217 protein-coding genes, 4 tRNA genes, 1 other RNA gene and 1 pseudogene (1 of these 223 running past the window's edge) are annotated in these 230,686 nt (G+C 73.0%); 146 read left to right on the forward strand and 77 right to left on the reverse strand.

The window, feature by feature from the left end; genetic code table 11:
* Positions 1–31 precede the first annotated feature (31 nt).
* Positions 32–1,642: an acyl-CoA/acyl-ACP dehydrogenase gene (locus tag MUE36_00060; GenBank protein ID MCU0309323.1), complete on the reverse strand. Its 1,611-nt coding sequence runs from the start codon at positions 1,640–1,642 to the stop codon at positions 32–34.
* A 79-nt stretch (positions 1,643–1,721) separates the two neighbouring features.
* On the opposite strand from MUE36_00060, the gene MUE36_00065 reads away from it, so the two are divergent.
* The 3 genes from MUE36_00065 (at position 1,722) to MUE36_00075 (ending at position 3,995) form a co-directional block, all read left to right on the forward strand.
* Positions 1,722–2,243, forward strand: a complete 522-nt coding sequence (locus MUE36_00065) for a MaoC family dehydratase (GenBank protein MCU0309324.1) — start codon at positions 1,722–1,724, stop codon at positions 2,241–2,243.
* Between the two features lie 67 nt (positions 2,244–2,310).
* Positions 2,311–3,093: a methyltransferase domain-containing protein gene (locus MUE36_00070; GenBank protein MCU0309325.1), complete on the forward strand. Its 783-nt coding sequence runs from the start codon at positions 2,311–2,313 to the stop codon at positions 3,091–3,093.
* A complete protein-coding gene (locus tag MUE36_00075; protein ID MCU0309326.1) occupies positions 3,090–3,995 on the forward strand; it encodes an A/G-specific adenine glycosylase in 906 nt (301 codons plus the stop codon). Before MUE36_00070 ends, MUE36_00075 begins: the two co-directional genes overlap by 4 nt.
* Before the next feature lie 20 nt (positions 3,996–4,015).
* On the opposite strand, the gene MUE36_00080 is transcribed toward MUE36_00075, so the two are convergent.
* Genes MUE36_00080 through MUE36_00090 form a run of 3 tightly spaced genes read right to left on the reverse strand, consistent with a single transcriptional unit; the run spans position 4,016 to position 6,012 of the window.
* Positions 4,016–4,234, reverse strand: coding sequence for a hypothetical protein (locus MUE36_00080; protein ID MCU0309327.1), 219 nt, complete (start codon positions 4,232–4,234; stop codon positions 4,016–4,018).
* A gap of 21 nt (positions 4,235–4,255) precedes the next feature.
* Entirely contained in the window at positions 4,256–4,543 is a 288-nt protein-coding gene (locus MUE36_00085) for a hypothetical protein (GenBank protein MCU0309328.1), read from the reverse strand.
* Positions 4,540–6,012, reverse strand: a complete 1,473-nt coding sequence (locus MUE36_00090) for a conjugal transfer protein TraF (protein MCU0309329.1) — start codon at positions 6,010–6,012, stop codon at positions 4,540–4,542. The genes MUE36_00085 and MUE36_00090 overlap by 4 nt, the downstream gene beginning before the upstream one ends.
* A gap of 113 nt (positions 6,013–6,125) precedes the next feature.
* Here MUE36_00090 and MUE36_00095 point away from each other — a divergent pair, with 113 nt between their 5' ends.
* The 3 genes from MUE36_00095 to MUE36_00105 are packed head-to-tail and all read left to right on the forward strand — an operon-like array spanning position 6,126 to position 8,017.
* Entirely contained in the window at positions 6,126–6,980 is an 855-nt protein-coding gene (locus MUE36_00095; GenBank protein ID MCU0309330.1) for an MBL fold metallo-hydrolase, read from the forward strand.
* 12 nt (positions 6,981–6,992) lie between these two features.
* Complete coding sequence (locus MUE36_00100) at positions 6,993–7,487, forward strand: flavin reductase family protein (GenBank protein MCU0309331.1); 495 nt, start codon at positions 6,993–6,995, stop codon at positions 7,485–7,487.
* An 11-nt stretch (positions 7,488–7,498) separates the two neighbouring features.
* A complete protein-coding gene (locus MUE36_00105) occupies positions 7,499–8,017 on the forward strand; it encodes a gamma carbonic anhydrase family protein (protein ID MCU0309332.1) in 519 nt (172 codons plus the stop codon).
* A 6-nt stretch (positions 8,018–8,023) separates the two neighbouring features.
* On the opposite strand, the gene MUE36_00110 is transcribed toward MUE36_00105, so the two are convergent.
* Positions 8,024–8,518 carry a DUF2752 domain-containing protein gene (locus MUE36_00110; GenBank protein MCU0309333.1) on the reverse strand — a complete coding sequence of 165 codons (495 nt, stop codon included), beginning with the start codon at positions 8,516–8,518 and terminating at the stop codon, positions 8,024–8,026.
* A gap of 66 nt (positions 8,519–8,584) precedes the next feature.
* Here MUE36_00110 and MUE36_00115 point away from each other — a divergent pair, with 66 nt between their 5' ends.
* From MUE36_00115 to MUE36_00155, 9 genes are all read left to right on the forward strand, one after another.
* Positions 8,585–9,466, forward strand: a complete 882-nt coding sequence (locus MUE36_00115) for an LLM class F420-dependent oxidoreductase (protein ID MCU0309334.1) — start codon at positions 8,585–8,587, stop codon at positions 9,464–9,466.
* Positions 9,467–9,551: 85 nt separating this feature from the next.
* Entirely contained in the window at positions 9,552–10,676 is a 1,125-nt protein-coding gene (locus tag MUE36_00120) for a PQQ-dependent sugar dehydrogenase (protein ID MCU0309335.1), read from the forward strand.
* Positions 10,677–10,791: 115 nt separating this feature from the next.
* Positions 10,792–12,195, forward strand: a complete 1,404-nt coding sequence (gene sufB / locus MUE36_00125; GenBank protein ID MCU0309336.1) for a Fe-S cluster assembly protein SufB — start codon at positions 10,792–10,794, stop codon at positions 12,193–12,195.
* 24 nt (positions 12,196–12,219) lie between these two features.
* Positions 12,220–12,573, forward strand: coding sequence for a hypothetical protein (locus MUE36_00130; protein ID MCU0309337.1), 354 nt, complete (start codon positions 12,220–12,222; stop codon positions 12,571–12,573).
* Between the two features lie 73 nt (positions 12,574–12,646).
* Entirely contained in the window at positions 12,647–13,978 is a 1,332-nt protein-coding gene (sufD, locus tag MUE36_00135) for a Fe-S cluster assembly protein SufD (protein ID MCU0309338.1), read from the forward strand.
* The gene (locus MUE36_00140) at positions 13,975–14,289 is read left to right on the forward strand and encodes a non-heme iron oxygenase ferredoxin subunit (GenBank protein MCU0309339.1); all 315 of its coding nucleotides are present in this window, start codon (positions 13,975–13,977) and stop codon (positions 14,287–14,289) included. Before sufD ends, MUE36_00140 begins: the two co-directional genes overlap by 4 nt.
* A gap of 1 nt (position 14,290) precedes the next feature.
* The gene (gene sufC, locus MUE36_00145; protein MCU0309340.1) at positions 14,291–15,142 is read left to right on the forward strand and encodes a Fe-S cluster assembly ATPase SufC; all 852 of its coding nucleotides are present in this window, start codon (positions 14,291–14,293) and stop codon (positions 15,140–15,142) included.
* 10 nt (positions 15,143–15,152) lie between these two features.
* Entirely contained in the window at positions 15,153–15,452 is a 300-nt protein-coding gene (locus MUE36_00150) for a 4a-hydroxytetrahydrobiopterin dehydratase (protein MCU0309341.1), read from the forward strand.
* Between the two features lie 184 nt (positions 15,453–15,636).
* Entirely contained in the window at positions 15,637–16,371 is a 735-nt protein-coding gene (locus MUE36_00155) for a hypothetical protein (protein MCU0309342.1), read from the forward strand.
* A 3-nt stretch (positions 16,372–16,374) separates the two neighbouring features.
* Here the strand turns inward: MUE36_00155 and MUE36_00160 are convergent, their stop codons facing one another.
* The 6 genes from MUE36_00160 to MUE36_00185 form a co-directional block, all read right to left on the reverse strand.
* Positions 16,375–16,872, reverse strand: coding sequence for an SUF system NifU family Fe-S cluster assembly protein (locus MUE36_00160; protein MCU0309343.1), 498 nt, complete (start codon positions 16,870–16,872; stop codon positions 16,375–16,377).
* A 77-nt stretch (positions 16,873–16,949) separates the two neighbouring features.
* Complete coding sequence (locus MUE36_00165) at positions 16,950–18,200, reverse strand: SufS family cysteine desulfurase (GenBank protein ID MCU0309344.1); 1,251 nt, start codon at positions 18,198–18,200, stop codon at positions 16,950–16,952.
* Entirely contained in the window at positions 18,191–18,943 is a 753-nt protein-coding gene (gene sufC / locus MUE36_00170) for a Fe-S cluster assembly ATPase SufC (GenBank protein ID MCU0309345.1), read from the reverse strand. The genes MUE36_00165 and sufC (MUE36_00170) overlap by 10 nt, the downstream gene beginning before the upstream one ends.
* Positions 18,944–19,013: 70 nt before the next feature.
* Complete coding sequence (locus MUE36_00175) at positions 19,014–19,619, reverse strand: MBL fold metallo-hydrolase (GenBank protein ID MCU0309346.1); 606 nt, start codon at positions 19,617–19,619, stop codon at positions 19,014–19,016.
* Positions 19,620–19,767: 148 nt separating this feature from the next.
* The gene (locus MUE36_00180) at positions 19,768–20,181 is read right to left on the reverse strand and encodes a type II toxin-antitoxin system VapC family toxin (protein ID MCU0309347.1); all 414 of its coding nucleotides are present in this window, start codon (positions 20,179–20,181) and stop codon (positions 19,768–19,770) included.
* A complete protein-coding gene (locus MUE36_00185) occupies positions 20,178–20,450 on the reverse strand; it encodes a type II toxin-antitoxin system prevent-host-death family antitoxin (GenBank protein MCU0309348.1) in 273 nt (90 codons plus the stop codon). The genes MUE36_00180 and MUE36_00185 overlap by 4 nt, the downstream gene beginning before the upstream one ends.
* Before the next feature lie 86 nt (positions 20,451–20,536).
* On the opposite strand from MUE36_00185, the gene MUE36_00190 reads away from it, so the two are divergent.
* The 4 genes from MUE36_00190 (at position 20,537) to MUE36_00205 (ending at position 23,517) form a co-directional block, all read left to right on the forward strand.
* Positions 20,537–21,652, forward strand: a complete 1,116-nt coding sequence (locus tag MUE36_00190) for an acyl-CoA/acyl-ACP dehydrogenase (protein ID MCU0309349.1) — start codon at positions 20,537–20,539, stop codon at positions 21,650–21,652.
* Between the two features lie 91 nt (positions 21,653–21,743).
* Positions 21,744–22,190, forward strand: coding sequence for a hypothetical protein (locus MUE36_00195; protein ID MCU0309350.1), 447 nt, complete (start codon positions 21,744–21,746; stop codon positions 22,188–22,190).
* 304 nt (positions 22,191–22,494) lie between these two features.
* Positions 22,495–22,716 (forward strand): hypothetical protein, encoded by a 222-nt coding sequence (locus MUE36_00200; protein MCU0309351.1) that lies wholly within the window; start codon positions 22,495–22,497, stop codon positions 22,714–22,716.
* A gap of 27 nt (positions 22,717–22,743) precedes the next feature.
* Positions 22,744–23,517, forward strand: a complete 774-nt coding sequence (locus tag MUE36_00205; protein ID MCU0309352.1) for an alpha/beta fold hydrolase — start codon at positions 22,744–22,746, stop codon at positions 23,515–23,517.
* A gap of 24 nt (positions 23,518–23,541) precedes the next feature.
* On the opposite strand, the gene MUE36_00210 is transcribed toward MUE36_00205, so the two are convergent.
* Positions 23,542–24,120: a Fe-S cluster assembly protein HesB gene (locus tag MUE36_00210; GenBank protein MCU0309353.1), complete on the reverse strand. Its 579-nt coding sequence runs from the start codon at positions 24,118–24,120 to the stop codon at positions 23,542–23,544.
* A gap of 63 nt (positions 24,121–24,183) precedes the next feature.
* On the reverse strand, positions 24,184–26,898 hold the full coding sequence (gene aceE, locus MUE36_00215; GenBank protein MCU0309354.1) for a pyruvate dehydrogenase (acetyl-transferring), homodimeric type: 2,715 nt from the start codon (positions 26,896–26,898) through the stop codon (positions 24,184–24,186).
* Positions 26,899–27,019: 121 nt separating this feature from the next.
* On the opposite strand from aceE, the gene MUE36_00220 reads away from it, so the two are divergent.
* Genes MUE36_00220 through MUE36_00230 form a run of 3 tightly spaced genes read left to right on the forward strand, consistent with a single transcriptional unit; the run spans position 27,020 to position 30,995 of the window.
* The gene (locus MUE36_00220; GenBank protein ID MCU0309355.1) at positions 27,020–27,559 is read left to right on the forward strand and encodes a ribonuclease HI; all 540 of its coding nucleotides are present in this window, start codon (positions 27,020–27,022) and stop codon (positions 27,557–27,559) included.
* Complete coding sequence (locus MUE36_00225; protein ID MCU0309356.1) at positions 27,556–29,427, forward strand: hydantoinase/oxoprolinase family protein; 1,872 nt, start codon at positions 27,556–27,558, stop codon at positions 29,425–29,427. The genes MUE36_00220 and MUE36_00225 overlap by 4 nt, the downstream gene beginning before the upstream one ends.
* A complete protein-coding gene (locus MUE36_00230; protein ID MCU0309357.1) occupies positions 29,424–30,995 on the forward strand; it encodes a hydantoinase B/oxoprolinase family protein in 1,572 nt (523 codons plus the stop codon). Before MUE36_00225 ends, MUE36_00230 begins: the two co-directional genes overlap by 4 nt.
* 18 nt (positions 30,996–31,013) lie before the next feature.
* Here the strand turns inward: MUE36_00230 and MUE36_00235 are convergent, their stop codons facing one another.
* On the reverse strand, positions 31,014–31,973 hold the full coding sequence (locus tag MUE36_00235) for a DUF808 domain-containing protein (GenBank protein ID MCU0309358.1): 960 nt from the start codon (positions 31,971–31,973) through the stop codon (positions 31,014–31,016).
* 147 nt (positions 31,974–32,120) lie between these two features.
* Between MUE36_00235 and MUE36_00240 the strand changes: the two genes are divergently transcribed.
* Positions 32,121–33,353 (forward strand): amidohydrolase, encoded by a 1,233-nt coding sequence (locus MUE36_00240; protein ID MCU0309359.1) that lies wholly within the window; start codon positions 32,121–32,123, stop codon positions 33,351–33,353.
* 64 nt (positions 33,354–33,417) lie between these two features.
* Here MUE36_00240 and MUE36_00245 read toward each other — a convergent pair whose 3' ends face one another.
* On the reverse strand, positions 33,418–35,421 hold the full coding sequence (locus tag MUE36_00245) for a tetratricopeptide repeat protein (GenBank protein MCU0309360.1): 2,004 nt from the start codon (positions 35,419–35,421) through the stop codon (positions 33,418–33,420).
* Between the two features lie 1,042 nt (positions 35,422–36,463).
* On the opposite strand from MUE36_00245, the pseudogene MUE36_00250 reads away from it, so the two are divergent.
* The 4 genes and pseudogenes from MUE36_00250 (at position 36,464) to MUE36_00265 (ending at position 38,844) form a co-directional block, all read left to right on the forward strand.
* Positions 36,464–37,255, forward strand: a pseudogene (locus MUE36_00250) (hypothetical protein).
* A gap of 99 nt (positions 37,256–37,354) precedes the next feature.
* Positions 37,355–37,501 carry a hypothetical protein gene (locus MUE36_00255; GenBank protein MCU0309361.1) on the forward strand — a complete coding sequence of 49 codons (147 nt, stop codon included), beginning with the start codon at positions 37,355–37,357 and terminating at the stop codon, positions 37,499–37,501.
* Between the two features lie 55 nt (positions 37,502–37,556).
* Positions 37,557–38,336, forward strand: coding sequence for an SDR family NAD(P)-dependent oxidoreductase (locus MUE36_00260; protein MCU0309362.1), 780 nt, complete (start codon positions 37,557–37,559; stop codon positions 38,334–38,336).
* A 223-nt stretch (positions 38,337–38,559) separates the two neighbouring features.
* Positions 38,560–38,844 carry a DUF427 domain-containing protein gene (locus MUE36_00265; GenBank protein MCU0309363.1) on the forward strand — a complete coding sequence of 95 codons (285 nt, stop codon included), beginning with the start codon at positions 38,560–38,562 and terminating at the stop codon, positions 38,842–38,844.
* Positions 38,845–38,871: 27 nt separating this feature from the next.
* On the opposite strand, the gene rsgA is transcribed toward MUE36_00265, so the two are convergent.
* The 3 genes from rsgA to MUE36_00280 form a co-directional block, all read right to left on the reverse strand.
* Entirely contained in the window at positions 38,872–39,900 is a 1,029-nt protein-coding gene (rsgA, locus tag MUE36_00270) for a ribosome small subunit-dependent GTPase A (protein MCU0309364.1), read from the reverse strand.
* Positions 39,901–39,985: 85 nt separating this feature from the next.
* On the reverse strand, positions 39,986–40,453 hold the full coding sequence (locus tag MUE36_00275; GenBank protein MCU0309365.1) for an SRPBCC family protein: 468 nt from the start codon (positions 40,451–40,453) through the stop codon (positions 39,986–39,988).
* Between the two features lies 1 nt (position 40,454).
* Positions 40,455–41,366 carry a TIGR01777 family oxidoreductase gene (locus tag MUE36_00280; GenBank protein ID MCU0309366.1) on the reverse strand — a complete coding sequence of 304 codons (912 nt, stop codon included), beginning with the start codon at positions 41,364–41,366 and terminating at the stop codon, positions 40,455–40,457.
* 269 nt (positions 41,367–41,635) lie between these two features.
* Here MUE36_00280 and MUE36_00285 point away from each other — a divergent pair, with 269 nt between their 5' ends.
* The 11 genes from MUE36_00285 (at position 41,636) to MUE36_00335 (ending at position 55,145) form a co-directional block, all read left to right on the forward strand.
* Positions 41,636–43,195: a circularly permuted type 2 ATP-grasp protein gene (locus MUE36_00285; GenBank protein MCU0309367.1), complete on the forward strand. Its 1,560-nt coding sequence runs from the start codon at positions 41,636–41,638 to the stop codon at positions 43,193–43,195.
* A complete protein-coding gene (locus tag MUE36_00290) occupies positions 43,195–44,169 on the forward strand; it encodes an alpha-E domain-containing protein (GenBank protein MCU0309368.1) in 975 nt (324 codons plus the stop codon). Before MUE36_00285 ends, MUE36_00290 begins: the two co-directional genes overlap by 1 nt.
* A complete protein-coding gene (locus MUE36_00295) occupies positions 44,166–45,089 on the forward strand; it encodes a transglutaminase family protein (protein MCU0309369.1) in 924 nt (307 codons plus the stop codon). The genes MUE36_00290 and MUE36_00295 overlap by 4 nt, the downstream gene beginning before the upstream one ends.
* A gap of 74 nt (positions 45,090–45,163) precedes the next feature.
* Positions 45,164–46,573: a dihydrolipoyl dehydrogenase gene (gene lpdA / locus MUE36_00300; protein ID MCU0309370.1), complete on the forward strand. Its 1,410-nt coding sequence runs from the start codon at positions 45,164–45,166 to the stop codon at positions 46,571–46,573.
* A gap of 43 nt (positions 46,574–46,616) precedes the next feature.
* The gene (gene sucB, locus MUE36_00305) at positions 46,617–47,999 is read left to right on the forward strand and encodes a 2-oxoglutarate dehydrogenase, E2 component, dihydrolipoamide succinyltransferase (GenBank protein ID MCU0309371.1); all 1,383 of its coding nucleotides are present in this window, start codon (positions 46,617–46,619) and stop codon (positions 47,997–47,999) included.
* Between the two features lie 16 nt (positions 48,000–48,015).
* Entirely contained in the window at positions 48,016–49,815 is a 1,800-nt protein-coding gene (gene lipA, locus MUE36_00310; protein MCU0309372.1) for a lipoyl synthase, read from the forward strand.
* A gap of 27 nt (positions 49,816–49,842) precedes the next feature.
* A complete protein-coding gene (locus MUE36_00315; GenBank protein MCU0309373.1) occupies positions 49,843–50,949 on the forward strand; it encodes a Xaa-Pro peptidase family protein in 1,107 nt (368 codons plus the stop codon).
* Between the two features lie 28 nt (positions 50,950–50,977).
* Positions 50,978–51,844 carry a hypothetical protein gene (locus MUE36_00320; protein ID MCU0309374.1) on the forward strand — a complete coding sequence of 289 codons (867 nt, stop codon included), beginning with the start codon at positions 50,978–50,980 and terminating at the stop codon, positions 51,842–51,844.
* A gap of 24 nt (positions 51,845–51,868) precedes the next feature.
* A complete protein-coding gene (locus MUE36_00325; protein ID MCU0309375.1) occupies positions 51,869–52,750 on the forward strand; it encodes a Ku protein in 882 nt (293 codons plus the stop codon).
* A gap of 62 nt (positions 52,751–52,812) precedes the next feature.
* Positions 52,813–53,829: a class I SAM-dependent methyltransferase gene (locus MUE36_00330; protein MCU0309376.1), complete on the forward strand. Its 1,017-nt coding sequence runs from the start codon at positions 52,813–52,815 to the stop codon at positions 53,827–53,829.
* Between the two features lie 65 nt (positions 53,830–53,894).
* Positions 53,895–55,145, forward strand: a complete 1,251-nt coding sequence (locus tag MUE36_00335) for a glycoside hydrolase family 99-like domain-containing protein (GenBank protein ID MCU0309377.1) — start codon at positions 53,895–53,897, stop codon at positions 55,143–55,145.
* 24 nt (positions 55,146–55,169) lie between these two features.
* Here MUE36_00335 and metH read toward each other — a convergent pair whose 3' ends face one another.
* Positions 55,170–58,667, reverse strand: coding sequence for a methionine synthase (gene metH / locus MUE36_00340; protein ID MCU0309378.1), 3,498 nt, complete (start codon positions 58,665–58,667; stop codon positions 55,170–55,172).
* Between the two features lie 152 nt (positions 58,668–58,819).
* Here metH and MUE36_00345 point away from each other — a divergent pair, with 152 nt between their 5' ends.
* On the forward strand, positions 58,820–59,362 hold the full coding sequence (locus MUE36_00345) for a cob(I)yrinic acid a,c-diamide adenosyltransferase (GenBank protein MCU0309379.1): 543 nt from the start codon (positions 58,820–58,822) through the stop codon (positions 59,360–59,362).
* 13 nt (positions 59,363–59,375) lie between these two features.
* Complete coding sequence (locus MUE36_00350) at positions 59,376–60,863, forward strand: leucyl aminopeptidase (protein MCU0309380.1); 1,488 nt, start codon at positions 59,376–59,378, stop codon at positions 60,861–60,863.
* Here MUE36_00350 and MUE36_00355 read toward each other — a convergent pair.
* On the reverse strand, positions 60,829–61,677 hold the full coding sequence (locus tag MUE36_00355) for a hypothetical protein (protein ID MCU0309381.1): 849 nt from the start codon (positions 61,675–61,677) through the stop codon (positions 60,829–60,831). The two genes, MUE36_00350 and MUE36_00355, sit on opposite strands and share 35 nt — an antisense overlap.
* Before the next feature lie 184 nt (positions 61,678–61,861).
* Here MUE36_00355 and MUE36_00360 point away from each other — a divergent pair, with 184 nt between their 5' ends.
* From MUE36_00360 to MUE36_00415, 12 genes are all read left to right on the forward strand, one after another.
* Complete coding sequence (locus MUE36_00360) at positions 61,862–62,776, forward strand: YihY/virulence factor BrkB family protein (protein MCU0309382.1); 915 nt, start codon at positions 61,862–61,864, stop codon at positions 62,774–62,776.
* Positions 62,777–62,837: 61 nt separating this feature from the next.
* Entirely contained in the window at positions 62,838–63,614 is a 777-nt protein-coding gene (locus tag MUE36_00365) for a Sir2 family NAD-dependent protein deacetylase (GenBank protein MCU0309383.1), read from the forward strand.
* Between the two features lie 133 nt (positions 63,615–63,747).
* On the forward strand, positions 63,748–64,929 hold the full coding sequence (gene moeB / locus MUE36_00370; GenBank protein ID MCU0309384.1) for a molybdopterin-synthase adenylyltransferase MoeB: 1,182 nt from the start codon (positions 63,748–63,750) through the stop codon (positions 64,927–64,929).
* A gap of 181 nt (positions 64,930–65,110) precedes the next feature.
* Positions 65,111–67,357, forward strand: coding sequence for a hypothetical protein (locus MUE36_00375; GenBank protein ID MCU0309385.1), 2,247 nt, complete (start codon positions 65,111–65,113; stop codon positions 67,355–67,357).
* Positions 67,358–67,417: 60 nt separating this feature from the next.
* The gene (locus tag MUE36_00380) at positions 67,418–68,524 is read left to right on the forward strand and encodes a glucose-1-phosphate thymidylyltransferase (GenBank protein ID MCU0309386.1); all 1,107 of its coding nucleotides are present in this window, start codon (positions 67,418–67,420) and stop codon (positions 68,522–68,524) included.
* Positions 68,525–68,588: 64 nt separating this feature from the next.
* Entirely contained in the window at positions 68,589–70,688 is a 2,100-nt protein-coding gene (locus tag MUE36_00385) for a glycoside hydrolase family 25 protein (GenBank protein ID MCU0309387.1), read from the forward strand.
* Between the two features lie 78 nt (positions 70,689–70,766).
* Positions 70,767–71,333: a dTDP-4-dehydrorhamnose 3,5-epimerase gene (locus tag MUE36_00390; GenBank protein ID MCU0309388.1), complete on the forward strand. Its 567-nt coding sequence runs from the start codon at positions 70,767–70,769 to the stop codon at positions 71,331–71,333.
* 33 nt (positions 71,334–71,366) lie between these two features.
* Positions 71,367–72,323 carry a dTDP-glucose 4,6-dehydratase gene (rfbB, locus tag MUE36_00395; protein MCU0309389.1) on the forward strand — a complete coding sequence of 319 codons (957 nt, stop codon included), beginning with the start codon at positions 71,367–71,369 and terminating at the stop codon, positions 72,321–72,323.
* Positions 72,324–72,327: 4 nt separating this feature from the next.
* Positions 72,328–73,179, forward strand: a complete 852-nt coding sequence (gene rfbD, locus MUE36_00400; protein MCU0309390.1) for a dTDP-4-dehydrorhamnose reductase — start codon at positions 72,328–72,330, stop codon at positions 73,177–73,179.
* Positions 73,180–73,296: 117 nt separating this feature from the next.
* On the forward strand, positions 73,297–74,571 hold the full coding sequence (locus MUE36_00405; GenBank protein MCU0309391.1) for a glycosyltransferase: 1,275 nt from the start codon (positions 73,297–73,299) through the stop codon (positions 74,569–74,571).
* A gap of 41 nt (positions 74,572–74,612) precedes the next feature.
* The gene (locus MUE36_00410; GenBank protein ID MCU0309392.1) at positions 74,613–76,175 is read left to right on the forward strand and encodes a glycosyltransferase family 4 protein; all 1,563 of its coding nucleotides are present in this window, start codon (positions 74,613–74,615) and stop codon (positions 76,173–76,175) included.
* A 37-nt stretch (positions 76,176–76,212) separates the two neighbouring features.
* On the forward strand, positions 76,213–77,775 hold the full coding sequence (locus MUE36_00415) for a DUF2142 domain-containing protein (GenBank protein MCU0309393.1): 1,563 nt from the start codon (positions 76,213–76,215) through the stop codon (positions 77,773–77,775).
* On the opposite strand, the gene MUE36_00420 is transcribed toward MUE36_00415, so the two are convergent.
* Entirely contained in the window at positions 77,744–78,469 is a 726-nt protein-coding gene (locus MUE36_00420) for a hypothetical protein (protein ID MCU0309394.1), read from the reverse strand. The genes MUE36_00415 and MUE36_00420 overlap by 32 nt on opposite strands.
* Before the next feature lie 80 nt (positions 78,470–78,549).
* On the opposite strand from MUE36_00420, the gene MUE36_00425 reads away from it, so the two are divergent.
* The 9 genes from MUE36_00425 (at position 78,550) to MUE36_00465 (ending at position 91,293) form a co-directional block, all read left to right on the forward strand.
* The gene (locus tag MUE36_00425) at positions 78,550–79,659 is read left to right on the forward strand and encodes a DegT/DnrJ/EryC1/StrS family aminotransferase (GenBank protein ID MCU0309395.1); all 1,110 of its coding nucleotides are present in this window, start codon (positions 78,550–78,552) and stop codon (positions 79,657–79,659) included.
* 2 nt (positions 79,660–79,661) lie between these two features.
* On the forward strand, positions 79,662–80,855 hold the full coding sequence (locus tag MUE36_00430; GenBank protein ID MCU0309396.1) for a glycosyltransferase family 4 protein: 1,194 nt from the start codon (positions 79,662–79,664) through the stop codon (positions 80,853–80,855).
* A gap of 74 nt (positions 80,856–80,929) precedes the next feature.
* Positions 80,930–81,904 (forward strand): Gfo/Idh/MocA family oxidoreductase, encoded by a 975-nt coding sequence (locus MUE36_00435; GenBank protein ID MCU0309397.1) that lies wholly within the window; start codon positions 80,930–80,932, stop codon positions 81,902–81,904.
* A complete protein-coding gene (locus MUE36_00440) occupies positions 81,901–83,229 on the forward strand; it encodes a hypothetical protein (protein ID MCU0309398.1) in 1,329 nt (442 codons plus the stop codon). Before MUE36_00435 ends, MUE36_00440 begins: the two co-directional genes overlap by 4 nt.
* 19 nt (positions 83,230–83,248) lie before the next feature.
* Entirely contained in the window at positions 83,249–84,550 is a 1,302-nt protein-coding gene (locus MUE36_00445) for a glycosyltransferase (protein MCU0309399.1), read from the forward strand.
* Positions 84,551–84,579: 29 nt separating this feature from the next.
* Positions 84,580–85,389: an ABC transporter permease gene (locus tag MUE36_00450; GenBank protein ID MCU0309400.1), complete on the forward strand. Its 810-nt coding sequence runs from the start codon at positions 84,580–84,582 to the stop codon at positions 85,387–85,389.
* The gene (locus MUE36_00455) at positions 85,389–86,663 is read left to right on the forward strand and encodes an ABC transporter ATP-binding protein (protein MCU0309401.1); all 1,275 of its coding nucleotides are present in this window, start codon (positions 85,389–85,391) and stop codon (positions 86,661–86,663) included. The genes MUE36_00450 and MUE36_00455 overlap by 1 nt, the downstream gene beginning before the upstream one ends.
* The gene (locus MUE36_00460) at positions 86,660–89,683 is read left to right on the forward strand and encodes a glycosyltransferase (GenBank protein ID MCU0309402.1); all 3,024 of its coding nucleotides are present in this window, start codon (positions 86,660–86,662) and stop codon (positions 89,681–89,683) included. Before MUE36_00455 ends, MUE36_00460 begins: the two co-directional genes overlap by 4 nt.
* Positions 89,680–91,293 carry a methyltransferase domain-containing protein gene (locus MUE36_00465; protein MCU0309403.1) on the forward strand — a complete coding sequence of 538 codons (1,614 nt, stop codon included), beginning with the start codon at positions 89,680–89,682 and terminating at the stop codon, positions 91,291–91,293. Before MUE36_00460 ends, MUE36_00465 begins: the two co-directional genes overlap by 4 nt.
* A gap of 16 nt (positions 91,294–91,309) precedes the next feature.
* Here the strand turns inward: MUE36_00465 and meaB are convergent, their stop codons facing one another.
* Both meaB and scpA read right to left on the reverse strand, forming a co-directional pair.
* The gene (gene meaB, locus MUE36_00470) at positions 91,310–92,299 is read right to left on the reverse strand and encodes a methylmalonyl Co-A mutase-associated GTPase MeaB (protein ID MCU0309404.1); all 990 of its coding nucleotides are present in this window, start codon (positions 92,297–92,299) and stop codon (positions 91,310–91,312) included.
* A gap of 19 nt (positions 92,300–92,318) precedes the next feature.
* Entirely contained in the window at positions 92,319–94,472 is a 2,154-nt protein-coding gene (scpA, locus tag MUE36_00475; GenBank protein MCU0309405.1) for a methylmalonyl-CoA mutase, read from the reverse strand.
* 25 nt (positions 94,473–94,497) lie between these two features.
* Between scpA and MUE36_00480 the strand changes: the two genes are divergently transcribed.
* The 4 genes from MUE36_00480 to MUE36_00495 are packed head-to-tail and all read left to right on the forward strand — an operon-like array spanning position 94,498 to position 97,967.
* Positions 94,498–95,235 carry a phosphate ABC transporter ATP-binding protein gene (locus tag MUE36_00480; GenBank protein ID MCU0309406.1) on the forward strand — a complete coding sequence of 246 codons (738 nt, stop codon included), beginning with the start codon at positions 94,498–94,500 and terminating at the stop codon, positions 95,233–95,235.
* Positions 95,232–96,014, forward strand: a complete 783-nt coding sequence (gene fetB / locus MUE36_00485; GenBank protein MCU0309407.1) for an iron export ABC transporter permease subunit FetB — start codon at positions 95,232–95,234, stop codon at positions 96,012–96,014. The genes MUE36_00480 and fetB overlap by 4 nt, the downstream gene beginning before the upstream one ends.
* Before the next feature lie 47 nt (positions 96,015–96,061).
* The gene (locus tag MUE36_00490; protein MCU0309408.1) at positions 96,062–97,420 is read left to right on the forward strand and encodes an FAD-dependent oxidoreductase; all 1,359 of its coding nucleotides are present in this window, start codon (positions 96,062–96,064) and stop codon (positions 97,418–97,420) included.
* A 13-nt stretch (positions 97,421–97,433) separates the two neighbouring features.
* A complete protein-coding gene (locus tag MUE36_00495; GenBank protein MCU0309409.1) occupies positions 97,434–97,967 on the forward strand; it encodes an RDD family protein in 534 nt (177 codons plus the stop codon).
* Positions 97,968–98,012: 45 nt separating this feature from the next.
* Here the strand turns inward: MUE36_00495 and MUE36_00500 are convergent, their stop codons facing one another.
* Positions 98,013–99,788, reverse strand: a complete 1,776-nt coding sequence (locus MUE36_00500) for an acetyl-CoA carboxylase biotin carboxylase subunit (protein MCU0309410.1) — start codon at positions 99,786–99,788, stop codon at positions 98,013–98,015.
* Positions 99,789–99,805: 17 nt separating this feature from the next.
* On the opposite strand from MUE36_00500, the gene MUE36_00505 reads away from it, so the two are divergent.
* Entirely contained in the window at positions 99,806–100,618 is an 813-nt protein-coding gene (locus MUE36_00505) for a biotin--[acetyl-CoA-carboxylase] ligase (GenBank protein MCU0309411.1), read from the forward strand.
* Between the two features lie 24 nt (positions 100,619–100,642).
* On the opposite strand, the gene MUE36_00510 is transcribed toward MUE36_00505, so the two are convergent.
* Entirely contained in the window at positions 100,643–101,479 is an 837-nt protein-coding gene (locus MUE36_00510; protein ID MCU0309412.1) for an aminotransferase class IV, read from the reverse strand.
* Positions 101,476–102,531 carry an anthranilate synthase component I family protein gene (locus tag MUE36_00515; GenBank protein MCU0309413.1) on the reverse strand — a complete coding sequence of 352 codons (1,056 nt, stop codon included), beginning with the start codon at positions 102,529–102,531 and terminating at the stop codon, positions 101,476–101,478. Before MUE36_00515 ends, MUE36_00510 begins: the two co-directional genes overlap by 4 nt.
* An 89-nt stretch (positions 102,532–102,620) precedes the next feature.
* Between MUE36_00515 and MUE36_00520 the strand changes: the two genes are divergently transcribed.
* Genes MUE36_00520 through MUE36_00530 form a run of 3 tightly spaced genes read left to right on the forward strand, consistent with a single transcriptional unit; the run spans position 102,621 to position 105,969 of the window.
* Positions 102,621–103,730 carry an LCP family protein gene (locus tag MUE36_00520; protein MCU0309414.1) on the forward strand — a complete coding sequence of 370 codons (1,110 nt, stop codon included), beginning with the start codon at positions 102,621–102,623 and terminating at the stop codon, positions 103,728–103,730.
* A gap of 15 nt (positions 103,731–103,745) precedes the next feature.
* Positions 103,746–105,026 carry a UDP-glucose/GDP-mannose dehydrogenase family protein gene (locus MUE36_00525; GenBank protein ID MCU0309415.1) on the forward strand — a complete coding sequence of 427 codons (1,281 nt, stop codon included), beginning with the start codon at positions 103,746–103,748 and terminating at the stop codon, positions 105,024–105,026.
* A 4-nt stretch (positions 105,027–105,030) separates the two neighbouring features.
* Positions 105,031–105,969, forward strand: coding sequence for an SDR family oxidoreductase (locus MUE36_00530; GenBank protein MCU0309416.1), 939 nt, complete (start codon positions 105,031–105,033; stop codon positions 105,967–105,969).
* Between the two features lie 6 nt (positions 105,970–105,975).
* Here the strand turns inward: MUE36_00530 and MUE36_00535 are convergent, their stop codons facing one another.
* Positions 105,976–106,965 (reverse strand): GDP-L-fucose synthase, encoded by a 990-nt coding sequence (locus MUE36_00535; protein MCU0309417.1) that lies wholly within the window; start codon positions 106,963–106,965, stop codon positions 105,976–105,978.
* Positions 106,966–107,036: 71 nt separating this feature from the next.
* On the opposite strand from MUE36_00535, the gene MUE36_00540 reads away from it, so the two are divergent.
* The 5 genes from MUE36_00540 to MUE36_00560 are packed head-to-tail and all read left to right on the forward strand — an operon-like array spanning position 107,037 to position 112,304.
* The gene (locus MUE36_00540; GenBank protein MCU0309418.1) at positions 107,037–108,140 is read left to right on the forward strand and encodes a glycosyltransferase family 4 protein; all 1,104 of its coding nucleotides are present in this window, start codon (positions 107,037–107,039) and stop codon (positions 108,138–108,140) included.
* Positions 108,137–109,288: a glycosyltransferase family 4 protein gene (locus MUE36_00545; protein ID MCU0309419.1), complete on the forward strand. Its 1,152-nt coding sequence runs from the start codon at positions 108,137–108,139 to the stop codon at positions 109,286–109,288. The genes MUE36_00540 and MUE36_00545 overlap by 4 nt, the downstream gene beginning before the upstream one ends.
* Positions 109,285–110,571 carry a glycosyltransferase family 4 protein gene (locus tag MUE36_00550; protein MCU0309420.1) on the forward strand — a complete coding sequence of 429 codons (1,287 nt, stop codon included), beginning with the start codon at positions 109,285–109,287 and terminating at the stop codon, positions 110,569–110,571. The genes MUE36_00545 and MUE36_00550 overlap by 4 nt, the downstream gene beginning before the upstream one ends.
* Positions 110,572–110,583: 12 nt before the next feature.
* Positions 110,584–111,306 (forward strand): hypothetical protein, encoded by a 723-nt coding sequence (locus tag MUE36_00555; protein ID MCU0309421.1) that lies wholly within the window; start codon positions 110,584–110,586, stop codon positions 111,304–111,306.
* Positions 111,303–112,304: an NDP-sugar synthase gene (locus MUE36_00560; protein MCU0309422.1), complete on the forward strand. Its 1,002-nt coding sequence runs from the start codon at positions 111,303–111,305 to the stop codon at positions 112,302–112,304. The genes MUE36_00555 and MUE36_00560 overlap by 4 nt, the downstream gene beginning before the upstream one ends.
* A gap of 29 nt (positions 112,305–112,333) precedes the next feature.
* Here the strand turns inward: MUE36_00560 and cofE are convergent, their stop codons facing one another.
* The 6 genes from cofE to MUE36_00590 form a co-directional block, all read right to left on the reverse strand.
* On the reverse strand, positions 112,334–113,050 hold the full coding sequence (cofE, locus tag MUE36_00565) for a coenzyme F420-0:L-glutamate ligase (protein ID MCU0309423.1): 717 nt from the start codon (positions 113,048–113,050) through the stop codon (positions 112,334–112,336).
* Positions 113,047–113,982: a 2-phospho-L-lactate transferase gene (gene cofD / locus MUE36_00570; protein ID MCU0309424.1), complete on the reverse strand. Its 936-nt coding sequence runs from the start codon at positions 113,980–113,982 to the stop codon at positions 113,047–113,049. Before cofD ends, cofE begins: the two co-directional genes overlap by 4 nt.
* 62 nt (positions 113,983–114,044) lie before the next feature.
* Positions 114,045–115,025: a GDP-mannose 4,6-dehydratase gene (gene gmd / locus MUE36_00575; GenBank protein MCU0309425.1), complete on the reverse strand. Its 981-nt coding sequence runs from the start codon at positions 115,023–115,025 to the stop codon at positions 114,045–114,047.
* A gap of 97 nt (positions 115,026–115,122) precedes the next feature.
* Positions 115,123–116,040 carry a GDP-mannose 4,6-dehydratase gene (locus MUE36_00580; GenBank protein MCU0309426.1) on the reverse strand — a complete coding sequence of 306 codons (918 nt, stop codon included), beginning with the start codon at positions 116,038–116,040 and terminating at the stop codon, positions 115,123–115,125.
* Between the two features lie 71 nt (positions 116,041–116,111).
* Positions 116,112–117,236, reverse strand: a complete 1,125-nt coding sequence (locus tag MUE36_00585) for a glycosyltransferase family 4 protein (protein ID MCU0309427.1) — start codon at positions 117,234–117,236, stop codon at positions 116,112–116,114.
* A gap of 4 nt (positions 117,237–117,240) precedes the next feature.
* The gene (locus MUE36_00590) at positions 117,241–117,435 is read right to left on the reverse strand and encodes a hypothetical protein (protein ID MCU0309428.1); all 195 of its coding nucleotides are present in this window, start codon (positions 117,433–117,435) and stop codon (positions 117,241–117,243) included.
* Positions 117,436–117,496: 61 nt separating this feature from the next.
* Between MUE36_00590 and MUE36_00595 the strand changes: the two genes are divergently transcribed.
* Genes MUE36_00595 through MUE36_00605 form a run of 3 tightly spaced genes read left to right on the forward strand, consistent with a single transcriptional unit; the run spans position 117,497 to position 123,037 of the window.
* Positions 117,497–120,970, forward strand: a complete 3,474-nt coding sequence (locus MUE36_00595; GenBank protein MCU0309429.1) for a glycosyltransferase family 2 protein — start codon at positions 117,497–117,499, stop codon at positions 120,968–120,970.
* Positions 120,967–122,580 carry a DUF5719 family protein gene (locus tag MUE36_00600; GenBank protein ID MCU0309430.1) on the forward strand — a complete coding sequence of 538 codons (1,614 nt, stop codon included), beginning with the start codon at positions 120,967–120,969 and terminating at the stop codon, positions 122,578–122,580. Before MUE36_00595 ends, MUE36_00600 begins: the two co-directional genes overlap by 4 nt.
* 1 nt (position 122,581) lies before the next feature.
* On the forward strand, positions 122,582–123,037 hold the full coding sequence (locus tag MUE36_00605; protein MCU0309431.1) for a hypothetical protein: 456 nt from the start codon (positions 122,582–122,584) through the stop codon (positions 123,035–123,037).
* A gap of 18 nt (positions 123,038–123,055) precedes the next feature.
* Here the strand turns inward: MUE36_00605 and ftsH are convergent, their stop codons facing one another.
* Together ftsH and MUE36_00615 are read right to left on the reverse strand one after the other, a co-directional pair.
* Positions 123,056–125,017, reverse strand: coding sequence for an ATP-dependent zinc metalloprotease FtsH (gene ftsH, locus MUE36_00610; GenBank protein MCU0309432.1), 1,962 nt, complete (start codon positions 125,015–125,017; stop codon positions 123,056–123,058).
* A 52-nt stretch (positions 125,018–125,069) separates the two neighbouring features.
* On the reverse strand, positions 125,070–125,282 hold the full coding sequence (locus MUE36_00615; GenBank protein MCU0309433.1) for a DUF3499 family protein: 213 nt from the start codon (positions 125,280–125,282) through the stop codon (positions 125,070–125,072).
* Between the two features lie 56 nt (positions 125,283–125,338).
* Here MUE36_00615 and MUE36_00620 point away from each other — a divergent pair, with 56 nt between their 5' ends.
* From MUE36_00620 to MUE36_00685, 14 genes are all read left to right on the forward strand, one after another.
* The gene (locus tag MUE36_00620) at positions 125,339–126,472 is read left to right on the forward strand and encodes a CPBP family intramembrane metalloprotease (protein ID MCU0309434.1); all 1,134 of its coding nucleotides are present in this window, start codon (positions 125,339–125,341) and stop codon (positions 126,470–126,472) included.
* A 70-nt stretch (positions 126,473–126,542) separates the two neighbouring features.
* Positions 126,543–129,101, forward strand: a complete 2,559-nt coding sequence (locus tag MUE36_00625; protein ID MCU0309435.1) for a hypothetical protein — start codon at positions 126,543–126,545, stop codon at positions 129,099–129,101.
* Entirely contained in the window at positions 129,098–130,018 is a 921-nt protein-coding gene (locus MUE36_00630; protein ID MCU0309436.1) for a glycosyltransferase, read from the forward strand. Before MUE36_00625 ends, MUE36_00630 begins: the two co-directional genes overlap by 4 nt.
* Positions 130,019–130,028: 10 nt before the next feature.
* Positions 130,029–131,432, forward strand: coding sequence for a phosphomannomutase/phosphoglucomutase (locus tag MUE36_00635; GenBank protein ID MCU0309437.1), 1,404 nt, complete (start codon positions 130,029–130,031; stop codon positions 131,430–131,432).
* Positions 131,433–131,461: 29 nt separating this feature from the next.
* Positions 131,462–131,698, forward strand: coding sequence for a Trm112 family protein (locus MUE36_00640; GenBank protein ID MCU0309438.1), 237 nt, complete (start codon positions 131,462–131,464; stop codon positions 131,696–131,698).
* Positions 131,699–131,700: 2 nt separating this feature from the next.
* Positions 131,701–132,741 (forward strand): hypothetical protein, encoded by a 1,041-nt coding sequence (locus MUE36_00645; protein ID MCU0309439.1) that lies wholly within the window; start codon positions 131,701–131,703, stop codon positions 132,739–132,741.
* A 161-nt stretch (positions 132,742–132,902) separates the two neighbouring features.
* The gene (ahcY, locus tag MUE36_00650) at positions 132,903–134,366 is read left to right on the forward strand and encodes an adenosylhomocysteinase (GenBank protein ID MCU0309440.1); all 1,464 of its coding nucleotides are present in this window, start codon (positions 132,903–132,905) and stop codon (positions 134,364–134,366) included.
* 31 nt (positions 134,367–134,397) lie between these two features.
* Positions 134,398–135,228 (forward strand): SDR family NAD(P)-dependent oxidoreductase, encoded by an 831-nt coding sequence (locus tag MUE36_00655; protein MCU0309441.1) that lies wholly within the window; start codon positions 134,398–134,400, stop codon positions 135,226–135,228.
* A gap of 94 nt (positions 135,229–135,322) precedes the next feature.
* Entirely contained in the window at positions 135,323–135,925 is a 603-nt protein-coding gene (locus tag MUE36_00660; protein MCU0309442.1) for a hypothetical protein, read from the forward strand.
* Positions 135,922–136,350 carry a hypothetical protein gene (locus tag MUE36_00665; GenBank protein ID MCU0309443.1) on the forward strand — a complete coding sequence of 143 codons (429 nt, stop codon included), beginning with the start codon at positions 135,922–135,924 and terminating at the stop codon, positions 136,348–136,350. The genes MUE36_00660 and MUE36_00665 overlap by 4 nt, the downstream gene beginning before the upstream one ends.
* Positions 136,351–136,447: 97 nt before the next feature.
* A complete protein-coding gene (gene secA / locus MUE36_00670; protein MCU0309444.1) occupies positions 136,448–139,177 on the forward strand; it encodes a preprotein translocase subunit SecA in 2,730 nt (909 codons plus the stop codon).
* Between the two features lie 16 nt (positions 139,178–139,193).
* Positions 139,194–140,309 (forward strand): peptide chain release factor 2, encoded by a 1,116-nt coding sequence (gene prfB / locus MUE36_00675; GenBank protein MCU0309445.1) that lies wholly within the window; start codon positions 139,194–139,196, stop codon positions 140,307–140,309.
* 118 nt (positions 140,310–140,427) lie between these two features.
* Complete coding sequence (gene ftsE / locus MUE36_00680) at positions 140,428–141,105, forward strand: cell division ATP-binding protein FtsE (GenBank protein MCU0309446.1); 678 nt, start codon at positions 140,428–140,430, stop codon at positions 141,103–141,105.
* Between the two features lie 17 nt (positions 141,106–141,122).
* Positions 141,123–142,013 (forward strand): ABC transporter permease, encoded by an 891-nt coding sequence (locus tag MUE36_00685; GenBank protein ID MCU0309447.1) that lies wholly within the window; start codon positions 141,123–141,125, stop codon positions 142,011–142,013.
* A gap of 37 nt (positions 142,014–142,050) precedes the next feature.
* On the opposite strand, the gene MUE36_00690 is transcribed toward MUE36_00685, so the two are convergent.
* Entirely contained in the window at positions 142,051–142,572 is a 522-nt protein-coding gene (locus MUE36_00690) for a carbonic anhydrase (GenBank protein ID MCU0309448.1), read from the reverse strand.
* A 136-nt stretch (positions 142,573–142,708) separates the two neighbouring features.
* Between MUE36_00690 and MUE36_00695 the strand changes: the two genes are divergently transcribed.
* The 4 genes from MUE36_00695 (at position 142,709) to MUE36_00710 (ending at position 145,971) form a co-directional block, all read left to right on the forward strand.
* Entirely contained in the window at positions 142,709–143,953 is a 1,245-nt protein-coding gene (locus MUE36_00695) for an AI-2E family transporter (protein MCU0309449.1), read from the forward strand.
* Between the two features lie 44 nt (positions 143,954–143,997).
* Positions 143,998–144,864: a Bax inhibitor-1/YccA family protein gene (locus tag MUE36_00700; GenBank protein MCU0309450.1), complete on the forward strand. Its 867-nt coding sequence runs from the start codon at positions 143,998–144,000 to the stop codon at positions 144,862–144,864.
* Between the two features lie 94 nt (positions 144,865–144,958).
* On the forward strand, positions 144,959–145,315 hold the full coding sequence (trxA, locus tag MUE36_00705; protein ID MCU0309451.1) for a thioredoxin: 357 nt from the start codon (positions 144,959–144,961) through the stop codon (positions 145,313–145,315).
* 68 nt (positions 145,316–145,383) lie between these two features.
* Positions 145,384–145,971, forward strand: a complete 588-nt coding sequence (locus MUE36_00710) for a YqgE/AlgH family protein (protein MCU0309452.1) — start codon at positions 145,384–145,386, stop codon at positions 145,969–145,971.
* Positions 145,972–145,974: 3 nt separating this feature from the next.
* Here the strand turns inward: MUE36_00710 and MUE36_00715 are convergent, their stop codons facing one another.
* On the reverse strand, positions 145,975–146,250 hold the full coding sequence (locus MUE36_00715; protein ID MCU0309453.1) for a hypothetical protein: 276 nt from the start codon (positions 146,248–146,250) through the stop codon (positions 145,975–145,977).
* A gap of 92 nt (positions 146,251–146,342) precedes the next feature.
* Between MUE36_00715 and MUE36_00720 the strand changes: the two genes are divergently transcribed.
* Entirely contained in the window at positions 146,343–147,116 is a 774-nt protein-coding gene (locus MUE36_00720; GenBank protein ID MCU0309454.1) for a L,D-transpeptidase family protein, read from the forward strand.
* 9 nt (positions 147,117–147,125) lie between these two features.
* On the opposite strand, the gene MUE36_00725 is transcribed toward MUE36_00720, so the two are convergent.
* Entirely contained in the window at positions 147,126–147,875 is a 750-nt protein-coding gene (locus MUE36_00725) for an SDR family oxidoreductase (protein ID MCU0309455.1), read from the reverse strand.
* An 82-nt stretch (positions 147,876–147,957) separates the two neighbouring features.
* On the opposite strand from MUE36_00725, the gene MUE36_00730 reads away from it, so the two are divergent.
* Positions 147,958–148,818, forward strand: coding sequence for a hypothetical protein (locus tag MUE36_00730; protein MCU0309456.1), 861 nt, complete (start codon positions 147,958–147,960; stop codon positions 148,816–148,818).
* Here MUE36_00730 and MUE36_00735 read toward each other — a convergent pair.
* Both MUE36_00735 and MUE36_00740 read right to left on the reverse strand, forming a co-directional pair.
* Positions 148,782–149,165, reverse strand: coding sequence for a nuclear transport factor 2 family protein (locus MUE36_00735; GenBank protein MCU0309457.1), 384 nt, complete (start codon positions 149,163–149,165; stop codon positions 148,782–148,784). The two genes, MUE36_00730 and MUE36_00735, sit on opposite strands and share 37 nt — an antisense overlap.
* A complete protein-coding gene (locus tag MUE36_00740; protein ID MCU0309458.1) occupies positions 149,162–150,316 on the reverse strand; it encodes an NDMA-dependent alcohol dehydrogenase in 1,155 nt (384 codons plus the stop codon). The genes MUE36_00735 and MUE36_00740 overlap by 4 nt, the downstream gene beginning before the upstream one ends.
* 176 nt (positions 150,317–150,492) lie before the next feature.
* Between MUE36_00740 and MUE36_00745 the strand changes: the two genes are divergently transcribed.
* A complete protein-coding gene (locus MUE36_00745; GenBank protein ID MCU0309459.1) occupies positions 150,493–151,617 on the forward strand; it encodes a nitronate monooxygenase family protein in 1,125 nt (374 codons plus the stop codon).
* Positions 151,618–151,659: 42 nt separating this feature from the next.
* Positions 151,660–152,901, forward strand: a complete 1,242-nt coding sequence (locus MUE36_00750) for a cytochrome P450 (GenBank protein MCU0309460.1) — start codon at positions 151,660–151,662, stop codon at positions 152,899–152,901.
* 63 nt (positions 152,902–152,964) lie between these two features.
* Here MUE36_00750 and MUE36_00755 read toward each other — a convergent pair whose 3' ends face one another.
* Positions 152,965–153,528 carry a YceI family protein gene (locus tag MUE36_00755; protein MCU0309461.1) on the reverse strand — a complete coding sequence of 188 codons (564 nt, stop codon included), beginning with the start codon at positions 153,526–153,528 and terminating at the stop codon, positions 152,965–152,967.
* A gap of 109 nt (positions 153,529–153,637) precedes the next feature.
* Here MUE36_00755 and MUE36_00760 point away from each other — a divergent pair, with 109 nt between their 5' ends.
* Complete coding sequence (locus tag MUE36_00760) at positions 153,638–154,114, forward strand: MarR family transcriptional regulator (protein ID MCU0309462.1); 477 nt, start codon at positions 153,638–153,640, stop codon at positions 154,112–154,114.
* Positions 154,115–154,140: 26 nt separating this feature from the next.
* Here MUE36_00760 and MUE36_00765 read toward each other — a convergent pair whose 3' ends face one another.
* The 3 genes from MUE36_00765 to MUE36_00775 all read right to left on the reverse strand — a co-directional run bounded on the left by MUE36_00765 (position 154,141) and on the right by MUE36_00775 (position 157,387).
* Positions 154,141–155,349: a sulfatase-like hydrolase/transferase gene (locus MUE36_00765; protein ID MCU0309463.1), complete on the reverse strand. Its 1,209-nt coding sequence runs from the start codon at positions 155,347–155,349 to the stop codon at positions 154,141–154,143.
* Positions 155,349–156,443 carry a sulfatase-like hydrolase/transferase gene (locus MUE36_00770; GenBank protein ID MCU0309464.1) on the reverse strand — a complete coding sequence of 365 codons (1,095 nt, stop codon included), beginning with the start codon at positions 156,441–156,443 and terminating at the stop codon, positions 155,349–155,351. The genes MUE36_00765 and MUE36_00770 overlap by 1 nt, the downstream gene beginning before the upstream one ends.
* A gap of 110 nt (positions 156,444–156,553) precedes the next feature.
* On the reverse strand, positions 156,554–157,387 hold the full coding sequence (locus MUE36_00775; protein ID MCU0309465.1) for an endonuclease/exonuclease/phosphatase family protein: 834 nt from the start codon (positions 157,385–157,387) through the stop codon (positions 156,554–156,556).
* A 150-nt stretch (positions 157,388–157,537) separates the two neighbouring features.
* On the opposite strand from MUE36_00775, the gene MUE36_00780 reads away from it, so the two are divergent.
* Complete coding sequence (locus MUE36_00780) at positions 157,538–159,148, forward strand: acyl--CoA ligase (protein MCU0309466.1); 1,611 nt, start codon at positions 157,538–157,540, stop codon at positions 159,146–159,148.
* A gap of 27 nt (positions 159,149–159,175) precedes the next feature.
* Here the strand turns inward: MUE36_00780 and MUE36_00785 are convergent, their stop codons facing one another.
* The 6 genes from MUE36_00785 to MUE36_00810 form a co-directional block, all read right to left on the reverse strand.
* Positions 159,176–160,006, reverse strand: a complete 831-nt coding sequence (locus MUE36_00785) for an MBL fold metallo-hydrolase (protein MCU0309467.1) — start codon at positions 160,004–160,006, stop codon at positions 159,176–159,178.
* Between the two features lie 40 nt (positions 160,007–160,046).
* On the reverse strand, positions 160,047–160,901 hold the full coding sequence (locus MUE36_00790) for an N-acyl homoserine lactonase family protein (GenBank protein MCU0309468.1): 855 nt from the start codon (positions 160,899–160,901) through the stop codon (positions 160,047–160,049).
* A gap of 71 nt (positions 160,902–160,972) precedes the next feature.
* Positions 160,973–161,584 (reverse strand): flavin reductase family protein, encoded by a 612-nt coding sequence (locus tag MUE36_00795; GenBank protein ID MCU0309469.1) that lies wholly within the window; start codon positions 161,582–161,584, stop codon positions 160,973–160,975.
* A 42-nt stretch (positions 161,585–161,626) separates the two neighbouring features.
* Positions 161,627–161,854 carry a hypothetical protein gene (locus MUE36_00800; GenBank protein MCU0309470.1) on the reverse strand — a complete coding sequence of 76 codons (228 nt, stop codon included), beginning with the start codon at positions 161,852–161,854 and terminating at the stop codon, positions 161,627–161,629.
* Between the two features lie 73 nt (positions 161,855–161,927).
* Entirely contained in the window at positions 161,928–162,854 is a 927-nt protein-coding gene (locus MUE36_00805; protein ID MCU0309471.1) for a DUF368 domain-containing protein, read from the reverse strand.
* A 38-nt stretch (positions 162,855–162,892) separates the two neighbouring features.
* Positions 162,893–163,861: an NADPH:quinone oxidoreductase family protein gene (locus MUE36_00810; GenBank protein ID MCU0309472.1), complete on the reverse strand. Its 969-nt coding sequence runs from the start codon at positions 163,859–163,861 to the stop codon at positions 162,893–162,895.
* A gap of 81 nt (positions 163,862–163,942) precedes the next feature.
* Between MUE36_00810 and MUE36_00815 the strand changes: the two genes are divergently transcribed.
* The gene (locus MUE36_00815; GenBank protein ID MCU0309473.1) at positions 163,943–164,800 is read left to right on the forward strand and encodes an SDR family oxidoreductase; all 858 of its coding nucleotides are present in this window, start codon (positions 163,943–163,945) and stop codon (positions 164,798–164,800) included.
* Between the two features lie 119 nt (positions 164,801–164,919).
* On the opposite strand, the gene MUE36_00820 is transcribed toward MUE36_00815, so the two are convergent.
* A complete protein-coding gene (locus MUE36_00820) occupies positions 164,920–165,534 on the reverse strand; it encodes a hypothetical protein (protein MCU0309474.1) in 615 nt (204 codons plus the stop codon).
* Positions 165,535–165,630: 96 nt separating this feature from the next.
* Here MUE36_00820 and MUE36_00825 point away from each other — a divergent pair, with 96 nt between their 5' ends.
* Positions 165,631–166,056, forward strand: a complete 426-nt coding sequence (locus MUE36_00825; protein MCU0309475.1) for a nitroreductase family deazaflavin-dependent oxidoreductase — start codon at positions 165,631–165,633, stop codon at positions 166,054–166,056.
* Between the two features lie 56 nt (positions 166,057–166,112).
* Positions 166,113–167,798 carry an acyl--CoA ligase gene (locus MUE36_00830; GenBank protein ID MCU0309476.1) on the forward strand — a complete coding sequence of 562 codons (1,686 nt, stop codon included), beginning with the start codon at positions 166,113–166,115 and terminating at the stop codon, positions 167,796–167,798.
* A gap of 1 nt (position 167,799) precedes the next feature.
* On the opposite strand, the gene MUE36_00835 is transcribed toward MUE36_00830, so the two are convergent.
* Genes MUE36_00835 through MUE36_00845 form a run of 3 tightly spaced genes read right to left on the reverse strand, consistent with a single transcriptional unit; the run spans position 167,800 to position 170,740 of the window.
* Positions 167,800–168,066 (reverse strand): hypothetical protein, encoded by a 267-nt coding sequence (locus tag MUE36_00835; GenBank protein ID MCU0309477.1) that lies wholly within the window; start codon positions 168,064–168,066, stop codon positions 167,800–167,802.
* 17 nt (positions 168,067–168,083) lie between these two features.
* Positions 168,084–170,342: a VWA domain-containing protein gene (locus MUE36_00840; protein MCU0309478.1), complete on the reverse strand. Its 2,259-nt coding sequence runs from the start codon at positions 170,340–170,342 to the stop codon at positions 168,084–168,086.
* 41 nt (positions 170,343–170,383) lie between these two features.
* Positions 170,384–170,740 (reverse strand): hypothetical protein, encoded by a 357-nt coding sequence (locus MUE36_00845; protein ID MCU0309479.1) that lies wholly within the window; start codon positions 170,738–170,740, stop codon positions 170,384–170,386.
* 92 nt (positions 170,741–170,832) lie between these two features.
* Here MUE36_00845 and MUE36_00850 point away from each other — a divergent pair, with 92 nt between their 5' ends.
* A complete protein-coding gene (locus tag MUE36_00850; protein MCU0309480.1) occupies positions 170,833–171,270 on the forward strand; it encodes a hypothetical protein in 438 nt (145 codons plus the stop codon).
* A 35-nt stretch (positions 171,271–171,305) separates the two neighbouring features.
* The gene (locus MUE36_00855; GenBank protein ID MCU0309481.1) at positions 171,306–173,510 is read left to right on the forward strand and encodes a TIGR00730 family Rossman fold protein; all 2,205 of its coding nucleotides are present in this window, start codon (positions 171,306–171,308) and stop codon (positions 173,508–173,510) included.
* On the opposite strand, the gene MUE36_00860 is transcribed toward MUE36_00855, so the two are convergent.
* The 3 genes from MUE36_00860 to MUE36_00870 are packed head-to-tail and all read right to left on the reverse strand — an operon-like array spanning position 173,497 to position 176,125.
* Positions 173,497–174,441 carry a hypothetical protein gene (locus MUE36_00860; protein ID MCU0309482.1) on the reverse strand — a complete coding sequence of 315 codons (945 nt, stop codon included), beginning with the start codon at positions 174,439–174,441 and terminating at the stop codon, positions 173,497–173,499. The genes MUE36_00855 and MUE36_00860 overlap by 14 nt on opposite strands.
* Positions 174,438–175,778 (reverse strand): phosphotransferase family protein, encoded by a 1,341-nt coding sequence (locus MUE36_00865; GenBank protein MCU0309483.1) that lies wholly within the window; start codon positions 175,776–175,778, stop codon positions 174,438–174,440. Before MUE36_00865 ends, MUE36_00860 begins: the two co-directional genes overlap by 4 nt.
* Entirely contained in the window at positions 175,778–176,125 is a 348-nt protein-coding gene (locus MUE36_00870; GenBank protein MCU0309484.1) for a hypothetical protein, read from the reverse strand. The genes MUE36_00865 and MUE36_00870 overlap by 1 nt, the downstream gene beginning before the upstream one ends.
* A 92-nt stretch (positions 176,126–176,217) precedes the next feature.
* On the opposite strand from MUE36_00870, the gene MUE36_00875 reads away from it, so the two are divergent.
* On the forward strand, positions 176,218–176,646 hold the full coding sequence (locus MUE36_00875; protein ID MCU0309485.1) for a nuclear transport factor 2 family protein: 429 nt from the start codon (positions 176,218–176,220) through the stop codon (positions 176,644–176,646).
* Between the two features lie 21 nt (positions 176,647–176,667).
* Here the strand turns inward: MUE36_00875 and MUE36_00880 are convergent, their stop codons facing one another.
* The 3 genes from MUE36_00880 to MUE36_00890 are packed head-to-tail and all read right to left on the reverse strand — an operon-like array spanning position 176,668 to position 178,854.
* The gene (locus MUE36_00880; GenBank protein MCU0309486.1) at positions 176,668–177,966 is read right to left on the reverse strand and encodes a hypothetical protein; all 1,299 of its coding nucleotides are present in this window, start codon (positions 177,964–177,966) and stop codon (positions 176,668–176,670) included.
* Positions 177,967–177,976: 10 nt separating this feature from the next.
* The gene (locus tag MUE36_00885; GenBank protein MCU0309487.1) at positions 177,977–178,543 is read right to left on the reverse strand and encodes a hypothetical protein; all 567 of its coding nucleotides are present in this window, start codon (positions 178,541–178,543) and stop codon (positions 177,977–177,979) included.
* Positions 178,540–178,854 (reverse strand): helix-turn-helix domain-containing protein, encoded by a 315-nt coding sequence (locus MUE36_00890; protein ID MCU0309488.1) that lies wholly within the window; start codon positions 178,852–178,854, stop codon positions 178,540–178,542. Before MUE36_00890 ends, MUE36_00885 begins: the two co-directional genes overlap by 4 nt.
* Before the next feature lie 141 nt (positions 178,855–178,995).
* Between MUE36_00890 and MUE36_00895 the strand changes: the two genes are divergently transcribed.
* Entirely contained in the window at positions 178,996–179,451 is a 456-nt protein-coding gene (locus MUE36_00895) for a rhodanese-like domain-containing protein (GenBank protein ID MCU0309489.1), read from the forward strand.
* Positions 179,452–179,637: 186 nt separating this feature from the next.
* Here MUE36_00895 and ssrA read toward each other — a convergent pair.
* Positions 179,638–180,025, reverse strand: a transfer-messenger RNA (tmRNA) gene (ssrA, locus tag MUE36_00900).
* 138 nt (positions 180,026–180,163) lie between these two features.
* On the opposite strand from ssrA, the gene MUE36_00905 reads away from it, so the two are divergent.
* From MUE36_00905 to MUE36_00915, 3 genes are all read left to right on the forward strand, one after another.
* On the forward strand, positions 180,164–181,000 hold the full coding sequence (locus MUE36_00905; protein MCU0309490.1) for an MOSC domain-containing protein: 837 nt from the start codon (positions 180,164–180,166) through the stop codon (positions 180,998–181,000).
* 75 nt (positions 181,001–181,075) lie between these two features.
* Positions 181,076–181,540, forward strand: a complete 465-nt coding sequence (locus MUE36_00910; protein MCU0309491.1) for a hypothetical protein — start codon at positions 181,076–181,078, stop codon at positions 181,538–181,540.
* Between the two features lie 9 nt (positions 181,541–181,549).
* Positions 181,550–182,287, forward strand: coding sequence for a hypothetical protein (locus MUE36_00915; GenBank protein MCU0309492.1), 738 nt, complete (start codon positions 181,550–181,552; stop codon positions 182,285–182,287).
* Positions 182,288–182,329: 42 nt separating this feature from the next.
* Here MUE36_00915 and smpB read toward each other — a convergent pair whose 3' ends face one another.
* A complete protein-coding gene (gene smpB / locus MUE36_00920) occupies positions 182,330–182,821 on the reverse strand; it encodes an SsrA-binding protein SmpB (protein MCU0309493.1) in 492 nt (163 codons plus the stop codon).
* 61 nt (positions 182,822–182,882) lie between these two features.
* On the opposite strand from smpB, the gene MUE36_00925 reads away from it, so the two are divergent.
* The 7 genes from MUE36_00925 (at position 182,883) to MUE36_00955 (ending at position 187,670) form a co-directional block, all read left to right on the forward strand.
* A complete protein-coding gene (locus MUE36_00925; GenBank protein MCU0309494.1) occupies positions 182,883–183,311 on the forward strand; it encodes a M67 family metallopeptidase in 429 nt (142 codons plus the stop codon).
* Between the two features lie 56 nt (positions 183,312–183,367).
* Positions 183,368–184,318 (forward strand): PLP-dependent cysteine synthase family protein, encoded by a 951-nt coding sequence (locus MUE36_00930; GenBank protein MCU0309495.1) that lies wholly within the window; start codon positions 183,368–183,370, stop codon positions 184,316–184,318.
* Between the two features lie 86 nt (positions 184,319–184,404).
* A complete protein-coding gene (murI, locus tag MUE36_00935) occupies positions 184,405–185,223 on the forward strand; it encodes a glutamate racemase (GenBank protein ID MCU0309496.1) in 819 nt (272 codons plus the stop codon).
* The gene (locus MUE36_00940; GenBank protein ID MCU0309497.1) at positions 185,214–185,951 is read left to right on the forward strand and encodes an MBL fold metallo-hydrolase; all 738 of its coding nucleotides are present in this window, start codon (positions 185,214–185,216) and stop codon (positions 185,949–185,951) included. The genes murI and MUE36_00940 overlap by 10 nt, the downstream gene beginning before the upstream one ends.
* A 16-nt stretch (positions 185,952–185,967) precedes the next feature.
* Positions 185,968–186,705 carry a ribonuclease PH gene (rph, locus tag MUE36_00945; protein ID MCU0309498.1) on the forward strand — a complete coding sequence of 246 codons (738 nt, stop codon included), beginning with the start codon at positions 185,968–185,970 and terminating at the stop codon, positions 186,703–186,705.
* Between the two features lie 10 nt (positions 186,706–186,715).
* A complete protein-coding gene (gene rdgB / locus MUE36_00950) occupies positions 186,716–187,324 on the forward strand; it encodes an RdgB/HAM1 family non-canonical purine NTP pyrophosphatase (GenBank protein ID MCU0309499.1) in 609 nt (202 codons plus the stop codon).
* A 76-nt stretch (positions 187,325–187,400) separates the two neighbouring features.
* Positions 187,401–187,670 carry a metal-sensitive transcriptional regulator gene (locus tag MUE36_00955; GenBank protein MCU0309500.1) on the forward strand — a complete coding sequence of 90 codons (270 nt, stop codon included), beginning with the start codon at positions 187,401–187,403 and terminating at the stop codon, positions 187,668–187,670.
* A 34-nt stretch (positions 187,671–187,704) separates the two neighbouring features.
* On the opposite strand, the gene atzF is transcribed toward MUE36_00955, so the two are convergent.
* The 4 genes from atzF to MUE36_00975 are packed head-to-tail and all read right to left on the reverse strand — an operon-like array spanning position 187,705 to position 194,522.
* Positions 187,705–189,492 (reverse strand): allophanate hydrolase, encoded by a 1,788-nt coding sequence (atzF, locus tag MUE36_00960; protein ID MCU0309501.1) that lies wholly within the window; start codon positions 189,490–189,492, stop codon positions 187,705–187,707.
* Entirely contained in the window at positions 189,489–193,112 is a 3,624-nt protein-coding gene (uca, locus tag MUE36_00965; GenBank protein MCU0309502.1) for an urea carboxylase, read from the reverse strand. Before uca ends, atzF begins: the two co-directional genes overlap by 4 nt.
* Positions 193,112–193,762, reverse strand: a complete 651-nt coding sequence (locus MUE36_00970; GenBank protein MCU0309503.1) for a DUF1989 domain-containing protein — start codon at positions 193,760–193,762, stop codon at positions 193,112–193,114. Before MUE36_00970 ends, uca begins: the two co-directional genes overlap by 1 nt.
* A gap of 19 nt (positions 193,763–193,781) precedes the next feature.
* Entirely contained in the window at positions 193,782–194,522 is a 741-nt protein-coding gene (locus MUE36_00975) for a DUF1989 domain-containing protein (GenBank protein ID MCU0309504.1), read from the reverse strand.
* 158 nt (positions 194,523–194,680) lie between these two features.
* Here MUE36_00975 and MUE36_00980 point away from each other — a divergent pair, with 158 nt between their 5' ends.
* From MUE36_00980 to MUE36_01035, 12 genes are all read left to right on the forward strand, one after another.
* Positions 194,681–195,421, forward strand: a complete 741-nt coding sequence (locus MUE36_00980; protein MCU0309505.1) for a TetR/AcrR family transcriptional regulator — start codon at positions 194,681–194,683, stop codon at positions 195,419–195,421.
* Positions 195,422–195,523: 102 nt separating this feature from the next.
* A complete protein-coding gene (locus MUE36_00985) occupies positions 195,524–196,582 on the forward strand; it encodes an aromatic ring-hydroxylating dioxygenase subunit alpha (protein ID MCU0309506.1) in 1,059 nt (352 codons plus the stop codon).
* Positions 196,582–197,397, forward strand: a complete 816-nt coding sequence (locus MUE36_00990) for a hypothetical protein (GenBank protein MCU0309507.1) — start codon at positions 196,582–196,584, stop codon at positions 197,395–197,397. The genes MUE36_00985 and MUE36_00990 overlap by 1 nt, the downstream gene beginning before the upstream one ends.
* Entirely contained in the window at positions 197,394–198,221 is an 828-nt protein-coding gene (locus MUE36_00995) for a creatininase family protein (protein MCU0309508.1), read from the forward strand. The genes MUE36_00990 and MUE36_00995 overlap by 4 nt, the downstream gene beginning before the upstream one ends.
* Positions 198,221–199,600, forward strand: coding sequence for a hypothetical protein (locus MUE36_01000; protein MCU0309509.1), 1,380 nt, complete (start codon positions 198,221–198,223; stop codon positions 199,598–199,600). The genes MUE36_00995 and MUE36_01000 overlap by 1 nt, the downstream gene beginning before the upstream one ends.
* Before the next feature lie 2 nt (positions 199,601–199,602).
* Positions 199,603–200,313 (forward strand): gamma-glutamyl-gamma-aminobutyrate hydrolase family protein, encoded by a 711-nt coding sequence (locus MUE36_01005; protein ID MCU0309510.1) that lies wholly within the window; start codon positions 199,603–199,605, stop codon positions 200,311–200,313.
* Positions 200,310–201,083, forward strand: a complete 774-nt coding sequence (locus MUE36_01010; protein MCU0309511.1) for an SDR family NAD(P)-dependent oxidoreductase — start codon at positions 200,310–200,312, stop codon at positions 201,081–201,083. The genes MUE36_01005 and MUE36_01010 overlap by 4 nt, the downstream gene beginning before the upstream one ends.
* A 76-nt stretch (positions 201,084–201,159) precedes the next feature.
* The gene (locus MUE36_01015; protein MCU0309512.1) at positions 201,160–202,749 is read left to right on the forward strand and encodes an ABC transporter substrate-binding protein; all 1,590 of its coding nucleotides are present in this window, start codon (positions 201,160–201,162) and stop codon (positions 202,747–202,749) included.
* A complete protein-coding gene (locus MUE36_01020; GenBank protein ID MCU0309513.1) occupies positions 202,746–204,761 on the forward strand; it encodes an ABC transporter ATP-binding protein in 2,016 nt (671 codons plus the stop codon). The genes MUE36_01015 and MUE36_01020 overlap by 4 nt, the downstream gene beginning before the upstream one ends.
* Entirely contained in the window at positions 204,761–205,645 is an 885-nt protein-coding gene (locus MUE36_01025; GenBank protein MCU0309514.1) for an ABC transporter permease, read from the forward strand. Before MUE36_01020 ends, MUE36_01025 begins: the two co-directional genes overlap by 1 nt.
* 23 nt (positions 205,646–205,668) lie before the next feature.
* Positions 205,669–206,664, forward strand: coding sequence for an ABC transporter permease (locus MUE36_01030; protein MCU0309515.1), 996 nt, complete (start codon positions 205,669–205,671; stop codon positions 206,662–206,664).
* 480 nt (positions 206,665–207,144) lie between these two features.
* Positions 207,145–207,651, forward strand: coding sequence for a CPBP family intramembrane metalloprotease (locus MUE36_01035; protein MCU0309516.1), 507 nt, complete (start codon positions 207,145–207,147; stop codon positions 207,649–207,651).
* 24 nt (positions 207,652–207,675) lie between these two features.
* Here the strand turns inward: MUE36_01035 and MUE36_01040 are convergent, their stop codons facing one another.
* Positions 207,676–208,605: a ubiquinone biosynthesis protein COQ4 gene (locus MUE36_01040; GenBank protein MCU0309517.1), complete on the reverse strand. Its 930-nt coding sequence runs from the start codon at positions 208,603–208,605 to the stop codon at positions 207,676–207,678.
* A gap of 251 nt (positions 208,606–208,856) precedes the next feature.
* Positions 208,857–208,938: transfer RNA gene (locus MUE36_01045), tRNA-Leu, on the reverse strand.
* A gap of 173 nt (positions 208,939–209,111) precedes the next feature.
* On the opposite strand from MUE36_01045, the gene MUE36_01050 reads away from it, so the two are divergent.
* The gene (locus MUE36_01050; protein MCU0309518.1) at positions 209,112–209,672 is read left to right on the forward strand and encodes an ATP-dependent Clp protease proteolytic subunit; all 561 of its coding nucleotides are present in this window, start codon (positions 209,112–209,114) and stop codon (positions 209,670–209,672) included.
* 42 nt (positions 209,673–209,714) lie between these two features.
* Here the strand turns inward: MUE36_01050 and MUE36_01055 are convergent, their stop codons facing one another.
* Complete coding sequence (locus tag MUE36_01055) at positions 209,715–210,167, reverse strand: hypothetical protein (protein ID MCU0309519.1); 453 nt, start codon at positions 210,165–210,167, stop codon at positions 209,715–209,717.
* A 47-nt stretch (positions 210,168–210,214) separates the two neighbouring features.
* Positions 210,215–210,934, reverse strand: a complete 720-nt coding sequence (rpe, locus tag MUE36_01060) for a ribulose-phosphate 3-epimerase (GenBank protein MCU0309520.1) — start codon at positions 210,932–210,934, stop codon at positions 210,215–210,217.
* A 33-nt stretch (positions 210,935–210,967) separates the two neighbouring features.
* Here rpe and MUE36_01065 point away from each other — a divergent pair, with 33 nt between their 5' ends.
* From MUE36_01065 to MUE36_01090, 6 genes are all read left to right on the forward strand, one after another.
* Positions 210,968–212,236 (forward strand): hypothetical protein, encoded by a 1,269-nt coding sequence (locus MUE36_01065; protein ID MCU0309521.1) that lies wholly within the window; start codon positions 210,968–210,970, stop codon positions 212,234–212,236.
* A gap of 99 nt (positions 212,237–212,335) precedes the next feature.
* On the forward strand, positions 212,336–212,914 hold the full coding sequence (locus tag MUE36_01070; GenBank protein ID MCU0309522.1) for a sigma-70 family RNA polymerase sigma factor: 579 nt from the start codon (positions 212,336–212,338) through the stop codon (positions 212,912–212,914).
* Positions 212,911–213,747 (forward strand): anti-sigma factor, encoded by an 837-nt coding sequence (locus tag MUE36_01075; GenBank protein ID MCU0309523.1) that lies wholly within the window; start codon positions 212,911–212,913, stop codon positions 213,745–213,747. Before MUE36_01070 ends, MUE36_01075 begins: the two co-directional genes overlap by 4 nt.
* A 58-nt stretch (positions 213,748–213,805) precedes the next feature.
* Positions 213,806–214,603, forward strand: coding sequence for a DUF4395 domain-containing protein (locus MUE36_01080; GenBank protein ID MCU0309524.1), 798 nt, complete (start codon positions 213,806–213,808; stop codon positions 214,601–214,603).
* A gap of 10 nt (positions 214,604–214,613) precedes the next feature.
* A complete protein-coding gene (locus MUE36_01085) occupies positions 214,614–215,582 on the forward strand; it encodes a zinc-binding dehydrogenase (GenBank protein ID MCU0309525.1) in 969 nt (322 codons plus the stop codon).
* Between the two features lie 140 nt (positions 215,583–215,722).
* Positions 215,723–216,157: an HU family DNA-binding protein gene (locus MUE36_01090; protein ID MCU0309526.1), complete on the forward strand. Its 435-nt coding sequence runs from the start codon at positions 215,723–215,725 to the stop codon at positions 216,155–216,157.
* A gap of 141 nt (positions 216,158–216,298) precedes the next feature.
* Here MUE36_01090 and MUE36_01095 read toward each other — a convergent pair whose 3' ends face one another.
* Positions 216,299–218,044: an EAL domain-containing protein gene (locus MUE36_01095; protein MCU0309527.1), complete on the reverse strand. Its 1,746-nt coding sequence runs from the start codon at positions 218,042–218,044 to the stop codon at positions 216,299–216,301.
* Positions 218,045–218,262: 218 nt separating this feature from the next.
* On the opposite strand from MUE36_01095, the gene MUE36_01100 reads away from it, so the two are divergent.
* The 3 genes from MUE36_01100 (at position 218,263) to MUE36_01110 (ending at position 220,417) form a co-directional block, all read left to right on the forward strand.
* On the forward strand, positions 218,263–219,258 hold the full coding sequence (locus MUE36_01100; GenBank protein MCU0309528.1) for a hypothetical protein: 996 nt from the start codon (positions 218,263–218,265) through the stop codon (positions 219,256–219,258).
* Between the two features lie 165 nt (positions 219,259–219,423).
* The gene (locus tag MUE36_01105) at positions 219,424–219,708 is read left to right on the forward strand and encodes an EthD family reductase (GenBank protein MCU0309529.1); all 285 of its coding nucleotides are present in this window, start codon (positions 219,424–219,426) and stop codon (positions 219,706–219,708) included.
* A gap of 4 nt (positions 219,709–219,712) precedes the next feature.
* Positions 219,713–220,417: a hypothetical protein gene (locus MUE36_01110; protein ID MCU0309530.1), complete on the forward strand. Its 705-nt coding sequence runs from the start codon at positions 219,713–219,715 to the stop codon at positions 220,415–220,417.
* 13 nt (positions 220,418–220,430) lie between these two features.
* On the opposite strand, the gene MUE36_01115 is transcribed toward MUE36_01110, so the two are convergent.
* Positions 220,431–221,579, reverse strand: coding sequence for a hypothetical protein (locus MUE36_01115; GenBank protein MCU0309531.1), 1,149 nt, complete (start codon positions 221,577–221,579; stop codon positions 220,431–220,433).
* Between the two features lie 126 nt (positions 221,580–221,705).
* On the opposite strand from MUE36_01115, the gene MUE36_01120 reads away from it, so the two are divergent.
* Together MUE36_01120 and MUE36_01125 are read left to right on the forward strand one after the other, a co-directional pair.
* On the forward strand, positions 221,706–221,951 hold the full coding sequence (locus MUE36_01120) for a type II toxin-antitoxin system PrlF family antitoxin (protein ID MCU0309532.1): 246 nt from the start codon (positions 221,706–221,708) through the stop codon (positions 221,949–221,951).
* Positions 221,942–222,355, forward strand: a complete 414-nt coding sequence (locus MUE36_01125; GenBank protein MCU0309533.1) for a PIN domain-containing protein — start codon at positions 221,942–221,944, stop codon at positions 222,353–222,355. The genes MUE36_01120 and MUE36_01125 overlap by 10 nt, the downstream gene beginning before the upstream one ends.
* Before the next feature lie 90 nt (positions 222,356–222,445).
* On the opposite strand, the gene MUE36_01130 is transcribed toward MUE36_01125, so the two are convergent.
* The 3 genes from MUE36_01130 to MUE36_01140 form a co-directional block, all read right to left on the reverse strand.
* Positions 222,446–222,520: transfer RNA gene (locus MUE36_01130), tRNA-Lys, on the reverse strand.
* A 76-nt stretch (positions 222,521–222,596) separates the two neighbouring features.
* A tRNA-His gene (locus MUE36_01135) sits at positions 222,597–222,674 on the reverse strand.
* 62 nt (positions 222,675–222,736) lie between these two features.
* Positions 222,737–222,810 (reverse strand) — tRNA-Arg (locus tag MUE36_01140).
* A gap of 129 nt (positions 222,811–222,939) precedes the next feature.
* Here MUE36_01140 and MUE36_01145 point away from each other — a divergent pair.
* Positions 222,940–223,353: a DUF5684 domain-containing protein gene (locus MUE36_01145; protein MCU0309534.1), complete on the forward strand. Its 414-nt coding sequence runs from the start codon at positions 222,940–222,942 to the stop codon at positions 223,351–223,353.
* Between the two features lie 45 nt (positions 223,354–223,398).
* Positions 223,399–224,808, forward strand: coding sequence for an MFS transporter (locus MUE36_01150; GenBank protein ID MCU0309535.1), 1,410 nt, complete (start codon positions 223,399–223,401; stop codon positions 224,806–224,808).
* Between the two features lie 28 nt (positions 224,809–224,836).
* Here the strand turns inward: MUE36_01150 and nifJ are convergent, their stop codons facing one another.
* On the reverse strand, positions 224,837–228,538 hold the full coding sequence (gene nifJ / locus MUE36_01155; GenBank protein MCU0309536.1) for a pyruvate:ferredoxin (flavodoxin) oxidoreductase: 3,702 nt from the start codon (positions 228,536–228,538) through the stop codon (positions 224,837–224,839).
* 76 nt (positions 228,539–228,614) lie between these two features.
* On the opposite strand from nifJ, the gene MUE36_01160 reads away from it, so the two are divergent.
* Positions 228,615–229,667, forward strand: a complete 1,053-nt coding sequence (locus MUE36_01160; GenBank protein ID MCU0309537.1) for an LLM class F420-dependent oxidoreductase — start codon at positions 228,615–228,617, stop codon at positions 229,665–229,667.
* Positions 229,664–230,500, forward strand: coding sequence for an enoyl-CoA hydratase-related protein (locus MUE36_01165; GenBank protein MCU0309538.1), 837 nt, complete (start codon positions 229,664–229,666; stop codon positions 230,498–230,500). Before MUE36_01160 ends, MUE36_01165 begins: the two co-directional genes overlap by 4 nt.
* 2 nt (positions 230,501–230,502) lie before the next feature.
* On the opposite strand, the gene MUE36_01170 is transcribed toward MUE36_01165, so the two are convergent.
* Positions 230,503–230,686: the final stretch of a TauD/TfdA family dioxygenase gene (locus MUE36_01170; GenBank protein ID MCU0309539.1), read on the reverse strand. It continues 782 nt past the right edge of the window; only the last 184 of its 966 coding nucleotides appear in the window; the start codon falls outside the window, past its right edge; it ends in the stop codon at positions 230,503–230,505.

Consider the following 230,686-nt stretch of genomic DNA (forward strand, 5'->3'; position numbering starts at 1 on the left):
CTGAACACTCAACAGTTCGGGAAAAGGGGGGCTACTTGGCGTTGTCGAGCATGCGGCGGGCGATGACCTTCAGGCACAGGGTCTCGTCGGCCCCCTCGAAGATCGACAGCACCCGGGCGTCGACGAAGTACCGGCTCACCGCGTACTCCTCGGCGTAGCCGAAGCCGCCGTGGATCTGCATCGCCTCGCGCGTCACCCACTCGGCGGCCTTGCAGACGTAGGCCTTCACCATCGACGCCTCGAGCTGGCCCTGGCCCCGGGCCATCAGCCTCGCCACCTCGTAGCCGAACTGCCGGCCGGCCTGGATGAGCACGACCATCCGGCCGAGCTTGGCCCGGGTGAGCTGGTAGTCGGCGATGGGGTGTCCGAACACCACTCGGTCCAGGGCGTACTGGTGGGCGTCCTCGTAGGCGGCCTGCATCACCCCGACGGCCCGGGCGGCGGTCTGGAGGCGGCCGTTCTCGAAGCCGGCCATCTGGTAGTAGAAGCCCTTCCCCAGCCCGTCGTCCCCGCCGACCTGGTTGGCGGCCGAGACGAACCAGTCCTCGAGGGCGATCTCGTAGGAGTGCATGCCCCGGTAGCCGATCGTGTCGATCGCCCGCCCCTCCATCGTCCCTCCGCCGGCCGCACCGCCGTCGGCGCCGGCCTCCTGCACGAACGAGAACCCGTGTCCCTCCCCGCGGGGCTTGGGCACCACGAACATCGACAGGCCCCGGTGGGTCTTCGACTTGTCGGGGTCGGTGCGGGCCAGGAACATCAGGGCGTCGGCGCGGGCACCGAACGTGCACCAGGTCTTCACCCCGTTGAGCAGCCAACCCCCCTCGGTGGGGGTGGCGCTGCACGTCACGCCGGCGACGTCGGAGCCGTAGTCGGGTTCGGTGACGGCGACGGCGGCCATGACCTCGGCCGACGCCAGCTTCGGCAGCCAGTGCGCCTTCTGCTCCTCGGTCCCGCCGGCCAGCAGGGCGCGGGTGAGGATCTCGGGACGGGTGATGAGCGAGCCCCCCGCCCCGAGCGAGGCCCGCGACAGCTCCTCGGTGGCGACGACCATCCCGATGTACTCGCTCTCCCCGCCCTCGCTGAACCCGTCGTACTCGACGGGCACGCTGAGACCGAACCCGCCCATCTCGGCCAGGCCCTGGATCAGGTCCTCGGGGATGTCGGCGTTGTGGCGGTGGATGTGCTCGGCGACCGGGGCGATCTTCTCGGTGGCGAAGCGACGGAACGTGTCCTGCACCATCTCGAAGTCGCCGTCGAGGTGACGGGGACCGGGAGCGTCGGCCAACGCCGCCAGGAACTCCGGCGCCCGGTAGGCGGCCACGAAGGCACGGGTCGCGTCGAGCACGCCGGGCTCGACACCCCACTCGGCCTCGCGCCCGAACAGCTTGGGGGCCAGCTCGGCCACGGCGTCGGCGACGTAGGCGCAGGCGATACGGGCCTCGAGCTCACCGTTGGTGCCGTAGGCGAGCATGGCCCGGCCGGTCTCGACGGTGGCGGCGGCATGGGCCAGGTCGTACGTCAGCACCTGGTGGGCGTCGGGATCGCCGAGCTCGGCGAGTCGTGTGGTGCAGGCGGCGACGATGCCGTGGGCGGTGTCGATGACGGCAGCGGCGGCGGTGAGATCCGGTTCGGTCACGGTCATGAGCTGAGGTTACCTACCGGTAGCTTCTGTCACGAGATCGAGCCCGGGCCCGCCGCGGGCCCGCGACGAGGAGAGACCCATGACCGTGATCGACCGTCCCTTCGGCCGCCACTTCGAGGACTTCGAGGTGGGCGACGTCTACCGCCACTGGCCCGGCAAGACCATCACCGAGGCCGACGACCACCTCTTCTGCATGATCACGATGAACCACCACCCGACGCACACCAACAACTGGTACGCGGAGAACGAGTCGCCGATGGGTCGTCCCCTGGTCGTCGGCAACCTCGTCTACTCCCTCGTCCTGGGCATGAGCGTGCCCGACGTCAGCGGGGCGGCCATCGCCAACCTCGAGGTGGAGAGCCTCAAGCACGCCAAGCCGACCTTCCACGGCGACACCATCTACGCCGTCACCCGCGTGCTCGACAAGAAGGAGACCTCCGACGGGCGACGGGGCATCGTGACCGTCGAGACGAAGGGGATCAACCAGCGCCGCGAGGAGGTCTGCGAGTTCCGTCGCCGGGTCATGGTGTGGCGGCGCGAGTTCGCCCCCGAGCGGGGCCTGCCCTACGGCGACGACGTCTTCGCCGCCGACGAGGGGTAGCGCCGGGCCGCCGCGGTCCGCGGTCTCCCGGGCCGCGCACCGACTCCGTCGTGGCACACTCCCGGCCATGTCCGACGAGCGGATCCCGCGCGCCGCGGCCGAGGGCTTCGACCGGGGCGCCGACGTCTACGAGGCGTCGCGCCCGTCGTACCCGGCTGACGCCGTCGCCCGGATCGAGTCCGTCGCCGGCCTCGGCCCGGGACGCACCGTCGTCGACCTCGCGGCGGGAACCGGCAAGCTCACCCGGCTCCTCCTCGGCTCGGGTGCGGAGGTCGTCGCCGTGGAGCCGTTGGCGGAGATGCGCAGGGTGCTGGTCGAGGCCTGCGGCGGACGGGTCGAGGTGCTCGACGGCGTCGCCGAGGACATCCCGCTCGACGACGCCTCGGCCGACGCCGTCATCGTGGCCCAGGCGTTCCACTGGTTCGAGCCCCGGGCGGCGCTCGCCGAGATGGCGCGGGTCCTGCGGCCCGGGGGGACGCTCGTCCTGGTGTGGAACACCCGTGACCGCTCCCACGACTGGGTGGAGCGCTTCGGCGACCTGCTGGCCGAGACGGTCGACGATCGACCCTACGACAGCTACTACGAGGTCGACTACGCCGGGGTGGTCGCCGCGTCGGGCGCGTTCGGGGACGTGGACCTGTGGGAGACCACCTGGTCCCAAACCTTCGACGCCGAGCTGCTGGTCGCCCGGGCCGCCTCGGTCAGCGTGGTCGCGGCGTTGGACGACGACGATCGGGCGCGGGTGCTCGACCGGGTCCGCCGCCTCGCCGCCACTCACCCGGACCTGGCCGGCCGGTCGACCTTCCCCTTCCCGTACACGACCCGGGTCTACACCTGTCGGCGACGGTGAGCCCGACGCCCCGCACCGGGGTCGCCTCCGGGCCTGCACTCCTCGAGTGGTGGGCCGAGGCCCGGAGGGACCTCCCGTGGCGACGCACCCGCGATCCCTGGGCGGTCCTGGTGAGCGAGGTGATGCTCCAACAGACCCAGGTCGAGCGGGTGGTGCCTCGGTGGCACCGCTTCCTCGAACGCTTCCCCGACGAGTCCCGGTGCGCGAGCGCCGGAGTGGGCGCCGTGGTCGAGGAGTGGGCGGGCCTCGGCTACAACCGCCGGGCCGTCAGCCTGCACCGGTGTGCACAGGCCGTGGTCGACGACCACGGGGGTCGCTTCCCCGGCGACCTCGAGGCGCTCCTCGACCTCCCCGGTGTCGGTCCGTACACCGCACGGGCGGTGCTCGCGTTCGCGTTCGAGCGTGACGTGGCGGTCGTCGACACGAACGTCGGGCGGATCCTGGCGCGCCACGGCGGCGAGCCGCTCGGCCCGAGACGTGCCCAGGCCGCGGCCGACGCCCTGGTACCCGAAGGGGAGGGGTGGGCCTGGAACCAGGCCCTGCTCGATCTCGGCGCGACGGTGTGCCGCAAGCAGCGCCCCGACTGCGATCGGTGCCCGCTGGCGGCCTCGTGCGCCTGGCACGGGGCCGGTCGTCCCGACCCCGATCCCGCCGTCGGCTCGCACGGCGTCAGCCGATCCCAGAGCCGCTTCGAGGGCTCGTTCCGCCAGGGTCGGGCCCGGCTCCTCGACGCGCTGCGGGCCGGTGGCGTGCTCGCCCCCGGGGAGTGGCGCTCGGCGTGCGGCTGGGAACGGGAGGGCTCGGCCTGGGACGCCGACGACGCCCGCCGGGCGGCCGAGGCCCTCGTCGCCGAGGGCCTGGCCGTCGTGACCTCGACCGGGCACCTCGCCCTCGCCCGCTGACCGGCCCCCTGCCGGGGCGGTCAGCCGGTCGTCAGGGCGGCGACGATCTCGTCGACGGCGTCGTCGGCGAGGGCCCGGATCTCGTCGTCGGTGCGGTCCTGGATGGGGTGCGGGACGAACACGCGGGCCGGGTCGGCGCCGAGCGCCGTGGACTGGGCGGTCGCCGCGTCGACGAACTCCGTCGACGCCACGAAGACGCCGACCACCCCTCGTGACTCCAGATCCACGATGTCGTGCACACTGCACGACGTGCAGCTCCCTCAGTCGGCGAGCGCCTCGATGACCACCTCGCACTGCACGGCGATCTCCTGGCGCAGGTCGACCGGGGCGGGCTTGGTGAACGTGGGCTTGGCGAACCGGGTGATCACCGCTCCCCGTCGGGTGAGCTGCTCCTCGAGGCGGTCGAGGAAGACGTCGCCGCGCGCCTTGGTGATGTCGAGCAGCGCGACGCGGCGGCCGTCGATCGACGGGATGCGGGGCATGCGCTCACGCCGGGCGGGCGCGAACTCACCGGTCGGGTCGAGCACGGTCAGGCTCTCTCGGTTCACGGACGCACCTCCACGGTGACGGGGTCGCTGCCGACGGCTCCGGAGGCCCAGGACCCGATGATGGCACTGAACATGCCCGCCCCGCCGCCGGCGTAGGTGATGGTGAGGCCGCCGTCGCGGAACTTGGGGAGCTTGAGGCCGGCCCACTTCGGGTCGAGGCCCATCTCGAGCCCGTCCACCCCCTCGAGGAGGGGGTCGGTGTCGAGCATGAGGACCTCCTTCAGCTCGTCGAGGAGGCGCTGCTTGTCCCAGCCCGCCTCGGCGAACACCCGGCCGTGCTCGGGGCTGACCACCAACATGGCGTCGAAGGCGACCACCACCCGCGGGTGGGTGACCCCGGCCAGGCAGGCGGCGAAGGAGCGGGCCAGCGACTCGGGGGTCCGGGACGTCTGGTCGGCCATGCCCCGCACCCCCTCGGCGGCGAAGAGCGTGACCGCTGAACGCCCCTCGGGCACGCCCCGGTCGGTGGCCAGCGACGTCCACGGCGAGCCGTCCTCGTCCTCGGCGAAGCAGAACGTGTACTTCCCGGGGTTCCCGAGCGTCGCCCGGTCGATCCCCCCGGGGCGGCCGCCCCCGACGTTGCGGATCACCAACTGGAGGGCACGGCCGATGGTGGCGTTGGCCCGGTTCCCCTGGCCGAGGGCGTTCACGCCGCTGTTCATGCCGATGGCCCGGGTGACGGGTCCGTTGACGACCACGAGCGGACCGGCGAACCACGTCGTGGCCAGGAGCCCGTGGATGTTGAACTCGTCGGTGCACGCCGCTTCGACGGCGGCGAGGACGACCGGCAGGTACTCGGGCTTGCAGCCCGCCATCACCGCGTTGACGGCCACCTTCTCGACGGTGCACTCGACGAGGTCGGGGGGCACGACGGCCACGACCTCGGACGGGTCGCGGCTCGTGCCGTCGAGCATGCGCAGCACCCGTTCGGGGGTCGGTGGCACCACCGGGAGGCCGTCGGTGAACCCACGGTCGAACAGCGACTCCATCTCGTCGTCGAGCGGTGAGATCTCGATGCGACGCGACCGCAACCGGGCGCCTTCGTGGCGCACCCGGAGCCGGTCGCGGATCGACGGCTCCTCGGTGAGCGAGCCGCAGCCGGGTCGCTGCTCCGGGAGCCCGGGTGCGAGGTCGGCCACGCCCGTGAGGTGCTCCCACTCCCGTCGTGACCAGCCTTCGGTACGACCCTCGTCGGCCCCGCCCACGCGGCGAACCAGGGTCGGCACGGTGGCCACGCCCAGCACCCAGGAGGTGTCGAGGTCGCGGTCGATGACGACGCCCGGGAGGTGGGCGAAGGGCTCTGCGTCGTCCTGCACCACGACGGTCAGCCCCCCGGCGGCGCCCAGCTGCTCGAGCGCCGGCACGACCAGGAGGCACGTCGGGCAGTCGCGTTTCACGACGGCGATCAGCCCGTCGTCGGGCAGTTCGGTCCCGACGGTCTCGATCCGGTGCACCCCGCCCCCCGACATGGTCGGTGACGCTACCCTCTGCGGTCGGTGACGGTCCGTGTCACTTGGTGTTCACACGGCCGTCACCGTGGATTAGTGTCGGGGCGTTGCAGGAGTCGGAGTGGGGGCCGGACTTGGACGTCACCTTCTACGGAGTGCGAGGTTCGACCCCGTGTTCCTGCGACGCGAACCGTCGCTACGGCGGCAACACGTCGAGCGTCGTCCTCCGCTCGGACGACGCCGACCCGATCCTGCTCGACCTCGGCACCGGCCTGCGCTTCTTCGGCATCGACCAGACGTGTGACGAGCCGCTGCGGGCCCATGCCCTCGTCAGCCACCTGCACTGGGACCACGTCCAGGGCCTGCCGTTCTGCGAGCCGCTCCTGTGCCCCGGCAGCGAGCTCGTCGTCCACGGCCCCGCCGACGGGGGGCGCGGCTTCGGCGAGGCGTTCGACGCGCTGATGGTGCCCCCGTTCTTCCCGGTGCAGGCCCGGGAGATGTCCGCGGCCATCCACTTCGTCACCGTCACCGCCGAGCGCTTCGAGGTGGCCGGTGCGAAGGTCACCGCGGCGCGGGTGCCCCACACCGGCGACACGCTCGGCTACCGGGTCGAGCGCGACGGGGTCGTGGTGGTCTACGTGAGCGACCACCAACAGCCCGGCGACAACCCCTGGTTCGTCGAGCCGGCGGTGCTCGAGCTGTGCGACGGCGCCGACCTGTTGATCCACGACGCCCAGTACACGACCGAGGAGTTCGCGTCGCGGGCCGACTGGGGCCACTGCACCGTCGACTACGCGGTGCACGTCGCCGCCGAGGCGGGGGCGCGGGCGCTGGCGCTGTTCCACCACGACCCCTCCCACGACGACGAACGCATCGACACGCTGTCCCTCGACGCGGCCGAGCTCGGATCCGAGCGGGGGGTCGACGTCGTCTTCGCTGCCGCCGACGGCCTCTCCTTCGCGGTCGAGCCGTCCCGCGTGCGGGCCTAAGCTCCACCGTTCGTGAGCGACCAGAGCCGACCAGCGTTCGATTCCGCCAAGTACCGCCAGGTGCTCGGTCACTTCCCGACCGGGGTGACCGTCATCACCTCCATGCACGAGGGGGCACCGGTGGGGATGGCGATCGGCTCGTTCGCCTCGCTGTCCCTCGAGCCCCCTCAGGTGCTCTTCTGCGCTGGCAGCCACTCGAGCACCTGGCCGAAGGTCCGGGCCAACGGCTCGTTCTGCGTGAACATCCTCGCCGAGGACCAGGAGGACGTCTGCCGGGTCTTCGCCTCCAAGGCCCCCGACAAGTTCGCGGAGATCGGGTGGAAGCGCTCCGGCAACGGTTCCCCGGTCATCGACGGCGTGCTGGCCTACATCGACTGCGGGATCGAGAACGTCGTCGACTCGGGTGACCACGCCATCGTCATCGGCGCGGTGCAGGACCTCGACGTGCGCCACGAGGGCGGGCCGTTGCTGTTCTTCCGTGGCGGCTACGGCCGCTACACGATGTAGCCGGGGCGCCGGTGCCGGTCTACGCCCTCGGAGACCTCGAGCCCCGCATCGACCCGACCGCGTTCGTCCATCCCGACGCGGTGGTGATCGGCGACGTCGAGATCGGCCCCGAGTCGAGCATCTGGCCGGGCACCGTCCTGCGGGGTGACAACGGCTCGATCCGCATCGGGGCCCGGTCGTCGATCCAGGACGGGAGCGTGGTGCACTGCATCCCGATCCTGCCCACCACGGTGGGCGACAACTGCGTGATCGGCCACATCGTCCACCTCGAGGGCTGCACGGTCGAGGACGCCGCGTTGGTGGGCAACGGCTCGGTGGTGCTGCACCGGGCGATCATCCGGACGGGATCGCTGGTCGGCTCGAACGCCGTCGTCCCCGACGGCATGGAGGTCCCGACCGGGATGATGGCCCTCGGTGTGCCGGCCCGGCTCCGGGAGGGGTCCGGCAAGCTCGACTTCATCCTGCACTCGGCCGACGACTACGTGAAGAAGGGCCAGCGCTACCGACGCGAGCTGCGCCGCCTCGACTGACGTCGCTCAGGAGAGACCCGACTGGAGCCACGCGAACGGCCCCCAGTCGATGTTGCGGACGACCCAGAACCCCGAGATCGTCGCCACCAGCGCCCAGGTCATCCAGGCGCGCCACTGGAAGGCCGGCCCGGCTCGCGTGGCTCGGCCGCTCGAGCGCAGCGCGCTCCGCAGGGCCCACCACAGCAGCACCGGCACGGCGAGCACGAACAGCAGGTTCTGGTCGAGAGCGCCGACGGGGTCGGCGTTGAACAGCGCGTGCAACGCCCGGGTGATGCCGCAGCCCGGGCAGTCGAGCCCGGTGATCGTCCGGAACGGACAGGCCGGGAACAGCGTCGAGGTGTTGGGGTCGTTGATCGCCACGTACGCGCATCCGGCCAGGCCGACCACCGCCAGGCCCCCGACCTTCCACCAGACGGGGCGGGTCGGCGCGACGACGGACGGGCCGGCACCGGCCAGCAGGGCCCGGTCGTCGTCGACCGCGGGTGGGGGAGGCGGAGCCACCCCGCCAGTGTAGGACGGGGCGGTCCTCGCCGGTTCGAGCCGTGCCGGGCCGCGTAGGGTCACGAGATGGAACTCGGACGGGTCGGCATCTGGCAGTACCAACTCGATCTCGTGCCTTCGGCCAGGAGCCAGGAGCTCGCTGCGGAGGTCGAGGCGCTCGGCTACGGCGCGATCTGGATCCCGGAGGCGGTGGGGCGGGAGGCCTTCACCAGCGCCACGCTCCTGCTCTCGGGAACCGAGCGGATCGTCGTGGCCACCGGGATCGCCTCCATCTGGGCTCGTGACGCCCTGTGCGCCAACTCGGCGCTCCAGACCGTGACCGAGGCCTTCCCCGAGCGCTTCCTCCTCGGCCTCGGCGTCAGCCACCAGGTGATGGTCGAGGGCATGCGGGGTCACGACTACACGAAGCCGTACTCGACGATGAAGACCTACCTCGACCAGATGGACGCCGGCCTGTTCGCCGCCGTCGCCCCGTCGACCCCGGCGCGGCGGGTGCTGGCCGCCCTGGGCCCGAAGATGCTGCGCCTCGCCGCCGAGCGGACCGACGGCGCCCACCCCTACTTCGTGCCGGTGGAGCACACCGCGTTCGCCCGCGAGACCATGGGTGAGGGCCCCCTGCTCTGCGTCGAGCAGGCGGTGGTCCTGGAGGCCGACCCCGACGTCGCCCGCCGGATCGCCCGCGCCCACATGTCGACGTACCTGACCCTGCCCAACTACACGAACAACCTGAAGCGGTGCGGCTTCACCGACGCCGACATCGCCGACGGGGGCACCGATCGCCTGGTCGACGCCATCGTGGCCTGGGGGGACGAGGAGGCCGTCGCCGCCCGGGTGGCCGCCCACCACGACGCCGGGGCCGACCACGTGTGCATCCAGGTGCTGCCCGCCGAGTCCACCGCCGCCCCGGTGGACGAGTGGCGCCGACTCGCCCCTGCGCTCCTCGGCTGACCGGAAGGACTGAAGTGGCCGGTCCGCGGTGCCGATCACCTCTCCGAGGGAGCCGGCACGCGCACCGGCCCGGGGAGGAGACGACGTGCGACGACTTCTGCTGACGATCGGGATCGTGGCGGCGCTGGGGGTGGTGGCCTCGGCCTGCCAGGCGCCGACCCGACTGGAGGTCGACGCGGTCGTCCCGGGCCTCGACCGACCGTGGGACGTCGCCTTCGTGCCGAACGGCCCGATGATGGTGACCGAGCGCAGCGGGCCGGTGAACGTCGTCCGCTTCGACGGCAGCCACTACGAGGTCGCCCGCCCGGCTGACGTCGTCGCCCAGTCCGAGGGCGGGATGATGGGGCTGGCGGTCGATCCCGCGTTCGCGACCAACCGCCGCGTCTACACCTGCTTCATGTCGAACGCCGGCGGTGCGCTCGACGTGCGCGTCGTGCGGTGGCGCCTCAACGAGGCGCTCACCGCGCTCACCTCGCGGGCCGACATCGTCACCGGCATCCCGGTCAACACGAGCGGCCAGGCCGGGCGCCACTCGGGCTGTCGCACCCGCTTCGGCCCCGACGGCTTCCTGTGGGTCACCACCGGTGATGCGGCCATGGCCACCGTCCCCCAGGACCGCACCTCCCTCGGAGGCAAGGTCCTGCGGGTGGACACGAACGGCAACGGCGCCCCGGGGAACCCGGGTGGGACCCTCGATCCGCGCATCTACTCCTTCGGGCACCGCAACCCGCAGGGGATCTCGTTCCGGCCGAGCGACCGTCTGCCGGTGGTGGTCGAGCACGGCACCGGGTGCGACGACGAGGTGAACGGACTCCGGGCGGGGGGCAACTACGGCTGGGACCCGCGCCGCCTCGACGGTGGTCCGGGCTACGACGAGAGCCGCCCGATGACCGACACCGTCCGCCACCCCGGGGCGATCCCCGCGCTGTGGCGGTCGGGCTGTCCGACCATCGCGCCGTCGGGCGCGACGTTCCTCGACGGTCCCCAGTGGCAGCTGTGGGGGAACGGTCTGGCGATGGCCGTGCTGAAGGGGCAACAGCTGCGGGTCATGAAGCTCGACAACCCCGATGCCTCGGCCAGCCAGGAGTGGACGCGGCTCACCGACCAGGGACGGCTGCGGGTGGCGGTGCAGGGCCCGGACGGGAACCTGTACGTGGCCACCGACGCCTCCCCGGGGCGGATCCTGCGGGTCGTCCCGCGGTACGACTGAGAATTCCCGGCGAGGCCCGGGAAAATCCGTCCGGGCGGGATGGTCGGGGCCGAGGGGTTTGTTACTATCGCCGTAGGAGAAATCCCCCCACCGTCGCCTCCGGCAAGGAGTTCCCATGGCCACCACCGACCTCGACCTCGATCTCGGCCGCTACAAGCTCGGGTGGAGCGACGCCGAGGACTACGTCTTCAAGCCCAAGCGGGGCCTGAACGAGGACATCATCCGCGAGATGTCGTGGATGAAGGGCGAGCCGGACTGGATGCGCGACATCCGCCTGAAGAGCTACCAGCACTTCGAGCGGCGCCCGATGCCGAACTGGGGCGGCGACATGTCGGAGATCTTCTTCGACGAGATCTTCTACTACATCAAGCCCACCGACCATCAGGTCGACGCCTGGGACGAGCTCCCCGACTCGGTGAAGCAGACCTACGAAAAGCTCGGCATCCCCGAGGCGGAGCGCAAGTACCTGGCCGGCGTGACGGCGCAGTACGAGTCCGAGGTCGTGTACCACAAGAACCGTGAGGACCTCGAGGCCCAGGGCGTCATCTTCACCGACATGGACACGGCCCTGCGCGAGCACCCCGAGATCGTGCGGGCCTACTTCGGGACCGTCATCCCGAAGAACGACAACAAGTTCGCGGCGCTGAACACCGCCGTCTGGTCCGGCGGCTCGTTCATCTACGTCCCGCCCGGGGTCAGCGTCGAGATGCCGCTGCAGGCCTACTTCCGGATCAACGCCGAGAACATGGGCCAGTTCGAGCGCACGCTGATCATCGCCGACGAGGGCAGCCAGGTGCACTACATCGAGGGCTGCTCGGCGCCGGTGTACACCACCGACTCGCTGCACTCCGCGGTCGTCGAGATCGTCGTGAAGCCCAGCGCCCGGGTGACCTACACGACCATCCAGAACTGGTCCAACAACGTGTTCAACCTGGTCACCAAGCGGGCCCGGGTCGAGACCGAGGGCCACATGGAGTGGATCGACGGCAACATCGGCAGTCGACTGACCATGAAGTACCCGGCGGTCTACATGGTCGGTCCGAAGGCGTCCGGCGAGGTGCTGTCCGTGGCCTACGCCGGACCGGGCCAGCACCAGGACGCCGGGGCCAAGATGGTCCACGCCGCCCCCGAGACGACGTCCAAGATCGTCTCGAAGTCCATCTCGAAGGACGGCGGCCGCACCTCCTACCGAGGCCTGGTCCGGGTCGAGGACGACGCCTACGGCTGCAAGAGCCATGTCCAGTGCGACGCCCTCATCCTCGACGACGAGTCGGTCTCCGACACGTTCCCGTACATGGAGGTCGGTTCCCGCGACGCCGTCGTCGGCCACGAGGCCACGGTGTCCAAGGTGGCCGACGAGCAGCTCTTCTACCTGATGAGCCGAGGGCTCTCCGAGGAGCAGGCCATGGGCATGGTGGTCAACGGCTTCATCGAGCCGGTGACCCGCACCCTCCCGATGGAGTACGCCGTCGAGTGGAGTCGCCTGATCGAGCTCCAGATGGAGGGCTCGGTCGGCTGAGCCGGCCGAGCTCCACTCGCTCCGATGCCGATGCGCGAGGAGTGCAAGCAGTTCGAGAGCCGCACCTACGCCACCGGTGAGACGGTGCGCAAGTGCAACCTCGATCTCGCCCCCGAGGCGCCGTGGCGCTGCCCCGAGAACTGTCCCGAGTACGCGCCCCGACTGGTCGACGTCGACTGGAAGCACGGCACGCTGGTCACTCCGGCGACGCCCGACGAGCCGCAGGGGGAGGGGATCGCCGAGCTGCTCGACGCCGCCGAGGACATCGTCAACGCCGCCGGACCCGACATCCTGGCCGAGGTCGAGGCGGAGCGGCGTCGTGCCGAGGGGGGCGGGCTGATGGCCCGCATGCGCCGTCGCTTCGGCCGCGGGAGCTGACCGGTCGCGTTCGCCGGCCTCCCGGCGCACGCCCCCGGCTGCGGGTGTCCGGAATTTCTCCTACGGCGATAGTGTGAATTCGTCCGAGTCCGCCGGCGCCGATCGCGCCGCCCCACCCGAGGTGGTCGCCCTGAACAGCCCGACGCCCGCCACCGTCCCCGCCCTCGGTGGCCCCGCCTGGCTCGAGGACCGCCGTCGGCAGGCCGCCGAGGCGGCCGCCGACCGAGGCCTGCCGAGCACCGACGAGGAGGTCTGGCGCTACAGCCGCATCGCCGACCTGGACCTCGACGAATGGCCGCTGGCCACCGAGCGCCCCCCGGGCGCGCTCCCGGCCGGCGTGGCGGAGATCCTCGCCGCCCTGCCCGACCGGGCCGCCACCGTCGTGGTGCGCAACGGGTTCGTGGTCCACGCCGAGACCGATCCGACCTGGGCGGCCGAGGGGCTCTACGCCGGGCCGCTGGTCGACGGGCCCGACCCCGAGGGCGCGCTGGGCGCCACCTCCGACGTGCCGACCGACCTCTTCCACGGGCTCAACGACGCCTACGCCGCCGAGCCCGTCCTCGTCGCCGCGCCGCGCGGCCTGACCGTCGACGCCCCTGTGATCGTCGTCGACTGGGTCGACGCGGCGCAGGCTGCCGTCTACCCCCGCCTGGTGGTCCGCCTCGGCGAGGACGCCGACCTGCGCGTCCTCGCCTGGCAGGGCTCGGCCGACGTGGCCGCCTTCGTGGCGCCGGTCGTCGAGCTCGACGTCGCCCGTGCCGCCCGTCTGGGCTACACCGAGGTGCAGGACCGCGGCGGGCGGCTGTGGCAGATCACCTCCCAGGTGAGCCGGGTCGAGGCCGACGCCACCCTCACCGCCTCCCACGCCGGGCTGGGCGGGGAGTACGCCCGGGTGCGCACCGACTGCCGCCTCGTCGGACGGGGGGCGACCGGCAACCTCCACGCCGTGTACTTCGGCGAGGGCGACCAGACCCTCGACTTCCGCACCTTCCAGGACCACGGTGCCCCCGACACGACCTCCAACCTGTTGTTCAAGGGGGTCGTCGGCGACCGGTCCCGCTCGGTCTACACGGGCCTCATCAAGGTCGAGAAGGACGCCCGGGGGACCAACGCCTTCCAGACCAACCGCAACATCAAGCTCTCCGCCGAGGCCTGGGCCGAGTCGGTGCCCAACCTCGAGATCGAGAACAACGACGTGCACTGCAGCCACGCCTCGACCGTCGGGCCCATCGACGAGGAGCAGCGCTTCTACCTCGAGAGCCGGGGCGTGCCCACCGAGATCGCCGAGCGCCTCATCGTGGCCGGCTTCTTCGACGAGGTCACCGACCAGCTCCCGGTCCCGGCGGCCCGCCCCCTCGTCGAGCGGCTCATCGAGGCTCGTCTCGACCGGCGGGAGCAGCCATGAGCCTGGAACGCATCTGCGCCGTCACCGACGTCCCCGACGGCGAGGCCCGCCGCTTCGACCTCGGCCGGGTCCGCCTGGCCGTGGTGCGCATCGGCGGCGACTTCTACGCCATCGGCGACCGCTGCACCCACCAGGACATCTCCCTCTCGGAGGGGGAGGTCCACGTCGACAGCCTCGAGCTGGAGTGCTGGAAGCACGGGAGCTGCTTCTCGCTCGTCGACGGCGAGCCGTCGTCGCTCCCGGCCACCAAGGCCACGCCCACCTACACCGTCGCCGTCGACGGCGACGACCTCTTCGTGGAGATCGACTGACATGGCCGAACTGCGCATCCAGGGCCTGACCGCCGAGGTCGAGGGCCGCCCCATCCTGAACGGCATCGACCTCGTCGTCGCCTCCGGCGAGGTCCACGCCGTGATGGGCCCCAACGGCTCGGGCAAGTCCACCCTGTCGCACGTGCTCATGGGCAAGCCCGGGTACGAGGTCACGGGCGGCTCGGTCACCCTTGACGGCGTCGAGCTGCTCGACCTGCCCACCTGGCGGCGGGCTCAGGCCGGCCTCTTCCTGGCGATGCAGTACCCGGTCGAGGTGCCCGGCGTGAGCCTCGAGGACGTGCTCGCCGAGGCGTTCGCGGCCCACGGGCGCGACGTCACCGTCGTCCCCACCGAGATCGCTGCGGAAGCCGAGCGCATCGGCTTCGCCGAGCGGCTCCACACCCGGGCGCTCAACGTCGACCTCTCCGGCGGCGAGAAGAAGCGCAACGAGACCCTCCAGCTCGCCGTCCTGCGCCCTCGCTTCGCGGTGCTCGACGAGCTCGACTCCGGTCTCGATGTGGACGCGCTGCGGGCCTGCGCCCGCCGGGTGGAGGCGGCGACGCACGACACGGACCTCGGTGTCCTCGCCATCACCCACTACAAGCGCCTGCTCGACGAGCTGAAGCCCGACGTCGTGCACGTGCTGTCGAAGGGCCGCATCGTGGCGACGGGCGGTCCGGAGCTGGCCGACGAGCTCGAGCTGAGCGGCTACGCCTCCTACGCCGAGGAGGAGAAGGTCGCCGTCACGGCCACCCCCCGCACGCTCGACCCGTCGATGCACCCCGGCGCCGGCGGACCGGGTGGGATGTTCGGCGACCCGATGTCCGATCCGTTCGCCGACCCGCTCGCCTGAGGACGCACCCGTGCCCGACGAGCTGCTCACCCCCGCGGATCTCCAGCAGGCGCTCGCCGACCTGCCGTCGTGGACGGTGGAGGGCGGTCGCCTGCACCGCGAGCTCCGGTTCGCCGACTTCTCCGAGGCCTTCGGGTTCATGGCTCGCGTGGCCCTCGCCGCCGAGAAGCTCGACCACCACCCCGACTGGTCGAACAGCTGGAACCGCGTCGTGATCGACATCGCCAGCCACGATGCAGGCGGTCTCACCGCCCGCTGTGTCGAGCTGGCTCGTCGGGTCGACCGCGCCGCCCCGGGGTACGCCGGCTGAGCCGCGGCCGCTGAAACGGCCCCGGTGGATGCTCGTGAGGTCGATCGCGTCGTCCCCTAACCTCCCGGTGTGGCAACCGTGGAGCCGTTCGGAGTGACGCGTCCGACGCCGGTGGGACCGTGGACACGTTCGCACCGTCGTCGCCCGGCTGCCGACGTCGGGTCGGTGGGGGAGGCCTGATCCCGTGGGGCGGAGGCTGACCCTCGCAGCCGCTGGGCTCGGGACCGGCCTGGCCGCGACCTACGCCCTGTTGCAGCATCTCGGTCGGACCTCGGGGTCCACCAGGGAGGAGAGGTCCGCGCCGCTGCCCGGTGACGACATCGTCGGCCGTCCCCACCTGGTGACCGACCACGCGGTCACCATCGACGCCGCGCCGTCGGAGGTGTGGCCCTGGCTGGTGCAGATGGGGTGGCACCGGGCGGGCTGGTACACCGCTCGATGGGTCGACCTCCTGCTCTTCCCGGCCAACGAGGCCTCGGCCGACCGGATCCACGCCGAATGGCAGGACCTCGCGGTCGGCGACCGCGTCCTCGACGGCGACCCGTCGACCGAGTGCTGGTTCGTCGTGGAGGAGCTCGAGCCCTCCCGCCACCTGGTCCTGCACTCGACCTCGCACCTCCCGCCCGATGTGCGCGACGCCCTCGGCGCAGCCATCGACTGGTCGTGGGTCTTCGTGCTGCATGACCTCGGCGACGGCCGTACCCGCTTCCACTTCCGCACCCGGGCGAGGTTGGCTCCGTGGTGGCTCGCGGTCGCGTACGTCGTTGGGCTCGTGCCGGCCGACCACCTGATGGCGACGCAGATGCTGCGAGGCGTGGCGAGGAGGGCCGAGGGGCGCCACGTGGCGCAGACCTCGACCATCGCCAGCCGGACGCTGCTCGCTCTCCGGGACCCGGACGACGCGCCCGCTCCGACCTGACGACTAGGACCCGGTGGCCTCGTCGAGGCCCTGGGCGAGGGTGTTCCAGGCCAGGGTGGCGCACTTGATCCGGACCGGGAACTTCACGACCCCACGCAGCGCCTCGAGGTCGCCGAGCTTCACGTCGGCGATCTCGGTGTCGTCGGCGCCCTCGGCGTCCTCCGTGGCGTCGTCGCCCCCTTCGAGCGAGCTCTCGTGGATCGACATCATCGCCTTGAACGCTCTCGAGAGGTCCTCGATCTCCGCCACGGTCCGGCCCTTGACGGCCTGGGACATCATCGACGCCGACGACTGGCTGATCGAGCAGCCCTGGCCGGCGATGCGGATGTCGTCGACCCTCCCGTCGTCGCCCACCTCGAGGTAGATCACGATCTCGTCGCCGCACAGCGGGTTGAACCCCTCGACCCGGTGGGCGGGAGGGACCTCGAGCTCGCCCCGGTTCCGGGGGTTGCGATAGTGGTCGAGGATGATCTCGCGGTACAGGTCTTCGAGGCCGGGCATCGGCGGGGAACTCCAGGCAGAGGGACGGTGGATCAGGGTAGGCGTCGGCACCGCCGCTCGCGGCGGACCGAGGACGGTCAGATGGTGAAGAAGGACCCCGTGGCGTCGAGGGCGTCGCACAGCGCGTCGATGTCGGCGGTGTCGTTGTAGACGTACACCGACGCCCTGGCCGTGGCGCCCACCCCGAGCAGGCGCATGAGCGGCTTGGCGCAGTGGTGGCCGGCCCTGACGCACACGGCGTGCTGGTCGAGCACCTGGCTCACGTCGTGGGGGTGCAGGTCGCGGTACGCGAAGCTGAACACCCCGCCTCGCTCGGAGGGGTCGGACGGGCCGTGCACCACGAGGTCGTCGCCGAAGCGGGTGGCGAACGCGTCGAGGGCGTAGTGGGTGAGGGCCAGCTCGTGAGCCCGCACCGCCTCCATCCCCAGCGCCTCGAGGTAGTCGACCGCCGCGCCGAGGCCGATGATCTCGGCGATCGGCGGGGTGCCCGCTTCGAACTTCCAGGGCAGGTCGTTCGTCGTGAACCCGTCGAGGCGGACGTCGCGGATCATCTCGCCACCGCCGAGGAAGGGCGGCATCTCGTCGAGGAGGGCTTCGCGGCCCCACAGCACGCCCACGCCGGTGGGTCCGAGCATCTTGTGGCCCGAGAACGCGACGACGTCGGCGCCCATGGCGGCGACGTCGGTGGGCAGGTGGGGCACCGACTGGCAGGCGTCGACGACGCTGAGGGCCCCTGCCCGGCGGGCGGCGTCGGTGAGCAGCGCGACGGGGTTGATCGTGCCGAGCACGTTCGACATCGCCGTCACGGCGAGGACCTTGGCGTCCGTGAGCAGCGCGTCGAGGTCGGTGAGGTCGAGACGACCCTGCTCGTCGAGCGGGATCCAGCGCAGCTCGACGCCCTTCTCGGCGGCGAGCATCTGCCAGGGCACGATGTTGGCGTGGTGCTCCATGTGGGTGAGCACCACGACGTCGCCCTCGGTGAGGTTGGCGCGACCCCAGGCCTGGGCGACGAGGTTCAGCGACTCGGTGGCGTTCTTGGTGAACACGACCTCGCTGGGGGAGGCCGCGCCGATGAAGCGGGCCACCTTGGCCCGGGCGCCCTCCATGGCGTTGGTGGCCTCTTCGGCGATGCGGTAGACGCCGCGGTGCACGTTGGCGTTGATCGTCCGGTAGTAGGTGTCCATCGTCTCGATGACGACGGTGGGCTTCTGCGACGAGGCGGCCGAGTCGAGGTAGACGATCGGGATCCCGTCGACGTCGCGGGCCAACAGCGGGAAGTCGGCCTTGACCGCCGCGGTGTCGAGCGGGTCGGTGACGGTCAGCGCCATGCGTCGTACCCCTCGACCTCGAGCTTCTCGGCCAGCTCCATGCCACCCGAGGCGACGATACGACCGTCGATGAGCACGTGCACGACGTCGGGCTGCAACTCGGTGAGCAGCCGTTGGTAGTGGGTGATGGCGAGGATCCCCAGGCCGGGTCGTGCGGCCTGGACCTCGCGGACCCCCTTGGCCACGACCCGCAGCGCGTCGATGTCGAGGCCCGAGTCCGTCTCGTCGAGGATCGCCACCTCTGGCTCGAGGATGGCCATCTGGAGGATCTCGTTGCGCTTCTTCTCACCCCCGGAGAAGCCCTCGTTGAGGTACCGGTCGGCGAACGACGGGTCCATGTCGAGGCGTTCCATCCACTCCATGATCGCCAGGCGCAGCTCGAGCATCGACAGGTCGATGCCCTTGCGGGCGCTGAGGGCCTGGCGCAGGAAGTTGAGCACCGAGACGCCGGCGATCTCCTGTGGGTACTGGAAGGCGAGGAACATGCCGGACTTGGCCCGCACGTCGGTGGGCCAGTCGGTGACGTCGTCGCCGTTGAACAGGATGTGCCCGGCCGTGACCTGGTACTCGGGGCTGCCGAGGAGCGTGGAGGCGAGGGTGGACTTTCCCGAGCCGTTCGGGCCCATCAGGGCGTGGACCTCGCCGGCGCCGATGGTGAGGTCGAGGCCCCGGAGGATCTCGCTCGGCTGGTCGGAGGCGGTGCTGACGTGCAGGTCGTCGATGGCGAAGAGTAGGGCGGCCATGGCGCCAGTCTAGGCAGCCGGGTGGATTCGCACTATCCGCGTAGGAGAAATGTCCGGCGGGGTCGGTCGGTCACCAGCCCCGGTCGACCCACTCCTGGAGGTGCGGGCGCTCGGTCCCGATCGTGGTGCGGTCGCCGTGGCCGGGGAGGACGATCAGGTCGGCGGGGAGCGTGAAGAGCCGCCGGTCGATCGATTCGATGATGGTGTCGAAGTCGCTGTGCTCGAAGCTGGTGTTGCCCGGTCCGCCGGGGAACAGGGTGTCGCCGGTGAAGAGGAGCGGGGTGCCCTCGACCCTGAAGCAGATCGAGCCCGGTGTGTGGCCGGGGGTGAGGATCGTGCGCAGCTTCAGGCGACCCACGTCGAACACGGTGTCGTCCTCGAGCAGGTAGTCGTAGCTCGGGAGCATGCCGGCGTCGGCGGCGGTGACCCCCACCTCGTAGCCGGCGTCGCGGATCTCGGGGATGGCCTGGATGTGGTCCCAGTGGCCGTGGGTCTCGACCACGGTGCGCACCTCGAGGGTCCGACACAGCTCGAGGAGCCGGTCGTGCTCGTTGGCGGCGTCGATGAGGAGCGCGTCGCCGGTCTCGGTGCAGCGCAGCACGTAGACGTTGTTGTCGACGGGGCCCACGACCACGTTGTGGAGCTCCCACCCGGTGTCGCTCGACAGCAGTGTCATGCCACGAGTCTCCCACCTCCGCGGTGCGCCGCCACCCCCGGCCGCACGCCCGCCCCCTCACCCCGAACTGTCGAGTCCTCAGCTCGCTCAGGCGATCCCTGGACGCAACAGTTCGCAGAGGTGGGCGCGAGCCGGGGTTGGCGGGGGCTCACTCGGTGGGGGTGGGGACCGGCTCGAGGTCGAGGGCGACGGCGGTGAGGACCTGGCGGGGGTCGAGCGTGAGGTAGCGGACGGGTCGGGGCAGTCGGGCGGCGGCGGCGAGGTGGACGGCGTCGACGACCCGCAGCCCGAAGTCGGCACCGATCTCGGCGGCCCGGGTCAGGCAGCGCTCGTCCACGGGCACCACGTGGAAGGCGTCCCAGTCGGCGTGGAAGGACCGCAGCAGCTCGTCGGCCTGGGCGGGTCCGCCGGCCAGGCGGTGCAGCAGGACCGTCACCTCGCAGCGCAACAGGTCGGACGCCACCCAGACGGGATCGGCCTCCATCGCCGCCAGCACCTCCTCGGTCCGAGGCTCGTCGAGGTAGCGCAGCACCAGCGCGCTGGTGTCGACGGCGAGGGTCATCCCCGCACCTTGCGCAGCTCGCGTTCGGGTCGGGCGTCGACGGGGATCCGGGCCCGGGCCACGGGCCGGTCGTCGGGTCGGACCCGCGGCGGGATCACGGCGCCGACGGCGACGAGCTGGTCGAGGCCGGGGGAGGGGTCGGGCGTGTCGACGGGGCCCAGCCGGGCGACGGGCCGGCCGGAGACGGTGACGACGACCGACTCACCGGCGCCGGCGCGTCGTACCACGGCGGCCAGGTCGGCCCGCAGCTCCCGGATGCCGATCTCCATGTCCCCGAATCTAGCTCCTGGTTGTGTACGCATGTGTACACAACTTGGGTTGCAGGGGCCTGCGAGCGCCGCGTACGGTCCCGGCCATGAACTTCGCATTCTCAGAAGAGCAGGAAGAGCTGCGCTCCATCGTCCGTCAGTTCCTCGAGGCCAAGTCCTCCGAGGCGGCGGTGCGGGAGCAGATGGAGACCGAGCGGGGCTACGACCCCGAGGTCTGGAGCCAGATGGCCGAGCAGCTCGGCCTCCAGAGCCTGATCGTCCCCGAGGAGTTCGGCGGGCAGGGCTTCGGGTTCGTCGAGCTCACGGTGGTGCTCGAGGAGATGGGCCGGGCCCTGCTGTGCGCCCCGTTCTTCTCCACCGTCGTGCTCGCCACGAACACCCTCGTCAACGCCGGGGACGACGACGCCAAGGCGGCGCTGCTGCCCGGCATCGCCTCGGGCGAGACCATCGCCACGCTGGCCTTCACCGAGGCCAACGGCCGGTGGGACGAGTCCGGCATCGAGGCCACCGCCACCCAGGACGGCGGCACCTGGAAGATCACCGGCACCAAGATGTACGTCCTCGACGGCCACGTCGCCGACGTCGTCCTCGTCGCCGCTCGCACCCCTGCCGGGGTGAGCCTGTTCCACGTCCCCGGCGACGCCGCCGGTCTCACCCGCACGGCGCTGTCCACCATGGACCAGACCCGCAAGCAGGCCAAGCTCGAGTTCGACGGCGTCGAGGCCACCCTCATCGGCACCGACGGCGCCGGGTGGGACACGCTGTCCACCGTGCTCGACCTCGCCGCCGTCGGCCTCGCCGCCGAGCAGGTCGGGGGCGCCCAGATGTGCCTCGACATGGCCGTCGAGTACGCCAAGGTGCGCGTGCAGTTCGGCCGGCCGATCGGCTCGTTCCAGGCCATCAAGCACAAGTGCGCCGACATGCTCCTCGAGGTCGAGTCGGCCAAGTCCGCCGCCTACTACGCCGGGTGGTGTGCGTCGGAGATGAACGACGAGCTCCCGTCGGTGGCCTCGCTGGCCAAGGCCTACTGCTCGGACGCCTACTTCCACGCCGCCGCCGAGAACATCCAGATCCACGGCGGCATCGGCTTCACCTGGGAGCATCCCGCCCACCTGTACTTCAAGCGGGCCAAGTCCTCCGAGCTGCTCTTCGGCGATCCCACGTACCACCGGGAGCTGCTGGCCCAGCGCATCGGGATCTGAGCACCGGGCGTCGCCGGCGCCGTCGCCACCGGATCGGGGGCCGCACCGCACCGGTGCGGCCCGCCGCCGTTTTCTCCCTAGTCTGCGCACCGTGGTGATCCTCTTCGTCGTGCTCACGGTGCTGGCCGTCGCGGTGATCGGTCTCGTCGCCCTCGGCCGGCTCACCTACCAGCTCGAGGACGCCGCGCCGACCTCGGTGTACGACGTGGCCGAGGCGGTCGAGTTCGTGGCCGACCGGCTCCCCGACGAGGTCACCGCCGAGCTCAGCTACGACGACGTGCGCTCGATGCTCCTCTGGCACGTCGACTACCTCGAGGACCGGGGGGTGGCCCGCGAGTCCGGCGACGACGTGACCAGCGGGCCGCTCGTGGCCGCCGAGGACGAGGCCCTGGCCTACGTGCTCGGCAAGGCGACGGAGGCCGGCCTCGAGGTCGACGACACCTGGGTCGTGGCGGTGCTCGACGCCTCCAGCGCCTACCTCGAGGCCATCGGCGCCATCGGCGGCCAGGTCCCGGAACCGCCCGATCCCACGACCTGAACTGTTCACACAACTGCCGTGCACCGACCGCTCCTCGCTGGCACACTGAGCGGACCGAGGAAAGGAGGTGGTCCACACGATGAACGACGGTAGATGTGGGACTTCGGAGGTGGCTGGCCGCTAGCGCGGCGAGCTGGGCCGGCTGGTGAAAACCACCAGCCACCGCTGGTCACGGCGGCCGGGAGCTCGTCCCGCCCGGTGCACAACGTCCGACCGGTCAGAATCAGCTGCAACGGGGGAGGGCCACGTGCCCTCCCCCGTTCGCGTGCGCCCTACGATGCGGGTCGCGAGAGGAGCAGCCGACATGGAACGTCCCGGCAAGTTCGCCGAACACCGTTGGGTGGGTGACAAGCGCACCCAGGTCGTCTACGACGTCGACAACCTCACCGAGACCGAGATCATCGACGAGCTGATGGAGGCGGAGACCTTCATCGGGTTCGGGCCCGACACCCTCCCCGAGGCTCGCAACCGTGGCTACAAGCCCTACAAGGGCGACGGCAGCGGCACCGGCGCGTCCGACGAGTGACGACCGACCGACGGGAGTAGGGCCCACGTGGAGGAGCTGTTCACGTCCGGTGGCCTGGCGATCAGCGGCCACCTGGCCCGCCCCCGGATCGCCCCCGGCACCTCGGTGCCCGGCCTGATCATCGCCCACGGCTTCCCCCACGCCAACCAGGGCGGTCGCCTGTCGGCCCGGTCGTTCCCGGAGCTCGCCGAGCGGATCGCCACCGAGATGGGCTGGATGGTGGTGGTGTTCACCTTCCGCGGGTGCGGGGACTCCGAGGGCGACTTCTCGCTGCAGGGATGGCTCGACGACCTCCTCGCCGGGGCCCGCTTCCTGCGGGAGGTCGACGGGGTGCGCGGCGTGTGGGCGGCCGGCTTCGGGACCGGCGGGGCGCTGGCGTTGTGCGCCGCCGCCCGGGACCCCGAGATCCGGGGGGTGGCGGCCATGGGCGCCCCTGCCGACTTCGACGACTGGGCCAGCCACCCGCGTCGGTTGCTCCAGCACGCCCGCGACACCGGGCTGATCCGATCGGCGTCGTTCCCTCCGGCCTTCGACGTGTGGGCGCGTGAGGTGCGCTCCGTGCGGGCCATCGCGGCGATGCCCGACGTCGCGCCCCGGTCGGTGCTGCTCCTGCACGGCTCCGACGACGACCTCGTGCCGGTGTTCGACGCCCGTGTGCTCGCCGACGCGCACGGCGAGGCCGACCTGCGCATCATCGACGGTGGCGGCCACCAGCTGCGCCACGACCCGCGGGCGGTGGCGGTGTTGCTCGGGTGGCTCAACCGGCAGCGGGCGATCACCGTCGAGGAACGCACCGCCTGAGGCGCGCCGCTGACGGCGCGAGCGTCAGTCGGCCTTGCCGCGCCCCCCGGCCTTCTGGGCCTTCTTGAACGCCCGCACCTCGGCGAGGGCCTCGGGCGAGGAGATGTCGGCCACCGAACGCGGCACGTCGTCGCTGAACGGCGCGGCAGCCTCCTCCCACCCGGAGGGTGCACGGCCGAACCGCTTGGCCAGGATGGCCAGGAAGATCCGGGCCTTCTCGTCGCCGTAGCCGGGGAGCTCCCGCAGGCGCCGGTAGATCTCGTCGCCCGAACGGACGCCCTTCCACACCCGGGCGGCGTCGCCGTCGTAGTGGTCGACGAGGAACCGGCACAGCTCGTGGGTGCGGCGGGCCATGGCCGCCGGGTAGCGGTGCAGCGCCGGCTTCTCGACGAAGACCGCCACCAGGTCCTCGGGGTCCATCGTCGCGATGGCCGACGCGTCGAGGGCACCCAGGCGGTCACGCAACGTGAGGGGGCCCTTGAACGCCCATTCCATGGGAACCTGCTGGTCGAGCAGCATCCCGATCAGCAGGGCGAGGGGATCGGTGACGAGGAGCCGGTCGGCCTCGGGGATGCCGGTGACGGGGATCGACGCGGTGGCCATGGCGGTCACGCTATTCGACGGGTGCGGGCCCGCCACCTCCCGCGACGGTCGACCCGGCGCGGGTCAGCGGGTGCGGGGGTCGGGGCTGTCGGCGTCGAGCTCGTGGCGTTTGATGGCGTCGGCCACCGCCGTGGCGTCGACCTCTCCCTCGGCGGCCAGCGCCGAGAGCACCGCCACCTCGACGTGGGCGGCGTCGGTCTCGAAGAAGCGCCGCAACGCCTCGCGCGTGTCGGACCGACCGAAGCCGTCGGTGCCGAGCGGGACGAAGCGCTTCGGGACGAACCGGGCGATCTGGTCGGGCACCGACTTCATGAAGTCGGTCACCGCCACGATCGGCCCCGGTGCGGCGCCGAGACGCTCGGCCACGACGCTGGTCCGGTTCTCGTCGAGGGGGTGCAGGCGGTTCCAGCGCTCGACCTCGAGGGCGTCCTCGCGCAACGTCTTGTACGAGGTGGCCGACCACAGCTCGATCCCGATGCCCTGCTCGGCCAGCGCCTGCTGCGCGTCTCGGGCGGCGGCCTGCGCGGTGCCCGAGAACACGACCGTGGCCTTCGCCTCGAGACCCTCCGGCGCCCCGCTCCAGCGGTACAGCCCGCCCACGATGTCGTCGTCGGTGACGCCGTCGGGGCGGGCCGGCATCTCGTAGTTCTCGTTGTAGGCGGTGAGGTAGTAGAAGCCGCCGTCACCGTGGGTCGAGGTGCCCCCGGGGCCGCCGTACATCCGGTGGAGGCCGTGCTTGATGATCGCCGCCATCTCGTAGGCGAAGGCCGGGTCGTAGGCGTGGCAGGTCGGCACGGTGGAGGCCAGGACGAGGCTGTGGCCGTCCTGGTGCTGCAGGCCCTCGCCGAGCAGCGTGGTGCGCCCGGCGGTGGCGGCGATGAGGAAGCCCTTGGCCTGGGCGTCGGCCGCCGCCCAGATGAGGTCGCCCACCCGCTGGAAGCCGAACATCGAGTAGAAGATGAAGAACGGCACCATCGGGACGCCGCGGGTGGCGTAGCTGGTGCCGGCGGCGGTGAAGCTGGCCATCGAGCCGGCCTCGGTGATGCCCTCCTCGAGGATCTGGCCATCCTTGCCCTCGACGTAGGAGAGCAGCAGCGAGGCGTCGACGGGCTCGTAGAGCTGGCCCGCGGAGGCGTAGATCTTCAGCTCCCGGAACAGGGCGTCCATGCCGAACGTGCGGGCCTCGTCGGGGATGATCGGGACGACGCGACGCCCGAAGTCGTCGTCGCGGCAGAGGCTGCGCAGCATGCGGGTGAACGCCATGGTGGTCGACACCGCCTGACCCCCGGACCCGGCGTCGAACTCGGAGAAGGCGGCGTCGGCGGGCATCGCGAGCGGGCGTCGCACCGCCGTCGACCGGGTCGGCACGGGGCCGTCGAGGGCCTTGCGGCGGCTCACGAGGTACTGGTGCTCCGGGGAGTCCTCGGCCGGCCGGTGGTAGGGCGGGGTGTCCTCGTCGTCGAGGGCGTCGTCGGGGATGTCGTCGTGGAGGTGGAGCCGTTCGCGCAGGACGCGCAGCTGGGCCATCGACAGCTTCTTGATCTGGTGGGTGGCGTTGCGCCCCTCCACCTCGGAGCCGAGCGCCCACCCCTTCACCGTCTTGGCGAGGATCACGGTGGGAGCGCCACGGCTCGACGCGGCTGCCTGGTAGGCGGCGTACACCTTCTTGTAGTCGTGGCCGCCGCGGGGCAGGGCCCGCAGGTCGTCGTCGCTCAGGTGCTCGACGAGCTTGCGCAACCGCGGGTCGGGGCCGAAGAAGTGCTCGCGGATGTAGGACCCCTCTTCGACGGCATAGCGCTGCCACTCACCGTCGAGGGTGGCGTTCATCTTGGCCAGCAGGATCCCGTCGACGTCGCGGGCCAACAGGTCGTCCCACCCGGCGCCCCAGATGACCTTGATCACGTTCCAGCCGGCGCCGCGGAAGACCGACTCGAGCTCCTGGATGATCTTGCCGTTCCCGCGGACGGGTCCGTCGAGGCGCTGCAGGTTGCAGTTGACGACCCACACGAGGTTGTCGAGCTGCTCGCGGCCCGCCAGCGAGATGGACCCGAGCGTCTCGGGCTCGTCGGTCTCGCCGTCGCCGAGGAAGCACCACACCCGGCTCCCGGTGGTGTCGTCGATGCTGCGGTTGTGGAGGTACTTGTTGAAGCGGGCGTGGTAGATCGAGTTGATCGGGCCGAGGCCCATCGAGACCGTCGGGAACTCCCAGAAGTCGGGCATCAGCCACGGGTGCGGGTAGCTCGACAGCCCTTCGCCGCCGATCTCGCGGCGGAAGTTGTCGAGGTGCGTCTCGTCGAGACGGCGCTCGAGGTAGGCCCGGGCGTACACGCCCGGAGCGGCGTGGCCCTGGAAGTACACGTGGTCGCCGGCCAGCCCGTCCTCCTTGCCCCGGAAGAAGTGGTTGAAGCCGACCTCGTAGAGCATCGCCGAAGAGGCGAACGTCGACAGGTGGCCGCCGATGCCCTCGGCCTCCTTGTTGGCGTTGATGACCATGACCGCGGCGTTCCAGCGCAGGAAGCGTCGGAGCCGCTTCTCGAGGTACTCGTCGCCGGGGAACCACGGCTGCTCGGTGACCGGGATCGTGTTGACGTACGGGGTGGACACCTCGGCGGGCGTGCCGACCTGGCGCTCGCGTGCCCGTTCGGTGAGTCGGCTCACCAGGTAGCGGGCCCGCATCTTCCCCCGGGCGCTGATGACCGCGTCGAGCGAGTCGAGCCACTCCCCGGTCTCGGCCGGATCGGCGTCGGGGAGCTGGCTGACGTGCTGGTCGAGGTTCACGGGGACCGCTCTTTCGCAGCTGGGGGCGGGGGGCTCGGAACTCATGATGCCCCGCCCGTCCCGGTTACCGGCGGGTAAGCGTGCGAACAGTCGGTGAACCGGGCTGTGCGACGCTGGTGCGATGTCGATCGAGGCCTACACCGACGGGGCGTGCAGCGGGAACCCCGGCCCGGGGGGGTGGGCCTGGGCGGTCGGCGAGGGCACGTTCGCCAGCGGGTTCGAGGCCCGGACCACCAACCAGCGCATGGAGATCGTGGCCGCCTTCGAGGCGGTGCGGGCGCTGCCCGGGCCGCTCGAGATCGTGAGCGACTCGACCTACGTGGTGAAGTGCTTCCAGGACCGCTGGTGGGAGGGGTGGCGGCGCCGGGGGTGGCGCAACTCCCAACGCAAGGCCGTCGCCAACCGCGACCTCTGGGAGCCCTTCGTCGACCTCGTCCTCGACCGGGGCGACGTCACCTTCCGGTGGGTGAAGGGCCACAGCGGGGACCCGATGAACGACTTCGTCGACGCCCTGGCCGTCGAGGCGGCCACCAGCCAGTCGGCCCGCTCGGCCGGCGCGCTCCGGACGGCGCCCCGGCCGGGGCGAGCCGCTCGCGCCGACGCGGTCGATCCCGACGCGGTCGATCCCGACGTGGTCGAGCAGGGCTCGCTGTTCCCGTGAGGCCCGAGGAGCGCGTCGGCACCGACACGGGCGGCACGTTCACCGACGTCGTGACCGCCGACGGGCGCATCACCAAGGTCCCCAGCACCCGCCACGACCCGGGCGAGGCGGTGCGGGCCGCGGTCGCGCACCTGCTCGGCCCGGCGGTGCCCGACGTCCTGGCCCACGGCACCACCGTGGCCACCAACGCCCTGCTGGAGCGCACGGGCGCCACCGTCGCGCTGGTCACCACCGCCGGGTTCGCCGACGTCGTCGAGATCGCCCGCCAGGACCGCCCGTCGCTCTACGACCAGACCGTGGTGCGCCCCGAGCCGCTGGTGCCGCGGCACCTGCGTCTCGAGGTGCAGGAGCGACTGGCCGCCGACGGCACCGTGCTCGTGCCTCTGGGCGAGGTGCCGGCGGTGCCCGACGGTGTGGACGCGGTGGCGGTGTGCTTCCTGCACAGCGACCTGCAGCCCGCCCACGAGATGCTGGCCGGCATGGAGCTCGAGGGCCGTGGGCTCGACGTCACCTGCTCGTGCGACGTGAGCCCCGAGTTCCGCGAGTACGAGCGCACGGTCACCACCGTGGTCAACGCCTACCTGCGCCCCGTCTGTCGGACCTACCTGCGGGGGCTCGAGGGCGCGGCCGGCTCGGTGCAGGTGATGACCTCGGCCGGCGGTCTGGTGCCTCCCGTCGAGGCCGCCGAGCGGCCCGCCGCACTCTTGTTGTCCGGTCCCGCCGGGGGCGTGCTCGCCGGCGCGGCCGCCGCAGTGGCCAACGGCTTCGCCGACGCCGTCACCTTCGACATGGGAGGTACGTCGACCGACGTCTGCCTCGTGCTCGGCGGCGAACCGGCCCCCGCCGCCGGACGGGAGGTGGCCGGCCTCCCCGTGCGGCTGCCGTCGCTCGACATCCACACCATCGGCGCCGGCGGGGGGTCCGTCGCCCGCGTCGACGACGGGGGCGCCCTGGTGGTGGGGCCCGAGAGCGCCGGCGCCGAGCCCGGCCCGGCGTGCTACGGCCGGGGCGGCACCCGCCCGACGGTCACCGACGCCGACCTCGCCCTCGGGCGCATCCCGCCCGACCTGGCCTTCCCGGGGCTCGGGACGCTCGACCTCGTCGCCGCGACGGCCGCCCAAGCCGCCGCCGGTGTGACCCCGGAGGGGGTCGTCGCCGTCGTCGACGCGGCGATGGAGGAGGCCATCCGGGTGGTCTCGGTGGAGCGCGGCGTCGATCCCCGGGGGCTGGCGCTCGTGGCCTTCGGCGGTGCCGGGCCGCTGCACGCCTGCGCACTGGCCGACGCCCTCGACATGGCGGCCGTCATCGTGCCGGCCCGCGCCGGGGTGCTCTCGGCGGTGGGCATCCTGGGGGCGCCCCTCCAGGTGGACCTGGTCCGCTCGGTGCCGGACCCGCTCGACCACGCCGCCGCCCGCGCCGCCGCCGACGAGCTCGTTGCCGAGGCGCAGCGGCGGCTCCTGGCCCAGGCCCCGGCGCTGCCCGCACCGGAGCACCACGAGATCGCCGGGGGCCTGGTCGAGGTCACCGCCGTCGAGCACCGGGTGCACACCGACACGGCGTTCGACTGCCGCTACGCCGGGCAGAGCCACGAGCTGGCGGTGCGCCATCCGGGCCGGTTCCACCGTGAACACCGCCTGCGCAACGGCTACGAGCGATCCGACCACCCCGTCGAGATCGTGGCGGTGCGCGCCCGGGCCTGGCTGCCGTCGCCGGTCGACGTCGGCGCCCTCGGAACCGTGGAGCGCGAGCCTGCGGTGGGGCCCGTCGTGATCGCCGAGGAGGACTGCACCATCTGGGTGCCGGAGGGCTGGACCGCCGAACCGGGGGCCGGTGGCGCACTCGTGCTGCGTCGCCGGGGGACGCCGTGACCGCCCTCGATCCGGCCTCGCTCCAGGTGCTCATCGCCCGGCTCACGGGCATCGCCACGGAGATGGGGGCGGTGCTGGCCCGCAGCGGGTTCAGCCCGAACATCAAGGAGCGCCACGACCACTCGTGCGCGGTGTTCACCGCCGAGGGCGAGATGCTGGTGCAGGCCGAGCACATCCCCGTGCACCTCGGGTCGATGCCGGCGTCGGTGGCCGCCGCCATCGAGCGCTTCGGGCCGGGCACCCCGGGTTGGGACACCGTGGCCGGGGACGACCAGATCGTGCTCAACGACCCCTTCGCCGGCGGGACGCACCTCAACGACATCACCCTGGTGGCCCCGTGCGTGGCGGACGGGCGACTCGTCGGGTGGGTCGCCAACCGCGCCCACCACGCCGACGTGGGTGGTGCCGCGCCCGGCTCGATGCCCGCCGACGCCACGGAGATCTTCGCCGAGGGCCTGCGCCTGCCGCCGGTGCGCCTCACCCCCGAGGTGCGGGCGGTGATCCTGGCCAACTCCCGCACGCCCCACGAACGCCGTGGCGACCTCGACGCGCAGCTGGGCGCCAACCGGCGGGGCGTCGAACGCCTCGCCGAGCTGGCCGACGCGCCGTTCGCCGAGGTGGTCGCGTACGGGGAGCGACGCATGCGGGCCGCTCTGGCCGCGTTGCCCGACGGTACGTGGGGCTTCGCCGACGTCGTCGACAGCTTCGGACCCGCCCCGCACCAGCAGGTGGTGACCCACGTGCGGGTCGAGCTCACCGTCGACGGCGACGGCATCACCTTCGACCTGACCGCCAGCGACGACCAGCGGGCCGGCAACGTCAACGCCGTGGAGGCGGTGACGGTGAGCGCCGCGGTGTACGCCCTGCGGGCCGCGCTCGACCCGACCCTGCCGATCAACGGGGGCGCCCTGCGACCGGTGCGGGTGCGCACCCGGCCGGGGTCGATCGTGGCCGCGCTCGAACCCGCGGCGGTGGGGGCGGGCAACGTGGAGGTGAGCCAGCGCGTCGCCGACGTCTGCCTCGGGGCCCTGGCCCTCGCGCTGCCCGACCGGGTGGGGGCGGCCTCGCAGGGGACGATGAACAACGTGCTCGTCGGCGGCCCGGCCGTCGACGGCCGGCCGGCCTGGGTGTACTACGAGACGGTGGCCGGCGGGCAGGGCGGCCGGGTCGACGGCCCCGGCATGAGCGGCGTGCACACGGCGATGACCAACACCCGCAACACGCCTGTCGAGGCGTTCGAGCGGGCGTTCCCGATGCGGGTCCTGCGCCAACGCCTGCGGCGGGGGAGCGGCGGGGTCGGGTCGGCCCGGGGCGGGGAGGGCATCGAGCGCGACTTCGAGGTGCTCGTCGACGCCACGGCCTCGCTCATCACCGAGCGGCGCACGTCCCGGCCGTGGGGCCTGGCCGGCGGCGGCCCGGCGGCCGTGGGGGAGAACTGGCTGCTGCCCGGCGGCGACGAGTCGCGAGCCGAGCGCCTGCCCGACAAGTGCACGATCCACCTGCGGGCCGGCGACGTCCTGCGCATGCTGACGCCCGGTGGTGGTGGGTGGGGGAGTCCGACCACCTGACGCCGGCGACGGTCGGTGTCAGTGTGCGGCCGACTGTGCCCCGGGGGCGGGGCGTCGCCTGCGGACCGCCCCCACGGCGACCACGAGCAGGCCGCCCACGACGAGCCCCACCGCCGCGGAGGCGGCCGTGTTCACGAGCCAGGCCAGGACGCCGCCGACGCCGGCGACGTCGCGAACCGCGTCCTCCAGGTGGTGCACGACGTCGTAGGGCCCGCCCCAGCCGAGCTCCTGGGCACCGACCAACAGGATGTGGCCGCCCACCCAGAGCATCGCCGCGGTCCCCACCGCCGACAGGACCGCCAAGAGCTTCGGCATGGCCGCCACCAGCGCGTGTCCGAGGCGCCGCTGGGTGGGCGACTCGCGTGCCACCAGGCGCAGGCCGATGTCGTCCATCTTCACGATCAGCGCCACGGCGCCGTAGACGAGCACGGTGATCAGCACCCCGACGATGACCAGCACCGCCGCCCGGCGCAGGAACGGCTCCTCGAGCACCTCCTTCAGCGCGATGACCATGATCTCGGTGGAGAGGATGAAATCGGTGCGCACCGCACTCGCCACGACGGCCTTCTCGGCCTCGGGGCCGCGCAGCACGGCGGGGACGTCGTGATCGTGGCGGTGGGCCGGCGAGAGCCGGTGGTGCAGCTTCTCGGCGCCCTCGAAGGCCAGGTAGGCGCCGCCGAACATCAAGATGACCTCGACGAGCAGCGGCGCCACCGCGCTGAGCAGCAGCGCGGCGGGCAGGATGATCGCCAGCTTGTTGCGCAGCGAGCCGGTGGCGATCTTGCGGATGATGGGCAGCTCGCGGGATGCCGCCAGGCCCTGCACGTAGGCGGGGGTGACGGCGGCGTCGTCGACGACCACGCCGGCCGCCTTGGCCGAGGCCCGCCCGGCGGCGGCCCCCACGTCGTCGACCGAGGACATCGCCAGCTTGGCCAACGCCGCCACGTCGTCGAGCAACGCCGCGAGTCCCGATGCCACGACTGGCTCCTCCCCGCTCGATCGACGCGCCGCCGGACCCTAGCGGCCGTCGGGAGGTGTGACCCACGGCGCACCGCCCGGATGTGCCTTCCGAGGCCGCCGGTCGTACTGTGTCAGAAGACCAGCACGACCTCGAGGGGGGACCCCATGCTCGGACCCGACGACCGCTACATCGTCATCTCCGCCGACACCCACGCCGGTGGCAGTCACGCCCAGTACCGCGAGTTCCTCGACGAGAAGTACGTCGCCGACTTCGACGCCTGGCGCGAGAAGTACAAGAACCCGTTCAAGGATCTGAAGGACACCGACCAGCGGGTGCGCAACTGGGACAGCGAGCGCCGCGACTCCGATCAGAACGGCGACGGTGTCGTGGGCGAGGTCATCTTCCCGAACACGGTGCCCCCGTTCTTCCCGAACTTCGTGCTGTTCGCCCAGCCGCCCACGCCTGACGAGTACGAGCACCGTCATGCCGGCGTCCAGGCCCACAACCGTTGGTTGGCCGACTACGTTTCGGAGAAGCCGGCCCAGCGGGCCGGCATCGGCCAGGTCTTCCTGAACGACGTCGACGACGCCATCGCCGACGCCAAGTGGTGCAAGGAGAACGGCCTGCGCGGCGGCATCCTCATCGGTTCGGTGCCCCCGACGTGCGACTGGATCAAGCCGCTCTACGACCCCGCGTACGACCCGTTGTGGGCGTTCTGCGAGGAGAACGAGATCGTCGTCAACTCCCACAGCGGCACCGGCGGGCCCGTGTACCAGAAGGCCCCGGCCATGCCGTTGGTGCACTTCCTGGAGATCCCCTTCTACTCCCAGCGCCCGCTGGCCTACCTGATCCTCGGCGGCGTCTTCGAGCGCTTCCCGAACCTGAAGTTCACCGTCACCGAGGCCGGTTGCGCCTGGATCCCGCCGTTCCTCACCCAGCTCGACGACCTGATGGCCGGCATCCGGTCGAACAAGGTCGGCGAGATGCGCATCGGCGGCGAGCTCGTGCCGCCCCGCTCGGCGTCGGAGTACTTCCAGCAGAGCTGCTACGTCGGCATCAGCCAGCCCCGTCCGCTCGACGTCGCCGCCGGCCTCAGCGACGCCGTGGGTATCGACCACATCATGTGGGGCAGCGACTACCCCCACGACGAGGGCACCTACCCGTACACGACCGAGCACTTCCGCCAGGTGTTCAACGGGCTTCCCCCCGAGCAGGTCCAGCAGATCCTCGCCGGCAACGCCGCAAAGCTCTACGGGTTCGACCTCGAGGCGCTCCGGCCCCTGGCCGACCAGTTCGGCCCCACCGTCGCCGAGGTCCGGCAACCGCTGACCGAGCTGCCCGCCGACGCCAACCAGGCGCTGGTGAACTCGGCCCGCCAGCTCGCCGCCGCCAGCTGACCCACCGGCCGCATCGACGTCGAACGGAGGGCCGGCCCGTGCCGGCCCTCCTTCGCGTCAGCGTTCAGGTGAGCAGCGCCCGCAGCGACGCCCGGGGGAGCCGGGCCAGGTGGGCCGAGCGGTCCTTCACGCCGTAGGACAGGACGACGTCGTCGCCGACGGCGGCGAGGCCGGCGCAGAACTCGATCGCCGCGCCGGAGAACGAGAAGGGCGCCGAGACACCGGAGATGGTGAAGTCCCGCTCCAGGCGGACCAGGCGATGGGCGTAGGTGCGCGGCGGGTCGACGACCTCGTGCACGACGAAGAGCCAGCCGTCGCCGTCGGGCAGGCCCTGGGAGCCTCCTCGGAACGACGCCGCCCCGGGGGGTCCGGGTGACGACGTGACCGTGGACGTCGTCGCGGTCGTGAGGTCGTGGTGCAGCACCACGAGCGGGTCGCACGAGTAGACGAGGTGGAGCTCGCCGTCGACCGCGAACGGCATCCAGTTCTTCTCGTGACGACGGGCCCGTCCGGCGTCGAGCACCGCCATCCCCTCGATGCCAACGGACCGTCCGGGGCCGGTGGACGCGAGGGTCAGCAGCGCCATCTCGCACCACTCCCCGTCGTTGCGGTCCCGGACCGTGGCGGTGGCCACCCAGTGGCCGTCAACGGCGACCAGGCGCACGTCCTCACATCCCCAGACCCGCGACGCGAACCGAGGGGGCCCCTCGGGGACCTCCGTCCACATCGTGTCGGAGGTCGTCCGGAGGTCCTCGTCGAGGGTGAGGAACCGGTTCCGGGTGCGGATCAGCCCGCCGTCCTCGGGGCGGGTCGTGTACACCCCGCGGTCGTCGCGTCGGTAGTTCACGGTGCGGACCACCATGGCCGTGCCGTCCGGGCCGATGCTGGGGTTCAGCGCCGACCAGCCCGCCTCGAGATCGAGTGTGACGTCGGTGACCGTGAGGTCGGGGCAGCGGTCGCCGAGGAGGGTGAGCTGGTCGGGGCTCCAGGCGGGGCGGGGTCGGTCCAGCTCGTCGAGGGCCTGGTTGCACCACGCGAGGTTGTGGCGGACCCACGGCTCGATCTCGGGGGGCACGCCACCGGCCAACAGCTCGGTGTTGAGCTGCCGCGCGCCGAACACGTCACCGGTCCAGTAGAGCGCGATGGCGTGCTCGAACGTGAGCGCCCAGTCGTACGCCTCGCGGTGCACGAAGAGGAGATCGTCGGGCGGCGGGAGCTCACGGCCTCGCCGGGCGTAGAGCTCGGCCAGGTGGTGCTCGCCCCTGTTCCGGTGGCTCCGCGCCAGCTCGAGGAGGGGCTCGGCCCGGGTCGGGCGCATCTGCCACGCGGTGAGCAGCGCCTCGTGGGACCCGCTCGGGTCCTCGGCGGCCAGCAGGAGCCCCAGCTGGAACTGGGCGTAGAACGTCTCCTCGTCCCACCCGCCCACGGCCACCCGCCGCCGGTAGGTCTCGATCGCCCGCCCCGTCTCCCCGAGGTCGCGGTAGGTCTGGGCCAGGTAGAAGAGCGATCGGGGGTCGTCCGGCGTCTCGGCGAGGGCCGCCTCCAACAGTCGGCGGTCGCGCTCGAACTTGTCGCCCCGCGACCCGCCGTCGGCGTGGTGCTCGATCACCCAGGCGTCGAGCGGGGAGATGGAGAAGGGTCGGGGCGAGGCCAGGTACTCGTGGGTGGCGCCGACGTAGTGCCACTCCCGATCGCCTCGCACCAGGCGGGGGACGGCGTAGCGGAGGTCGCCGACGTGGCGGAGGTGGTAGGCGTCGGCGGTGAGCGCGGGGAGCTCGTCGAGCACCGTGACGACCATGTCGGCGTCGACGAGCAGCAGGTAGTCGGCGCTGCCCCGGGCGTGGCCCATGAGGGAGGTGCGGTTGTGGCCGAAGTCCACCCACGGCTCCTCGACCAGGGTGCCGCGCATCCCGTCGAGCGACGCCCTGACGCGCTCGAGGGTGTCGTCCGCGGAGCCGGTGTCGACGATCGTCCAGGTGTCCACGAGGGGCCGGACCGACGCGAGGCACCGTTCGATCACGGCGGCCTCGTCACGCACGATCATCGCCACGCCGATGGTCGGCGCCATCCGTTCGTCCTCACCGTCGCCGTCTCGTTGCCGACCTAAGGTATCCGGCGAGGGGTCGCGGACGGCCTCCGTGGGAGCCGACGTGGACGCACCTGACGAGCTGGGCACCGGACCCGACGGCGCCGACGGCACGGGCGAGGGGCGCGTAGGCGGTCCCCTCAGCCGACGGGCCATGCTCGCCGGGATCGTGGGCACGGGGGTGCTGGTGGTGACCCAGCGGGCCCTCGCCGGCTCGCCGTTCGGCCCCGCCGCCGTCGCGCCGCCGTCGCGGGTGGCGGCGCTCGGCGGGGAGTTCTCCGCCTCGTTCGACTTCGTCTCCGGCACCACCACCGTCACCGGCACGACGGGCCTCCCGGTCGGGACCCCGGTCACCGTCACCGTCGACGCGTACCTCAACGGCGCTCCCATGCCCCCCGGTGGGTCCGCCGCCACCCGCACGGTCACCGTCGTCACGGCCGCCGACGGGTCGTTCCTGGCCGAGCCGTCGTTCGGGGGCTCGACCGACGGCGCCGCCAACCAGTTCGCCCTGACGATCTCGACCGGGTCCGACGCCGACGGCGCCTGCCTCGTCGGCTCGCTCCTCACCCCCGACCCGCCGGTCGGGCCCCCTGGTCCGGCCGGACCGGTCGGACCCGAGGGCGCGGCGGGCCCCGACGGGCCGACCGGCCCCACGGGTCCCGGCGGGACGTCATCACCCGGTCCGACAGGCCCCACCGGAGCGACCGGTCCGGTGGGCCCGGTGGGCGAGATCGGGGAGGAGGGTCCCGTCGGTCCCACCGGTCCCACGGGCATCGTCGGCCCCCGCGGCCCGGTGGGTCCCACCGGTGCGGTCGGACCCACCGGGGTGGTCGGTCCCACCGGTCCCACGGGCCCGGTCCCGGTCTTCTTCTCTCCGGTGGGTGCCGCCGACAGGCGGGCGTCGGTCGCCGCCGCGCCCTCGGCGACGATCGCCGCCGCGGCGATCGTGCCCGGCGCCGCTCCCGGTCCGACCGGAGTCGTCGGTCCGACCGGTCCGACCGGCGCTTCGGGCTCGTCGACTGCAGGTCCGACCGGTGCTCCGGGGCCTTCGGGCACGCCCGGCCCGACGGGTCCGACCGGCTCGCTCGGTCCAACGGGGTCCGCCGGACCCGTCGGGCCGACCGGCGAGCCCGGTGATGTGGGCGTCGTCGGTCCGACCGGTCCGGTGGGGGCGACCGGTGCGACCGGAGGGACGGGCCCTACGGGTCCGACGGGGCCCGTCGGACCCACCGGCCCCTTCTTCGGTCTCGGTCCGACTGGTCCGACCGGTGCGGTGGGGGCGACCGGTGCGATCGGTGCCCTCGGGGCCTCGACGGTGTCGTCCGGTGGGCGAGGCGCGGCGCTGCCGTCGGGCCCGTCGCGCACGGGCTCACGGATGCTCCCGTCCACGGTCTCGGCGGTCGGTGACCTGGTCCTTCCGCCCGGTCCGACCGGGCCCACCGGTCCGACCGGCCCGACCGGCCCTGCCGGGGTGACCGGCCCCAGTGGGCCGACCGGTCCTGCCGGCGCCGACGTCATCGGTCCGACCGGTCCGGCCGGTGCGACTGGTCCGACCGGTCCGTTCGGCCAGACCGGTCCTGCGGGTCCGACCGGCGTGACCGGTCCGACGGGCCCCGCCGGTCCCGTCGGTCCTGCGGGTCCGACCGGTCCCGACGGTCCGACGGGACCCGTCGGTCTGATCGGTCCGACCGGCCCGGAGGGCGATGGTGCGACGGGCCCGATTGGTGCGACGGGCCCGACTGGTCCGATTGGTGCGACGGGCCCGATTGGTGCGACGGGCCCGACTGGTCCGATTGGTGCGACGGGCCCGACTGGTTCGATCGGCCCGACCGGCCCGACGGGTTCGATCGGCCCGACCGGCCCGACCGGCCAGCCGCTCGCGTCCGACACCCGGGCCGTCGACGGCCAACCGGTCGTGTTCCACGACCCGTTCGTCGGGGCGCTCGTTCCCGGCGACGACTGCCCGGCCCCACCGGCGCCCGATCCCGACGCCCAGGGCGCCGGGGCCGAGGCCACCGAGGCCGCCGAGGCGACGCAGGCCACCCCGAGGTTCACCGGCTGAACACCGGTCCCGCTCGTCTGGCCCCCCTGCAACGGGCTGCCTAGGCTCGCCGGCCATGGACATCAACGGCATCTCAGCAATCGTCACGGGCGGCGCGTCCGGCATCGGCGAGGCCTCGGCCCGTCAGCTGGCGGAGCGGGGCGCCAAGGTCGTCATCGCCGACCTCAACGACGACAAGGGCAACGCTGTCGCCACCGAGCTGGGCGGCGCGTTCTGCCATGTCGACGTGACCGACGTCGACGAGGTCGTGGCCGCCGTCGAGACCGCCAAGGAGATGGGCCCGCTGCGCGCCGTCGTCAACTCCGCGGGCATCGGCGCCGCCAGCCGCACCATCGGCAAGGACGGCAGCTACGACTCGGCGTTCAACCTCGACTACTGGCGCAAGGTGATCGACATCAACCTGACCGGCACCTTCAACGTGATCCGCCTGGCGGCGACGGCGATGGGGCAGACCGACCCGCTCGACGAGTCCGGCGAGCGCGGCGCCATCGTGAACATGGCGTCCGTCGCCGCCTTCGACGGCCAGATCGGCCAGGCCGCCTACTCCGCCTCCAAGGGGGGGATCGTCGGCATGACCCTCCCCATCGCCCGCGACCTCGCCGTCGTCGGCGTGCGGGTCAACACCGTGGCCCCGGGGCTCATCGACACGCCCATCTACGGGGAGGGCGAGGGCTCGGAGGCGTTCAAGGCCAACCTGTCCAAGGACGTGCTGTTCCCCAAGCGCCTCGGCTACGCCGACGAGCTGGCCAGCATGGTCCTCGAGCTCGTGACGAACTCCTACATGAACGCCCAGACCATCAGGGTCGACGGCGGCGCCCGCCTCGGCCCGAAGTGACGTTTCGGCCGGCGGGTGGGTGATCGGCCGAACCGCTCGCCTCTCCCACAGATCGCCCCGATCCGCGAGCGCTCCCTGAACTGTTGAGTCCCCAGCTCGGATCGCCGAGCCGGGAACGCAACAGTTCGGGACGGGGCCGTCCGGAACAGAAGGGGCCCGGTGGCGGGTTGACGAGAGGGACGGGGACGCCCCCCGCCCGGATCGAACCCAGGGAGACGACGACATGGCCAAGGCCACGTGGAACGGTGCAGTGCTCGCCGAGAGCGACACGACGGTGGTGGTCGAGGGCAACCACTACTTCCCCCCGGCGAGCCTGAACGACGAGTACTTCGTCGACAGCGCCACCACCAGCGTCTGCCCGTGGAAGGGCACCGCCGCCTACCGCAGCGTCGTCGTCGACGGCGAGACCAACGCCGACGCCGCCTGGTACTACCCCGCCCCGAAGGACGCCGCAGCCGAGATCAAGGACCACGTGGCGTTCTGGCGCGGCGTGACCGTCGAGGCCTGAGAGCGGTCCGTCGGGACACGGGCGGCGTCAGCGACGCTTGTCCCGCGACACCTCCCTGGCCATCTTCGAGAAGCGCCGGCCGGCCCGGCGGGCCGCCGCAGGATCGGCCCGCTCCCGGGCCGCCTCGGTCTCGGCGAGCAGCGCCCGCCAACGCGCCACCCGGGCCGCGTCGAGCTCACCGGCGTCGAGCGCCGCCCGGATCGCGCAGCCGGGCTCGGTGTCGTGCCCGCAGTCACTGAAGCGGCACGTCTCGGCCACCTCGGTCACCTCGGCGAAGGTCTCCTCCACCGCGTCGGCCTCTCCGACCAGCCCCACCTCCCGGATGCCGGGGGTGTCGATCAGCACACCGCCGTCGGAGAGCAGGTGCAGCTCCCTGGTGGTGGTGGTGTGGCGCCCTTTGGCGTCACCGGTCCGGACGTCGCCGGTGAGGGCCACCTCGGTGCCCAGCAGTGCGTTCACGATGCTCGACTTCCCGGCGCCGGACTCGCCGAGGAGGGCGACCGTCCGACCCGTGATCAATTCGTACAGCTCCTCGACGCCGACCCCCTCCCTCACCGAGGTCACGACCACCGCCACCCCGGGGTTCCCGGCCCGCACCTCGGCGGCGGCCGCATCGGGATCGGCCGTGTCGGGGCCCGCGGCCTTGGTGAGCACCACCACCGGCTCGGCGCCCGCGTCGTGGGCGATCGCCGTGCCCCGCTGGATGCGACCGTCCTTCACCGGCCGATCGAGCCCGCACACCAGCAACAGCCGGTCGACGTTGGCGGCGAGCGGTTGCTCCCCGCCCCCGTGGACGGCCCGGCGGCGCAGGAGGGAGCGGCGGGGGAGGACCGTCACGATCTCGCCGTCGACCACCGCCACCCAGTCGCCCACCGTCGGCTCGGGGTCGAGGCGGCGGGTGAACATGACGGTCCGGGCCTCGCCGTCGAGGGCCAGCACGAGACCGGCCCCGTGGTGCTCGAGCACCCGGGCCGGCTCGGCGCGCGGATCCACGGCCCCGAGAGCGACGTCCCACTCGTCGTCCCATCCGAGCGGGACCAGCGATGCCCTCGTCATCGGGGTGCGGCGTCGGTGATGTCCACGCCGTCGCGACGGTAGCGGACCCGGCCCACCGGCTGGTCGGCCCGTCGCCCGGCGCCGGTCAGGACGGCTCGGCGCTCCCGGTGGTCACCAGGCGGTCGAGGCGCTCGAGGGTCCGCTCCATGCCGGCGGGGTGCTTCGAGGGGTACCCCATCAGCTCGATGCCGAGCGGGAAGCGGGCCGTGGACCAGTCGAACGTCTCGGTCACGCGGGTGCCCCCGTCGGTGGGCTCGAGCCGGTACCGCCAGCGGTGCCGTCCGAGGTGCTGCCAGGCGATCAGCCGGTCGGGTTCGAACTCCACGACCTCGTTCTTGATCACGTAGGGCATCCCCATGCGCATCCCCATCGAGAACTTCGAACCCATCGTCAGCGTCTCGTCCTCGCCCCGGGCGCGTTGCACGGTTCCCGACCCGTCGATGACGGCGTGCTGGGACGGGTCGACGAGGACCGCGAAGATGGCGGCCGGCTCGGCGGCGATGACGCGCGACACCGAGACCTGGCGGGGGCCCTGGACGGGATGATCGGCCATCTCAGGCCGCCTCGGGGAGATCGAGCATCGATCGCAGCGCGCTCTCGAGATCCGGATGGGCGAACTCGAAGCCGTGCTCGAGCAGCACGCCGGGCGTCACCCGGGCGCTCGTGAACAGCAGTGCCTCGGCCAGCTCGGAGCCGAGCAGGAGCTTCGGGCCGAAGGCCGGCACGGGGAGCGCGGTGGGCCGGCGCAACACGGCGCCGAGGGTCTTCGTGAGCTCCGCGTTGGTGACGGGCTCGGGGGCCACGGCGTTCACCGGCCCGGCCACCTCGTTGTCGAGCAGCCAGCGGATCACCCCGACCTCGTCGTCGAGCGAGATCCAGCTCCACCACTGGGTGCCCTTGCCCATGCGGCCACCCAGCCCGAACCGGAACAGCGGGAGGAGCTTGGCCAGCGCCCCGCCGGCGGGGCTCAGCACGATCCCGGTGCGCAGGAACGGGACGCGGATGCCGGCCTCCGCCGCAGGGGCGGCGGCGGCCTCCCACTGCACCACCACGTCGGCGAGGAAGTCGTCAGCCGGCGTCTCGCTCTCGTCGGTCGGGGTGTCGCCGGTGTCCCCGTAGATCCCGATGGCGGAGCCGCTCACCAGGACCGATGGCGGGGCGTCGAGCCCGGCGAGGGTGCGGGCCAGCAGCGAGGTGCCCTTCGTGCGGCTCTCGAGCACCTGGCGCTTGTAGCTGTCGGTCCAGCGCTTGTCGCCGATGCCCGCACCGGCGAGGTGGACCACTGCGTCCATGGCCTCGAGACCCTGGGCGTCGATCGTGCCCTCCATCGGGTCCCATCGCACGGCGCGCTCGCCGGCCAGGGGCGGGCGGCGGACGACGGACGTGACCTCGTGGCCGTCGGCGGACAGGGAGCGGACCAGGGCGGAGCCGATCAGGCCGGTCGAACCGGTGACTGCGATCTTCATGCCGGGTGCAACCACCACCCTCCCGCTGGTATGCCCGCGGCGGGGGGCCGGTAACCTCGGATCCCGTGAGCACCCGCAAGCTGATCCTGCTGTCCTTGGCCTGCGGGCTCGCCATCCTGGCCGCGTTCGCCGTGCAGCTCGTGATCGCCCGCTGAGGCCTCTCGCCGGGCGGGCACGGGCGTTTCACCTCCGTTGTCCTTGTGTGAACGAGGTGTGAAGGTGCGACGGGCTGCTTGGCATCGCGTCGGGCCGACCTCTACGGTCGGGGAGTGCCAGGTGATCTGTTCCGGGAGTACCGGACCGAGGGATTCTTCGACGAGGTCTTCTCCGAGGACGGCAAGGTGCGGGGCCACTACGAGGCCCTGGTCGATCGGCTCTCGCAGTTCGACGCCGACGACCTGGCGCGTCGTGAGCGGCGCCGGGACGCCGCGTTCCGCAGTCAGGGCATCACCTTCACCGTGTACGGCGAGGGTGAGGGCATCGAGCGGACCTTCCCGATGGATCTCCTGCCCAGGGTGGTCCCGGCCGACGAGTGGGACCACATCGAGGCCGGCCTCGTCCAGCGGGTGACCGCCCTCAACCGCTTCCTCGACGACCTGTACGTGGGAGAACGGGCGGCGGTCCACGACGGCATCGTCCCGTGGTGGCTGGTGTCGAGCTCCGACGGCTTCGCCCGGGAGGCGTTCGGCGTCCCGATGCCGCTGGGGGCCCGCTGCCTCGTGGCCGGCAGCGACCTCGTGCGCGACGCCGAGGGCACCTACCGGGTGCTCGAGGACAACCTCCGCAACCCGAGCGGCATCTCCTACGTGGTCGAGAACCGCGTGGCCATGACCCGCCTGCTGCCCCACGTCTTCGCCGACACCCCGGTGCGACCCGTCGACCACTACGGCCGGTCGTTCCTCGGTGCGTTGAGCCGGGTGGCGCCTCCGGCGGCGGGGGAGAACCCCACGATCGTCGTGCTCACGCCCGGTGTCTACAACTCGGCGTACTTCGAGCACGTGTTCCTCGCCGCCCACATGGGCGTCGAGCTCGTCGAGGGCCGCGACCTCGTCGTCGACGACCACGTCGTCTACATGCGCACCACCCGGGGCCTGAAGCGGGTCGACGTCATCTACCGGCGCATCGACGACGACTTCCTCGACCCGGTGGTCTTCCGCCCCGACTCCACCCTCGGGGTGCCGGGCCTGCTGGCCGCGGTGCGGGCCGGCAACGTCACCGTCACCAACGCCATCGGCAACGGCGTGGCCGACGACAAGGCCGTCTACGCCTACGTGCCCGAGATGGTCCGGTACTACCTGGGGGAGGAGCCGCTGCTCCCCAACGTCGAGACCTACCTGCTCTGGGACGAGGACCAGCGCCACGCCGTGCTCGACCGGCTCGACGAGCTCGTCGTGAAGCCGGTCGCCGAGGCGGGCGGCTACGGGATCACGATCGGGCCGGCCGCATCCGACGAGGAGCTGGCGATCTGCCGGCGCAAGATCCTCGCCGATCCCCGCAACTGGATCGCCCAGGAGGTCGTCTCGCTGTCGCGCCACCCGACGCTCGACGGCGACCACCTCGAGGGACGTCATGTCGACCTGCGGCCGTTCGTGCTGACCAGCGACGCCGTCGAGGTGATCCCGGGGGGCCTCACCCGTGTCGCCATGCGCAAGGGCTCACTGGTGGTCAACTCCTCCCAGGGTGGCGGGTCGAAGGACACGTGGGTCCTCGCCCGCACCGCTGCCGACCTCGAGGACGAGGAGGCCGCGCTGCGGGCCAAGAAGGCCGACGACCTGGTGGCCACCGGCCGTCACCGGGCCGTGTCGGTCGACGAGGGGGCCACCGTCTGATGCTGGCCCGGGACGCCGAGAGCCTCTTCTGGATCGGGCGGTACATGGAGCGGGCCGAGGACACCGCCCGCCTCCTCGACGTCACCTACCACGGCCTGCTCGAGACCACCGCTGCCGAGGAGCGAGCCGCCTGGGGTGGGGTGCTGGCCGCCGTCGGGCTGCACGAGGCGTTCGCCGCGACGGGTCGGCCCATGAACGCCGGCGCGGTGTCGGAGTTCCTGGTCCTCGACCGGGAGAACCAGGGGTCGATCGTCGCCGCCGTCGAGCAGGCTCGTGAGAACGCCCGGACCGTGCGGGGATGGCTGTCCACCGAGCTGTGGGGTGCCATCAACTCGTTCTGCCTCGGTCTCCGCAGCCGCAACCTCGCCGCCGACCTCGAGCACCAGCCCCACGAGCTGTACGGCATGGTGCGCAGCGAGTGCCAGGCGGTGGCCGGTGTGGCCCACGAGACCCTGGCGCGCGACGAGGGCTGGCGCTTCCTCGAGCTCGGCTGGCACCTCGAACGCGCCGAGTGGGCGTGTCGGCTGTTGCGGGTCCGCCAGGGCCAGCTCACCTCGGCCGGGTTCCACGAGTGGGTCGGCACGCTGCGGTCGGCGTCGGCGCTCGAGGCGTACCGCCGCAACCACCGTGGGTCGATGGATCCTGCCGACGTCGTCGCCTTCCTGTTGCTGTCGCGCACCTTTCCCCGTTCGGTCCTGCACTCGCTGCGCACCGCCGAGGACAGCCTCAAGCTGCTCGAAGCGGGGAGCCCCGAACTGGTCCGCCCGCTCCGGTTGCTCGGCCGGCTGCGCGCCGACCTCGAGTTCGCCGACATGAGCGAGCTGATGGCGGGGGGCCTGGCCGAGGAGCTGGCCCGAGTGCAGGACGGGATCCGCCAGGTCGGCACGGCGGTGACGGTGCAGTACTTCACGAACAGCCACGAGCTGGACCTGCACTCGCTGAAGGTGTTGCCCGGTGACCGGTGGGCGTCGTGAGGCTCGACATCCGCTACCGCACGTCGTTCACCTACGACGACCTGGTCAGGGAGTCGCAGAACGAGCTGCGGGCCTGCCCGACCAGTGACGCCTACCAGAACCTGGTGAGCTACCGGGTCACGACGTCGCCGTCGTCGAAGGTGTCGTCGTTCATCGACTACTGGGGCACCCGGGTCGACGCGTTCGGCCACCGGTCGCCGCACATCGCCCTCGAGGTCACCGCGACCGCCACGGTCGAGACGTACCCCCGCCCGATGCTGAGCGCGGCGAGCCCCCGCTGGGCGCTCGAGGACCTGGCCTTCCGCGACGCCCACGCCGAGTACCTCGAACCGTCCCCGCACGCCGACTGGGGTCAGGGCGTCACCGAGGCGGCGCGGCTCCAGTCCGAGCTCGTCGGCCCCGACACCGTGAGCGCCGTGCTCGCCATGCACCGGACGGTCGGCACCGTGTTGGAGTACACCCCGGGAGCCACGAAGGTGGGCGTGTCGGTCGAGGACGTCCTGCGCGACGGCCACGGTGTGTGCCAGGACTTCGCCCACCTCGCCGTGGCGCTGTGCCGCAGCCAGGGGATCCCGGCCCGCTACGTGTCGGGCTACCTGTTCACCCGCGACGAGACCAAGAACATCGACCCCGCCGACGACCCGGCGATGGGCGACGACGACGACACCGTCGTCGTGCAGACCCATGCCTGGTTCGAGGCTGCCGTGCCGGGCTTCGGTTGGATCGCTCTCGATCCCACCAACCAGCAACCGGTCGGGCAGCGCCACGTGAAGATCGGCCACGGCCGTGACTACGACGACGTGCAGCCGCTGCGCGGGGTGTTCTCGGGGCACGCCCAGGCGCTCGTCGAACCCCACGTGGAGATCCGCCGCCTCGCCGTCTCCGAGAACCAGTACCAGCTCTCCGCCCTCCAGCAGTAGGGCCGTCGCCCCCTCCGGAACGACGGTCGGCGCCGCCCCGCCCCCTGGGTAGGCTCCGACACGTTCCCGAGGAGGTGGTCCCCACGGCCGAGAAGTTCGACGTCGTCATCATCGGTGGAGGTCCCGGTGGCTACGCGGCTGCGCTGTACGGCGCGTCAGCGGGTCTGTCGGTGGCGCTCGTCGAGAAGCACAAGGTCGGCGGCACATGCCTCCACGTCGGCTGCGTGCCCGCCAAGGAGCTGCTCGAGACGGCCTCCGTGCACCGCACCATCGTCGACGCCGCGACGTTCGGCATCGCCGCAGGCGAGCCGACGCTCGACTTCTCCGTCACCCAGGCCCGCAAGCAGCAGGTGATCGACCAGCTCTTCGGCGGCCTCAGCGGCCTGCTCAAGGCCCGCAAGGTCACGGTGTTCGACGGCACCGGCACGCTGCACGCCGACCACCTCGTCAAGGTCACCGGCGGCGAGTCGGGCGACGTCGAGCTCCACGGCACCCACGTCGTGCTGGCCTCGGGTTCGGTGCCGCGCACCATCCCCGGCTTCGACGTCGACGCCCCGACGGTGGTCACCTCCGACGAGCTGCTCTCGGTCGAGCGGCTCCCGGCCTCCGCGGTGGTCATCGGCGGCGGGGCGATCGGCTGTGAGTTCGCGTCGATGATGAGCGACCTCGGCACCGACGTCACCATCCTCGAGGCACTCCCCAAGATCCTCCCGGGCTGCGACGACGACATCACGCGGGTCGTGCTCAAGTCCTTCAAGAAGCGCGGCATCGACGTGCGCACCGGTGTGGCGGTCACCGGGCACGACCCCCACGACGGCGGCACGACCGTCCGCTTCGGCGACGACGAGTCCATCGACGTCGAGATGGTCGTGGTGTCCGTCGGGCGCCGACCGCTGTCGGAGAACCTCGGCCTCGAGGGCACCGCCGTCAAGATCACCGAGCGTGGGCACGTCGACGTCGACGAGGGCTATCGCACCGCCGAGCCGGGTGTCTACGCGGTCGGCGACCTGATCGCCACACCGGCGCTGGCCCACGTGGGCTTCGCCGAGGGCATCTGCGTGATCCAGGACATGCTCGGCGAGGACCCCGTCCCGGTCGACGACGCGCGGGTGCCATGGTGCATCTACTGCCACCCCGAGGTCAGCTTCGTCGGGTACTCCGAGGCGGCTGCCAAGGAGGCGGGCTACGACGTGGTCGTCAGCAAGCACCGCTACACCGGCAACGCCCGAGCGCTCATCCTCGACGAGCCCGAGGGCATGGTGAAGATCATCGCCGAGCGCCGCCCCGACGGCACCGGTGGCCGCCTGCTCGGGGTCCACATGGTGGGCCCGTGGGTGACCGAGCAGCTGGGCCAGGCCTATCTGGCCGTCAACTGGGAGGCCACCGCCGACGAGGTCGCCCACTTCATCCAGCCCCACCCCTCGCTGAGCGAGCTCTTCGGTGAGAGCGTTCTCGCCCTCACCGGGCGCTCGCTGCACGGCTGACTCCCCCCGCCCGCCGCCACCCTGATCCGCAGAGGAACGTCACATGGCCGAGATCCAGCTGCCCCAACTCGGTGAGTCGGTCACCGAGGGCACCATCACGAAGTGGTTCAAGCAGGTGGGCGACGCCATCGCCGAGGACGAGGTGCTGTTCGAGGTCTCGACCGACAAGGTCGACTCGGAGGTGCCCTCGCCGGTGTCCGGGGTGCTCACCGAGATCCGGGTGCCGGAGGGCGACACGGTCGACGTGGGCACCGTCCTCGCGGTGGTCGGCGACGAGAGCGCAGGGGCGGCCGCTGCGCCCGCGCCGGCCGCCGAGCCGGAACCCACGCCCGAGCCGGAGGCCGCCCCCGCCGCCGAGCCGCCCGTCCCTGCGCCGGCCGCCGCCCCGCCTGCGCCGGTAGTGGCGCCCCCGCCCACCCCCGCGCCCGCCCCGCCGGCACCGGCGGCGCCGACCGCGGCGAGCGGTGCGACCACCGGTCGGCTGCTCTCGCCGATCGTGCGCCAACTGGTGAACGACTACGGCCTCGACCCCGGTCGCATCGTCGGGTCGGGAGCCGGCGGTCGCATCACGCGCGCCGACGTCGACCGGGCCATCCGTGACGGCTCCGCCGCCGCTCCGCCGGCTCAGGCCCCGGCTGCCCCGGCCGCGTCCTCGCCGGGTGCGCCGGCGTCGGGCGGCACCCGTCGCCCCGCTCCCGTGCCGCGCTCGGGCACGGGCGACACCGTCGAGCCGCTCAACAACATCCGGCGTCGCACCGGCGAGCACATGGTCATGTCGAAGGCCACGTCCCCGCACGCCTACTCGGTCGTCGAGGTCGACTACGAGAACGTCGAGCGGGTCCGGCGCCGGCACCGGGAGGCGTTCAAGGCCGATGAGGGCTTCAGCCTCACCTACCTGCCGTTCATCGCCAGGGCGGTCATCGATGCGCTCCGGCTCTACCCGCACATGAACGCCTCGGTGGGTGAGGGCGAGCTGGTGGTCCACAACTTCGTCAACCTGTCGGTGGCCGTCGACCTCGACTTCGAGGGCCTCCTCGCCCCGGTGGTCCACAACGCCGACGACATGCGGTTGCGGGCCATCGCCCGGCGCATCAACGAGCTGGCCGACCGCGCCCGCACGAAGAAGCTGTCCGCCGACGACATCGTCGGAGGCACCTTCACGCTCTCGAACTCCGGGTCGTTCGGCAGCCACCTGGTGCTGCCGGTCATCAACCAGCCCCAGGTCGCCATCCTCAGCACCGACGGGGTGAGCCGCAAGCCCGTCGTGGTCACCGACGCCGACGGTGGCGAGTCGATCGCCATCCACTCCGTCGGCCTCCTCGGGATGGGCTGGGACCACCGCGCCTTCGACGGGGCCTACGCGGCGGCATTCCTGCGTGAGGTGAAGGAGACGCTGCAGTCCCGTGACTGGGAGAGCGAGCTGTGACGGTGCGCCGACGGCCATGACGGCACCGGGTGGCCCGCCGGGAGCGCACGACCCGATCGGGCGCGCCCCGCTGCGGGTCCGCTGGTTGGGCTCGGTGCCCTACGGCGAGGCTCACGCCCTCCAGCACGCCCTGTTCGCCGGTCGCGACGACTGGCTGTTGCTGCTCGAGCACCCGCACGTCTACACGCTCGGCGCCCGGGGGCGTCCGGAGAACGTCCTCGTCGACCCGGCCGACGTCGGGGCCGAACTGGTCCGCAGCGACCGGGGCGGCGACGTCACCTATCACGGACCCGGGCAGTTGGTCGGCTATCCGATCTTCACCGTTCCCGGCAAGCGCGGTGGAGGCATGGCCGACACCGTCGCCTACGTGTGCTCGGTCGAGCAGCTCGTGATCGACACCCTCGCCGACCTCGGCCTCCCCGGAGCGGGCCGTCTCCGCGAGTACCCCGGCGTGTGGGTGGATCCCGGGGGGCCCACCCCCCGCAAGATCGCGGCCATCGGCGTGCGCCTCGACCGGGGGCGCTCGATGCACGGCTTCGCCCTCAATGTCGCCCCCGACATGTCGATGTTCGGCCACATCGTGCCGTGCGGGATCCCCGACAAGGGCGTCACATCCCTCGCCGAGGAGGGCGTCGACGTGACGATGGGTGACGTCGTCGACGCGCTCGTCGCCCGGGCGGTCGAGCGGTGGGCACCTGACGGGCGCCGTTGGGAGCGGGTCGGCGTCGTCGGCGCCCGGGCCGACGACCGCGACCTCTCGGCGTTCAGCCGAGGGCGTGGCGCCGGCGCCCCGGTCCGCACCGCTGCGGACCATCGTGGCGAGGGCGCGCCTGGTCCCGCGGGCGAGGTGGCCGACCAGGGGGCCGACCGGGTGGCTGTGGAGGTGGCCGTGGACGGTCCGTCGCGGCGGCTCCGGGGCCGCCTCGCCGACGCCGGGGTGGTGGGCGGCCTCGCCGTCGCCGAGCGCAAGCCCGAGTGGCTCCGGGCGCCGCTGCGCCTCGATCCTGCCGTGATCGCCACCGAGCGCACGGTCCGCGACCTCGGACTGGTGACCGTGTGCGAGGAGGCCGGGTGCCCCAACCGCTCCGAGTGCTGGGCCGACGGGACGGCCACCTTCATGATCAACGGGGAGCGCTGCACGCGGGCGTGCGGGTTCTGCCTGGTCGACACCCGCAAGCCCGCCCCGCTCGACCCGACCGAGCCCGAACGGGTCGCCGAGGCCGTCGAGCGGATGGCCCTGGGCTTCGCCGTCGTCACCACCGTCGCCCGCGACGACCTCCCCGACGAGGGCGCCGGGGCCATGGCCGCCACCGTCCATGCCATACGGCGCCGCACCCCGCACGTGCAGGTCGAGGTCCTCATCTCGGACTGCCGGGGCCGCCCGGAGGCCCTCGACCTGATCTTCGCCAGCCGGCCCGACATCGTGAACCACAACGTGGAGACCGTCCCGAGGCTGCAACGGGCGGTCCGGCCCTCGGCCGGCTACGCCCGTTCGCTGGCGGTGCTCGCCCGGGCCCGGGCCGCCGGCCTGGCCACCAAGTCGGGGCTGGTGGTCGGCATGGGGGAGACCGACGACGAGGTGGAGGGCACGCTCGCCGATCTGGCCGGGGTCGGGGTGGGGATCGTGACCATCGGGCAGTACCTGCGTCCGACCTCGCACCACCTCCCCGTCGACCGTTGGGTCCCGCCGGACCGGTTCGACCGGTACCGCGCCGTGGGCGAGGCCCTCGGGCTGGCCCACGTCGAGTCGAGCCCGCTCACGCGGTCGAGCTACCACGCCCGCCAGGCCGCCGACGCCGCCTCGGCGGGGGTCTGACACCAGGCCCACCGGTAGCCTCCGGACGTGCACGCTGACCGCCTGGCCCGGGTTCGGGCCGCCATGGACGCCGCCGGCGTCGACGTCTGCCTCCTCTCGGTCGGCCCCGATCTGCCGTGGCTCACCGGGTACGAGGCGATGCCGCTCGAACGCCTCACGATGCTCGTCGTCCCCCGTGAGGGCGACGCCACGCTGGTGGTGCCGAACCTCGAGGTGCCGAGGGTCGTCGAGCGCCCCGAGGTCTTCGGGGTGCGGGGTTGGGGGGAGACGGAGGACCCCGTCGCCATCGTCGCCGACCTCGTCGGGCCGGCCGGGGTGGCGGCGATCGGCAACCACACCTGGGCCCAGTTCCTCGTCGGGCTCCAGACGGTCCGACCCGACCTCCGGTTCACGACCTCCTCGGAGGTCGTCGGCCCGCTCCGGGCGGTCAAGGACGCGGCCGAGGTCGAGGCGTTGCGCCGCGCCGCGGCGGCCGTGGACCGCATCGCCGGTGAGCTCCAGAGCGGTGCCGTCGCACTCGTCGGTCGCACCGAGGCCGAGGTGTCCGCGGAGCTCGGCCGGCGCATCCTCGCCGAGGGTCACGGCCGGGTGAACTTCGCCATCGTTGCCGCCGGGCCCAACGCGGCCAGCCCCCACCACGAGCCCGGCGACCGCGTCATCGGCCCCGGCGAGGTCGTGCTGTGCGACTTCGGCGGGACGATGTTCGTCGAGGGCGGCGCCGGCTACTGCTCCGACATCACCCGGTGCGTCGTCACGGGCCCGATCCCCGACGACGTGGCCGAGGTCTACGGGGTGCTCCAGGAGGCCCAGGCCGCCGCCGTCGAGGCCGGCGTGCCCGGGACGCCCTGCGAGGTCGTCGACGCCGCCGCCCGGCGCATCATCGCCGACGCCGGCTACGGCGACCGCTTCGTCCACCGCACCGGGCACGGCATCGGGGTGGAGGCCCACGAGGACCCTTACATCGTCGACGGCAACACGACACCGCTCGTCCCGGGTCACGCCTATTCCGTCGAGCCCGGCATCTACCTGCCGGGTCGGTTCGGGCTGCGCCTCGAGGACATCGTCGTCACCACCCCGGACGGTCCGGAGGCGCTGAACCGCGCCGACCACCGGCTCGTGGCCGTCGACGCGTGAGCTTCCCCGCGAAGGGCGCCCGGCCCCGGTGATCAGCTTCGACGCGGCCTCGGTGCTGCTGCAGTGGGCGACGGGCGGCCTGTTCTTCCTGTGGATCACGACCCGCCGTCGAGAGGTCTCCCTCGGCTACGGATGGCTCATGCGCGGCACGTACGGGTTGATGGCCGCCGGCGCGGCGTACATCGGGATCGCGGTGATCGAGCCGAACCTCGTCCGTGACGCGTCCGCGGTCGGGGTGGCGCTGGCGACCGGGTTCGCGCTGACCGTGTCCGTCGTCCGCCGCAAGGCCGGTGTGGCCGGCCAGGTCGAGCTGGCCGAGGCGCGCACCGCCCGGGTGGCGGCCATGACCGGCATCGAGCGCGAGGCCGCCGGCAAGGACGCGTCCGTGCCCGAGTTCGACCCCCGCCTCGACCTCGTCGCCCCGATCATCGGGGTGGTCGGCGTGGTGGCCGCCGCGGTGGCCGCCGCCGACGCCGCCGACGGCCGGGTGTGGTTGGCCGTGGCCCGCTTCGTCGTCGGGGCGGCCTTCCTCGGGGCCGTCACCGACGCCATGCTGCTCGGCCACTGGTACCTCGTGCAGCCGGGGATGCCCCGCGGCCCGCTGCTCGAGCTGGTGCGCTGGACCGGGTGGCTCTGGGTGCCGGAGGTGGTGCTGCTCCTCGTCCCCGTGGGCATGGTCTCGGCCCTCAACGGCACCATCGACGACGGGTACAACGGCCTGCTGGCGTGGTTCTGGGCCATGTCCGTGGTCACCACCATCGGGCTCGTGGTCGTCACCCGGCTCGCGCTCAAGGAGCGGTCCTACAGCGCCGTCATGGCCGCCACCGGCCTGCTCTACCTGGCGATCCTCACCGCGTTCGGCATCGATCTCGTGGCGAGGGCGCTACTTTCCTGAGTCTCGGGCGGGAAGGAGCTCCCCATGCCTCGTGCCATCTGGAGTGGATCGATCAGCTTCGGCCTGGTCAACATCCCGGTGAAGCTCTACAGCGCGGTCAGCCGCAAGACGGTGCACTTCAACCAGGTCGACCGGCGCAGCGGCAGCCGGGTCAAGCAGAAGCGGGTCGACGCCGAGACCGGTGACGAGGTCCCGTGGGAGGAGATCGTCAAGGGCTACGAGCTGCCCGGCGGCGGCTACGTGACCGTGACGGACGACGAACTCGCCGCACTCGACCCGAAGGCGGTGCGCACCATCGAGATCGAGGAGTTCGTCGACCAGTCGGCGATCGACCCCGTGCTCTACGACGCCGCCTACCTCCTCGTCCCCGACAAGGTCACCAAGCCCTACGCACTGCTGGCCCGGGCGATGGAGGCCGAGGGCAAGGTCGGCATCGCGCACCTGGTCATGCGCACCAAGCAGTACCTCGCCGCCATCCGGCCCCAGGACGGTCGCCTGGTCCTGTCCACGATGGTCTACGCCGACGAGCTCAACGACCCTGCCTCGATCCCCGAGCTGGCCGAGGTGGGCGACGTCGAGGTCTCCGACCGGGAGCTGGCCATGGCCACCCAGCTGGTCGAGTCCCTGTCGACCGACTTCGAACCCGATCGATTCCAGGACACCTATCGGGAGGCGGTGCTCGAGCTCATCGAGCGCAAGGCGGCCGGGGAGGACGTGATCGCCCCCGTCGCCGACGCCGAGCCCGACCGGGTCGTCGACCTGATGGCCGCCCTCGAGGCCTCGGTCGCCGCCGCCAAGCAGACCCGGGCCCGCCACCCGACCGCCCACCCCGACCCCGCCGACGACGCGGACGCCTCCCGGAGCGGCGCCGCCGAAGCCCCGGCGGAGAAGCGCCAGTCCGCCTGAGCCGCGTTCGGGGCACGGCGCAGCCACCGGGCGCCGAAACGCCCGCTGCTAGATTTCGCCCCATGGCGACCGTCGAGGGCACCCCTGTCGAAGCGGGCTCCAGTCGCTACCACGTCGAGGTCGACCCCTCCGCGGCGAACAACGCCCACGCCATGAGCCTGCGCTTCGTCGGCTTCGACCGCGACGTGCTCGAGGTCGGCGCCGGCGCCGGGCACGTCACCGCCGTCCTCGCCGAGCGCGGCAACCGGGTCACCGCCGTCGACGTCGACGCCGATGCGCTCCAGGGTGCGGCCCGTCACGCCGTGGCCGCCCATGCCGGCGACCTCGACGTCACGCCGCTCGACGAGCTCGTCGGGGCGAACACCTTCGACGCCGTGCTCCTCGGTGACGTCATCGAGCACGTCCGCGACCCGGTGAGGGTGCTGCGGTCCGCTCGTCGGGTCCTTCGCCCCGGTGGCTCCATCGTGGTGTCCGTGCCGAACGTCGCCCACGTCGACCTGCGCCTGCACCTCTTCATCGGCCGTTGGCAGTACCAGCCCATCGGCCTGCTCGACGCCACCCACCTGCGCTTCTTCACCCGCACCACCCTCGAGGAGGCGCTGGCGGCGGCGGGCCTGCGGATCTCGGCCCTCGAGCGCGTCTTCCGTCCCGTCTTCGGCTCCGGGCTGAACGTCGGACCCGGTGACGTCGCCCCGGAGATCGTCGAGGAGCTGCTCCTCGACCCCGAGGCCGAGACCTTCCAGTTCGTGGTCCACGCCAAGCGGGAGGAGGACGCGCTCGACGCCGCGGAGAGCGAGGCGCGTCTGCTCGAGGCCGACGAGCTGCTCCTTCGCGCCCGCCGCCGGGCAGAGGCCCTGGAGGAGCAGCTCGGGATCGTGCGCGAGCGCGAGCTCGAGCTGGCGGTGGAGCTCGACGCCGTCAACGCCGACCGCGATCGGCTCCGGGCCGAGGCGGCGGAGGCCCGCGAACGCAGCGCCGGGCTCGATGCCGAGCTCGGAGCGTTGCGGCGACTCCTGCCCGTTCGCCTGACCCATGCGCTGCACCGGAGGTACCGGCGGTTCCGGGTCACACCACGGTGACGACGCCCGCCGGCGGACCCGACCAGGATCGAGCGGAGTCGGGAGATCCCCGCTCGCCTCACCGGTTGCTGGCGTTCTACCTCCCGCAGTTCCACGTCTTCCCCGAGAACGACGCCTGGTGGGGCTCCGGCTTCAGCGAGTGGCGCAACGTGGTGAAGGCCCGCCCGCTCTTCCCCGGTCACGAGCAGCCCCGCCTGCCCGGCGAGCTCGGCTTCTACGACCTGCGGGTGCCCGAGACCCGGGAGCTGCAGGCCTCGCTCGCCCGAGCTCACGGCATCGACGGCTTCTGCTACTACCACTACTGGTTCCACGGTCGCCGCATGCTCGAACGTCCCCTGGCCGACGTGCGCCGCAGCGGCTCCCCGGACTTCCCGTTCTGCCTCTTGTGGGCCAACGAGAACTGGACGCGCACCTGGGACGCCGGCCAGCGCGAGATGCTGATCCCGCAGACCTACAGCGCCGAGGACGACGAGGCCCACGGGCGCTACCTGGTGGAGCAGTTCGCCGACGACCGCTACGTCCGCGTCGGGGGTCGTCCCCTCTTCGGGGTGTACAGGGTGCAGACCCTCCCCGACCCGAAGCGCACCTTCGACCTCTGGCGGCGCCTGGCCGTCGAGGCCGGTGTCGGCGAGCCCTACGTCGTGAAGTTCGAGTCGTGGGGCGACTTCAGCGACCCCGCCGCTTTCGGGTGCGACGCCTCGGCCGAGTTCCCTCCCCACGGGGTCTTCGAGCACGTCGAGCGGGTCCACCCCGTCGGGTCCGACCCTCGCAACGAGATCGCCGACTACCGCGACGCCGCCCGGTTCTTCGCGGACCGCCCCGACCCCGACTGGACCCGCTATCCGACCGTCGTCCCGAGCTGGGACAACACCCCCCGCCGGCCCCAGGGCCCCGCCAAGCTCCTCCTGGGGCGCGATCCGGCGTGGTTCCGGGCGTGGTTGGAGGCGGCGATCAAGCGGGCCCGGCGCACCCCCGAACGGCTGGTGTTCGTCAACGCGTGGAACGAGTGGGCCGAGGGCGCGTACCTCGAGCCCGACGAGGTCCATGACCGCGCCTTCCTCGAGGCGATCCGTGCGGCCCGGGAGGCCACGGGCCTCCCGCCCACGTCGATCGCGCCCGCCCGCCACGACGAGCCGGGCGAGCCGCTCGGCATCGGCGAGGCCTACGCCGCGCTCTACGCCCGCGACGTCGAGCTCCAGCACGCCCACGTCGAGCTGCAGGGGCTCATCCAACGCCGGATCGAGGCCGCCACCCTCGAGGACCGCCGGCGGATCGCCGACCTCGAGGCCGAGCTGCTCCGCTGGCGCCGGGCCTGACCCGGACCCCGACGGGAGGGGCGCTCAGCGGGCCACGAAGTACTTGGCGCGGGGGTGGTGGCAGATCAGCGCCGAGGTGGTCTGCTCGGGCTGGTACTGGAACCCGGTCTCCTCGCTGACCTCCACCCCGAGGCGTCCGACGTCGAGGAGCTCGGCGACGGTGAGGTTGTCCTCGAGGTCGGGGCACGCGGGGTAGCCCCACGAGTAGCGGCCGCCCCTGTACTGCTGGCGGAAGAGCCCGGCCAGTGACGGACCGTCCTCGTCGGCGTACCCCCACTGCTCGCGGATGCGCCGGTGCCAGAGCTCGGCGAGGGCCTCGGCCATCTCCACTCCGAGGCCGTGGACGAGCAGGTAGTCCTGGTACCGGTCGGCGGCGAACAGCTCGGCGGTCACGTCGCTCACCCGCTGGCCCATCGTCACGATGTGGAAGGCCGCATAGTCGGCCTCGCCCGAGTCGACCGGTCGGAAGAAGTCGGCGATGCAGAGGTGCGGGCTCTGGCGCTGCCGGGGGTAGTGGAAGCGGGCCCGTTCGGTGCGGCGGTCCTCGCCGGTCCAGATCACGAGGTCGTCGCCGTCGCCGTTGGCCGGGAAGAACCCGTAGACGAGCTGGGGGACCAACATGTCCGACGCCTTGGCCTCGGCGAGCTGCTCGCGCAGGATCGGGCGGATCCGGGCCTTGAACTCCTCGTCGGTCTCGGCCGTGCCGTCGGCCCGGCTCTCCGGGCGGAACTGCCACTGGTTGCGGAACAGGGCGGTCTCGTTGATGTACCCCGCGATGTCGTCGAGGGGGATGCCCTTCACCACCTCGGTGCCGAGGAACGGCGGCACGGGCACCGGGTTGTCGGTCTCCACCTCGGGGGAGCGGGCCGGGACGGGCTCGGAAGGTCCGTCGTCGTTGCGGTTCGAACCGGTGCGGGCCGGCACCCGGCTCTCGCTGGGCACCCGCCCCCAGTCGGGGTCGTCCGGCCCGCCGCGCTTGATCTCGCCGAGGCGGTCCATCACCCGCAGGCCCTCGAAGGCGTCCTTGCCGTAGAAGAGCCGACCCTCGTAGACGTCGCGCAGGTCGCGCTCGACGTAGCTGCGGGTGAGCGCCGCCCCGCCGAGCAGCACGGGGATGTGCGAGAGCTCGCGCTCGTTCAGGACCTCGAGGTTGTCGCGCATGATCAGGGTCGACTTCACGAGCAGGCCGCTCATGCCGATGGCGTCGGCCCCGACCTCGACCGCCTTCTCGATCATCTCGGTGATGGAGATCTTGATGCCCAGGTTGGTGACCTCGTAGCCGTTGTTGGTGAGGATGATGTCCACCAGGTTCTTGCCGATGTCGTGGACGTCGCCTTTGACCGTGGCCAGCACGATGCGACCCTTCCCGCCGGTGTCGTCCTTCTCCATGTGCGGCTCGAGGTGGGCGACGGCCTTCTTCATGGTCTCGGCGGACTGGAGCACGAAGGGCAGCTGCATCTCCCCGCTGGCGAAGAGGTCGCCCACCACCTTCATGCCGGCCAGGAGCACGTCGTTGATGATGGCGAGGGGCGCGAGGCCCGACGCCATCGCCCGATCGAGATCGTCCTCGAGGCCCTCGCGCTCGCCGTCGATGATGCGTTGGCTGAGGAGCTGCTCCACCGTCCAGTCGCTGCGGTCCTCCTGCTCGACGGTCGTCGCCTCGACGTCGGAGAAGATCTCGAGGAGCGCGGTGAGCGGGTCGTAGTCGTCGCGGCGGCGGTCGTGGACGAGGTCGAGGCACACCTCGCGCTGCTCGGCGGGGATCTTGTTGAGCGGCATGATGCGGGCGGCGTGGACGATGGCGGAGTCGAGCCCGGCCTGGACGCACTCGTGCAGGAAGACCGAGTTGAGCACGTGCCGGGCGGCCGGCTTCAGGCCGAACGAGACGTTCGAGACCCCCAGCGTCGTGTGGACCCCCGGGAGCTCGGCCTTGATGCGGCGGATGGCCTCGATCGTGGCGACGGCGTCACCCCGGAGGTCGTCGTCGCCGGTCGAGAGCGGGAAGGTGAGGGCGTCGAAGATCAGGTCGCTCGGCTCGAGGCCGTAGCGGTCGACGGCGAGGTCGTGGATCCGGTGGGCGATGCGCAGCTTCCACTCGACGTCGCGGGCTTGGCCCTCCTCGTCGATGAGCAGGCAGATGATCGCCGCGCCGTACTCCTTGGCCAGTCGCATCACCCTGTCGAGGCGACTGCCCTCGGCCTCGCCGTCCTCGAGGTTGGCGGAGTTGAGGATGGCGCGGCCCCCCAGCCAGGACAGCCCGGCCTCCATCACCTGGGGCTCCGTCGAGTCGAGCACCAGCGGGACGCTGGCCTGGGTGGCCAGCAGCTTGGCCAGCTCGTCCATGTCGGTGGTGCCGTCGCGACCGACGTAGTCGACGCAGAGGTCGAGGACGTGGGCGCCCTCACGCACCTGGTCCTTGGCCATCTGCACGCACGTCTCGAGGTCGCCCTCGAGCATGGCCTCGCGGAACTTCTTCGACCCGTTGGCGTTCGTGCGCTCGCCGATGATCATGAACGACGTGTCCTGCTCGAACGGGACCAGGGAGTAGATCGACGTGGCGCCGGCCTCGTGCACCGGCGCGCGGGCCGCCGGGGTGAGGTCGCGGCAGCGGTCCACCACCGCGGCGAGGTGCTCGGGGGTGGTGCCGCAGCACCCGCCGATCACGCTCACGCCGAGCTCGGTCACGAACCGGGCGTGGTGCTCGGCGAGCTGGTCGGGCGTGAGGTCGTAGTGCATCGCCCCGTCGACGACGCTCGGCAACCCGGCGTTGGGGATGCACGAGATCGGCATGCGGGCGTGGGCGGCGAGGTGGCGCAGGTGCTCGCCCATCTCCACCGGACCGGTGGCGCAGTTGATGCCGATCACATCGGGTCGCAGTGGGTCGATCGCCGCCAGGGCGGCCGCGATCTCGGTGCCCGGCAGCATGCGCCCGGTGAGCTCCATGGTGACCTGCACCTGCAGTGGGACGTCGCGCCCGAGGGTGCGCATCGCCCGTCGGGCCCCGTTCATCGCCGCCTTGACGGTGAGCAGGTCGAACATCGTCTCGATGATGATCAGGTCGACGCCGCCGGTGAGCAGCCCGTGGCTCTGCTCCTCGTAGTGGTCGCGCAGCTCGGCGTAGCGGATCTGGCCGAGCGACGGGAACTTGGTGCCGGGGCCGATCGAGCCCGCCACCCAACGAGGCCGGTCGGGGGTGGCGAACGACGACGCCACCTCCTTGGCCACCCTCGCGGCGGCCACGTTGAGCTCGTGGCTCCGGTGGGCGATGCCGTACTCGGCCAGTGGGATCGCGAACGCCCCGAAGGTGTCGGTCTCGACGATCTCGCAGCCGACTTCGAGGTAGGCGGCGTGCAGTTCGGCGAGCACGTCGGGCCGGGTGACGGCGAGCAGCTCGTTGCACCCCTCGAGCTCGGCACCGCCGAAGTCGTCGGCGGTGAGCTCCCGGGCCTGGATGCCGGTGCCCATCGCCCCGTCGTAGACGACGACCCGCTCGCGGGCGGCGTCGAGGAACGAACTGCTCATCGTGGGGTGCTCCTGGCGCGTCGAAGAAGGATCTCCATCATCGCCGGAGCCGGGGCGATCACGCCCTCCCCATCAGGACAGCTCGAGGCGGTGGCGACGATACCAGCGCCCCGGCGCCGGTCGGCACCCACGCCGTCGGTACGATCGGGCCGGTGAAGATCTACACGCGCACCGGTGACGACGGCACGACCGGCCTCCTCTACGGGGGGCGGGTGCCGAAGGACTCCGCCCAGCCCACCGCCTACGGGTCGGTCGACGAGGCCCAGGCCGCCATCGGCGTGGCCCGCGCCGCCACCGACGACGTCGAGCTGGGCGACCTGCTCCTCGGCCTGGAGCGCGACCTGTGGGTGCTGATGGCCGAGCTGGCCACCGACCCGGCCAACCGCGACAAGCTCACCGACGACAAGAGCCGCGTCACCGATGCCATGGTCGAGCGGCTCGAGCGGCTCATCGACGACGTGAGCGAGCGCTTCGAGCCCCCGACGGAGTTCGTCGTGCCGGGCGAGACGATGGTCGCCGCGCTGCTCGACGTGGCCCGTACCGTCGCCCGCCGCGCCGAGCGTGACGCCCTCTCCGCGGCGGCGGAGGGTGCTGCCGTCGTCCCCTACCTGAACCGTCTGTCCGACCTGCTCTGGACGCTGGCCCGTTGGCAGGAGGGCGAGTCGCGCCCCACCCGCTCGGTCGCGTCCGGCTGACCCAGGAGCGCCCATGCCGCCGCTGATCGAGTACGCCCGAGAGTTGCCCGACGGGCTGGAGATGGTGGCGGTGCCGGTCACCGCCGAGACGGGCCTCGACCTCGCCGAGGCCGGTCTGCCGGCCGCGGCGCTGGCCGCGCAGGGCTTCACCGGCGCCGCCGGCCAGGTGGCGATCCTCCCCGTCGAGGGCGGGCCGACCCTGATGGTCGTGGGCGTGGGGCCGGTCGACGAGGTCGACCCCGACGGCCTGCGCCGGGCGGCCGGGCTGGCCGTGCGGGCCGGGCGGCGGGTGGCGTCGGTCGGGCTGCGCCTGCTCGACGTCGTCCCCGCCGACGCTTCGCCGGCCCGGCGAGCCGACGCCGCCCGGGCCGTTGCCGAGGGGGCTCGCCTGGGCGCCTACGCCTACCGGGAGATGCGCTCCGATCCCGACGAGGAGCCGCTCACCTCCGTGGTCGTCGCCGGTCGGGGTGGCGCCCGCGTGGCCGCGGCCGTCGAGCAGGGCGTCGCCGTCGCCGAGGCGCAGTGCCTCGCCCGTGACCTGGTGAACACCCCCGGCGGGCACCTCACGCCGGCGGCGCTCGCCGAGGTCGCCGTCGAGATCGCCGAGCGCGAGGACCTCAAGGTCACGGTGCTCGGTCCCGCCGAGATCGCCGAGGCCGGCCTCGGGGGCCTGCTGGGGGTGAACCGCGGCTCGGAGCAGGAGCCCCGGTTCGTGGAGCTCTGCTACGAGCCCGAGACGCCCCGGGGCACCCTGGCCTTCGTCGGCAAGGGCATCACGTTCGACTCCGGCGGTCTCTCCCTCAAGACGGGGGAGGGGATGATGACGATGAAGATGGACATGGGCGGCGCCGCCGCCGTGCTCGGTGCCTTCTCCGCGCTGCGGGTCGTCTCGCCCCGCTGCCGCGTGGTCGGCTACCTGCCCGTCACCGACAACATGACCGGTGGCGACGCCACCCGCCCGGGCGACGTGCTCGCCATGCGCAACGGCACCACCGTCGAGGTGCTCAACACCGACGCCGAGGGTCGGCTGATCCTCGCCGACGCCCTGTGCCTGGCCAGCGAGGCGCAGCCCGACGCCATCGTCGACCTGGCCACCCTCACCGGCGCGGTGGAGATCGCCCTCGGGACCCGGATCGCCGGCCTCCTCGCCAACGACGACGGATGGCAGCGACAGGTCGGCGATGCCGCGTCCGCCGCCGGTGAGCGGGTGTGGGCTCTGCCCATGCCGGCCGACTACCGCCCCCGACTCGACTCCGACGTCGCCGACCTGCGCAACATCCCGAAGGGCAAGGGCGCGGGGACCATCACCGCCGCGCTCTTCCTGGCGGAGTTCGTGGCCGACGACATCCCGTGGGCCCACCTCGACATCGCCGGGACGGCGTGGTGGGGCGACGCCGACGACGGGCAGTGGACGACCGGGGCCACGGGGTTCGGCGTGCGTACGTTGCTCGAGCTGGCCCGGACGTTCAGGCCTCCTCGGCGGGCCCGCGCCCCGCGCTGAGTACGCCCGGCCCACCGGCGGCCGACGGTCGGGAGTCCCCGATCGCCGGCGCCGGGGGCCGCGACGACCGTGGCCCGGGGGTGGGGTCCACGGTCGGCACCGGGCGGGGCAGGGGGGACCCCGGCCCAGGTGCGGCGAGGCGGGCGGACGGTGGCGCCGTGGCCAGCGCGGCGACCGGGGCCGACGCGGTCGGCGGCGTCGGTCGCCCGTCCTCGAGCGCGGCGTGGGCGGTGACCGCCCAGCGCACCGCCTCGAAGGCGATGGCGGGATGGAAGCGCCACCGGTGCAGCTGGCGCTCGCAGGCCTCCGGGGCCTCACCGAGCTCGAGCAGCGAGAGCGCCAGGCGCCGGGCCCGCTCTTGCAGCTGGGTGCCGGTGGGGTGGCCCTGGGGTCGGGTCACCCAGGCGTCGTGCTCGGCGCGCAGGTCGTCGGGGAGGCGCTCGGTCTGAGCCCGGTTGAGCGGGGCCAGTCGGCGCCGGACCTCGAGGTTGGTGTGGCCGTACAGACGTGCCGCCCCGAACCGGCAGCAGCGTTCGACGGTCTTCATGATCGGGGCGTTGCGGCCGCCGCGCATCCCCACGCCGAGGCACCGGGCGACGTCGGCGAGGTCGAGCTCGAAGCCCTCGGGCTCGACGTCGAGACGGTCGGCCACGCGGCGCAGGAACCAGATCGTCGAGGGACCCAGCACCGGCAGCCAGAACCGCTCGGTGTAGGCGCCCCTGGGGTCGACGCCGAGCTCGTCGACGACGGGGTCGGCCCAGGCCTCGACGTGCAGGCGGGGGAGGGGTGCGGGGATCTCGGTGCTGAACGACATGGTGCCTCCTGGGGTGTCCGCCGGCTCGCAGCGCGTCTCGCCTCGATGGTTCTCGGGACATTTCCGGCAACGTGAATGTCTCAGATGGCATGTGAAGTGTCAAGAGTCACGGACAGGGGTGGAGAGGGGACGAGGGCGCGTCGGGGCCGTCCCGGAGCTGCCGCCGGTGGGGTAGACGCGAGGGGTGCCCGACTCCGTACCCGACTCCGTGCCTGACCCCGTGCCCGACGCCGTGCGCCACACGCCCGTCCCGGTGGCCTCGGTCGGTGGGTGGCGCGCGGTGCTCACCCGGATCGGCCGACGCATCAGCGCCGACAACGCGGTGCTCCTCGCCGCCGGCGTGGCGTTCTTCGGGATCTTCGCCGTCTTCCCCACCGTGGTCGCGGTGGTCAGTGTCTACGGGCTGGTGTCCGATCCCGCCGACGTGACCGAGCAGGTGGCCGATCTCACCGAGGCCCTCCCGGAGCCGACCCGCGACTTCCTCCTCGACCAGGCGAACGCCGTGGTCGCCACGGGGAGCACCGAGTTGGGCGTGGCGCTGGTGCTCGCCATCGCCGTCGCCCTCTGGTCGGCCTCGAGCGGGGTGCGCCACCTCATGGAGTCCATTCGCGCCGCCTACGGCGAGCCGCGCCAGAGCTTCGTGCGCCTGCGGGCCCAGGCCCTGCTCCTCGCCGTCGCCGGCGTCGTGTTCCTCGCCGTCCTGGTGGCGGCGCTCACGGTCGTGCCCACGATCCTCCGTCGGGTCGCCCCCGACGCCACCTGGTTGTCGTCCTACGTGCGGTGGCCGGTGATCGCCGCGTTGATGGTCGCCGCCCTCGGGGTGCTGTACCGCATCGCGCCGAGCCGCGACACCCCTCGACGGCGCTGGTGGTCACTCGGTGGCGTCGTCGGCACCGCGCTCTGGCTGGTGTCCTCGGTCGGCCTGGCCGTCTACTCGGCCCTCCTCGCCGACATCGAGGCCTCGTACGGCTCGTTCGGCGCGGTGCTGGTCACCATGGTGTGGCTGTGGTTGTCGGCCCTGAGCGTCCTGGTCGGGGCGTACCTCAACGACGAGACCGAACAGCCCGCCACGGGCGCCGGCGCGTCGCGATCCGGGTGAGAATGGCGGCCATGGATCCCCTCGAGGCCATTCCGGGACCGGTCGCCGCCGGGCTGGGCAGGTGAGCGGTTCCCCGTCGGCGGACGATGCCGCGCTGGCCGCGGCGCGCGCGCTCCTGGCGGGGGCGACGCGGATCGCAGTCCTCACCGGCGCCGGCATCAGCACCGAGTCGGGCATTCCCGACTTCCGTGGGCCCGACGGCGTGTGGACCCGCGACCCGGCCGCCGAGAAGCGCTCGACCATCGACCACTACGTGGCCGATCCCGGGGTCCGACGGGCGGCGTGGCGGATCCGCCTCGAGTCCGAGATGTTCGACGCCCGCCCCAACCCCGGCCACCTGGCGGTCACCGACCTCGACCGCCAGGGGCGGCTCCACACCCTCGTCACCCAGAACATCGACGGCCTCCACGCCGAAGCGGGGGTCGATCCCGATCGGATCGTCGAGGTGCACGGGACCGTGCACGAGTTCGTCTGCCTCGGATGCGACGACCGGGGGCCGATGGTCGACGCCCTGGAGCGGGTGCGGGCGGGGGAGGAGGATCCGGCGTGCATCCGGTGCGGGGGCATCCTGAAGTCGGCCACCGTCATGTTCGGTCAGGCCCTCCTACCCGAGGACCTCGCCCGGGCCGAGCGGGCCGTGCTCGAGGCCGACGCCATGGTCGCCGCGGGCACCAGCCTCGCGGTGTACCCGGTGGCGGCGATGGTCCCCCTCGCTCTGGAGGTGAGCTGCCCCGTCGTCATCGTCAACGCCGAGGCCACGCCGTTCGACGACGAGGTCGACGCGGTCGTCCGCGGGTCGACCAGCGCCGTGCTGCCCGCCCTCTTCGCCGCCCCCTGACCGGTCGGCGTCCCGTCCGCGGGCCTCCCACTGCGGCGAAGGTCGCAGAATGCCGACCAAGTAGGTAGGCTTTCGCCACTCCGGTCCACCCGCCGCCCGTCCCCCGACGGCCGGCCCACCTCGAAGGGGCGCCGTGCCCACCTTCCGTGACCTCCTCAACCAGACGAAGGCCCAGATCCGCGAGGTGTCGCCCGACGAGGCCGACACCCGCCGCGACACCGAGCCCGAGACGGTCTTCCTCGACGTCCGCGAGCCCGACGAGTTCGACCAGGGGGCGATCCCCGGAGCGGTGTTCATCCCCCGCGGCCACCTCGAGGCCCAGGTCGAGGGCCGCATCCCCGACCGCGACACCCCCGTCGTGGTGTTCTGCGCCGGCGGGGTGCGCTCCGCGTTCGCCGCGAAGACCCTCGGCGAGCTGGGCTACACCGACGTCGTCTCGATGACCGGCGGCTTCAACCAGTGGAAGGACCAGGGGCGCCCCTGGGCCACGCCGCGCACGCTCACGCCCGAGCAGCGCAACCGCTACCAGCGCCACCTGCTGCTCCCCGAGGTCGGCGAGGAGGGTCAGCTGGAGCTGCTCGACGCCAAGGTGCTGCTCCTCGGCGCCGGCGGGCTCGGCTCGCCGGCCGCCCTCTACCTCGCCGCGGCGGGCGTCGGCACCATCGGCATCGTCGACATGGACGTCGTCGACGAGTCGAACCTCCAGCGCCAGATCGTCCACAACCTCGACCGCGTCGGGATGCGCAAGGTCGACTCGGCCCGCGAGACGATCGAGAAGCTCAACCCCGACGTCACCGTCGTCACCCACGACACCCGCCTCGACGCCACCAACGTCGTCGAGCTGCTCGAGCGGTACGACCTCGTGGTCGACGGGGCCGACAACTTCCCGAGCCGTTACCTGCTCAACGACGCGTCGCTGAAGACCGGCACCCCGGTCGTGCACGGCTCGATCTTCCGCTTCGAGGGTCAGGTCACCGTCTTCACGCCCCACGACGGCCCCTGCTACCGCTGCTTCCTCCCCGAGCCGCCCCCGCCCGAGCTCGCCCCGTCCTGCGCCGAGGCCGGCGTCCTCGGTGTCCTTCCGGGCATCATCGGGTCGATCCAGGCGCTCGAGGCCATCAAGCTCCTGTTGGGTCTGGGCGACTCGCTGTCGGGGCGGCTGCTCGCCTACGACAGCCTCGAGCAGTCCTTCATGACCTACAAGATCCGTCGTGACCCGAACTGCCCGGCGTGCTCGATCGACCCCGCCGACGTCGTGATCGCCGAGTACGACCAGTTCTGCACGCCGCACCCGGTCCCCGCCCCCGTGGGCTGAGCACGGGGGCGGTCCACCGTCCGGGCGGGGGTCCGTCCTCGGGGAGGGAAGGGTGCCGCCGCCCGAGCGCCGACCGTTGCTAGCGTCGAGCCGGGCGGAGCCTCTCCGGGTGCCGTCGCGCCCTCGTCCCCGAGGTCTCCTGATGCCGCCAGTCCCGCCGCTCCGCCGACGCCCTTCGCGGGTGGCCGCGGCGATCGCCGTCGCTCTCGGGCTGGCCGTCGTCCTCGGGGCCTGCATCCCCCTCGTCGACCCGCCCACCTCGGGGCGCACGTTCGGCCGCGGACCGGTCGACGCGGTCACCGAGGCCGCCTCGGCGCACCCCAAGTGCGCCGGGCTCACGTCGGCCGAACTCGCGGCGATGATGATGGTGCCCACCTACCCCGAGACCGGCGGCCCCGTCCCCTCGCCGATGACCCTCGGACGCTCCGACACCCTCGCCGTCTGGTCGCTCAACCGGAACCTGTTCGCGTTCTCCCAGACCACCGGCCCCTACGTCGCCGCCTACTTCACCGCCGGGGTCGGCATGTGGCAGTTCGACTCCGCCGGTGGGTGGAACCTGACCGCCGCCGGGGCGATCGACTCGGTCAGCTCGGCCCGCCAGGCCGCCAACACCATCGCCTTCCGCTACTGCAACCCGCCCTCCGGGGTGGCCCGCGACGACGTGTCGCTGCGGCGCTACTCCTGGGGCCCGTGGTACGGGTGCAGCACGTCGTCGGGATGGAACTGCGAGCAGCTCTACCAGCAGCTCTACGAGAACGAGGCCCTCGACACCGCCGTCGACGACCGGGTCGGGCGCTACGGCGGCATGGAGCAGCGGACCTGCGACGTCGCCGGGCTCGGGAGCGGGCTCACGTGCTGGTACGTCGACCCCGCGCGGGCACAGGGCTCGACGGGCTGGCGCAGCGGCACCTACAACCCGACCAACCCGAACAGCTTCACCCCCCTGCCCAGGCCGTTCTACGTCGTGGAGGTGAACGGGCGGGAGTACCGCTACTGGCTGCCCGCCGACACCGGCTTCGACATCGGCATCACGGGGCACAAGCCGGTCACGGCCAACGCCCGGACGTCGCTCGTCTGGGAGGCCTCGGCCCCGCTGTGCGACCGGACCGCCGGGCGCGGCCAGTGCGGGGCGGCCCCCCGCGTCGCCGGCACGCCCTGGGGGCCCCGCTCCGCGGATCCGATCGGGGCCCTCGACGGCGTCACCGCCCGCCCCGACGGCTCGGCCCGCGTGACCGGGTGGGCCATCGACCCCGACACCTCCGACCCCATCGACGTGCACCTCTACGTCGACGGCGTCGGCGCGGCGTCGGTGCGGGCCGCCACCGATCGTCCCGACGTCGCCGCCGCCGTCCCCGGCTACGGCGCCAACCACGGCTACGACACCGTCATCGGCGTGGGCGTCGGCACCCACGAGGTGTGCGCCTACGCCATCAACGTCGGCCCGTTCGGCACCACCAACCCGCTGATCGGCTGTCGGAGCGTCACGGTCAGCGGCGAACCCGTCGGGAACCTCGAGGCGGTGACCGCCACGGCGGGCGGCGTCCGGCTCAGCGGGTGGGCGATCGACGCCGACACCACCGGTCCGCTCGACGTCCACGTGTACGTCGACGGGGCGTGGGGTCGCTCGATCGTCGCCGACCGCGTCCGGGCCGACGTCGGCGCGGCCTACCCGCGGGTCGGTCCGAACCACGGCTTCGACGCCGTCGTCGCCACCACGAGCGGGGCCCGACGGGCCTGCGCCTACGCCATCAACGCCGGACCCAACGGCGCCACCAACCCCCTTCTCGGCTGCGTGACCGTCACCGTCGACGCCAACCCGTTCGGCAACTTCGAGTCGGCGGTCGCCACCGCCGGCGGGGTGCTGGTGTCGGGTTGGGGCATCGACCCCGACACCAACGACGCCTCCGTCCAGGTCACCGTCGACGGCGGCGCCCCGGTCACGCTGGCGACCTCCGCGCTCCGTGACGACGTGGCCCTGGCCTACCCCGGTCGGGGCTCGGGCCACGGCTTCTCGGCCACCGTCCCCGCCGCGCCGGGCGCCCGTCAGGTCTGCGCCCGACTCGTCAACCAGGGCCCGGGGGCGTCGGTGTCGATGGGCTGTCGCACCGTCACCGTGACCAGTGGCAACCCCTTCGGCAACTTCGAGGCCGCCCGCCGCACCGCGCAGGGGGTGCAGATCATCGGGTGGGCCCTCGACCCGGACACCGTGGCCCCCGTGACGTTGCACGTCTACGTCGGGGGCGCCTTCGCCGGCTCGGTGCCCGCCGACCGCCCCCGCCCCGACGTCCAGGCCTTCTATCCCGGCTACGGGCCCGCCCGGGGCTTCGACGCCCTCGTCACGTCCGCGCCGGGTGCGCCGATCTGCCTCTTCGCCATCAACGTCGGCCCCGGCACCGAGAACACCCTCCTCGGGTGCGCCGCCCCCTGACGCCCCCGGTCGGGGAGGTCGGGGGCTCGGAGCGGCGGTCGTGCTGCTAGACACGTCCGGGTGAAGGGTCTCATCCTCTCCGGCGGCGCGGGCACGCGGCTGCGTCCGATCACCCACACGAGCGCCAAGCAGCTCGTCCCGGTGGCCAACAAGCCCATCCTCTTCTACGGCATCGAGGACATGGTCGAGGCGGGCATCACGGAGATCGGCATCATCACCGGCGAGACCGGTCCGGAGATCCGCGCCGCGGTCGGGGACGGCTCGCGGTGGGGCGCACGGGTCACCTACATCCCGCAGGACGAACCGCTCGGCCTCGCGCACTGCGTCCTCATCGCCCGGGAGTTCCTCGGCGACGACGACTTCGTGATGTACCTCGGCGACAACCTGCTCCGCCAGGGGATCGCCGAGTTCGTCGAGACCTTCGAAGCCGACCGGCGGCGCTTCGACCCGGCCTCGCCCGACGGCCCCGAGGCCGCCCCCTCGGCTCAGATCCTGCTGGCCCGGGTCCCCGACCCCCAGCGCTTCGGGGTCGCCGAGATCGGACGTGACGGCGAGGTCGTCCGTCTCGTCGAGAAGCCCGACGACCCGCCGTCGGACCTCGCTCTCGTCGGCGTCTACCTGTTCGACCCGAGCATCCACGACGCGGTCGCCGCCATCGAGCCGTCCCCGAGAGGGGAGCTCGAGATCACCGACGCCATCCAGTGGCTCATCGACGCCGGGCACCGGGTCCGCCACGAGGTCCTCGACGGGTGGTGGAAGGACACCGGCAAGCTCCAGCCCCTCCTCGAGGGGAACCGCCTCGTCCTCGAGACCATCGAGCCGGCCGTCCTCGGCAGCGTGGACGCCACCTCGCTGATCGACGGGCGCGTGGTCATCGAGGCCGGCGCGGAGATCGTCAACTCCACGGTCCGGGGTCCGGCCATCATCGGGGAGCGGACCCGGGTCGTGAACAGCTACATCGGGCCGTTCACCTCGGTGTACTTCGACTGTGAGATCGTGAACTCCGAGATCGAGCACTCGGTGGTGCTCGAGCAGTCCAAGGTGCTCGACATCCCCCGCGTGGCCGACTCGCTGATCGGCAAGCAGGTCGTCGTGCACCGTTCCACCACCCGGCCGCACGCCACCCGGCTGATGCTCGGCGACCACTCGGTGGTCGACCTGGCCTGAACGCCCCGCCGAGCAGCCTCGGGGCGGGCCTGCAAGACTTCAGGCCTCGCCGTCGCGTGCCGATGTGACGGTGATCCCGGCGTTCCCTCCGGTCGCCCCTTCGGTCACCCCCGCCATGGCCCTCCCCGCACCGCATCCCCGTCGGTCGTCGCCGCGCCGGACCGCGCCGCGGCGCGCCGTGACGGCCGTGCTGGCCGTGGTGGCCGCCGTCCTCTCCGTCACCGGGGTGGCCGCGCCGGCGGGGGCGCTGCTCACGGGCATCGACGTCGCCAGCCACCAGCACCCGGGTGGCGCGGCGATCAACTGGTCGCAGGTGCGCGCCGCCGGGCACTCCTTCGCCTTCGTGAAGGCGACCGAGGGCACCACCTACCGCAACCCCTACTACGGCACGGACTTCGCCGGCGCCGCCGCCGTCGGGCTCTTCCGGGGCGCGTACCACTACGCCCGCCCCGCCTACCCGCTGTCGACGGCGGTCGACCAGGCCCGCTACTTCGTGGCCACCACCGGCAGCCTCGGCGGGCCCCTCGACCTGCCGGGGGTGCTCGACCTCGAGGAGACCGGTGGCCTCGCCCGGGCCGACCTCGCCCAGTGGGCCCGGCTGTGGCTGGCCGAGGTGGAACGCCTCACCGGCCGGCCGCCGATCGTCTACACCGGCTACTACTTCTGGCGTGACGCGGTGGGCAACCCGACCGACATCGGTGCCCGGTACCGCCTGTGGCTGCCCAGCTACCCGACCGACCCCAACTCGACCACGTTCCGCCCCCTCGTCCCGGCCGGATGGGCCACCTGGACCTTCTGGCAGTACACGTCGTCCGGTCGGGTGCCGGGCATCGTCGGCGACGTCGACCTGAACCGGTACTGCTGCGACCCCGCCGGCCTGGCCGGCCTGGCCGGCAACGGCGCCGGGGCGGGCAACCCGTTCGGGAACCTCGAGGCGGCGACCCGCCTGCCCGCGGGCGTCGCGGTGAGCGGCTGGGCCATCGACCCGGACACGACCGGCCCCGTGGACGTCCACGTCTGGGCCGACGGCCGTTACGCCGGGCGTCTGGTCGCCGACGTCGACCGACCCGACGTCGGCAACGCCTACCCGGGCTTCGGGCCCCGCCACGGCTTCAACGGCAGCGTCCCCGTGCCGCCCGGGACGAGCCAGGTGTGCGTCTACGCCATCAACGTCGGCTCCGGTTCGGTGAACCCGGGGCTCGGATGCGCCCGCGTCGCCGGCAACCCGATCGGCAACCTCGAGGGGGCGGCGGTCACCGCCGACGGCAACGTCGTCGCCAGCGGATGGGCGCTCGACGCCGACACGCCCGACCCGATCGACGTCCACGTCTACGTGTCCGGCCGGTGGGGCCAGTCCGTGCGGACCCTCTCGGTGCGCGACGACGTGCGCGCCGCCTATCCGGGCGCCGGGGCGACGCAGGGCTGGTCGGCATCGTTCCCGGGGCTCCCCGCGGGAGCCCACTCGGTGTGCGCCTACGCCATCAACGTGGGGCCAGGCACCACGAACCCCCTGCTCGGCTGTCGGAACGTCGTGGTGCCGGTCGTCAACCCGATCGGGGCCGTGGACGGCGCGACCGTCGGCCTCGGTGCGGCCCGGATCCGGGGCTGGGCGCTCGACTTCGGCACCCCCGGGCCGATCGGCGTGCACATCTACGCCAACGGCGCGTTCCGGCGTTCCGTCGTGGCGGATCGGGTGCGCGACGACATCGGGCGGTTCTTCGGCGTCGACTCGCGCAAGGGCTTCGACGAGACGCTCGACCTCCCGAGCGGCAGGACCACCCTGTGCGCCTACGGGATCAACGTGGGTGCGGGCGACACCAACACGCTGCTCGGTTGCCGGGTGGTCGACGTCGGGGCGAACCCGGTCGGCAACCTCGAGGCGGTCACCAGGGCGGGTGACGCGGTCACCGTGAGCGGCTGGGTGATCGACCCGGACACGTCCGGCCCGATCGACGTGCACGTCTACGTCGACGCCGGATGGGGCGGGCTGACGGCGGCCGGCCTGACGAGACCGGACGTGGGTGCGGTGTACCCGAGGTACGGGCCCGACCACGGCTTCTCGCTCCGGATCCCCGTGGCGCCCGGGCCGCGGCGGGTGTGCGTCTACGCCATCAACGCTGGCCCGGGCAGCGACAACCCCCTCCTCGGCTGTCGCACGGTCTGAGCGCACGACCGGTCGCCCGGCTCGTTTCGGACCGCGGATAGCCTCGCCGGGCCGACCGATCGAGAGGGCCGACTCCCAGTGGCGACCGTCCAAGCGTCCGAGACCATCCACGGCGTGTACGTCGTCGACCCCGTCGTCCACGGCGACGAGCGGGGCTTCTTCGTCGAGACCTACCGACGGGAGTGGTTCCCCCAGGGCCGCGAGATGATCCAGGGCAACCGGGGCGACCGTCAGGCGGGGGCGGTGGTGGGGTTGCACTACCACCTCCACCAGGCCGACTACTGGTACGTGCCCTACGGGACGGCCCGGGTCGTGCTGCACGACCTGCGCACCGGGTCGCCCACCGACGGCGCCACCCTGTGCCTCGACCTCGGCGTGCAGCCCGACGGCACCAACCCCCACCGGGGCGTCTTCATCCCCCCCGGCGTCGCCCACGGGTTCGCGGCCCTGACCGACATGACCATCACGTACCTCGTCGACGGCTACTACAACGCCACCGACGAGCTGGGGGTGGCGTGGGACGACCCGGCCGTCGACGCCGACTGGGGGGTCAGCGACCCGATCCTCTCCGCCCGCGACCAGGCCAACCCGCGTCGTGCCGACATCGCGCCGCAGTGGCAGCCCCATCTCGGGCTCCGTCCCTGATCCGCCCGCGACGACGAGAAGGTCTCCCGTTCAATGAAGCTCCTCGTGACCGGCGGTGCCGGGTTCATCGGATCCAACTACGTCCGCCACGTGCTGGCCACCACCGACGACGAGGTCACCGTCTACGACGCCCTCACCTACGCCGGCAACCTCTCGAGCCTCGCCGACGTGGCCGACGACCCCCGTTACCGGTTCGTGCAGGGCGACATCTGCGACCGCGACGCCGTCGCGGCGGCGATGGCCGGGCACGACGCCGTCGTCCACTTCGCCGCCGAGAGCCACGTCGACCGCTCCATCGTCGACCCGGACACCTTCGTTCGCACCAACTGCCTCGGCACGAACGTGATGTGCGACGTCGCCCGCCACATCGGGGTCGAGCGCTTCCTGCACATCTCCACCGACGAGGTCTACGGGTCCGTCGAGGAGGGCTCGTCGCTCGAGTCCGATCCGCTCGAGCCCCGCTCGCCCTACTCGGCCTCCAAGGCGGGCTCGGACCTGATCGCCCTCTCCTACCTCGAGACCTACGACCTGCCGGTGCTCGTCACCCGCTCGTCGAACAACTTCGGGCCCTACCAGTTCCCCGAGAAGGTCATCCCCCTGTTCGTCACCAACCTCCTCGACGGCGCCAAGGTGCCGCTGTACGGCGACGGGCTCAACATCCGCGACTGGATCCACGTCACCGACAACTGCACCGGCGTCGACCTCGTGCTGCGCCGCGGCGCCGTCGGCGAGATCTACAACATCGGCGGGGGGAACGAGACCACCAACCGCGACCTCACCGAGAAGGTGCTGTCGCTGTGCGGCGCCGGCGAGGAGATGATCGAGTACGTCGCCGACCGCCTCGGGCACGACCGGCGCTACTCGGTCGACTGCACGAAGGCGCGGGCGCTCGGGTGGTCGCCCGCCGGCAGTCTCGACGACGCGCTGGCGGCCACGGTCGACTGGTACCGGTCGAACCGCGCCTGGTGGGAACCGTTGAAGCGGGCCTGATCCGGTGCGAGTACTGATCACGGGCGCCAACGGACAGGTCGGCACCGAGCTCGTCGCGGCCTTCGGCGCACCCGGCCACCACGAGGTGGTGGGCGCCGACCGAACCGCCCTCGACGTGACCGACCGCGACGCGGTGCTGGGCGCGATCACCTCCCTGCGGCCCGACGTCGTCGTCCACCCCGCGGCGTGGACCGCCGTCGACGCCTGCGAGGGAGATCCCGACCGCGCCTACCTGGTGAACGCCCTGGGCGCCCGCCACGTCGCCGAGGCGGCCCGGCTGGTCGGCGCCCGGGTCTGCTACGTCTCCACCGACTACGTGTTCGACGGCACGAAGCCCGAGCCGTACCACGAGTGGGACGAGCCCTCCCCGGCGTCGGTGTACGGCGCGTCCAAGCTGGCCGGCGAGCGCGAGCTCGACTCCGGCTCCACGGTGGTGCGGACCTCGTGGGTGTGCGGCCACCACGGCGCCAACATGGTCAAGACGATCCTGCGCCTCGCCGCCGAGCACGACACGCTGAGCTTCGTCGACGACCAGCGTGGCCACCCGACCTTCGCCGACGACCTCGCCGCGGCGATCGTCCGCCTCGTCGTCGACCGTCGCCCGGGCACCTTCCACGTGACCAACCAGGGGGCGGTCAGCTGGTACGAGTTCGCTCGCGAGGTGCTCCTCGCCGCCGGCGCGGATCCGGACCGGGTGAGACCGGTGGCCACCGCCGACCTGCAACCCCCGCGCCCCGCCCCGCGACCGGCCAACTCGGTGCTCGACAACGCGGCCCTGCGGCTCTCGGGTCTGCCCGCCCTCGACGACTTCCGCGTGCCGCTCGCTCGTCTCGTCACCCGGCTCCTCGAGGGCTGAGCGCTGGCCGGCGAGCACGACGGTGCCGGAGCCGGGTCGACCCCCTCGGCGCCCGTCGAGCCCTCGGTCCGCGTCGTCGTCCTCAACTGGAACGGCGCTGAGCTCACCCTGCGGTGTCTGGAGCACCTCCGCCGCCTCGACTGGCCCGCGGAGCGCCTGCACGTCGTCGTCGTCGACAACGCGTCGACCGACGACAGCGTGGCGGCGATCGAGGCCCGCTTCCCCGAGGTCGAGATCCGCCGAAACGACCACAACGGCGGCTTCCCGGCCAACAACCTCGCCCTCGTCGACCTCGACGGCGTCGACTACGTCGGCCTGATCAACAACGACGCGTTCGTGGAGCCGGGATGGTTGCGCCCGTTGGTCGCCACCCTGGAGGCCGCCCCCGAGCTGGGGGCCGCGGCGTCGAAGCTCGTGCTGGCCCCCGGGTTCGTCGACCTCGGCATCCGCACCGAGGGGTTCGTGCCCGGGGGTGCCGACCCCCGTGAGCTCGGCGTCATGGTCCGCGACGTGCGCGTCGACGGCGCATCGGTGTTCGACGACGCGCACTTCGCCAGCGGCGGATGGGGCCTCGAGCACGATCGTGACGGGCCGTTCCAGTGGACCTCGTGCGACGCGGTGCTGCGCGTGCCGGTCCCCGAGGGGGCGACGTCGCCGATCCCCGTGGAGCTCGTCCTCCAGGCGCCGCGCCGGACCGAGGTGCGGCTCGACGGCGGCGCCGGCACCTACCTCGTCGAGCTCGACCGCCGCCCGGCGACGGCCGCCGTCACCGTCGCCGGCGAGCCCTACGACGTGGTGAACAACGTGGGTTCGGTGGTGTTCACCGACGGCGCCGGCGCCGATCGCGGGTGGCTCGACCGGGACGACGGCCAGTACGACGAGCCCGCGGAGGTGTTCGCCTGGTGCGGCGGGAGCGTGCTGTTCCGGCCCGACTACCTCCGCGACGTCGGGCTGTTCGACGAGCACTTCTTCCTCTACTACGAGGACACCGACCTGTCGTGGCGAGGCCGGCTCCGGGGGTGGGGGTACCGGACGGCTCCCGCCTCGGTCGCCCGGCACCTGCACGCGGCCACCTCGGGGGAGGGCTCCCCGGTCTTCGCGCACCATGTCGAGCGGAACCGCCTGCTGATGCTGGTGAAGAACGCCCCGGCCCGCATGGCGGCCCGCGAGGTCGTGCGCTTCGTGCTCGTCACCGGCTCCTACGCCCGTCGCGACGTCCTCCGGCCCCTCCTGCGCGGCCGGCGACCCCGGGGGACGGTCGTGCGTCGCCGGATGGGCTCCTTCGTCGACTTCCTCAGACTGTTGCCGGCGATGCTCGCGGCGCGCCGTCGGGCCCGGTCCCGGTCGCGCCTGTCCGACGACGAGGTCGCCACGTGGTTGGTGCGCCGGTGAGCACCCCGGGGGCTGCGAACCCTCGGACGGAGCGGTCCACGGTGGCCGTCTTCGACGCCTTCTGGGGCACCGCCGGGGGCGGCGAGGCCTACGCCGCCGGGGTCGCCGAGGCGCTCAGCCGCCACCACGACGTGACCCTGCTCGCCAACGAGCCGGTCGACACCGCCTGGTTGGGGGAGCGTCTCGCCGCCGACCTGTCCGGGGTGACGGTCACCGTCGTCGATCCCACCGTGCCCCTTGTTGCGTCGAGCGCGGGCTACGACCTGTTGGTGAACCTCTCCTACCGCGACCACGGGGAGAACGGTGCGACGAGGGGCATCTACGTCGTGCACTTCCCCGACCGACCCGGGGCCGATCGGGTCGGCTGGCAGCGGGCGGTGAACGCCCTCGGTCGCCCCTTGCGACGGCGGCCGTCCGCCGTCGAGCCCGTCCGGGGGTTCCACCGGCCCGACGTCGTCCGGTGGCAGGAGGTCCGCTGGACCGACGGCCACGGGGTCCTGAAGGTGCGTCCGCCGGTGGGGCCCGGCGACGTGCTCGAGCTCTGGTTCGGGCGCTTCGTGCCGGGCGGGGCCGAACGACGGATCCGGGTCACCGTCGACGGGGCGACCGCCGCCGAGGCGATCCTGGCCCCTCCCCGTTCCCGGCTCGAGGTCGTGGAGCCGCTGCGGGTGGTCGTGGACGTTCCCCCCGGACCCGACGAGGTGCTCGTCGGGATCGAGAGCGAGAGCGCGGTGGCCCACGACGTGATCGGCAACGGCGATCGACGCCGTCTCGGGGTCCCGTTGGTCGCCGCCACCACCCGGCGGGGTCCGGCCCGCTTCCTCGGGGCCCGGGCGTCGTTGCTCACCGCCGAGCCGCCGACGACCGGGTGGCTCGACTCCTACGACCTGGTCGTGGCCAATTCCCCGTTCACCCGACGGTGGATCGACCGGTGGTGGCGGCGTCCGAGCGTGGTCCTCGAACCGCCGGTCCGGCTGCGCTCGCCCGGTCCGAAGGACGACGTCATCTTGTCGGTCGGTCGGTTCTTCGCCCCGGGGCGAGGCCATGCCAAGAAGCAGCTCGAGATGGTCCAGGCCTTCGCGACGCTGTGCCGCGCCGGTGTCGCCGACGGCTGGTCGCTCCACCTCGTGGGCGGCTGCGACACCGCCGACCGCGACTACCTCGCCTCGGTGCGCGCCGCCGCACGGGACCTGCCGGTGGAGCTCCACGTCGACGCCACCGGTGACGAGCTCGACGGGCTCTACCGGCGAGCGGCCGTGTACTGGCACGCCACCGGCCTGGGGGAGGACGTGGACGCCGACCCCGTCCGCGCCGAGCACTTCGGCATCACGACGGTCGAGGCGATGTCGGCGGGCGCGGTGCCGGTGGTGATGGCCGCCGGCGGCCAGCCCGACATCGTCCGTGACGGCGTCGACGGCTTCGTCTTCCACGACCTCGACGGCCTCGTGGCCCGCACCGCCGAGCTCCTCGGCGATCCGGTCCGACGCGGCGAGCTCTCCGCGGCGGCCGTGGCGCGGGCCCGGCCCTACGGGTTCGACCGGTTCTCCGCGCGGCTCTCGACCGTGGTGGCGGGGCTCATCGGCGACGGGCCGGGCGCCGCGTAAGGTGGCGAGCGCTGTCGGCGCCGGGGAAGGGCCACGTGTGAGGCGAGGGATCGGATCGACCGTGGCGTCGTGGCGGGCCGCACCCGAGCACCGCGACCTGCGCATCTGGCTGGCCACCTTCCTCGTCATCCTGGTGGTGGGCACGTGCTGGGCCGCGGCGAGCCCCCGCTACGGCGGACCGGACGAGCCGGCCCACACGGTGCGGGCCTACAGCGTCGCCCACGGGGAGATCCTCGGGCGCGACCGCGACGCCGAGGGTGAGCCGGGGACGCTCGTCGACACACCCTCGATCTACGTGAGGACCAACCCCGCCTGCTTCGCCTTCCAACCCGCCGTCACCGGCGACTGCCTGGTGGTGGTCGGCGACTCGGAGGTGATCGAGGCGCCGACCTCGGCGGGCCGGCACCCCCCGCTCTACTACGGCCTCGTCGGGCTGCCCAGCCTGTTCGACACGTCGGGCCGGAGCTTCTTCGCCATGCGGGTCGTGAACGCCGCGCTGTGCGCGGCGCTCGTCGCCTCCGCGATGGTCACCGCCCGTCGTCGTGGCTGGTCGTCGTGGATGCCGGCCGGGATCGTCGTGGCGTGCACGCCCATGGCCTTCTACCTCTTCGGTCTCGTGAATCCGAACGCCGTCGAGGTGGCCGCCGCCGTCGGGGCGTGGGTGGCGGGTCTCGTCCTCATCGGTGAGCCCGAGGTGGACCGCAGGGTGCTGTTGCGCTTCGTCGTCGCCGTCGTGCTCCTCGCGCTCACGCGCCAGCTCGGCCCTCTGTGGGTGGCGGTGCTCGGGGGGTCCCTCGCCGTGCTGGCCGGGTGGTCCGGCCTGAGGCGCCTCGCCGCCGATCACGCCGTCCGGGTGGCCGCCGCCGTGGCCGCCGTGGCCGGGCTGGTGGCCATGGCGTGGATCGTGGTCGTGAAGCCGCTCGACAGCACGAACAGCGGTGTGGCCCCGTTGACGATCCCGCAGTCCGACATCCAACGGGCCCTCGTCGGCGAGGTCGGCCTGCTGTTCCGGGAGTGGGTCGGCGTCTTCGGCTGGGGCGACACGCGCCTCCCCGAGGTCGTCTACTTCATCTGGGCCATCGTGCTCGCCGGCCTCGTGCTGGCCGTGCTGGCCACGTCGCTGCGCCGCGTGGGCATCGTCGTGGTCCTGCTCACGGCGGGGACCTTCGTGCTCCCCGCCGCCATCCAGTACCCAGGCGTGCGCGACGCCGACCTGTTCTGGCAGGGCCGCTACACCCTCCCGCTCGTCGTCGGCGTCCCGTTGGTGGCGGCCTGGGGCCTGGCCCAGTGGCGCCGCCAGGTGGTGGCGCCCCGCTCCCTCGTCGTGCCGTTGGCCCTCGTGGCGCTGTTCGTGGCCCACCTGCTGGCCTTCGCGCAGAACCTGCGGCGCTACACCGTCGGTGCGAACGGCACGGTGTGGTTCTTCACCGCGGAGCGATGGAACCCCCCGATCCCCGCCGAGGCGTTGCTGGTCGTCTACGCCGGGGCCGTTGCGGCGTGGCTGGTCATCGGCCGACCCCGCCCGACGGAAGCGGCGGACGACGGGGCGCCCTCGACGGGCACCCCCGTCAACGCCGCCGAGCCGTCTCCCACGCGGTGAGGGCGGCGGCGAAGGGCTCGGGGACGTCCTCGGACCCGCCGGCGTAGAACCGGGCCAGGTCGGCGACGTCGTCGTCGGAGTGCCCGGCGCGGCGCAGCCACACCTCGTTCAGCCCGGTCGGGCGAGCCGGGACGCCCTTGACCAACTCGTACGGGCGGATGTCCTTCACGACCCCGGCCTGCATGCCCACCATCACCGCCGTCCCGATCGTGCGCTGCTGGTGGACGGCGGCGCCCATGCCGACGTTGGCGTCGTCGCCGATCCAGACGTGCCCGCCGAGGGTGGCCGTCGGCGCCATGCGCACCCGGTCGCCGAGCACGCAGTCGTGGGCCACGTGGGACTTGTTCATCATGAACACGTCGGAGCCCACGGTGGTCGGCGCCGCGGTGCCGGACTGGATGGTCGCCTGCTCCCGCACGATCGTGCGCTCGCCGATGACGACGCCCACGCCGTGGGCCCCGAACCAGATCTCCTCGTCGGTGACCTCGGTCGCCCCCTCGGGCACCCTCTGGACGATCATCTCGTCGACGTGCTCCCCGGTGGCGCCGATCACGACGTGGGGGCCGATCCAGCAGTCGCGGCCGATGGTGCAGGGGGCGAGGACGACGGCGTACGGTCCGATCACGGTGCCCTCGCCGACCTCGACGCCGGGTGCGACGATCGCGGTGCGGTGGACGGCGGCGGGGCGGGGCATGGGTGGTTCCTCGGCGATCCGGGAGGTCAGGGCGCTGACCGGGTGGTGACTACCATCTTGGACGCGATGCAGGCCACGACATGACGATCACCATCCCGATCACGACGGTGCGCTTCGGGGCGGCCGAAGAGGCGCTGGTCCTCGAGGTGCTGCGGTCGGGGATGCTCGCCCAGGGCCCGAAGGTGGCCCGACTCGAAGAGCTGTTCGCCGAGATGGCCGGCACTGACCACGCCGTCGCCGTGAACAACGGCACGACCGCGCTGGTGGCCGCGCTGCAGGCGCTCGAGCTCGGGCCGGGCGACGAGGTGGTGACCAGCCCCTTCACGTTCGTGGCGACCCTCAACGCCGCGCTCGAAGCGGGAGCGACCGTGCGCTTCGCCGACATCGACCTCGACGACTTCTGCATCGACCCGGCGGCGGTGGCCTCGGTCGTCACCGACCGGACCCGCGTGCTGATGCCGGTGCACCTCTACGGCCAGGCCGCCCCGATGGGCGCCCTGGCGTCGCTCGCCGAGCAACGGGGCCTCGCCGTCGTCGAGGACGCCGCGCAGGCCCATGGGGCCCGGGTCGACGGGCGCCCGGTCGGCGGCTTCGGGCAGGCCTGCTTCTCGCTGTACGCCACGAAGAACGTGACCACCGGCGAGGGCGGGGTCGTCACCACCGACGACGACGCGCTCGCCGACCGCCTCCGCCTCCTGCGCAACCAGGGGATGCGGGCCCGGTACCAGTACGAGCTGGCCGGCCACAACTACCGGATGACGGACCTCCAGGCGGCGGTGGGGATACCGCAGTTGGAGCGACTGGAGGAGATCACCGCGGCCCGGCGGGCCAACGCCGCGGTCCTCGACGACGGACTGGCCGGCCTCGACGGGCTGGTGACCCCGGTCGAGAAGCCGGGCCGGCGCCACGTCTACCACCAGTACACGGTCAGGGTGACCGACGACGCGCCGCTCACCCGCGACGCCCTGGTCGACCGCCTGGCCGAGGCGGGGGTGGGCAGCGGCGTGTACTACCCCCGGATGGTCCACGACTACGACTGCTACCGGGACGACCCTCGCGTCGTCGTGGGCGACACACCCGACGCCGCCCTGGCGGCCGCACAGGTCCTGAGCCTCCCCGTGCACCCCCACCTCACCCGCGACGAGCTCGACCGGGTCGTCCTCGCCGTACGCTCGGCGTTCGGCGGGTAGAGGTGCGCATCGCCGTCGTCAACGCGTTCTTCCCGCCGCGGGCCGGCGGCAGCGCCCACCTGAGCGAGGCGGTGGCCCGCCACTGCGCCGCAGCCGGCCACGAGGTGCTGGTCATCACCTCGTCGTTCCCCGACGCCCCGCCCGAGGAGGTCGTCGGCGGCCTGCGGGTGGTGCGCCTCCCCGGCTTCGCGCCGACCTCCCGCCTGGCGTTCAACTACGACATCCCGTTCACGGCGTCGCCCCGGAACCTGCGGCGCATGTTCCGCCTCCTCGACCGCTTCGCACCCGACGTCGTCCACCAGCACGGCCAGTTCTTCGACCTCACCTGGATGAGCACCCTGTGGGCCCGGCGCCGCCAGGTCCCCGTCGTGCTGTCGGTCCACACCCGCCTGATCAGCCCCAGTCGCCTCCACGGGGCGGTGATGGCCGCCGGCGACCTGTCCGTGGTGCGGGCCCTGGTCCGGGCCTCCCGGCCGCGGGTGGTGGCCGTGGACGGGCCGGTCCACACCTACGTGGCCGCCCGGTACGGGATCCCCGAGGACCGCATCGTCGACATCCCCGTGGGGGTCGAGACGGATCGCTTCACGATGGGTGACGGCGAGGCCGTCCGGGCCAGGCTCGGGATCGGGGATCGCCCGATGATCCTCTCGCTCGGTCACGTGATCCCGCTGCGGGACCGGCTGGCCCTGGTCGAGGCCATGCCGAGGATCCTCGAGGAGGTGCCGGACGTCGCCGTGGTGGTCGTCGGCCACGTCTACGACGACCGCTTCGAGGTCCGCGCCCGCGAGCTCGGCGTCGACGGGTCGCTCATCGTCACCGGCGCGGTCCCCAAGCACGAGGTGCCCGACTTCGCCGCGGCGGCCGACGTGGAGGCCCACGACCTGCAGGACCTCGGCTTCGGCACGGCCAGCCTCGAGATGCTCGCCGCCGGGGTGCCCGTCGTGACGACGGCCCTGCCCGGCAACTATCCGACCGGGCGCCTCGTCGACGGAGAGAACGTCGTGCTGGCCCGCTCCGGCGACCTCGGCGGGATCGCCGACGCCTTCGTGCGGCTCCTCGGCGATCCCGAGCTGCGCCGCCACGTCGGCGAGGGGGGTCGCCGGCTCATCCGGGAGCGCTTCTCGATGGAGGCCGTCACCGCCGCCCACCTCGACCTCTACGAGCGCGCCGTCGCCGACGCCGACCGGCGCCGCTGAGGCGGGCACGGCCCGTCCCACGTCACCTCGGGGTTCCCGGGGTTCGACGGGCTCGGTGGTACGTTCGACACCAAATGTCACCGCTCCGCATCGCCCTGGTGGGCTCCGGATCGATGGGTTCGCTCCACGCGCGCGTCATCGCCCAGAACCTGGCCACCGAACTGACCCTCGTCGTGGACACCGACGCCACCCGGGGCATGGCGGCCGCCGAGGCGTGGGGGTCGAAGTGGGTGCCGACGCTCGAGGACCTCGACGTCGTCGACGCCGTGGTCGTCGCCACCCCCAGCGAGACCCACCTCGAGTGGGCCCTGCGCTCCCTCGGCGCGGGACGTCCCACGCTCGTCGAGAAGCCGCTCTCCCAGGACCTCGACGAGGCCCGTCGTCTCGTCCAGGCCTCCGAGGCCGCCGGGGTCCCGCTGGTCTGCGGGCTCCTCGAGCGCTTCAACCCCGCAGTGCTCAAGATGCACGAGATCGTCGAGCACCCGGTGCACGTGAACGTCGTGCGGCACTCGCCGCACACGCCCCGCATCACCCAGGGGGTCGCCTTCGACCTCGCCATCCACGACGTCGACCTCGCCATCCGCCTCGCCGGCGAGATGCCGTCGGCCGTGCAGGCCCAGCTGTCCTGTTGCCATCCGGCCTCGCCGCCGCGCTCGGAGGACATCGCCGAGATCGCCCTGTCGTTCCCCGGCGGGCTCGTCGCCGGGCTCTCGGCGAGCCGGGTCTCCCAGCGCAAGCTGCGCAGCCTGCAGGTCGCCGAGCTCGACCGCCTCGTCGAGGTCGACCTGCTGCGCCGCGACATCACCGTGTACCACCACGTCGGCGCCGACTTCCTCGAGGGCCGCCAGACCGGCTACCGCCAGCAGACGGTCATCGACATCCCCGCCATCCTCGACGCCCGTGAGCCCCTGGTCACCCAGCTCGAGCACTTCGTCGAGCTCGCCGCCGGGAAGGGCGACGCCGATGCCGAACGGCGCTCGATCCTGCCGCCCCACGAGGTGCTCGACCGGGTGATGGCCGACGGCCACCTGCTGGAGGTGACCCGATGAAGGACCGCGCCGGCGCGCTGCTGGGACAGGCCCGCCAGACCCTGCCGGAGGGGACCGCCGCCGTCGGCACCGGCCTTGCCATCGCCGCGGTCACGTCGTACGTGTTCGTGGTCGTCTCGCTCAACTCCCTGGTCGGCGGGGCGGCCGCGGCGTTCTCGGCGTTCTGGGCGGTCATCTTCGTGGCCGGTCCGGGCTTCTTCCTCCCCCTCGAACAGGAGGTGGGTCGGGCCGTCTCGCACCGACGGGCCCAGGGCCTCGGTGGGGGACCGCTCATCCACCGCGCCGCCCGGCTGGGAGGTCTCATCACCGCGGCGCTGGTCGTCATCGCCGTGATCTCGACCCCTCTGCTGAACGAGGACCTCTACCACGGCGACATGCTCTTCGTGCCCGCCCTCGCCATCGGCCTCGTCGGCTTCTACGTGGTGCACCTCACCCGTGGTGTCCTGGCCGGGCAGGGTCGCTTCCGGGCCTACGGCGAGCTGCTCGCCGCCGAAGGGGTGATCCGCCTCGTGGGCGCCGTCGTGCTCGCCACCGCCGGCGTCGACCGGGCCGGGGCCTACGCCATGGTCCTCGCGCTGGCCCCGTTCTTCGCCGCGGCGTTCGCGCTGCGCCGCCAGCGCGGGATGCTCGTCCCGGGACCGGAAGCCCCGTACAGCGAGCTCTCGGCGTCGCTCGGGTGGCTCCTGCTCGGGTCCGTGCTCATGCAGGCCCTCGCCTACTCGCCGCTGCTGGCCGTCAACATCCTGGCGAGCCCCGACGAGAAGGACTTCGTGGCGGGGTTCGCGTCGGCGTTCTTCGTCGCCCGGCTGCCGGTGCTGGCCTTCCAGGCCATCCAGGGGACCCTCCTGCCCAAGCTCGCCGCGCTGATCGGGTCGGGTCGCCACGACGAGTTCCGCAGCGGACTCCTCAAGTTGCTCGGGGCGGTCGTGGTGGTCGCCGTGGGTGGCGTCGTCGGCGCGCTCGTGCTCGGCCCCTGGATCGGCGGGATCCTGTTCAACGACTTCGGCCTCGGTGCGGGCGGCCTGGCCCTGCTCGCCGCCGGCAGTGGTGCCTTCATCATCGCGCTGACCCTCGCGCAGGCCCTGATGGCGCTGGGCGGTCATCGGTTGATGGTCGGGGCGTGGGCCCTCGGCCTCGCGGTCTGCATCGGCGTGATCGCCGCGATCGCCGACCTGGAGCTGCGCGTCGAGATCGGCTTCCTCGCCGGTGCGCTCGTCGCCGCCGGCCTGATGGCGGTGGCCACCTGGTCGAGGATGGGCCGGGCCGAGGGGATGGGCGTCGAGTCGCTCGTCGAGGCCATCGAGCACGAGCCGATCGAGATCTGACCGCTCGTCGGTCCGGCCGATGCCATCCCGCGTCCTCGTCCTGACCGGCGACCCGGTCGGCCCCACCATGGCCGGGCCGGCGATCCGGGCGGTCGAGCTCGCCCGGGTCCTCGCCGGGCACGCCCATGAGGTGGTGCTCGTCGCCCCGGCTCTGGCGCCGGGCTCGTCGCCGGCGGGGGTGCGCGGCGTCGCCGCCCGGGGGGACGCCCTGCGCTCCCTCGCCGGCGACGTCGACGCCGATGTCGTCGTGGCCTTCGCCCCCCTGGTGGCCGAGCATCCCTGGCTGGCCGACCTCGACACGACCCTGGTCGTCGACGCCTACGACCCCGGTCTGCTCGAGACGCTCGAACGCCGCCGCGGGGAGCCGGTGAACGCCCAGCGCGACTGGGCGGCTGCAGCGCAGCGACACCTCGTCGAACCCCTCCGCCACGCCGACGTGGTGCTGGTGGCCAGCGACCGTCAGCGCCACCTCGCCGTCGGCGCCCTCGCCGCCCTGGGGCGGCTCACGCCCCGCGTCGTGGCGGAGGACCCCGCCCTCGACCGCCTCGTCCGTGTGGTCCCCTTCGGGACGCCGGACGGCCCGCCGCCCGTGTCGACGGCGAGACCGCTCACCGGCCCGGGCGGGCTGGCCGGCCCTGGCGCCCGGGTCGCGCTCTGGGGCGGGGGACTGTACGACTGGCTCGACCCCCTCACCCTCGTCGAGGCGGTGGCCCGCAGCACCCGTGACGACCTGGTCGCCGTGTTCCTGGCCGGTCGCCACCCGACGCCCGCCGTCGGCCACGCCCCCCTCGTCGACCGCGTGCGGGAGCGGGCCGCCGACCTCGGGCTGCTGGGGCGGCGGGTGGTGGTGCACGAGGAGTGGGTGCCCTACGCCGAGCGCATCGACTGGCTCGCCGACGCCGCCGTCGGTGTGAGCCTCCACCACCGCCACGTCGAGACCGAGTTCGCCTTCCGCACCCGCATCCTCGACTACCTGTGGGCCGGGCTCCCGGTCGTGTGCAGTGGCGGCGACCACTGGGCCGAGGTCGTGGCGGCGCGGGGGCTCGGGGCGACGGTGTCCCCCGACGACGTCGACGGGGCCGCGGCGGCGCTCGACCGGCTGGCGGAGGAGACCGCGGTGGAGGGCGACGAACGGCGCGGGCGGGCCCGGGTCGTGGCCGCCGAGCACGCCTGGTCGACGGTGGCCGCCCCTCTGCTCGACGTGTGCGCCCGGCCCGGGCGCGCCCCGGACCGCAGGGTCGGCGACGACCCTCCCGGCGCCCTCGGAGGAGTCGCTGCCGCGGCCCGGAGGGTGACGAGGGCGGCGAGAGGCCGCTGGTAGCCTCGAACGCTGCTCGACGAAGGGACGCAGTGACCGCCGTCACCGAGATCTGGACCTACCGGAACCTCATCTACAACCTGGCCCAACGCGAGTTGCGGTCCCGGTACAAGAAGAGCGTGCTCGGGTGGGCCTGGTCCCTCATCAACCCGGCGTCGACCCTGTTGATCTTCAGCATCGTGTTCGGGGTGATCTTCAGCTCCGACCCGCCGGTCATGGGCAACGGCACCACCCAGAGCTTCGCCCTCTTCCTCTTCTGCGGGCTCGTCGTGTGGAACTTCTTCAGCGGGACGGTCAACGGCTCGATCTCCCAGCTCCAGGCCGCGGGACCGCTGCTCAACAAGGTGTACTTCCCGCCCGCCTGCCCGGCCATCGCCAACATGTTCACGGTGCTGCTCCAGGCCCTCATCGAGGGCGCCATCCTGGCGGCGATCATGATCGTGGTCGGCAACGTCGGATGGACGATGGTGCTCTTCCCCCTGGTGCTGGTCTGCACCGGCCTGTTCGGCCTCGGCCTGGGCCTCGTCGCCGCCGTCTACAACGTGTACCTGCGCGACGTGGGCTATCTGGTGGGGATCGTCCTCAACGTCCTCTTCTACGCCACGCCGATCGTGTACCCGCTCGACCAGGTGCCCGAGGAGAAGTTCGGGATCCCGATGCGGCGCCTCATCGAGCTGAACCCGCTGACCCGCCTCGTCGAGCTGACCCGGGAGGCCTTCTACACCCTCACGTGGCCGTCCGTCTGGTTCGTGACGACCGTGGTCGTCGTCTCCCTCGGTACCTTCGTCGTGGGGGCGTTCCTCTTCGCCCGCAAGGCCCGCAACGTGATCGAGGAGCTCTGATGGCCGAGGCCCCGGCGATCGCCGTCGACGACGTCACCAAGCACTTCCGGCTCTACAAGGAGCGCGCCGGCTCGGTGAAGGAGCTGTTCACGAAGCGCCGGGGGAAGCGCTTCGAGGAGTTCTGGGCGCTGAAGGGGGTGTCGCTCGAGGTGCCCCACGGCTCGATGTACGGCCTCGTGGGGCACAACGGCTCCGGCAAGTCGACGCTGCTCAAGATGATGGCCGGGATCCTCCAGCCGACCTCGGGGCGCATCACCACCGACGGGCGGATCTCGGCCCTTCTCGAGCTCGGCGCCGGCTTCCACCCCGAGCTCAGCGGCCGGGAGAACATCTACCTCAACGCCGCCATCCTCGGTCTCCACCGTCGCGAGGTCGACGCCATCTTCGACGACATCGTCGACTTCTCCGGCCTCGCCGGGTTCGTCGACTCGCCGGTCAAGCACTACTCGAGCGGCATGTTCGTCCGGCTGGGGTTCTCGGTGGCGGTCCACGTGAACCCCCGGATCCTCATCATCGACGAGGTGATCGCCGTCGGCGACGAGGAGTTCCAGCGGCGCTGCTTCGACCACCTCTACAAGCTCCGCAGCGACGGCGTCACCATCGTCATGGTCACCCACAGCCTCCCGCTCGTGCAGGCCATGTGCGACCACGCGGCGTGGCTCGACCACGGCAACCTGATGGCCATGGGCACCGGTGCCGAGGTCGTGCACCAGTACCTGGACCAGGTGAACGAGGCCGAGGCCGACCGCTTCGCCGAGGACGAACGGGTGCGCCTGGCCGAGGAGGCCGCCGAGCTCGCCAAGCACCGCCCGCCGTCGAGCCCGGCGGAGCGGCCGGTGATCATCGAGCGTGCCGAGCTGCTCGACGCGGCCGGCCGGCCCGTCTCGTTGGTCACGCCCCTGCAGCCGCTCACCGTGCGCACCCACTACACGTGCCGGGCGCCGGTCGAGCGTCCGCTGTTCTCGTTCTCGATCCACAACGAGCACGGCGTCTACGTCGCCAACCCGGGGATGCGGCGCGCCGAACCGGGGATGCTCGAGGTGGGCCCCGGTCACGTCGACTACCGCATCGACCGCTTCCCCCTCGGTGAGGGGGAGTACCACTTCTCCTTCGCCGTGCACGACGCCTCCGCCACGACCTCGCTCGACAAGCGTGACGAGCTCGCCACACTCAGGGTCCGCAACGGCGACGAGTACGTGGCCGGTGTCGTCGACATCGCCGGGGAGTGGGCGCCGGCGGGCGCCGACGGGTCACCCTCGGGAGGGTCGCGATGACCGCAGGGCGGAGGGGAGCGCGCGTCCGGCTGTCCGGAGTGGCCCGTCGTGCCGCGCCCCCGGACTCGTCGGTGCGGGCGGGGCTCCGCCTCGGCCGCCAGATGGCTCGCGACGGGCTCGGGTACCTCCCGCGGCTGCGGGCGCTGTGGGCGCTCGCCTCCCAGCCGTCCCCGACCGAGCCCCGCTACGCCGACTGGTCGGCCCGCCACCGGGTGAGCGCCGACGACCTCGCCGACCAGATCCTCCAGCACCGCGTGGAGACGCGGCCCGTCGACCTCGAGGTCGTCGTGCGCCCCGGCGGGCTCGCCGCCACCCGTGCGACGATCGACTCGTTGGTCGGCCAGACCTGCCCGACCTGGCGGGCGGTCCTCGTCGACGCCGAGGCCGGGCTGGCCACCGACCCGCGGGTCACGGTGACCGCCGCCGCCGGCGGTGTCGACGCCCGGGTGGCCGAGCTCCTCGTGGCGGGCGACCCCTCGTCGGTCGTCGTGGTGCTCGACGCCGGGGACGTGGTCGAGCCCGACCTCGTGCACCAGGTCGTGAGCCACTGCTGGGACGACCCGGCGGCGGAGGTCGTCCACTGGGACGACGACGTGCTCGACGCCAACGGCGCGCCCGGTGATCCGTTGTTCCGGCCCTCGTGGTCGCCCGACGTGCTCCTCGGGGTGAACTACCTGGGCCGTTCCTTCGCGCTGCGTCGCCGGGCGGTCCAGCGCGGCGGGGTCGACGCCACCCTCGGCGACGCTCTCTGGTGGGACCTGTTGCTCCGGGCGGGGCTCGAGGACGAGCGCGTCGTGCGGATCCCCCGGGTCCTCGCCCACCTCGTCCGTCGTCCCGTCGTCGCACCGGACCGGGCCCGGCAGGTCGTGGCCGACCACCTCCGCCGCACCGGGCAGCAGGCCGAGCTCGTCGACGGTCCGGGCGGCGTGGTGGTGCGCTGGGCGCTGCCCGACCCGCCGTCGGTGACGGTCATCATCCCCACGCGCCACAACCAGCAGATGCTGTCCACCTGCCTGCCGTCGCTCGCCGCGACCGACTATCCGGCCTTCGACGTCCGCATCGTCGACAACGGCGGCCGTACGCCCGAGCACGAGGCCTGGTACGCGGCCAACGACCACGGGCTCGACCTCGACGTCACGTGGTGGGACGAGGAGTTCAACTACTCGAGGGTCAACAACGTCGCCGCCGCCGGCGCCTCGGGCGACGTGCTCGTCTTCCTCAACGACGACACCGAGCTGCGCGACCCCGCCTGGCTGCGCGAGCTGGTCGGCTGGAGCATCCAGCCCGGCATCGGTCTGGTCGGCCTGCAGCTCATCGACCCCGAGGGCCGCATCCAGCACGGCGGGGTGGTGGTGGGCGTCAACGGGTTCGCCGACCACCTCTTCCTCGGCCTGGAGCCGCACTCCGCGACGCTCCTCGGCTCCACGGACTGGTACCGCAACACGCTGTCGGTCACCGCGGCGTGCGTCGCCGTGCGGCGCGAGCTGTTCGAGCAGGTGGGAGGGTTCGACGAGCGCTTCGTCCTCTGCGGCAGCGACGTGGTGCTGGGCTTCGACACCCGCTTCGCCGGCTACCGCAACGTCTGCTCCCCGGTGACCGAGGTCCGCCACCTCGAGTCGGCCACGAGGGGTCGCACCGTCCCGGTCGGGGACTTCCACGCCAGCTACTGGCGGTACCAGAAGTACCTGCGCGGTGGTGACCCGTACTTCTCCCCGAGCCTGTCCACCCGCACCGGCGCGCCCCTCTTCCGCGACGCCGACGACCGCGGTCCGATGCCCCAGGTCGGTGAGGTCCTGGGCCGCAACTTCACGGTGTTCCGCCAGAAGGCCGACGAGGCCGAGTCGGTCTGGCTGTCCGACATCTGCCGGGCCGACGACGCGGTGGTCGACGCCGTCGACGCCCTCCACGCCGGGACCTCGGGGTGGGCCGACGTCGAGACGATGAACTGGTTCTTCCCGGACATCGACAGCCCCTTCTACGGGGGGATCAACACCGCGCTCCGCCTCGCCGAGCACCTGCAGGCCCACCACGGCGTCCGCCACCGGTTCGTGATGATGGCCGATCCCAACGAGGTCTTCTTCCGGTCGGCGCTGGCCGCGGCGTTCCCGTCGCTGGCCGACGTGCCCATGACCTTCATCGGCGGGCCCACCGACCCCGAGCTGAGTCGGGTGCCCTACGCCGACGTGTCGATCGCCACGCTCTGGGTCACCGCCTACAGCGTCGCCCGCTTCCCCCACACGCGGCGGAAGTTCTACCTGATCCAGGACTTCGAACCGCAGTTCTACCCCGCCGGCACCAACTACGCCCTCGCCGAGGAGGGCTACCGGCTCGGCCTCTACGGGCTGTGCAACACCGAACGCCTGCTCGACATCTACGAACGGGACTACCGCGGGGTCGGTGGGTCGTTCATGCCCGCCGTCGACGACTCGGTGTTCCACGCCCGCGGCCGGCGCCCGCTGCGCCACGACGGCCCGGCGACGGTGTTCGTGTACGCCCGCCCCGGCCACTGGCGCAACTGCTGGGAGCTGGCGTCGCTGGCCCTCGGCGAGCTCAAGGAGCGCCTCGGCGACGAGGTCCGCATCGTCACCGCCGGCTCGTGGGCCCGCCCGGACGACCTCGGTCGGGGGATCGAGCACCTCGGGCTCCTCGACTACCGCGACACCGGCGAGCTCTACCGCCGCTGCGACCTCGGGGTCGCGCTCACCGTCTCGGCGCACCCCTCCTACCTGCCGCTCGAGCTGATGGCCTGCGGGGTGCCGGTCGTGGCGTTCGACAACCCCGCCGGGGACTGGATCCTGCACCACGAGGTCAACTCGCTGCGCTGTCGGCGCACCGTCGACGGGCTGGCCGAGGCGATGAGTCGTCTCGTCGTCGATCAGGATCTGCGCGTCCGGCTCGGCGCCGCCGCCGAGACCACCATCGCCGAGCGGTTCGCCCGGTGGGACGACGCCTTCGCCGGCGTGTACGGCGTCCTCGCCGATCCGCACGCCCGAGGAGCCCACGGGACGGCATCGCCGTGAACCGCTACCCCCTCGCCTACGACGAGGACGCCTCGACCGGGCGGGCCGTCGCCCTGGTGCGCTCCGCGGGCCGCGATCCCGGTGTCGTGGTGGATCTGGGGGCCGGGCCGGGTGCGGTGGCCGAGGCGCTGCGTGACCTCGGCCACGAGTACGTCGGCGTGGACATCGACGAGGCGTCCCTCGCCCAGCTCTCCGACCGTGGCTTCGAGACCCATCTGCTCGGCCTGGCCGTGGCCGAGGACGACCTGGTGGCGGCCCTGCAGGCCGTGCTGGGCGATCGTCCCCTCGCCGCCGTGCTGGCGCTCGACGTCCTCGAGCACCTCCCCGACCCCACCGTGGCGCTGCGCGCCGTGCGGCGCCTCGTCGAGGGCGCCTCGCCGGCGTCGGCGCCGCTCGTGGTCAGCATCCCCAACGTCACCCACGTCGACGTCGCCGCCAAGCTGGTCCTCGGCCGCTGGGACGTCGACGACGGTGGCCTGCTCGACGACACCCACCTCCGCTTCTTCTCCGAGGCCGAGCTCGGCCGCCTGCTCGTGCAGGGCGGGTGGGTCGCCGAGGCCGCCGCCGACACCGAGGCCGCCGTCTCCGACCAGTGCTGGCCCGTCGACTCGCCCGCTCTCCGGCCCGGGTCACCGCTGAGCGACCTGTTGCGGACCGTCCGCCGGGACGCCGGGCCCGGCGCCACCACCTACCAGTTCGTGCGCCGCCTCCGCCCGGCTCCGGCCGGCCCCGCCGTCGCCCCCTACGCCGTCGTGCGCGACGAGGACCGCCCGGCACTCGGTGTCGTCGTGCGGGCCACTCCCGCGGACGCCCCCGAGCTGGGTGACGACCTGGTCGCCGCCGGGGTGACCGGCGGGGTGTGGATCGGCGCCGACGGCGATCTCGCCGCGGCGGTCGCGGCGGTCCCCGAACGGGTCGTGGTGGTCCTCGACGGGCAGTGCCGGGTCGGACCGGACTGGGCGTCGACGATCGCGGCCGCCGTCGTGGCCAGCCCCGGCCGGGTGCTGCGCGTCCCCACCCGCCTGCTCGACGACCTCGCCGACCCGACGTCGCCCTGGGAGGAGCTCGTGGGCCCGGACGGCCCCGACGACCTCGATCCTGTCGACCTCCTGCACGTCGCCCCGCTCGCCCCGGTCGTCCCCGCCGCCTTCGCCGTCCCGGTCGAGGTGGTGCGCTCCGCCGGGGTGCGCCCTGACGGAGCGCCCTGGGGGCTGGCCCGGTGGATCGCCACCGCGGCCCAGCTCAGCGGTGTCCAGGCCGTCGACGGCCCGCCGGTCCTCGCCGTTCCCCGCCCGACCGACCCCGAGGTCGCTGCCGTCGCCCGCTCGATCGTCGCCCATCTCGACGAGCGACCGATGGTGCTGCCCGCCGGCTCGGCGGCCCGGCTGGCCGGGGCCCGCGAGCGGCTGGTCGCCGCCGAGGCGGAGGTGGTGTGGTCACGAGAGGAGCTGCGTGCCGACCGCGAGGCCCTCGAACAGATGGCCCACCACCTGCGCCGCCTCGGCGCCGAGCTGGACGCGGTGCGTCCGGAGCTCGAGCGCCTCCGCGCCGAGCACGCCCGCCGGCCGAGCCGGCGCCTCGCCGCCCTTCTGCGCTCGCTGCTCTCCTGAGCGGGCGACGGGCGCGTCAACGGTGCCCGAAGGCCTCCAGCAGGCGCCGTGCGGCGACGGTCGGGGTGAGCGCCCCGGAGGCCACGGCCTCCTCGACGGCGGGGAGGGCCTCGGTCACCGCCGGGTCCTCACGGAAGCGGTCCATCAGCGTGTCGCCGATCTCGCTCCAGAGCCATGCGGTCGCCTGCCCGGCCCGGACCCGTTCGAGCTCGCCGGACGCGCCGACGGCGTCGACGAAGCGTTCGACGGCGGACCACACCTCGGGGACCCCCGAGCCGTCGAGACCCGAGCAGGCGAGCACCTCGGTGGACCACGACGCCCACTTCGGGCGCAGGAGGTGGACGGCGGCGGCGTAGTCCGACCGGGTGCGCCCGGCGGCAGGAGCGAGGTCGCCGTCGGCCTTGTTGACCACCACCAGGTCGGCGAGCTCCATGATCCCCCGCTTGATGCCCTGCAGCTCGTCGCCGCCCCCCGGGGCCACGAGGAGGACGAAGAGGTCGACCATGTCGGCCACCGCCACCTCGGACTGGCCGACGCCGATGGTCTCGACGATCACGACGTCGAAGCCGAACGCCTCGCAGAGCAGCATCGCCTCACGGGTCCGACGGGCGACCCCGCCGAGCTGACCCCGGCCCGGCGACGGTCGGATGAACGCCTCCGGGCGACGGGAGAGCTCCTCCATCCGGGTCTTGTCGCCCAGGATCGAGCCACCGGTGCGTCGGCTCGACGGGTCCACGGCGAGCACCGCGACCCGGCGACCCTGCGCGATGAGGTGGGTCCCGAACGCCTCGATGAACGTGGACTTCCCGACCCCCGGCGGCCCGGAGATCCCCAGACGCACGGCCGCCCCCGTCTCGGGCAGCAGCGCTTCGAGGACGGCGTCGGCGACGCGGCGGTGGTCCGGACGGGTCGACTCGGCGAGGGTGATCGACCGGGCCAGGGCCCGACGGTCGCCGGCCCGGATGCCGGACAGGAGGGCCTCGGGGTCGGCCGGCGGCCCGCTCACGGTGGTTGCGTCGTCCGGTTCAGGCCGCGGTGCGACGTTCGCCGAGGAGGGCCAGCACCGTGCGAGCCGCGGTGGGGATGTTCGTCCCCGGTCCGAAGATCGCCGCCACCCCCGCCTCGGTGAGCATGTCGTAGTCCTGAGGCGGGATCACGCCGCCGCACACCACGAGCGTCTCGGTCGCGCCCGCCTTGCGCAGCTCCTCGATCAGCTGGGGCACCAGGGTCTTGTGGCCGGCGGCCTGGCTGGAGACGCCCACCACGTGGACGTCCTGCTCGACCGCGTCGCGGGCGGCCTCGGCCGGGGTCTGGAAGAGCGGGCCCATGTCGACGTCGAAGCCGAGGTCGGCGAAGGCGGTGGCGATCACCTTGGCGCCCCGGTCGTGGCCGTCCTGGCCCATCTTGGCCACCAGCATGCGGGGACGGCGGCCCTCGGCGGCCGCGAAGGCCTCGATCTCCTGTTGCAGCTCGGCGAAGTCGTCGTCGCCCTCGTAGGCGTGGCCGTACACCCCGGCAATGGTACGGACCTCGGCCTTGTGGCGGCCGAACACCGCCTCCATCGCATCGGAGATCTCGCCGAGCGTCGCTCGCGCCCGGGCCGCCTCCACGGCGAGGGCGAGGGTGTTGCCGTCGCCACGGGCCCCCTCGGTGAGCGCGGCCAGCGCCGCCTGGCAGGCGGCGTCGTCGCGCTCGGCCCGGATCCGGCGCAGCTTGGCGATCTGGCCCTCGCGCACCGCGGTGTTGTCGATGTCGAGGACGTCGACCGTCTCGACGTGCTCGGGGACGTAGCGGTTGACGCCGACCACCACGTCCTCGCCCCGGTCGACCCGGGCCTGGCGGCGGGCGGCCGATTCCTCGATGCGCAGCTTCGGCATGCCCGACTCGACGGCCTTGGTCATCCCGCCGAGCTCCTCGACCTCCTCGATGAGCGCCCAGGCGGCGTCGACGAGGTCCTCGGTGAGGGCCTCGACGTAGTAGCTGCCGCCGAGGGGGTCGACGGTGCGGGTGACGCCGGTCTCGTCGGCGAGGATCAGCTGGGTGTTGCGGGCGATCCGCGCCGAGAAGTCGGTGGGCAGGCCGAGCGCCTCGTCGAAGGCGTTGGTGTGCAGGCTCTGGGTGCCGCCGAGCACCGCGGCGAGGGCCTCGATGGTGGTGCGCACCACGTTGTTGTACGGGTCCTGTTCGGTGAGCGACACCCCGGAGGTCTGGCAGTGGGTGCGCAGCATGAGGGACTGGGGCTTCTTCGGCTCGAACTCGGACATGACCCGGTGCCACAGCACCCGGGCGGCGCGCAGCTTGGCGACCTCCATGAAGAAGTCCATGCCGATGGCGAAGAAGAACGACAGGCGGCCGGCGAAGGCGTCGACGTCGAGGCCCTTGGCGAGCGCCGCGCGCACGTACTCCTTGCCGTCGGCGATCGTGAAGGCCAGCTCCTGCACCGCCGTCGCCCCGGCCTCCTGCATGTGGTAGCCGGAGATCGAGATCGAGTTGAACCTGGGCATCTCCGTCGCCGTGTACTCGATGATGTCGGCGACGATCCGCATGCTCGGCCCGGGCGGGTAGATGTAGGTGTTGCGGACCATGAACTCCTTGAGGATGTCGTTCTGGATGGTCCCGGCGAGCACCGACCGGTCGACGCCCTGCTCCTCGCCGGCGACCACGAACATGGCGAGCACCGGGATGACCGCGCCGTTCATCGTCATCGACACGCTCATCTGGTCGAGGGGGATCTCGTCGAAGAGGACCTTCATGTCCTCCACCGAGTCGATGGCCACACCGGCCTTGCCGACGTCGCCCACGACCCGGGGGTGGTCGGAGTCGTAGCCCCGGTGGGTGGCGAGGTCGAAGGCCACCGAGAGGCCTTTCTGCCCGGCGGCGAGGTTGCGGCGGTAGAAGGCGTTGGATTCCTCCGCGGTGGAGAACCCGGCGTACTGGCGCACCGTCCACGGTCGACCCGTGTACATCGTGGCCCGCACGCCCCTGGTGAAGGGGGCGAAGCCGGGGAGCGTGTCGGTGTCGAGCGCCTCGGTGTCGAGCGCCGTGTAGAGGGGCTTCACGTCGATCCCCTCGGGGGTCGACGTGACGAGGGTCGCCGGGTCGGCCCCCTTCAGGTCCTTGCTGGCGGCCGCCGCCCAGTCGTCGAGGGTCGGCTCGGGGTTCTCGGCATGGGTGCTCACGGGCCGGAGCCTAAGGTCGGAGTCCGTGGGCGGGCCAGTGCTGTCGTACGCCGGTGTGGTCGTCACCGCGTCCGACGGGGCCGAGCTGTTGCACGGCGTCGACCTCGCCGTCCCCCGGGGGAGCCTCACGGTCCTGGCCGGGGCGTCGGGCTCGGGGAAGTCCACCCTCCTCCGTCTCGCCAACCGCCTCGAGGTCCCGTCGGCCGGGCAGGTGCGCTTCGACGGGGTCGATCTCGCGACCATCGACCCGTTGGCGCTGCGTCGCCGGGTGGGCATGGTCTTCCAGCGGCCGACGCCGTTCGCCGGCACGGTGCGTGACAACCTGCTCGTCGCCGCAGCGGGGGCTTCGGACGGGGCCCTCGGCGACGCGCTCGCCCGGGTCGGGCTGGAGCCCGACCTGCTCGACCGTTCCGCCGACGATCTCTCGGGCGGGGAGGCCCAGCGGATGTGCCTCGCCCGGACGCTGCTCACCGGCCCCGAGGTGGTGCTGATGGACGAGGTGACCTCCTCGCTCGATCCCGCGGCTCGGCGGGGGGTCGAGGAGCTCGCCCGCCGGCTCGTCGACGACGGGCTCACCGTCGTGTGGGTGACCCACGACCTGCGTCAGGCCGAACGCCTCGGCGACCGGATCGTCGTGCTCTCGGACGGGCGGGTGGCCGACGACGCGGGCCGCCGCCGGTTCCTCGCCGACCTCGACGGTTCGCTCGCTCCGGAGGTCCCGCCCGATCCCCACGACCCCTTCGACACGGAGCGCGGCCCGTGAGCACGACCGCCATCGGCCTGACCGGGCTGGCCGCCTCGCTGGTGCTGGTCGCCGTCGCGGTCGGGATCTCGGCCTGGCAGCGACTCCGCCTCGGCCGGACGATCCTCTGGGCCGCCACCCGAGCGGCCGTCCAGCTCCTCGCCGTGGGGGCGGCGCTGGTGCTCGTCCTCGATCCCGACGCGTCGATCGCGTGGTCGTGGCTGTGGGTGGTGGCGATGGTCGCCTTCGCCGGGGTCACCGTGCGCCGCCGGGCCCCCGAGGTGCCCGGGATCCTGGGGTTGGCGGTCCTGGCCATGGCCGCGGTGGTGACGGTGAGCCTCGCGGTGATCTTCGGCCTGGGGATCTTCCCGGTCGAGGGGCGCACGATCATCCCCATGGCGGGGATGATGATCGGCAACTCGATGACCGCGTCGGTGCTCGTGGCCCGGCGCGTCGTGGCGGAGCTGTCCGACCGGCGTGACGAGGTCGAGGCCCGGCTGGCGCTGGGTCAGCCCTGGCCCGTGGCGTCGCGGCCCTACGTCCGGTCGGCGCTGCGGACCGCCCTCATCCCCCAGATCGAGTCGACCAAGTCCGTCGGCCTCGTCTTCCTGCCCGGCGCCATGACCGGCCTCATCCTGGCCGGTGTGGACGCCCAGGACGCCGTGCTGGTGCAGCTGGCCATCATGTACCTGATCCTCGGGTCGGTGGCGACCAGCGTCGCCGTCATCGGTCTCGGCCTCACCCGCCGGCTGTTCACCCCCGACCACCGACTGCGCCCCCTCGTCCGTCCGGTGACCTGAGGCGCGGGGCCGACCGGCCCGGGGGAGCGCACCGCTAGCCTCTCGCCATGGCCAGGCGCTTCGTGATCATCGGTGGCGGTCCGGCGGGCAACACCGCCGCCACCCACGCCGCCCGGCTGGGCGCCGAGGTCACCATGATCGAGCGCGACGTCATCGGAGGCGCGGCGCACCTCTGGGACTGCATCCCCTCCAAGGCGATGATCGCCACCGGGGGGACGCTGGCCCGCATGGGCAAGGCGAAGGGGATGGGGCTCCAGGACGTCGGCGCCCTGCTCGACTTCGAGGCGCTCGCCGAACGCATCCAGTCGATCGAGGGGCGTCTCGAGTACTCCACGGTGAGCCTGCTCGAGAGCCAGGGTGTCCGCCTCCTCCGCGGGACGGGCCGGCTCGTGGGACCCCGTGAGGTCGTGGCCGACACGGCCGAGGGCCCGGTCGAGATCGAGGCCGACGTCGTCGTCCTGTCCACCGGGAGCCGACCCCGGGTCCCCGACTGGGCCACGATCGACGGGAACCGGGTCCTCACCACCCGCGACGCCTACCCGCCCCCCGAGCTCCCCGAGCACCTCGTCGTCATCGGCTCCGGGGTCACCGGTGTCGAGTTCGTCCACATGTTCGCGTCGTTCGGGTGTCGGATCACCCTCATCGTGAGCCGGCAGCAGGTGCTCCCACAGAAGGACCCGGAGGTCGCAGCGGCGCTCGAGGACGACTTCCTCGAGCGGGGCGTCCGTCTGTACAAGGGCGCCCGGGCGACCTCGATCGAGGTGGGCGACGACGATGTCAACGTGGTCTGCGACGACGGTCGCCAGGCCCGGGGCAGCCACGCCCTGCTCGCCATCGGGTCCGTCCCCAACTCCGAGGGCCTCGGTCTCGAGGCCGCCGGTGTCGAGCACCGTGACGGCTACGTGGTCGTGGACCACAACTGCCTGTCGTCGGTGCCCGGCATCTACGCCGCCGGTGACCTGTCCGGCAGGCTGCCGCTGTCCTCGGTGGCGTCGATGCAGGGCCGCAAGATCGCCGAGCACGCCATGGGCGTCCACGGCGGCGTGCACCGCCACCTCGACTACGACAAGGCCGCCTCGGCGATCTTCACGGTCCCCGAGATCGCCGACGTCGGTCTCGCCGAGGCCGACGCCTTCGCCGAGGGTCGCAAGATCCGGGTCACCAAGGTGCCGTTCTCGGCGAACGCCAAGGCCCTCATCGAGAACGACTCGCGGGGCTTCGTGAAGATCATCTCGGACCCGGCCACCGGCGTCATCCTCGGGGGTTCGATCGTGGGGCGCCGCGCCGCCGAGCTCATCTCGGTGATCGCCCTCGCCGTCACCGCCGGGCTGCGGGTGCACGACATCTACGAGAGCCTCCTCGTGCACCCCACGCTCGCCGAGGCGCTGTCCGACGCCGCCGAGTGAGACGACCCCGCCGATGAGCCCCGACGCCCAGGACCGGCCACCCGAGCCCGCCGCCTCGACCCAGCGCCCCCGCAAGCTGCCCGAGGCCAAGGACTTCCCGAAGACGGGGCCGAACAGCCTCGCCGCCCCCGGCCCGCGGTTCGGGGCCCGGGGGGTCGACCTCGCCATCGTCGTCACGCCGGCGCTGATCGTGGCCGCGCTCTCGGTCACCGCCCGTGGCGACCAGGTGGAGATCGACGCGCCGACGTGGCTGCCGTGGCTGGTGCTGGGTGTGGCGGTGGCCTACGAGTTCGCGTTGCTGGCGATCTGGGGTCGCACCGTCGGCAAGTGGGTGTTCGGCCTCCGGGTGGCGCGCTACACCGACGGTCGGCGGCCCCAGCCGTCCCAGGCCATCCTGCGGGCGTTGGTGCCGTGGGCGCCGCTGGCCCTGCCGCTGCCCTTCGCCTCGGCGTTCGTGCTCGGTCTTTACGCCACCGGTGCGGGAGGTTCGCTCCACCGCGGCGTGCCCGACCAGGCCGCCGGCACCGTGGTGATCGCCACCCGTTGAGCGTCGCGGGGTCGGGCGCAGGACCTGCGGGGGCGGCGGGGCCGCCTATTCGATGACGACGACGACGTCGCCGGAGCCGACCGAGTCGCCCGCCGCGACCTTGATCTCGGTGACCGTCCCGGCCTTGTCGGCGGTGATGTTGTTCTCCATCTTCATGGCCTCGAGCACGCAGACGGTCGCGCCCGCCTCCACCTCCTGGCCCACCTCGACGAGCACCTTCACGATGGTGCCCTGCATGGGCACGGCGACGGCCCCCGATCCGCCCCCGGCGACGGCTCCGCCCCCCGACCCGCCGCGGCGCGTCCGGGCCGGTCCGGCGGCGCCGGGCGCACCGGCGGCGACGACGGCGCCGGCCTGGCTCTCGGGGATGAACATCTTCACCGCGAACCGACGCCCGTCGACCTCGACGTCGACGTCGCGCTGCACCTTCGCCTCGGCGGGGTCGCCGTCGCCGGCCACCGGTGCCGAGTCGACGGCGCTCAGGTCGAGGACGTCCTCCACCCACTTGGTGGAGTGCTCGGCGGCCGCGAAGTCGGGGTGCTCGAGGATGGCGATGTCGGCGGGGATGGTCGTGGCGATCCCCTCGATGCGGAACTCGCGCAGCGCCCGCAGCGTCCTGGCGATCGCCGTCGGGCGGTCCTCGCCCCAGCAGATGAGCTTGCCGACGAGGTTGTCGTAGTACTGGCTCACCTCGTCACCGGACTCGTAGCCCCCGTCCCAGCGGGTCCCGAAGCCCGCCGGTGGCACGAGGGTGGTGATCGGGCCGGGGGAGGGGAGGAACTTGCCGCCCGCGACGTTCTCGGCGTTGATCCGGATCTCGATGGCGTGGCCCGACAGCACGATGTCGTCCTGTCCGAACGACAGGGGCTCACCGGCGGCGACCCGGAGCTGCTCGGCCACGAGGTCGATGCCCGAGACCATCTCGGTGACCGGGTGCTCGACCTGGAGCCGGGTGTTCATCTCGAGGAAGTAGAACTCGCCGTCCTGGTAGAGGAACTCGACCGTGCCGGCGTTGACGTAGCCGCACGCCTTGGCGACCTTCACCGCCGCGTCACCCATGGCCTGGCGGACGTCGGCGGGGAAGGCCGGTGCCGGGCTCTCCTCGACGAGCTTCTGGTGACGGCGCTGGGCCGAGCAGTCCCGCTCGGCGACCCACACGCAGTTGCCGTGCGTGTCGGCGATGACCTGCATCTCGATGTGGCGCGGCCAGGTGAGGTAGCGCTCGACGTAGCACTCGTCGCGGCCGAACCCCTTCAGGGCCTCGCTCTGGGCCGAGGCGAGCGCCTCCTCGGCGTCGCCCGCGGCGTGCACGACGCGCATGCCCCGGCCGCCACCGCCGTAGGCGGCCTTGATCGCCACCGGCCACCCGTGCTCCTCGCCGAAGGCGACGATCTCGGTGTGGTCCTTCAGGAACTCGGTCGTCCCGGGCACCCCGGCCACCCCGGCGGCCTGCGCGGCGATGCGGCTCGACACCTTGTCGCCCATCACCTCGATGGCGCCCGGGGGCGGTCCCACGAAGGCCACGCCCCGCTCGGTGATCGCCCGGGCGAAGTCGGTGTTCTCCGAGAAGAACCCGTAGCCCGGGTGCACGGCGTCGGCGCCGCTGCGCTCGATCACGTCGAGGATGGCCCCGGTGTTGAGGTAGCTCTCGGCGGCGGTCTGCCCCCCGAGTGCGTAGGCCTCGTCGGCGAGGCGGACGTGCAGGGCGTCACGGTCGAGGTCGGAGTACACGGCCACCGTGGCGATGCCCATTTCCTGGCAGGCACGGATGACGCGTACGGCGATCTCGCCGCGGTTGGCGATGAGGACCTTGTTGAGCACGCCATATGGTGGCAGATGTGAAGGGTGCCTCCGCCACATCGAGACTGACCGCCACCCGGTTCCGCGACGTCCGGTGGGTCGACGAGACGGGTTCGACCAACGCCGACCTGCTCGACGCCGCCGCCGAGGGCGCCGAGGAGGGTCTCGTCCTGGTCGCCGAGCACCAGCGGGCGGGGAGGGGCCGCCTCGACCGGACGTGGGAGGCGCCGCCGGGCTCGTCGCTGCTGGTCTCTGTGCTGCTCCGGCCCCGTCTGGCGGTCGCCGACGCCCACCTCGTCACGTCGGCCACCGCGCTGGCGGCCATCGACGCCTGCCACGCCGTGGCCGGGATCCGCCCCGGGCTCAAGTGGCCGAACGACCTCGTGGCGGTGGCCGGGGACCGCCACGCCGGCAAGAAGCTGGGCGGCATCCTCGCCGAGTCCCGCCTCGACGGCGCCGAGGTGGAGGCGCTCGTGGTGGGCATGGGCCTCAACGTCAACTGGCCCGTCGACCTCCCCGCCGAGCTCGTCGACGTCGCCACCTCCGTCAACCACGTCGTGGGTCACGACGTGGACCGCGAGGACCTGCTCGTGGCCTGGCTGGAACGCCTCGACGGCCGCCTCGACGAGCTCACCACGGCGGAGGGGCGCGCCCGTCTCGACGCCGCCGTCCGGTCCGCGTCGGCCACCCTCGGTCGATCGGTCCGGGTCGAGCTCCCCGACGGATCGCACGTCGAGGGACGGGCCGTCGACGTCGATCCCGACGGTCGCCTCGTCGTCGACCGCGACGACGGTGACGACGTGCTCCGGGTGAGCGTCGGCGACGTCGTGCACCTCCGCCACCGGGCCTGAGCCGGCGTCGGCGGCGCGTCGTCCCTAGTCGGTCCCGGCCGTGCCCTCCGACGCCTCGGCGTCGGCCAGGACGCGCCGGGCCAGCCGGGTGAGCGGCCCGTCGACGCCGCCGAGGCTGCGTTCCCCGACGTGGGAGACGGCCACGACACCGGCGATGCTCGAGGTGAGCGCGATCTCGTCGGCGTCGTGGACGACGGCCAGGGGGAGGTCGGCCTCGGCCACCACCCCTCGGTCGAGGAGGACCTGGCGCACGATGCCGGGGAGACAGCCGGCGGCGAGGGAGGGGGTCACGAACGCACCGTCGACGGCGACGACGACGTTGGCGGCGGCCGCCTCGGACAGACGGCCGGTGGTGTCGGCGAGCAGCGCCTCGTCGGCGCCCCGATCGCGGGCGTGGCGCAGCACGAGCACGTTCTCGCCGTAGCTGGTGGACTTCACGCCGGCCAGGGCGGACCGCTCGTTGCGCACCCACGGCGCCACGACCACCCGGGCGGGGCCCTCCCGGGGGGCCTCGGGGGCGGCCACGACGATCACCGTGCCGGCGCCGACCGCCCGGCTGGTCCCCGCCGGTCCCGACCCGCTCGTCGCCGTGATGCGCACGCGACCCGAGGTCACGTCCTCGGCGGCGATCACGGCGGCCACGGCCCGGACGAGCTCGAGGCGTTCGGCCGCGAGCTCGAGACCGATGCGGTCGGCGGCTCCCCACATCCGGTCGAGGTGGCGGTCGAGCAGGACCGGCCGGCCGGCCGCCACCCTCACCGTCTCGAAGATCCCGTCGCCGACGGTGAGCCCGTGGTCGAACGGGTCGACGGCGGCGGCGTGCCGGTCCGAGAGGCGGCCGTTCATCCACACCGTCGTCACGCCGGCGCCCCGATCGGGGAGGAGGCGACCTCCAGCAGGCGGCGGGCCTTGAGCTCGGTCTCGGCCCACTCGCCTCGTGCGGTGGAGTCCCAGGTGATGCCGCCGCCGGTGCCGAAGCAGAGGTCGTCGCCGTCGACGAAGAACGTGCGGATCGCCACGTTCAGCCGTCCCCGGCGGCGATCGGCGTCGACCCAGCCGACCGCCCCGCAGTACACGCCCCGGGGGCAGGGCTCCAGGCGGGCGATGTGATCGAGGGCCGCGAGCTTCGGTGCGCCGGTCACCGAGCCGGGCGGGAACGTGGCCGCCAGCAGCTCCGGCCACCCGACGTCGGGTCGGAGTCGGCCCTCCACCGTGCTCACCATGTGGACGAGTCCGGGGTGCGCCTCGGTGCCCAACAGCTCGGGGACGTGCACCGTGCCCGGTCGGCACACCCGCCCCAGGTCGTTGCGCACGAGGTCGACGATCATGACGTTCTCGGCGACGTCCTTGGCGAGGAAGGCGTCGGCGGAGGCGGCCGTGCCCTTGATCGGCGACGAGCGGACCCGGTCGCCGACGCGGTCGAGGAAGAGCTCGGGCGAGGCCGAGGCCAACCGGATGCCGTGGGAGGGGAGCTCGACCACGGCCCCGTGGCGCGCCGGGTGGCGCGCGGCGAGGGCGCTTCCCAGGTCGAACATCGACGCGCCCGGCGGAAGGGGGGCCCGCAGCCGACGGGTCAGGTTCACCTGGTACACGTCGCCCCGCCCGATCGCTCCCCGGATCGCGTTCACGGCGGCGGTGAAGTCCGCCTCCTCGATGGACGAGCGCCACGACGCGGGATCCGGGCCCCGCCACCGGTCCGGCCGCAGATCGCTCGGGCGCAGCGGCCGCCGATCGGCGAAGCGGGCGAGCACCGCCGGTCCCTCGAACGGGACCACCACCGCCCACCACCCGGCGCCGTCGAGCGCCGCCGGGTCGTCGGTGACGTCGACGAGGCCGGTGGCCACGACGCCGTCGACGACCGCGACGGCGCCGGGGCCGACGCCGACGGTCGTCGCGGGGACGTGAGCGCTCACCGCTCCCAGCGTAGGCAGCCCGGCCGCTCCGGCTGTCGGGGAGCCCGGGGTGGCGGGGTTCCGCAGGCCTCGCTGAGTATCATCGCCCGGTGCGTCGCCCCCATCGCACGTGGTCGCAACGGCTGTTGCTCACGTTCAACTCCCTCCTCGTGGTCGTCTGCCTCACGGCGGCCGCGGCGTTGTCGTGGAGCTACAGCCAGGCCAGCGAGCTGCCCCGCATCGACCTCGGTCGTGCGTTGTCCGAGCCGGTGAGCGGCGGTGAACCCCAGAACGTCCTGCTCGTCGGCATCGATGACGGTGCCGGACTCGACGCCGGCGATCCCGTGCTGCGCGGCCGCGACGAGTCGTTGAACACCGACACGATCATGATCCTGCGGGTCGACCCGACCACCAAGCAGGCCTCGATCCTCTCGATCCCCCGCGACCTCTACGTCCCCCTGGCCGGGGGCGGACGGAACCGGATCAACGCCGCGCTCTCCCTCGGCGGCCCCGAGCGCCTCATCGAGACGATCCGGACCAACTTCGACATCCCCATCAACCACTACGCCACCGTCGACTTCGCGGGGTTCCGCTCCCTGGTCGACGCGGTCGGCGGGGTGCCCGTGTACTTCCCGTGGGAGGCCCGCGACGAGAACACGGGGCTGTTCCAGTACGACCCGGGCTGCGTCACCCTGAACTCCGAGCAGGCGCTGGCCTTCGCCCGGTCGCGGCACTTCGAGATCAAGGTCGACGGCCGGTGGCGTCAGGACCCCACCGGGGACTTCGGGCGCATCAAGCGCCAGCAGCTCTTCATCCAGGCGGCCCTCGAGAAGGCGGTCGCGAAGGGCGTGCGCAACCCCTTCGTGCTCCGCGACCTCGTCGGCGTCGCCCAGCAGAACGTGACCCTGGACAGCGAGTACACCCTCCAGGACGTGGTCGACCTCGGCACACAGTTCCGCGACTTCGACCCCGCGCAGCTCGTCACCTACACCGTGCCCGGCGAAGCCACGCTGGTCGGGCCCATGAGCGTGGTGCTGATGGACGATGCGGCCGCCGAGCCCATCTTCGACGTCTTCCGAGGGGTGACCCCTCCTGCCGCGCCGGGCGAGACGGTGCCGCCCGGCGAGGTCGCACCGCCCCCGGCTCCCGAGCCCGAGACCACCACGACCACCACCTTCTCCTACGTGCCCGAGGCGCCGCCCGGCACGTCCTGCGGCTGACCAGGGGGCCACGCCATGGACCAGACCATCGCCGTCATCGGCTCGGGCTACGTGGGCCTCACCACCGGGGCCTGCTTCGCGAGCCTCGGGCACCGGGTCGTCTGTGTGGACATCGACGCCGACCGGGTCGCCGAGCTGAGCGAGGGCCGGCTGCCGATCTTCGAACCGGGCCTCGAGGAGATCGTGCGTGAGGGCCTGGCCGCCGGGCGCCTCACGTTCACCACCGACGCCGCCGCCGCGGTGGCCGCCGCCGGGTTCGCCTACCTCTGCGTCCCCACCCCGCAGAGCGCCGACGGCTCGGCGGACCTGAGCTATCTCGAGGCGGCCGCCACCCAGATCGCCGCCCACCTGCCGTCCGAGGCGGTCGTGGTGAACAAGTCGACGGTGCCGGTCGGATCCACCCGGCGGGTCGAGGAGGCCCTGGGCCGCACCGACCTCTTCGTCGTGTCGAACCCGGAGTTCCTCCGCGAGGGGTCGGCCGTGCACGACTTCCTCAACCCCGACCGGGTCGTCATCGGCAGCGACGACCAGGGGGCGGCCATCCGTGTGGCGTCGCTGTACCTCGGGGTCCCCGCGCCGCTGATGGTCACCGATCCGGCCTCGGCCGAGACGATCAAGTACGCCTCCAATGCCTTCCTGGCCATGAAGCTCTCGTTCGTCAACGCCGTGGCGGCGCTCTGTGAGGCGGTCGGCGCCGACGCCGACGACGTGATGCTCGGGATGGGCTACGACACCCGGATCGGCAACAAGTTCCTCCGGCCCGGTCCTGGGTTCGGGGGGTCGTGCTTCCCGAAGGACACCCGGGCACTGCGGTTCCTCGCCCGCGAGGCGGGCTACGACTTCGAGTTGCTCGATGCCGTCCTGGACATCAACGACGCCCAGTTCGACCGGGTGATCGAGAAGATCCGCCTCGCCGGCGGCGGCTCGCTCGACGGGCTCCGGGTGGGGGTGTGGGGGCTCACGTTCAAGGCCAACACCGACGACCGCCGGGACTCGCCGGCCGTCGCCATCGTCCACCGCCTCGTCGCGGCGGGCGCCGTCGTGCGGGCCTACGACCCGACCGTCCGCGACGAGCTGCCCGAGGCACCGGGGGTCGTCGTCTGCGACGACGTCTACGCGGCCGCCGAGGGCGCCTCGGTGCTCGCCGTGCTGACCGAGTGGGACGAGTTCAAGTGGGTCGACCTCGACAAGGTCGCCGACCAGGTGGCCGAGCGACGCGTGGTCGACGCTCGCAACCTCCTCGATCGCACCGCTCTGCTGCGACGCGGTTTCACGCACCAGGGCATCGGGCGGTAGCGGCGTGGCCCGGGTGGTCGTCACCGGGGGAGCGGGCTTCCTCGGCTCGCACCTCTGCGACGCCCTGCGGGATCGGGGCGACGAGGTCGTCGCCGTCGACAACCTCGTGACGGGGTCGATGCGCAACGTCGAGCACCGCCTCGACGATCCCGGGTTCACGTTCGTGCGCCACGACGTGACCATTCACATCGAGGTGCCCGGCCCGGTCGACGCGGTGCTCCACCTGGCCAGCCCGGCGTCGCCGGTCGACTACCTCGAGCTCCCGATCCAGACCCTGAAGGTCGGCAGCCTCGGCACCCACAACGCCCTCGGGTTGGCCCTCGCCAAGGGAGCCCGCTTCCTGCTCGCCTCGACGAGCGAGGTCTACGGCGACCCGGTGGTGCACCCCCAGCCGGAGACCTACTGGGGCAACGTCAACCCGATCGGCCCCCGAGGCGTGTACGACGAGGCCAAGCGGTTCGCCGAGGCGCTCACCCTCGCCTACCACCGCACCCACGGCCTCGAGGTGCGCATCGTGCGGATCTTCAACACCTACGGGCCGCGGATGCGCGCCGCCGACGGACGGGTGGTGTCGAACTTCGTCGTCCAGGCCCTCACCGGTGAGCCCCTCACCGTCTACGGCGACGGCCACCAGACCCGGAGCTTCTGCTACGTCGACGACGAGGTCCGCGGCCTGCTCGCACTCCTCGACGGCGAGCACACCGGACCGATCAACATCGGCAACGACGGCGAGTTCACCATGGCCGAGCTGGCCGAGCTGGTCCTGGCCGTGACCGGTTCGTCCTCACCGATCGAGTACCGGCCCCTGCCGGTCGACGACCCGAAGCAGCGGCGCCCCGACCTCACCCTCGCCCGCACGCTCCTCGGGTGGGAGCCGACCGTGGCGCTGGCCGACGGCCTGGCGTCCACCGCTGCGTACTTCGAGGGCCGCCTGGCCCGCTGAGCGCCCTCAGACGGCTCGGGACTCGGCCTCCGCCCGGTGGGCGAGGTACCAGTCGAGGGTCAGCTGCAGTCCCCGGGTGAACGACGTCTCGGCGACGAACCCGAACCGGTCCCGGGCCCGGCTGCCGTCGACCCCGCGACGGGGTTGCCCGTCGGGCTTGGACGTGTCCCAACGCACCTCGCCCTCGTAGCCGACCAGCGCCACGACGATGTCCACCAGCTCCTTGATCGGCAGCTCCCGGTCGGCACCGAGGTTCACCGGTTCGGCGTCGTCGTACAGCTCGGCGGCCCGCAGGATGCCCTCGGCGGCGTCGTCGACGAAGAGGAACTCCCGGCTCGCCGACCCGGTGCCCCACACCTCCATGAACGGCGCGTCGGACTCCTTGGCGTCCACCGCCTTCTTGATGAGGGCGGGGATCACGTGGCTGACCGCCGGGTGGAACTTGTCCCGCGGGCCGTAGAGGTTGGTCGGCATGAGGTAGATGGCCCGCTGCCCGTACTGGGCCCGGTTGGCCTGGAGCTGCACGAGCTGGGCCAGCTTGGCGATCCCGTAGGGGGCGTTGGTCTCCTCCGGGTAGCCCTGCCAGAGCGACGCCTCCTCGAAGGGCACGGGTGTGAACTTGGGATAGGAGCAGATCGTCCCGACCATCACCGTCTTGTCCGTCCCCCGCCGTCGCGCCTCCTCGAGCACGTAGGTGCCCATCAGGAGGTTGTCGAGGTACAGGTCGGCCGGTCGGGCCATGTTGGCGCCGATCCCGCCGACCCTCGCGGCGAGGTGGATCACGAGGTCGGGGCGGACGTCGGCGAACATCGACCGCACCGCCTCGGGTTCGCGCAGGTCGTAGTCGTCGCTGGTCGGGGCCAGGACCGCCCCGGGACGACGGACCGACAGGCGGTCGAGCACGGCGCGGCCGAGGAAGCCGTTCCCGCCCGTCACGAGGACGGTCGTAGCCCTCCAGAACGCCGGGTCCGGTTCGAAGGTGCGCTCACCTGTCATCCTCCTCACCCTATCCAGGGGCGGTCACCCGGCTCGGGCCACGCCGGGGCGCGTGCGAGACTCGCCGGCGAATGGAGCGACGAACCCGCGTGGCGGTGACCCTCGAGCAGTGCTGGCACGAGGTGCCCGGCGGTACCGCCCAGGCGGCGCTCGAGTCCGTCCGGGCGCTCCGCGCCCACGGGTCGATCGACCAGATCGGCGTCAGCGCCCGCCACACCCGCGATCCCGCCCCTCCGTGGGTCCCGCCGATCCCGGTGCGGCCACTGCCGTTGCCCCGCCTCGCCCTCTACGAGAGCTGGCACCGGTTGCGCCGTCCGGAGGTGCAGCGGGCCACCGGGCCGGTCGACGTGATCCATGCGACGGGGATGGCGGTGCCGCCACCCTCGGCCCCGCTCGTGGTGACGGTCCACGACCTCGCCTTCCTCGACGACCCGTCGCGGTCCACCCGTCGGGGCCTGTCGTTCTTCCGGCGCGCCATCGAGCTGGCCCGCGCCGACGCCACGCTCGTGGTGGTGCCCTCGACGGCGACGCTGGAGGACTGCCGCCGCCGCGGGTTCGACCCCGACCGGCTCCGCCTCGTCCCGTGGGGCATCGACATCCGCCCCGCCGACGCGGCGACGGTGTCCGCCGCCCGGGCCCGCCACGGCCTCGACGGCCCCTACGTCCTCTGGGTGGGCACGCTCGAGCCGCGCAAGAACCTCCCGGCCCTGCTCGACGCGTTCTCCCGGGTACCGGGTGACACCCGCCTCGTCCTCGTCGGTCCGGAGGGCTGGCGCACCGACCTCGCCGACCGCCTGGACCGGCTCGGCGACCGAGTGAGCAGCCTCGGCTTCCTGGCCCCCGACGAGCTCCGGGCCCTCTACGCCGGGGCGGAGGTCTTCTGCTTCCCGAGCCACCGGGAGGGGTTCGGCCTGCCGGTGCTCGAGGCGATGGCGCAGGGCACACCGGTGGTCACGTCGGCGGGGACCGCCACCGAGGAGGTGGTCGGCGACGCGGGGCTCACCGTCGACCCCTGCGACGTCGACGCGCTCACCGCGGCGCTGACCGGCCTGCTGGACGACCCGGTGGGGGCGGCCGCGCTGGGCCGGGCGGGGGCTGCCCGCGCCGAGCGGTCCTTCTCGTGGGCGTCCACCGCCGCCCTCCTCGAGGCCGTCTACGCCGAGGCGGCGGCGTGAGCGGGCCGACCCGGGTCGGGGTCAACCTCCTCTGGCTCGTCCCGGGGGAGGTCGGCGGGAGCGAGGAGTACACGGTGCGGTTGCTGCGCGCCCTCGCCGACGCCCGCCCCGCGGACCTCGACGTCAGGTTGTTCGTCAACGGGTCGTTCCCGTCCGCCCACCCGGACCTGGTCGAGGCGTTCCCGACGACGGTCGCGCCGGTCTCGGGTCGCCACCGGCCCTCGCGGGTCCTCGCCGAGTCCACCTGGCTGGCGGCCGCGGCCCGACGCCACCACGTCGACGTCGTCCACCACGCCGGGGGCACGGTGCCCCCCATCGGGGGCGTCCCCGCCGTCGTCACGCTGCACGACCTGCAGCCGCTCACCCACCCCGAGCGGTTCTCGCTGGTGAAGCGCGCCTACCTGCGCACCGTGGTCCCCGGATCGCTGCGCCGGGCGAGGGTGGTCGTGACGCTCACCGACTTCACGGCCGGCGACGCCGTCGAACGCTGCGGGGTGCGTCCCGACCGAATCCGTCGGGTGCCCTGCGGCGTCGACCCGGTCGTCGAGCCGGCGGACCCCGCCCCGGTCCTCGGGCGTCACGGCCTGCTCGGCCGACGCATCGTCCTCTACCCGGCGATCACGTACGCCCACAAGAACCACGAGACGCTCGTGCGGGCGGTGGCGACGCTCGTCGCCGACCGGCCCGACCTCGTGCTGGTCCTCACAGGCGGCGTCGGCCCGGCCGAGGAGCTGGTGGCGGCGGCCGTCGACGCCTACGGGATCCGCGACCACGTCGCCCGGCTGGGCCGGATCCCCGGCGAGGAGCTCGACGTCCTGTACGGGGCCGCCCGGGTGCTGGCCTTCCCGTCGTCCTACGAGGGCTTCGGCCTGCCGGTGCTCGAGGCGATGGCCCACGGCTGCCCGGTCGTGGCGTCCCTCGCCGGCGGCCTGCCGTGGGTCACCGGCGGGGCGGCCCTCCTCGTCCCCCCGCTGGACGCGCCGGCCTGGGCCTCGGCGCTCGCCTCGGTCCTCGACGACGACGCCCGCCACGCCGCGCTCGCCGCAGCCGGTCGCGGCCGGGCCGGCGACTTCCCGTGGTCCTCCTCCGTCGAGGCGCTGGTCGGCGCCTACCGCGCCGCCGCGCTCCCGGGGGAGGATGCGCCGTGAACATCGTCGTGCTCTGCCCGCACTTCGAGCCCGACCTGGCCCCGACCGGCGAGGTGATGACCCGCATCGCCGACGAGCTCGTCGCCCGCGGCCATCGCCTCGAGGTCGTCACGTCGCTGCCGTGGTACCAGCACCACGCCATCGAGCCGGGGTGGGAGGGCCGGGCGGTGCGGGTCGAGCGGCGCAGCTGGGGTCGCATCACCCGGGTCCACCCGTTCCCCACCGATCGCCGCAACGTCGCGGCGCGGGCGCTGGCCTTCGGGGGCTTCACGGCGCTGGCGTCGCTCGTCGGGCTCGGCGCCCGCCGGCCCGACGCGGTGCTGGCCATGGCCCCGCCGCTGACCCTGGGCCCCGCCGGTTGGTTGGTGGCCCGGGCCCGCCGCGTGCCGTTCGTGTTCAACATCCAGGACGTCTTCCCCGACGTCGCCATCGAGCTCGGACTGCTGCAGGGGGCCCGGGCCATCCGCGCCGCCTACTGGCTCGAGCGGGTCACCTATCGGCGCTCCGACGCCGTCACCGTCCTCTCCGACGACCTCGCCGAGAACGTCCGGTCGAAGATCACCCGGGGCCCCGGCGGCCGGCGCGACCCGGACCAGGCCGCCAAGGTGCGGGTGATCCCCAACTTCGTCGACACCGACTGGATCCGACCCGGCCCGAGGGACAACGCCTACCGGCGCGAGCACGACCTCCGCGACGGCCCGGTCGTCATGTATGCCGGCAACGTGGGGTTCTCCCAGTCGCTCGACCTGGTCGTCGAGACCGCCCGCCGCTTCCGCGAGGAGCGCCCCGACGTCCGCTTCGTGATCAACGGCGGCGGCGCCCAGCGAGCGGAGCTCATGGCCCGCGCCGAGGGGCTCGACAACCTGCGCTTCGTCGACATGCAGCCCAAGGGGCGCCTGCCCGAGGTCCTCGCCGCAGGCGATGTCCATCTGGTGCCGTTGAAGCGGGGCCTGGCCCGTTCCAGCGTCCCCTCGAAGCTCTACTCGATCCTGGCCGCCGGGCGGCCGGTCCTGGCCAGCGTCGACGAGGGCACCGAGGTGCAGCGCACCGTCGAGCGGGCCGGAGCCGGCGTGGCCGTGGGGCCCGAGGACCAGCCCGCGTTCGAGCGGGCGCTCGGCGCGCTGCTCGACGACCCCGACGGCCGGGACCGGATGGGGGCCTCGGGTCGCTCGTTCGTCGAGGGGTGGGCATCCCCGGCGGCCGTGGCGGCGTCCTACGAGGCGCTCTTCGTCGAGCTCGTCGAGGCGGCGGGGCGCGTCGGCGGCCGCCGCCGCGCCCGGTAGCCTCGACGGCCCATGGGAAAAGCCTCCTCTTCGAAGAAGGTCGCGCGCGCTGCTCGGGCCGGCGCGCAGACCGGTGCCGGCGCCGAGCGCAACCTCGTGTTCCCCCTCAGCATCGCCGCCATCCTGGTGGTGGGCGTGCTGGTGGTCGTCGTGGCCCGGGGCGCCAACCAGGAGGTGGCAGCCGAGTCGCCGCGGGTGGGTGAGCACTGGCACGCCGCCTACGGGATCTACGTCTGCGACGCCTTCCTCCCGCCGCTCACCGACGTCGGCGCCGACACCACTGGTCTGCACACCCACGACGACGGTGTGGCCCACATCCACCCCTTCGCCAACGGGTCCGCCGGCCGCAACGCCACCTTCGGCACCTTCGGCGAGATGGTCGGGCTCACCTTCGACAGCGACTCGTTCACCGTCAACGGCACCACCTACGCCAACGGCTTCGACTGCAACGGCCAGCCTGCCGAGGTCAGCATGCACGTGTGGCCCGCCGACGACCCCGCCGCGCCGGCCCGGATCCTCACCGAGGACTTCGCGTCGTTCCGCTTCGACGAGGACCGACTGGCCGTCACGCTCGCCGTGGTGCCCGCCGGGACCGAGGTCCCCCGACCCGAGTCGGTGCCCGAGCTCGATTCGCTCAGCGACGTGCCCGGCAGCGGCGACCCGACGGCCACGCCGTCGACGGTGACGCCTTCGGCGGAGGTTCCGGCCACCACTGCGCCGACCGGCGGCCCGTGAGGGCTGTCGTCCTCGTCGGGGGCTTCGGGACCAGGCTCCGCCCGCTGACCCTGCACCGGCCCAAGCAGATGCTGCCGGTCGTGGATCGACCGATGATCGAGCGGGTCGTGGCCTCGCTGGCCGCCCACGGCGTCACCGAAGCCGTCCTCAGCCTCGGCTACCGGCCCGACGCCTTCGTCGAGGCGTACCCGAACGGCACCTGCGCCGAGGTCACGCTGCACTACGCAGTCGAGCCCGAGCCGCTCGACACCGCCGGGGCGGTGCGCTTCGCCGCCCGCTCGGCGGGGGTCGACGAGACGTTCCTGGTCGTCAACGGCGACGTGCTCACCGACCTCGACGTGAGCGCGCTGTGGAAGTTCCACCAGGACCACGAAGGCGAGGGAACGATCGCCCTCACCCCCGTCGACGACCCCTCCCGGTACGGGGTCGTGCCGACCGACGAGGCCGGACGGGTCGAGGCGTTCGTGGAGAAGCCCGCTCCGGGCACCGCTCCGACGAACTGGATCAACGCCGGGACCTACGTCCTCGAGCCGTCGGTCCTCGACCGGATCGACGAGGGCCGCCGGGTGTCGATCGAACGGGAGACGTTCCCCTCCGTGGTCGCCGACCGGGCCCTCTTCGCGATGGCCAGTGACGCCTACTGGGTGGACGCCGGGACCCCGGCGACCTACCTGCAGTCCCAGCTCGACCTCGTCGACGGCCGGCGGGGCCACGAGCCGGCCGTCAGCGCCGACGCGGTGCTCGACCCGGCCGCCCGTGTCGAGCACGCCGTGGTCATGGCCGGTGCGGTGGTCGCGGCGGGGGCCCACGTCGAGGACGCTGTGATCCTGCCCGGGGCCCGTCTGGGATCCGATGCGCACGTGACCGGCTCGATCGTCGGGGCGGGCGCGGTCGTCGGGGCGGGGTCGTCGCTCAGCGCCCTCACCGTCGTCGGCGACGAGGTGGAGATCCCGCCCGGTACCGTCCTCTCGGCGGCCCGCGTGCCCGACGGCGACTGAGCCACCGACGGTCCGGCCAGCGCGTCCGGTCAGCGGAACAGGTCGTCGGCCGGGGCCCGCACGATCTCGTCGCGCACGCTCCCGTCGCGCAGCCACGATCCGTCGACGCCCCGCACCACGGCGACCGGGATCCCCGAGGCCTTGCCCATCACCAACTCCGCTGCCGCGGCGATCTCGTCGACGACCGCGACCTCGGTGACCTGCATCTCCCGGCCCATGGCGTCGGTGGTGCCCCGGAGGTCGACGATGCCGGCGACGCCGGCGCAGCCGATGGCCACGTCGGTGACGCCGCGGCGCCACGGTCGGCCGAAGGTGTCCGAGACGATCACCGCGACGTCGACACCGACGCGGTGGCGCAGCCCGTCGCGGATCCGGCGCGCCGAGCGGTCGGAGTCGACCGGCAGGAGCGCGGCCTGGCCCCGTTCCACGTTGGAGAGGTCGATGCCGGCGTTGGCGCACACGAAGCCGTGGCTCGTCTCGGAGATCACCAGGTCGCCGCGGCGCCGCAGGACGCGCACCGACTCCTGTTCGACCAGCGGCTTGTGGCTCCGGGGGTCGTCGGGGTCGACCGCGACCAGGCGGTCCTCGGCCTTGGAGACGATCTTCTGGGTGACGACCAGGACGTCGCCGGCGGCCAGCGCGGTGTCGGGATCCCGTCCGGCGGCTTCGGCGATCATCGTCGCCAGGTCGTCGCCCGGGGCGACCTCGGGCATGCCGGGAAGGCCGAAGACGGTGAGCCGGCTCATCGTGGTGCTCCTGCGGCGGCCAGGACGGTGCGGGCGAGGCGGGTCGCCACCCCCGGCTCGCTCATGATCGTCGGGCTCACGACGCAGCGCAGGCCCTCGGCCTCCACGGCGGGGGCCAGGTCGGCGTCGGCCTCGTCGATGACGAGGGTGCCCGCCACGTCGGCGTAGAGGCGGGCCACCCCGACCGCGGACGGCTCGTGACCCAGCTCGGCGAGCAGGCGGGCGGCGGGGCCCTTGAGCGCCGCGCCGGCCACCAGCGGCGAGACGGCCACGACGTCCGGGCGACGTCCGGCGACGGCTGCACGCATCCCCGCCACCGCCAGGACCGGCCCGATCGACACGATCGGGTTGGACGGGGCGATGACCACGACATCGGCCGCGGCGACGGCCTCGAGCACTCCCGGGGCGGGGGCGGCCGTCCCCGCCCCGTCGACGCGCACGTCCGCCACCGCCACGTCGTGGCGGCGCTGTACGAAGTACTCCTGGAAGCCCACCTCGGCTCCTGCCCTGAGCGCCGGTCCGGTCGGGCTCGGGGGGTCGTCCTCGGCGAGCGTCACCATCGTCCGCAGCCGGTCGAGGGTGGCGGGGACGAGCCGCACGGAGAGTCCCCAGGTGGCGGCGATCTCGGCGGTGACGGTGGCCAGGTCGGCCCCCTCGTGGAGGCGTTGGGTCCGGTAGAGGTGTGTGCCGAGGTCCCGGTCCCCGAGACCGAACCAGTCCGCGCCGCCGTAGCGACGGACCATCTCCATGGCCTGCCACGACTCGTCGCGGAGCCCCCACCCGGTGGCGGGGTCGACCTCGCCGGCGAGGGTGTAGGTGATGGTGTCGAGGTCGGGGCAGATGCGCAGGCCGTGGAGGTCGAGGTCGTCGCCGACGTTGACGACGCCGCACAGGTCGCTCGCGTCGACGACGGTGGCGAGCGCGGCGAGCATGCGGGCCGCGCCTACTCCGCCGCAGAGGACGGTGATCACCGCCGGTCTCCCTTCACGCCGGGTCAGGCGAGGTGGCGCTGGTGGCGGGCCACGGCGTCGAGGTCGGCCTCGACCATCGACTGCACGAGCTCGGGGAAGGTGGTGGTCGGCGTCCACCCGAGGATCTCGCGTGCCCTCGACGGGTCGCCGACCAGGAGGTCGACCTCGGCGGGCCGGAAGAAGCGCTCGTCGATGACGACGTGCTCCTGCCAGTCGAGGTCGACGTGGCCGAAGGCCAGCTCGCAGAACTCACGTACCGAGTGCGTCTCGCCCGTGGCGACCACGTAGTCGCCGGGGAGGGGTTGCTGCAGCATGCGCCACATGGCGTCGACGTAGTCGCCGGCGAAGCCCCAGTCGCGCTGGGCGTCGAGGTTGCCGAGCGCCAGCGTGGTGTCGAGGCCGAGCTTGATCCGGGCGACGCCGTTGGCGATCTTCCTGGTCACGAACTCGAGCCCCCGGCGGGGTGACTCGTGGTTGAACAGCACGCCCGAGTTGGTGTGCATGTCGTAGCTCTCGCGGTAGTTGACCGTGATCCAGTGCCCGTAGACCTTGGCCACGCCGTACGGGCTGCGGGGGTGGAACGGGGTGCTCTCGCGTTGGGGGACCTCGACGACCTTCCCGAACATCTCGCTCGACGAGGCCTGGTAGAAGCGGATGGCGGGATCGACCATCCGGACGGCGTCGAGCAGGCGGGTGACACCCAGGGCGGTGGTCTCCCCGGTGAGCACGGGCTGGCTGAACGACGTCTGCACGAACGATTGGGCGGCGAGGTTGTACACCTCGTCGGGCCGGTGCTCGCGCAGGACCTGGATCATCGACGCCTCGTCGAGCAGATCGCCCGAGACCAGCTCGAGGTCGTCCTGGAGGTGGCCGATCCGCTCGAAGTTGAGCGTCGAGCTGCGACGCAGCATGCCGACCACGTGGTACCCCTTCGCGAGGAGGAGCTCGGCGAGGTACGACCCGTCCTGGCCGGTGATCCCGGTGATGAAGGCTCGTCTGGTCATGGTGCTACCGCCGACGGTCGGGGTGCCGCAGCGGGCACGGGCGAGGGATCGAGTGTACGGGCGGTGCCGACGGGGGATCGCGACCCCGGGGTGGTGGTCACGTCGTCGCCGCCGCCCCGGCGTGCGCCGCCCGGCGCTCGTCGAGGATGTCGGACAGCGTCTGGTCGAGACCGATCCGGGGCTCCCATCCGGTGGCGGCGCGCAGCTTCGTGGCGTCGCCGCGCAGGACGGGCGTCTCCACCGGCCGTTGGAGGTCGGGGTCCGGCGTCAGGCGCATGGGGAGCCGGGCCATGTCGGTGAGGCGCTCGGCGAGGTCGGCGATGGCGAGGTCGACGCCCCGGCACACGTTGTAGGCCTCGCCGGGCTCGCCGTGGGCGACGAGGAGGCGGTAGGCCACCACGACGTCGCGGACGTCGGTGAAGTCCCGGCGTGGCGAGAGGTTGCCGACGACGATCTCGTCGCCGCCGGTGGCCTCGTTGACGGCGATCCGGTCGGCGATGGCGGGCGCCACGAACCGGGTCGTCTGGCCGGGGCCCAGGTGGTTGAACGCCCGGGCCCGCAGGGTGGGCAACCCGTAGCCCCTGAAGGCCTGCACGGCGAGGTAGTCGGCCGCCACCTTGCTGGCCGCGTAGGGGGTGATCGGCGTGAGCGGTGTGGTCTCCGCGATGGGGAGCTGCTCGGGTGTGACGGGGCCGTACACGTCGGCGCTCGAGATGACGAGGACCCGGGGGGATCCGGCGGCGACGCAGGCCTGGAGGAGGTTCAGGGTGCCCTCGGCGTTGGTCCGGAACGTGTCGAGGGGCTGATCCCACGACGCGCCCACGTCGCTCCAGCCCCCCAGGTGGTAGACGGCATCGGGAGCCACCTGACGCAGCACGGAGGTGAGTGCCGGCCCGTCGAGCAGGTCGGGGCCCTCGGAGCGGTCGATGCCCACGACGTCGTCGCCCTCGGCGAGGAGGTGCGCCGTGAGGTGTCGACCCACGAAGCCGGCCGCGCCGGTGACCAGCACCTTCATCGCTGTCCTGGCATCGCTCGTGTGCAACCCCTGCTCCCGGCCGGCCGGGTGGCCGGGCCTCGGGCCCGATGCTACAGGCGGGTGGCGTCCCGGTAGAGCGTGAGGAGGCCCTCCACCGTCGTGTCCCACGAGTAACGGCGGAGCCGGGCCAGGCCCCGGGTGACGAGCTCGTCGGCCCGTCCCGGACGCTCGAGGACGGTGCGCAGCGCCTCGACGAGCCCGTCGACGTCCCCGGGCGGGGACCACTCGGCGGCGTCGCCGAGGACCTCCGGGAGGGCGCCGGTGGTGGTGGCGACCACCGGGCAGCGGTGGGCGGCCGCCTCGAGCGGGGGGAGCCCGAAGCCCTCGTAGCGTGACGGATAGGCGAACACGGCTGCGCCGGCGAGCAGGGCGGACCGCTCGTGGTCGTCGACCCACCCGAGTCGGACGATCCGGTCGCGGTGGGCGGCGGCGGCGATCGACCGGCCGACCTCCTGCGCCCCCCAGCCGTCCGGGCCGGCCACGACGAGGCGCAGTGCGTCGTCGTGCTCGGCGAGCACGTCGAACGCCGCGACGAGCGACGGGAGGTCCTTGCGGGGTTCCAGCGTCCCGAGCGCCAGGACGTAGCGCTCCGCTCCGGCGGTGGCCCGGCCGAGCGGTGCGAGGTGGGCGAGGCGATCCACGTCGAGGGCGTCGGGGGCGCCGTTGGGCACCACCCGCACGCGGTCCGGGGGGACTGCGAAGTGCTCGACGACCTCGACGCCCACGGCCTCGGAGACGGCGTGGACCCAGGCCCCCCGGGCGACGGCGCGGCGCAGGAGGGCGGGGTACGCCAGGACGTCGCGGGTGCACATCTCGGGGAAGCGGACGCAGGTGAGGTCGTGGACGGTGACCACTCGCGCCGCCCGTCGGGTGGGCGGGACCACGAAGTTCGGGCCGTGGACGACGTCGATCGCCCCGGTCCACCACTCGATCGGTGGGACGTCGAACCTTCGCCAGGCCTCGCGGAGTGGGCGGGCGGCCATCGGCCGGCGCACCGTCGCCACCCCGGGCGGCGTCAGGGCGGTCAGGTCGTGGCGTCCCCGCCACGTCAGGCCGAAGGCCACCACCCGCAGGTCCGGGCCCTTCTGGGCCAGGTGGCCGAGGACCTCGGCGGTGAAGGTCCCGACGCCGGTCCGGGGCCCGAGCAGTGGCGTCGCGTCGACGGCGAGGCGCACGCCGTCAGCGGCGACCGGGGAGGCGGCCCAGCGCGCGCTGGAGGTCGCTCACCGACGGAGGACCGTCGAGGCCCAGCTGTCGTTCGAGCTCCCGCCGCCGCACCTGGAGGGCCTGGACGGCCATGAGGCCGAAGCCGACCCCCACGTAGAGCGTGTCGGCGACGACCTGACGCACGTCACCGGCGGGGTTCGGGGCCATGACGGGAGCGTATCGGGGTGAACCGGGTCGGGGAGCGGGAGGAGTACCCTCGAAAGCCGTCGTGACTGTCCCTGAGAACCCCCCTGAACCGGCGCGTACGCCTCCCGGCGCGAGCGCAGGGGAGTGGGACGGCCCGGCCCCCGAGGTCGCCGAGGCACCGCCCGTCGTGGTCGTGCTGGTCGCCCACGACCCGGGGTGGTGGTTCGAGGAGACGTTGTCCAGCGTCGCCGCCCAGCGCTACCCGCAGACCTCGGTCCTCGTGGTCGACAACGCCAGCGCCGATCCCGAGGCGTTGCGTGACCGGGTGGCTGCGGTGCTCCCGACGGCCCACCTCCGTCGGCTCGAGACCGACGCGGGGTTCGGGGCGGCCGCCAACGAGGCGTTGCGGGCGGTGCAGGGTGCGTCGTTCCTGTTGCTCTGCCACGACGACGTGCGTCTGGCGCCCGACGTCGTCCAGATCATGGTCGAGGAGGCGTTCCGGTCCAACGCCGGCGTGGTGGGCCCCAAGATCGTGGACTGGTACGACCCCCGGCGCCTCCTGCAGGTCGGCATGGGGGCCGACCGCTACGGGGAGCCCTCCCCGTACGTCGAGCGCGGCGATCTCGACCAGTCCCAGCACGACGCCGTGCGGGACTCGTTCTACGTGCCGGGCGCAGCCACGCTCGTGCGCGCCGACCTGTTCGCGGCGTTGGACGGGTTCGACCCGGAGATCACCTTCCACGGCGACGACCTCGACCTGGGCTGGCGCGCCCGGGTCGCCGGTGCCCGCGTCGTCGTCGCCCCCGCCGCCCGGGTCGGCCACCTCGAGGCGCTCGGGGTGCGACGAGCGGTCGACGACCGTCGTCGCCTCCAGGCCCGCCACCGCCTGCGGGTGGTCCGGGTGGCCGACACCCTCGGGACCCGCCTGCGCACCGTGCCGGTGGCGTTCCTCCTGGCGTTGGTCGAGGTCCTCCACGCCGCCGTCTTCGGCCGCTTCCGCCACGTGCGTGACATCGCCGCCGCCTGGACCTGGAACCTGCGCCACGCCGGCGGGACCCGCCGCCGGCGCCGCCAGCTGGCGACCGCCCGCCAGGTGCCCGACCGTGACGTGCGGGCCTTCCAGGTGCGCCGCAGCGCGCGCCTGTCGGCCTACCTGCGTGGCGACGCCGGCCGCGAGCGGGCCGCCGGCGCCCGCGACGTCGTGTCGAACCTGCGCGAGTCGCGCACCCTCACCACGATCATCGTGTGGACGCTCGTCGCGGTCTTCCTCCTCGTCGGGAGCCGCGGGCTGCTCGTCGGGCCCCTCCCGGCCATCGGTCAGCTGGCCCCCTTCGACGACGTCGGGCAGCTCCTCTCGCGATGGGCGTCGGGCTTCCACGCCGACGGTCTGGGGTCCACCGCCCCGAACGCCACCGGACTCGGCGTCTACGGCGGCCTCGGCGTGGTGGTGTTCGGGGCCACCTCGTTCCTGCGGTCGGTGCTGGTCCTGGCTCCCCTGCTGCTGGGCGTGCTCGGGGTGGCCCGACTCGTGCGGCCCATCGGCTCGCGTCGCGGCGCTCTGGTGGCCGTCGTCGTCTACGCCGCCGTGCCGGTCGGCACCAACGCCCTGTCGACCGGTCGATGGGCGGGGATCGTGGCCTACGGCCTCTCGCCGTGGCTGCTCGTGGTCCTGGCCGGGTCGAGCCATCTCGCCCCGTTCGGCTCGCTCGGCGGCTCGCCCGGGCCGGGCGTGCGTCGTCGGCCGGTGCTCACCCGTATCGTCGGCGGCGGCCTGCTCGTCGCCCTGGGCGCCACGGTCGACCCGTCGCTGCTGGTGCTGTTGCCCGTGTGCGGGCTCGGGCTCGTCGTCGGGGGTCTCCTGGCCGGACAGGTCGCCGGCGCCGGGCGTCTGGTGCTCACCACCGTCGGGGGCACCGTGGTGGCCCTCGTGCTGCACCTGCCGTGGAGCCTCGCGTTCCTCGACGGGTGGTCGGCGATCGTGGCCCCCACGTCGACCGCGGGGCGCGGCATGGACCTCTCGGCGGTGCTCCGCTTCGACACCGGACCGTTCGGTGGTGGGGTGACCGGGCTGTTCCTGTTGCTCGCCGCCCTCCTCCCGCTGCTGATCGGGCGCCGGTGGCGGCTGGGCTGGGCGGTGCGGATGTGGGCGCTCGCCGTCGTGGGGTTCGCTGCGGCCTGGGCCGACGGGCAGGGGTGGTGGTCGTTCGACCTCCCCGCCCCGGAGGTGCTGCTCGCCCCCGCGGCGGTGGGCCTGGCCGTGGCCACGGCGCTCGGGATGGTCGCCTTCGAGGTCGACCTGCCCGACTACCACTTCGGGTGGCGCCAGATCGTCTCGCTCCTCGCAGGGGTGGCCGTCGTCGTCACCGTCGTCCCGGCGTGGGCCTCGGTGGTGTCGGGCCGCTGGGAGCTGCCCCGGGGCGACTTCACCCGCTCGCTGGCGTTCATGCGTGAGGAGGCCGAGGCCGAGCCGTTCCGGGCGCTCTGGCTCGGTGACGCGGGGGTGCTGCCGGGTGTGGGGTGGAAGCTCGACGCCCCGGGGGTCGACGACCTCGGGCCTGATCGTGTGCTCGCCCTGCTCACGACCGAGGAGGGCGTTCCCCGGGTGTCCGGGAACTGGCCGGGCGCCGAGGGCGAGGCCACCCCCCGTGTCGCCGACGCCGTCGCCTCCGCCGCCGCCGGGGGGACCTCCCGCCTGGGGGCGCTGCTGGCCCCGATGGGCGTGCGCTACGTCGTCGTCCCCCTGGGCCCGGCCCCCGACCCGTTCGCCGAGCAGCGCCGCTACGAGCCCGCCGATCTCCTCGCCGTGCTCGAGGGTCAGCTCGACCTGGACGGGGTGACGGTCAACCCGGGTGTCCGGGTGTACCGCAACGCCGCGTGGGGGCCGGCTCGCGCCGTGCTGCCCCCCGGCACCGAGCCCGGCCCCGAGGACGGTCCGGCGACGCTGCCCGAGCTCGTCGGCGCCCCGGTCGCCCTGCCCGGTGGGGACGGAGTGACCGATCACGAGGGAGTCCTCGATGCCCCGTCGACGGTGTTCCTGGCCTCGGCGGGTGGCGAGCGCTGGTCGCTCGAGGTGGCCGGTGGTGAGGTCCCGCGCCGGGACGCCTTCGGGTGGGCGAGCTCGTTCGCCGTCACCGAGCCGGGCGACGCCCGCCTGGCGTTCTCGACGCCGGCCACCCGCTGGCTGGCCCTCCTCGGCCAGGTGGCGTTGTGGGTGCTGGCCGTGCTCTACCTGCTGCGGGTCCGGGTCGTCGAGGACGAGCGGGACACGATCGCCTCCTCGCCGGAGGCCGGGGCGCCGCTCGCCGACCCCCACGTGGTCCTCACCGCCGATGACGCCGACGGGAGCCTCCCGGTGGATGCCCCGACCATGGCGGTCCCGGTGATCGTCGACGTGGTGCCCGTGGACCCGGTGCCCGTGGACCCGGTGCCCGTGGACCCGCCGCTCGGAGACCCGCCGCCCGGGGACGCGCCGCCCGGGGACGCGTCGCCCACCGACTCGGCGCCGTCGGGTCGGTCGCGGCGCGGGCGACGCACGCGTGGGAAGTACGCACGATGAGCCGTCGCGTGTGGCGCCTCCCGCTGCTGGTCCTGCTCCCGCTGCTCGTCGTGGCGGCGATCGCCGTGCAGGGCGACGAGGTCGAGCCCGCACCGCCGCCGACCGACCGCGTCACCCCGGTGGCCCTCGGTGCGGACGCCGACGGGTCCACGTGGTACTGCGCCGCCGGCTCGGCGACCGGGGTCGTGTCGGGCGACGGGGCGGGCACGGGCGAGCAGGTCGTCGTGATCGCCAACCTGTCCGACCGGGCGGTCGGCGGACTGTTCACCGTCGTGCCCAGCGAGGGCGCATCGGCGTCCGAGCCCATCGAGGTCCCCGCCCACACCCGCATCGAGGTGCGAGCGTCGGCGATCGTGGTGGCGCCGTGGGCCTCGGTCGTGGTGGAGCTCGACGGGGGAGAGGTGGCCGTCGAGCACGCCCTCGAGGGCCCGGGGGGCCGCTCGGTCAGCCCGTGCGCCTCCCAACCGTCGCCGACCTGGTACTTCCCCGCCGGGACCACCCGGGCGGGCACCACGATGCTGCTGGCCTTGTTCAACCCCTTCCCGGGCGAGGCGTCGGTCGACCTCTCCTTCGAGACCGAGGACGGGACCCGTACCCCGCAGCAGTTCCAGGGCCTGGTCGTCCCCGGCGGCCGGGTGACGGTCGTCGACGTCAGCGCCGTCGTCACCCTCCGGGCCCAGATCGCCACCACGGTCACGGCCCGCAACGGGCGCATCATCGCCGAGCAGGTCCTCGTCAGCGACGGGACGGACGGTTCCGCCGTCGGCCTCACCAGCGTGCTCGGCGCGCCCGCACCGGCCCTCGACTGGGTCTTCCCCGAGCTCGGGCCGGCCGCTGAGGGCCGGACCTCCACGATGGCCGTGCTCAACCCGGGCGACGCCGACGCGGAGGTCGAGGTGCAGGTGCTGCTCGACGATCCCGCGGTGAACGGCACGGTCGAACCGTTCGTGCTCACCGTCGGGCCGACGAGCTACGGGGTCGTCGACCTCTACGCCGACGGTCGCCTCCCGGAGGGGGTCGGCGGGTGGGTGATGGTGCGCAGCACGAACGGCGTGCCGATCGTCGCCGAGCGCCTCGACGGCGGCACCGAGGAGGCCGACCGCCCCGGGCTGGTCGCCATGGTCGGCGCGCCGGTCCAGGCCGGACGATGGATCGTCCCGGCGGCCTCGGCGTCGTCGGTCGAGGCGACCGGCCTCGTCGTCGTCAACCCGTCGGGCTCCCGCGACGTCACCGTCACCGTCCGCGCCGACGCCGGCGGGACCACCCAGGACCTTCCCGGGGCCACGTCCATCGTGGTGCCGGCGGGCAGCCGGGTGGTCGTGCCGCTCGGCCCGGAGGCCGTCGACCTCGAGGGCCTGTCGCTGATGGTCGAGGCCGACGGGCCGGTCGTGGTGTCGCGGTGGTTCGTCCTCGACGGCGACCTGGCCGAGAGCCTCGGGGTGCCGGTGGTCGACACCGTGTCCGCCCTCCTCGACCTCGTCCGGCCCGAGGCGTTCCTCCCCGAGGCCCCGGTGAGCGAGGACGTGCCCGTCGACGCCCCGCTCATCGACCCCGCCATCGTCCCGCCCGAGCCGTCCGCGACGTCCGCGACGTCCACCACCGAGGGCTGACGTGGACCGGGTGCTCCTCGCCGTGGCGCTGGTCGCCGTGGCCGTCGCCGTGGCCCTCGTCGTCCAACGCCGACGCCCCGACGCGCCGAGCCGACCGGCGTTCTCGGTGCCGCTCCAGGTCGACCGGGCCGACTTCGCCCGCCCCGACGCCCCGTGGCTGGTGATCGCCTTCACCTCGCACACCTGCGACAGCTGCGCCGGGGTGTGGGACAAGGTGCGCCACCTCGACGCCGACGGCACGGGTCCCGTCGGGGTCCACCAGGTCGAGGTCGGCGCCGAACCGGCGTTGCACGACCGCTACGGCGTCGACGCCGTGCCCCTGGTCCTGATCGTCGATGCGGAGGGGGTCGTCGTGCGCCACTTCCTCGGCCCGGTCACCGCCACCGACCTGTGGGCCGCCGTGGCCGAGGCCCGCGAGCCCGGCTCCACCCCCGGGGGGTGCGCCGGCCACGGGTGACGCCGGTCGGCGGTCGGATCAGCCTGCGGTGTCGGTGTCGGGGGCCTCGTGGAGGCCCGACACCTCGGACACCGAGCCGCCGTTGGCGTCGATGAGCACGCTGTGGGGGTTGTCGGCGGTCGACCCCGGCCGGGCCAGCTCGAGGAGGCGGGTCACCTCGTTGCCGTCGATCGTCTCGTGCTCGAGCAGCGCCCGGGCGACGAGGTCGAGGCCGTTGCGGTTCACCCGCAGCACGTCGCGGCAGTCGTCCTGGGCCTGGCGCAGGATCCGCTCCACCTCCTCGTCGATGACCCGGGCGGTGTCGTCGGAGTAGTCGCGGGTGTGCATGAGGTCCTCGCCGAGGAAGACCTGTCCCTGGCTGCCCCAGGCCATCGGGCCGACGCGACTGCTCATGCCCCACTCGCGGACCATCTTGCGGGCCAGCTCGGTGGCGCCGACGAGGTCGTTGTTGGCCCCCGTCGAGACGACCCCGAAGACCAGCTCCTCGGCGATCCGCCCGCCCATGCGGACCACGAGGGAGTCCTCGATGTAGTCCTGGCGGTAGATGTGGCGCTCCTCGAGGGGGAGCTGCATCGTGACGCCGAGGGCCATCCCCGACGGGATGATGGTGACCTTGTGGAGGGGATCGGCGGTGGGGAGCACGGCCGCGCAGATGGCGTGGCCGGCCTCGTGGTAGGCGATCGCCTCCTTCTCGAGCTCGGAGAGGGCCATCGAGTCGCGCCGCTGGCCCATGAGGATGCGGTCGCGCGCCTCTTCGAAGTCGCGCTTGGCGATCTCGGTGGCGCCGCGGCGCACCGCGAAGAGGGCGGCCTCGTTCACGAGGTTCGAGAGGTCGGCGCCGCTCATGCCGGGGGTGCCCCGGGCGACGAGGTCGAGGTCGACGTCGGGGGCGATGTGCTTGTGCTTGACGTGCACGGCGAGGATCTGGCGACGGTCCTCGAGCTCGGGGAGGGGCACGACGACCTGGCGGTCGAACCGGCCGGGCCGCAGGAGCGCCGGGTCGAGGATGTCGGGCCGGTTGGTGGCGGCGATCATCACGATGCCCGTGGTGACCTCGAAGCCGTCCATCTCGGCGAGCATCTGGTTCAGGGTCTGCTCGCGCTCGTCGTGGCCGCCGCCGAGCCCGGCGCCGCGCTTGCGCCCGATGGAGTCGATCTCGTCGACGAAGATGATGGCCCGGCCCATCTTGCGGGCGTTCTGGAACAGGTCGCGCACGCGGCTGGCGCCGACCCCCACGAACATCTCCATGAAGTCGGAGCCGGTCACCGAGAGGAACGGCACGCCCGCCTCGCCGGCGACGGCCCGGGCGATGAGGGTCTTGCCGGTGCCCGGGGGGCCGACGAGGAGGATGCCCTTCGGGATCCGGGCGCCGATCTCACCGAACTTCTCGGGGTGCTTCAGGAAGTCGACGACCTCGGTGATGTCCTTCTTGACCTGCTCGTAGCCGGCGACGTCGGCGAAGGTGGTGGCGGGCCGCTCGGCGTCGTAGGTCTTGGCCTTGCTGCGGCCGATGGACATGACGCCGCCCATCTGGCCCTGGGCACGCCGTTGCATCCAGACGAAGAAGCCGATGAGCAGGCCGACGGGCAACAGCAGCGGCAGCAGGCTCGACCAGATGCTGGCCGTGGGCGTCTGGAACTCCACGCCCTTCTCGGTCATGAGCGCCTGGTCCTCGTCGGAGGGCTGGAGCGGGCCGGTGGTGGTGAACTTCGTGCCGTCCTGGAGCGTGCCGGAGATGTCGCCGTTGGTGTTGTCGAAGGTGGCCTCCTGCACCTGGTCGGTGCGGAGGTCCTCGAGGAAGTCGCCGTAGCTGATGGGATCACCCGTCGAACCGCCGAGGAGGCTCGGGAGGAAGAGGGCTGCGGCGATCACGGCGAAGAGCACCCAGATCGTCCACCGGGGCCAACCCTGATCGCCACCGAAGCGCCCGCTCGGGCGCCCGCCTTCGCCGGAGGGGGGAGGCGTGCTGTCGGGACTCATGCGGAAGATCCTAGATGGGGCGACCGAAAATCCCCGTCTGGGGCGACGGGTTTCAGGATGCGATCGCCTCGCCGCTGCGGCGGTCGACGAGCTGCCACCCGTTGGGCACGGAGAGGGCGTCGGCGTGGCGGGTGCAGACGTCGTAGACGGCGGGGTGCGGTTCGTGGGCGAGGTCGTCGAGCCACACCGTGCTGCCGCCGTAGTCGTAGCCGAAGGTGGCCGAGGCCGGCTCGCCGCAACCGGGGCGGGCGCAGGAACGGGTCATGCCCGGACCGTACCCGCACCCGGGGGCCCCTCGGCGGACCGGTAGCCTCGGCCGCCGTGAGCCCTGCCGACCGTCGCCCGTCCCGGGTGACGCCCTCCAAGAAGCAGCTGGCCGCCGAAGCGGCGGAGCGCTCACGGGGCGGTCGGAAGCGCTCGGCGGGGACGGGCGGGAAGGGTCGGGCGGCGTCACCCGGAAAGGCCGACGCGACCTCCGCCGCTGCGGAGCCCGCCCCCGCGCCGACGAGGAAGGGGCGCCTCCCCGAGGCCGAGGTCGCACCTGCCCGCACCGGCTTCCTCTCCCGGCTCCTCCCGCCGCGCCCGGTGGCCGCCTCCGCGCCCGGCGGCAGCGGGGCGCCCGACGGTGACGGGGCGGCCGACGGCGAGGCGGGGGCCGAGCGCGAGGGCCGGCCCGTCCCGGCCGACGGCCGGCGCTACGGCGCCGGGGCCCTGCTGATCGTCTTCCTCGTCGCCCAGGTGCTCGCCTCGGTCGCCTACGGGCTGGTGATCCCCAACACCGACTACGACCCTGCGGCGGTCACCGGCACGGGCGGCGCGGTCGGCCGGGCCGCCGACCAGTTCGCCAACGGCCAGGCGATCGTCATCGCCGAGCCGGTCCCGCTGTGGCTGAGCACGCTGCTCCAGCTCCCGCTGTGGACCGTCTTCATCGTCGGGCCGATCTGGTTCGCCGCGAAGCGCGGCCGGGGCATCGTCGCCGACCTCGGGCTGCGCATGAAGGCCACCGACGTGCCCCTCGGCCTGGCGATCGGCGTGGCCGCCCAGCTCCTCCTGGTGCCGGCGCTCTACTGGGTCGTCTTCCGGGCCATCGGCGTGCAGGACGTGTCCGCCGAGGCCCGGGAGCTCACCGACCGGGCCACCGGGCCGCTGTCGGTCCTCCTGCTCTTCGTGATCGTCGGGATCGGCGCCCCGGTCGCCGAGGAGATCTACTTCCGGGGCATGGCGCTGCCCATCTTCCGGCGGCGCATCGCCCCGCGGTGGGCGGTGCTGGCCTCGGCGGCCTTCTTCGCCGCCACGCACCTCCAGCCGCTCCAGTTCCCCGCCCTCCTGGTGTTCGGCGTGATCCTCGGCGCGCTCACGGTGCGGTTCGGCCGGTTGGGGCCCGCGCTGTGGGCCCACGTCGGCTTCAACGTGATCGCCGCCGCCACCCTCGTCTGGGACCTGGGGCTCGCCTGAGCCGTCGTCCGGTGGGATCGGGTCGACGCGCTCGGGCGCCGACCCGCGCGGGTGCCACGATGGAGCGGTCATGACCACGAGCGACCAGGCCCCCCCGATCGACGTCGTCGCTCCTCGCGCCCTCGACGACGCCGTCGGCGACGCCCGGGACCCGGTCGTCGACCACCTGGCGCGTGCCATCGATCCGCCCGGGCCGTTCCGGCGGCTGGCCGACCTGCCCGGCCGTGCCGTGCGGTCGATGGGGCAGTGGCGTCTCGAGGCCTGGGTCACGGCGGTCGTCGTCGGCGCGTGCGTGGCCTTCGTGTTCGTCCAGCTCGGACCGGCCGACATCTTCTCGGACACCACGCCGGCGGGGGGCGACATGGGCGCCCACGTGTGGGGCCCGGCGTTCATGCGCGACCACCTGCTGCCGTCGTTCCGGCTCACCGGGTGGAGCCCCGACTGGTACGCGGGGATGCCCGCCTACCACTTCTACATGGTGCTCCCGTCGTTGGCGATCGCCCTGCTCAGCTTCGTCATCCCCTACGGCATCGCCTTCAAGCTGGTCGCCATCAGCGGGCTCGTCAGCCTTCCGGTGTGCGCCTGGGCGTTCGGGCGGCTCACCCGGCTGCCGTTCCCCGGCCCGGCGTTGTTCGCGGTGGGTGCCACGGCCTTCCTGTTCGACCGGTCGTTCTCGATCCTCGGCGGCAACATCGCCTCGACGATGGCCGGCGAGTTCGCCTTCTCGATCTCGCTGAGCTTCTGCCTGCTCTTCCTCGGGGTGGTCGGTCGGGGGATGGAGACCGGGCGCCACCGGGCGCTGGCGGCGGTGCTCCTCGCGCTCACGGGCCTCACCCACCTCATCCCGTTCCTCTTCGCCATCGGCGCCGCGGTGGTGTGGTTCCTGGTCTCGCTGGCCCGTCGCAGCGGCGTCGGCACCCGGTTCTGGTGGCTTCTCTGCGCCGGTCCGGTCGGGGTGGCGCTCACCGCCTGGTGGCTGGTGCCGTTCTACCTGCGCTCCCCGTACATGAACGACATGGGTTGGGAGAAGCGCACCACCTTCCTCGACCTGTTGTTCCGACGCGAGAACCTCGACTCCGGCCTCGTCGACGCCCCCCGCATCGAGTGGGTGCTGGTGCTCGCCCTCCTCGGCGTCGTCATGTCGATCGCCTGGAAGCGTCGGGTCGGCGGCTTCCTGATCCTCACCGCCGTGGCCGTGGCGCTGGCCTTCTGGCTCGTCCCCCAGGGCCGGTTGTGGAACGCCCGGCTGCTCCCGTTCTGGTACCTCAGCCTGTACCTGCTGGCGGCGCTCGGGGTGGCCGAGCTCGGCCGCACCATCGCCACGCTGGTGGCCCGCGACCCCGACCGCCCCGTGCGGGGGGTCAACGTGGCCACCGCGGTCGGGGCCCTGGCCGTCGTGATCGTGTCGCTGGCGATGCCCCTGCGGGTCATGCCCGGCGGGAGCCTCGGGGGGGACGGGATCTACCGGTGGGGCCCGCTCTCGACGACCGACAACAGCTTCGTCGGCTCGTGGGCCCGGTGGAACTTCAAGGGCTACGAGGAGAAGCCGGCCTACCCCGAGTACCAGGCGATCGTGTCGACGATGGCCGAGCTCGGCGAGACCCGGGGGTGTGGCCGTGCCATGTGGGAGCACGAGGAGCAGCACGACCGCTACGGCACGCCCATGGCCCTGATGCTGCTGCCGTTCTGGACCGACGGCTGCATCGGGTCGATGGAGGGCCTCTTCTTCGAGTCCTCCTCGACCACGCCGTACCACTTCCTCGTGCAGGACGAGCTCTCGACGGCGCCGTCCAACGCCCAGCGCGACCTGCCGTACTCGCCGGGGGCACCCACCGACGCCGAGTTCGAGATCGGGGTCCAGCACATGCAGCTGCTCGGCGTCTCGTACTACATGGCCATCTCGGAGCGCATGATCGACCTGGCCCGGGCCGACCCGAGGCTGGAGGAGGTCGCCTCCTCCGGGCCGTGGGTCGTGTTCTCGGTGCTCGACAGCGACCCCGTGGTCCCCCTCGACAACGAGCCCGTCGTCCTCACCGGTGTCGACCCCGGCGGAGAGTGGCTCGAGGCCGTGCTGCCCTGGTACGAGGACCCGAACCAGTGGTCGGTGTTCCTCGCCGCCGACGGGCCGTCGGAGTGGGCCCGCATCGAACCCGGCCAGTCGCCGGCCGCGGTGCCGACCGAGCCCGTCGCCGTCACCGACGTCGACCTGGGCACCGACACCATCTCGTTCCAGGTGAGCCAGACCGGGACCCCCGTGCTGGTCAAGACCTCGTACTTCCCGAACTGGAAGGTGGAAGGAGCCGAGGGCCCCTGGCGGATCAGCCCCAACCTGATGGTGGTGGTCCCGACCGCCGACGAGGTCACCCTCAGTTACGGCACCACGCCGGTCGACTGGCTCGGGTGGGCCATCACCGCCCTCGGCGTGGTGGGCCTCGTGCTCCTGGTGCGCGCCGGGCCCCTGGCGATGCCCGCCCCGCTCCCGTGGGGACGCCGCGGCGGGGAGGAACCGCCCCCGGACACCGGCGTCGCGGCGTCGGACTTCGACCCGGCGACGATCGTCCTCGGCCCTCTCCCGTCGGCGCCCCCCCCGGCGCCGTCGGGCGACGGAACGGTGGACCCTCCTCCGTGACCCGCCCCCTCCTGCGCTCACTCGTGCTGGTCGCGGCCACGAGCGTCGTCACCGTCATCGCACTGAACCGCTGGCAGCGTGGCCTGTCGCCACTGCGCGCCGACCTCGACCGGCGCCACGACCGGCTCCCCTCGCCCGGTTCGGCGAGGCTCAGCGTCGTGGTCCCCGCCTTCCGGGAGGCCTCCCGCATCGGGCCCACGGTCGCCGAGTTGCGGCGGGCCCTCGACGTCGTCGACGCCTACGGCGGCGTCGAGATCGTCGTCGTCGACGACGGCTCCGACGACGGCACCGCCGAGGCCGCCGAGGCGGCCGGCGCCGACGTGGTGGTCCGTCACGACCGCAACCGCGGCAAGGGCGCCGCGGTGCGCACCGGGGTGCTGGCCGCCCGCGGGCGAACCGTCGTGTTCACCGACGCCGACCTCGCCTACTCCCCCGACCAGATCCCCGGACTGGTCACCCTCGTGGAGGACGGGTGGGACGTCGTGGTGGGCAGCCGTCGCCACACCGACACCACCACCCTGGTCCGGGCCCGCCGGCTGCGCGAGGTCGGCGGTCGGGCCATCAACGTCCTCACCCGCGCGGTGCTGCTCGGGCGCTACCGCGACACCCAGTGCGGGCTGAAGGCGTTCCGGTCCGACACCGCCGCGCTGATCTTCGCCAAGACCCGTGTCGACGGCTTCGCGTTCGACGTCGAGGTGTTCCACCTCGTCGAGCGCTACCACCTCTCGCTGACCGAGGTCCCCGTCACGATCACCAATTCGGGCCGGTCCTCGGTCAACGTGGCCCGCGACGCGCTGGGCCTCGTCCGGGACCTCTTCCGGGTGCGGCAGTGGGCGGCCGAGGGCCGCTACGACCTCACCGGCGACGACCTCCTGGGCCGTCCCACGCCGACGGAGGGTCTCGGGGCGGCGCACTAGGGTCGGCGCGATGGCCCCCGCCGATCCCGCCTCCCTCGACGCCATCTTCAAGGCCTACGACATCCGGGGTGTGGTCCCCGACCAGCTCGACGCCGACCTGCTCGAGCGGATCGGCGCGGCGTTCGCCCGCTTCGCGGCCGACGAGAGCGGCGCCGACCACGTCCTGTTGGCCCACGACATGCGCCCCTCGGGGCCGGAGTTCACCGCGGCGTTCGCTCGCGGCGTCACCGGTCAGGGCCTCGACGTGGTGCACCTCGGGCTCGCGTCGACCGACCTGCTCTTCTGGGCGGCGGGGGAGTACGACGCCCCCGGGGCCATGCTGACCGCCTCCCACAACCCCGCGCGGTACAACGGCATCAAGCTCTGCCTCGCCGGCGCCCGTCCGGTGGGCGAGGACACGGGCCTCGCCCGCATCAAGGCCGACACCGCGACCGGCCTCCCGCCGGTGGAGCCCGCGGGCGTGGAGTCCCGCCGGGACGACGCGCTCGAGGCGTTCGCCGCCCACGTGCGCTCGTTCGTCGACGTCGACACCCTGGCCTCGTTCCGGGTCGTCGCCGACACCGCCAACGGCATGGGCGGCCTCACCGCCCCGGCGATCTTCGCGGGGCTGCCCGTCACGCTCGACGTCCTCTACGGCGAGCTGGACGGCACCTTCCCCAACCACCCCGCCGACCCCATCCAGCCCGAGAACCTCGTCGACCTGCAGGCCCGGGTCCTCGAGACGGGCGCCGACATCGGGCTGGCCTTCGACGGCGACGCCGACCGCGTCTTCCTGGTCGACGACCGCGGCGAGCTGGTGTCGGGCTCGCTCACGACCGCCATCGTGGCCGCCGCGATGCTCGACCAGCACCCCGGGGCGACCATCCTCCACAACCTCATCTGCTCGAAGGCCGTGCCCGAGGTCATCGTCGAGCACGGCGGCACCCCGGTGCGCACCCGGGTGGGCCACTCGTTCATCAAGCAGGTCATGGCCGAGACGGGGGCCGCCTTCGGCGGCGAGCACTCGGGCCACTACTACTTCCGCGACAACTACCGGGCCGACTCGGGCATCATCGCCGCGGTCGTCGTCCTCGGTGTCCTGTCCCGGGCCGGGGTGCCCCTCTCGGAGTTGCGCCGCCCCTACGAGCGCTACGCGGCGTCGGGGGAGATCAACACGGTGGTGCCCGATCCGCGCGCCGTCATCGACGCGGTGGCCGGGCACTACGCCGACGCCACGCAGGATCGTCTCGACGGACTCACCGTCGATCTCACCACCGGCCCCGCCGCCGACCCGGCCGACCCGTGGTGGTTCAACCTGCGCCCCTCCAACACCGAACCCCTCCTCCGCCTCAACCTCGAGGCGCCCGACCGGGCGTCGTGCGACCGCCACGTCGCCGAGGTCCGGGCCCTCATCAGCTCCGTCGCCGGCTCCTGACCGACGACCCGACGCCCGCAAGGAACCCCATGGCCCTCGACCCGCAACTGCTCGAGATCCTCGCCTGCCCCGAGGACAAGGGCCCGCTGCTCTATTTCGCCGACGAGAACGTGCTGTACAACCCCCGCCTGCACCGCCGGTACGACGTGCGTGACGACATCCCGATCATGCTGGTCGACGAGGCCACCACGGTCGACGACGACGAGCACGCCCGACTGGTGGCCAAGGCCGACGCCGAGGGGATCCGCCCCACCTTCGAGGCCTGAGCGTGGTCCTCGACAGCCTGGGCATGTTCGACGCCGCCGCGGCGGCGCCCGAGCAGCTCGCCGTCGCCGTCGAGAGCTCCCGGTCCCGCCTCGCCGACCACCCGCTGCCTCCCCACGACGAGATCGAGAACGTCGTGGTGCTCGGTGCCGGTGCGGCCGGGCTCGCCGGCGAGGTGGTGCGGGAGGTGGCGGGCCCGCTCATGCCCGTCCCCCTCCTGGTCCACAAGGGCTACGGGCTGCCCAACTTCGTCGGCCCGTCCACCCTGGTCCTGGCGGTGTCGTTCACCGGCGACACCGAGGAGACGGTCGAGGCGGCCACCGAGGCGGTCCTCGCCGGGGCGGCGCTCGTCTCGACCTCGACGGGCGGGCGGCTGGCCGCGCTGGCCCACACCGAGGGCACCCTCCACCTGCCGGTCGCTGCGGGTGCCCCCACCGACCGCTCCGCCCTCGGTGCGCTCGTCGCGCCCCCGCTCCTGGCGCTCGAGCGCGTGGGGCTCTTCCCGGGCGGTGGGAGCTGGATCGGCGCGGCGATCGACCAGCTGGGGCGCCGTCGTGACGAGCTCGTCGTCGTCGGCAACGCGGCCCACCAGCTCGCCCACCGCCTGGCCCGGGCCTTCCCGCTGGTCTACGGCGGGGGAGGACCGGGCGGGACCGCTGCGTCGTGGTGGAAGGCGCAGTTCAACGCCAACGCCAAGGTGCCGGCCTTCGCCGGCCGCCTCCCCGAGGCCGGCCACGACGACCTCGCCGGGTGGGGCCAGGACGGCGACGTCACCCGCCAGATCATGCAGCTGGTGCTGCTGCGCCACGACTTCGAGCACCCGCAGGTGGCCCGGGCGTTCGGGGTCCTCGACGACCTGCTCGGCGAGGTGACCGGCCGGGTCCACGTCGTCGAGGCCGCCGGCGAGGGGATGCTGGCCCAGCTCCTCGATCTCGCCCTGTTCGGCACGGTGGCCTCGCTGTACGCCGCCACCGAGCAGGGCGTCGACCCCGGGCCCACGCCCGCCCTCGACGAGATCGCGTTCCGCCTCTCCGCCGAGGGCTGACCGGCGAGGAGGTCGAGCTCCTCGGATCGCGACCGCGGTCGGGGCGTGGGTACGATCGTCCGCTCCGGGCTGTGCAGCGAGGGTCAGACGGCCCCAGCCCGCCTCCGTCAGGGGCCCTGGCGCCGCCCAGGCGCGCCCACCCCGCAACCAGAGAGCGACGAATGACCCTCACCCCGCTGTTCACCGACAACGGTCTCGACTACCGCGTGGCCGACCTCTCCCTGGCCGCCTTCGGGCGCAAGGAGATCCAGCTCGCCGAGCACGAGATGCCCGGGCTGATGGCCCTGCGTGCCGAGCACTACGACGACCAGCCCCTCGCCGGGGCCCGCATCACGGGGTCGCTGCACATGACCGTGCAGACCGCCGTGCTCATCGAGACCCTGGTCGCCCTCGGGGCCGACGTGCGGTGGGCGAGCTGCAACATCTTCTCGACCCAGGACCACGCGGCCGCCGCCGTGGTGGTCGGGCCCGAGGGCACCCTCGACCGGCCCGCCGGGGTCCCGGTCTTCGCCTGGAAGGGCGAGACCCTCGAGGAGTACTGGTGGTGCACCGAACAGATCCTGCGCTGGCCGGACGGCAAGGGCCCCAACATGATCCTCGACGACGGGGGTGACGCCACCCTGCTCGTCCACAAGGGCGTCGAGTTCGAGCGCACCGGCGTCGTGCCGGCGGTGGGCGACGAGGACTCCGAGGAGTGGGCCGTCGTGCTCGAGCTGCTGCGCCGCACGGTGGCCGAGGAGCCCCGCCTCTGGCACAGGGTGGCCGAGGACATCCGGGGGGTCACCGAGGAGACCACCACCGGCGTGCACCGCCTCTACCAGATGATGGAGGCCGGGCACCTGCTGTTCCCGGCCATCAACGTCAACGACTCGGTCACCAAGTCCAAGTTCGACAACCTGTACGGCTGTCGCCACAGCCTGATCGACGGCATCAACCGGGCCACCGACGTGATGATCGGCGGCAAGGTGGCGCTGGTGGCCGGCTACGGCGACGTGGGCAAGGGGTGCGCGGCGTCGCTGCGCGGCCAGGGCGCCCGGGTCATCGTCACCGAGGTCGACCCGATCTGTGCCCTCCAGGCGGCGATGGAGGGCTACCAGGTGGCCCGCCTCGAGGACGTGCTCGAGACGGTCGACATCTTCGTCACCGCCACCGGGAACTTCAACGTGATCACCGCCGAGCACATGGCCCGGATGAAGCACCAGGCCATCGTGGGCAACATCGGCCACTTCGACAACGAGATCGACATGGCCGGGCTCAAGCGCATGAGCGACGTGCAGCGGGTCACGATCAAGCCCCAGGTCGACGAGTTCGTGTTCCCCGACGGGCACTCGGTGATCGTCCTGGCCGAGGGCCGCCTGCTCAACCTCGGGTGCGCCACCGGCCACCCGAGCTTCGTGATGTCGAACAGCTTCTCGAACCAGGTGATCGCCCAGCTCGAGATCTTCACCCACCCCGGCTTCTACGAGCGCCGGGTGTACACCCTCCCGAAGCACCTCGACGAGAAGGTGGCCCGCCTGCACCTCGACTCGCTCGGGGTCCGGCTCACCGAGCTGACCGAGGACCAGTCCGCCTATCTCGGGATCCCCGTCGAGGGTCCGTACAAGTCCGACCACTACCGCTACTGACGCGACCGGTCCGCCGGTCCGAGGGGGAACGATGGAGCAACTCGAGGGCAAGGTCGTCGTGGTCACCGGCGGGGCGAGCGGGATCGGGCTGGCCGTGGCCCGCCACTTCGCCGCCGAGGGCGCCCGGCTGGTGCTGGCCGACATCGAGGGGCCGGCGCTGGCCGAGGCCGCGGCCTCGTTCCCGGCCGGTACGGAGGTCGTCACCTCGGTGACCGACGTCGCCTCGGGCGCCGAGGTGGAGGCGCTGCGCGACCGGGCCCTCGACGCCTTCGGGGCGGTCCACGTGGTCTGCAACAACGCGGGGGTCGGCGGGGGCGGACCGATGCAGGACGTGTCGGTGGCCGACTGGGAGTGGGTGCTCGGCGTCAACCTGTGGGGCGTCATCCACGGTGTGCGCACCTTCCTGCCGCTGCTGCTGGAGCAGGGGGAGGGGCACATCGTGAACACCGCGTCGGTGGCCGGGCTGTTCGCCGCGCCGTACATGGGGCCCTACAACGTGTCGAAGTACGGCGTGGTGGCCCTGTCGGAGACCCTCGCCGTCGAGCTGGCCATGGCCTCGTCGCCCGTGGGGGTGTCGGTGCTGTGCCCGTCGTGGGTGAAGACCAACATCGCCACCTCTCGTCGCAACCGCCCCGCCGACGGCGGTCCTCCCACCTCGCCGGAGGAGGAGGCCGGCATCGCGGCGATCGTCGAGCACTTCCTCACCACCGGGATGGAGGCCGAGGAGGTGGCCGGGGCCGTGGTCGATGCCGTGCGCACCTCCACCTTCTGGATCCTCACCCACGACGACACGCCCGACGCCGTCCGGCGCCGCACGCAGGCGATCCTCGACCGCGAGCCCCCCCCGCTGCTGATGCACTGACGCGTCCACGCGATGCCCTGCGCCGGGCGCCCACGCCCATGCGCGAGAGGGTGGGCGCCGATGGCTGTCGCCCCGCCTCGCTAGCGTGACGACCATGTGGTTCCCGCAGCGCTGCGCCCGGTGTCAGCTCCCCGGTCGCTCGCCGTGCGCCGTCTGCGCCCGTGAGCTGCGCCCGGCGCCCCGACTCGACCTCCCGGAAGGCCTCGACTCCCTGGCCGCCCTCGTCGCCTACGACGACCGGTCGCGTCCGCTGGTCGTCGCCGTCAAGTACCGCAACGCCCGGTCGTCGCTCGCCACGCTGGCCCCGGCGCTGGCCGCGATGCTGCCGGTCCTCGGCCCCGACGCCGCGGTCACCTGGGCCCCCACCACTGCGGCCCGGCGCCGTCAGCGCGGCTTCGACCAGGCCGAGCTCCTCGCCCGGGCCGTCGGGCGCTCCGGCGGTCGCTCCGGCGGGACCCGCGCCCTGCTGCGCCGCCTCGACGGCCCCTCCCAGACCGGCCGGTCGGCTCCCGACCGACGGGTCGGCCCCGCGTTCACCGCCGTGGACGAGGTGCCCGACGAGGTCGTCGTCGTCGACGACGTCTGCACCACCGGGGCCACCCTGGCGGCCGCCGCGGTCGCGCTGCGCGACGCCGGCGCCCGGGTCGTGCACGGGGCCGTCCTCGCCCGCACGCCACCCCGGGCGGTGGCGGCGTGACCGACGCGCCGGGCTTCGCCGGTGTCGAGCGCCGTTGGGGCGACGACGCGATCCAGGTGGTCGTCGCCGAGGACGAGTCCCTCCTGCGTCGCCAGCTCGTCCTCGCCCTCGAGCGCCACCCCCGCATCGAGGTGACGGCCGAGGCCGTCGACCTCGTCACCGTCACCGCCGTCATCGACCACCTCCCTCCCCACGTGGTGGTGCTCGACGCCCGCCTGCCGCCCGACGGGGCCGCCGCGGCCGTCGCCGCGCTCCGGGCCCGCCACCCCGCACTGGGCGTCGTGGTGATCATCGACCGGGCCGGCGTCGTGCCCGACGTCCCCAGGGCGACGCTGCTGAGCCGCCAGGACGTCCCCGACCGCCTCGGCGACGCCGTCGCGGCGGTCGCCGGGGGCGACACGCCCGACGGGGCGGCCCCCGGCTGACGCCCGGCGGTCCGGCGGACCCGCCCCACCGGCGCGGTCAGGGGCCGGCCGGGGCCGGTTCCCCCGGCCAGGGGCCGTCGGTACACTCGTCCTTCCCATGGGCATGTTCGACAAGATCCTCCGCGCCGGCGAGGGCAAGAAGATCCGGGCGCTGCAGTCGTTGGTGCCCGACATCAACGCCCTCGGTGACGAGATGGCCGCGCTCTCCGACGCCGAGCTCACCGGCATGACCGCCGCGTTCCGTCAGCGCCTCGACAACGGCGAGGACCTCGACGACATCCTCATCGAGGCGTTCGCCGTCACCCGGGAGGCGGCGTCGCGGGAGATCGGGCAACGTCACTACGACGTCCAGCTCATGGGCGGCGCGGCGCTGCACTTCGGCTGGGTCGCCGAGATGAAGACCGGCGAGGGCAAGACCCTCGTCTCGACGCTGCCCGTCTACCTCAACGCCCTCGCCGGGGAGGGCGTCCACGTCGTCACGGTCAACGACTACCTCGCCACCCGCGACTCGGAGTGGATGGGACGGGTGCACCGTCGGCTCGGGCTCGAGGTCGGTCTGGTGATCCCCGGCCAGTTCTCGCCGGACCACAAGCGGGCCCAGTACGCCTGCGACATCACCTACGGCACGAACAACGAGTTCGGCTTCGACTACCTGCGCGACAACATGGCGATGAGCCGCCCCGAGCAGGTGCAGCGGGGCCACAGCTTCTGCATCGTCGACGAGATCGACTCGATCCTCATCGACGAGGCCCGCACCCCGCTCATCATCTCCGGGCGCATCGCCGACGCCGCGAAGATCTACTACCAGTTCGCGTCGATCGTGCGGGGCCTCAAGCGCGACGTGCACTACGAGTTCGACGAGGAGAAGCGGGCCGTCGCGCCCACCGATGAGGGCGTCGAGGCCGTCGAGAAGGCCCTCGGTGTCGAGAACATGTACGACGAGGTCTCCCAGAACCTCGTGCACCAGTTCCAGGCCGCGCTGAAGGCCAAGGAGCTGTTCAAGCGCGACAAGGACTACGTCATCCAGAACGGCGAGGTGAAGATCGTCGACGAGTTCACCGGTCGCATCCTCGAGGGGCGCCGCTGGTCCGAGGGCCTCCACCAGGCCGTCGAGGCGAAGGAGGGCGTGAAGATCAAGGAGGAGAACCAGACCCTCGCCACGGTGACGCTCCAGAACTACTTCCGTATGTACGAGAAGCTGGCCGGGATGACCGGTACGGCCCAGACCGAGGCCGCCGAACTCCTCAACACCTACGGCCTGCAGGTCGTGCCCATCCCCACCCATCGTCCCCTCGTGCGCGCCGACCAGGCCGACCTGATCTACAAGACCGAGGACGCCAAGTTCGACGCCGTGGTGGAGGACATCCTCGAGCGCCACGAGCACGGTCAGCCCGTCCTCGTCGGCACGGTGTCGGTCGCCAAGTCCGAGAAGCTGGCCCGGTTCCTCGAGAAGCGGGGCGTCCCGCACTCGGTGCTGAACGCCAAGCTGCACTTCCGCGAGGCCGACATCGTGGCCCAGGCCGGTCGGCTGGGGGCCGTGACGGTGGCCACCAACATGGCCGGTCGAGGCGTCGACATCCTCCTCGGGGGCAACCCCGAGGGGCTCGCCGAGCGCGATGTGGTGGCCGAGGGCCTCGAGCCCGAGAGCGAGGAGGGCCGCGCCCGCCTCGGCGAGCTGTTGGCGCACTACGAGGCCGAGACCGAGGGGGAGGGGGCCAAGGTCCGCGAGCTCGGCGGCCTGTACGTGCTCGGCACCGAGCGCCACGAGAGCCGGCGCATCGACAACCAGCTCCGGGGCCGCTCCGGCCGCCAGGGCGACCCGGGGGAGAGCCGGTTCTACCTCTCGCTCGAGGACGACCTCATGCGGCTCTTCGCCACCGGGGCGATGAACTGGGTGATGGGCAAGGCCCTTCCCGACGACGTGCCCATCGAGGCCAAGATGGTCACCAAGGCCATCGAGCGGGCGCAGAACACCGTCGAGCAGCGCAACGCGGAGATCCGCAAGAACGTGCTGAAGTACGACGAGGTCATGAACGAGCAGCGCAAGGTGATCTACCGCCGGCGCGACCAGATCCTCGACAAGGCCGATCTGCGCGACGAGGCCATGGAGTACCTCGCCGAGGCGGTCGACGGGGTCATCTCCACCTACTGCGTCACCGACTTCGCCGAGGAGTGGGACCTCGACGGCCTCGTCGCCGAGACCGGCTCCATCTGGCCCACGACGACCACCGCCGACGAGCTGCGCGGGTCGTGTGTGACCACCGACGACCTCTACGAGCGCCTCATGGGCGAGGCCACCGCTCACTACGAGGCCCGCGAGGCGGAGTTCGGCTCGGACGCAATGCGCGAGGTCGAGCGTCAGGTGATGCTGCGCATCATCGACCAGAAGTGGCGCGAGCACCTCTACGAGATGGACTACCTCCAGGAGGGCATCAACCTCCGGGCCATGGGCCAGAAGGACCCGCTCGTCGAGTGGCAGCGCGAGGGCTTCGAGATGTTCGGCTCGATGATGCAGGGCATCGCCACCGACTTCGTGACCTACGTGATGCACGCCCAGGTGGCCGTGGCCGAGAAGCCCACCCTCGACACGCCCCGGCCGATCCAGGACGTCATGTACTCCGCCCCGGTCGACCCGAGCGAGGCGCCCAGCACCCTCGCCGAGGCCGCCCGGGCCCAGGCGGCCGCCGAGGGCCTCGAGGCCCCGCCCGAGGCCGTCGAGGACGTCGTCCAGAAGCCGGTGGTGAAGAGCGAGTTCGACAAGACCCCGCGCAACGCGCCGTGCCCCTGCGGGTCGGGCAAGAAGTTCAAGCTCTGCCACGGCCAGTAGGGCTGGCCACTCCACCATGAGGGACTTCTCCGACGATCTCACCGCGCTCCGCCGTCGCCTCGACGAGGCCGCGGTCTACCTCCGGGTGGACGAGCTGTCGGCCTCGCGACCCCAGCTCGAGGTGGAGGCCACCCGGCCCGACCTCTGGGACGACCCCGACCGGGCCCGCACGGTCACCGGCGAGCTCTCGGCGGTGGTGGAGGACCTCGAGCTCTTCGAGGGGCTGGCCGGTCGGATCGACGACGCCGAGACGCTCTTCGAGCTCGGCCGCGAGGAGGGCGACGACTCCGTCGAGGCCGAGGTCGAGGCGGGGATCGCCGGGTTGATCGCCGACTTCGACGAGCTCGAGCTGCGGGCGCTGTTCACCGGCGAGCACGACGACGCCGACGCCATCTGCGAGCTGCAGTCCGGGGAGGGGGGCGCCGACGCCCAGGACTGGGCCGAGATGCTGTTGCGCATGTACCTGCGCTGGTCCGAGCGGAGGGGGTTCGACGTCGAGCTGACCGAGGCCTCCGACGGCTCCGAGGCCGGGATCTCCTCGGCCACGTTCCTGGTCAAGGGCCGCCATGCCTACGGGCGGCTGCGCTCGGAGCACGGTGTGCACCGTCTGGTGCGCATCTCGCCCTTCAACGCCCAGGGCAAGCGCCAGACCGCGTTCGCGGCGCTGAAGGTGACGCCGTTCCTCGACGACGTCCCCGATGTCGAGATCGACGAGAAGGACCTCCGCATCGACACGTACCGGTCGTCGGGCGCAGGCGGCCAGCACGTCAACGTCACCGACTCGGCGGTGCGGATCACCCACCTCCCGACCGGGGTGGTCACCTCGTGCCAGAACGAGCGCAGCCAGCACCAGAACAAGGACCGGGCCATGCAGATGCTGCGGGCCAAGCTCGCCGAGCTGCAACGCGAGCAGCGTGAGTCCGAGCTGGCCGACATCCGGGGCGAGCAGCGGTCGGTGGGGTTCGGCAGCCAGATCCGGTCGTACGTCCTGCAGCCGTACCAGATGGTGAAGGACCTGCGCTCGGGCCACGAGTCCGGCAACGTCGAGGCGGTGCTCGACGGAGGGCTCGACGAGTTCATGGAGGCCTTCCTGCGCTGGGAGCGCAGCTCGGCCGCCGCCCCCGCCGAGTGAGCGCGGTCGACCGCGGCCCGCTCGCGGGTACCCCCGGGGGATGCCGCGGATCGGGCCCGTGGGCCGTCTACCCTCGAACCCGGCGCGCGATCCCCCTGCCCGGCGTGCCCTGCACCTCATGATCAAGCTCGAGAACGTCACCAAGACCTACAAGACCTCCACCGTGGCCCTGCGCGAGGCCAACGTGGAGATCAACAAGGGCGAGTTCGTCTTCCTCGTGGGGGCCTCCGGGTCCGGCAAGTCGACCTTCATCCGCCTCCTCAACAAGGAGGAGACCCCGGAGACCGGCCACATCTTCGTGGCCGGCAAGGACATCGGCGAGCTGTCGAGCTGGAAGGTGCCGTTCCTGCGCCGCAACATCGGCTGCGTCTTCCAGGACTTCAAGCTGCTCACCAACAAGACGGTGTACGAGAACGTGGCCTTCGCCCTGGAGGTGATCGGCCGGCCCCGCAGCGTCATCCAGACCCAGGTCCCGGCGATCCTCGACCTCGTCGGGCTCGGCCACAAGGCGGCGAGCTTCCCCGACGAGCTGTCCGGCGGCGAGCAGCAGCGGGTCTCCATCGCCCGGGCGTTCGTCAACCGGCCGCTGATCCTGCTGGCCGACGAGCCCACCGGCAACCTCGACCCGGCCACGTCGGTGGGCATCATGCGCCTCCTCGACCGGATCAACAAGACCGGCACGACGGTCGTCATGGCCACCCACGACCGGGGCATCGTCGACACCATGCGTCGTCGGGTGATCGAGATCGACCGCGGGTCGATCGTCCGCGACCAGGCCCGCGGCGTCTACGAGTAGGGAACGGACCCACAGCGATGAAGCTCGACTACGTCCTCCGGGAGACCAGCTCCAACCTCGGCCGCAACTTCACCATCACCCTCGCGTCGGTGATGACCGTCGCGGTGTCCCTGGCACTGGTGGGTGCGTCGCTGATGCTGCGCACCGGGGTCGAGAACGCCACCCAGCGCTGGCAGGGGGGCATCGAGTTCGTGGTGTTCCTGCGCCCGGACGCCTCCGCCGATCAGATCGCGGCGATCGCCCGCGATCTCGAGGACAGCCCGGACGTTGCCGACATCGAGTTCGTCGACAAGGAGGCGGCCTTCGAGGAGTTCAAGGTCCTCTTCTCCGATTCCCCGGAGATGGTGACCAGCGTCCAGCCCGAGGACCTCCCGCCGTCGTTCCGGGTGGAGCCGGTCGACAAGGACGTCCTGGCCGTGGAGGCGCTCGGCTCGCAGTTCGCCGACAAGTCCGGGGTCGACAGCGTGGTCTTCGCCTCCGAGACGATCCGGCTCATCCAGCAGCTCTCCAGCCGTCTCACCGTCGGCATCTTCGTCATCGCCGCGTTCCTCCTCGGCGCTGCCGGGCTCCTGATCCTCAACACCATCCGCATGGCCATGTTCGCCCGGCGCCGCGAGATCGAGGTCATGAAGCTGGTGGGGGCCACCAACTGGTTCATCCGCGTGCCGTTCATGCTGGAGGGGCTCGTCCAGGGGGTGCTCGGGGCGTTGGCCGCCATCCTGGCGCTGGCGGTGTTCAAGCCGTTCTTCCAGGAGTGGTTGCCCAACCCCGAGGACTTCCCGCTCGTGAGCGGGTTCCTCGTGAGCGGCGGTGAGCTCGCCGCCATCTTCGTGCTCCTGGGCGTGGTCGGCATCCTCATCGGCGCCGTCGGCGCGGGCATCGCCGTCACCCGCTTCCTCGACGTCTAGCGCCGGGCCCGGCGCCCGGACCTCGCGACGGATCCCGTCAGGGCACGGCGACGCCCACCTCGCGGACCAGGCGGGGGTCGACCGTGCCCGTGCGCACGTCGTACACGAAGCCGCCGATCACGGTGCCGGGGGGCAGGAACGGGCAGTGGGCCAGCGCCTCGACGTCGTCGAGGATGGCCTGGTCGGGGTCGGCGATGAGGTGGAAGTCGAGCTCGACCGGGTCGTTCCCGGTCCGCTCGATGACGTGTCGGCGCAGGGACCCCAGCTCGATCTTCGCCGCCCCGCAGTCGGTGTGGTGGACGACGGCGATGCGGGTGACCCCGAGCTGGATCGTGGACTTCACCAGCGAGCGGATGACGTCGTCGGTGACCCGGGCGCCGGCGTTGCGCAGGACGTGGGCCTCGCCGGGGTGCAGGCCGAAGGCCCGGTAGTCGTCGATCCGGGCGTCCATGCACGTCACCACGGCCAACTGGTGGGCCGGCGGGGCCTCGAGGGCGCCGTCCTCGAAGTGGGACGCGTGGGTGGCGTTGGCCCCGACGAGGTCGGCGAAGCGGTGCATGCCCCGATGCTAGGTGCCGCTCGGCGGGACCGGGCCAGGAGGCCCCGCCGGGAAGGGAACCGGTGGGGACCGGCGCCGCCGGGCGATCCGGGGAGGGATCCGCGCCCCGTGGGCCCCGGCATGGCACCGTCGGACCATGTCCGCCGAGGGGAGGTCCCCCGATGACGACGCCGGCGCGTCGGGCGCTGGTGTGCCGGGCCCGTCGGTGGCCGACCGCCTGAGCGCCGACGCCGTCGAGCCCCGTGACGTGATGCCCCGCTGGGTGCCCAGGGCGATCGCCCTGTTCTTCGCGGGCGTCGTGGGGTTGGCGGTGGCGTCGTGGCTGTTGGGCCAGCTCCGCGAGCTGATCGTCACGCTCCTGATCGCGGTGTTCATCTCCTTCGCCCTCGAACCGGCCGTCAACCGCCTGGCCGCCCGAGGGTGGCGCCGCGGGGTGGCCACCGCCTTCGTGTTCGGGGTCTTCCTCGTCGTCGTCCTGGTCTTCGTCGGGGCCCTGGCCAGGCTCCTCGCCGACGAGGTGTCGAACCTCGTCGACGCCTCGCCGGGCTACCTGCAGGACCTCGAGAACTGGGTGAACTCGACCTTCGACCTGCAGGTCTCCGGCGCGGACCTCCGGGCTCAGCTCACCGACGCCGACGGGCCCATCCGCTCGTTCGCCACCCAGGCGGCGGGCAACGCCCTCGGCATCAGCGCCAGCGTGCTCGGAATCGTCTTCCGGCTGCTCACCGTCGCGCTCTTCGTCTTCTACATGGTCGCCGACGGGCCCCGTCTGCGGCGCCTCATCTGCTCGTTCCTGCGTCCCGACCGGCAGCGCCGGGTGGTCGAGACGTGGGAGATCGCCATGGACAAGACGGGGGGCTACATCTACAGCCGCGGCCTCCTCGCCCTCATCTCGGGTGTCTCGCACTGGGTCGCGTTCGAGATCATCGGTGTGCCCTACGCCGTCGCGCTGGCCGTCTTCGTCGGCGTGGTCTCGCAGTTCGTGCCGGTGATCGGGACCTACCTGGCCGGCGCGTTCCCCGCGCTCATCGCGCTCGCCAACGACCCGGTCGACGCCCTCTGGGTGCTCGGCGTCGTGGTCGTCTACCAACAGGTCGAGAACTACCTGCTCGCCCCGCGGGTCACGGCGAGGACGATGGACCTCCACCCGGCCGTCGCCTTCGGGTCGGTGCTCGTGGGGATCAGCCTGCTCGGCGGCGTGGGTGCCCTTCTGGCCCTGCCGTTCAGCGCCGTGGTCCAGGCTCTCGGGTCGACCTACGTCGAGCGCCACCCGGTGATCGAGTCGGCGATGACCGCGGCACCGGAGGCCGGCGACCGTCCCCCCCGGCGGTTCCGGATCCGGGCGGCCTGGCGCGACCGCCGGAGCGGTTCTTCTCCGTAGAATGGTGGAAGGACGATTCGTCCTTCATCTCGTCAAGGAGCGACATGGCCAACCCCGTCCTCAACCCGCAGCGCTTCGAGCAGGAGGGCGCCAGCCGGTCCACCTGGCTCGGCGACCCGCAGACCCAGGCCGGCGGGGCCGGCGACGACCTCGGCGGCCGCTTCGGTGCGCCGGGGGCGGTGTCGCCCCCGACCGGCAAGACGATGACCATCGGCGGCACCATGACCGCCACCGGCGTGCTCTTCGCCCTCATCCTCATCACCGGTGCGTTCGGGTGGATGAGCGTGGACCAGACCACCGAGCAGGTCGTGGACCCGGCCACCGGCCAGACCCAGATCGTCAACACCACCTCGTTCCCCGGCTGGCTCCTCCTGGCGTTGTTCGCCGGCCTCGGCCTCGGGCTCGTCACGGCGTTCGTGCCGAAGATCGCCCGCTTCACCGCACCTCTCTATGCCCTCGCCTACGGCGCGGTGATCGGCGCCGTCTCGGCGGTGTACAACGCCCAGTGGGACGGCATCGTGGTGCAGGCGGTCGCCGCGACCCTGGCGGTGTTCGGGGTGATGTTCTTCCTCTACGTCACCCGCATCATCAAGGTCACCAAGAAGTACGTGATGGTGGTGGTCGCCGCCACCCTCGGGATCCTCGTCATGTACCTGGGGGCGTGGATCGCCTCCCTCTTCGGGGCCGACATCGCCTTCTGGAACGAGCCGTCGGTCCTCGGCATCGGCATCAGCGTCGTCATCGTCGTGGTGGCCGCCGCCAACCTGGGCATCGACTTCGCGTTCATCGAGGAGGCCTCGAAGTCCGGTGCTCCCAAGTACATGGAGTGGTACGGCGCCTTCGGGATCACCGTCACCATGGTCTGGCTCTATCTGGAGATCCTGCGCCTCCTGTCCCTGCTGCGGCAGTGACGTCGACGGTGGGGGAATGGTTCCGGCCTCCGCCGGGTTGTGTACCCCAGGGGGTATCTGAGCCCCCGAACGGCTCCCGACCAGGAAGGTAGCGATGGCCACCATCACCCTCACCAAGGACAACTTCGAGCAGACGCTCGAGGACAACGAGATCGTCATGGTCGACTTCTGGGCATCGTGGTGCGGACCGTGCCGGATGTTCGCGCCCGTGTACGAGAAGGTCTCCGAGGCGCACCCCGGCGTGGTGTTCGCCAAGGTCGACACCGAGGCCGAGCAGGAGCTGGCGGCCACCTTCCGGATCCAGTCCATCCCGACCCTGATGGCCATCCGTGATCGTGTCGTGCTCTACAGCCAGCCCGGCGCCCTCCCCGAGGCGGCGCTGGAGGACATCGTCGGCCAGGTCGAGCAGCTCGACATGGACGAGGTCCGCCGGGAGATCGCCCAGGCCTGACCGCGACCGGCCGCCGGTCCCGCCGCGACCGGCGGGACGGGCGGCCGGGCCGTGCCATCATCGGCGTCGTGACCACTCCCTCCCTGGGTGGACGGTTGCTGGTGGCGACCCCGGTGATCGGTGACCCGAACTTCGACCGCACCGTGGTGTTCCTGCTCGACCACGGCGAGGACGGTGCCCTGGGCGTGGTCGTGAACCGCCCGACCGACGTGCACCTCTCGGGCTCGCTCCCACAGTGGGAGGCGTTCGTCGCCGCACCCCCCGTGGTGTTCGTCGGCGGCCCGGTCGAGCAGGCGGCGGCGATCGGGCTGGCCCGTCCCGGTCCCGGCTCCCGGCCGACCGAGGGGGACGACCCGCCCTGGAGCCCGGTGGCCACCGCCGCCGACAGCGTGGGCCCGCTGGCGACGGTGGACCTCACGACCGGCCCGGACGCGGTCGGCGGCCTCGACGCGCTCCGGGTCTACGTCGGCTACGCCGGGTGGGGTCCGGGCCAGCTCGAGGGCGAGCTCGCCCAGGAGGCGTGGGTGGTCGCCGACGCCCGGCCGTCCGACCTGTGGAGCGAGGTGCCGGAGGGGCTGTGGGGCGAGGTGCTGCGGCGACAGCGCGGCGCGGTGGCGTGGCTGGCGCTGCACCCCCGGGACCCGTCGGGGAACTGACTGTCAGTCCCGGGGCGGTCGGGCCCGCCGGGCCCGCAGCAGCAGCGCGACGAGCAGGACGGCGAGGAAGACCACGGCGAAGCCCAACGGCCAGCTGAACGTCGTGACGTTGGTCGAGTCGTCGATGGCCGGCTCGGCGGGCTGGACGAAGCTGAGGCCCGGCGCCGTCCCGGTCGGCCCGATGGCCGGGATCGTCGAGGTCGTCGAGGTCGTCGAGGTCGTCGAGGTCGTCGACGGGGTGACCTGGCCCAGGGCAGGCCCGGTGGCGAACGTGTGCATCCCCCGAGGCTATGCACCGTGGCCGGTGGTCCGAACGGCTCGATCTGCGCCGCGGCCTACCGCGGTGCTGCCCGCTCTGGGAAGGTGGTGGGGTGCCCGTCCCGCGCCGCGTCGTCCTCCTCGTGCTCCTCGCGGCCGCCGTGGCGGTCGTGGGCGGGTGCGCGGGCGGCGCCGAGGACGCCCGTGTGACCCCTCCGGCGGCGACCGGGGCCCGGCCCACGGTGACCACCACGTCGCCGCCATCGACCTCCGCGCCACCGACCACCGCGCCACCGGCCACCCCGCCGCCCCCACCCGCCCCTCCACCTCCGCCACCCCCGCCGACGCCGGAGGAGGTCGGTGCGCTCCAGGACCGTCTCGGCGAGCTGGGCTACTTCCTGTCCGACCCACGCGGCGTCGACGGTCCCGGCACCCGCAACGCCGTGATGGCCTTCCAGAAGCTCCATGGTCTGGCCCGCGACGGTGTGGCCGGACCCATCACCCGTGCGGCGTTGGCCACCGCCGGACCCGTCACGCCTCGGGCCGGGTCGGGCCCCCACATCGAGGTCGACCTCGCCACCCAGGTCGCGGTGGTGGTGGGTCCCGACGGCCGGGCCGTCGCCGTCAACGCGACGACCGGGGCGGCTGCGACCGCCACCCCCCGGGGCACCTACGCGGTGTTCCGCCAGGTCGACGGCTGGGATCCGGGGCCGTACGGATCCCTGTACCGACCGAAGTACTTCGTGGGAGGGATCGCCCTCCACGGCGGCGTCCCGGTCCTGGCCCAGCCGGCCAGCCACGGCTGCGTCCGTCTCCCCGACCCGGCGGTCGACTGGCTCTGGGCGTCCGGGGCGGCTCCGATCGGCACGCCCGTGGTCGTGCTCTGAGCCGAGCGGTCAGGTGGTGAGGCTGCCGCCGTTCACGTGGATGGTCTGGCCGGTCACCCAGCTCGCCTCCGGGGAGGCGAGGTAGACGCAGGCGTAGCCGATGTCCTCGGGCACCCCCGTCCGCTTCACCGGGATCTGCCTGGCCAGCGCCTCGGTGACCGTCGTGTCCTCCATCGTCATCAGGCCGATGGCGAGGCTGTTGGCGGTGACCCCGTGGCGGGCGTTCTCCACGGCCAGGTGGCGCATGAAGCCGATGGCGCCGCCCTTGCCGGCCCCGTACGCCGCCACGCCGATGTTGAGGCCCGTCACACCCGCGCCGGAGGCGATGGTGATGATCCGCCCCCAGCCCCGTTCGCACATGGGGTTGATCACGGCCCGGCTGCAGTTCATGACGCCGAAGAGGTTCACGTCGACGGGCCCGTCCCACGACGCCGGGTCGCTCTCTCGGAACGGGGTGGGGCGCATCCCGCCCACCCCGCCGTTCCCGGCGTTGTTGACGAGGATGTCGACCGGCCCGAGCTGCGCCTCCGCCCGGGCCAGCTCGGCGACGACCTCGTCGTAGTCGGTCACGTCGAAGCCGGCCACGAGGGCCCGACCCCCGGCGTCTTCGATGGCGGCCACCGTCTCGGCGGCCCGTTCGGGGCGCACGTCGTTGACGATCAGCGCCGCGCCCTGCGCGGCGAGGAGCCGGGCGATGCCCGCGCCGACGTTCTGTCCGGCGCCGGTGACCAGCGCGACCCTGCCCTCGATCTCGAACACCGTGGCCCCCTTGGCGTGAACGTTGCGAGTCAAGCACACGACGGCGGGGCCGTAGCGCGGCGGGTGCGAGCAGAATGAGGCCGTGTCGTCCCCCATCCTCGAACCGGCCGTGCCGTCGGCCCCGACCGTTCCCGACGCCGCCTTTCGGGCGAGGGTCTCCCAGGTCCTCGAACGGACCTTCGTGGCCGCTTCGCTCGGCATGCCCACCGAGGACGCCCGCACGGCCATGGACGTGTTGTGGTCGAGCTACGAGGCGCTCGTCGGTCGGCACTTCCCCGCCCCGGGGAGCCCGCCGGGGACCGAGGTGCCCGACGCCACCCACTGGTCGCGGATCCTGGTCACGGCCGTGACGAACAGCATCGTGCTGGGCGGTGGGTTCGTGCGCCCGGCGAAGGCGGAGGCGGACGTCCTGGTGTGGGCCGACCGGCTCCGCTCCGGTGGGGCGTGGCACACGCGACGCCCCCCTGGCCCGGGGGCGGTGGTGCTGGCCGCCCACGTCCGCCTGCTGGCCCTCGACGAGGTGGCCCGTACCGGCCGCCCGCCCGGGCCGTCCGACCAGGGGCACGTCGACGGGCTCGTCGCCCTCGCCGGTCTCGGTGCGGTGCTCGGGACCGACGACCGCGTCCCGCGGCCGGTCACCACGCCACCCGAGACGGTCGCGGCGCGACGCCGACGGGCCGGCGAGGCGGCCGCCGCCTACGGGGTGCCGGACGTGGAGCTGGTCGCCGCCGAGCGCACCGGGTGGGCGTGCGCGTCCTGCGGTTGCCTCTTCACCGGGGGGACCGACGGGGCGGTCGTGTACCCGGACCGGATGGCGCCGGTGGGGCGCGGTGGGCCGTGCGATGCGGTCACCGAGTGCGCGTGCCACGCCGCCCCGCTGCGGAGGGCGTCGCAGGAGCGTGGGGGTCAGCCGTCGTCGGGGTCGGCCTCGCCGTCGGCGTAGGCCCGCATCGACACGATCAGGCCGTCGGCGTCGAAGATCATGGTGTCGAGGGTGGTCATCGACATCGTGGTCTCGCCGAGGTCGATGTCGATGCGGAACATGAAGCCGGCCTCGTCGCCGACGACGCACACCGGTCCGACCCGGGCCATCGACAGCTTCACCCCCATGTCGACCACGCCCTGGTAGAAGGCCCGCACGGCGTCGCGGCCCCGCTTCGGTTCCGAGCCGATGGGGTCCTCCACGACCGGATCGGCCCCGTAGAGGGCCATCACGGCGTCGACGTCGCCGGCGGCGACGCCGGCGATGTAGCGGTCGCAGATGTCGACGATGGTCGCCCGGTCGGTCATGACGCCGTCTCGTAGACGATGACGCCCCGGATGTTCTTGCCGTCGCGCATGTCCTGGTAGCCCTGGTTGATCTCGTCGAGCGTGTAGGTCTTCGTGATCAGCTCGTCGAGCTTGAGCTGCCCGCTGCGGTAGAGACCGAGCAGCCGGGGGATGTCGTAGCGGGGGTTGGCGCTGCCGAAGATGGTGCCGACGATCGACTTCTCCATCATGGAGAGCTCGAAGAGGTTGAGGGTGACGTCGTTGGCGTTCATGTCGGTCACCGACGTGAAGACGAGCTTGCCGCCCTTGCTCACCATCGAGAGATAGCTCCCGACGTCGGCGCCCTTGCCCTCGCCGACGGTGACGATCACCTTCTCGGCGTTGCGACCCCACGTCAGCTCGCCGAGCAGGGCCTGGGCCTCCTCGACGGTGGCCACGGCGTGGGTGGCCCCGAACTGCTGGGCCTGCTCCCGCTTGAACTCCACGGGGTCGATGGCCACGACGTAGCGGGCCCCGGCCAGGTGGGCGCCCTGCACGGCGTTCATGCCGACACCGCCGGTGCCGATGACGACCACCGTCTCGCCGGGGGCGACGTCGGCCGCGTAGGTGGCCGATCCCCACCCGGTGGTGACGCCACAGCCCACGAGGCAGGCCTTGTCGAGGGGCAGGTCCGGCTCGATCTTGACGAGCGAGTTGACGTGGACGACCGAGTGCTCGGCGAAGGTGCCGAGGCAGCACATCGTGGCGATGTCCCGGCCATCGAGGGTGTGGTGCCGGCTGGTGCCGTCGGCCTGGTGGCCCGAGAGGAGGTGGGCGCCGTTGTCGCACAGGTTCTGGTGGCCGCTCGCACAGGAGGGGCATCGGCCGCAGGAGGGGATGAACGACGTGACGACCTGGTCGCCGACGGCCAGCTCGGTCACGCCCGGGCCGACCTCGACGACCACGCCGCCGCCCTCGTGGCCGAGGATGATCGGGTACTGCTGCCAGCCGAGCATCTCCACGACGGCCGGATCCATGGCCATGTCGCCGGTCACCATGTGCTCGTCGGAGTGGCACATCCCGCTGGCGGCGAACTTGACGAGGACCTCGCCCTCCTTCGGCGGATCGAGCTCGATCTCCTCGATCACGTACTCGGTGTGCGGTGCGTGCAGCACGGCGGCACGGGTCCTCATGGGCTCCCCCTGGGAGTGGCGTCGGTCACGGACGAGGGCAATCTACGGCATGGTCCGGCCGCCCCCGAATCGGAACGTGTGACACTTCCGGTGAGTCCGTCCACGTTGCGTAGTACGTTGGCGGCGCCGGGAGGGGCCCGGTTCCACGGCCGCCGTCGGCGGGGGAGGGGCACACCATGCGCACACCCATCTGCGAGCGGCTCGGCATCGAGTTCCCGATCTTCGCGTTCTCGCACTGCCGCGACGTCGTCGCCGCCGTCACCAACGCCGGGGGCTTCGGTGTGCTGGGCGCCCTCGCGTTCGGCCCGGAGCGCCTCGAGATCGAGTTGAACTGGATCGACGAGCACGTCGGCGGCCGGCCCTACGGCGTCGACTTCGCGATGCCGGTCAACTACGTCGGCAAGGGCGGTGGTGAGGGGGCCAGCTTCGAGAGCCTCGACGCCATGATCCCCCAGGAGCACCGTGACTTCGTCGACGACCTCCTCGAGCGTCACGGGGTCCCCGAGCTGCCCGCCGACCTCGAGGACGGGCCGGTGGCGGCGGCCGGGCTCGGTGTCGACGAGATGGGCCCGAGCCAGATCGAGGTGTGCCTCGCCCATCCCGGCGTGAAGATGATCGTCAACGCCCTCGGGCCCCCGCCGCAGTACGTCGTCGACCAGGCCCACGCCGCGGGGCTCCTCGTCGGCGGCCTCGCCGGGTCGAAGGTGCACGCCGAGCGCCAGGTCGCCATCGGGGTCGACGTGATCGTGGCCCAGGGCACCGAGGCCGGCGGGCACTGCGGCGAGATCTCGACGATGGTCCTCGTGCCCGAGGTCGTCGACGCCGTCGGGCCCGACGTGCCGGTCCTGGCCGCGGGTGGCATCGCCACCGGTCGCCAGATGACGGCGGCCCTCGCCCTCGGCGCCCAGGGCGTGTGGACCGGGTCGATGTGGCTCACCGTCGCCGAGGCCGACACCAGCCCCGCCGCCCTCGAGAACATGCTGGCCGCGACCTCCCGGGACACGGTGCGCTCCAAGGCCATGACCGGCAAGCCCGCCCGCCAGCTGCGCACCGCCTGGACCGACGCGTGGGAGGCCGACGACGCCCCCGACACCCTCCCGATGCCGCTGCAGGGCATCCTGCACCAGGAGGCGGGCCGGCGCACCCAGCGGGTGCAGAACCGCGACCTGATCGGCTTCCCGGTGGGCCAGATCGTCGGGCGGATGAACAAGGTCCGCCCGTCGAAGGACCTCGTGCTCGAGATGGTCGAGGAGTGGATCGACACGACCGAGCGGCTCTCGGGCCTCCTCGTCGAGGACTGACACGCCGCGGACCGTCCCCGGACCAGCCACAGGAGACCAGCCATGACCGCCACCGCGCCGACCGACGCCCCGGTGCTGCACGATCCCCGCACCTACGACGGGGGAGTGCCCTACGAGTACTACCGGTGGCTCCGCGACAGCGACCCCGTGTCGCACCACGACCACCCGGCCTATCCGGGCGGCTACTGGGCGGTGACCCGCCACGAGGACGTCCAGCGCGTCTCTCGCGACTCCGCGACCTTCCGCAACGCCCCCAACCCGTTCCTCGACGACGGCACGGCCTCGCCCGACGCCGATGCCGGCACGAGCGAGCTGCTCATCAGCCTCGACGCCCCCGAGCACATCAAGCTGCGCAAGCTGATCAACAAGGGCTTCACGCCCCGCCGGGTCGCCGACCTCTCTGACCGTCTCCTCGAGCGCACCAACGCCATCATCGACGACCTCATGGATCGCCAGAGCGCCGATCTGGTCCACGACCTGGCGCTGTGGCTCCCGTTGCACGTGATCGCCGACATGGTCGGTGTCCCCGAGGAGGACCGCACGAAGGTCTTCGAGTGGACCGAGCTCACCTTCGGCTTCGACCCCGAGGTCACCGCCGACCAGCGCTCTCAGGCGATGGTCGACATGTTCGTGTACGCCGACGCGCTGGCCAGTGAGCGCGAGCAGAACCCGCAGGACGACCTCATGAGCGTCCTGCTCGCCGCCGAGGTCGACGGCGAGCAGCTCACGAAGCTGCAGATCGAGCTGTTCTTCCTGCTGCTGCAGAACGCCGGGAGCGAGACGACGCGCAACCTCATCACGACCGGCACGCTCACGTTGCTGCAGCACCCGGACCAGCTGGCCATGTTGCGCGGCGACCTCTCGATCCTGCCCACCGCGATCGAGGAGCTGCTCCGCCACGCCACGCCGGTCGTGCAGTTCACCCGGACGCCGGTCACCGACGTCGAGCTGGGCGGTCGACACATCTCGGCGGGGGAGCGGGTGCTGATGGTCTACGCGGCCGCGAACCGCGACGAGCGCGCCTTCGTCGACCCCGACGGGATCGACCTGCGCCGCGACCCGAACGACCACGTGGCCTTCGGGGCCGGCGGGCCCCACTTCTGCCTGGGAGCGAACCTCGCCCGGTTGGAGGCCAGGATCATGTTCGAGGCCATTCTCACGCGCTTCGAGGGGCTCGAGGTGGCCGGGGACCCGGCCGACTTCCCCCGGGTCAACTCGAACCTGATCGACGGGTTCGTGGAGTTGCCGATCACGTGGTCGGGCATCCGGCCCGCGACGACGTAGGGCGGGACGCGAACGGGCCGGCCCCGGGGGGGCCGACCCGTGGTCGTCGTCGGTCGACCTGCGTCAGACCGCGGCGTCGGCGGGCACCTGGGCCACCAGCTCCACGTCGAGGTCGATCTTCACCTTCTCGCCGACGAGCACGCCGCCGGTGTCGAGCTTCACGTTGAACTCCATGCCCCAGTCGCGACGGTTGATCTCGCCGCGGGCGCTGAACCCCGCCCGGGTGCCGCCCCACGGGTCCGGGCTCACGCCGTCGAACTCGAGGTCGAGGTCGACCGAGCGGGTGACACCCTTGATGGTGAGGTCGCCGGTCAGGACGTAGTCGTCGCCCTTCTGCGTGATCGCCGTGCTGACGAAGGTCATCGTCGGGTACTCGTCGACGGCGAAGAAGTCCGCGCTGCGCAGGTGCTCGTCGCGCTTCTCGTCGCCGGTCTCGACGCTGCCCATGTCGATCGAGGCGCTGACCGTCGACTGCAGCCGGTCCTCGGCGACGGTGACGGTGCCGTCGACGGCGCCGAATCGGCCGCGGACCTTGGCCACGACGACGTGGCGACCGACGAAGCCGACGGTGGTGTGGGACGGGTCGATCGTCCAGGTGCCGGGGGTGAGGTCGTGGATGGTGCTCATCAGGAGAGGGCTCCTCGGGTCGGTGGAATGTTTGCGGGCTCAAGCATAAGGAAGAACTTTGCGTTCACAACCTTTGGCGCAGAAAGTTTCGACCGGGTACGATGTGCGTATGACGCGGTGGCTGGACGACGACGAGATGGCAGCGTGGCTGGGCTTCATCGGCCTGCACGCCGAGTTGATGGCCGAGCTCGAGGACGACCTCGTGCACGGCCACGGGATCACCGCCGGTGACTACGGGGTGCTCGTCAACCTGGCCGAGGCCGACGGGGGTGGGCTGCGGATGTGCGATCTCGCCGCTCGCCTCCACCTCTCACCGAGCGGCCTGACCCGTCGACTCGACGGCCTGGTGCGCCAGGGCCTCGTGGTCCGCGAGCCCGCCCGTGACGATCGTCGGGTCATCCTGGCCGTGCTCACGCCCGACGGCCGGGCCCGCCTGGAGCAGGCGGCCCCGGACCACGTCGCCGGCGTGCGCCGCGGCCTGTTCGATCACCTGACACCGGCCCAGGTCCGCCAGCTCGCCGGGTTGTTCGACACGATCCAGCGCGGACGGGCGCAGGCCCGAGCGGTCGCCGCCGAGGCCTCCTGATCCCCGGAGCCGACGCGCTCCTGGCCTCAGTCGAACCGGGCGCCCATCTGGCGCAGCATGGCCACCACGTCGTCGGGCATGTCGGGAGGGCCGTCGAGCGGCGTGTAGGTGACCGACTCGATCCTCCCCGTGAACGGGAACGAGCGGTGGGCCTCGTAGAGGTCCCACGACACCGGCGAGCGGGGGTCGCTCCCCACCGTGATGCCCTCGAAGGGCGCCATCCCGAAGAGCATCGGCACCTCGGGCCCCGAGGCGACGTCCACCTCGTCGACGACCACGTGCAGGCGCCACCGGTTCCCGGCGAGGGCGTCGAATCGGGCGCCCACCTCGTGGGTGCCGGGGGCGAGCGGGTCGCCGGCCAGCTCGGTGACACCGCCGCGCCCGTCGTTGTGGCGCAGCACGGGCCGCCGGCCGTCGAGGAGGTACAGGGCGTAGCCGCCGCTCTGGTCACCGTGGGCGACGAGGGTCCCCACGTCGCCGTCGGCGACGTCGAGGCGGACACGGATGTCGACGCCGCACATCCAGACGAGCTGGAGCGACCGCCACCGCTCGAGGGTGGGGGTCCCCGGTCGGATGGTGAGCGGGGCGCGCAGCACGTCGGTGTGGGGCGGCCGGATCACGTACTTGAGCCCTGTGCCCTCGTCGAGCGGGAAGACCTGGGTGGCCCAGGCCGCCTGCTCCCACGCCGCGGCCAACTCGGCGGTCCGCTCGGGCTCGGTCGCGGCCAGGTTCGTCAGCTCGGTGGGGTCCCGGCGCAGGTCGTAGAGCTCCCATTCGCCGTCGTCGAATGGCGTCCACGGTTGGTGGAGGGTGACCACCTCCCACCCGTCGCGGTAGAAGCCCCGGTGTCCGATCATCTCGTAGACGGCCTCGGTGCGGGTGTCGGCGGCCTCGGCCGAGAACAACGTGGTCGCCATGCTCGTCCCCGTGATCGGCTTGGCCGGCGCGCCGCGACGCTCGGGGCGGGCCTCGACGCCGGCCAGCTCGAGGAACGTCGGCATCAGGTCGGCGACGTGCGCGTACTGGCGACGGAGAGCCCCGCCCTCCGCGGCGAGGCGGTCCGGCCAGCTCACGATGAACGGCACGGTGTGGCCGCCGGCGTGGGTGTTGATCTTGTAGAGCCGGAACGGCGTGTTGCCCGCCATCGCCCAGCCACGCGGGTAGTGCGGCGACGTCTGCGGGCCGCCCAGCAGGTCGAGGCGGGCCCGGTCGGCGTCGACGTCGTCACCGGTCATCAGGTGGACCATGTACGAGCTCGTGCCACCTCCTCGCCCTCGCGTGAGGCGCCGTTGTCGGAGGTGAAGACCACGATGGTGTTGTCGAGCTCGCCCATCTCCTCGAGCGCATCGAGGATCCGGCCGGTCGACGCGTCGACGGTCTCCACCATCGCCGCGAAGACCTCCATGTGGCGGGAGAAGAGCTCCTGTTGCGGGGCGGTGAGGGAGTCCCACGGCGCCACGTCGTTGCCGGGCTCGGTGTTGCGGGGGGCCAGCTCGACACCCGGCGCCACGACGCCCAGCTCGAGCTGGCGTCGGTAGCGCGCCTCGCGCAGCGCGTCCCACCCGGCGTCGTACCGGCCCTTCTGGCGGGCGATGGCGTCGGCGGGGGCGTGCAGCGGGGCGTGCACCGCTCCGTGGGCGACGTAGGTGAAGAAGGGCTTGGTCGGGTCGGCGGCCTTGCCGGCCTTCATCCAGGCGATGGCCCGATCGGTGATGTCGTCGGTGAAGTAGTAGTCGTCGGGGTAGCTGTCGATCTCGACGGCCTGGTTGTCCGAGACCAGGCGGTGGGGCTGGTGCAGGTTGGTGAAGGCGTCGAGGAAGCCGTAGTAGCGGTCGAAGCCGCGCTGGCAGGGCCAGGAGTCGCGAGGGCCGGCGTCGGACTGGTCGGAGTCCTTGCTGAGGTGCCACTTGCCGACCATGTAGGTCGCGTAGCCCGCACTGCGCAGCGTCTCGGGGAGCGTCACCACGTCGGGGGCCAGCTCCATGGCGTAGCCCGGGAAGCCGGGGTCGGAGTGGGCCACCGTCCCGACGCCGGCGAGGTGGGGCTCCATGCCGGTGAGGAGCGCCGCCCGGGTCGGCGAGCACATCGGCGCGGAGTGGAAGTTCGTGTAGCGCAGGCCCCCGGCGGCGAGCCGGTCGATGTTCGGGGTGGCGATCTCGCTGCCGTAGCACCCGAGGTCGGCGTAGCCGAGGTCGTCGACCAGGATCACGACGATGTTGGGCGCCCCCTCGGGGGCCTGGGGCCGCGGCGGCCACCACGGCTCCGAGGTGGCGAACACCCGCCCGACGCGTCCCTCGAACCCCGCGTATGCGTCGTGTCCCTCAGCCATGCTCGTCCCCCGTGTCGGCCCCGGCCGCTTCCGGCGACCGTCCGGCGATCGTAGTGGCCGACCGGGCCCGGGCCCGTCGGTGCCGGGTCGGGTCGCGGCCACCCGCGACGTCACATGTCGATCTCGGCGACGACCGCGAAGTGGTCCGACGCCCAGACCCCGTCGACGGGCTCGGTGCCGGCGAGCGAGCACGAGGCCACGTGCCCGGCGTTGCGGCGTCTCGGCCAGCTGACCATCACGTAGTCGAGGCGCCGGTCGGGGTGCACGGCCCGCTTCGGCACCAGCGGGTTGGCGGCCGACCAGGTGGCGCCCCGATCGGTGTGCCCCGCGGCGTCCCACGCATCGACGAACACGAGCCCCTCGACGAGGGGTTCGGCGGCGCCGGTCAGCGCCCGGACCTCGTCGGACCACGGGACGGCGTTCAGATCGCCGGCCAGGACGGCGGGAAGCCGGGTCGAGCGCCGGGCCCGGTCGCCGAGGACCTCGGCCACCGTCGTGGCGAGATGGCGGGCCTGGGCGACGCGGGTCGCCGATCGGTCGAGGCCGTGCTCGAGGTGGGTCCCCACCACCGGGAACGGCCCGCCCTCGCCCGCAGGGCGGTCCACACGGACGACCAGCGCGTGGCGCCACGTCGGTCGACCGTGCTCGTCGTCGAGGGGATGGACGGCCTCGACGGCCAGCGGCCACCGCGACAGCACGGCGTTGACCACCCAGTAGGGCGCGTCCGGGTAGCGGGCGAACCCGGCCAGCTCCGCGGCGGTCACGGCGTGCCAGCCCAGTTCCCCGGCGATGACGTCAGCCTGTGTCGCGCCGCCGGCCTCGACCCAGGACTCCTGCACGGTCACGACGTCGGGGCGCACGCCGTCGATGGTGGCGACGATGGCCCGTTCACGTTCCCGCCAGTCGCCGACCCGTCCCTGGAGGTTCCACGTCACCACCCGCACCCGCACAGGCTGCCCGATCGGGCCGCGGGGCGTCGGGTCCGACGTCGGGCCGCGGTCCGGTGGAGCCGTTCGGGGCGGGTCCGTGGACGCGTCACAATGGCGGGCGCCCGCGCCGACCAGGGATCGCGGCCGCACCGCACAGGGGGAGACATGGACGCCGACCAGGTGGCGCAGTTCCAGTTCGCAGGCCAGGACATCCCCTGGCTGCTCGACGAGTGGGTGGCCCGCCAGCCCGACAAGCCCCTCCTGGTGTGGGAGCCCCGAAGTGGCGAGCACCGGACGTGGAGCTACGCCGCGTTCGTCCGCGACGCCCGGCGCCTGGCGGTGGGACTGTCCGCCCGCGGGGTCGGCAAGGGCGACATGGTGGTCATCCACGCCGACAACTGCCCCGAGATGGTGCTCGCCTGGTACGCCTGCGCCCACGTCGGTGCGGTGGGCGTCACCACCAACACCCGCAGCGTGGGCGCGGAGATGCGCTACTTCATCGAGCACACCGGTGCCGTCGCGGCGATCACCCAACCCCAGTACGCGGCGGTGGTGGCCGACAGCGGGCCGGCGCTGAAGTGGATCGCCGTCACCGCCGACGACGGTGGCGAGCCGGCCGCGCCCGAGGCTGCCGCCGCGGTCGCCGACGGCGACTTCGTGCCCTTCGAGGACCTCTTCGGCGACGACGAGGCCTACGCACCCCGCCCTGCGGAGCCGATGCTGCCCGCCGGGATCATGTTCACGTCGGGGACGACGTCGCGGCCCAAGGCGGTGGTGCACACCCACGCCAACGCCCTGTGGGCGGCGAAGGTCGGGCCGACCAACATCTCCATCGGCAACGACGACACCTATCTGATCTTCCTCCCCTTCTTCCACGTCAACGCCCAGAGCTGGTCGATGTGGACGACCGTGCTCGGCGCCGGCGGGACGATCGTGCTGCAACCGAAGTTCTCGTCGAGCCGTTTCTGGGAGGTCGTGGTCCGCCACGGGGTGACCCACATCTCGATCATCCCGTTCGTGCTCAAGGCGGTGGCCGGCCAACCGGTCCCCGAGAGCCGGCTGCGGGTCGGGGTGTTCGGGCTGGTGATGCCCCAGATGGGCGCCCTCCTCGGCGGGGTGGACATCGTGCCCGCCTACGGCATGACCGAGACCGTCATCCACGCCACCGGCTGGGTCCCGAACCGGCTGATCCCCCAGGGCTCGATGGGCAAGCCCACGCCCGGCTACGAGGTGCTGGTCGTCGATCAGGACACCGGCGAGATCTGCGCACCCGGCGAGGTCGGCGAGCTGTGGGTGCGGGGCACCCGTGGCATCCAGCTGTTCCTCGAGTACTACGGCGCCCCCGAGGCCAACGAGAAGAGCTTCACGGAGGACGGCTGGTTCAAGACCGGTGACCGCGTCCGCCAGGGGCCCAACGGTGAGCTCGTCTACTCCGAGCGCGACAAGGACGTCCTGAAGGTGGGCGGCGAGAACGTGTCGGCCAAGGAGATCGAGGACCTCATCCGCACGGTTCCCGGCGTGGGCGACGTGGCGGTCGTGGGCCGCTCTCACGAGATGCTCGACGTGGTGCCGGTGGCCTTCGTGATCGCCGGCCCCGATGCGCCCGACGAGGCCGAGCACGAGCGCCTGATCATCGAGCGGTGCGCGGCCGACCTGAGTGATTTCAAGGTGCCGAGGGCGGTGCACCGTGTGGAGGACTTTCCTCGGGCGACGCTCGACAAGGTCGCCAAGAACAAGCTGCGTGACCGCGCCGAGGAGCTCGCCCCGAGCTCCTGATCACCGGTCGCCTCGCCGCTCGGTCGGTCAGGCCGAGACGGTGGTGAGGTCCTCGCCGAACACGATGGTGCCGTCGAAGTGGGCGGCCGCCAGCGCGATCCACTCGTCCGCCGCGCCCGGTCCGGGGGTGGGTACCTGGTGGGTGAGCACGAGGGTGGCGACCCCGGCGCGGGCGGCGGTCGCCGCGGCCTGCTCGACGGTCGAGTGGTAGTCGATCGTGTCCTGGAACCGGGGCGCGGGGATGAGCCGGACGAGGTCGTCGCGCAGCACCGTCTGCACGTAGACGTCGGCCCCGCGGCACAGCTCGTCGAGGCCCGCGCAGGGCACGGTGTCGCCGGCGAGCACCACCGCCGCACCGTCGTGCTCCACCCGGTACCCGACCGTCGGCTCGACCGGTCGGTGGTCGGTGGCGGCGGCCACGACGCGCACGTCGCCGGTCTCGAGCACAGTTCCCGCCCCGGTGATCTCGGTGACCTCGACCTCCGGCTCCCAGGTCAGGTCGTCGTGGTGGGCCAGGCGGTACCCGATGTCGGGGGCGAGCATGGCCAGGCAGGCATCGACCACCTCACGGGTGCGGGGAGGTCCGTACACCCGTAGCGGGGTGGGTTGCCCGGTCATCACCCAGTGGGTGGTGATGACGTCGTTGAGGTCGCAGATGTGGTCGGAGTGCAGGTGGGTGAGCAGCACGGCGTCCAACATCAGCGGCAGCGCGCCCGCCGCGGCCATGCGCATCACCGCTCCGCGTCCCGCGTCGACGAGCAGGTGGCGGCCCCCGGCGCGGACCAGTGTGGCGGCGCCGGCCCGGTCGGCCGAGGGGACGGGGTTCCCGGTGCCGAGCAGAACGGTCTCGATCGCCATGGCGGCCATCGTGGCAGACCGCGCGCCGGGATCGCCGGGATCAGGCCCGGCGGGTGCCCCGAGGGCGGGTCTCGGAGGCCGGGCCGGGCACGCCCATGCGGGTCGTGAACGCCGGCCAGGCGTCGGGGTCGTGGCCGGGGAGCAACGGGTAGTCCCGGGCCGCGGCGATGGACTTCAGGCGGCGGATCGACTCGACGGCCTCGGCCCGGACGTCGGGCGAGTCGCCGTACAGCCCGCCGGGGGACAGCTCCTCGTCGATGTTGCGCTGGAGGTCGGCGGCATCGAACGCGAACACGAAGCCCGCGCCGTCGGGCAGGTCGACGACGAAGCTCTGGTGGCCGGCGGTGTGCCCTGCGGTGAGCACGGCGGTGATCCCCGGGGCGATCTCGGTGTCGCCGTCGGCGAGCTGCCAGGCCACCCCCAGCCCCTCGTAGTCGACCGCTCGGGTGCCCGGGACCTCCTCGCCCCGGGCGAGGCCGGCCCGGGCGTGGTCGAGCTCCCGGCGCTGGCAGTGCACCGGGCCGCGGCCCGCGAAGCGGTGCAGCCCTCCGGCGTGGTCGTAGTGCAGGTGGCTGAGGCCGACCGCCACCACGTCGCCCGGGTCGACGCCCACCCGGGAGAAGGCCTCGTCGACGGTGTCACCCTCGGTCCCCGCCAGCTCGTCGACGTAGTCGGCGAACTCGTAGCCGGGTGCGGTGTCGGGATCGGTGAGCATCGGTGCGTTGAACCCGACGTCGAGCAGCACCCACCCGCCGTCGACCTGGCACAGCACGCCGGGCACCGGTTCGCGCAGCATCACCGACGGGTCGCCGCCGAGGATGGAGACCGTCTCTCGGAGGTGCTCCCACCCGTAGGTGAGCGGGATGACCCGACGGACGCACGGTCGACTCGGCACGGGGCGAGCGTGGCACCGGGCGTCACCGGTGTCACGGGCGCGAGGTCATCGTTCTCGCGCCGTTCACGCGGTCAGCCGGTCCTCGGTCGGTCGTTCGCCGGTCCGCCGTCCCCGGGGTCGGCGTCGGCGTCCGGGTCGTCGGCGGCGTCGGCTGGGAGGCGGGCCAGGAGCTGGTCGCGGATCGACGTGCCCGGCTCGCGGGCCTTGTCGCCCGTGACCCGCCACCCGTGCCGGCTCGAGTAGAGCAGCGGGGGCTCCTTCAGCCGGCCGAGCCCGGTGGCCGAGACCCGGGCGAAGAGCAGCTCGTGGTCGACCATCGTGGTCCACTCGAACACCTCGGCGGTGAACCAGGCGATGCAGCCCGGGACGACGGGATGGCCGTCGACCTCACCGAGGAACTCCGGGGCCACGTAGCCGAAGCGCCGCCCGGGATAGGAGAAGTACTGGCCCTCGGCGATCTGGTCACCGGCCAGGATCGAGACGGTGAAGCGCCCGGAGGCCTCGATCAGGGGCCAGGTGTCGTGCTTCGGCGAGATCGACGCCATCACGACGGGCTCCTCGAACGCCACCTGGGTCACCCAGTGCGAGGTGTAGGCGCGGGTCACGCCGTCGTGCGTGGCGGCCACCACCTGCACGCCCTTGATCATCTGGCCCAGGGAGCGCTTGACGACGGGATCGATCACCTGCTCAGTCTGGCCGGACGCGGTGACGGGGAGCGGGGCGCGTCAGTCGCGGACGAGCTTGCGCACCGCACGGTCCCAGGGGTCGCCGTCTCGGGGGACGCCCCCCAGCGCCCGCTCGGCCGCCCGGAGCCCCCGGGTGGCCTCGAAGTCGTCGCTGCGCCGTGCGATGCGGGCCTGGAACGTGGCTCGCAGCTCCTCGAGGGCGACTCGGTCGTCGCCGGCCTCGGCGACGGCGGCCTCGGCGCTGCGGTCTGGCGATGGTTCGGTCACGGGGTCTCTCGGCGGTCGGGGGAGGAGTCCCGGCACGCTACCGGCCGGGTGGGCCGGGCGCCGTACCCGGCGATCAGGCGTCGGCGGGAGCGGTCTCGGCGTCCTTCGCGGCGAGGCGGATGCTGATCACCTCGATGCCGATCACCGCCGCGAAGCCGACGACGAAGAGCGCGATCGGGGCGACCACCGGGGCGTCGCCGGGCGCCTCGAGGCGGGTGCTGCTCACGCCGTCGGGCCACGGCCACAGCACGCGCAGCGACCCGAGCATCAGCCCGATCATGGCCGCCATCACCTTGTCGTGGTGGGTGCGCAGCGACCAGCTCAACAGCGACGAGAACGACGCCAGGCCGACCACGCACCCGGCGACGAACACCAACAGCACGAGGATCTGGCGGTCGTTGACCGCCCCGAGCACCTCGGCGTACATCCCCATGATCACGAGCAGGAACGATCCGCTGATGCCCGGCAGGATCATGGCGCAGATGGCGATGGCCCCGGCCAGGAAGAACACCCACAGCGGCCGGGTGACGACCTCCTCGGCGGTCGACTCGGTGTCGGCGCGGAGGCCGAGCAGGAGGAAGAAGGCCGCCGCGGTGGCGAACATGATGCCCAGCTCCGGGAGGGTGACCTTCTTGACGAGTCGCCACGAGATCACCACCGAGGCCAGGATCAGCCCCGAGAACAGCCCCGCCATGGCCTCGGCGTGGTCGGTGAGGAGCGTGTCGAGCAACGACGACAGGGCGAGGATGGCGGCCAGGATCCCGACACCGAGGGCGATGAGCCAGGTCCACTCGACCTGCGCGAGTCGGCGCCTGATCTCGGCCCCGTCGCGGCGCACGACGCTGGCCGCCACCGACGACGCGACCCGGATGTTCTCGATGAGCCGCTCGTAGATGCCGAGCACCAGGGCGACCGTCCCGCCGGAGACGCCCGGGACGATGTCGGCGCTGCCCATGGCGAAGCCTCGGACGACCTGGGTGACCTTCTCGGGAACCGGCACGGCGAGCCACTGTAGGCGGCTCGACCCCGCCGACCGTGTCATGGGACGAGCGCCACCTTGCCCGCCACCCGCCGGTTCGCGAGGTCGTCGAGGGCCCGGGCGGCCTCCTCGAGCGGGTAGGCGTGCGGCTCCACGGGATGCAGGCGGCCCGCCTCGATCATGGCCAGCACCTCGCCGATCAGCTCCTGGTTGCGTTGCGGGTTCCGGCTGGCCCATCCCCCCCAGTCGACGCCGGTGACCCGTCGGTTGCGCAGCAGGATCTGGTTGGCGGGCAGGAGGGGGATCCCGGCGACGAAGCCGATCACGATGAGGTTGCCGTCGTCGCCGAGGGCCCGCAGGCAGGCCTCGCCCAGCTCGCCGCCCACGGGGTCGTAGACGACGTCCACCCCGCCGCCGGACAGCTCGCGGGCCCGGGCCTTGACGTCCTCGGTGGAGGAGTCGACGACCCAGGTGGCGCCCCGGTGGCGGGCCAGCTGGCGCTTCTCCTCGGTCGAGGCGGCGGCGATGACGCGCAGCCCGAGGGCGTCGCCGATGTCGACGGCGGCCAGGCCCACGCCGCCCCCGGCCCCGAGCACGAGCATCGTCTGGCCGTGACGCACCGCGGCCCGCTCGTGGAGCGCGAACCACCCGGTCAGGTAGCTCTGCATGAAGGTGGCCGCCTGGCCGTCGGTCAGGACGTCGGGGAGCGGGACCGCACTCACGGCCGGCACCACGGCCTCGCTGGCGTAGCCCCCCAGGCCCACGTTGGCGAAGACGCGCTCGCCGACCGTTCGGTCGGTGACGGCCTCGCCGACCTCCACCACCCGGCCCACGATCTCCATGCCGGGCACGAACGGTGCCGGGATCCTGATCTGGTAGCGGCCCTGGACCATCAGGCCCTCGACGTAGTTCACGCCGCAGGCGGTGACGGCGATCCGGACGCCGTCGGGCCCGAGGGCCGGGGCGGGCCGCTCCTCGACCACGAGGTTCTCGACGGGACCGAGCTCGGTGCAGACGACGGCGCGCATGGCCCGACCGTAGGGCAGGCGCCGCGGGCGGAGGGCATGATCGGGGCCCACCGTGCGTCCACCCGCGAGAGGTCGAGTCCCATGACGTCCCAGATCCCCGCCAACGTCCCGCCGATCGACGACTGGGGCCGTCTCCTCGAGGGCCGGGTGGCGGTCGTGACCGGCGGCGGTGACGGCATCGGAGGGGCGATCTCGCGGCTCTTCGCCCGCCACGGTGCCCTCGTCGAGATCGCCGAGATCGATCCCGGACGCGCCGCCCGTGCCGTGGCCGACATCGAGGCCGACGGCGGCACGGCGCGCGCCCATGTCGTGGACGTGACCGAGGAGGCCGGCGTGGCGGCGCTCGCCGAGGCGGTGCTCGACGTGCACCCGCACGTCTCGGTGCTCGTCAACAACGTCGGTGACTACCGGCCGCTGGTGCGCTTCGGGGTGTCGTCGCCCGAGTCGTGGAAGGCCATGTACGACCTGAACCTGTTCCACCTGTTCGCGGTGACGCGGGCGTTCCTCGACTCGATGGTGGACCACCGCGCCGGCTCGATCGTGAACGTCCACTCGGTGGAGGGTCTCCGGGGGTATCCGGGGGACCCGGTCTACGGGGCGTTCAAGGCCGCCGCGGCGGCCTTCACCACCGACCTCGCCGTCGGTGTCGGCCGCAAGGGGGTGCGGGTGAACGGCATCGGTCCGGACCTCACCCAGACCCCGCAGGTCGACTACCTGACCGGCTGGGAGGACGCCGAGCACCTCTGGGAGAGCTGGGCGCCGGTGGGGCGCCTCGGCTGGCCCGAGGACCAGGCCCGGGTCGCGCTGTTCCTGGCCTCGGACCTCTCGGCGTTCGTCACCGGTCACAACATCCCCGTCGACGGCGGCAGCCGCGCCGGGGGCGGGTGGTTCTGGTCGCCGACCGAGCACCGCTTCGTCAACCGCCCCCGGACCCTCTGAGCCGACCTGTGCCCTGGCGGTGGGCCGACCGACATGGTGGGGAGGGGTTCGGTCGTTCACGGGTCGACACCGGCCGGGTGCCCCCGGCCGGTGTCGACCGGGGGCACCCGGAGTCGGGCTCAGCGGGCGGTCGGTGCGCCGACGCCGGGCCCCGGGCGGTGGCCGCCCCGCTCGCCCCGGCCGACGGGGTGCTCGCCGTTCCGGAAGGACTCGAGGCGGGCGTCGGCCTCCTCCTGGGTGAGGGTGCCGTCGGCGACCTTCTCGGCGAGGTGCTCCTGGAGCCCGGCCTCGCGGGCGGCCTGCACCTGCTCGACGCTCACCCCGAGCTCGGCGGCGAAGGTCTGGTCGAAGAGGGCGCGGGCGGCCTCCCGGGTGGCCTCGCGGGCCGCCCGCTCCTCGGCGGTGGGGGGCGTGGTCGGGCGCTCGGGTCGGGGGCCGAACTGGGCCTCGACGGCGGCACGGGCCGCTTCGCGCGCCGCGGTGACCTGTTCGGCGGTCACGCCGAGGCGCTCGGCGAGGTCTGCTGTGCGCTCGGCCCGTCGGGCCTCGCGCTCGGTCGAACGGCTGCCCGCGGCGGTGGCCGCGGGCTGGTCGGCGGTGGTGGCCGACTGCGCCACCGCCACCCCGCCCGAGGCGAGCAGGGCGGCGGCGACGGTGCCGGCGACGACGGTGTTGCGCAGGGTGTTCTTCATGGTGGTGGCCTCCTCGGACCGGGGGGCGTGTCCTTCACGCACGAAGGTCACGATGGCGACCGAGGGTGAGGCCGGTGCTCGGGGAGGGTGTGAATCGGGCAAGGATCGACGGACGCGGTGGGGCGGTACTGTCGGGGGATGCCCGAGTACGAACCGAGCCCATGGGACCCGATCGCCGACCACGTCGAGCGCTACCTCGCCACCGACGGGGCCGACGGCTTCGAGTGGGAGGGGGGTGAGGTGATCATCCTCACCACCACGGGGGCGAAGAGCGGCAAGCTGCGCCGGACCCCGCTGATCCGCGTGACCGACGGCGAGCGGTACTTCGTCGTCGCGTCGATGGGGGGTGCGCCGCAGAACCCCCAGTGGTTCCACAACGTCGTCGCCCATCCCGACGTGACCGTCCAGGACCGCGCCGAGGTGCACGAGCTGCGCGCTCGTGTGGCCGATCCCGACGAGAAGGCCCGCTACTGGCCCTTGGCCACGGCCGCCTGGCCGGCGTACGACGACTACCAGGCCGGCACCGAGCGGGACATCCCGCTGGTGATCTGCGAGCCTCGCTGAACGAGCACGAGGGCCGAGGCGCCGGGCGCCGGCAGGCCGACGACAGGGGGAGCGTCGTGACCGAGGACATCCACGTCTGGGAGCCGCCCGATCTCGCCGCGGCCCTCCTCGGGCCGGGCGGTCCGTTCGAGCTCGTGGAGGAGGACGTCCTCGGTGTGGGGGTGACCGTCTTCCGGCACCGCCCGCCGCACCTGCGCGCCGTCCTCGCCGGGGCGGCCGCACGCCAGCCCGACGCCGACCACCTGGTCTTCCCCGAACGGACGCTGACCTTCGCCGACACCGTGGCCAGCGTCGCGAGGACGGCTGCGCACCTCGCCCGGCTCGGCGTGGCGCCGGGCGACCGGGTGGCCTTCGCAGCGGCCAACGTCGACCCGTACCCGGTGGCCTGGTGGGCGACCGTGGTCAGCGGCGCGGTGGTGTCGAGCCTCAACGGGTGGTGGAGCCCCGCCGAGCTGGCCCACGGCATCGCCCTGTCCGAACCGACGATCGTGGTCGCCGACGAGCGGCGTCTGGAGCGGCTCCGCGAGGTGGGGATCCCCGATCACGTGACCGTGGTGGACATCGCCGAGCTCGATGCCCTGCTCGGACCGCCCAGGACCGACGACCCGCCGCTGCCCGACGTCGCCATCGACGAGGACGACCCCGCCGTCCTGCTCTTCACGAGCGGCACCACCGGTCGACCCAAGGCGGCGACGCTCTCGCACCGCAACCTCGTCCACTGCCCGATGGTCATCGCCCTGCAGGGGGCCATGGCGCTCCTCGCGATGCCGCCGCCCGAGGGGATCGTCCGGCCGCAGCCCTCGACGCTCATGGTGACGCCGCTCTTCCACGTCTCGGGGGCGTTGCCGCTGGCCGCCGCGCCGGTCACGGGCACGAAGGTGGTCTTCCCGCCGGTCGGCTCGTGGGACGAGGTGACCCACCTCCGCCTCACCGAGGAGCACCGGGTGGCGGCCTGGAGCGGCGTGCCCACCCAGTTCTGGCGCCTGCTCGAGCACCCCCGGTTCGACGAGTTCGACACGTCGTGCGTCATGTCGATCGGCGGGGGCGGGGCGACGTTCGCCCCCGAGCTCTTCCGGCTCATGGCCCGCAAGCTGCCCCAGGCCCGGGTCGGGTGCGGCTACGGGATGAGCGAGACCGTCGGGTCGGGCTCCCGGCTCGGCGGCGTCACCCTCGAGACCCACCCTGCGTCGGTCGGGTCGGTCGAGCCGCTGTGCGAGATCCAGATCCGCGGGCCGCTCGACGAGCCCCTGCCCGACGGCGAGGTCGGCCAGATCTGCATCCGGGGCGCGGCGGTGTTCCTCGGGTACTGGAACGATCCCGAGGCCACCGCGGCGAGCCTCGACGAGCGGCGGTGGTACCGCACCGGTGACTACGGCCGGTTCGTCGACGGGCTGTTGCACCTCGACAGCCGCATGCGGGACCTCATCATCCGCGGGGGGGAGAACATCTACCCGATCGAGATCGAGAACCGTCTCGTCGAGCACCCCGCCGTCGCCGACGTCTGCGTCGTGGGCGTCGACCACCACGTGCTCGGCCAGGAGGTCGCCGCGGTGGTCGTCACCCACCCGGGCACCGAGCTCGGACCCGACGAGGTGCGTGAGTGGGTGGCCGCCGGCCTCGCCTCCTACAAGGTGCCGACCCACGTGGTGTTCGCCCCCGAGCTGCCCTACACGAAGACCGGCAAGGTGTTGAAGCACCAGGTCGAGGACGACGTCACCGAGACGCTCGCCGCCGGCACCTGAGTCACCGCACCAACCCGATCACCACCACCACGAGGACCGTGGCGCCGAGGATGCGCCGGAACGGGTTGACGCCCCGCAGGACCTCGTCGCCGCCCCACCACACCAACGCCGCCGCGGCCGCGACGTCGATCACCGTCGCGAGGGCCCCGGTGGGGGACAGCACCCAGCGCAGCGCCACCGCGGCGAGGAAGATCCCCAGGCTGAGGTTGGGGAGCTGCGCGACCGTGATGCGGCCGGTGGCGCGGTCGCGGAGGAGCCAGTCGACCATCGTCGTCCCGCGACCCGTCACTGGCCGGTGGCGAGCAGCGTGTTCACGCGGTCCGAGGTCCGGTTGGTCGTCGCCAGCGCCTCGTCGAGGGCCCGAACCGTGTCGATCGACTCGGCGTCGGCGGGGATGACGACGACGGCGACGCCGTGGTCGGCGCCGGGGTCGTTGCGCAGCAGCACCAGGTGGCCGAAGCTCGCCGGCACGTCGATGGCCCGCCCCCGTCCGATGCGCATCCAGGGGACGGCGGTCACGGATCCGTGGGCGCTGGTCACCTCGACGGACGTCTCCGCGAACGGGTTGAGGGTGGCGCGGCGGGTCACCTCGAGTCCGTGCGGGAGGTCGTAGTGGTTGCGGTTCCCGACGAGCGGTGAGGCGTCGTCGGGGTCGAGCGGTTCGGCGAGGGACAGCGCGCCGTCGCGGGCGGTGAGCGCCACCGTGGCGACGCGACGGCCCCGCGGGTCGGGGAGGCGGCGGTTGAGGTTGACCAGCACCAGGAGCAGCACCACCGGCAGGAGCGCCGAGAGCACCACGAGCACGACGGTGATGAGCGCCGTGGTCGAGGCGTCGGCGGCCTTGGTGGCCGTGAGGGCGGGGAAGGCGACCTCGCCGGTCCCCGGGAGGGCCTGCCCGTCGGTCGCCCCGGCCGGCCGGTAGCTCGCCGTGAACTCGAGCGCGACCTCCACCGGTGCGTTGCGCTGGCCGTCGACGGTCAGCACCGCATCGACGGCGAAGGTGTCGTCGTCGGGGCCGCAGGCCTGGTCGGTCGACAACGTCAGGGCCACGCCGGGGGTCGGGATCGTCGGGGTGGCGAACGTGACGCACACGGTCCCTCCGGTGGCCGCGGTCGGGACGACGACGAGGCGACCGGGGAACGACCCGGCCCCCTCGAGGGTGTCGGGGCCCTCCCAGACCACCTCGGGCAGGGGTGGTGTGTCGCCGAGGGCGACGGAGATCGACGCGGTGGCCAGGTCGCCCCATCCGGGCGTGGAGGCCGTCACGACGACGTCCGGGGGCGCCACGATCGGGCCGGCCAGCCGGACCTGCCAGGTTCCCGTGGCGGCCTGCCACTCCACCGCGGCGGGCGCGCCGTCGACGAGTGCTGCGACCGCGACAGCGTCGGGGCCCAGGCCGCCGGCGGCGTCGGCCGCGGCCCCGCCCCGCACGGTGACCCCGACGAGACCCGACGGTGCCCCCTCGACGACGGTCGCCTCGCCCGACGGGGTGATCACTGCCGAGAGATCGGCGTAGCAGCCCGTCAGCCGGCCGTCGCCGGCGGCCGCGGTCACCAGTCCCGGCGTCGGGGCGTCAGCGGGAGCGGTGTAGGACGCGAAGCCGGTACCCGAGGCCACCTCGGTCCCGTCGCGCAGAATCGTGACGGTGGTGCCGGGCGCCCCGCGGGCGCTCGCCGCCTCGACCAGGGGGCTCGGGTAGCCGGCGGACAGCGCTGCGCAGTCGACGGGGAGGCGGCCGAGGGCGATCTGGCCCTGGGTGAAGAACTCGTCGGCGAGCACGGCCGCCCGCCCCGCCTCCACCCGCTCCCCGGGGACCCGGCAGGGGTCGGTCCCGTCGCCGCCGAGCAGTCGGGCCACGACCCGATCCGTGTTGGCCCGTTCGGCCTGTTCGGCGGGCGACTCGCCGGCGGCGTCGCGGAAGTCGACGAGTTGGACGACGAACCCGACCGAGAGGATCCGGGCGCTCAGCGGCTCGGCCAGGCGGCTGGGGGGCGGGAGGGCTCCGCACACCTGGCCCTCGAACTCGGCCTCGATCTCGTCGGACCGGGTGGAGGACGTGTAGGAGGCGATGCCCGGCGCCGCGGGGTCGTCGATGCTGTAGGCCCCGTCGGTGAACCACACGAGCCGCTTGCACGTGGTCGGCACGCCGGCTCTCGCCGCGAAGTGGTCGGCGGCGGCCTGCAGCGCGAGGACGTAGTCGGTGTTGCGGGCCTCGGTGCGGGTGGTGAACGACTGCACGAGGTCGACCGCGGAGGTGGTCTCGGCCGGGAGCGTCGCGGAACCGACGTCGCTCACCCCGGACCCGAAGGCTGCGATCGTGAGGTCCACCGTCCCCCCGGCGGCCTCGGCGGAGGCGGCGAGGCTGCGGACGAGCACGTCGGCGGCCTCCACCCTCCGGTTCTGCGGGTCGGTGGTGCGCAGGCTGGCCGACTCGTCCATGAGCAGGAGGACGTCGAGGGTTCCGCACTCGGCGTCGGTGCCGCCGGGGGAGGGCTGGGCGCCGGTCGTCGCCGCAGGTCCGAGGGCGATCCCGGCGAGGAGCATCGCGGCCAGGATCGCGGCGGCTCTCCCCCGTCGGCCGGTCCTCATCGGCGGGCCAGGGCCAGGGCGACCAGGAACGCGCCGACGGAGCCGATGAGCCACCCGGTGACGGCCAGGACCACGGCCACCGTTCGGGGCCGCCACGTCGCGTCGACGTAGTGGCCCGTCGCCCGTCGGATGGCGTCGAGCGAGCCGAACCAGGCGAACACGACGAGCCCCACGACGGCGCCCACGACCCAGGCGAGCACGGCGACAGGGGCGATCTCGTCGGTGTCGCCGGCACCCTCGACGAACGCGCCGGCCACCATCGCCGCGGCCGCCACGGTGGTGATGCCCAGCATCACCACGGGGATCACGGGGGGGCCGACGGCGTCGGGGGCCGTGTCGTCGGTCGGGTCCACGTCCGGCATCTTCGCCCGGAAGTACCCCCGCCGTCGATGGGGCGAACCGCCCGTTCGTGCCCCGAGCGGCCGGTCCGCGCGAACCTGGGGCCGTGGAGGAGCGGACGGGCGCCCCGGGATCCAGCGACGGCGTCGGGCCGACCGGGTCGACCTCGGTCTGCATCGGGTGCGGCCTGTGCTGCGACGGCACCGTCGTCGGCCATCTGGCGGTGCGTGATCCGAGCGACCTCGGTGCCCCGTTGGCGGCGTTGGGCGTGGAGATGATCGTCGAGGCCGACCCGCCGGTCTTCGCGCTGCCCTGCCCGGCGCTGGCCGACGGGACGTGCACCGTGCACGACCTGCACCGGCCCCACGCCTGCAGCCAGTTCGAGTGCTCGTTGTCGGCCGCGGTCCGCGACGGTGAGGTCCCGGCGGGCGACGCCCGGGCCGTGATCGCCGAGACCCGGGCCCGCCTGGCCGGCACCGGCGGGGATCGACCCGTCCCCGCCGAGGTGCAGGCCCTCGTGGAACGCCACTTCCTGCCCCGCTGACCCGCCGGGGGCGGCGACGTCCCTACGATGCAGCCATGGCCGGCACTGCGGGGGCGGGGGAGCACGTGCCGGTGCTCACGTTCCTCGGGGCGACGGGCACCGTCACGGGGAGCCGGTTCCTCGTCGACACCGCCGACGCCCGGGTCCTGGTCGACTGCGGTCTGTACCAGGGCCTGAAGGACCTCCGGTTGCGGAACTGGGCGCCGTTCCCCGTCGACCCGGCCTCGCTCGACGCCGTGGTGCTGACCCACGCGCACGTCGACCACTCCGGTGCCATCCCCCGCCTCGTGCGGGAGGGCTTCACGGGTCCGATCGTCGCCAGCCCGCACACGGTCGCCCTGGCTTCGATCGTGCTGCCCGACAGCGGGCACCTCCAGGAGGAGGAGGCCGCCTACGCCAACCGCCGCGGCTTCTCCAAGCACCATCCGGCCCTCCCGCTGTACACCGAGGAGGACGCCCGGCGCAGCCTCGGGCAGTTCGTCGCCGCCGGCTGGGGCGAGGCCGTCGAGGTGGCGCCCGGCGTCCGGGTGACCCTCTCCCCGGCCGGGCACATCCTCGGGTCGTCGGTGGTGGCGATGGACGTGGCCGGCGACGGGGGACGGCGGCTGGTGTTCAGCGGTGACCTGGGGCGGGGCCACCACCCGGTGCTGGCCCCGCCGGCGCCGGTCGGCCCGGCCGACGTCGTGGTGATGGAGTCGACCTACGGCGATCGCCGCCACGACGACGCCGGTGCCCTCGAGGTGTTCGCCGACGTGATCACGCGGACCGCCGCCCGTGGGGGCGTGGTGGTGATCCCGGCGTTCGCGGTCGACCGCACCGAGGTGGTGCTGGTGCACCTCGAGGCGATGCGGCGGGCCGGCGTCATCCCCGAGCTGCCGGTGTTCGTGGACAGCCCGATGGCGCTCGCCGCGCTCGACGTGTACCGCACGGCCATCGAGGCGGGGAGCCCCGAGATCCGCCCGGAGGTGCGCTCGGCCACCGACCCGTTCGGGCTCGACCACGTGCGGGCGATGCGCGAGGTCGAGGAGTCGATGGAGCTCGACCGGCTCACCACCCCGGCGATCGTGGTGTCGGCGTCGGGCATGGCCACCGGGGGCCGGGTCCTGCACCACCTGCGCCGCTACCTGCCGGACCGGCGCGCGTCGGTGGTGCTCGTCGGGTTCCAGGCCGAGCAGACGCGGGGTCGTCGCCTCGCCGAGGGGGCCCGCCAGGTGAAGCTCCTCGGCGACTACGTGCCGGTGGCGGCCGAGGTGGTGGAGCTGCCGGCGTTCTCGGTGCACGCCGACCGTGACGAGCTCGTCGACTGGCTGGGCACGGTCGACGGCGAGCCGGACGCGGTGTACCTGGTGCACGGGGAGCCGTCGTCGTCGGCGGCGCTGCGAGCCCGCATCGAGGCCCGGTTGGGCTGGCGGGCCGTCGTGCCGGCCTTCGAGGAGCGGGTGCGGGTGGACCGCCGGCCCGATGCCCGTCCCGGGGTGGGACCGGCCGGCGACGGTGTGGCCGCCCCCCGGTCCCCGGCGCACGCCACCGGCCCGGTGCTCGCCGGCGAGATGACCCTCGACCAGGCGCTCCTCGCAGGGCCTGCGCCGGGACCGTCGGGGTTGGTGGGCGACGACCCGGCCCGACTGGCGCGGATGGACACCGAGATGGCCAACGGCTTCCGCGCGCTGGCCGGCATCGGCCGGGCCGTCTCGGTCTTCGGTTCGGCCCGCACGTCGCCCGACAGCCCCGAGTACGACCTCGCCCGCCGCACCGCCTCGCTCCTCGGCGGCCACGGCTACACGATCATCAGCGGCGGCGGCCCGGGCACCATGGAGGCGGCCAACCGGGGGGCACGCGACGTCGGGGCGCTGTCGGTCGGCCTGGGGATCGAGTTGCCCGTCGAGCAGGCCATCAACCCGTTCGTCGACCTGGCCGTGGAGTTCCAGCACTTCTTCGTGCGCAAGGTCATGTTCGTGCGCTACGCGTCGGCGTTCGTGGTGTTCCCCGGTGGTTTCGGCACCCTCGACGAGCTGTTCGAGGCGCTCTCGCTGATCCAGACCGGGAAGATCGAGGACTTCCCGGTGGTCCTCGTGGGGTCCGGGCACTGGGGCGGGCTGCTCGACTGGATGCGCGACGCCCTCGTCGACCGGGGGAGGTTGGCGCCCCACGAGCTCGACCTCGTGCACGTCGTCGACGAGCCCGAGGAGGTGCTCGCCGTCGTCGAGATGGCCGGCGGTGGGCGGTTCAGCGCGACGTGAGTGGGGCCCGGCCGGCGGCGATCCAGTCCGATCGCGCCCAGATGTCGTGGTTCTCGCCCCACGCCGTCGTCCCCCCGGGGAGCTCCCACCGGATCAGGTTCAGCACCGCGTAGAGCTCGTCGCCGGCGTCGACGGCCCGGAGGTTGCGGCAGTCGCCCCGGGTGACGAGCCGACGGCCGAGGGCGTCGTGGGCGTCGATCTCGACGGTCGCCGGGAAGTCGCCGTCGAGCTCGGTCCGGCGTACGCCGTCGACGAGCCGGGCCGCCCGGCCGTCGTGGCGCCAGTACCCGCTGGTGATCCGGTCGTGGCCGGCGTGACCGGGGTCGACGTAGACGAAGAACGCCGAGCCGTCGACGGAGGTCCCGTGGGCGTTGCCGAGCCGGAGGCCGGGGCGCATCGTGCGTGGTCCCCACGAGCGGTCGCGGACGCTGGCGCAGTCGACGTCGAACCAGCGATCGGCGAGCCGGACGCGGCCCTGCACCCGGCCGGGCTGCTCGAGGTGGCCGTCGAACATCCCGGGCGACTCGTCGGGGGCGACGGGGTTCGGCGCCATGAGGCCCGTGAAGGTGATGTCGACCTCGATGTGCTCGCCGGCGTGGCGCACCCGGTAGGTGTGCAACGGTTCGACGACCTCGAGGTGGAATCGGTCGGCCATGCGGAGATCGCACAGGTCGGGGGGCGAGACCAGCTCCCCGGTCCAGCTGTCGTGGGCGAGATAGCGGTTCTCTCCGCGCCACGACGTGACCGCACCACCCTGGAGTCCCTGGTTCGGGCGGAGCCACACCCGGGTGTGGACCGATGCGTCCAGCTCGGGGACCCAGAACGGGAACCACACCGTCTCGATCCAGGTGGGGTCGTCGGAGGTCGGCGGGTGGAAGCCGTCGTCCTCGACGGACACCGACGGCTCGGGCGGGTTGCCGGCGATGGTCACCGTTCCCCCAACGGTTGCGGGAGGCGGTCGGAGAGCTCGCCGAGCAACGGGGCGGCGAGCATGGCCTCGCGGGTGAGGTTGCGGGCCAGGTACGCGACCACCTCGGCCTCCCGCTCGGGACGAGCGGCGAGATCGGCCACGTCGGCGAGCCCGTCGGCCACGGTCGAGGGGCGGTGACCGAGCAGCGCGGCGAGGTCGTCGAGCTCCCGCGCGTCGCGGTCGCCGCCGAAGCGGAGGTGGTGGTCGACGGTGCCGAGGAGCCCGGCCAACCCGTGAGCACGCCCTCGTGCGACCTGGTCGGTGATCGCCGGGGCGATGGTCTCGTCGAGCTGGTCGCGGGCATCGCTCACCAGGGCCAGCGCGTCCGACGGGGGCGCCTCGGTGAACGGGGGTTCCGTGGGTCGGGGCGCACCGACGGCGTCGGCGAGCGCCAGGGCCAGGCCGCGCATGAGCAGGGTTCGGTACATCGTCAGCTGCGGGCGATCGGTGGCCGGGTCGGGGGACGACAGTCCGAGGCCGATGAGCATGGCGTTGCGGGTCAGGATCAGGATCCGGTACCAGGCCACGGTCGGGCGGTCGACGGGTGGTCCGCCGTGGCGTTCGTAGGCGGCGAAGCGTACGGAGAGATCGCCGACCGGGGTGGCCATGTCGCGCACGGCGAGGGCGGCGAGGTCCTCCATGGGGTCGCCCCAGTGGGCGACCTCCCAGTCGAGGAGGGCCTCGATGCGCCCGTCGCGGTGGACGAGGTTCCCGGGGCCGAGGTCGCTGTGCACGAGCGCGGTGCGGCCGGCGCCGTCGGGCACGGCGCGTCGGAGCCACGCCAGCGCGACCGAGAAGAGCGGGTGCAGCGCGTCGCCCACCAGGTCGGCCACGGCCTCGGCCGCCCCGAGTTGGGTGGCGGCGTGGTCGGTCGACCGGTCCGGGGGGCCGAGGTGGTCGATGTCGAGCGCCGAGGGGTCGGTGCCGTGCAGGGTCGCCACCACCTCCATGAGGTGGTCGAGGGCGGCGTCGTGCGACGGGTCGTCGTCGAACTCGTCGTGCCCCTCGATGCGCTGCAGCAGCACCGCCCGCAACGCGGTCTCCGAACCGTGCAGTGCTGGCGTGGGGACGTCGGTGCCGCCGAGCGCGGCGAGCACGGCGGCGTCGCGGGCCGAGCCGCCGCCCCGCCCGGTGTCGCGGAGCAGGAAGAGATCCATCCGGCTCTCGTCGCGGACCACGTCGACGGCCCACGCCTGCCGGCTCGCTCCCGAGAGGTGCGGTTCGCTCCGCTCGACGGTCCCTCCCGTCGCGGTCTCCACCCATTCCCGCAGGTCGTCGGGGAGCTCGCCGGGCGCCATCAGAGGAAGGAGGTGATCGTGGTCCGGGCGGCCGCCACGTCGGCCTCCCTGGTCACGACGACGGTGGGGCTGTTGTCGATGTCCATGAACGTCTGGAGGTCGGCCCAGTGGGCGCGCCCGGCCTCGGTGTCCGCGTAGAACGCCTGGGTGGCCATCATGGCGTCCATGTCCGGCCAGTGGTTCTCGGCGATCCCGGCGTAGTCGGGGGACCCGACGATCATCATGAGCCGGTTCTTCGAGATGTAGGGGTGGTCGCGCAGGTCGAACTCCTGGGTGTGCTGCGTCCAGCGTTCGAAGAACTGGTCGTCGCTGAGCTCGGGGCGCTTTCGCACCAGCGTGAACGACACGATCACCTTCTGCCCCCCAACGTCGGCTCGGGGGTGGAACGGTAGTCTGCGGTCGCTCGCCCGGGTCCGGCGGGCCCGACGCCGGGGGGACCGTGAACGACCGTCGCTACGACCTCGCGGAGCTGCAGGACCGTGCCGCCATCGCCGACCTCTACGACCGCCAGCTCGCTGCCGCGGAGGCGTGGGACCTCGAGCTCTACGACACGACGTTCACCCCGGACGCGGAGATCGACCTGCGCGACGTCGGCCAGGCGGTGCTCCGGTACCCGGACTACCGATCGTGGCTGGCGTCGCTGCAGCCGGTCATGGTCGCCGCGCAGAGGATCACCGGGGGGCTGCGCCTCTCGCTGGAGGGCGACCGGGCCACGACCCGGGTGCCGGTGGCCTGCTTCGTGACGATGGCCCTCGACGAGGAGCGCACGCTCGTGTCGACCGGGATCTTCTACAACGACACGCTGGAGCGCACCGCCGACGGGTGGCGCGTCACCCGTCGGTACGAGGAGCTCGCCTGGTCGCGGTGAATCCCTCTCGTCAGCCCTTCGTCAGCCCTCGAAGAAGGCGATCGTCCGGGCGGTGGCGTCGGCGTACATCCCGTGCTCGGCCCTCACGGCCTTCAGCTGGGCGAGCAACGGGCGGGCCCGGGTGGCCGAGGTGACGGTGGGGAACGAGGCGGGGTCGGCGAACACCGCGGCCACGATCTCGTCGGCGTCGGTGCCGACGAACCCCCGGGCGTCGAGGTACCCGGCGGCGCGCAGCTCGGCGACCATCGCCGCCGAGGTCGCCGGGGCGACGCCGGGGATCCGGGTGAAGCGCCCGTCGGGGAGCGGGGTCGGTGTGTTCTCGAGGTACCGGGTGCGCACGCCGCGGGCCCGCAGGGCGGCCTCGTTGGCGGCGGCCTGCTCGTTGGACACCTCGGGGTTGTCCTCGCGACCGCACATGAACCACGCCGACGGGGTGGTCGACGTGGACGCCGATCGGCTCCCCGTGGCGTCGGCGCAGTAGCCGACGACGGCCTCGAAGCGCAGCTGGGGGAACCGGTCCGCCGAGTCGGTGGCGGCCACCGTCCCGAGGAGGTGGCTGAACGCGCCTCCCGCCGACATGCCGAGGGCGTACTTGGGCGTGCCCGGGGGGACGAGGCCGCGGGCCTCGAGGTCGTCGAAGAGGATCTGGAGGTTGGCGAGGTCGACGTTGCCGGGTCCGGTGCCCGGCGCCCAGCGCTCCTTGCCGTCGTCGTCGGCGTCGCCCCCAGCGGCCTCCTCCGCCTCGGTGGCGACGACCCCGTAGCCCTCGCGGGTCAGGGCGAGCGCCAGCGGTCGGGTCTCGTCGCCCTCGATGAAGCTGCTGGAGCCGCCGGTGCCGTGGTTGAAGAGGACCACGCCACGCATGTCCGGGGGCAGGGCGTGGCGGACGGTCTTGGGGGTGTCGGTGGCGCCGACGAAGGTCTCGGTGACGAGGGTGAGCTCCTGGGGGGCGGTGGGGGCGACGAGGCGCACGTCGCGGTCGGGCATCACGAGGGTGGTGCGCCACTCGTCGGGTTCGGCGAGCAGGTCGGCGTCGCCCTCCCAGGGCAGGGCCACCTCGTCGACGGTGGACACCGACGACCAGACGTGCACGGTCTCGCCGGGCGTGTAGCGGCCAGACCCCTCCCCGCCGGCGACCTCGACGGAGAAGGTCGCGTCCGTCGGGGCCGGCGACGTGCTCGGGGCGACCGTCGTCTCGGTGGCCGATCCGGTACAGGCGCTGACCAGGGTCGTCACGGTGACGGCGAGCGCCACCACCGCCGGCATCGTCGTCGACGCCGCTCGGCGGCGCCCGGACGGACTCCGGGTCGTCGTGGTCACCGGGGTGACGCTATTGGGGGTCGCTGACGTCGTGCTGACGGGGTCCGTCCCCCAGACCGAGGAGTCTGGCGACCCGGGGGTCGCCGGCGCCGAGGTGGCGTACGAGGACCCCGGCGACGCGATCGAGGTCCAGGGTCCCGGCGTCGATCATCGCCTCGAGGTCGGCCCAGTCCCTGGTGCGGTCGAAGAAGGCCTTGAACACCGCGAGGTCGGCGCAGGAGAGGAACGGCAACGCGACGCCGCCGAAGTCCTCGGTCCGGACGCGGGTGGCGGCGGCGCGGTGGAAGTCGGTGGTGTCGAGGAAGACGTCGACGGGGGTGGTGTCCCACCACAGTCGGGCCTGTCCGTCCCGGCGCAGCAGGGCGAGGTCGTCCTGGGTGGCGGCCACCTCCGGGGCGAGGGCCGCGAGGACGTCGTCGACGCGGTCGACGTCGACGAACACGTTGATGTCGATGTCGATCGTGCCGCGGGCCTGTCGGGTGCACCACGCCAGCGCCAGCGCGCCGCCGAAGGCGTGGGGGAGCCCGACGTCGGCCAAGGAGCGGTGCACGGCGACGATCTTGTCGGGGAGGCTCATGGGCGTGGGAACGGCGCGGTGGTGAGGGTCGGTGCGTGGCGGGCGGGGAACATCGCGGCCAGCTCGAGCACGTCGATCAGCTCCCGGCCGCGGTCGGTCGGATCGGGCCCGCCGACGGCGGGGACGAGCTCGGTGGTCGCGTCGAAGCCCGCGGCGCGCAGGATCCGTTCGAGGGTGTCGACGGTCGGCACCTTCCGGCCCGTCTCGTAGGCGGAGAGGGTGGAGTGCGACGTGCCGGCACGGGCGGCCAGGGCCCGCAGGCTGAGCCGACGACGGTGGCGAGCCTGGCGGAGGAGGAGAGCGGCGTCCATGGGGCAATGGTACCCGATCGGATACCGGATTCGGATCGGGGGACGGAGAGCGGCGGCGCGACCGTGTCCCCGGGTACCCAGGGGGGTATCCTCGGGCGAGTTCGACGAGGGGCTCGAGGAGAGCTCGAAAAGGAGATCGACATGGGTCCGCAACGTTCGACGTCACCCCGCACCGTCCGACGCGTGGTCGGCGCCATGGCCGTCGTGGCGGCGGGTCTGCTCGTGGCGGCGGGCTGCTCGTCGTCCTCGTCCGGCGCGGACGCCGCCTCCGTTGCCGAGTCCGAGGCCGCCACCCCTGCGGCCGGTGAGGCGTCGGCGCGGGCGGCGCTCGACCAGGGCGCGACGGTGGTCGACGTGCGCACGCCCGAGGAGTTCGCCGCCGGCCACATCGAGGGCGCGGCGCTGATCGACGTCCAGGACCCGTCGTTCGCCGACGAGATCGCCGGCCTGGACGACTCGGTCACCTACGTCGTGTACTGCCGGAGCGGGAACCGCTCGGCGGCCGCCGCCGCCCAGATGGAGGCCGTGGGCCTCACGGTGCTCGACGGCGGCGCCCTCGAGGACATGACCGCCGCCGGCTGGCCAACCGCCGCCTGACGGCGCCCGACGCGGGACCCCGGCCCTCGGTGGCGCCGTGCCGACACATCAGGGCGATCGCCCCTCAGCGGGTGACGTGCGACGGCACCGGGTGACCCCCCGGCGCGCGCGAAGGCCCCCGAGAACCACGACGGTCCGGACCCTGATGCAGGTCCGGACCGTCCTCGACGTCTCGCGACATCACCGTGGTGGAGCTGGGGGGAATCGAACCCCCGTCCGTCTGGTGGCAACTGTTCGCGCTACGACCGTTCCCGAGTTACAGGCTCATGGCCGCCAGCCCGCCGGGTCGGGTGGGCCACGAGGGCCCGGCCACCGGGTCTTTCCCCGGTGTCAGCGGTCTTTCCCGCCGTCAGCCGTCTTTCCGGCTGTCACCCACCGCTTCTGTTGCCGGGCTGCGGCGAGCTGGCCCCGTGCGCCATCGCTGGTCACTGTTGCTCTCTAGGCCCGATCTGGATCAGGCGGCGAGAGTGAACTGCTCATCGGCGGTTCTTTGGTTGCCCCCGTTTAGCGAGTCTGAGGCAACTCGGGTCGCACGATCCAGCTCCCGGTCCCGACGTCGAAACCGATCAGCCCCGTGATCGCAAGTCCGCCTTGTCGCCGGCGGCACTCCAAGGGTAGCGCCGGTGCGGGGCCCCGCCACGGGGGTTCGGGTGGCCTAGCGTGATCGGCGACGCGGCGCCCCTCGCCGGGGCCGACGACGAAGGAGCCGAACGTGCACGTCGCGGAGCTGTGGCGCTACCCGGTGAAGTCGATGATCGGGGAGCGGGTCGCCACCGTCGAGCTCGACGACACCGGCGTCGTCGACGACCGCACGTGGGCGGCGCGCGACGGGGTGCGCGGCGGGATCCGCGGCGCGAAGAAGATCGCCGGGCTCATGCGCCTCGCCGCCCGCCGGGAGGACGACGGGACCGTGGTGGTGACGCTCCCCGACGGCGCCGAGGTGCGCACCGACGACCCCGACCGCGACGCCCGCATCAGCGCCGCCCTCGACCATCCCGTCACCCTCGAGGCCCTGCGCCCCGCCGCCGACCTCGACCACTACCGCCGGGGCGGCCCCGACAGCGACGACGTGATGGAGGAGCTGCGGGGCATCTTCGGTCGGGAGGGCGACGAGCCCCTGCCCGACCTGTCGGTCTTCCCGCCCGAGATCGTCGAGTTCGAGTCCCCGCCCGGCACCTACCACGACGCCTTCCCGCTGCTGATCCTCACGACGTCGGCGCTGCGGTCCGTCGCCGACGCTCTCCCGGACTCCGCGGTCGACGTGCGTCGGTTCCGCCCCAGCGTGGTGCTCGACACCGGTGACGCCCCCGGCCACCCCGAGTTCGACTGGGTGGGCCGACGCCTCCACCTCGGCGACGCCGAGGTGTCGATCACCACCCGTTGCCCGCGCTGCGTCATGGTCACCCGCGAGATCGATGACGCCGTCCCCGCCGACCGGGCCGTGCTGCGCCACATCGTGCGCGACCTCGGCCAGGACCTCGGCGTCTACGCCACCGTGACCCGCCCGGGCCGGGTGGCGGTGGGCGACACCGCGACCCTCGACGCCTGAGGAGGCGCCGGCGCCGGCCGGCGCGCGCGACACTCGACAGGTCCGGGCGACGGGCGCCCACGGGAGAGGACGAGCGTGCCCCAGATCCGTTTCAACCACATGGAGCTCACGGTGCCGCCCGGCACCCTCGACGAGGCCATGCGCGCCGACCTGACCGCCTTCTACGGCGGCGTGCTCGGCTGGCAGACGTCGAGCGTCGAGATCGTGGGGGGCCTCCAGTTCCTCATGCGCCCCGACGAGGGCCAGTTCATCCTCGTCGCCGAGCACGACCGGCCGATGAGCGCCCCCGGGTACGACCACCTGGGCCTGCTGTGCGACACGCGCGAGGAGGTCGACGAGGTGCTCGCCGAATGCGAGCGGTGGGCCGACAAGGACGACCGGCTCCGGATCAAGCGCTACGACGACCTCGTGGTGGGGCCCGTCACGGTGCACGCCTTCTACGTGAAGTACCTGTTGCCGATCTGGTTCGACGTGCAGTCGATCGACCACGAGCCCGGCACCGGACCCGAGCGTCGCTGGCAGTACCTGCCGACGGGCTAGGCCGGCGCGTTGGCCGACTGGTGGCAACGAGACGTCGTCGACGCCGGACGCCTGCCGCTGCTGTTGCTCACGGTGGCCTTCGTCGTCACCTTCGTCGTGACCCGCGTGGTGGTGCGCTCGATCCGGGCCGGGAAGGGCCCGTTCAGCGACAACACCGTGGGCGGGGTCCACGTCCACCACGTCGTGCCCGGGCTGGTGCTCATGGTGCTGGGGGGCCTGGTTGCGCTGGGGACCGACGCGTTCGGCTGGACCGCGGCCGCGGCGATCGTCTTCGGCATCGGCCTGGCCCTCGTCCTCGACGAGTTCGCCCTCCTCCTGCACCTCCAGGACGTCTACTGGGAGCAGGAGGGCCGGCTCTCCGTCGACGTCGTGTTCCTCCTCCTCGGCGTCCTCGTGATGGTCCTGCTCGTCGGCTCCCCGCTCGGACTCGAGGACCAGTCCGGCGGGGAGACCGCCGGGCGAACCGCCCTGGTGGTCAACGCGGTGTTCGTCGTCGCCTGCTCGGTGATCGCCGCGCTGAAGGGCAAGTTCGCGTCGAGCGTCATCGGCCTGGTGGTGCCCCTGGTGGCGCTCGTCGCCGCGGTGCGCATCGCCCGCCCGCAGTCGGTGTGGGCCACCCGGCGCTATCGCGACGACACCGGCAAGCAGCACCTGGCCGCGTCGCGCGAGGAGCGCTTCGACCGGCGGTGGCGGGCCCCGCTCACCCGGCTCCAGGACGCCGTGGCGGGTACGCCCGGATCCGACTGATCCCGGCTGGTCCGGGGCGGTCGTCCCCGGATCGGGAGGCGTTCAGTCCCGTCCGGTCGCCTTGCGGCTCCGACCCATCTCCTTCTGGGCCTCGCGGAGCGCGTCGCGCTCGGCGATGGCGTGGCGCTTGTCCACCTTGCTGCGCCCCCGGCCGAGGCCCAGCTCGAGCTTGGCCCTCCCGTCGCGGAAGTACAGGCGCAGCGGCACGAGCGCGAGGTGCTCGAGGTCCATCCGCATGCCCAGCCGGTCGATCTCGCGCCGGTTGAGCAACAGCTTGCGGCGCCGGTCCGGTTCGAGCAGGTCGTGGGCCGCCGACGTGGCGTAGGGGGCGATGTGCATCCCGACGACCCACGCCTGGCCGTCGTCGATGCGACCGTAGGCCTCCTTGATCTGCACCTGGGCCTCGCGCAGCGACTTGACCTCGCTGCCGCGCAGCACCAGACCGGCCTCGACGGTGTCGAGGATGTCGTAGTCGTGACGGGCCGACCGGTTGGTGGCCACGACCGTCACGCCGGGCTCGCTGCGGGTCGCCATGGGACCGCCGAGGCTACTGCGCCGCCCTGAGGGCCGGGTCGGCCCTTGTAGGGTCCCGGCCGTGCTGCTGCTCGCCCGGTCCGCCCACCTGGCCATCATCGCCCACCTGCTCGCCGGCCTGCCCGACGAGGCCTGCGGGCTGCTCGCCGGGCCCGCCGCGGACCGCGATGCCGGAGGCGGTGGGGAGGCGGCCACCCGCTTCTACCCCACGGGCAACGCCGCGGCCTCGAGCCGCGTGTACACGGTGGAACCCCGCGACCACCTCCGCGCCGACCGCGACGCCGAGGACCACGGGCTCGAGATCAACGGCGTGGTGCACTCCCACACCCACACCGAGGCCTACCCGTCGCCGACCGACGTCGCCCAGGCCCCCGACCCGTCGTGGCACTACGTGATCGTGTCGTTCCGAACCGGCGTCGCCTCGTTGCGGTCCTACCGGATCGTGGACGGCGTGGTCGAAGAGGAGCCGGTCAGCGTCGTCGACGGGTAGAATCCCGATCCGCAGGGTCACATTTCGATCCGGTCCCCTGTGTCGGGAAGGTGCTCATGGCTGTGTACTCCTCGGTGCTCGACATGATCGGCGACACGCCGATGATCGACGTCAGTCGGATCAGCCCCAACCCCGACGTGCGCATCCTCGGCAAGATGGAGGGCCAGAACCCGGCAGGGTCGGTCAAGGACCGCATCGCGCTGTCGATGATCGAGGAGGCCGAGGCCGACGGCACCCTCACCCCCGGAAAGACGATCATCGAGCCGTCGTCGGGCAACACCGGCATCGCCATGGCGATGATCGCCCGCATCAAGGGCTACCCGATCAAGATCGTGCTCCCCGAGAACGTGTCGGTCGAGCGCCGCCAGCTCCTCGAGGTCTTCGGCGCCGAGATCATCCTGTCGCCGGGCAACGAGGGCTCCAACGGGGCGGTGCGCCGGGCCATCGCCATGGCCGACGAGCACCCCGAGTGGGCGTTCCTCTACCAGTACGCCAACGAGGCCAACCCCCGTGCCCACTACGAGACCACCGGCCCGGAGATCTGGCGCGACTGCCCCGAGATCACCCACTTCGTGGCCGGGCTCGGCACCAGCGGCACGCTCATGGGCGTGGGCACGTACCTCAAGGAGCGCAACCCCGACGTCAAGGTCCTGGCCGTCGAGCCGCCCATCGGTGAGCTGGTCGAGGGCCTGCGCAACCTCGACGAGGGCTACATCCCGCCGGTCTACGAGAAGTGGGGCGGGCCCGAGCTGCTCGACGGGAAGCGCATCGTCCGCCCCCGCGAGTCCATCGAGTACACCCGCCGGCTGGCCGACGAGTGCGGCATCTTCTCGGGGATCTCCGCCGGAGCGGCGCTGGCCGGCGCGTGCCGGGTGGCCGGCCAGATCGACGCCGGCACCATCGTCTTCATCGTCTGCGACGGCGGCTGGAAGTACCTCTCCACCGGGTTGTGGAACGACGACATCGACACCGTCGTCGAACGGGCCCAGAAGATCATCTACTTCTAGGCGTCGGGTCGGACAACGACGACGGGCGCCGGGCCACGGGCCGGCGGTCTGGGTTCGGCGATGCCGGCCCAGTACCCTCGCTGGTCGTGGGGACCCGTCCGATCGGCATGTTCGACAGCGGTTTCGGCGGCCTGACCGTCGCCCGGGCCCTCATCGACCTCCTGCCGGCCGAGGACCTCGTGTACATCGGCGACACCGGGCGCTACCCCTACGGGTCGCGTCCGCTCGACGAGGTGCGTCGCTTCGCCCGCGAGATCACGGCCCGTCTCGTGGAGGTGCACGACGTGAAGCTCGTGGTGGTGGCCTGCAACACCGCGTCGGCCGCCGCTCTCGACGAGCTGCGCGAGGAGAGCCCCGTGCCGGTCGTCGGCGTGATCGAGCCGGGGGTCACGTCGCTGGTGGCGGCCACCCGCAACGGCAACGTCGGCGTGATCGGCACCGTCGGCACCATCGGGTCGGGTGCCTACCAGCACGCCGTGGCGGCCGCCGAGGCCGACGTGAAGCTGAGCTGCGCCGCCTGCCCCGGGTTCGTCGAGTTCGTCGAGCGGGGTGACACCTCCTCGGACCAGGTCCACGTGCTCGCCGAACGGCTCCTCGCACCGCTGCGCGACGCCCAGGTCGACACGCTGCTCCTCGGTTGCACGCACTACCCGTTCCTGGCCCGCACGATCGCCGACGTGATGGGCCGCGACGTGGTGCTCGTCGACTCCGCCGACGAGACGGCGTTCCGGGTGCGGGCCCTGCTCGCCGAGCTCGGCCTGGCCCGGGACGACGCTCGCCCGGGCGAGGCCCCGCCGGGGCGCCACCGGTTCGAGTCGTCGGGTGACGTCGAGGTGTTCCGCTCCCTCGGGAGCCGCCTGCTCGGCCCCGAGCTGGCCGTCGTGGAGTCGGTGTCGTGGGGCTGAGCCTCACCGTCCTCGGGTGCGCCGGGTCCTACCCGGGCGACGGCCTGCCCTGCAGCGGCTACCTCGTGCGCAGCGCCACCACCGCCGTCGTGCTCGACCTCGGCCACGGCACCCTGCCCGCCCTGCGCCGCCACGTCGACCTCGCCGACCTCGACGCCGTCGTGGTGAGCCACGCCCACCCCGACCACTGGGTCGACCTCACGGCCATGCGGATCCTGACCCACTACCACCTGCACATCGACGGCATCCCGGTGTGGGCCACCGAGGGCACGGTCGCGATGCTCGAGGCGGTGTGTACCGACGTCAACCCCGCCTTCGACACCCGGGTGCTCGGCCCCGAGCCCGTCTTCACGATCGGCGACCTCACCTTCGCCATCGACCGCACCGACCACTACGTCGAGACCTACGCCGTCCGGGTGTCCGACCCGGAGGGCCGCTCGCTCGTCTACTCCGCCGACACCGGCCCGGGCTGGTCGATGGACGCCATCGGCCGCGACGTCGACCTCGCCCTGCTCGAGTCGTCCTTCGCGACCGAGGAGGAGCGCGGCGACGTGCTGCACCTCTCCGCGGGGGTGGCCGGGGCGATGGCCCGCGCCGCCGGCGCCCGCCGTCTGGTGCTCACCCACCTCGTGCCCGGGTCCGATCCCGAGGAGCACGCCCGCCTCGGGGCGGACGCCTACGGTGGCCCGGTCGACCTCGCCGCCCCGGGTGCGGTCTACGAGCTCTGAGACCGAGGAGAGGCCCATGCGTGCCGACGGACGTGCCCACGACGAGCTGCGCGACGTCAGCTTCGAACGCGACTTCACCGACGCCGCCTCCGGTTCGGTGCTCGTGCAGGCCGGCCGGACGATGGTGCTGTGCACGGCGTACGTCGACGACGACGTGCCCCGCTGGATGCGGGGCAGCGGCAAGGGTTGGGTGACCGCCGAGTACTCGATGCTGCCGGGCGCGTCGCCCGAGCGGATCCGTCGCGAGGTGGCGTCGGGCAAGCCGTCGGGTCGCACCCAGGAGATCCAGCGCCTCATCGGCCGGTCGTTGCGCGGCGTGTGCGACATGGAGCTGCTCGGCGAGCGCCAGGTGATCGTCGACTGCGACGTGCTCCAGGCCGACGGTGGCACCCGCACCGCGTCGATCAACGGTGGCTACCTGGCGTTGCACGACGCCCTCACCCGTCTCGTGGCCGACGGCGTCATCGGCGCCCATCCCCTCACCGAGCCGTGCGCAGCCGTCTCGGTCGGCATCGTGGGAGGCGTGCCGATGCTCGACCTGCCCTACGTCGAGGACGCCGCCGCCGAGGTCGACATGAACGTGGTGATGGCCGGCGGTGGTCGCTTCCTCGAGGTGCAGGGCACCGCCGAGGGCATGAGCTTCTCGCGTGACGAGCTCGACGAGCTGCTGGGACTGGCCGAGCTGGGCATCGGCGAGATCATGGCGCTGCAGCGCCTGTTGATCGCCGACGCCCCGGCGCCCCGCCCCGGCTGAGGGGCCTGCGGTGCGCCTGGTGGTGGCCTCGGCCAACCCGGACAAGGTCGCCGAGATCGCCGCGGTGCTCGACGCCCTCGGCGTCGAGGTCGTGCCCCGCCCCGTCGGCCTCCCCGACGTGGTCGAGGACGCCGACACCCTCGAGGGCAACGCCCGTCTGAAGGCCGTCGCCGTCGCCGCAGGGGCGGGCGAGCCGGCCGTGGCCGACGACACGGGCCTCGAGGTCGACGCCCTCGACGGCGCACCGGGGGTGTGGTCGGCGCGCTTCGCCGGTCCCTCCGCGACCTACGCCGACAACGTCGCGAAGCTCCTCGCCGACCTGCGGGCGGCGGGGGCCACGACCCGGAGCGCCCGGACGGCGCGCTTTCGCACCGTGGCCATGGCGCGCTGGCCCGACGGGGGCGAGCTCGTCGCGGTCGGAACGGTCGAGGGCCGCATCGCCGACGAGCCGCGCGGGTCGGGCGGCTTCGGCTACGACAGCGTGTTCGTGCCCGCCGAGGGCGACGGGCGCACCTTCGCCGAGATGACCGCCGACGAGAAGCACGCCGTCAGCCACCGGGGCCGGGCGTTGCGGGCCCTGGCCGCCCTGCTCGTCGAGGGCCCGGGGCCGTCGCCCTGAGTCGATACCTCCCGGGGTATGATGGGGCCGTCCCCCGGCGCTGCGACCGGGGGTGTCACGAGAGAGGACCAGTCCGATGGAGCTTCCCGAGGACGTCGTCGCCGACGTGCGCACCCGGCTGCGTCGCGTCGCCGGTCAGGTGCAGGGCATCGAGCGGATGCTCGAAGAAGGTCGTGACTGCCGTGACGTGGTCACGCAGCTCTCGGCGGCCAACCGGGCCCTCGAACAGGCCGGCTTCCGCCTCGTCGCTGCGGGGCTCTCGTACTGCGTGAGCGAGCCCGAGAAGGCCGAGGCCGACGGCTACCCGATGGCCGAGGTCGAGAAGATGTTCCTCAAGCTGGCCTGACCTCGCGTCCCACCCGGCCGCGCCCGCCCCGGTGTCACCGCGGGGCGCCTTCGGCCAGCCAGGCGCGCCAACCCCCGAAGCGGGTCAGGTCGACGGCCCCCTCCGCGGCGATGCCCTCGCACACGAAGCCGAGCACCGTCGAGCCGTCGGCCAGGCGGGTCGTGCCGATGGCCAACGGTGCCGGCACCCCGGTCGTGAACGCGCCGAGTCCGGCCACGGGGAGCCGCCAGAGCTCGACGGCGATGCGTCCTCCGTGCCCCTCGGGCACCCGGATGAGCCCGGGGCGGGGTGGGCCGGAGCAGGGCGGCAGCGAGTCGGCCAGGGCGATCAGCCGGTAGTCGGCGGCGGTGGTGGTGGCCCGCACGAACGTGGCGCCGTTCGTCGTGAGCTGGTGGTTGAGCGGGAGCCCCGCCAGGTGCGCCCCGACGACCGCGAGGTCGACGTGACCCGGCGGCGGTGCGGTGCGCACCGGGAGGCGGCTGGTGACGCGCCCCTCGCGCCCGGCGGTGGCGCACAGCTCGGCGCCGAACGCCGCGAGGAGGGCGTCGCGGCCGGCCGGGCCGACCGCCATGGCGCCGGCCGGCAGCCCCCACGCCCGCTCGCCCATCGGTACCGATGCCGCGGCGAGACCGAACAGGTTCACGAAGTTGGTGAACGTGCCCAGCATCCGGCTGGTCCCGACCGGATCGGCGATCGCCGAGACGACGGTGGGCATCGTCGGGGTGACCGGGAGCAGCACCAGGTCGCCGGCCGCCAGCACGGCCCGGACCGCGGGGCGCAGGTCGTCGAGCGCCGCTCGGGCGGCGGCGTCGACCGCCGTGGGGTCCACGGTCGGGTCGACGGCGTCGCCCACGATGGCCGCCACGGTCGGGTCGGCCGTCTCGGGGTGGGCGGCCAGGTGGGCGCCGAAGGCCCGGTGGCGGGCCCGGAGCCACGGGCCAGGGGCGTAGAGGAGCCGCCCGACGGCCAGCAGCGCTTCGATGTCGACCTCCACCACCCGGTGGCCGAGGGCCGCCACGAGTTCCACGGCGGCGTGGTGGGCGGCCAGGGTGCCCGGGTCGCAGCTCGTCAGGCCGTCGCCAGTGGGCACCACGACGTCGAGCGCCCGTGGGTCGGGGAGGGGTGAGCCCCCCTCGACCCCGGCCGTGATCTCCGTCGCCAGCCAGGCCCCGGCGACGTCGGGGGCCAGCACCGACACGCAGTCGAGCTCCTCGACCGCCGGGACGACGCCCGTGGTGGGCACCCGGCCCACCGTGGGCTTGAGGCCCACGATCCCCGTGAACGACGCCGGCACCCGACCGGACCCGGCGGTGTCGGTGCCGAGGGCGAACGGCACCACCCCGGCCGCGACGAGCGCCGCCGACCCCGAGCTCGACCCGCCGGGCACGAAGCCGGCGTCGACGGGGTTGCGGGGGGTCCCGAACGGCGAGCGGGTGCCGGCCAGCCCGGTGGCGAACTGGTCGAGGTTGGTCTTGGCGACGCAGGTCGCCCCGGCCCGTTCGAGGCGGGCCACCGCCTCGGCCGACGCGTCGGGTCGGTACCGGAACGAGGCGCACGCCGCGCTGGTGGGCAGCCCGGCGACGTCGATGTTGTCCTTCACCGCGAACGGGATCCCGGCGAGGGGGAGGTCCTCGACGTCGCGTCGGGTGAGGGCCGCCGCCCGCGCCCGGGCCTCGGCCTCGGGGAGCACGGCCAGCACCGCCGCCCGGTCGTCGAGGGCGTCGAGGCGCCGGTAGGCCTCCGCCACGACCTCGGTCGGGGTCACCTCTCCGGCGAGGAGCCGCCGCCGCAGCCCGCCGACGGTCCAGCCGTCGTCGGTCACGGCTCGACGACCAGGATCACCTGGCCGGGCCGGACCTCCTGGCCCTCCCGGACCCGCACGTCGCTCACCCGTCCGGCCACGGGGCTCACCACCTTGGTCTCCATCTTCATGGCCTCGAGGACGGCGACGGGCTCGTCGGCCGAGACCGTGTCGCCCGCGGCGACCAGCACCTTCCAGACGCTGCCGTGCAGCGGCGCGGCCACCCCGTGGTGCCCGTCGGGCAGGAGGTCGTCGTCGCGGACCACATCGGGCGGCAGCTCGGCGGAGAAGTTGGCCTGCCCCGTCGCCTCCCATCGGCGTCGCTCGGCGTCGAAGGCCGCCTGCTGGCGCGCCTTGGCCGTCTCGATGGCGTCGGTGTGCTCGCCGAGGAATCGGTGGTGGTCGCGCAGCGAGAACGTGCCGGGCTCGGTGTCGAGCGCGGTGCGGCCGGCCGCCATGTCGGCGCGGAGCTCGAGCAGCTCGTCGGCGCCGACGAGGTGGAAGGAGAGCCGGTCGAACAACCGCAGCCCCCAGGGCGGGCCGTCGGCCGGAGCGCGGAAGTGGTTCCAGACCGGGACGGTGCGCCCCACGAACTGGTAGCCACCGGGGCCCTCCATGCCGTAGACGCACAGGTAGGCGCCGCCGATGCCGACCGCGTTCTCGGGGGTCCAGGTGCGCGCCGGGTTGTACTTGGTCGTCACCAGGCGGTGGCGCGGGTCGACGGGGGTGGCCACCGGCGCCCCGAGGTAGACGTCGCCCAGGCCGAGCACCAGGTACTCGGCGTCGAGCACGATCCGTTGGACGTCGTCGACCGAGTCGAGGCCGTTGATGCGGCGGATGAACTCGATGTTGCTGGGGGCCCAGGGTGCGTCGGGGCGGACGATCTGGGTGTACTTCTCGATGGCGAGGCGGGTGGCGGGGTCGTCCCACGACAGGGGGAGGTGCACGAGCCGGCTGGGCACCTCGACCTCCTCGAGGCCGGGGAGCAGGTCCTCGATCTCCACGAGCGCGTCGACGAGCGACGCGAGCGAGCGCCGGTGGGGGTCGAAGCGCACCTGGAGGGAGCGGATGCCGGGGGACAGCTCGACCACCCCCGCCGGGGGACGGGCGCGGAGGTGCTCCTGGAGGGCGTGGGCCCGCAGTCGCAGGTCGAGGTCGAGCACGTTCTCGCCGTACTCCACGAGCACGCACGAGGTGCCCGACCGCCGGTACGTGACCGCCGGGGCGGCGTCGCCGGCCGGGCGCCGGGCGAGGACCGCGGGGCTGGACGCGACCGTCGCACCGGTGACGGGCGCGGGCGCCGCGCCCGGGTCGGGGCCGGCCGTGGTCACCAGGTCGAGGTCACGGCCGCCCCGGGCCTCGAGGGCCACTGCCTCGTCGTGGTCGAGGAGGTGGAAGCCGATGGTGTCGCCGGCCCGCACCTGCCCCATCTTCCACAGCTCGGCGGGAGCGATCGTGACCGGGCAGACGAAGCCGCCGAGGCTGGGCCCGTCGGGACCGAGGACGACGGGCATGTCGCCGGTGAAGTCCACCGCCCCGACGGCGTACACGGTGTCGTGGATGTTCGAGGGGTGCAGGCCGGCCTCGCCGCCGTCGGGCCGGGCCCAGACCGGGGTGGGCCCGATGAGGCGCACGCCGGTGCGGTTGGAGTTGTAGTGCACCTGCCAGGTCGCGCCGAGGAACGCCTCGATGTCGTCGTCGGTGAAGAAGTCGGGGGCGCCGTGGGGGCCGTAGAGCACCCCGACCGACCAGGCGTCGGTCATCGTCGGCCGTCGGGCGGGGGCGACGTCGGCGCGCCCCGGTCCCGGCGCGGTGGGGTCGAGGAGGCGGATCACGTCGCCGGCCAGGAGCCCGCGACCACCGTGGCCCCCGAAGTGGCCGAGGTCGAACGTGGCCCGTGACCCGAGGAAGTGGTGGCCGTCGAACCCGCCGGCCACGGTGAGGTAGGCCCGACAGCCCGGGGCGCCGATGTCGCCGACCCGCAGGGTGGTGCCGGCCGCCACGGCGACCGCCGACCACGGGGCCAACGGCATCGGCTCACCCCCGTCGGGGGTGACGGTCGCGGCCGCCGGCGCCCCGGTGAGGCACACGGTGGTGGCGCTGCGGAAGCGCAGCGTGGGTCCGCGGAGGGTGAGCTCGAGGCCGGGTGCGCCCTCGTCGTTGCCGAGGAGACGGTTGCCCAGCCGGAACGACCGGTCGTCCATCGGACCCGACGGAGGGACCCCCACGTCCCAGTGCCCGATCCGGCCGGGGTGGTCCTGGACGGTGGTGTGCGTGCCCCCGTCGATCACGTCGACGGCGGCCGAGCTGAACGCCAGGCCGTCGAGCAGCCGCGTGGTGTGGGTGGCCTCGTCGAGCGCGGTGGACGCGACGACGGCGCGGAGCTGGTCGAGGTTGGTCTCGATGCCCGACACCCGGAAGCGCTCCAGGGCCCGCCCGAGCCGGGCGAGCGCCTCGGGGCGGGTGGGTGCCGACGCCACGACCTTGGCGAGCAACGGGTCGTAGTGGGGGCTGACCTCGGTGCCGGGGCGCACCCAGGTGTCGACCCGGACGTCACGGGGCGGGTCCCACTCCATCAGCCGGCCCGTCGACGGTCGGTAGCCGGCGGCGGGGTCCTCGGCGTAGACCCGGGCCTCGACGGACACCCCGCGTGGCGTGGGGCGCCGCGCCGCGAGGTCGCCGAGCTCACCGGCCGCGAGGAGCACCATCCACTCGACCAGGTCGACGCCCGTGGTGGCCTCGGTGACGGGGTGCTCGACCTGCAGGCGGGTGTTGACCTCGAGGAAGGCGGCCTCGGCGCGGTCGGCGTCGTAGACGAACTCCACCGTGCCCGCCGATCGGTAGTCGACCGAGCGTCCGAGGCGCACCGCGGCGTCGTGGAGGTCACGGCGGACCTCGTCGGGGAGCGCAGGTGCGGGAGCCTCCTCGAGGACCTTCTGGTTGCGGCGCTGCACGGTGCAGTCCCGGTCGCCGAGGGTGATCACCTCGCCCCGCCCGTCGCCGAAGAGCTGGACCTCGACGTGACGGGCCCGGCCGACGTAGCGCTCGACGAAGACCCCGCCCTCGGCGAAGTTGGCGGCGCCGAGGGCCTCGACCGAGGCGAACGTGGCGGCCAGCTCGTCGGCCGAGCGGCACAGGCCCATGCCGATCCCGCCGCCGCCGGCGGTGCTCTTCACCATCACCGGGAACCCGATGCGTTCGGCGGCGGCCACGGCGTCGTCGACGCCGTCGAGCAACCCCGACCCGGCGAGGACGGGGACGCCGTTGGCGACGGCCAGCTCCCGCGAGGTGTGCTTCAGACCGAAGCGGCGGAGCTGGTCGGGGGTGGGGCCGACGAACGCGATGCCGGCGTCCTCGCAGCGTTCGGCGAACGCGGCGTTCTCGGACAGGAAGCCGTACCCCGGGTGCACGGCCCCGGCGCCGGTGGCGGCCGCGGCGTCGAGGATGGCGTCCACCCGCAGGTAGCTGAGGGAAGGGGCGGCCGGCCCGATGGGGATCGCCTCGTCGGCGGCGTCGACGTGGGCGCTGTCGCGGTCGGCGTCGGAGTACACGGCGACGGACCGGATCCCCATGGCCCGCAGGGTGGCGATGATCCGACAGGCGATCTCCCCCCGGTTGGCCACCAGGACGGCGTCGAACATCAGGCGGCGGGAGTGTGCACGAGCACCTGCACCGGGGTCGGGTTCCAGCCGTTGCAGGGGTTGTTGAGCTGGGGGCAGTTGGAGATCACCACGAGGATGTCGCGTTCGGCGCGCAGCTCGACGTGGGCGCCCGGCCGGGAGATCCCGTCGACGATGTCGAGGTGCCCGTCGGGGGTGACCGGGACGTTCATGAAGAAGTTGATGTTGGGGACCAGGTCACGCTTGCCGAGGCCGTGGCGGCTGAGGCCGAGGAGGAAGTTGTCCCGGCAGTTGTGCATGTGCCGGGTGTGGTGGCCGAAGCGGCACGTGTTGCTCTCGGCGCTGCAGGCGCCCCCCGAGGTGTCGTGGCGCCCGCAGGTGTCGTCGACGATGGTGGCGAGCGCGCCGCCCTCGCTCGAGCGCAGGACCGAGCCGGTGGTGAGGAAGATGCCGCCCTGGTCGCGCACCGTGGCCGCCGAGCTGTAGCGGTCGGTCGGGTCGTGCGCGTCGTACAGCAGGGTGTCGACGGCCTGGTTGCCCTCCAGGTCGACGATGCGCAGGAGGGCCCCGGCGGGCACCACACCCGTCCACGGCTCGCCGGGTCGCACGATCTCGTCGACCACCACCGGGGTCGTACCGGTGTCGGCCGGGGGGGTGGAGAGGTTCGTCACGCAGGGCTCCCGTGGGGGGTCATCGGGTGAGGGAGAGGAGACGGTCGGTGTTCTCGAAGCCCCGGGCCCGTTCGGGGGTGGGGTCGATCCGTGGGTCGACGTCGACCGGGGCGTCGGCGAGGACGCTCACCCGGGTCGGGCCGGTCGCCCAGCCGGGTGACGGGTCGAGGGGATGCGGTGTGTTCGAGGCGACCACGAGGAGGTCCATCTCGGCGCGCAGGTCGATCAGGGCGCCCGGCCCACCGCCGGGGCCGACCCAGGTGAAGCGGCCGTCGGGGGCCACCTCCACCCGGTCGAAGAGGTTGAGGGTGGGGACGATGTCGCGACGGTCGAGGCCGTGGCGGCCGAGCGCGGCGATCAGGTTGTCGTGGGTGTTGACGTGGCGCTCGTTGCGGCGCTCGAGGTAGGTGCCCCCGTGGCTCGCGGCGTCGGTGGTGCCGGCGTCGGACGCGCCGCCGAGCGTGTCGTGGTGGCCGCCGGTGTCCCGCGTGATCGAGCACAGCACCCGACCCATGTCGGAGAAGAGCACCATGCCGGCGGTGAGGAAGATCTGGTTCTGGATCTTGACGGTGTCGGGGGCGTTGTAGCGCTCGCTCGGGTCGGCGGCGTTGCAGAGCAGGACCGCCGTGCCGCCCGAGCCCTCCACGTCGACGAAGCGGACGGTGCGGCCCCGGCGCACGACGCCGCTCCAGTACGCCCCGGGGGGGAGCAGGTCGTCGGTGACCGCCGCCGGCCCGGGCTCGTCGCCTGCCTCGTCCACTGGTGCTCCCACTGGGTCTTTCGATGAAACATTGAAACCGTCGGGTACCAGACTGTGGCCTGATCGGGCCGGAGTCAACCGACTCGGCACAAGGACACGGAGCGTTCACAGAGCGGATCCCCCGGCCCGCGTGCCCGACGGCGCTACCTTGCTCGGCCATGAGCACGCCACGGGCGCCGCGGTCCGTCCCCCGCTCGGCGGGACGACCCCGGTCCAACCCCCGTCCCCTCGACGGCACCGCTCACGACGAGATCCTGCGGGCGGCCACGAAGCTCTTCGCCGAGAAGGGGTTCGCCCGCACCACCATGAGCGAGATCGCCTCGGCCGCCGGTCTGAAGCAGTCGTCCCTCTACTACTACTTCAACCGCAAGGAGCAGATCCTCCAGGCCACCTTCACCGTCAACCGGGCGCCCCTCGAGTTCATCGAGCGCATCGGCACCGGCGACGACTCGCCGGGCGTGAAGCTCTACCGGCTGTTGCGCTTCGACGCCGAGCAGCTGTGCACCGCCCCGTGCGACGTGAACGAGGTGGAGCGCCTGGCGTCCGTGCAGCCCGACCAGTTCGACGAGTTCTGGGCGGACCGGCAGGCCCTGCACGACTGGGTCGAGCGGCTGCTCGTCGAGGGGGTCGAGGCCGGCCAGTTCGTCGACCTCGTCGTGCCGCTCACCGCGCTGTCACTGCTCTCCGGCGACGAGGGCCTGCAGAACTGGTTCCGCGACCAGCACAACCACCGCCCCGGCCGCGCCGTCTTCTCCTTCCCGGCCTTCGACGCCGTGACCGTGGCCCGCCACTACGCCGGCGCGTCGCTGCGCTCGATCCTGCGCCGGCCCTCCGACCTCGCCCGCATCGAGAAGCGGGTCGCCGCGCTCGACGCGGAGGAGGCGGGCGAGGGCGCCTGAGGGCGGCTCGGGGCGACGACAGCTACCCGTCAGCACCCCTTCACCTCATCGTGACGCTGCGCACCCGAAGCGGCAACAGGAGGTCCGTACTCTCAATAGAGTATGGAAACCACCTACCTGCTCCCCCCTGACGCCTACTACAGCGACGAGTGGTTCGAACGGGAGCAGCGTCTCCTGTTCGGCGACACCTGGCACCTGGCCTGCAGCGCCCACGAGGTGGCCGAGCCCGGCGACTACACCACCATCGTGGCGGGCCATGACCCGCTCGTGGTCGTTCGAGGGCTCGACGGTCGCCTCGCCGCCTTCCACGACCTGTGCCCCCACCGGGGCATCCAGCTGCTCGACGGCTCCGGCAACACCCGGGCCGGCATCAGCTGCCCGTACCACGCGTGGAACTTCTCGCTCGACGGCGAGCTGCGCAACGTCCCCCAGCCCGAGCAGTTCCCCGACCTCGACCACCAGGCGTGCGCGCTGCCGCCCGCCGCCTTGGGGGAGTGGGGCGGCAACGTCTTCGTGCACCCCGATCCCTCCGCCACCCCCCTCGAGGAGTGGATGGGGGCGTTCCCCACCGGCATCGGCAGCTTCCGGCCCGAGGAGCTGACCCAGGTCCTGCACTTCCAGCTGCCCGCCGCCACCAACTGGAAGTTCTTCGTCGAGAACCACGTCGACGTCTACCACCTCTGGTACCTGCACAGCCGCACGCTGAGCGACTTCGACCACAATCGCTTCGAGTGGGACCAGGTCGGCCGGCACTGGGTCAGCCACGAGCCGTCGAAGGCCGGGCTCCGCACCCGCCGTCCGGCCGCCGGTTCCGGCGCGGTGAGCCACATCGACGAGCGTGACCGTGACGGCATCGGCGCCCACGCCCTCTTCCCGAACATCCTGATGGCCAGCGAGGCCGAGTACTTCATCACCTACGTGGCCGTGCCCCTCGGGCCCGAGCGCATGGAGGTCGACGTGCGGGTCCGCGCCGAGCCGGGCGCCGACCTCGATGCCATCCAGAAGGGCATCGAGGCGTTCGTCGTCGAGGACATCGCCGCCTGCGAGGGCATCCAGCGAGCCGTGCGGTCCTCGCGGTACCGGGTCGGGCCCATGGCCCAGGAGCACGAGCGGCCGATCACCAACTTCCAGCGCCACCTGCTCGAGGTCCTCGGCGAGTGATGACGGTCCCCGAGGCGTTCGTCGGCTGTTGGACCCGCGACGGGGTGTCGGTGGCGGGCGAGGAGCTCGCCGAACCGGCCGACGTGATGTGGCTCCAGGGCCGTGAGTGGTTCGCCGACGTTCGCGTCCCCCGACCCGACGGCCGGGCCGGGCCCGCCACCACGGCCCTCGGGGCCCGCGCCGAGGCGTTCGGCGGACGGTGCGCCTGGACGACGCTGGAGGGCGTCGAGCCCGCCGTCGGGGGGGCGCTCTCCTGGTCCCACGAGGTCGACTGGACGGGCGGCTTCGCCGAGGGCGACGGCGCCGAGGCCCGGTGGGTGGCCGACGACTGCTTCGAGGAGCACGGCACCGTCGACGACGACGACCCCCCGACCCCGTTCCGCGAGGTGTGGCGACGGCAGCCCGCGGAGGCCGCGCCGCTGGTCGTCGTGGGCTTCGACGGCGAGAGTCGCACGACGGCGATGTCGGTCGCGGTGGGCGGTCGCCGCCTCGTGCTCGTCGACCGACGGTCCACGGGGGGAGCGTTCGCCTGGTCCCAGGCCCTGCGGGACGAGGACGGCGGGTGGCGGGTCGTCCGACGCCAGGTGGACCCGCCCGTCACGGTCGCGTCGGCCGACGTGGACGCCACGCCGGCGCTCGCCGACGCCGAGGCCACTGCCGACTGGCTGGACGCCCACCCCGCCTCGGAGGCCGGCATGAAGTTTGCCGGCTCAGATACGACGTGGGTCGTCGTCGAGGCCGGTGGCCTGGTTCACGACCGGTTGGCGCTGTCGAAACAGTATCGAAACAGTCCGTCCGTACGGTGCGGCCCATGAGGTCCAATCGCTGGGAGGAGCTGTCGGCCGACGAGCTGAGCGTGCGGCTGACCGCCCTCGACGGCCACGAGGTCGGCCTCGTCCCGGTGGGCGCCACCGAGCAGCACGGCCCCCACCTGCCGTCGGGCACGGACACCATCATCGCCACCCGCCTGTGCGAGCTGGTCGCCGAGCGGACCGGCTGCCTGGTGCTCCCGGCCATCTCCGTGGCCTGCAGCTTCGGGCACGGGCGGGTGCTGGCCGGCACGCTCTCCTCCACCCCCGAGCTCGTCGCGTCGACCGTGCGGGAGTACGCCGACTGGGCGGCCTGCTCCGGTCTCACCCGGCTGCTGTTCGTCAACGCCCACTTCGGCAACGGCGCCGCCCTGTCGGTGGCCACCGACCACCTCCGCCTGCACCGACCCGACCTCCGGGCGGCCTACGTCGACTGGTACTCCGCCACCCCCGAGATCCTCGCCGAGGTCACCGCCGACGGCGACGACATCCACGCCAACCGCGCCGAGACCTCGGTGATGCTGGCGCTCGCCCCCCACCTCGTCGACACGACCGCCATGGCCGGCGCCGACGACGCCGACCGCACCGAAGGGCTCGTGTTCCGCTACACCGCCGAGGCGCTCTCGACGAACGGTGTGACCGGCAACCCGTCGCAGGCCTCCGTCGCCCTCGGCGAGCACCTGGTCGGCCTCGCCGTCACCGCCCTGGGCGAGCTCGTCGAGCGGGGCCGCGTCGAGGAACCCCCGCTCGTCGCGCACCGGCCCGCCACCGTCTCCCCCCGACCCCGCCCCGTGGCCGCATCGTCGGCCGCCGCGAAAGGACCGACCTGATGGACACCACGAACCCGATCGACGCAGCCCACACCGAGCTCGTCGCCTCGTTGCAGCAGAAGGGGGTCGAGTTCGCCATGGGTGCCTGGGTCGACGTCCTGGGGAGGGCGAAGGCCAAGGTCGTCCCCATCGACCACCTGCCGAACCTGCTGGCCGGCTCGGAGCGCTACACGCCGAGGGGGATGGGAGGCCTCGGGATGATGGACCCGGTCGAGTCCGAGTCGGTGGCCATGCCCGACCTCTCGACGCTGCAGATCCTGCCGTGGGACCGACGCTTCGCCTTCATGAACGCCGACCTGCTCGCCGACGGGTCGGAGCCGTTCTCGAACTGCCCGCGGAGCATCCTGAAGCGCCAGGTCGACCTGGCCGCCGAGCAGGGGTTCGGGATGTGCCTCGGGGTGGAGCCCGAGCTCTACGTCTTCCACCCCGACAGCCTCGAGCGAGGCGACGGCTACCTGGCCCCCGGCTACCGCTCGGGCAGCCTCACCCCGACCCAGGCCTACGACGTGTCGTCGGCCATCGACGCCATGTCCTTCCTCGAGCCGATGTCGCGCTACCTCACCGAGACCGGCTTCGGGCTCTTCAGCTTCGACACCGAAGGCGGCGACGGGCAGTACGAGTTCGACTTCGGCTACTTCAGTGCCCTCGAGATGTCGGACCGCATGACGCTGTTCAAGCTCATGGTGCGCGCCGCCGCCCAGGAGGCGGGCCTCTTGGCCACCTTCATGCCGAAGCCGTACACCGCGGGGTGGGGCTCGGGCCAGCACTTCAACATGAGCCTCGTCGACGTCGAGACCGGCGAGAACGCTTTCCGGGACAAGGAGGACGCCCGGGGGAAGGGGTGGAGCAAGACCGCCTACGGCTTCGTGGCCGGCATCCTGCGCCACGCGCCGGCGCTGGCCGCCATCGCCACCCCCACGGTGAACTCCTACAAGCGCCTCCAGCCCCGTCTGGCCGACGGCAACATCTCCTGGGCGCCGGTGTGGGCGGCCTACGGCGACAACAACCGGTCGTGCATGCTGCGGCTCCCGCACAACCGCCCGGCCGTCGAGAACCGCGGGGTCGACTCGGCGGTCAACACGTACCTGTGCTCGGCGTTCATGTTCGCCGCCGGCCTCGAGGGGATCCGCGAGAACCTCGACCCGGGCGAGGCGATCGACAGCCTGACCTACACCTGGTCCGAGCCGCCGCCCGGCGCCGTCCGGCTGCCCCGCACGCTGCTCGAGGCCGTCGACGCCTTCGAGGCCGACCCGCTCACCCACGACGTCTTCCCGGCCCGCTTCGTCAGCGACTACGTCGACATGAAGCGCGGCGAGTGGGACGACTACCACAGCACCGTCTCCGCCTGGGAGCTCGACCGCTACCTGCTGGAGCTCTGAGCATGGCGACCACGTCCTCGCCGACCGCGGTCCAGAGGGTCGCCGTGCTGCTCGGACGCGAGCCCGAGGAGCGGTTCTCGATCCACCGCGGCTACATCGACGGCGTCGTCGCCGCCGGAGCGCTGCCGGTGCTGCTCGTGCCCGGTCCCGCCGGCGCCGACGAGGCGGTGCTGGCCGCGGTCGCCGAGTGCGACGCCGTGCTCGTCACCGGCGGCCACGACGTCGACCCGACCCTCTACGGGGAGGCGGACGGCGGCCTGGTGAAGGGCATCGACGCCGACCGCGACCGCCTCGAGGTGGAGGTGGTGCGCCGGACGGTGGCGAGCGGTCGGCGGCTCCTCGGGATCTGCAGGGGCATCCAGATCCTCAACGTCGCCCTCGGGGGCTCGTTGCACCAGGACCTCGTCACCGACGGGCTCGACCAGCACTCGGTGGAGGACCGGCCCCACGAGCCGGTGCACGACCTCGAGGTGGTGCCCGGTTCGCTGATCGAGGGCCTGCTCGCCGGGCGGACCAAGGTCAACTCGCTGCACCACCAGGGCGTGAAGGTGCTCGGCGAGGGCCTCGAGGCCACGGCGTTCGCCCCCGACGGCCTGATCGAGGCCTTCGAGGCCCCCGGGGTGCTGGGGATCCAGTGGCACCCCGAGCGCATGCTCGGCTTCGACGACGTGTTCCACGCCCCGTTCCGCTGGCTGGTGGGGTCGGGGTCGTGAGGGACCGGGTGGCCGTGGTCACCGGCGGCGGCCGCGGCCTGGGCCGGGGCATCGCGTTGGCGTTGGCCCGGGCCGGGAACCACGTGGTCGTGAACTGGACCTCCGACGAGGCCGCCGCGGCCCGCACCGTGGCCGACGTGCAGGCCGCCGGCCGGCGGGCGACCCTCGTGCGCGGCGACGTGGTCGACCCGGCCGCCTCCCAGGTGCTCGCCGAGGCGGCCGAGGACCTCGGCGACCTCGAGGTGTGGGTCAACAACGCCGGGGTGTCGGTCCTGGCCCCGGTGGTCGACACCGAACCGTGCGACCTCGAGCGCATGTTGGCCGTCAACGTCATGGGCACGTTCCACGGGATGCGGGCGGCGGCGCGCAGCATGTTGACCCACCGGCGCTGCGGTCGGATCGTCAACGTGGCCTCCGAGGCCGGCGTGCAGGGCTTCCCCTACCTCGGCGCCTACAGCGCCACGAAGTTCGCGGTCGTCGGTCTCACCCAGGCGGCCGCCGTGGAGCTCGCCCCGGCGGGCATCACCGTGAACGCAGTGGGGCCGGGCACGGCCGAGACCGACATGGTGGCCGCCGAGCGGGTGGCCGAGTCGGGCTTCACGCACCGGTCGGTCGCCGAGGTCCGCCAGGACTACCTCGACGCCATCCCCGCCGGACGGTTCTGCCGCCCCGACGACGCCGGCGCCCTCGTCGCCTGGCTCGCCGGCCCCGACGCCGCGTTCCTCACCGGTCAGACCCTCCTCGTCAACGGGGGCGCCGTCCTGCACTGACCCCGACCGTTCCCCACCCCTCGACGACCGTTCCCACCCCATCCCCCCGAACCACCCCCACCCCCCCGGAGGCACCGTGACCCGACCATCCCGTCTGCGACTCTTCGCCGCACTGACCGTCGTACTGGCCCTCGTGCTGGCGGCCTGCTCGTCGGGTTCGTCCGACTCGTCGTCGGAGGGCACCGGCGGCGGCAGCGAGGACACCACCCTCGACGTGGCCTTCGTCGCCGACATGCAGGTCCCCGACCCCGACATCTTCTACGAGATCGAGGGGAACCTCGTCGTGACCTCGGTGTACGAGGGACTCGTCCGCTACAAGCCCAGCTCCCCGGAGATCGAGCCGGCGCTGGCCGACTCCTGGACGGTCTCCCCGGACGGGCTGACGTACACGTTCAACCTGAAGCCGGACGTCAAGTTCGCGAGCGGCGCCCCCGCCGACGCCCAGGCCTGGGTGGAGAGCTTCCAGCGGCGCCTCGACGTCAACGCCGCACCGGCCTACATGTTGGCCGACGTCGTCTCGACCGCCGCCCCCGACCCGACGACCTTCGTGGTCACGCTCGCCAACCCGGTCAACCCCTTCCTCGACTACCTGGCCGCCGCCTACGGCCCGAAGGCCGTCGACCCGACCGTCCTGGCCGCCGAGGGCGGCGACGACTTCGCCCAGAGCTATCTGGCCACCAACTCCGCCGGCACCGGGCCGTACCAGATCTCGGAGTTCAACGTCGGTACCGGGTACCAGCTCACGCTGAACCCCAACTACTGGGGCCCGAAGCCGTACTTCGAGACGGTCAACATCTCGATCATCCCGGACATCGCCACCCAGCGGCTGAAGCTCGAGAGCGGCGAGCTGGACATGATGACCCACGGCCTCCCCGTGGCCGACGTCGAGAGCTTCCGCGAGAACCCCGACTTCCAGGTCCAGACGTTCCCGGTGCTCATCAAGACGATGCTGTCGGCCAACCCCGACCAGGGTCCCTTCGCCGACGAAGCGGTGCGCAAGGGCCTCCAGCAGGCGTTCGACAAGGAGGCGCTCACCGAGGAGATCTACGCCACACAGGCAGAGCCGAGCACCCAGGTCTACCCGGCCACCGTCCTGCCGCCCACGCTGGCCCTCGACGTCGACACCTACGACCCGGAGGCTCTCACCACGGCGGTGGCCGCGCTCCCCGCGGACCAGCGTTCGGTCGACATGGCGTACTCCGAGGACGAGGGCGGCACCATCGGCCGGCTCGCCGAGACCGTCGCCACGACCCTGGAGCAGGCCGGGCTCGACGTCACCGTCCGGGGGCTCCCCATCGGCCAGGTGCTCGAGCTGCCCACCGCCGAGTCGGGCCGACCCGACCTGTTGCTGTTCAGCTTCAACCCGGATGCCGCCCACCCCGACACGTGGGCCCGCATCTTCTACTTCACCGGGGGCGGCCTGAACTTCCTCGGGTGCTCCGTCCCTGCCGCCGACGCCCTGATGGACCAGGGCCTCGTCCAGCTCGAGACGGCGCCCATGCAGCAGTTCTACGGCCAGGCCGGTGACGAGATCGTCGACTCGGGCTGCTACACCACCATCGCCGACAACCTCGAGGTGGTGGTGGCCCGCACCGGTATCACCGGGTTCGTGCATCAGATCGCGACGCCGTACACCGTGCGGCTGAAGGACCTGACCGCCGGATGACCGTTCCGGCCCCGACCGTCGTCGAGTCCCCGGTCACCGCTGACGCGGTGGCCGGGGGCCCGGTGGCGTCGGTTCGCGACCTCTCGGTCACCTTCCGGCGCGGGGGCCGGGAGGTCCGGGCCCTGCGGGGGGTGTCCCTCGACGTCGCTCCCGGGGAGATCGTCGGCCTCGTCGGCGAGTCCGGCTCGGGCAAGAGCGTGCTGGGGCTGAGCCTGCTCGGGCTCCTTCCGGCCACGCCGACACCCACCGTCGGAGGCTCGGCCGTCGTGGCCGGGGTCGACATGGTGTCGGCCCCGGCGGCCGAGCAGCGCCGGGTGCGCCGCCTGCACCTGGGAGCGGTGTTCCAGGACCCGATGACGTCGCTCGACCCCACGATGACGGTGGGCCGCCAGGTCGCGGAGGCGGCGGGGGACGACGAGGACCACCTCGAGTTGCTCGACGCGGTCGGCATCCCCGACCCGGCCCCTCGGGCCCGCTCCTACCCCCACCAGCTCTCCGGTGGCCTGCGCCAGCGGGTCATGATCGCCATGGCCATCGCCGGGCGACCCCAGCTCGTCATCGCCGACGAGCCGACGACGGCCCTCGATGTCAGCGTGCAGGCCCAGATCCTCACCCTCATCCGTGATCTCTGCGACCGGACCGGGACGTCGTTCCTGTTCGTGACCCACGACCTGGGCGTCGCCGCACAGCTCGCCGACCGCATCGTCGTCATGTACGGCGGGCGGGTGGCCGAGACCGGCCCGGCTGCGGCGGTGCTCGGGGCGCCGGTCCACCCCTACACCACGGCGCTGCTGCGCAGCCGACTCACCCTGGCGAGCGACCGGACCAGGCCGCTGGCCACGCTGCCCGGCGAGCCCCCCGACCCGCGGGACCTGCCGCCGGGATGCGCCTTCGCGCCGCGGTGCGACTTCGCCGTCGACGCCTGCAACGACGCCCTGCCCGAGCTGACCTCCGCGCTCGTCGACGGCGACGGGCCCGGGGGCCACGAGGGCACCGTCGCGTGCATCCGGGCCGGCGACACGGTGGCCGCCGCGGCCGCCGAGCACGAGCCGTGGGGCCGGGTGTCCCTCACCCTCGCCGGGTACGGCACGCCGAGGGAGTCGCCGGTCCGCCTCGAGGGCGTCCACCGGTCCTTCGCGGTCCGCCAGGGGTTCCGCCGGTCCCGCACCCTTCACGCCCTGCGCGGTGTCGACCTCGAGGTCGGGGTCGGCCAGTCCGTCGCGCTGGTCGGAGAGAGCGGGAGCGGCAAGTCGACGTTGCTCCGGGTGGTCGCCGGGCTCCTCGGCCCGGACGCCGGACAGGTCACCCTCGGGGAGGGCGGGCAGCCCCAGATCGTCTTCCAGGACGCCGGTGCCTCCATGACCCCGTGGCTCACCGTCGGCGACCTGCTCGAGGAACGCGTCCTCGACCAGTCGAAGGCGGAGCGCCGCCGGCTGACCCGCGAGACGCTCGAGCTCGTCGGCCTCCCCGCCGAGGTGGCCGCCGCGAAACCCAAGCAGCTCTCCGGCGGGCAGCGTCAGCGCGCCGCGCTGGCCCGGGCGGTCATCCGGCCGCCGGCGTTGCTGTTGTGCGACGAGCCCACGAGCGCCCTCGACGTCTCCCTGGCGGCGACGGCGCTGAACCTGATCGGCCGCCTGCGCCGGGAGCTGGGCATGGCCGTGCTCTTCGTCACCCACGACCTGGCCGCCGCCCGCCTCGTCGCCGACCGGGTCGCCGTGATGTACCTCGGGCGCATCGTCGAGTCCGGTCCGGTCGACGACGTCATCGCCAACCCGCGCCACCCCTACACGCGGGCGCTGCTGGCCGCGGTCCCCGAACCGGGCGCGGTGCACGTGCCGCTCCCCGGCGACCCCCCCAGCGCCATCGACCCCCCGGCGGGGTGCGCCTTCCACCCCCGGTGCGCGCTGGCCACCGACGCCTGCCTCCAGGAGGACCCCGTGCTCGTCGTGTCGCCGTCGCTCGTCGCCGGCCCCGACCACCTCACCGCCTGCCACCACCAGGACCGCGACTGATGGCCGTCGCCGAGCCGTACGTGGCGCCCCCCGTCCCGGGGCGGTTCGGCCGGGCCGCGCTGCGTCGACGCGGCGGGATGCTGGCTCTCGGCACGACCTTCGACAAGGTCGCGCTCGGTCTCCTCGGGTTCGTGACCCTCCTGGCCCTCGTCGGACCCCTGCTGGCCCCGAACCCGCCCGACGAGGCGGTCGGGGCGCCGTTCCAGGCGCCGTTCTCGCCCGGGTTCCTCCTCGGCACCGACGACATCGGCCGCGACATCCTGAGCCGGGTCCTCTACGGCATCCAGTCGAGCTGGTTCTCGGCGCTGGTCGTCATCCTCTCCGGGGTGATCATCGGCGGGATCGTCGGACTGCTCGCCGGCGCGGCGGGCGGCTGGGTCGACGCGGTGCTGATGCGCATCACCGACACCTTCCTCGCCCTCCCCGGCCCCGTGCTCGCCATCGCCGTGGTCGCCGCGCTCGGCCCCGGGCTGCGCAACACGCTCGTGGCGGTGGGGCTGGTCTGGTGGCCGTACTACGCCCGCATCGTGCGCGGCGAGGTGCGGGCGCTGGCGTCACGGCCCCACGTGGAGGCCGCCCGGCTGGCCGGGGCGGGCCGCACGCGGATCATGGTGCGCCACCTGCTCCCCGGCACGGTTGGCGTGACGGTGGTGGCGGCGTCGCTCGACGTCAGCGCGCTGCTGCTCACCCTGGCCAGCCTGTCGTTCCTGGGTCTCGGCGCCCCCGCCCCGGCGCCCGAGCTGGGCGCCATGACCGCCCGGGGACTCACCTACCTGCTCGAGTACGCATGGATCCCCCTGGTCCCCGCGGTGGCGGTGTTCCTCCTCGCGCTGGTGGCCAATCTCGCCGGCGACGGCATCCGAGACCTGATCGGGCGCCGGTGACGGCCCCGGGGAGGACCTAGGCCATGGCACGGTTCATCGTCGGGCGCATCGGCGCCATGATCGGCGTCATCCTCGTGTTGGTGCTGTTGTTGTTGGTGCTGCAGCGCTACACGCCGGCCGACCCGGTACGGGCCAAGCTGGGCGCCAGCGCCCGGCCCGAGATGGTCGAGGCCGAACGTGAGCGACTCGGCTACAACGATCCCCTCCCGGTGCAGTACCTCGACTACGTCACCGGCCTCGTGACGGGCGATCTGCAGGAGTCCCTGCGCACCCGTCGCCCGGTCGCCGAGGATCTCGGCGAGTTCCTGCCGGCCACCGCCGAGCTGGCCCTGTTCTCGCTCCTGCTCGCCATCGGGATCGGTGGGGCGCTCGGGATCGCCTCGGCGGCGCGCTGGCGGGGCTCGGGGGTCCTGCGGGTCGTGCTCGTCGGGGGCTCGTCGGCGCCGGTGTTCCTGTTGGTGCTGCTCGGGCTGTTGGTGTTCTACCGACAACTCGGCTGGCTCCCCGCCACCGGACGGACCGGGATCTCCGATGCGCCGGAGGGTCCCACCAACTTCCTCGTCCTCGACGGTCTCCTCGCGTTGCGCTTCGACGTGGTGGGCGACGCCTTCCGCCACCTGCTCCTGCCCGGGCTGTGCCTGGCCATCGGCCCTGCGGTGGCGATCGGCCGCACGCTGCGGGGCAGCATCATCGACACGATGGGCACCGACTTCGTGCGCACCGCCCGCAGCCTCGGCACGCCCGAGCGGACCGTGATGCGCCGCCATGCCCTGCGCAACGGGATCGGTCCGGCCCTGTCGATGACCGGCCTGCAGGTGGGCCTGATGTTCGCCGGGGTGGTGGTCGTCGAGTCGATCGTGGCCTGGCCGGGCATCGGCCTGTACACGGTGCAGAGCATTCCCCGGCTCGACTTCCCGGCCATCGCCGGGGTGACGCTCGTGCTCGGGGTGCTCTACGTCGTGGTGAACACGATCGTCGACATCGCCCAGACCGCCGCCGATCCCCGGTTGCGGGTCTGAGCGCTCCTCGCTGACCGTGGGGGGCGGGGTCCCAGCAGGCAGACTGGGTCGGTGACCGATCCCGGCGTCCCGCCCCCGCCGCCACCTCCTCCTCCGCCCACTCCTCCGCCGGCGTCGCGGCCCGTCGACGGCCCGCCCGCCTGGGCGCCCCCCGCCGTCCCGCCGCCGGGGTACCCGGCCGCCCCGCCCACCCTCGGCACGACCCCGCAGCCGTACCCGGCGGTGCCACCGCCGTACGGCCCCCCACCCGCCGCCCCGGCCGGGGCCCCGCCCCTCCCCGTCATCCGGTGGGGGATGGGCGACGTGGTCTACGGCCTCCTGCTGTGGGTGACCGGCGGGATCCTCGCCACCATCGCCCTGTTCGTGTTCGGGGCGATCGACGTCCAGGACGGCAGCATCGACGAGCTCGGCGTCGGCATGGTCGCCGTGGCGTTGAGCGCCGGGTGGATGGGCTTCGTCGGCTGGCCGATCGTGGCCACGATGCGCAAGGGCCAGCGCAGCCTGGTGAAGGACTTCGGTCTCGACATCCGTTGGATCGACGTCGCCTGGGGCCTGCTCGGCGGGGTGGGGGCCATCGCCGTGTCGGTGGCCGGCGGTGTGCTGTGGACCGTCGTCTCGGGCGACGACCCGCCGTCGAACGGCGACTTCCTGCCCTCCTCGCCGGGGCTCGTCGGCGGGTTCGTGCTGTGGGTGCTCGTGGCGGTGCTCACGCCGATCGCCGAGGAGCTGTTCTTCCGGGGACTCATGCTGCGCGCCGTGGCCCGGCGCTTCGGCCTGCCGATCGGCATCGCCGCCAGCTCGATCGTCTTCGGGATGTTCCACGTCTCGGCCCTGACGTTCTCGGGCCTGTTCATCGTCGTGGTGACCGGGGCCTACGGTGCGGTGTTCGCGCTGTTGGTGCTGCGGGCGAACGGCCGCCTGGGCCCGGCCATCGTGGCGCATTCGGTGGTCAACACGATCGGCGTCCTGGCCCTGCTGCTCACCTGATCGAGCGAGGGGAAGCGCCGGCGATCAGAGCTCGCGCGGGGGGACCCCGAACCGCTCGCGCACGAGCTCGAGCGGCTCGTCGACCATGGCGAGGTGATCGGCCGACGTGAAGTCGGCGCCGCAGCGCGCCCCCCGGTCGAAGGCGTGCGCCACGATCGCAGTGGCTCCGGGCCGGGACAGCACCGCGTGGCTCGCCCCCTTGTCGACGAAGCCCGCCTCGTGCACGCCCAGGTTGCCCATGAGCTGCACCCAGTGCTCGTCGGTGTCGGCGATGCCGAGCTGCAGTGCGCCGAGGGCGATCTCGCCGATCCCGGTCGGCTCGTAGCCGGCGATGACATGGTTCATGTCGTGGGCGACGAACACGGCCGCCGACGAGGTGTCCTCGCCGGGGAGGGGGAATCCGTGGGTGTCGTAGAAGGCCACGTAGGCTCGGCCCAGCGAACCCTCTGGGCACGCCTGTAACCCACGTAGCCGGGCGGCGAGCGCCGGATCCCTCCGGATCGGGGCGCTCCCCGGGGGTCCCGCCAGCGAGGGCTCGCGCAGCCCCGGCTCGGCCGCACTGAGCCACCGGTAGTAGTCCTGGCTGGCTGCCGCCACTCCCGCCTGGACCAGGTCCCGGGCGATGGCCATGGCGTCGTCGTCGCCCCCGAGGTACCGGGCGTAGGTCGCGACTCGCTCCACCTGGTCCGCGATGAGCGGGTGCCGGCACATCTCGGCGAGGACGAGCAGGTGGCGCACCCGGCGTCGCTGCTCGTCGTCGGTGAAGGTCGCCGCCGCCTCCTCGGGTCTGAGGGCGGTGAGCTCGTCCACCGCCACGGGTACGTGGAAGTAGCCCCTCGCCAGCGCTCCGATGAGCGATCGCTGCTCCTCGGTGGGTCCGGCGCCGACGGAGCACACCCCCACCAGGATGGCCAGCGTCGGGACGGCATGGCGGTCATCGAGGATGCGAGGCACGCTGCACTCTGCCAGTTGCCCCGTGTGCCCGTCGCGGATCCCCAGGGCCAGCAGCGGCTCTTCGCGCCGCCGCCAGCGGAGGTGGAGTGCACGGTGTCGGGTGGCCGGGCGGCGAGGGGAAGCGCCAGCGACCGAGGCGCACCCGCGGCGCTCCGCGGGGCGTGAGGTGGTGGCGAGCCATGGCCGGGCGGCGAGGGGAAGCGCCGGCGACCGAGGCGCACCCGCGGCGCTCCGCGCCGCCATGGGTGCGGTGCGAGCGGGGGGACTCGAACCCCCACGTCCGAGGACACCGGGACCTAAACCCGACGCGTCTGCCAGTTCCGCCACGCTCGCTCGTGGTGGGCTCACCGTAGCGCCGCGGCCGGCAGGGAGGGCCGTGGGGGCGACGCCGGTAGTCTGCCCAGCGGGTCGCCGAGGGGCGGCCCACCCCAGCTCCGCCCGCCCGGGCGAGCCCGCACCCGAGGAGACCGATGGATCACTCGCCGCTCGCACCCACGGCCCAGACGATGGTCACGGAGCCGGGCTCGGAGATCTACCGCATGTTGCTCAAGGAGCGCATCGTGGTGCTCGGCAGCGATGTGAACGACACCGTCGCCAACCAGATCGTGGCCCAGCTGCTCTACCTCGAGGGCCAGGACCCCGACAAGGACATCTGGCTGTACATCAACTCCCCGGGCGGCGTCATCACCGCCGGCATGGCCATCTACGACACCATGCAGTTCATCTCCCCGGACGTCGGCACCATCTGCATGGGGCTGGCCGCCTCGATGGGCCAGTTCCTCCTCACCGCCGGGGCCCCGGGGAAGCGCTTCACGCTGCCCCACGCCCGCATCCTGATGCACCAGCCCCTCGGCGGGGTGCAGGGTCAGGCGTCCGACATCGCGATCCAGGCCGAGCAGATGGCCTACATCAAGCGTCTCATGGCCGAGCGCATCGCCCACCACTCCGGCCAGCCGGTCGAGCAGATCGAGCTCGACTCCGAGCGTGACCGCTGGTTCACCGCCGAGCAGGCCAAGGAGTACGGCCTGGTCGACAAGGTCATCGAGGGCCGCGGCGAGCTGCGCTGACCGGATCCGCCGACCCGTCTCCGGATCGGGTCGGCGGCCCGCTCAGGGGGCGGGCGGTTCGGCGTCCGCCGTGGGCGGGGGTGGCGGTGTGGTCGGCACCAGGCCGCCGGTGGCGAGGTCGACCCCGCAGTTGGCGCCGGTCCACCTCGTCACCTCGTTGCCCGCTGCGCTCACCGTGTCGGCCTGGTCCTGACGGCCGCGCAGCACCTCCGACAGGGCGGTCCGGCGGTCGCCGCCGGCCGTGTCGACCGTGGCGACGAGCACGTCGAGGGTGTCGGCGAGCACCCGTACGGACGGCTCGATCTCGGGCGGGGCCACGTCGACCGCGGACCGCATGGCGTCGGCCTGGATCGAGAGGGCGACCGCGTCGGCGGTGGCCAGCGCCTCGTCGAGGCCCTCGGTGCGCAGGAGCTGCTCGCACAGCGCCTCCCGGGAGGGCTCGGGCTCGGCACTGCACGCTGCGCCGCCGCCGGCGAGGATCGCGGCGACGAGCACGGCCGGCACGGCACGGTGCGGGCGGCGGGCTCGGGAGGTGCGGGTCGTCACCCGCGTCGGGCCGCGACGGCCAGGGCGCGGAGCTCGCTGGTGGCGTGCTCGAGGCCCGACGGGTCGCGGAACAGGGCGCTGCCGGCGACCAGCACGTTGGCCCCCGCGGCGGCCGCCCCGCCGATCGTCGACGGGCCGATGCCGCCGTCGACCTCGATGTCGACGTCGAGGCCCCGGTCGACGACCAGGGCCCGCACCTCGGCGATCTTCGGCTCCATCGTGGGGATGTAGCTCTGGCCCCCGAAGCCGGGGTTGACGGTCATGACCAGCACCATCTCCACGAGGTCGAGCACGTTGGCCACGGCGTCGACGGGGGTGGCGGGGTTGAGGGCCACCGCCGCCGAGGCCCCGAGGTCGCGGATGCGCCCGAGCGTGCGGTGCAGGTGGGTGCACGCCTCGGCGTGCACGATGAGCAGTCGGCAGCCCGCCTCGACCATCGTGTCGAGGATCCAGGTGGGCTCGTGGACCATCAGGTGGGCCTCGAAGGGCACGGTCACGTGCGGCCGGGCGGCGGCCACGACGTCGGCGCCGAAGGTCAGGTTCGGGACGAAGGTGCCGTCCATGACGTCCCACTGGATGCGATCGACACCGGCCTTCTCGAGGGCGATGCAGGCGTCGCCGAGGTGGGCGAAGTCGGCGGGGAGCACCGACGGGACGATCTCGACGGCTCGGGGGCCGGTCTCGGGCATGTGGGCCTCGGCGGGGACGGCGGGCACGGACGGCTGACGATACCTGCCTACGCTGCGCCGATGATCGACGGCGAGGGAGCGGCTCAGGTCGTCGTGGACGCCGAGCGCCTCGTCGCCGGGGGAGAGGCGCTGGCCCGCCGCGACGACGGGCGGGTGGTGCTGGTCCGGGGGGCGCTGCCGGGGGAGCGGGTGCGGGTCCGACTGCTGGGCGCCCGCCGGGGCGTCGAGCGGGCCGTCGTCGACGCCGTCCTGGAGGCCTCGCCCGATCGCCGACCGGCCCACTGCGCCCACGTGGCCGACGGGTGCGGGGGCTGCGACCTCCCCGACCTCGCGGCGTCGGGGCAGGTGGCGGCCAAGGAGGCGATGGTGGTCGACGCGCTGCGGCGTCTCGGGCGGATCCCGGACCCGGTGGTCCGGGCCGGCCCGCCGCTGCCCACCGAGGGCTTCCGGACCACGCTGCGCCTGGCCGTCACCGGCGGGCGGGCGGGCCTGCGGGCGGCGGCCAGCCACGACGTCGTGGCGATCGACCACTGCGTGGTGGCCCATCCCCTCCTCGACGAGCTGGTCGCCGACGGGGAGTTCGGTGCCGCGACGGAGGTGACGCTGCGGGTGGGCGCGGCGAGCGGCGAGCGGTTGGCCGTGGTGGCACCGACGACCGAGGGGGTCGTCCTGCCCGACGACGTCGTCGTGGTGGGCCGTGACGAGCTGGCCGCGGGGCGTCGGGCCTGGCTCCACGACGACGTGGCCGGGCGCCGGTTCCGGATCTCGGCCGACTCGTTCTTCCAGACCCGCGCCGACGGCGCCGAGGCGTTGGTCGCCGTGGTGCACGACGCCGTCGGCGACGTCCTGTCGGGGCCGGGGCCGGGGTCGGCGAGCGGCGGCCCCCGCACCCTGGTCGACGCGTACTGCGGCGTGGGGCTCTTCGCCGGGGCCCTGCTCGACCGGGTGGGGCCGGACGGCCCGGGGTGGCGGGCGGTGGCGGTCGAGCGGAGCCGCTCGTCGGTGGCCGACGCCCGTCACAACCTCGGTGACCTGGCGGTGCGGGTGGTCGGGGCGTCGGTGGAGCGCTTCCGGGCCCCGCGGGCCGACCTCGTGGTGGCCGACCCGTCGCGGGCCGGGCTCGGGCGGCGGGCGGTGGCGGTGCTGGCCGCCACCCGGGCGGCTCGGATCGTCCTGGTGAGCTGCGACGCCGCCTCCGCGGGCCGTGACGCCGCGCTGTTGGCCGCCGCGGGCTACCGCCTCGTCGAGTCCGTCGTGGTCGACCTCTTCCCCCACACCAGCCACGTCGAGGTGGTCACCCGGTTCGACCGGGAGGTGGACGGCGGGTGACCTGAACATGACGCGTCGGTGGGCGAGCATGGGGTCATGAGCGAGGATTCCGGCACAGGTCATCCGGACGCGCCGTCGGCTCCGAACACCGGCAGATCCATGACGCCCTCCGACCTCCCCAACGCCAGCGACGCCGTCCTCGTCATCGCCATCAGCCGGTTCGACGAGCGCGCCCTCGCCGAGGCCTACCGACGTCACGCCGGTGCGGTGTTCGCCCTGGCCCGGCGGTTGCTCAACGACGCCGCCCTGGCCGAAGAGGTCGTCCAGGAGGTGTTCCTGCGCCTCTGGAACGCCCCCGACAAGTTCGACCCCGAACGAGGGGCTCTCCGCTCCTACCTCCTGGCGCAGAGCCACGGCCGGTCCGTCGACCTGTTGCGCTCCGAAGGGGCCCGCCGCCGCCGTGAGGAGCGCGACGCGCAGCGCACCGCCGAAGCCGGCTACGACCTCGAGCACGAGGTGCTCGACCTCGCCGAGGCCGAGCGGGTGAAGGTGGCCATGGCCCAGCTCCACGACAACGAGCGCCGGGCCATCCAGCTCGCCTACCTCGGGGGTCACACCTACCGCGAGGTCGCGGCCATCCTCGGCGAGCCCGAGGGTACGGTGAAGAGCCGGATCCGGACGGGCCTCAAGAAGATGCGGGGCCTGCTCGATGCGTCTGACGTGGAGGTGCTGCGATGAGCGATCTCGACCTCTCGGTGCCGGAGATCGAGGAGCTGCTGGGCGCCTACGCCCTCGACGCCGTCGATCCCGACGAGCGGCGCGTCGTCGAACGCCACCTCCTCGACTGCCCGCGCTGTCGGGCCGAGCTGGCCGGTCACCTCGAGGTGGCCTCGTGGATGGCCGGTGGCGGTGCCGCTGCGCCCGACGGGCTCTGGGACCGCATCGCCGGAGCGCTCGAGGAGCGTCCGCCCGAGATGCGCCTCACCGTCGCCGACCTCGACGTGGCCCGCCAGGCCCACGGTTCTGCGGCTGCGGCCCCGGCTGCGCCGGTGCCGGCCGCCGACCGACGGGGCGCCGAGGTGGTCTCGCTGTCGTCGCGTCGTCGGGTCACCCAGGTCCTCGTCGGTGCGGTGAGCGTGGCCGCCGCGGTGATCCTGGTGCTCGGCATCGTGGTGGCCCGCCAGGAGGACCGCATCGACGAGATCGGTCGCGAGGTGGCCTCGGTCGACATGCAGCGCGCCGCCGGCCAGGCCATGGCCGACCCGGCCGCCACCAAGGTCGCCCTCACCCCGCCGGCGGGCGGCGACGCCAAGGCCACCGTCGTGGTGCTCGGTGACGGGGCCGGGTTCGTGCTCGGCACCGACCTGCCGCCGCTCCTCGACGATCGCACCTACCAGCTGTGGGGCATCCAGGGCGACCGGGTGATCTCCCTCGGCGTGCTGGGCAGCGCCCCCACCGTCTCGGCCATCTCGACGGGCGGGGTGGGCTTCACCACCTACGCCCTCACCGAGGAGGACCCGGGCGGGGTGCCCCAGTCCTCGAACGACCCGGTGGCTCTCGGGACGGTCTGACGCCGACCACCCCGCCGGGGAGATTGTCGATCGGATAGGTCGGGATTAGGCTGCGGGCATGTCCGCCTCCTCCACTCCCGCCCCGATCGACCCCCGGGGCCCCCGCACCAACCAGGCCGTGCTCGCCGTGGCGCTCGTCCTCGCCGCCGCCACCGGCCAGGCGTGGGTGGTGCCCCTCTTCGCCGTGGTGTTGTTCCTGGGCGCCGCCTTCGGTCCCCGCTACGGGCCGGTGCTGCGGTTCTACCAGGCGGTCGTGAAGCCCCGGCTCGCACCGCCCGCCCACCTCGAAGACCCCCGGCCGCCGCGCTTCGCGGCCGCCGTGGGGGTGGTGTTCCTCGGGGCCGCCACCCTGGCCCTGGCGTTCGGCGCCTCCACGCTCGGGTGGGCCCTGGCCCTCGTGGTGGCCGCCCTCGCCGCTCTCGCGGCGATCACCGGGCTGTGCGTCGGGTGCGAGATGTACGTCTGGTACGTCCGCCTCCGGGGCGGCGTCCGGATCGTCACCGTCGACCGCACCGACGACGGGGGCGCCCATCCCGACCACGGCGCCCACGGCGGGCACCCGGCGTTGCCCGCCGGCCTCGTCGCCGACCGCGAGAGCTGGGTGGTGTTCACCACCGAGTACTGCGCGGTGTGCCCCGGTGTGGTGGCCACCATCGAGGCGGCCCGCCCCGACGCGGTGGTGCACGTCGTCGACGTCGCCGCCGATCCCGGCCTCGCCGCCCGCTACCGCGTGCGCCGGGCACCGACGGTCCTGCGCGCCGAGCCCGGTGGCCGGGTGGTCGCGCGGGTGACGGGCGCCGACGGGGTGCGCGCCGAGCTGGCCGACCTCGTCGCCGCCGCCCCCGCCCCGAGCTGAGCCCGCCGTCGTGCTCGCCGTCACCGCCGCCCGGTTCGACCCGGACGATCCGCTCTCCGCCCTCGAGGTGGGGCCGCGTCCCGAGCCCGAGGTGCCCGACGGGTGGGTGCTCGTCGAGCTCGAGGCCGTCGCCGTGAACCACCACGACCTGTGGAGCCTGAAGGGGGTCGGCCTCACCGAGGCGCAGCTCCCGATGGTGCTCGGCTGCGACGGTGCCGGGCGCGACCCCGACGGCAACGAGGTCGTGGTGCACGCCGTGATCGGCGACCCCGACGCCGGCGGCGGCGACGAGACCCTCGACCCGCGCCGCAGCCTGTTGTCCGAGCGCCACCCGGGCACGCTGGCCGAGCGGGTGGCGGTGCCCCGCCGCAACCTCGTCCCCAAGCCGGCCGGGCTGAGCTGGGAGGAGGCGGCGTGCCTGCCGACCGCGTACCTGACCGCCTACCGGATGCTGTTCACCCGGGGTGGCCTGCGCCCCGGCGACACCGTGCTGGTGCAGGGGGCCGGCGGGGGAGTGGCCACCGCGCTCATCCTGTTGGCGAGGGCGGCGGGACTGCGGGTGTGGGCGACGGGGCGCCGGGCCGACCGGCGTGAGCACGCCCTCGCCATCGGCGCCCACGCCGTCTTCGACAGCGGCGAGCGCCTGCCCGAGAAGGTCGACGCCGTCATGGAGACGGTGGGCGCGGCGACGTGGAGCCACTCGCAGCGCTCCCTGCGCCCCGGCGGGGTGCTCGTGGTGGCCGGCGCGACGAGCGGCAACGACCCGAGCGCCGACCTCGCCCAGGTGTTCTTCCTCCAGCGTTCGGTGATCGGTTCCACGATGGGGACCCGAGACGAGCTCGTGCGGCTCGTGCGGTTCTGCGAGGCCGTCGGCGTCCGGCCCCTCGTCGACTCCGTGCGACCCCTCGCCGAGGCGCGGGATGCGTTCGCCCTGATGGCCGAGGGCGACGTGTTCGGCAAGCTGGTGCTCACTCCCTGAGCCGGCTCAGGGACGCCGGTCCGGGTGCGCCCGGGTCGGTGGCCGGGCGGTTGTTCGGGCTCCGGGGCGAATCTGCGTCATGCTGGAGGGGTTCACCCGCAGTGTCCTCGACCGAGGCGCAACACCCACAAGGAGCATCTGTGAACCGACGAGATCTGGCCGCCACGGTCGCCGAGCAGGTCGGCAAGAGCCGAGCGGAGGTCGAGGGCATCCTGACCGAAGCGCTGAGCACCATCACCGACATCGTGGCCAGCGGCCAGGAGGTCGCCCTGACCGGCTTCGCGAAGTTCACGCCCGTCAAGCGGGCCGCCCGCATGGGCCGCAACCCCCAGACCGGTGCGCCGGTGAAGGTCCCGGCCAAGACGGCGGTGCGCATCACCCCGCTCAAGGCGTTCAAGGACACCGTGAACGAGGGCAAGCGCCCGGCCAAGAAGGCGCCGGCCAAGAAGGCGCCGGCCAAGAAGGCGCCGGCCAAGAAGGCGCCCGCGAAGAAGGCTCCGGCCAAGAAGACCGCCGCCAAGAAGGCGCCCGCGAAGAAGACCGCCGCGAAGAAGGCTCCGGCCAAGAAGCGCTGACGTCGTCGGCACGCGGTCGAGCCCGCACCGGCCGCGTGCCGACGACTCCTCCACGGCCGTTCTCTGGCGCCGACGCGACGCGCCCTGTCGGACCGCCGGGCAGTGGGGCGCCCGCCGTGGCTTGCGATGTCCGGACGGGGGTTACCAGCGCGACGTGAGGTCGAGCTCGTCCGACGGCACGGGCCGCCCGAGCAGGTAGCCCTGGACGAGGTCGCAACCCATCGCCCGCACCCTGCGGAGCTGCTCCGCGGTCTCGACGCCCTCGGCGACCGTGGTCAGGTCGAGGGCGCCGCCGAGCCCGACGATGGCCTCGGCGAGGGCGCCGTCGTCGTCGCGACCCAGCCCCCGAACGAAGGTCCGGTCGATCTTGACCAGGTCGACGGGCAGGTCGCGCAGGTACTGCAGCGAGCTGTAGCCGGTGCCGAAGTCGTCGAGGGCCACCCCGACGCCCGTCTCGCGGAGGCGGCGCAGACGGTCGCCGGCGTTGCCCAGGGTCTCGATGAGGGCGTTCTCGGTGAGCTCGACGATCAACCCCTGCGGACGGGCCCCGGCGGCCCGGCACGCCTCGAGCACGATGTCGACCACCGCCCCGTCGAGGAGCTGGCGGGGCGACATGTTGATGCTCACCCGGAGGTCGGATCCGGTCCGTTGCCAGGCGGCCAGCTGGATGCAGGCCCGGGCGAGCACGTGGGTGCCCACCTCGGCGATCAGCCCGCTGCGCTCGGCGGCCGGGAGGAACTGGGCAGGGAGCAGCAGGCCCCGCTCGGGGTGGCGCCAGCGGACCAGCGCCTCGACGCCGTGGACGCGGCCATCGGTGCACGACACCACAGGCTGGTAGTGGACCTCGAGCTGGCCTTCGCGCAGGGCCACCCGCAGGTCGGCCTCCTGTTCGAGGCGCTCGACGGCCTCGGCGCGGAGCCGGGCGGTGAAGAGCGTGGCCCGGCCGCGTCCGTCGGCCTTGGAGCGGTACATGGCCACGTCGGCGTCGCGAAGCAGCTCGGCGGGCTCGTGGAGGGCGTCGCCGACCACGACACCGATGCTGGCGCTCATGGTGAGCGACTTGCCGTCCACCTCGTAGGGCAGGGCCAACACGTCGGCGACCCGCTCGCACAGGGGGGCCACGTGGTCCATCGAGGCGACCTCGCACACCATCACGAACTCGTCGCCGCCGAGGCGGGCCACGGTGTCGGTGGGGCGCACGCACTCTCGCAGGCGTTGCCCGGCCTCGACGAGGAACTCGTCGCCGGCGGCGTGGCCGAGGGCGTCGTTGACGATCTTGAAGTCGTCGAGGTCGAGGAACAGCACCGCCACCTCGCCACCGCTGCGGTCACGGCGGTGCATGGCCTGGGCGAGGCGGTCGAGGAGCAGCAGGCGGTTGGGGAGGCCGGTGAGGACGTCGTGGCTGGCGAGGTAGGCCAGGCGGGCCTCGATCTCGCGGGCCTCGGTGATGTCGAGGACCTGGCCGAGCACGAGGGGTGGTTCGGCGTGGGCGGGGTCGGAGAGCACCGACATCGAGAGCCGGACGAGCACCGTCGACCCGTCGGGGCGGACGTGGCGCAGCTCGCACTCCGATCGGGTGGTCTCGCCGGCGATGAGCTGGGCCCGGATCCGCGCCGCCATGTCGAGGTCGTCGCGGTCGGTGAAGTCGTCGAGACGCCGCCCGACCACCTCGGCCCAGCTCCTCCCGAGCAGCTCGCAGAACGCGGTGTTGACCCAGAGGAGCCGGCCGTCGGCCGACGACATGCTCATGCCGATCGGCGACTCGTCGAACGCCCGCCGGAACCGGGCCTCGCTGGTGGCCACCGCCTCCTCGGCGGCGCGCAGCCGCTCCTCGTGGCGTCCGGCGCGTTCGTCGGTGCTGGCACCGGGTGGGCTGGGGTGCGGCACGGGAGGCGGTCTCCGCTCGATCGGGCGACGCCGGGCGGTCGCGTCCGGCGACCACGAAGCGTAGTGAGGGGTCGGGTGGCGGAGGGGGACGGCGCCGGTGCGACGCGGTCCGTGTCGCCCGCGACCGACGGCCTCCTCCCCGCCTCGCGGGTCGGCGGCGCCACTCGCTGGCGACGGCGCGCCACCGGGGCCGACCCGATCTGGGCTAAGGAGGTCACGTGGCTCCGACGACCCCCATCGCCGAGACCGGCGCCGCGGCGCCCGGGCGGCCGGCGCGCCGGGCGTGGCTGGTGCTGGCCGGGCTGGTCGTCGTCGCGGTCGTCGTCACCGGCGCGGGGTGGGCACTCGATCGTGACTCGGGACCGGCGGGGTCCGTCGCCGCACCCTGGACGCTCGAACCCCACCAGCGGTTGGGCGTCTGGGTCGACGCCTTCGACTGGTCGAACGCGCTGGGCGGGGAGACCCCCGCGGTCGGCGAGGACGACTTCGCCTCGATGGCCGACCTGGGGATCGAGACCGTGTACCTCCAGACCTCGCACCAGGGTGCGCCCGACCAGGTCGTGCTCGAACCCGACCGGCTGGAGGGCCTCATCGACGCGGCCCACGAGAGCGGCCTCTCGGTGGTGGCCTGGTACCTGCCGACGCTGGTCGACGTGGACACCGACCTCGAGCGCCTGCTGGCGTCGGCCGAGCTCGACGTCGACGGGCTGGCGGTCGACATCGAGTCGAGGGCCGTCGAGGACCCCGTGACGCGCAATGCCCGGCTCCTCGAGCTCGGTGCGGCGCTTCGATCCGCGATCCCCGACCGGACCATCGGCGCCATCACGCTCTCGGCGGTGCACCTCCAGGAGGTGAACCCCGCCTTCTGGCCGGACTTCCCGTGGGCGGAGGTGGCCGAGACCTACGACCTGCTCCTGCCGATGGCCTACTGGTCGATCCGCCTACCTGAGTGGCGAGACGGCAACCGCTACGTGGGCGAGAACATCGACCGGATCCGTGCCGCCGCCGGCGACCCCGACCTGCCCCTCCACGTCATCGGCGGCATCGCCGACGGAGCCACCGTCGAGCAGGTGGACGGCATGCGCCAGGCCATCGAGGCGCGCGACGGCATCCTCGGGGCCAGCCTCTACGACTGGGCCACGTCCTCACCCCAGCAGTGGGCGGCGTTGCGCGCGTTGCGCGATCGCGACCCCGGCGCGTCGAGCGGCGGCTGACACCCGGGTCTGCGACACGGCCGGCGTCGTGGTGCGCCGAGGATCCGTCGGGCCGTCCGCCGTGCTCCGGGTACGGTTCGCGGCGCCGTGGGGGGTCGACGTCGTCGATCCGCGACCCACGGGCCGACCCACACCCGACCCGTAGTGCCAGGAGACCGACGAACCATGATCCGCTTCAGCGTGCTGTACCCGAAGACCGAGGGCGCCACCTTCGACCACGACTACTACGCCAACAGCCACGTCCCGCTGGCGGTCAGCACCTGGGGCCTCGACGGCGCCGAGATCGACAAGGGGATCGACGGCCCCTACGAGGCGGTCGTGCACTTCACGTTCGAGTCGATGGACGCGCTGGGCGCGGCGTTGGGGGCCGAGGGGACCGGCGCGGTGATGGCCGACGTGGCGAACTACACCACCATCACCCCGGTGACCCAGACCAGCGAGATCGTCTGACGTCGTGAAGCCCTCGGGGATCGTGTTCGCGGCGCTCGACTGCGATGCCGACGCCATCGAGGCGTGGAACCGCTGGTACGACCTCGAGCACACGCCGATGAACGTGAGCCTCGAGGGCATCATGCTCAGCCGTCGGTACGTGGCGACGCCCGACCTGCACGCCGTGCGCCTCTGCGAGGAGGGCTCGCCCTTCGCCGGCGGTCGGGCCACGTTCCTCACGACCTACGTGGTGAGCGGTGACCCCCAGGTGGCGTTCGACGACATGAGCGTCACGCTGCCGAACCTCTACGAGACGGGGAGGATGACGTTCCCCGCCGACAAGAAGGCGGTGCGCGAGGGCGACGTGTTCGCGGGCACCGAGGCGTTCGGTCGTCCGGGCCTGCAGCTCGACGCCGCCGACGTGCCGTTCGTGGGTCACACCGGGGTGATCGTGATCCAACGTCGTGAGCCCGACGGGCGGGCGGCGCGTCTCGCCGAGCTCGACGGTGTGACCGGCACGTGGACGATGGCGTCGCGTCGGCGCCCGGGCCTGTTCCTCGACCTGGTGTTCGTCGAGGACGACCCCGGCGGGCGGGCCGTCGCCATCCGCGAGGCCGTGCCCCACACCGCCGCCGTGGTGCTCGACGCCCCGTACCTGCTCATCGACCCGATGCGCTACCCCTGGGCCGAGTCGCTCCGCACCTCCGACCTCCCCGCGACGGTCGGCTGAGCACCGCGGGTGCTCAGCCCGGGGTGGCTGCCAGGTCGCCGCACATCGCAGCGAACGAGTGGGGGTTCGCATCGTCGAGGGGCAGGGTGTCGGGCCCGCCGTCCGGGGGATCGGCCGGTGGTGCTTTTCCGATCGCCGAAGGATCCCAACCCGCGCAGAGCTCGGCACGGACGTCGGGCGGCAGCCCCGCGCTCGGGTCGGCAGCCCACGCGTCCAGGGATGTGACCTGGTCGGCCGGGGGGAGCTCGATGGCCACGGGCTGGCCGAGCTCGCTCAGCTCCACGGAGATCTGCACGGTTCCCACAGTGCGCGGCGGTTGGCCGTCGATGGTGGCGGAGGTGTCCCATGGGACGAGCTGGCTGTCGACGCCGTCCATCGTCAGTTCGACCCGGGTGAGGTACCCCGCAGCGTCGACCCATGCGGTGAAGGGGACGTCGGGGGTGGTCCACCGCTCGCCTTCGCTGTAGCTGATGGGCTCCGGGTCGGGGAGTTCGGCGGTCCGGACGACGCCGTCGTACCGGGTGCGGTCCCCGTCGGCGCTGCTCTCCACGTCGGCTGCGGCGTTCAGGTAGGCGACGAAGGCCCGCCCGCCGTCGAGGTCGTCGAGACCTCGCGGTTCGATGACGTTGCTTCCCCACTCGTCCATAGGGGCGGACATCCAGACGCTGGGCCAATCCGGGACCATTCCGGCGGCCTCGGAGTAGATCAGCCGGGCGGGGAGATCGACGACCGCTCGGGTGGCTGTTCCGTCTGGGCTGAGCAACCCGTTGAGGCTCTCGAGGTAGGCGGCCGTGGCCGGACCCATGGCGATGTCGGGCGTGGGGGGCGGCGTCGCGAGAGTGGGAAAGCGGATGAACTGGCTGAGGGCCGCCCGGCCGGTTCCGGTGTCGTATCGGCTGTCGGTCCGTAGCTCGACCGGCGCGCCGATGGTCTCGACCTCACCCGGTGCGGCCAGATCGAGGTCGATCTGGACGACGGAGCGGCCCGTCGGTTCGGCCAGCGTCGCTGCGACGGCGTCGGCGAGTGAGGCTGCGGCGTCGTTGTCGCCGGTGGATGTCGTGGTCGAAGCGGGGGTCCCGCATGCTGCAAGGGTCAGCGACGCGGCGGCGGTGAGCCCGCTGGCCCATCCCCAACGGCCAGTCGTGTGTGCGCGAAACCTCATGTCGCCCCCGGGCGTCGGCGTGTGCACATGATGGCAGCCAAGGGGCCGATGCGGGCGGCGGTGGCGTGTGGCTCTCGAGCGGTCGACTCGTTGACGGGTCTGCCGGTCGCCAGTATCTTTACTTCGATGGAAGAAGTAAGGAAACGGCCTCGGGGTACGACGCGGATCAGCGCCAAGAACCAGATCACCATTCCGGCCGCCGCCCTTCGGGCGGCCGGTCTCGAGCGCGGCGAGCGGGTCGTCGCCCGGGCCGACGGGCCGGGTCGCGTCGTGCTCGAGCGCGAGGACGACGTCCTCGGGGCGTTCGCCGGCACCATGACCGGCGCCTACCGACGCGACGAGCTCGACGAGCTGCGTGCCGAGTGGGACTGACCCACCTCGACGCCGGGGTGCTCATCGGGTTCCTCGACGGCGATGATGCCCATCACGGGTCCGCCCGGGCGTTCCTGGACGAGGCCGTTCGCGACGGGGACCGCCTGGCGATGGCTGCCTCGGCGGTGGCGGAGTGCCTCGTCGGCCCGGCGAGGCGTGGGTCGGAGGCGGTGCAGGTCGTGCTCGACCTGTTCGACCGCCTCCCGATCGTCGTCGTCCCCCTCCGCGTCGAGATCGCGGTGACGGCGGCTGAGCTGCGGGCCCGCCATCGTCCGTTCCGGCTCCCCGACGCGCTCGTCATCGCCACCGCCGTCGCCGAGGGTGCCGACCGCCTCGTCACCACCGACCGCCGCTGGCCGTCGGCACGGCGCCTCGGTCTTCCTGCGACGGTGATCCGCCTCTAGCGCTTCCGCCGTCGCGACGGTCGGCTGAGCGGGCTGTCACCGCAACGACGGCGGCCCGGGTGCGGGACCCGGGCCGGCCTGGTGTTCACCTGGTACGCCCCCTGGGATTCGAACCCAGAACCTGCGGATTAAGAGTCCGTTGCTCTGCCATTGAGCTAGAGGCGCGTGTGGGGACTGACGAGTGTACGGCGCTGCGGTGGGGGCGGTGGCCACCCGCCGGGGCGGGCCGCCACCACCACCGTGGGGTGACCGAGGGGACTTGAACCCCCGACCTCCAGGGCCACAACCTGGCGCTCTAACCGAGCTGAGCTACGGCCACCATGGGATTGGCCAGCATAGGCGGCGGGTCGGCGACCGACGAAACCGGTCCCGTGCGTCGTGTGCCCCCGCCAGGAGTCGAACCCGGAACCTGCCGGGTAGAAACCGGCTGCTCTGTCCAGTTGAGCTACAGGGGCGCGTCGCGAGGCTAACGGCCCGGCCGGTCGGACCCCTTCCCATCTGCGCGGGTGATCATCCTCATCTCCGCGGGCGGCGGGCACTACGTTGCGTCGCGCACCCAACCAACGACCAGGGAGCAGGACACGATGAACCTCTTGGCCCAGGTGGAGACCTCCACCAGTTCCGACGGGGGTGGCGCGGGGACCGTCGTCCTGCTCGTCGTCTACCTCGTCGTCGCCCTCGTCGCCCTCGCCGGCATCTGGAAGACCATCGACAAGACCGGTCAGCCCGGCGCCTGGGCGCTGCTGTGGCTGATCTGCTTCCCGATCGGCACGATCCCGTTCCTGAAGGCCACCGGCCGGCCCACGTGGTGGGTCGTGCTCTTCTTCATCCCCTTCGTGAACATCATCATGTGGCTGATCCTGTGCATGGACATCGCCAAGAGCTTCGGCAAGGGCGCCGGGTACGGCGTCGGCCTGTGGCTCCTGCCGTTCATCTTCTTCATCCTGTTGGGCTTCGGCACCGACCAGTACCGCGGGCCGGTCGTCCAGACCGCCTGAGGCCGGCCCTGCAGCACGCCGCCGGCGCGGCTCTACCCTGAGCCGGTGAGCGACCTGCACCCCGATGACGTGCCCCTCGCCCCCGTGGCGGGGGGCACGGTCGCGCCCGGGGTGTGGCGCCCCGGGCGGCGCCTCCTCACCGCCGGGCTGATCGCCGTGGTCACGGCGGTGGCCTTCGAGTCGCTGGCCGTGTCGACGGTGATGCCTCTCGTCGAGACCGACCTCGGCGACCTGTGGCTGTACGGGTGGGTGTTCAGCGGCTTCTTCCTCGGCAACCTGGTCGGCCTCGTGGTGGCCGGGCGGGCCGCCGACCGCACGGTGCCGGCCGTGCCGTTCACGGTGGGGTTGGTGCTGTTCCTCGTCGGGCTGGTGGTCGGGGGCCTGGCGCCGGGCATGGCGGTGCTCGTCGTGGGGCGGGTCCTGCAGGGCCTCGGCGGCGGGGCGATGGTGGCCATGGCCTACGTGTGCATCGCCCGCGGCTACCCGCCTCGAGAGCGCCCGCGGATGTTCGCCCTGCTCTCCACGGCGTGGGTCGTGCCGGGGCTGCTCGGCCCGGCGGCGGCGGGGTTGGTGGGCGACGCGCTCGGGTGGCGGTGGGTGTTCCTCGGCCTGGCACCGATCACCCTGGCCATCGGGGTCATGGCCCTCGGCGGGGTGCGGGCGCTGCCGGCCAGCGCCGCCGCGGCGTCCGGGCCGACGCCGGTGCTGCGGGCGCTGGCCGTGGCGGTGGGCGCCGCGCTGGTGCTGGCCGGGTTGGGCGCGGGCTCGGTCTGGTTGGCGGTGCCGATGGTGGTCGTGGGCGCGGTGCTGGCCGTCCCCGCCTTCCTCGCCCTCACACCTCCCGGCACGGCCCGGGCCCGGGCCGGTCTGCCCGGCATCGTGGCCACCCGCGGGGTGCTGACGTTCGCGTTCTTCACGAGCAACGCCTTCGTGCCGCTGGCCCTGACCGCGGTGAAGGGGGCGAGCGCCGTCGTGGGCGGCCTGGCCCTCACCGCCGCGGCGGTCGTCTGGACCGCCGGTTCGTGGGTGCAGGACCGCTACGTGTACCGGGTGGGGCCGCGCCGGTTGGTGCGCGTCGGCATGCTGGTGCTGGCCGGCGGGGCGGCCGCCACCCTGGCGGCGATGCTCCCGGGTGTGCCGGTGGCGGTGTCGCTGGCGGCCTGGGGGGTCGCCGGGTTGGGCATCGGCCTGGCCTACTCGCCGCTGTCGGTGTCGGCGCTGTCGGCGGCCGAGTCGGGTCGCGAGGGTGCCGCCACGTCGTCGCTCCAGCTCTCCGACGGGTTGGGCACCGCGCTCGGCACGGGGGTGGCCGGGGTGTTGGTGGCCGCCGGGGTGGCCGTCGCCGGCACGGAGGGCCCGGGGCTGGTGGCGGTGTTCGGCCTCACCATCGTGGTGTCGGGCCTGGGCGCGGTGCTCGCCGAACGGGTGCCCGACCGCCTCGCCACCCACGCCTGACCGCCGCGCCGGTCGGCCGATCAGCCGATCAGCGGTGGGGCAGCTCCACGGGGCTGCCGTCCCCGTCGTCGCCGTCCTCCCGGTCGCCGCCGTCCTCGGCGTCCGCGCCCGGGGCGGTGCGCTCCATCTCGGCGAGCTGGTGGTAGAGCCGCCAGCGTTCGGCCACGTCCTCGCCCTCGAGGGCCAGCAGGCGCCGTGAGCGCTCCGGGTCGCTGCGGGCCAGCCCGGCGAAGCGGCCGTCGGTGGAGGTGAACTCGGCGAGGTCGATGGTGGGGTCGTGGGCGTCGAGGCGGAACGGGTGCTCGTGCTCGCCCGCCCCGGGGTGGTAGCGGAACAGGGGCCAGTACCCGCTGCGCACGGCGTCCTTCTGGTGGGTCATCGACGTCGACATGTCGATGCCGTGGGCGATGCACGTCGAGTAGGCGATGACGAGCGACGGCCCGGGCCACGCCTCGGCCTCGGTGAGGGCCTTCACCGTCTGGAGGTCGTTGGCGCCCATGGCGATCTGGGCGACGTAGACGTTGCCGTAGCTCATGGCCACGAGCCCGAGGTCCTTCTTGGCGGTGGGCTTGCCGCCGGTGGCGAACTTGGCGACGGCGCCGCGGGGGGTGGCCTTGGAGGACTGCCCGCCGGTGTTGGAGTACACCTCGGTGTCGAGGACGAGGACGTTGACGTCGGCGCCCGACGCCAGCACGTGGTCGAGTCCGCCCGAGCCGATGTCGTAGGCCCAGCCGTCGCCGCCGACGATCCAGACGCTGCGCCGCACGAGGTGCTCGGCCACGCCGGCCAGCATGCGGGCCCGGCGGGCGGTCTCGCTGCCCGCCCGGGTGCGTTGCAGCTCGTCGAGGCGGGTGGCGAGCTCGGCCACCGCGGCGCGTTGGGTGGCGATGCCGGTCTCGTCGTGCTGGTCGGCGGTCAGGAGCCGCTCGACGAGCTCGGGGTCGAGGTCGTCGGCGAGGGCGGCCAGCTCGGAGCGGGCCAGGTCGGCGGCGGCGTCGACGGCGACGCGCAGGCCGAGGCCGAACTCGGCGTTGTCCTCGAACAGGGAGTTGGCCCACGCCGGGCCGTGGCCCTCCCCGTCGCTGGCCCACGGCGTGGTGGGCAGGTTGCCGCCGTAGATCGACGAGCACCCGGTGGCGTTGGCGACCATCGCCCGGTCGCCGAAGAGCTGGGTGAGCAGGCGCAGGTAGGGCGTCTCGCCGCACCCGGCGCAGGCTCCGGAGAACTCGAAGAGCGGCCGCAGGACCGCCGCGCCCTTCACGGTGTCGTGGGCCAGCGCCGTGCGGGGCAGCTCGGGCAGGTCGAGGAACGCCTCCCACCGGGGTCGTTCGAGGTCGCGGCGCGTCTCGGCGTCGACCATGGTGAGCGACCGGTGGGCGGGGTCGTCCTTGGCGTGGCCGGGGCACACGTCGACGCACACCGCGCACCCGGTGCAGTCGTCGGGGGCGATCTGGATGGTGAGGAGGTGGCCGTCGAGGCCCCGGGCCCGGAACGGCTTGGTGTCGAGGGCGTCGGCGCCGGGGGTCGCCGCGAACACCTCGGGCGGCTCGGCCTTCATGCGGATGGCGGCATGGGGGCAGACCATCACGCAGCGCCCGCAGTCGACGCACAGGTCGGGCTCCCACATCGGCAGCTCGTGGGCGAGGCGGCGCTGCTCGTAGCGGGCGGTGCCCACCGGGAACGTGCCGTCGACGGGCAGGGCGCTCACCGGGAGGCGGTCGCCCTCGCCGGCGAGCATCACCGCGGTGACGCGGGCGACGAACTCGGGGACGTGGTCGGGTACCGGGGGCCGGCGGTGCCGGGTGGTGGTGACGGCGTCGGGCACGGGCACCTCGTGGAGGGCGCCGAGGGCGAGGTCGACGGCGGCGTCGTTGCGGGCGGCCACGTCGCCGCCGCGGCCCCCGTAGGCCTTGGCGAACCCGGCCTTGAGCTCGGCGAGGGCGCGATCGAGGGGGAGCACCCCGGAGAGGGCGAAGAACGCCGGGAGCATGACGGCGTTCACCCGGCCGGGCAGCCCGGCCTGCCGGGCCACCTGGTGGGCGTCGACCACCCAGAGGCGCAGGTCCCGCTCGACGACCTCGGCCTGCACCTCGGCGGGCAGGTGGTCCCACACCTCGTCGGGGGCCCACGGGGCGTTGACCAGCACGGTGGCGCCGGGCTCGGCCACCGCCAGGACGTCGAGGCGCTCGAGGAGGTCGGTGTGGTGGCAGGCCACGAATCCGGCCCGGCTGATGAGGTACGTGGAGCGGATCGGGCGGTCGGAGACCCGGAGGTGCGACACGGTCACCGACCCCGACTTCTTCGAGTCGTAGACGAAGTAGCCCTGCACGTGGCGGTCGGTGTCCTCCCCGATGAGCTTGGCGGCGGTCTTGTTGGCGCTCACGGTGCCGTCGCTGCCGAGGCCGTAGAACACGGCGCGCAGGTCGGCGGCGTCGGTGTCGAAGGTGGGGTCGACGCGCAGGCTGGTGTGGGAGACGTCGTCGACGATGCCGACGGTGAAGTGGTTGCGGGGCCGCTCGGCGTCGAGCTCGGCGAACACCGCGGCGGCCATGGCCGGGGTGAACTCCTTCGACGACAACCCGTAGCGCCCGCCGATGACGCGGGGCACGTCGGCCAGGCGGCCGTCGGCCCGGGCCTCGGCGAGGGCGGCCACGACGTCGGTGTAGAGCGGCTCGCCCACCGCGCCGGGCTCCTTGGTGCGGTCGAGCACGGCCACGGACGTGACCGACGGCGGGAGGGCGGCGACGAGGGCGTCGGCGGGGAACGGCCGGTAGAGGCGCACGGTGAGCACGCCGACGTCCTCGCCCCGGGCCCGCAGCGCGTCGACGGCTTCGCTCACCGCCCCGGTGGCCGAGCCCATCACCACGATCACCCGGTCGGCGTCGGGAGCGCCCTCGTAGTCGACGAGGCCGTAGCGCCGACCGGTGCGCTCGGCGAGCACCGCGAACAGCTCGGCGACGGTGTCGGGGACGGCCCGGTGGAAAGGGTTGGAGGCCTCGCGGGCCTGGAAGAACACGTCGGGGTTCTGGGCCGACCCGCGCAGCACGGGGTGGTCGGGGGAGAGGCCCCGGGCCCGGTGGGCGGCGAGGGCGTCGTCGTCGAGCATCGCGTCGAGGTCGTCGGTGTCGAGCAGGTCGACGGGGCCGAGCTCGTGGCTGGTGCGGAACCCGTCGAAGAAGTGCAGGAACGGCACCCGGCTGCGCAGGCTGGCCCCGTGGGCGACGGCCGCGAAGTCGTGGGCCTCCTGCACCGACGACGCGCACAGCAGGGCCATGCCGGTGGTGCGGGCGGCCATCACGTCGCTGTGGTCGCCGAAGATGGACAGGGCGTGGGTGGCGACGGTGCGGGCCGCGACGTGGATGACGGTGGGGGTGAGCTCACCGGCCACCTTGAACAGGTTGGGCAGCATCAACAACAGGCCCTGGGAGGCGGTGAAGGTGGTGGTGAGCGCCCCGGTGGTGGCCGCCCCGTGGAGGGTGCCGGCTGCGCCGGCCTCGCTCTGCATCTCCACCACCCGGGGCACCGCCCCCCAGTGGTTGGGGCGCTCGTCGTTGCTCCACGCGTCGGCGTGCTCGCCCATGGCCGAGGCGGGGGTGATCGGGTAGATGGCCACGACCTCGGACAGCGCGTAGGCCACGCGGGCGGCGGCCTCGTTGCCGTCCATCACGACGCGCTCGGGTCGACCGTGCCCGGTGGGGGGCGTCTCGGTGGTCGGGTGGGCTCTCGTCACTGGGTCCATCATGGGCCGCGGCGGCCGGTCCGGGAAGGGGAGAAGGTCACGCGGGTGCTGCGCGAGACTCGCCGCCATGAAGCTCGCCCTCGGTCTCGACCTCTACCGCGGCGCCACCATGGACGTGCCCGTCGACGACGTGCGCCGTGCCGAGGCGCTCGGCTACCACTCGGTGTGGACCGCCGAGGCGTACGGCTCCGACGCCCTGTCGCCCCTCGCGTACCTCGCCGCGGTCACCGACCGCATCAAGCTGGCCACCGGGGTCGTGCAGATCGCCGCCCGCACGCCGGCGGCGACGGCCATGCACGCCCTCACCATCGACGCCCTCGCCGGTGGCGACCGGGTCATCATCGGCCTCGGGGTGTCGGGCCCGCAGATCGTGGAGGGCTGGTACGGCCAGCCGTGGGGCAACCCGAACCGGCGTCTGCGCGAGTACGTGGCCATCATGCGCAAGGTCATCGCCCGCGAGCCGCTCACCAACGAGGGCCCCGAGTTCCCGTTGCCCTACGACGGGCCCCGCACCCTGGGTCAGGGCAAGGCGCTGAAGTCGATCCTGCACCCGGCGGGGGAGATCGAGATCTGGCTGGCCGCCGGCGGGCCCCGCAACACCGAGCTCTCCGCGGAGGTGGCCGACGGGATGCTGCCGATGGGGTGGGGGTTCGACGGCCCCCAGGTGTACGGGCCCGCTCTCGAAGCCGGGTTCGCGCGGCGGGGCGAGCGGCCCGACGGCTTCGAGGTGTTCGGCGGGGTGAGCGTGGTGTTCACCGACGACGTGCAGGCCGCCCTCGACGCCATGAAGCCGCTGACCGCCATGTACGTGGGCGGCATGGGCAGCGAGACGCACAACTACCACCGTGAGGCCATGGCCCGCCGGGGGTTCCCGGACGAGGCGGCCCGCATCCAGGAGCTGTGGCGGGCCGGCCGCCGCGAGGAGGCGGTGGCGGCCGTGCCCGACGAGTACCACGACGACGGGGCGCTGATCGGGTCCGAGCAGCGCATCCGGGCCCGCTGGGAGCCGTGGACCCGTTCCGGGCTGACCGGGCTCATCGTGCGCGCCGAGCAGCCCGAGGGTCTCGACCTGCTCGCCGAGCTGGCCGGCACCCGCGACCAGATGGAGGTGGGATCGTGACCTACGAGCTGATCGAGGTCGACCGGCCGGCGCAGTTCGTGGCCCGGGTCACCCTGAACCGCCCCGACAAGCGCAACGCCATCTCCACGCCGATGCGCGCCGAGCTGCTCGACGCGCTGGCCGCCCACGACCTCGACCCCGAGGTGCGGGTCACGGTGCTGCGGGGGTCGGGGCCGTGCTTCTCGGCGGGCTACGACCTGGGTGGCGACCTGATGGCCGAGCCGCCGTTCCACACGTCGCCCGGTGACGGCAACTGGTCGCGCCACGTCACGGAGAACTGGTTCGCGTTCTGGGACATGGCCAAGCCGGTCATCGCCCAGGTGCACGGCTACGCCATCGCCGGGGCCACCGAGCTGGCCCAGGCGTGCGACCTGGTCTACGTGGCCGAGGACGCCCGCATCGGCTACCCCATCGTGCGGGTGGCCTCGCCGCCGGACTGGCAGTACCACACGCCCCTGCTGGGCATGCGCCGGGCGATGGAGATCATGTTGCTCGGCGACGACCTCACCGGGGCCGAGGCGGTGGCCCTCGGGTGGGCCAACCGGGCCTTCCCGGCCGCCGACCTCGACGACGCGGTGCTCGACATCGCCGAGCGGGTGGCGGGCGTGGAGACCGACCTGGCCCAGATCAACAAGCGCCTCGTGCACCGCCAGGCCGACATCATGGGGGTGCGCTCGGCCATCCGGGCGGGGTCGGAGTTCCAGGCCCTCGCCGGGCACCAGCGCTCGGTCGAGGCGTTCAAGGCCGATCCGCTCGGCACCATGAAGCGGGTCAACGCCGCCGACGCCGCCCGGCGGGCGGCCCGCGAGGGGGCCTCGACGCCCGAGGCCTGAGCTCAGGCCTGGGGGCGTCCGCCCTGGATGCTGGCCCGCTCCATGACCCGGCGGGCCGGCCAGTAGTCGCTGGCCGCGTAGTGCTGCACGGCCCGGTTGTCCCAGAACGCCACCGAGTCGTCCTCCCAGTGGAACCGCACCTGGTGCTCGACGGTCTCGGCTTCGCGGTAGAGGCGTTCGAGGAGG

The organism is Acidimicrobiales bacterium, assembly GCA_025455885.1.
In the GTDB taxonomy this organism is placed as follows: Bacteria; Actinomycetota; Acidimicrobiia; order Acidimicrobiales; family Acidimicrobilacustridaceae; genus Rhabdothermincola_A.

Coding starts and splice junctions, on each gene's coding strand:
- MUE36_00060 (MCU0309323.1), bottom strand. CDS start 1,642: ATGACCGTGACCGAACCGGATCTCACCGCCGCCGCTGCCGTCATCGAC.
- MUE36_00065 (MCU0309324.1), top strand. CDS start 1,722: ATGACCGTGATCGACCGTCCCTTCGGCCGCCACTTCGAGGACTTCGAG.
- MUE36_00070 (MCU0309325.1), top strand. CDS start 2,311: ATGTCCGACGAGCGGATCCCGCGCGCCGCGGCCGAGGGCTTCGACCGG.
- MUE36_00090 (MCU0309329.1), bottom strand. CDS start 6,012: ATGTCGGGGGGCGGGGTGCACCGGATCGAGACCGTCGGGACCGAACTG.
- MUE36_00115 (MCU0309334.1), top strand. CDS start 8,585: ATGGAACTCGGACGGGTCGGCATCTGGCAGTACCAACTCGATCTCGTG.
- sufB (MCU0309336.1), top strand. CDS start 10,792: ATGGCCACCACCGACCTCGACCTCGATCTCGGCCGCTACAAGCTCGGG.
- MUE36_00130 (MCU0309337.1), top strand. CDS start 12,220: ATGCCGATGCGCGAGGAGTGCAAGCAGTTCGAGAGCCGCACCTACGCC.
- MUE36_00140 (MCU0309339.1), top strand. CDS start 13,975: ATGAGCCTGGAACGCATCTGCGCCGTCACCGACGTCCCCGACGGCGAG.
- sufC (MCU0309340.1), top strand. CDS start 14,291: ATGGCCGAACTGCGCATCCAGGGCCTGACCGCCGAGGTCGAGGGCCGC.
- MUE36_00160 (MCU0309343.1), bottom strand. CDS start 16,872: ATGCCCGGCCTCGAAGACCTGTACCGCGAGATCATCCTCGACCACTAT.
- MUE36_00165 (MCU0309344.1), bottom strand. CDS start 18,200: ATGGCGCTGACCGTCACCGACCCGCTCGACACCGCGGCGGTCAAGGCC.
- sufC (MCU0309345.1), bottom strand. CDS start 18,943: ATGGCCGCCCTACTCTTCGCCATCGACGACCTGCACGTCAGCACCGCC.
- MUE36_00175 (MCU0309346.1), bottom strand. CDS start 19,619: ATGACACTGCTGTCGAGCGACACCGGGTGGGAGCTCCACAACGTGGTC.
- MUE36_00180 (MCU0309347.1), bottom strand. CDS start 20,181: ATGACCCTCGCCGTCGACACCAGCGCGCTGGTGCTGCGCTACCTCGAC.
- MUE36_00185 (MCU0309348.1), bottom strand. CDS start 20,450: ATGGAGATCGGCATCCGGGAGCTGCGGGCCGACCTGGCCGCCGTGGTA.
- MUE36_00190 (MCU0309349.1), top strand. CDS start 20,537: ATGAACTTCGCATTCTCAGAAGAGCAGGAAGAGCTGCGCTCCATCGTC.
- MUE36_00200 (MCU0309351.1), top strand. CDS start 22,495: ATGGAACGTCCCGGCAAGTTCGCCGAACACCGTTGGGTGGGTGACAAG.
- MUE36_00210 (MCU0309353.1), bottom strand. CDS start 24,120: ATGGCCACCGCGTCGATCCCCGTCACCGGCATCCCCGAGGCCGACCGG.
- MUE36_00220 (MCU0309355.1), top strand. CDS start 27,020: ATGTCGATCGAGGCCTACACCGACGGGGCGTGCAGCGGGAACCCCGGC.
- MUE36_00240 (MCU0309359.1), top strand. CDS start 32,121: ATGCTCGGACCCGACGACCGCTACATCGTCATCTCCGCCGACACCCAC.
- MUE36_00245 (MCU0309360.1), bottom strand. CDS start 35,421: ATGGCGCCGACCATCGGCGTGGCGATGATCGTGCGTGACGAGGCCGCC.
- MUE36_00260 (MCU0309362.1), top strand. CDS start 37,557: ATGGACATCAACGGCATCTCAGCAATCGTCACGGGCGGCGCGTCCGGC.
- MUE36_00265 (MCU0309363.1), top strand. CDS start 38,560: ATGGCCAAGGCCACGTGGAACGGTGCAGTGCTCGCCGAGAGCGACACG.
- rsgA (MCU0309364.1), bottom strand. CDS start 39,900: ATGACGAGGGCATCGCTGGTCCCGCTCGGATGGGACGACGAGTGGGAC.
- MUE36_00275 (MCU0309365.1), bottom strand. CDS start 40,453: ATGGCCGATCATCCCGTCCAGGGCCCCCGCCAGGTCTCGGTGTCGCGC.
- MUE36_00280 (MCU0309366.1), bottom strand. CDS start 41,366: ATGAAGATCGCAGTCACCGGTTCGACCGGCCTGATCGGCTCCGCCCTG.
- MUE36_00290 (MCU0309368.1), top strand. CDS start 43,195: ATGCTGGCCCGGGACGCCGAGAGCCTCTTCTGGATCGGGCGGTACATG.
- sucB (MCU0309371.1), top strand. CDS start 46,617: ATGGCCGAGATCCAGCTGCCCCAACTCGGTGAGTCGGTCACCGAGGGC.
- lipA (MCU0309372.1), top strand. CDS start 48,016: ATGACGGCACCGGGTGGCCCGCCGGGAGCGCACGACCCGATCGGGCGC.
- MUE36_00325 (MCU0309375.1), top strand. CDS start 51,869: ATGCCTCGTGCCATCTGGAGTGGATCGATCAGCTTCGGCCTGGTCAAC.
- MUE36_00330 (MCU0309376.1), top strand. CDS start 52,813: ATGGCGACCGTCGAGGGCACCCCTGTCGAAGCGGGCTCCAGTCGCTAC.
- metH (MCU0309378.1), bottom strand. CDS start 58,667: ATGAGCAGTTCGTTCCTCGACGCCGCCCGCGAGCGGGTCGTCGTCTAC.
- MUE36_00350 (MCU0309380.1), top strand. CDS start 59,376: ATGCCGCCGCTGATCGAGTACGCCCGAGAGTTGCCCGACGGGCTGGAG.
- MUE36_00355 (MCU0309381.1), bottom strand. CDS start 61,677: ATGTCGTTCAGCACCGAGATCCCCGCACCCCTCCCCCGCCTGCACGTC.
- rfbB (MCU0309389.1), top strand. CDS start 71,367: ATGAAGCTCCTCGTGACCGGCGGTGCCGGGTTCATCGGATCCAACTAC.
- MUE36_00420 (MCU0309394.1), bottom strand. CDS start 78,469: ATGCCCCGCCCCGCCGCCGTCCACCGCACCGCGATCGTCGCACCCGGC.
- MUE36_00425 (MCU0309395.1), top strand. CDS start 78,550: ATGACGATCACCATCCCGATCACGACGGTGCGCTTCGGGGCGGCCGAA.
- MUE36_00435 (MCU0309397.1), top strand. CDS start 80,930: ATGTCACCGCTCCGCATCGCCCTGGTGGGCTCCGGATCGATGGGTTCG.
- MUE36_00440 (MCU0309398.1), top strand. CDS start 81,901: ATGAAGGACCGCGCCGGCGCGCTGCTGGGACAGGCCCGCCAGACCCTG.
- MUE36_00445 (MCU0309399.1), top strand. CDS start 83,249: ATGCCATCCCGCGTCCTCGTCCTGACCGGCGACCCGGTCGGCCCCACC.
- MUE36_00455 (MCU0309401.1), top strand. CDS start 85,389: ATGGCCGAGGCCCCGGCGATCGCCGTCGACGACGTCACCAAGCACTTC.
- MUE36_00460 (MCU0309402.1), top strand. CDS start 86,660: ATGACCGCAGGGCGGAGGGGAGCGCGCGTCCGGCTGTCCGGAGTGGCC.
- MUE36_00490 (MCU0309408.1), top strand. CDS start 96,062: ATGGCCAGGCGCTTCGTGATCATCGGTGGCGGTCCGGCGGGCAACACC.
- MUE36_00495 (MCU0309409.1), top strand. CDS start 97,434: ATGAGCCCCGACGCCCAGGACCGGCCACCCGAGCCCGCCGCCTCGACC.
- MUE36_00525 (MCU0309415.1), top strand. CDS start 103,746: ATGGACCAGACCATCGCCGTCATCGGCTCGGGCTACGTGGGCCTCACC.
- MUE36_00535 (MCU0309417.1), bottom strand. CDS start 106,965: ATGACAGGTGAGCGCACCTTCGAACCGGACCCGGCGTTCTGGAGGGCT.
- MUE36_00540 (MCU0309418.1), top strand. CDS start 107,037: ATGGAGCGACGAACCCGCGTGGCGGTGACCCTCGAGCAGTGCTGGCAC.
- MUE36_00555 (MCU0309421.1), top strand. CDS start 110,584: ATGGGAAAAGCCTCCTCTTCGAAGAAGGTCGCGCGCGCTGCTCGGGCC.
- cofE (MCU0309423.1), bottom strand. CDS start 113,050: ATGAGCCGGCTCACCGTCTTCGGCCTTCCCGGCATGCCCGAGGTCGCC.
- cofD (MCU0309424.1), bottom strand. CDS start 113,982: ATGCTCGCCGCGCTCGCCACCGTCGTCGACGCGAGCGACCTGTGCGGC.
- gmd (MCU0309425.1), bottom strand. CDS start 115,025: ATGACCAGACGAGCCTTCATCACCGGGATCACCGGCCAGGACGGGTCG.
- MUE36_00580 (MCU0309426.1), bottom strand. CDS start 116,040: ATGAAGGTGCTGGTCACCGGCGCGGCCGGCTTCGTGGGTCGACACCTC.
- MUE36_00590 (MCU0309428.1), bottom strand. CDS start 117,435: ATGGCCCCGAACCCCGCCGGTGACGTGCGTCAGGTCGTCGCCGACACG.
- MUE36_00600 (MCU0309430.1), top strand. CDS start 120,967: ATGAGCCGTCGCGTGTGGCGCCTCCCGCTGCTGGTCCTGCTCCCGCTG.
- ftsH (MCU0309432.1), bottom strand. CDS start 125,017: ATGAGTCCCGACAGCACGCCTCCCCCCTCCGGCGAAGGCGGGCGCCCG.
- MUE36_00615 (MCU0309433.1), bottom strand. CDS start 125,282: ATGACCCGTTCCTGCGCCCGCCCCGGTTGCGGCGAGCCGGCCTCGGCC.
- MUE36_00625 (MCU0309435.1), top strand. CDS start 126,543: ATGACCACGAGCGACCAGGCCCCCCCGATCGACGTCGTCGCTCCTCGC.
- MUE36_00635 (MCU0309437.1), top strand. CDS start 130,029: ATGGCCCCCGCCGATCCCGCCTCCCTCGACGCCATCTTCAAGGCCTAC.
- MUE36_00640 (MCU0309438.1), top strand. CDS start 131,462: ATGGCCCTCGACCCGCAACTGCTCGAGATCCTCGCCTGCCCCGAGGAC.
- ahcY (MCU0309440.1), top strand. CDS start 132,903: ATGACCCTCACCCCGCTGTTCACCGACAACGGTCTCGACTACCGCGTG.
- MUE36_00655 (MCU0309441.1), top strand. CDS start 134,398: ATGGAGCAACTCGAGGGCAAGGTCGTCGTGGTCACCGGCGGGGCGAGC.
- MUE36_00660 (MCU0309442.1), top strand. CDS start 135,323: ATGTGGTTCCCGCAGCGCTGCGCCCGGTGTCAGCTCCCCGGTCGCTCG.
- secA (MCU0309444.1), top strand. CDS start 136,448: ATGGGCATGTTCGACAAGATCCTCCGCGCCGGCGAGGGCAAGAAGATC.
- prfB (MCU0309445.1), top strand. CDS start 139,194: ATGAGGGACTTCTCCGACGATCTCACCGCGCTCCGCCGTCGCCTCGAC.
- ftsE (MCU0309446.1), top strand. CDS start 140,428: ATGATCAAGCTCGAGAACGTCACCAAGACCTACAAGACCTCCACCGTG.
- MUE36_00685 (MCU0309447.1), top strand. CDS start 141,123: ATGAAGCTCGACTACGTCCTCCGGGAGACCAGCTCCAACCTCGGCCGC.
- MUE36_00690 (MCU0309448.1), bottom strand. CDS start 142,572: ATGCACCGCTTCGCCGACCTCGTCGGGGCCAACGCCACCCACGCGTCC.
- MUE36_00695 (MCU0309449.1), top strand. CDS start 142,709: ATGTCCGCCGAGGGGAGGTCCCCCGATGACGACGCCGGCGCGTCGGGC.
- MUE36_00700 (MCU0309450.1), top strand. CDS start 143,998: ATGGCCAACCCCGTCCTCAACCCGCAGCGCTTCGAGCAGGAGGGCGCC.
- trxA (MCU0309451.1), top strand. CDS start 144,959: ATGGCCACCATCACCCTCACCAAGGACAACTTCGAGCAGACGCTCGAG.
- MUE36_00715 (MCU0309453.1), bottom strand. CDS start 146,250: ATGCACACGTTCGCCACCGGGCCTGCCCTGGGCCAGGTCACCCCGTCG.
- MUE36_00735 (MCU0309457.1), bottom strand. CDS start 149,165: ATGACCGACCGGGCGACCATCGTCGACATCTGCGACCGCTACATCGCC.
- MUE36_00740 (MCU0309458.1), bottom strand. CDS start 150,316: ATGAGGACCCGTGCCGCCGTGCTGCACGCACCGCACACCGAGTACGTG.
- MUE36_00745 (MCU0309459.1), top strand. CDS start 150,493: ATGCGCACACCCATCTGCGAGCGGCTCGGCATCGAGTTCCCGATCTTC.
- MUE36_00750 (MCU0309460.1), top strand. CDS start 151,660: ATGACCGCCACCGCGCCGACCGACGCCCCGGTGCTGCACGATCCCCGC.
- MUE36_00755 (MCU0309461.1), bottom strand. CDS start 153,528: ATGAGCACCATCCACGACCTCACCCCCGGCACCTGGACGATCGACCCG.
- MUE36_00760 (MCU0309462.1), top strand. CDS start 153,638: ATGACGCGGTGGCTGGACGACGACGAGATGGCAGCGTGGCTGGGCTTC.
- MUE36_00765 (MCU0309463.1), bottom strand. CDS start 155,349: ATGACCGGTGACGACGTCGACGCCGACCGGGCCCGCCTCGACCTGCTG.
- MUE36_00770 (MCU0309464.1), bottom strand. CDS start 156,443: ATGGCTGAGGGACACGACGCATACGCGGGGTTCGAGGGACGCGTCGGG.
- MUE36_00780 (MCU0309466.1), top strand. CDS start 157,538: ATGGACGCCGACCAGGTGGCGCAGTTCCAGTTCGCAGGCCAGGACATC.
- MUE36_00785 (MCU0309467.1), bottom strand. CDS start 160,006: ATGGCGATCGAGACCGTTCTGCTCGGCACCGGGAACCCCGTCCCCTCG.
- MUE36_00810 (MCU0309472.1), bottom strand. CDS start 163,861: ATGCGCGCCGTCGTCTGCACCGAGCTCGGTCCCGTCGAGAACCTCGTG.
- MUE36_00815 (MCU0309473.1), top strand. CDS start 163,943: ATGACGTCCCAGATCCCCGCCAACGTCCCGCCGATCGACGACTGGGGC.
- MUE36_00825 (MCU0309475.1), top strand. CDS start 165,631: ATGCCCGAGTACGAACCGAGCCCATGGGACCCGATCGCCGACCACGTC.
- MUE36_00835 (MCU0309477.1), bottom strand. CDS start 168,066: ATGGTCGACTGGCTCCTCCGCGACCGCGCCACCGGCCGCATCACGGTC.
- MUE36_00840 (MCU0309478.1), bottom strand. CDS start 170,342: ATGCTCCTCGCCGGGATCGCCCTCGGACCTGCGGCGACGACCGGCGCC.
- MUE36_00855 (MCU0309481.1), top strand. CDS start 171,306: ATGGCCGGCACTGCGGGGGCGGGGGAGCACGTGCCGGTGCTCACGTTC.
- MUE36_00865 (MCU0309483.1), bottom strand. CDS start 175,778: ATGGCGCCCGGCGAGCTCCCCGACGACCTGCGGGAATGGGTGGAGACC.
- MUE36_00885 (MCU0309487.1), bottom strand. CDS start 178,543: ATGAGCCTCCCCGACAAGATCGTCGCCGTGCACCGCTCCTTGGCCGAC.
- MUE36_00890 (MCU0309488.1), bottom strand. CDS start 178,854: ATGGACGCCGCTCTCCTCCTCCGCCAGGCTCGCCACCGTCGTCGGCTC.
- MUE36_00895 (MCU0309489.1), top strand. CDS start 178,996: ATGGGTCCGCAACGTTCGACGTCACCCCGCACCGTCCGACGCGTGGTC.
- smpB (MCU0309493.1), bottom strand. CDS start 182,821: ATGGCGACCCGCAGCGAGCCCGGCGTGACGGTCGTGGCCACCAACCGG.
- MUE36_00930 (MCU0309495.1), top strand. CDS start 183,368: ATGGCTGTGTACTCCTCGGTGCTCGACATGATCGGCGACACGCCGATG.
- rph (MCU0309498.1), top strand. CDS start 185,968: ATGCGTGCCGACGGACGTGCCCACGACGAGCTGCGCGACGTCAGCTTC.
- MUE36_00955 (MCU0309500.1), top strand. CDS start 187,401: ATGGAGCTTCCCGAGGACGTCGTCGCCGACGTGCGCACCCGGCTGCGT.
- uca (MCU0309502.1), bottom strand. CDS start 193,112: ATGTTCGACGCCGTCCTGGTGGCCAACCGGGGGGAGATCGCCTGTCGG.
- MUE36_00980 (MCU0309505.1), top strand. CDS start 194,681: ATGAGCACGCCACGGGCGCCGCGGTCCGTCCCCCGCTCGGCGGGACGA.
- MUE36_00985 (MCU0309506.1), top strand. CDS start 195,524: ATGGAAACCACCTACCTGCTCCCCCCTGACGCCTACTACAGCGACGAG.
- MUE36_00990 (MCU0309507.1), top strand. CDS start 196,582: ATGACGGTCCCCGAGGCGTTCGTCGGCTGTTGGACCCGCGACGGGGTG.
- MUE36_00995 (MCU0309508.1), top strand. CDS start 197,394: ATGAGGTCCAATCGCTGGGAGGAGCTGTCGGCCGACGAGCTGAGCGTG.
- MUE36_01000 (MCU0309509.1), top strand. CDS start 198,221: ATGGACACCACGAACCCGATCGACGCAGCCCACACCGAGCTCGTCGCC.
- MUE36_01005 (MCU0309510.1), top strand. CDS start 199,603: ATGGCGACCACGTCCTCGCCGACCGCGGTCCAGAGGGTCGCCGTGCTG.
- MUE36_01020 (MCU0309513.1), top strand. CDS start 202,746: ATGACCGTTCCGGCCCCGACCGTCGTCGAGTCCCCGGTCACCGCTGAC.
- MUE36_01025 (MCU0309514.1), top strand. CDS start 204,761: ATGGCCGTCGCCGAGCCGTACGTGGCGCCCCCCGTCCCGGGGCGGTTC.
- MUE36_01030 (MCU0309515.1), top strand. CDS start 205,669: ATGGCACGGTTCATCGTCGGGCGCATCGGCGCCATGATCGGCGTCATC.
- MUE36_01035 (MCU0309516.1), top strand. CDS start 207,145: ATGCGCAAGGGCCAGCGCAGCCTGGTGAAGGACTTCGGTCTCGACATC.
- MUE36_01050 (MCU0309518.1), top strand. CDS start 209,112: ATGGTCACGGAGCCGGGCTCGGAGATCTACCGCATGTTGCTCAAGGAG.
- MUE36_01065 (MCU0309521.1), top strand. CDS start 210,968: ATGATCGACGGCGAGGGAGCGGCTCAGGTCGTCGTGGACGCCGAGCGC.
- MUE36_01070 (MCU0309522.1), top strand. CDS start 212,336: ATGACGCCCTCCGACCTCCCCAACGCCAGCGACGCCGTCCTCGTCATC.
- MUE36_01075 (MCU0309523.1), top strand. CDS start 212,911: ATGAGCGATCTCGACCTCTCGGTGCCGGAGATCGAGGAGCTGCTGGGC.
- MUE36_01080 (MCU0309524.1), top strand. CDS start 213,806: ATGTCCGCCTCCTCCACTCCCGCCCCGATCGACCCCCGGGGCCCCCGC.
- MUE36_01105 (MCU0309529.1), top strand. CDS start 219,424: ATGATCCGCTTCAGCGTGCTGTACCCGAAGACCGAGGGCGCCACCTTC.
- MUE36_01115 (MCU0309531.1), bottom strand. CDS start 221,579: ATGAGGTTTCGCGCACACACGACTGGCCGTTGGGGATGGGCCAGCGGG.
- MUE36_01120 (MCU0309532.1), top strand. CDS start 221,706: ATGGAAGAAGTAAGGAAACGGCCTCGGGGTACGACGCGGATCAGCGCC.
- MUE36_01145 (MCU0309534.1), top strand. CDS start 222,940: ATGAACCTCTTGGCCCAGGTGGAGACCTCCACCAGTTCCGACGGGGGT.
- MUE36_01160 (MCU0309537.1), top strand. CDS start 228,615: ATGAAGCTCGCCCTCGGTCTCGACCTCTACCGCGGCGCCACCATGGAC.